Below are 228216 nucleotides of genomic sequence, written 5' to 3' on the forward strand. Positions count from 1 at the left end.
ACTTCTTATCTAGTTTTGAAGTTACTAAAAAAACTTCAAAAACATATGTCCAGTAGCAAGGGCGGAGAGGTCACACCTGTTCCCATTCCGAACACAGAAGTTAAGCTCTCCAGCGCCGATGGTAGTTGGGGTTTTTCCCCTGCGAGAGTAGGACGCTGCTGGGCTATAAATTTTATATCTATTGCATAAGCTACTATTAGCTTTTGTACTATCGCGGGGTGGAGCAGTCTGGTAGCTCGTCGGGCTCATAACCCGAAGGTCGCAAGTTCAAATCTTGCCCCCGCAACCAATGGTCCGGTAGTTCAGTTGGTTAGAATGCCTGCCTGTCACGCAGGAGGTCGCGGGTTCGAGTCCCGTCCGGACCGCCATTATAAATACATACAATGCTTACACAAACCTTAGGATTTTCCTAAGGTTTTTATAATTTACAAAGAAATACAATCTCTTATCAACTAATCTCCTTTACGTTTTAGTCCAGCTATATTTTTTGCTATGATTAGGATAAATTACCCTCTAAGGAGTTTACATTTATGGATGAATTTAAATTTATTGAATCCATTACCCCTAATTACTATAGACAGTCCTCCTTGATGAAAGGCATAGGCGATGATGCGGCGGTAGTACGTCCAGAAAGTGGTTTGGAAATCGTTACTGCCGTTGATACAATGGTAGAGGATGTTCATTTTAGTTTAAAAACGATGAAGCCCTATCATATTGGTTATCGTGTGTTAGGAGCTAATATAAGTGACTTAGCGGCTATGGGGAGTAATCCCGCCTATTATATGGTTTCAATCGTTATTCCCTCTCATTGGTCCGATAATCAACTAAAGGAAATTTATCGAGGAATGAGTGACCATGCTAAGAAATATAGAATGGATTTAATAGGTGGAGATACAGTATCAGGTAATCAATTAGTCGTTACGGTAACAGTGTTTGGGTTTGTGCCAAACGGACGGAGTAGACTCCGCAGTCATGCTCGTGAAGGAGATATTGTGTTTGTTACTGGCCACTTAGGTGACTCTGCATATGGTTTACATTTATTATTTGGGGAAAAGTACAGCTCAGACGGTGCGCAATATTTTACGAAACGACACCAACTGCCTGAACCTCGTGTTCATTTTGCTGAAAAACTGCAAATGTTAAACCGACTATGCTTAAATGATATCAGTGATGGCATTGCTAGTGAGGCAAATGAAGTTGCTGAAGCATCTAACGTGGAAATTCATCTCGACTATCATTTACTACCTATAAGAGACGAATTAAAAGAGTTTCCATTTGATCAGCAGAATGAATGGGTGCTTTCAGGTGGGGAAGACTTTGAATTAATTGGAACAGTGGCTGAAAAGGATTGGCCTGTTGTTCAAGATGCGGCCCATAGCACGAATACTAAGGTCACAAAAGTTGGTTATGTCAAAAAAGAGGGACAAAATAGTCAGGTTTATTTACATGCTCAACAAGAGAAACAAATCCTAAGGAAAACAGGCTATGTCCATAAGCAATAGAATAGGTGATATTATGAAGTCATTTAAGATATCTACTAGTAGTCCTGAAGAAACCATGAATTTTTCCGCCAATTTAGCGAATAAATTACAGCCAGGTGATGTGATTACGCTGGAGGGAGATTTAGGTGCTGGGAAAACAACATTTACCAAGGGACTAGCTAGAGGACTAAATATTAAAAGAACCGTTAATAGTCCGACCTTTACGATTGTAAAGGAATATGAAGGCGATTTACCTCTATATCATATTGATGCTTACCGATTGGAGCACAATGAAGAGGATTTAGGCTTTGATGAGTATTTTGAAGGTGATGGGATAGTAGTGGTAGAATGGGCAAAATTTATTGCAGACTACTTACCAGAGGAACGTCTAAATATAGAGATTACATATCAGGAGCAAGATGGAAGAATTATTGAATTACTTCCTCAGGGTCAAAGGTTCGAAAAAATGTGTAGGGAGTTAACGGAATGAAAGTGCTAGCAATCGATACATCCAATCAAGTTATGAGTGTGGCTGTTTTAAATCAACAGGAAGTCGTTGTTGATTACACCACAAATGTAAAGAAAAATCATTCTGTTCGTCTTATGCCAGCTATTCACACAGCCATGAAAGAAGCTGGTTTAACACCAAGTGATCTGGATTTGGTTGCAGTCGCTCAGGGACCAGGTTCCTTTACAGGGGTCAGAATCGGTGTAACGACTGCGAAGACCATGGCCTATAGTTTAAACATCCCCATTGTACCTGTTTCTAGCTTAAATATCGCAGCCTTTAACGGGTTGCCTTTTGAGGGAAAGATTTGTTCATTTTTTGATGCAAGAAGAGGTCGAGTGTACGCTGGTTTATATCAATCAAATGGTGAAGAGTTAGAAGAGGTATGGGATGAGGAAAATATTTTATTTACTGATTGGCTAGAAAGACTAAAAGAACTGAATGAAAAGGTTTTGTTTATTAGTAATGATGTATCTCTCCACAGGGAAACGATTGAAGAGGTACTAGGGGAACAAGCTTTATTTTCCCCGCCCTATCTGAATGTACCTAGAGCAGCTGCATTAGGCTATGTGGCCCAGAAAAAAAGAGCTGTTGATGCCCACCAAGTGGTTCCGAATTATTTACGTTTAGCTGAGGCCGAGGCGAAATGGTTAGAGAAAAATCAGGAGAAACAGAACCATGAATAATTTATTTATTCGACCAATGAGAGAGGCGGACCTTTCACAAGTGATGGAAATTGAAAGGGTTACCTTTACAACCCCATGGGATCTGGATGCCTTCGAGACGGAATTACATAAAAATGAATTCGCTCATTACTATATCATTGGTCAAGATGAAAGGATTTTTGGATATTGTGGATTATGGGTGGTCTATGAGGCCGCACAGATTACCAATATTGCGATTCTCCCAGAATATAGAGGGAACAATTATGGTGATAGGCTTTTTGCTCATGTAGTTAAAGAATCAACAGAATTAAATGCCAAGGAGCTATCGCTAGAGGTTCGTATTTCTAATATTGTGGCACAAAAGCTATATCGAAAATATGGGATGGTACCTGTTGGGGTTAGAAAAAACTATTATGTGGATAATCAAGAAGACGCAATTGTAATGTGGGTGAAATTATAATGGAAAAAGATCAATTTATATTGGCAATTGAGACAAGCTGTGATGAGACTGCTATGTCGATTATTAAAAATGGATGTGAAGTGGTTTCCAATGTAGTCGCATCACAAATAGACAGTCATAAACGTTTTGGTGGAGTCGTTCCAGAAATCGCTTCAAGGCACCATATTGAGCAAATCACAATCGTCCTAGAAGAAACGCTGCAAAAAGCGAACATGGATATGAACGCAATAGATGCAATAGCAGTAACAGAAGGCCCAGGCCTAGTTGGTGCATTACTAATTGGCGTAGCTGCGGCTAAATCCCTTGCCTTTGCCCATCAAAAGCCGTTGATTGGGGTCCATCACATAGCAGGCCATATTTACGCTAACCGACTTGTGGAAGAGTTTCAATTTCCACTCCTTTCTTTAGTTGTTTCAGGTGGACATACAGAGATAATCTTAATGAGGGACCATGGAGAATTTGAAGTGATTGGGGAAACACGGGATGATGCAGCAGGGGAAGCCTATGATAAAGTCGCTAAAACCCTTGGACTGCCTTATCCAGGAGGTCCGCATATCGACCGACTTGCTCAGGAAGGTGAAGACCAGTTTCAATTTACGAGAGCCTTACTTCATGAAGATTCATATGATTTCAGCTTCAGTGGTTTAAAAACAGCTGTGATGAATACTCTTCACAATGCCAAACAAAAAGGGCAGGAGCTCTCAGATGTAAACCTTGCTGCAAGCTTTCAGGCTAGTGTCATTGATGTTTTAGTTGAGAAAACGTATCGGGCTGCTAAGGAATATGGGGTCAAACAATTGATTGTCGCTGGTGGTGTAGCAGCCAACAAAGGCCTACGGAAGGCTTTAGAGGAAAAATTTTCAGCTGAGAAGGATTTGGAATTATTAATCCCTCCTTTTCACCTCTGTACCGATAACGCTGCTATGATCGGTGCCGCAGCAAGTATTGCTTATGAACAAGGACATCGGGCTAAATTAGATTTAAATGCTAATCCTTCATTAAGCTTAGAAAAATATGCAAAACGCTCTAAGAAAACTCCAGTTTGAGATGAACTGGGGTTTTTTTAATGGTTCTGCAGCTATACACAGCTCAAATATACATATGTGTACAAACGAACAAAAATCCTTCCATGCCAGCTTTCAGTATGTGAATAAAATATGTGGATAACATTGGATTTGTTTGTGGATAAAGTGGATAACTCCTGTGAATAGGATAACAACTATGTGTTTAATGTGTACAAGTCTGTGAATAACTGTGCATAACTAAAGAGAAAATGACAAAAACGGACGAAACCCTATATGCTTTGACAAAAGTCATGAAAAAAGATGTCCCCATCCTGTGGAGACATCCATTAATCCGTTGTTAATTCCTCTTGTAATTCGGTCCACTCCTCTAAAAACTCCTCAAGCTGACTCGATAGATGTTCATTTTCCTTTGTTAACTCCTGTAATTTCTCATGATCATTTAAGAATTCAGGCTTAATCATATCCTGTTCATTGGCTTCCATTTTCTCTTCTATCTCTTGAATTTGTTTTTCTAATTCATCTATTCGTCTTTGTATCTTTCGTAATTCGCGTTTCTGGGCCTTATCCTGGAAAAATTGGTGTTTATCCTCTTGAACTTCCTGAGGCTTATTCTCTAGAGCATTTAGCTCCTGTATTTCTTTTTCCTCTTGCTTCTTACTCAAATAGTAGTCGTAATCACCTAAATAAACCTGGGTGCCTGTTTTCGACATTTCAACAATGGTGGTGGCAATCCGATTAATAAAGTACCGGTCATGGGAGACGAAAAGGATTGTTCCAGGAAAATCTGCCAGGGCTGATTCTAATACCTCTTTACTATCCAAATCTAAATGGTTTGTCGGTTCGTCCATGATTAAAAAGTTGGCTTTTTGAAGCATGAGCTTGGCTAAAACTAACCTAGCCTTTTCGCCACCACTTAAGGATGGGACAGGCTTTAGCACATCATCGCCGGAAAATAAGAAATTCCCTAAAACGGTTCGAATTTCTTTTTCGGGCTTGGATGGATATTCATCCCATAATTCATGTAAAACCGTTTTATCATTGGAAAGGTTGGTCTGTTCTTGATCATAATAGCCGATTTGTACATTCGTTCCATGTTGGATACTGCCATGGCTAGGCTTAAGGGATCCTATTATTGTTTTTAGAAGAGTAGACTTTCCTATCCCATTTGGGCCGACAAGACCGATGCGATCACCGCGATGAATCATTAAATTTACATGTTGGAAAATGTCATCATCTGTTGATGGGTAGCGGAAGGATACATCATTGATTTTTAAAACATCATTTCCACTTTGTCGGTTAATGTCAAAGGAGAATTTAGCTGATTGGTTTTCAAGCATAGGCTTGTCCATAAGCTCCATTTTTTCGAGCTTTTTACGTCTACTTTGAGCTCGTTTCGTGGTGGAAGCTCGAACGATATTTTTTTGGATAAATTCCTCCAGCTTTTTGACTTCAGATTGCTGCTTTTCATATTGTTTTACATTTTGCTCGTAATCCTCTGCCTTTTGTACAAGATAATCACTGTAGTTCCCATTATATTTTTTTGATGTTTGAAAGGAGATTTCATACACAACGTTCACGGTTTTATCTAGGAAATAGCGATCGTGAGAAACAATGACGACCGCACCCTGATAGCCTTGAAGATACTGCTCCAACCAATCTAACGTACCTATATCTAAGTGGTTGGTTGGCTCGTCTAAAATGAGAATGTCAGGCTTTGACAATAGCAGTTTTCCAAGAGCAAGCCTCGTTTTTTGACCACCACTTAATGTATTTATCGGAGTATTAACGTTATGAAACTTAAGGCCAGTTAAAATACTTTTGATATCAGCCTCGTATTCAAACCCGCCCATCCGTTTAAATTCTTCTTGCTTTTGGTCATAATCAGCTAATAGCTGTTGATAGGCTGTTTCGTCTTGAATAAGGTCAGGGTCACCCATTTTTAATTCAATCTCACGAATCGTCTTTTCCATTTTTTTTAAATGACTAAAGACAGATTCCATCTCCTCCCAAATGGTTAAGGAGGATTCCAGTCCTGTATTTTGAGCCAAATAACCTAGGGTGGTATCCCTGGGTTGCAGGATTTCACCACCGTCATACGACATATCACCTGCCATGATTTTTAACAGTGTCGATTTTCCTGCGCCATTCCGACCAACAATGGCAATACGGTCTTGGCTATGTACTTCTAATTTAATATTCGATAAAATAAGGTCAGCACCAAAATATTTTTCTATATGATTTACTTGCATTAATATCATGAAATTATTCACCTCAACGTGATTAAGTGTATCTTAATTAGAAACTAGATAGCAAGATTAGAGATGTTACCATAGATAATTTTAGCACAACTAGGGGGATGACAATGTCCAATAACGGAAATCACAAGATACCACAGGCAACAGCGAAACGACTTCCTCTCTATTATCGTTTTATCAACAACTTATATAATCAGGGCAAGGCAAGAGTATCTTCAAAAGAGTTAAGTGAAGCGGTAAAAGTGGATTCAGCCACAATTCGGAGAGACTTCTCATATTTCGGAGCATTAGGTAAAAAAGGATACGGTTACAACGTCAATTATTTATTAACCTTTTTCCGCGAAGCATTAGAGCATGATGATACGACCAAGGTCGCCTTAATAGGTGTTGGGAATCTAGGTACTGCGTTTTTAAATTATAACTTTACGAAAAATAACAATACCAAAATGGAGATGGCCTTTGATACAAGTATGGAAAAAGTGGGGACTGAAATTGGTGGGGTACCCGTCTATCATATTGATGATATAGAGGACAAGATTGGAAAGGACATTCAGATTGCCATTTTAACAGTTCCGGCCCAAGCTGCACAGCCTATGGCAGAACGAGTTGTGAAGGCAGGCGTGGAAGGAATTTTAAACTTTACACCAGCCCGTATTACGGTTCCACCTCACATTCGCATTCACCATATTGATTTATCTGTTGAATTGCAATCATTAGCCTATTTTTTAAAACATTACCCCTTAGATGAGGAAGAACAAGTGGAGCAAGATCCAGAGAGTTGATCGCATCTAAAGCATAAAAAAGCTAACTCCTAAGAGCTAGCTTTTTATTTTTTATTATTTTTTGCATTTTTAATTCTATAATGAAGCTTAATTAAACGTATGGCGACAGCAAAATCAAAGGTAGCAACCACAACAAGTATGATGGTTGTAAAATTCCAGATTGTCTCTTCTACACTCTGAGTAGCAATGTAAGTAAATACAACCCCCATAAATAAGTATAAGGCTGACATAAATAAAGGTGATGCTCTCATAAAAGTTTTAGCCTCCGATTAAAATAGTTTGGAGCTGTTCAAGCTCCTCTCTCATTCTTTCTATATCCTCTTCTGTTACGTTATATTGTATCAAAAATACAAACGTATTAATGGAAACGTGGATTAGGATTGGAACTAGTATGGTTTTCGTTTTGACATAAACAAAGGCAAATACCATTCCAACAGATGTATAAATGAGTAGATGCTCTGGCTCTTGATGTAAGATACCGAAGATGATTGCCGAAATAATAGCAGCAATAAAAAAGTTATACTTTTTGTAGATGGATCCAAAAATGATTTTTCTAAAGACAACTTCCTCTAATAACGGTGCTAAAATAGCCGTAACGATTAAAAACAGTGGAAGGTCTCGTGCAATATTCATTAAATTAGCGGTATTATCTGATCCTGGTTCAATTCCTAGCGCTAATTCAATCATCGCAGCTGAATAATTAGCAGCTAAAACTAAGAAAAATCCACCAATCACCCACAGGATTTTATGCCCAGTACTAATGGAGCGCTGTTCACGGGCTTGTTTCATATCAGGACGTAATAGTTGAATAATCACAATAGCCATGATTGGAAACACAATAATCGACCAAACACCAGAAACCTGTTCCATAGGTACCCCTAGTGCCACAAGTAAAGGGCCACCAATGACCCCGGATAATAGTCCAATAACATAAGTTAAAATAACATACCAATATCTTCTCGGCAATTAAGACGACTCCTTTATACCAATATTTCAAATACAGAGTGCTATAAATAATAATATATTTTTCTTGTTTTAAACATATTACTTTATGGACAATATAGAGTTGGATTTCACTTTCTCATTATATAGGAAAAATAATGATTATAAAAATAAAGACTTATGAGAGTTAACCAAAAAAAATAATAAACAACACTTGCATTATGAAAAGAAATTCATTATTATAATAATTGAAATTAGCACTCACTTTAAATGAGTGCTAACAAAATAAAAGGAATGAATTTGAGGAGGGTTTCAATATGTTAAAGCCACTAGGTGATCGTGTTGTTATCGAAGTAGTAGAGCAAGAAGAAACAACAACAAGTGGGATTGTACTTCCTGATTCTGCAAAAGAAAAGCCGCAAGAAGGGAAAGTAGTTGCAGTAGGTTCAGGACGAGTAACTGACAATGGAGAACGTGTAGCACTAGAAGTTGCTGAAGGAAATGCTGTAATCTACTCAAAGTATGCTGGCACAGAAGTGAAATATGAAGGTAAAGAATACTTAATTCTTCGTGAGAGTGACATTTTAGCTGTTATTGGCTAATTTGGACGAGGAACATTTTTTCATATCATAATTTGTAAATTATAAGGAGGGCATATTCATGGCTAAAGAGTTAAAGTTTAGTGAAGACGCGCGTCGCGCAATGCTTCGTGGAGTTGATACATTAGCAAATGCTGTTAAAGTTACCCTTGGACCAAAAGGACGTAACGTGGTACTTGATAAAAAGTTTGGTTCTCCACTAATCACCAATGATGGTGTTACGATTGCAAAGGAAATCGAGCTTGAAGATAACTTTGAAAACATGGGTGCACAGCTTGTATCTGAAGTTGCATCGAAAACAAATGATGTAGCTGGTGATGGTACGACTACAGCTACTGTACTTGCTCAAGCAATGATTCAAGAGGGGCTTAAGAACGTTGCTTCAGGTGCAAACCCAGTTGGTGTACGCCGTGGTATTGAACAAGCGGTTGAGGTTGCAGTTAAAGAATTAAGAGGTATTTCTAACCCAATTGAAGGAAGAGAATCTATTTCTCAAGTAGCCTCTATTTCTTCTGGTGATGATAAGGTAGGTCAATTGATTGCTGAAGCAATGGAACGCGTTGGAAACGACGGTGTTATTACCATTGAAGAATCAAAAGGCTTTGACACAGAGCTAGAAGTAGTAGAAGGTATGCAATTTGATCGCGGTTATGCTTCTCCATACATGGTTACTGACCAAGATAAAATGGAAGCTGAACTTGAGGATCCATACATCTTAATCACAGATAAAAAGATTTCTAACATCCAAGAAGTTCTACCAGTACTAGAGCAAGTTGTTCAACAAAGCAAGCCAATCTTAATCATTGCTGAGGATGTAGAAGGTGAAGCACTTGCTACATTAGTAGTGAACAAACTACGTGGTACATTCAACGCAGTGGCTGTTAAGGCTCCTGGCTTTGGTGACCGTCGTAAAGCAATGCTAGAAGATATTGCAACTCTAACTGGTGGTCAAGTGATCACAGAAGATCTTGGTTTCGATCTAAAGAGTGCTTCCATTGAGCACCTAGGTCGTGCTTCTAAAATTGTTGTAACAAAAGAAAACACAACCATTGTTGAGGGTGCTGGTGAAGCAGATGCGATTTCTTCTCGTATTGGCCAAATCCGTGCTCAATTAGAAGAAACAACTTCTGAATTTGATAAAGAAAAACTACAAGAGCGTTTAGCTAAGCTAGGTGGCGGTGTAGCTGTAATCAAGGTTGGTGCTGCAACTGAAACAGAACTTAAAGAGCGTAAACTACGTATTGAAGATGCGCTTAACTCTACTCGTGCTGCAGTAGAAGAAGGTATTGTTTCTGGTGGTGGTACTGCACTTGTAAACATCTACAACAGCGTAGCTGGATTAGAACTTACAGGTGATGAAGCAACTGGTGCAAGCATTGTCCTACGTGCTCTTGAAGAGCCTGTACGTCAAATTGCTCACAACGCTGGTCTAGAAGGATCTGTTATTGTAGAGCGCTTGAAGGGTGAAGAAGTAGGTATTGGTTTCAATGCTGCTTCTGGCGAATGGGTAAACATGGTTGAAGCAGGTATTGTTGACCCAACTAAGGTTACTCGTTCTGCACTTCAAAACGCTGCATCTGTAGCTGCTATGTTCCTAACAACTGAAGCTGTTGTTGCTGACCTACCAGAAGAAGACAACGCTGGTGGCGGAATGCCTGACATGGGCGGCGGCATGGGCGGAATGGGCGGCATGATGTAATACCGCCCCCCTCAACCCTTGATATGAGTGGGTTTTATATAAGATGAAAGTGTGATGTTAACATTTTGTTAACATTGAGGATTTTAATTGAGGCTTCTCATGAGTTGAGCAAACTTTTGGGAAGCTTCTTTTTTCATTTCTTGTGTTAAACGGAAATAAACATCTTTTGTTATTTGATCATCTGAATGACCGAGTCTATCCATTATTTGCTCAAGAGCTACACCTGCCTCGGCTAAAAGAGATGTATGTGTTTGCCTTAATGAATGTGGTGTTAAATCCGGATTCAAACCAGAAATCTTTAACAGCCTTGTCATTCGATTTTGAATAGCCTTAACTACAATTGGAAAACCATGCTGTCGCTCCATTTTTGCAAAGATGAAGTCTTTATTATAATAATCATCCCCTATATCCTTGATGACTTGATCTTGAATTTCTTTATGTTTCTTCAAAATACTTATTACATCTTCATCCCAAACTATTTTTCGTCGTGTATTTGGGTTGTAATTAGTTTTAGTAATGTTAATCGTGTGGTTAATAAAATCTACATCTTTCCATTTGAGAGCAACCAATTCCCCAATCCGGATTCCTGTGTAGAAAAGGATAGAAACATCAAGTAGTCTAGCTCTAATCCTTGTTCTTTGGCAATTTTTAAAAACGAAGAAGGTTCTTCTTTCTCCAGATATTTTGGAACTTCTTCTTCCCCTAACTGCTCAATGGTTTTCTTAACTTTTCTAAAATAAGCAAATTCGGTTGGATTCTTCTTTATAATTTCCATTTCAGGCGCTTTTCGGAAAATCATTCTTGATGTTCGATTTATTGCTAAGGGAACAGAGACAACCTTATCATACCTACACCCTAAAAAATGAAGTAAATTATCCGATAAATAAAGAGTTACCATTGGGTAATTACTTTTTGTTTATGATCCCCTGAAGCAAGAGAACTGACTGACCCCACCACATATCACAAAGCTTTAACAAACAAGAAGATAATTGATATACAATTATTCATTCATGAAAAGTTCGCAATATGTTGCATAATTCAGGGAAATAATCAGGGATATTTTTCATCAAAGGAGAATGTACATGAAAAAATATGACATTAACATTGTAAATGACAAAAATACAATTGAAATGGCAGTACGTGGCAGTTTTAAAGAGGAAGACGTTCAAAATTTTGTACGGGATTATCAAAGCGCTGTATCCAGAGTAAATGTTGAAAACTTCACCTTAGAAGTTGATTGTACAAATATGGATATTTTACGACAGGAAATGATCCCGCAACTGGAAAACTCTTTTAAAATGTATAATGAGTCCGGCTTTAAAACCGTACAATTTAATACGAAATCCAATGCAATCTTAAAGTTACAACTCCACCGTCTTGCGCGAAATGTTGGAATGAAAAACGCGAAAATTGTTGAAGTTTAAACAAATGGGGCCAGTTGTGGAGAAAGCACTTTAGTTTGTTTTTTCCTTTTTATATGAGAATATATATATCAGTTATCGCTTATGTTTTTCTCTATAGTAATTAGATAAAGGGGAGACTCAACTAGAATGACCAGTATAAAAATTAAAGAAGTCGAAATCTATCATCCTGAAAAAGTAGTAAACAACGACTATTACATCCAACATTTTAAAGAGAAAAAAGATATTTCCCACTTCTTAGAGGTAATGGGCAGAGAAAATCGATATGTTATTGATAACGAAGAAGAAAACGGATTAACAATGGGGATTGATGCGAGTAAAAAGGTTCTTAAAAAAGCCAATCTAACCGGAGAAGATATCGACCTGATTGTATTTACAACTCAGGTACCGGAAACTACATTTCCTTCAAACGCGACGTATGTACATGATGCAATCGATGCCAAACATGATACCATTATCATGGATACAAATGCAAATTGCGCTGGTATGACAGTTGCCGTTGAACAGGCTTCCTACTACATGAAAGCGAACCCTTATGTAAGTAAGGCCTTAATAATAGGATCTGATTACAACACCCTCGTCAGTAACCCTGAAGAGGAAATTACTTATGCGTGTTACGGAGATGCTGCTGCAGCAGTTATCTTAGAAAAGACCGAGGAAGAAGATACTGGTTTCATCGATTCGATTTATTTCACCGATTCGATTAACCGTGATATGATCAGATTCCCTAAAGATGGTTTAACGAAAAGTATTTTAGAAAATAGAAGTGTTTCTTCTATTAGTTGGCTGCCATTCGATGGTGGCATTGCCTTACCACCGACCTATGAAATGTTTAACAAAATTTTAGAGCGTAATCATTTAACCACCAAGGATATCAAAGCTTATTGCTTATCTCAGTTTGCTTTAAGCAATATACTTAAGATCCAGGACCACTATACTCTTCAGGATGAACAGCTCATTTATGTTGGGGATCGTTTCGGTTACACCGGAACAAGCAGCCCTTTCATTGCTTTATATGAAGGGATCGAAACAGGGCGTATCCAGCGAGGGGATTACATTCTTTTTTGGACAATTGGGTCAGGTTATGAATTAGTTGCTACCTTATTTAAATATTAGGCCGTTTTCTAAAAAAGCCAAATGGTAAAAAGAGCAACCAATATAGTAAGTTGGGGGGAGGGAATAACCTCCTCTTTTCTATGCTCAAATAATAAAAAATAAGACAAAGGCGACGGTAATATAAATGTAGCGAAAACATTTGACCTGTATTCGCTACTAAAAAGGCTATTCTGTTTTTTTCCCTTATCCATCTTTTGATCAATACTACGCAGAGTTTCTTGCATCTTAAATAGAGTTGGAAGCTCCAGCTATAATTTAAATAAGACCCATAATGATAGAAAAGATAACACCTATCCAGAAGATTACTTGAATGATTGTGGTGATGGTGTGATCAGTTTATTAAAACTGGTTAGCTCCTCCAAGTTCATGTCTGCACCCTCATTTCTACAAAATAGAGTACCCAAAGAATACGCATAGCCTACCATGCTATCGTCTTTGGATACTTCCGTTTACTTTATACTAGCAAATTCGACATGTTTGCCAATTTAATATGTTAGTTACTTAAACACTTATTACAGTTTAAAACGACGTACTAGGCCGTTTAATTCTTCCGCAAGTCTGGATAACTGCTCAGAACTGGACGCAAATTCCTGCATGGTACTACTTGTTTGTTGTGATGCTGCGGCTGTTTCTTCAACACCTGCGGCAGCTTCTTCAGATACAGACGCAATTTCCTCAATAGATGAATTCATATTTTTGCTTGTTTGGGACATTTCAACCAGATTTTCCGTTATAAATCCAACACTTGAGGCCATTTCATCGATCGCTATACTGATTGTTTCAAACGTATATTCCGTAGATTGGATTTGGTTTGCACCTTTTTCTACCTCACTATACCCATCTTGCAGTGATTCGACCACGTTTGAGGATTCCGACTGAATACTGCCTACAATTCCTGTTATTTCGGTTACCGAATTAGAAACCTGCTCAGCCAATTTTCGAACTTCATCGGCTACTACAGCAAATCCTTCACCATGCTCTCCCGCTCTGGCCGCTTCAATGGCAGCATTTAAGGCTAACAGATTCGTCTGATCAGCTATATCCTTAATAACGATGACTAATTTTGAAATTTGATTCGATTGTTCGTCTAAGCCTTTTACTTTTTCTACTGCTTGTTCAACAAGCTTGTGAATAGATTGTATTTGATCGACTGACTTGTTCATCAGCTGTCTTCCATCGTTTGTCATTTGCAATACTTGTTTCGAGGCATCATAAATTAGTTCACCGTCTTCGTTTGCTTCTTCCACTTTAGTAGAGAAGTTAGTGGCATTGTTTGCTAACTCACTGGCATTGTTTGCTTGTGTTTCAGAGCCTGAAGCAATTTCTTCCATGGTCGAAGAAATTTTTTCTGTTCCACTCATGACTTCATTGGCTGATTGAGTCAGCTCTTCACTGTGGCTTGAAACAGTCTCTGATACCGAATTGATTTTACCTAGAAGCTCCCTCATATTATGATTCATATCATTTGTCACTAAGACAAGGTCGCCGATTTCATCTTTTGTTTTCGCTTCTAAGTCTTCACCGGTTAAATCTCCGTCCGCTATATCCCTCATGCGACCCATGACCGTTTTAATCTGTCTCATCATACTTTGAGAAAAGGTAATAGCAATTGCCACTCCTAAAATCACAGCTAAAATCGTGATGACTAAACTGATATTCATGTTCACACTGCTTGTATTGACAATTTCATCTCCAGCTTCATGGATAAATCCTTCCCGTTCACTTGCCAGTTCTTGAAAAGAGTTAATTAATTCGTCCGAAAGAGGCTGAACCTCTGTGCGCATGATTTGCATGGCTTTCTCTTTGTTGCCGTTATCATACGCCGCAAAAACCTGATCAGTTAGCTTTCCCCATTCAATTTTTTTGTCAATAAGCTTTTGTACTTTTTCAGAGTCACTAAGTTCGACTAATTCATTTTCCAATGCAATACTTTTTTCAATACCAGCTTCAAATCTGTCTCTTAATGCTTCATCGTCATATAGTAAAAATCCTCTTAAAAGGTTTGTTCTTTGGGACATATTCAAAGCTATTTGTTCATCCTTAATTAATAGATTTAATTGCATTTTGGTTAAATCTTCCATATCTTCCGTCGTATTCTTATTAAAACTAATGGTTGTGATTCCTAATACTAATACGAGTAAAATAATAGCTGCAAATGCTGTTATTATTTTTGTTCTAACGCTTTTAAAGTTTAAAATTCTCATTGATGCACCTCTCCAGTTTTCTTATTTCAAATAATTGTATGATTCGTACTTCTTATGGAGTTCAATTTTTTCAATCTAATACTGTGTATGTATGCCTATGTACTGTATAGATTCAGGTTCAAATACCACCTCACATTAAATTATAAACAAGCCTTATTAATCATTTAGACATGAATCGCCAACTTACTACAATATATTTATCGACTTGTATGACATAGATTTAATAATATATATCCAAAATTCACATTTAGACGTGCACATTTCCTTTTATTACAGAGACTGGGCTACTTGGAAAAATGGATTAAAACAGCCATGAGAAGAAGACATATCTTCCCATGGCTGTTAACCAGACCGGTAATTAACCCATTTCGGGTGTTCCACATTACTGTTGTGCATTCAATCATGAAAAAAGAGAGCATGAAAAAACACTCTCCTTAACTGTTCTTAAATTTATCAGGGTAAGAGATGTTTCTCACTGTTTTAATCTGCTATGGAGTTGTTAAAAAAGGACACACGTATCCCGTTAACAACTGCAACAGCTGTAAATCACCGTTAAAGATGTTACAGCCAACAATATCCAAAACGTTGATTTTCCATGCTTTTTGCACCTCACGTTAACGATATTACACACTCTCACCATAGGGGCGGCATGATGTAATAAGTGCCCCCATGGACCTTAATATGGAAAACACTATAGATCTAATGAGCCTCTCATAGTTTCATTGAACTATTGAGAGGCTTTTTCTTCATTGTTTTCATCCATTTTGTATTTTCAGAGGTCACAGCATTCTGCATTAGCGAACTAAAGGAAGGCGTAACACCAAGTTTTTAGCTTATGGTGTTACGCCTTTTTCCTCTAAGCGAAAATTGCTCCTATTTCATAATTGTGGATCCTCTCAATAGCTCCGGTTTAGCTCCTAGAACCAATAAAGATAGTTTAGCGTCTCCGATATCACGGTGTTGGTCTAAAACCGTTTTGACTACAGGAAAATCTCGGTGATTTTTTAGTTTGTCCACTTCCTTTTTATAAAGGGACAAAACTGAGCCTTTAACGAATTCCGGGTACGTAGTGTTCAAATCCTCATCCATAAGGAGGGCTCCCATATAGCCGTACTTGATTTGAAGTTGCCTAGTTAAGCTCACGACATGGGTTAATATATCATAGATTTCAGGGTTACAGTGACTGACTTCTTCCAAACCTTGTTTCGCTTCATATAACTCATCCAAGCTTGCTAATTTCAACATTTTTCTCTACTCCTTCTTCCCATGGTTTTTCAAGTTCGATAATATCTGTAAGCTGAGAACTCTGCTCCCGTCTGATTCTACGCGTTTTCGCACGTTCTTCTCCGGACTGATAGAGGAATTTCTGTTCATTGGTCTCTGGTATAACCGCCGGGACTTTAATGGCTTTTTTATTTTCATCAAGGGCCACGAACGTTAAGAAAGCTGTTGCGGCCATGCGGCGGTGACCAGTAATCATGTCTTCGGCTATCACTTTGCAGAAAATTTCCATTGATTTATTTCCTGTATAAGACACAAAGGACTCCACGCAGACCGAATCGGTTTGATGGATTGGGTGTAAGAAATCAATAGAGTCTGTCGAGGCAGTGACGCATTCTTTCACACGAGCATGTCGCCTTGCTGATATGGTCGCGTTGTTGTCTAGTTTCTTCATAAGGACTCCGCCAAACAAAGTATTGTAGTTATTTAAATCGTTGATCATCACTTGATCTGTATTGATCACTAAACTTTCTTTTGCGCGTTTTGCTTCCATGTGTTTCTCTCCCCTTTTATATGGAATGGTTTAGTGTTTGTAAGTATCTATCCATCACTTTTGGATAATTTCAGTGTACGTTCGATTTTTCTGTAAGTGAAATAGCAAATCATCATCGTTTGGATAGCCTTTGTCTATGTAAATGCTTTCAATCATTGATTTTTCGCATAAAAAAAGACCAGCTTTATTTAATTGGAAGCTGATCCGCTTTCTTCTGTACTTAAGCGATTTTGCGTATAAGCGAGCCATTCCTTAGTGGCATAAGAGATGTATTGATTTTTCGGCCATATAAGTGCAAGCTCCCAAGCAATGGAAGGTTTAATGACCTTGATTTTCTTCACTTTTTCCTTAAGCAAGCCGGCCACGCTTTTAGGGAGGATGGAAATACCGAGGTTAGAAGCGATCATCTTACCGATAAAGTCCCACTGGGAGCTTTCAGAGATGACTTTTGGAATGAAGCCGGCTTCTTTACAAGAGGATTTAATCCTGTCATTCAGAACGAAATCTTTATTGAATAGGATGAATGAATCGTTTTTCAGTTCTTCTAGTCGTATTTGCTTTCGCCCTGCTAACGGGTGGGCAGGGGGAAGGACGGCCACTAACTCTTCGCTTAAAAGAAAGAAGTGTTCGAATTGTTCCTCCTGAGTCGGTAAAACGGTAATCCCCACATCAAGTTCCTCTTGAATGATATTCTCTTCGATTCTTTTCGCCCCATCCTCGATGAGTTGAAAGGTAATGTGTGGGTACTTGGCATGAAAACCTCCTAAAATCTTAATAAATTGATCAGCATCCATAATCGGTGGGAGGCCGACTCGAATGTGTCCCTTTTTAAGTCCTAACAGATCATCAAGTTGGGTGTTGAGGTTTTCAAAGGCTTTATCAATGGTTTTAGCTTGCATTAGAATTAACCGTCCGGCATCGGTAAGGATAACCTTTTTTCTCGTTCGCTCAAACAATTCCACCCCAAGGTCTTCTTCCAGGTTTTTAATCATTTTGCTGATGGTCGGCTGTGCAATGTATAAGTGCTCTGCTGCTTTGGTGAAACTCTGGAAGCGGGCGACTTCGATGAAATATTGTAAATGGCGGATGTCCATGGTTTACATCTCCTTTAAATGAATAACTGATTACATTCAATCATAAAGAGAGGGGTGAACGATATCAATGGGGAAGGTAAAAAAATATACCCTCATAATGGTTGACAAGATTAGCATATTGTGATATTTGTTAGACACCTCAGATTTCCTCTCACTTACTTTTTTTATAATCACAAGATTAAAAGACCACTGCTTTTAGCTGAAGGTTAGTGAATGCAAGAACTCAAAAAGGTAAACGAGCGAAATAGCCCTGTATACTATGAATAATCTGGGCGATGATTATCATAGTATGGTTTATTACAAAGAGCCTCACACTTATAGGTTAGTAGAAATTTCAAGGTTATGGTAATTTTATTGACTCCTAATCAAATTTAGTTCATAATAATTTATTAATTATAGAAGAATTAACAAATAAATGTATAAATTTCAAAGTAATGATAGGGAACTATTAGATAGTCCTCAGGTGAAAGAGAGTAAAATTCATGGGCTGAAAGATTTTACAACCTGCAATGCTATTGAACCTATCCCTTGAACTGTTAGGCAATCACCTAACCGAAATTCCTGCGTTAAAGGATATTTAAAGTGGATATTAGGTGCATCTAATATCAATAAAGGTGGTACCGCGGAGAACAATGCTCTTCCGTCCTTGTATAAGGATGGAAGGGCATTTTTTAGTTATAAATTGGGGTGAATGTTAAATGAGTAAGAAAAGGATTGTTGTCAAAATAGGCAGTAGCTCCTTAACAAACAAAAGTGGTGGACTAAGTAGTGAAAAGCTGCGTAAATACGTAGATGCGCTTGCAAGCTTGAAACAACTTGGGCATGAAGTCATTTTGATTTCATCTGGGGCTGTTGCAGCTGGTTTTACAGACCTTGGTTATTCCTCCCGTCCTGTAACGATTGCTGGGAAACAAGCAGCTGCAGCGGTCGGGCAAGGGCAATTATTAAAAGGTTATACAGAAGAGTTTAAGAAACATGGTATTGTGGCAGCACAACTGCTGTTAACAAGACAAAACTTCTTGTACAAAGAACAATATCAAAATGCACATGCAACCTTATCTGAACTATTAAAGCGTCATGTCACACCTATTATTAATGAAAATGATTCAGTGTCAATTGAAGGATTAACCTTTGGTGATAATGACATGCTATCAGCGCTAGTTAGTGGTCTTGTGCATGCAGATTTTTTAATGATGCTAACAGATATCAATGGGATATATGATCGGAATCCACGAACACATCCAGATGCAAAAAAATATAACTTCCTTGATGAAATTGATGATCATTTAGTAATTAATGCTTCTGAAGCTGGTTCAAAGGTCGGTACAGGTGGAATGAAATCAAAAATAGAGGCAGCCCGTACAGCATTAGATTTAGGGGTAAAAGTATTTATTGGAACGGGCACGAGTGGGGAGGAACTTGTTGATATACTAGTCGGGAAAGGGGATGGAACCTATATCGGTAGGAGCTCCCAAGCTAGTATGAATAGTTCAAAGCAGTGGCTAGCACTCCATTCGATTCCTAGTGGGAAAATTGAAGTTGATCATGGTGCTGAAGATGCTATATTAAAACATGGAAAAAGTCTCTTGCCAGCTGGTGTAACAAATATTATTGGTGATTTTAGGGTCAATGATGTAGTTGAGGTAGTCAATGTAAAGGGGCGACTGATTGGAAAGGGTAGAGTGAATTTTTCTTCTAAACAATTATTAGACATTAAGGGGTTATCGAGTACTGATGCTATGGTAAAAGCCAATAGTGATCAAAAGGTTGTAATCCATAGGGACTATTGGGTAAGTCAAAATAAAAGGAGAATGAAGAATGGGTGAAATCTATCAAACTGACCAAAGTAGTGAGTTGATGCAAAAAGCTCAAATGGCCAAAAACGCAGCTTCATTATTAGCAAAAACGACAACGGAACAAAAAAATAAAGCACTCCAACTTATTTCAGAACAGATCATCAAAGAAAAGGAATTTATATTAAAGGAAAATAAGAAGGATTTAACAGTCGGAAAAGACAATGGAATAAGCGATTCTTTACTTGATCGCTTAATGCTAGATGTATCACGACTAAAAGATATGTCGGATGCTCTTATCGAGTTAACCGAATTGGAGGATCCAATTGGGGAATTGTTAGCAAAATGGGAACGTCCGAATGGTTTGACCATTTTACAAATACGAGTTCCGCTTGGTGTAATCGGAATGATTTATGAGGCTAGACCAAACGTAACTGTTGATGCCTCAAGTCTCTGTTTAAAAACAGGTAATGCCGTGTTGCTTCGCGGTAGTTCCACGGCTATCTATTCAAATAAAGCAATCGTAAAGGTTATCCATCATGCACTTGAAATGAGTGATTTACCTGTTGATTCGGTCCAACTACTAGAAGATACTAGTCGGGAAACGGCTTCAAAGATGTTCCAATTAAATCATTATCTCGACGTGTTAATCCCGCGTGGAAGTGCAAAGTTGATTCAAACGGTTATCCAAAATTCGACCGTCCCTGTGTTAGAAACCGGTGCAGGTAATTGTCATGTTTATATTGATGAAACAGCTGATCCAAGGATGGCCATTGACATTGCTATTAATGCCAAAACAGAGCGTCCTTCTGTATGTAATGCTTGTGAAACTATTCTTATACAAAGCGATTGGGGTTCCAAACATTTAAAAGGTTTAATTAACGCTTTACAAAAAGAGGAAGTCCGAATTCACGGAGATGAAACAATACAACAGCTGGGAATGAATATCATTCCTGCAAGTGAAGAAGACTGGGGTACTGAATATTTAGGGCTAGAAGTAGCACTAAAGGTTGTTGAAAACGTAGATGAAGCAATTGCACACATTAATCAATATGGAACAAAGCATTCCGAGGCTATTATCTCTTCAAAAAGTGAAAATGTAGAACAATTTTTCACTGAAATTGATGCAGCAGCCGTGTATCACAACGCCTCTACCCGATTCACAGATGGATTTGAATTTGGATTTGGTGCTGAGATTGGGATCAGTACACAAAAACTTCATGCTCGTGGACCAATGGGTTTATCCGCCTTAACCGCTACTAAATATATTATTAAGGGGGAAGGGCAAGTAAAGTAGTGTTTAAAATAAAATGCAAACCTTTTAAATAAAAGAGGCTATTCATTAGGTGTAAAAATCTATTGCAAAGCCTCTTTTTTCAATATTTCTATAGAGAAATAACGGTCTGAGCAAGTTAAAATATTTTATTCCAGACTAGGAAATATTAAGGGGTGTTGGGTGTTATATATTGTAATTTAATTTTTAAAATCCAATGCCTTTCCATTGACAATTAATACTATAGGGGGGTATAGTATAACTAGAAAATATAAGGAAGTGATGATAATGGATGAAGAAAAATTCTTACATGATCACCCAAGTACGCCTAGAACAAAGGATGAAATGGATAAAATCATTAACCGTTTAAAGCGGATAGAAGGTCAAGTTCGTGGGGTACAGAAAATGGTGGAAGATGATCGATATTGTATAGATATTTTAGTCCAAATCAGTGCCATACAATCTGCATTAAAGAATGTAGGCTTTTCTGTGACAGAACGACATATCAACCATTGTGTTAGTGATGCCATTATGAAAGGTGAAGGCAAAGAATCTATTGAAGAATTAATGAATGTCATGAAGCAATTTTCTAAGTAAGGGGGGAGCTATTATGGGAGAAACAAATCACTCCACACTTGGTGTAACAGGAATGACCTGTGCAGCTTGTTCGAATCGAATCGAGAAGGTTCTAAATAAAATGGATGGTGTAGAAGCCCAAGTTAATTTAACGACAAAAAAGGCGACGGTGGATTACGATCCAGAGAAGGCAAATATTGAAGACATTACGAAAAAAATTGAAAATATTGGCTATGGCGTTCGAACAGAAAAAGCTGAATTTGATGTCTTTGGGATGACCTGTGCAGCTTGTTCGAACCGAATCGAAAAGGTGTTAAATAAACAAGAAGGTGTCTCATTAGCTACTGTTAACTTAACAACGGAAAGTGCTTCCATTGAATATAACCCGGTATTAGTTGATCAAAACGCTCTCATCGAGAAAATACGTAAGATTGGATATGATGCGAAAACAAAGGCAAAGTCTGAAGAAAAGCAATCCTATAAAGAAAAGGAACTGCAACATAAAAAGGTGAAACTAATTATTTCTGCAGTCCTGTCTGCCCCTTTATTAGTCACAATGCTTGTTCATTTATTTAACATGAATGTTCCTGATATATTCATGAATCCATGGTTCCAATTTGCTTTAGCTACACCCGTTCAATTTATCATTGGATGGCAATTTTATGTTGGTGCCTATAAGAACCTGAAAAATGGTGGAGCTAACATGGATGTCTTAGTCGCACTAGGTACAAGTGCAGCTTACTTCTATAGTTTATACGAAGCAGTTAAGACAATAGGTAATCCAGGATATATGCCCCACCTCTATTTTGAAACGAGTGCTGTTTTAGTCACACTCATTTTATTTGGTAAGTATTTGGAAACGAGAGCCAAGAGTCAAACCACAAATGCCATATCTGAATTGCTGAATTTACAAGCAAAAGAAGCACGCGTGATTAGAGACGGCAAAGAACAGATGATTCCAGTTGAGCAGGTTATGGTAGGGGATCATTTAATCGTGAAACCAGGTGAAAAAATACCCGTGGATGGTACCGTTGTGAAAGGGAGAACATCTGTTGATGAATCTATGCTTACTGGTGAATCAATTCCAATTGAAAAAGATACCGGCGCAAAAGTAATAGGCTCTACCATCAATAAAAATGGCTCAATTGAAATGGAAGCCACAAAGGTTGGTAAGGATACGGCGCTTGCCTCCATTATTAAAGTAGTTGAAGAAGCACAGGGTTCAAAGGCACCCATTCAACGGCTAGCCGATGTTATTTCCGGTTATTTTGTGCCAATTGTAGTCGGTATTGCCATTGTAACGTTTGTGATCTGGATAGCTTTTGTTGATCCTGGTCAATTTGAATCCGCATTGGTTGCAGCAATAGCGGTACTTGTCATTGCTTGTCCATGTGCCTTAGGACTCGCCACTCCTACCTCCATTATGGTTGGTACAGGAAAAGCTGCAGAAAATGGAATTTTATTTAAAGGTGGAGAACACTTAGAAGGCACGCATCAATTACAAGCAATCGTACTTGATAAGACGGGAACCATCACAAAAGGAAAACCAGAAGTTACGGATTTTTCTGGTGATGAGGAAACATTACAATTATTGGCTAGTGCAGAAAAAGGATCAGAACACCCACTTGCAGAAGCGATTGTGACATATGCAACAGAAAATGAAATTGATTTTGTGGATGTGGATGATTTCTCTGCCATACCTGGTCATGGTATTGAAGCAACGATATCTGGAAAACACATTCTGGTTGGAAATCGAAAGTTGATGCAAAAACATCAAATTGTGTTAGAAGACTCTGAAGAAAAGTTAGTGGACTATGAAACCAATGGTAAAACAGCCATGTTAATCGCTATCGACGGGAAGCTTCGAGGCATCGTGGCAGTTGCAGACACCATTAAAGAAACTGCGCCTGAAGCGATTAAGCATTTAAAAGAATTGGGAATTGAAGTGATCATGTTAACTGGGGATAACGAAAGAACGGCGCAGGCTATTGCCAAACAAGTAGGAATCGATCAGGTAATTGCTCAGGTATTACCTGAAGAGAAATCAGATAAAGTAAAGGAAATTCAATCGCAAGGTAAAAAGGTAGCCATGGTTGGTGATGGTGTAAATGATGCACCTGCACTCGTTACTGCAGATATTGGAATTGCGATTGGAACTGGAACCGAAGTGGCAATCGAAGCTGCTGACATTACAATTCTTGGTGGCGAGCTGTTGCTCATACCGAAGGCCATTAAAATCAGTCATGCAACGATTCGAAATATCCGTCAAAACCTGTTCTGGGCATTCGGATACAATACAGCAGGAATACCAGTTGCAGCAGTCGGATTACTTGCACCATGGATTGCTGGTGCAGCGATGGCATTAAGTTCAGTTAGTGTGGTTTCAAACTCACTTCGCTTAAAACGAGCGAAAATATAAAATCAGAACATGTAAAGGAGGTGAATGAACATGGAAAAAACATTAAACGTTCAAGGCATGTCATGTGGTCATTGCAAAATGTCAGTGGAAGGTGCATTGAAAAATTTAGATGGAGTATCAGCAGCTGAAGTGAATTTGGATGCGGGTAATGTCGATGTTACTTATGATGATTCCAAAATTACTGTTGATGCTATGAAAGAAGCGATTGAAGATCAAGGCTATGATGTTGAGTGACGTAGATAAAAGTAAACTCTATAGATAAATATTACTTAGTGATGGGCTTCCCATAAGTTGACTTAACTTGTGGGAAGTTTTTTTATTTAAGCTGAAAGCGTTAACATTGTGAAATCATGTCAAAATCAGCCGAAAATTGCCGAAATTCTACGATATCCACTTTATAAACTTTATACAATAAAAATTGTATAGATTTTTAGTATTGTATAAAGTTATATGCATTTTTCCTCAATTAAACGATTCTCGTATACTTGTAAAGGTGATTCAGCGAGAAAGTACTACTTGGAGGTGTAGAGCATTGCTAGAGTTTAAAAACGTAAAAAAGCGATATGGTGGGGGAAAAACCGTTGTAAGTAATTTGAATTTAAAAATAGAGAAAGGTGAATTTGTCTGTTTTATTGGTCCTAGTGGCTGCGGGAAAACCACTACAATGAAGATGGTAAATCGTCTAATTCACATTTCGGAAGGATCAATTCTAGTTGATGGAAAAAACATCAAAGATCAGGATCCTGTGGAATTACGAAGATCCATTGGGTATGTCATTCAGCAAATTGGCCTGATGCCACATATGACAATTAAGGAGAACATTGTACTTGTTGGTACCTTATTAAAATGGTCAAAGGAAAAGAAAGATGCACGTGCTAAGGAACTGTTAAAGCTGGTAGGGTTGCCTGAAGAGTACTTAGATAAGTATCCACATGAATTAAGTGGAGGACAACAGCAGCGTATCGGTGTTTTACGAGCCCTGGCCGCAAATCCACCATTAATTTTAATGGACGAGCCATTCGGAGCTCTTGACCCTATTACAAGAGATTCCTTACAGGAGGAGTTTAAAAAGCTCCAAAAGGAATTAGATAAAACGATTGTGTTTGTTACACACGACATGGATGAAGCATTAAAGCTTGGAGACCGTATTGTCATTATGAAAGATGGAGAGGTTGTTCAGGCAGATACTCCAGATGAAATCCTCAGAAATCCAGCAAACGAATTTGTAGAGGAGTTCCTAGGCAAGGATCGCTTAATCCAAGGACGACCTGATGTCACGACAGTAGGGCAAATTATGGAGGGTTCTCCAGTCACCGTACAAACAGGGACAACATTAAAATCTGCAATTTCCACTATGCGGGATAAACATGTGGATTCCTTGCTTGTTGTTGATTCTAATCATGTATTAAAAGGATTTATTGATATTGAAGCTATTAATCTCAATTATAAAAAAGCCAATCAGGTAGATGACATTATGGAAACTGATTTTATTTCGGTTTCTCAAGATAGTTTACTAAGAGATACAGTTCATCGCATTCTTCGTCGTGGAGTTAAATATGTACCTGTAATTGACAATGACCAGAAGCTGACAGGGATTGTGACAAGGGCTACTCTTGCAAACCTTGTATATGACACAATCTGGGGCGATGGTATGGAATTGGCTGAAGCAGCGACGGCAACAGAGTAGGAGGTGCACAACTATGATGGAATTTTTTACAGAGCATGGTAATGATTTAATGATCAAAACATGGGAACATTTTTATATTTCGTTAGCAGCAATTCTTCTCGGCGTACTAGTGGCCGTACCTCTTGGCATTATGTTATCAAGGACGCCGAAGTTTGCTGATCGGTTTATTTCTTTTGTTGGGATTCTACAGACGATTCCAAGCTTAGCGATTCTTGCTTTTTTTATCCCGATTATGGGTGTTGGAAAACTTCCTGCTATTCTAGCTCTATTTTTCTATTCATTACTGCCAATATTACGGAACACTTATATTGGTGTACGTGACGTTGATAAGGGTGTAGTTGAGGCAGGAAAAGGTATGGGAATGAGTAATAGACAATCCATAGTAAAGATGGAGTTGCCATTAGCACTCCCTGTAATTATGGCAGGAGTTCGATTATCAACGGTTTATCTCATTGGCTGGGCTACACTGGCTGCATTTATTGGTGGTGGAGGTCTTGGTGACTTTATTTTTGATGGATTGAACCTCTATCAGCCAGCCTTAATTATTGCTGGTACAATCCCGGCAACGATTCTTGCTGTAATAGCTGACCGTTCACTGGCCTACTTAGAAAACCGTTTAACACCTGAAGGATTAAAAGATTCATATGAAGCGGCATAATGGTGGAGGTGACAACGATGAAGAGAAACATATATAAAGGATGTATTGTAGTAATGTTACTTGGGATGCTTGCGGGTTGTTCACTTCCTGGGCTCGCAAGTACATCAAAAGAAACGTTGAAAATAGGGGCACTTGGAACATCTGAATCCCAAATCCTAGCTGAAATGCTGTCAATTATGATTGAACGGGAAACAGATGCAGATACAGATTTGGTGACACACTTGGGCTCTTCTATTGTTCAGCACCAAGGGATGACTAGAGGAGATCTTGATATCACTAGTACCCGGTACACAGGAACAGATCTTTCCGGAGCTTTAGGGATGGAACCAATTACCAATCCAGAAAAAGCTTTAGGTATAGTCAAACGTGAATTTCAGGAGCGTTTTAATCAAACCTGGGCACCAACATATGGATTTGAAAATAGTTATTCAGTAGCTGTAACGAAGGAATTTGCCGAAAAGAACAACATTGAAACCGTTTCGGATTTAGAGCCATATGCTGGGGAGCTCCGATTTGGTGTTGATAATGCGTGGATTAACCGTAAAGGTGATGGATATGACGGATTTCAAGAAACCTATTTTTCATTCGGTGAAGTTTTTCCAATGAACGTGGGTCTTGTCTATCAAGCAGCAGCAAGTGGCAAAATGGATGTTGTGTTGGCCTATTCCTCTGATGGACGAATTAAAGAATTTGACTTAAAGGTGCTGGAGGATGATCGAAAATTCTTCCCGCCCTATGATGCTTCGCCAGTTATCGTAAATAAAGTTATAGAAAAATATCCAAAAATAAAGGAAATTACCGAACGACTTTCCGGACAAATATCTACCGAAACAATGCAGGAATTAAATTATAATGCGGATGTTAAATTGATGAACCCGCGTAAGGTTGCAGAACAATTCCTAGAAAAACACAACTATTTTGAGGATACAGCAAAGGAGGGACAATGAGATGGAAACTATGGAACAGTTTATTCATTACTTTAGTCAGAATAGCGACTATATCTGGACACAATTTTACCGACATTTTCTTATGGCAGCCTATGGAGTTTTATTAGCAGCTATAATCTCAATCCCTTTAGGTATTCTGATTGCTAAGTATGGGAAATTAAGCAGCTGGGTACTGGCATTTGGCAGTATCATTCAGACCATTCCTGCTTTAGGTGCAATGGCTGTTATTATGATTGTTTTAGGTCTTGGTACAAATACAGTCATTTTCACATTAATGCTTTATTCGATTTTACCTATTACACAAAACACATACGTTGGCATGAAAGATGTAGATCATACTGTGATTGAAGCAGGGTTTGCCTCCGGAATGACACGTTTTCAACTATTACGTATGGTCGAGCTTCCTCTTGCTGTTAGTGTCATTATGGCCGGCCTTAGAACAGCACTTGTTATCGGTATTGGAATTGGAGCAATTGGTGCATTTGTTGGAGCAGGTGGTCTAGGAGCCATTATTTTAACAGGAACGAATGCAACAGATGGAACCCCAATTATTCTGGCAGGTGCAATCCCAACGGCGCTAATGGCCATTATTGCAGACTTAGTTATGGGATGGATTGAACGGAAGCTTCAGCCCGTTAAAGAGTCGAAAACAACCGCCTAATCATTAAAACTTCACTTAATTGGAAGAGGTGACCGGTCATGGGCGAGAATCACATAAAAGTTGAGAAAAATATTCCTTGTCAACTGGAAGATGGGACTATCCTGCGTTCTGACGTATATCGCCCTAATGTTGAAAATGGAGTATATCCAGTTTTAATGCTAAGGCTTCCATATGATAAGGAAACTCCACGATATTATGATGAGTATTTAGATGTTCCCCGCATGGTTGATGCAGGCTATGCTGTGATTCTCCAGGACGTCCGAGGAAGGTTTGCATCAGATGGTGATTTTTATCCATTTATTCATGAAGGTAAAGATGGCTATGAAGCAGTTGAATGGGCTGCAAGACTTCCTTTTTCAAATGGTAAGGTTGGTTTGTTCGGCATGTCCTATCATGGGTATACACAGCTTGCGGCAGCAGTGGAACACCCTCCTTCACTAAAAGCCATTGCTCCTGTTATGACGATGGCGGAACCATGGGGAGATATTCTTGGCAATGAAGGAGATGCTCATGCTGTTGGTAAGTTTGAAACATGGGTATTAGGGTCTATCCTAGAGGATCAATTAAAAAGAGAAAACCGCTATGACTCTAAGAAGTTTAATCAGTATTACGAAAGCTTGGAAGAATGGCTATATGATGCACCGGCAGAAGAATGGACACCAATGAAAGACTTAAGTCCTGATTCATTCTTTTTTGATGTCATGCGGGGGAATTTGGCACCGGAATGGAAGGTAATGACCAATTTATCCGAAAGACTTTGGCAGCTTGAAATTCCTGCACTTTTTATGGGAGGCTGGTTTGATGCCTTATTAATGCCCACCTTGGCGGCATACAAGGCTTATGGTGGTCCGTGTATGCTCTGGATTGGACCTTGGACACACGAGGAAATGACCGGGCATGCGGGGGAACGTTTTTTTGAAAATGCCAAGAAAGATATCGGTTTTAATCAATTTTCCGATACAACCGAAATTCATATTAAATTTTTTGATCATTGGTTGAAGGGTAAACCTATGCCTATTCATAAGCCTGTCCAGCTATATTTAATGGGAGAAAATCGATGGGCGGCTTTTGATGAGTGGCCAATATCCGGGACAGTGAGGGAACTTTTTCTTGACGATGGAGGACGTAGAGGTAAGCTTACCCAAAAGCCAGATAGCGCTGGGAGCGAGAGTCAGCTAAAACTGGACCCCTCCAATCCGGTACCGGTACGAGGTGGAGGAACTTTAATTGCTGGACATCAATCAGGTATGTTTGATGTAAGTGATATACAGGAACGAGACGATGTACTTGTCTTTACTAGTGAGCCTCTTGAAGAAGATTACCAATTGCTTGGTTTGGTGAAGGGACATATTTGGTGTTCATCCCCAACTGCAATTTTTGACATTTCGCTCAGGATTTCGGATGTTGATCAATCAGGACGTGCTTATAATGTCATCGATACATTTCATCGGGAAAAACTGGGAAAGCTAAACGAGCCTTTCTGTCTGGACATAGAAATTGGCTCAACAGCTTATACGCTGAAAAAAGGGCATTGCTTACGTTTGGATATAGCAGCAAGTAAAGCACCTCTTTATGATGTAAACTTGAATAATGGAACAACAACTAAAACACATGTTAAGGGTGAAATTGGTTTTGAAACCATTTATCATGGTGGGGAAATGGATTCAAAAATTATTGTACAACTTGCTGCAGATAATGATGCATAGTTTAGTATCAGTTAGCTGGATGAAGTAAAGGAGATTATCGCGATGAATCATAAAGAGAAAATTGAAGACGTCAAAGCACAGTTTGTTGAAAAAATTACTGACAATATGAATGCATTTGGTGTTTCTACAAGTGTCGGCCGTGTTCTTGGGACCATCTATATGCAAAGGGAACCCATGACACTGGATGAATTATCCTCAGAAATTGGCATGAGTAAAACCCGGATGAGTCAGGTTGTCAGGGAAATGATTGATATGAATATTGCTGAGCGTGTATTTAAAAAAGGTGTGCGAAAAGATTTATTTCAGGTTGAAGAGGATTATTATGAAACCTTTATTTCTTTATTCACCTCTACATGGCAAAAGGCCGTCCACAGAAGCCGGAATTTTGAACAGCGATTGATGAAAAAGCTAGATGATTTACAGCAGGAATCAGATACAAGTGAAGAAGATGAGCAGGCTATTAATGAACTTTTAATTGAGGTCAAAAAATGGATGGACTACTACGACTGGATACGTAGAGTAACAGAGTTTTTCGAGAGCGGAGAAATATTTAAGCATGTACCGAAGAATCAAGGAGGCGAGTCAACATGAATAAAAAAGTAATTCTATCATGTGCGGTGACGGGTGCAGGTGATACTACAGCTAAGAGTCCACATGTACCAGTTACGCCAAAGGAGATTGCAGATTCAGCCATTAAAGCAGCAAAAGCAGGGGCAACTGTTGCACATATTCATGTTCGCGACCCCAAAACAGGCAAGCTAAGTCATGATGTAAATCTGTTTCAGGAAGTCGTTGAACGTATTCGAGAGTCGGAAACGGATGTCATTATTAATCTAACCTCTGGCGGTGGTGGCGACTGGGTACCAAATGAAAATGATCCGTCAACAGGCGGTGCGGGTACAGATATGCAAACACCAGAAGAACGCCATGAACCTATAGGAAAATTGCTTCCGGAAATGTGTACATTAGATTGTGGGAGCACTAATTTTGGCAATATGCTATATGTAAGCCCAACAGATTGGCTGCGGAAACAGGCCAGAATGGTACAGCAAAGTGGCGTTAAGCCTGAACTTGAATGCTTTGATACAGGCCATGTTCGCTTTGCTAATCAATTAGTTGAGGAAGGATTAATTGATGGGGATCCATTATTCCAGTTCTGCTTGGGTATTCCATGGGGTGCGGCAGCAGATGCAGAGACACTTTCGTATATGAAAAACCGTATACCGAAGAACGGGAGATGGGCAGCGTTTGGAATCGGTCGGATGCAAATGCCAATGGCTGCAGAATCCTTACTTCAGGGCGGAAATATCCGTGTTGGTTTGGAGGATAATCTTTACATGAAAAAGGGACAGCTGGCAACGAATGAACAATTAGTAGATAAAGCAGTGGGAATCGCGCATAGTCTCGGTTCAGATATTATGACACCAGCAGAAGCACGCCAAGAGTTGAATTTGCTCAACCCATATGGAAAGGAAGATTAACATGACATCAGGAGAATCTATCAGAAATATTACGGTTGTCGGGACCGGCGTAATCGGAAATGGTTGGATCACTAGGTTTTTAGCCAATGGGTATCAGGTAACTGCTTTTGATCCTGACCCGGAAGCAGAGAGCAAAACTCGTGAAGCTGTTGAACGAGCATGGCCTTATATGAAAAAAATGGGTTTAGCAGATGGGGCATCCAAGGACAAGCTATTTTTTGAGCAGGATATGCAGAAAAGTCTTAAGCATGCTGATTTTATTCAGGAAAATGTGCCAGAGCGAGAGGAATTAAAACGAAGTGTTATCGCAGATATCGATAAGTATGCACCAGCCAAAGCTGTTATTGCCTCTAGCACCTCTGGTATTTTACCAAGTGTTTTGCAGTCTGATTGCCAGAATCATCCTGAACGAGTGATTGTCGCTCATCCGTTCAATCCTGTCTACCTCATACCATTGGTTGAATTGGTTGGCGGGGAGAAAACAATGAAAGATAGCATTGAAAGGGCGCGCATTTTTTATGAGTCTATGAAAATGAAACCCCTTGTGGTTCGACAGGAAATTGAAGGACATATTGGGGATCGTTTAATGGAAGCCATTTGGCGTGAATCCTTACACATTGTAAATGACGGAGTGGCAACAACTGAAGAAGTAGATGCCTCCATTATTTATGGTCCTGGAATTCGTTGGGCATTAATGGGACCGTTTCTAACCTTGCACATGGGTGGGGGAAAGCAGGGGATGAAGCATCTATTGGAGCAATTTGGCCCTGCACTGAAGCTACCATGGACGAAACTGGAGGCTCCAGAACTTACTGATGAATTGACCGAGAAAGTTGTGAAGGGTACTGAGTCTCAAACCAATCAAGTAGACATGGAAGAGCTGGAAGAACGTCGAGATCAGTTTCTCATTGAAATACAGCAAGTTTTAGAGAAATATTGGCCTGGTGCGAACCTATCAGGTAGATTGTAATTTTACATGAAAAGGGGAATAGATGTGGGCGAGCCTAAAATGATCATTCAAAATAAAGTGCCAAAGGAATGGATTGATTATAACGGTCATATGAATGATGCTGAATATGTTCGTGCATTCAGCTGGGGTGTGGACCGTTTTATGAAATTAATTGGAATTTCTGATGAATTTCGTGAGCAGCAGAAGTATACCATCTATACGATGGAAACTCATGTCTGCTATTTAGACGAAATGAAACTGGGGGAGCCATTTGAAGTTTATATGCAATTGATCGATTATGACGCCAAGCGTGCCCATTTATTTTATGAGTTGTACGGTGAAAATGGAAAAAGGGCAGCAACCAGCGAACAAATGCTGATGGGTATTGATCAAACATCAGGAAAAGCTACCCCATTCCCTGATGAAATTTTCAAGCATGTAGAAGAGCTAGCCAAGCATCATACACCGTCTGAAAAACCAAAAGAAGCTGGTCGAATTATTGGGATTCGACGGAAAAAATAAGGATTGACAAAAGCGATGCCTGCAAAGCAGGCATCGCTTTTTGCCGAGTGAAGTCATATAGGCAATACTGTGTTTCTTAAACGAATCTACCTAATATACTAGCGGAATAGGAATGAGACTATTTTTGATAATCTCCGACAAGCATACAAGCGATAAGTGGCAAAGCTTAATATATTATGAGTAGCTAGAATGAAAGGAGGTAATTTGTTATGAGTAACAATGTTCAAGATGTTATTAAAAACTTGGATCCTGCAACACCTGTTGATGAGGTTATTGTTGATGGAGAGCCTGAAGGGGTAACACACTTCATTACTGTAAATGATGATGTAGCTTACTTCCGTAAAAACAATAACCAAATTGAACTATTCGAGCTTGACGAAATCAGTTCAATCACTATGCCAACCTAAAGTTGCATAGTATAGCCTTTTCATTCTAGGTTAAGCTTTACCACAGCCCATGGTGAAGATTCACTCCTGAATTTACTTGAGCGCTCTGTTTCTTAAAGAAATAGGGCGCTCTTTTTCATTGAACCCTTACATAAAAAATAACCTCTTATGGAAAGGTTCTCTTACAACATATGTAACACTGTCATTTATGGTTACATATGTTGATACTAAATAAAGAATATGGGGTAGAAGTTGAATGGTTTATTTTAATAATCGTGTAGAACCACAGTTGTATTCCAATCCAAGGCACCAAATAACCCAAAACCAAGGTTACTTTTATCATAATCGTTTGCTGTATTATATGGATAAACTTGAAAAAACAAGCAAGGAAGGTTTCAACCACATTGGCAAAAAAGTGGATGAAATTAACAGCAAACAAGATAAATTTCTATTTTCCTTATGGGAAATTAGAAAGATGCAAAGGGATTACGAAAACCGGAAAAGAATTGAGCTAGAAAATGTGACAGATGTGATCCAAAATATGGGGGAAAAACAAAGAAAAACAGGAGCTAACCAACTAGAGCATTTCATGACGAAGTTTGCTCAAGAGAATGAAAAACAAAGGAAGGATTTGGAGCAGAAATTAGAAGTGATAGATGCAAGACTCAGGGAAAAAGAAACCAACGAAGCAAAGGAAATAAATCATTTAGTTGAAAAACAAGAAGCTGCTGAACAGAATAGGCTAGAACATCAGGAGCAAATCAGCTCACAGCTTGAAGACTTAAAGAAAATACAAAATCAGTCGGTTAAGTCATCTCAAGCAATAGTGAAATTATTGAGGAGCTTATCAGTAGGTAAGCCAGTCGACTCCATAACCGTTAGAGGACATCAAATTCCATTAAAAAGGCTTATTAGCTATGAGCAGGAGACTGATTTAGCTACCTTTTTACAGGAAGACGGGAATATTGTTATTGCTGATGCTCACCAAATTGTAGCAATCACATTCCCAACGACCTAATGAGTATAATCAAATACCATTTCCTTATCAGCTAAGGTTTCCAAATGATTGGAAACCTTATTTTTACGTTTAAAAAGTCATGAACAAATAAAACTATTTCTAAATTGAGAGTTATTACCTAAATACCATTATTCGACACATTTTTCAATGTCTAATGTAAAGAAAATTGCGAGTAAACTCCTAAACTCTAAAACATAAAGTCTAAATCATGGGGTTCGTTTTTCCTACATAGTAATATTTTCTTATTAAGATAGGAATTTAGTAACGATTATAACGAAATTGACAGTTAGATTACTATGGTTATAAAATTCTTACATATTTATTACAAATAGAAGTAGTTAACACTGTCAGTTGGGTGGTTTATAAATGATTGAGTCAAAAAAACGAGCTCTAATTTTCTTGTTACTAGCTTTTATCTTGGCATCTATTGTTGGCTACCTCGTCTACGAGAAGGTGAAATCGCTAAACGCTGAGTTAGGTGGGATGACAGAGGTTTATATTGCGAACGATGATATTGCCGCCAGAACAGTTATTGATGATAGCCAAATTTCGGTAATGGAGATTCCCAATAAGTTTGTGACAGATTCCCATATAACAGATAAATCTACATTAAGAAATCGCGTTTCTGTTGTGCCTCTCGAGGGAGGGGACTTGATTACGAAGAATATGATTAAACCAGTCTCAAACTTAAGTGATAGTAATAACCGATTAGTTTCTGTTCCACGTACGGAAAGGGTAAGCTTTGATCAAACGCTCGTTGCTTTGGATCGTGTGGACATCATTGTTTCCAAAGAAAGGAACGGAGAAAAAATTACTGAAATTTTTATGAGAGATGTCCCGGTTGTTCATGCTCAAGGTTCTGGTGAGAATTTTGCAGGAATTGGAATCGAGCTGTCTGTTGAAAAAGCTAGAGAATTTATCCATGAACAGCATTATGCCGACCATATTCGTATTTTAAAGGCCAATGTAGGGAGAGAAGATGCGCCATCTCAGAACGCAGATGAGAACAGTAATGAGGAAGAATGATTTACAACTAACCTAAGAAAACAGTAAATCAAGGGGAATGTTCAAATGGAAAAAAGCCTCGATATATTACTAGTTAGTGAGGATGAATCAATTACCAATCAACTATTAAATTCCTTTGATCGCGATGAAAATAATATTACAGTCATTCGACCTGATGATGTATCGCGTGAAGTGAATAGACAAACAAGAGATATGGTCATATTCGTCCACACCAACAGTGACTATATAGTAGAACAAATTCAATACATAAAATCTATTAATCCACTAACTTATATTATCTTTTTAACCAATGACTCCGATATCAATACACTTCGTAATATCACAAGGGCAGGGGCAGAAGAATTTTTTGTCCTACCTGAAGAGCTATCTTTATTTATAAGCCGCTTTCCAACCATCCAAAAGAGCTATCAAATGAAACTACATTCAGAAAAAGAACAACCGATCATGTTTGGAAGAGGGAGAGGACAAATCTATTCCTTTTACAGTGGCAAGGGCGGAACAGGAAAATCATTAGTTTCATCAACATTTGCTCAAACCTTAAAATTAGAATCTGCGGCAGAAGTGATTTTGATTGATTTAAACATTCAATATGGTGGGGTTGAAACACTATTATCGATTGAAGCCAATCGGTCTATTGCAGATCTTAAACCCGTGATTCAGGAGTTAAATGAAAACCATATACGGAATGTTTCGCAGACAGAAGAGCATTCCTACTTAGAAATATTAATTAGTCCATGTGATACCGAAGTCGAAGAACAGTTAGATGAGGACTTTGTTAGTAAATTGCTTCGTACCTGTAGGAGGTCCTTTGACTATTGCATCATAGACCTACCATCCAATATGAGTGCACTAACAGCAACAGCCATAGAAGAATCCGATAAAGTTTACTATTTACTGCTTCCAGAGACATCCTCCTTAAGGGTGTTAAAGTACTTTGAACAGCTATGTGAACGTCTTGGAATTCACTTGCAATCAAGTCTGGAATTGGTCATGAACAAACTGTCTAAGGACAATGAATTAAAGCTCAAGGATATTAAAAACCTAGTACGTTTTCCCATTACTGCTACCATACGAAATGATTACAAGGGACTCCAAACATACATAAATAAGGGAGAACCGATTCGAAAAAAACAACGAGAAAAGCTCATACCCTTCGCCAAGGATATTAGACGATTTGCAAGATCAGTACTAAATCCGAAGACGGAGCAGGTTTAGTGTTGATAATTTTAAACAGGCACCTAGGCAAGAAGCTGGATTAAAGAGGGGGTCATAGTGTGCCATCATTATTTGATAAAAGGAAAGAAAATGTCACTCAAGGGAGAACAGCATCCCCGGAGCAAAATCATTTAATTGAGAATTTGGTTGAACATTATAAAGCAAGACTACTGCGGGATACCAACTTAGAAGCTTTAACGAGTCTCAGCCAGGGCGAAATGAGACTAAAAATCGAACAGTTAATTTCTCAATTTATGTCAGAGGAAAAAGTCATTATCCCAAGACAGGATAAGGAAGTATTAATAAATCGAATCCTAGATGAATCTGTTGGTTATGGGCCACTCGAGCCATTAATTCATGATGATTCCATTACAGAAATCCTGATTAACGGTCATGATGAAGTGTACATAGAACGATTTGGGAAATTGGAAAAGAGCCCAGTTAAATTCCGGGATGATGACCATATCCGTCATGTTGTAGACCGAATCGTAGCCCCAATAGGGAGAAGGATCGATGAAAGCTCGCCTATGGTTGATGCTAGATTACCAGATCGAAGTCGTGTAAATGCGGTTATTCCACCCGTGAGTCTGCAGGGTACACTCGTATCGATACGGAAATTTAGAAAAGAGCCGTTTAAAATGGAGGATTTACTTGGTTTTCAAACTCTTGATCCAAATATGGCTACATTTTTAGAGGCTGTTATTGGCTCTAAATTAAACACGTTGATTTCGGGTGGAACAGGCTCGGGTAAGACCACGCTGTTAAATGTATTAGCTGCTTGTATTTCCTATGATGAAAGAGTGATTACCATTGAGGATTCAGCAGAACTGCGCCTTGACCGCCCCAATGTAGTAGGGATGGAGTCCCGTTCGGCAAACGTCGAGGGGCGTGGTGAAATCACTATTCGCGAGCTTGTGAAGAATGCGCTAAGAATGCGCCCTGATCGAATTATTGTCGGGGAGGTTCGTGGTGGAGAGGCCTTTGATATGCTACAGGCTATGAACACCGGCCATGAGGGGTCCATAACCACTGTGCATGCGAACTCACCAAGTGATGCTCTTCGTCGTGTGGAAGCAATGGTGGTGATGGCTGGACTAGAGCTACCTTCAAGAATTATTCGTGAGTATATTATTGGTGCACTTGATATCATCGTTCAAGTCAATCGACACACAGACGGAACGAGAAAAATTGTTTCCATATCTGAGGTAAAAAAGTTTGAGGATGGCAGTCATGAAATTAGAGAAATTTTCACCTTTAAACGAACTGGAATGACAAAGGATGGAAAAATCAAGGGCTATTATACACCAACTGGATATGTTCCCCAATGCCTTGAGAGAATTAATACCTTTGGAAATCAAATTCCTGATTCCATCTTTCACTCCAGGAAGAAGGAGGTCGGGCTTTGAGTACAGCCCTAATCGCAACTTTATCAACATTAGCTTTTTTAATTGGCATCATCTTTTATTTAGACTACCGCAAAGAAAAAAGAGATTGGCGAAAAAGAGTAGAAGACTTTTATCAAACAGAAGGTAGCAGAAAGAGTTTTATTGTTTTGCTTGGAGATCGATATGATCAAACTGAAGCAGCGAAACCTATGTTTACCAAATTAAAGGCAGCCAATATTCCCTTAACCCCATCTGAGTTTATTGGAGCACAAATTGTAGCTTTTATGGGAGCTGTGATTGTATTAGGCAATATGTTTCATTTGGACTTTTTATTAAGCCTGTTGATTTCCTTTCTGGTTGTGGTAGGGGGAAAGAAACTATTATTCTTAGTCCGCAAAAATAAGATGAGGGAAAGATTAGCAGAACAGTTACCTGAAATCTGCCGGATGCTAGCGAATGCAACCCGTTCTGGGATGACCTTAAATCAAGGCATTCAGCTTGTTGCACAGGAAATTAGCGAGCCAGCCCGAAGTGAATTTAGACAATTGGCTCAGGAGCTTTCACTTGGAATTGAATTTAATACAGCCATTCAAGCAATGGAAAAACGAGTGAATAATCGAGAATTTAAGTTGTTTGTAGCTACTGTTCTTATTCAAAAGAAAGCTGGGGGTAATTTATCAGCGATTTTAGAAGAAATGAGCCAGACCTTAGATGACCGCAAAATATTGAAGCAAGAAATTAAAACGATGACAGCAGAGCAAAGGTATATTTCATACTTGGTTCCTGTAATTCCTGTTTTTCTAGTATTAATGATGAATAACATTATAGATGGATTTTTAGACCCATTGTTTTCAGGCATCGGAATTATTTTACTCTTTTTATTCTTAGGTGGAACCGTCGTTACCTTTTTGCTTGTACGTAAGGTCACGAACATTAGGATGTGAGAGCATGGATGGTTTGATTGTCATATTCATCATATTGAGTCTTTTGTTTTTAGGATTAAGCCTACGAAGTATCTATCAATATACCATATATAAGCAGGAGCTTAGGAAGGATTTAAAGAAACAAACGGAGATTTATAATCCCTTTGAGAAGAAGGTTTCACGAAAGGAACGCATTCTTACCAAGCTTTTTCAGTATGCCGATGATTTTTCTCATATTGGTCAAAGGATCAACTTCTCAAGTGAAGACCACGATGTTAAGAAGTGGCTTATGCATGCGGGGCATCCTTATAACCTAACTGTTGAACGATTTCAAGGGCTGAAAATCTTTTTAGCTATTATCGGTTTGATGATAGGTGGAATTGGTTTAATTATACAGCTGCCTTTTTCAGAAATAGCGGTGATTTTATATCCTGTTATTGGTTATGTAGGGAACATTTATTGGATTAAAAACAAAGCGAAAAAGAGACAGGAAGAGCTATCCTATCAGCTTCCTGACTTCTTAGACACAATGAGTGTTACCCTGCAGGCTGGGGTGGGGTTAGATCAAGCCTTACGAGATATCGTTCCCTTCTTCGATGATCCTGTCAAGGAAGAGTTTGGCCGCTTTCTACAAGAAATTAATGTAGGGCTACCTAGAAAAGAAGCCTATCAAACGTTACTCACGCGTAACGAAAGTAAAGAGTTTCAGCTGTTAATTAAGTCATTAATTCAGGGGGAGCGCTTAGGGATTCCAATCTCCAATACTTTTCAACAGCAAGCAGAGGAAATGCGAAAGCTTAAAAAGGAAATGGTGAAAGAGAAAGCGGCTAAAGCTTCCCCAAAGGTGACGTTAATTACGACTTTTATTGTATTACCATCATCACTCATTTTAATCGGTGGGTTGATGGTTATTAATATGTTCAGTCAGAATCAAAATATTTTTCAATTACTTAAATAAACATGGAAAGGGAGAGATCTAGAATGGAAAGATTGGTAAAGCTGTATGTAAAAATGACAACACCAGTAAGAAACGAAAGGGGTGCACAGTCATTAGAATGGCTAGGCATTGCCGCATTACTAATCCTTGTGCTTGGAATTGTCTCCTCAGCCGTTAGTGATAACGAAGGCGGCATCAAGAGCATTATAAGCAACATTATCCAAAAAATTTCCGATATGGTAGGTTAGAAGTTTAAAAGTAGAGGGAGTGTATCTGTTGTTTAAGATCAAAACCCTAATCGTATTTTTGGTTATGATCCTAGCAATTATAGGATGTACAAATGATGAGAAAGAAGAACCATTAGAACCAATTGCAAAAGAGGCAGAAGATCAAAATAATGATGAGAACCAGCCAGAAGAAAACAGTAAAGAAGAACAAAGTCCATCAGCAGCAGAGGAAGAACCAAACATAGAAGTGGACCCTCTTCCTACGACCTTTAAAGAACTAGAAAAATTAAAGGTAGGCGTAGATGCAGGCCCACTTTACGAATCAGGTAAAGATACTCAGGAGCAAAATAAGGAAATTGCAGAACATTTCAAAGACTTACCTCTACCTGAAGATAAGGCAAACCCGTCGGAACTAGAATTAGATTATTTGTTCCGAGAAATGTTAAAACGGGTTCAGCTCGATTTCCAAGGACCTGAGCAGATTATGAAAGAAATTAAGTTTCAATCCCTTGGGAACCCAGATATTGAGGACGCACGATATCAATTTAAAGAAAATTTGAATGTCGTGATTTTATTAGATGCATCAGGAAGTATGGCCCAAGTGATCGATGGCAAGACCAAAATGGCTGCCGCTAAGGACGCCATATCCAACTTCTTAGGAGAATTGCCAGAAGAAACCAATGTAGCTTTACGTGTTTACGGACATAAAGGTACAGGTTCAGATAGTGACAAGGAACTGTCCTGTAGTAGCTCTGAACTCGTGTATGGCTTTGATTCATATGAAAGCTCGTCCTTTGATCGAGCATTAAGCCAAGTGAAACCAGCAGGCTGGACTCCGACAGGCTTGGCATTAAGTGATGCACAAAAGGATCTATCCTCCTATGACGGTAAAAAGAACACCAATATTGTGTACTTAGTTAGTGATGGGATCGAAACCTGTGATACTAATCCGGTCGAATCGGCTAAGGAGCTTTATGATTCCGAAATTACCCCAATAATCAATGTGCTTGGCTTTGATGTTGATGGGGAGGGGCAAAATCATTTACAGGAGATTGCTGATTCTGTGGATGGAATTTATCAAACCGTTTCTGACGAAAATGAGTTAGCTAAAGAGTTAGATAAAGTCAATGACATCGCTCAGGCTTGGGAGGAATGGAAAGATAAAGGAATGGAATCACTAGATTACCAGAAGACAACCAATAGCCTAAAAATCTTTAGCTATGTCACGGATCAAAGTGTGAAAGAAACAGATGAACGTAATAGTATGAACTTTATTGTTCGAGCATTGGAGGAGCATGGTTATATCAGCAGTGAAGCAAAACGCTATTTATTAGAAAAAAACAAAGAATACCATGCTTGGATACAATCAGAAGTCAATCAGCTTGAGGAAGAACTTGATGCACTAAATGAATCAAGCTATAAAGAAGCGGTGAAGGCGTTAGAAGAAAAATATGAGTTAAATGTGGAATGATTGATGGAAAAGTGGTGATGATGTGAAAAGGTTTCGGTTAGGTAAGTTAGTGCCAATCACAATGATTGCGTTTCTATTATGCTGGACATCATTCCCTACCATTGCATTAGCTAGTTTCATAACTCCAGGAACGCCGATTACACCAGGAGATGCCATAACCCCAGGAGAACCTATTAATGGTGGCGAATTCATTGTACCAGGCGAAGTGTATGATCCAGGGGAAACGTATCAACCTGGTGATCAGATTGATTTAGGTGATACAGGGAGCTCAGGAACCCCTATTATAGAGAGCTCGCCTATGACACAGGGTATATTTATTATTCCAAATGCACCCATTTCACCGTCATATGTTGAATTTGCTAACCAATCCATAATGCCAGGCGATCCGATGAAATCAGGAGATTCGGTGCAAACTGGTGAAAACGTCACCGGCGGGAATGGGGTCCAAAGCGGTTCAGCGGTCAATGGTGGTGCAGCTAATGGTGACGGTAGCTCTATAAACGGTGGCAACTCAGTAGAGAACGGTGATGCTATCAATAGTGGGGACCAAGCATCAAATGGCGAAGCGGCTACAGGTGGAAATGCTATTGACGGCGGAAATGCCAATGGAAATGGTCAAGGTGGAACGAATGGCGATGCTGTAAATAGCCAGGGACCGATTCAAACCGGAGATGGTATGAATGGTGGAGATTCGACAACAGGCGGCAAAACTGATGGTTCTGGAAATGGTATTGAGGGGAGTGCGGGATCAGGAGGATCAGAAGGAAGTGAAGGGCAAGCGGGATCAGGGGAACCACCGTCACTTCTAAACTTAACCTTTAATACAACGAATGACGACCAAGGATTGTTTGGTCGTGTTACAGGTTTTTTAAAGGATACGAAGCGCTATGTTGTTAACTTTGCAGACGATGTAGCTCAAGGGGTAACATCCATTTATGCCGGTTTCCGTTTTAATGAGTTAGCGGATGGTAAATATTCTGTTTATGGAAAAAATCAATTAGGAAACAAAATATCTAACTGGTTTTATGATCGTTATCGACAATACTCTTATAATGGTGATAATGTTCATTTTGGTCCACATTCTAGAAGAATTGGGGAAGGCCGATATAATGCCTTCTTAAACAGTAAAGGCTTAGCTAGTAATGGTGGTTTACTTGGACATGTAGCTAGTTCAACGAAAAATGCTATCAACAATTCCTGGAACGTCTTTTCAAAAGGATTTTGGAAGCCGAGTAACTCATTAAAACTTGGTGGTCCGGCTGGTGTCATACTTAACTCAGCAGGGTCGATTTATAAGCATTCAGATGGTTTTTCAAATATGGGTGGTTTAGCATCGACGGATTTTGCTGCGTCCTTTACAACAGACGCAGCGGTTGGGATAGCCTCAACAGCCATTGGTAGTGCGGCTTCTAGTATGGCAACTGGTGCACTAGCAGGGTCAGTAGTGCCAGGAGTAGGGACAGTTGTAGGGGCCGTAGCTGGTCTAGGTGCTGGTTTATTAACAACTTACTTAGTCAATGGAACTGCAACTGGAAGAAGAATCAAAAAGGCAACAACAGAGTTTGTTAAAAAAGGCTACGATAAGGCTGTAGAGGGTGTGAAATGGGTAGGAGATAAAGTTTCCTCGGCATTTTCAAAGCTAGGTGGTTTGTTTAGCTAAACCAACTGTTGATGTGCCCTGTGCTTGTCATGGGGCACGACTAATTAATGGAGGTGAAAGAATTGAATAAGTACGTACCATTTAAGCAGAGTCGCATTATCCCGACATCTATTTTGCTATTTATGATGGGATTTCTCGTGAGTTTTTTACCTGAGGAAAATTGGACATTATTATGGTTTAATTTTCTTTTAGCCGCTCTTTGCTCTGTAATCTTTTTTATATTATGGCGACTACATCGAGGTCGTAGTAAGCGTTACTTTTCTCTTTTGTCCTATATTATGTTAAATGCTCTAACCGTGTATTTCTCCATTCCTATTTTTCGCTTAATATACGGAACCATTGCGTTTTGGGTATGTGTCGTTATTCTTGCAACGATGATATTTTTACCATATCTATATGCGGAGGAAATGGCTGTTGGAATCAATCAACCCCAAAAGTCTAAGCTTGGAAAGATTTATACCATTTTTGCCCCGTTATTAATCATCTTTGGGGGATTCATATACATGGGGTCACTTTCCACCTCTAACCCGGACGCCTTATTTATTGCTATTTTTCTCTTTTTAGGTGCCGTACTATTTCTATGTATATCGCCAGTATTATTGATTCAACCGCAACGAATGAAAGAATTAGAAAGGAAATAGGGGAGATTAGAAATGTTTCAACTTATGGGGTTCATACAGGCTATTGGTGTCTCAGTGTTGATAACCATTTGCTTTTCCTTTATGGTCGGTTTTTTAAGTTTAGCAAGTGTAGAGTGGAGTGTGCTGATTAGCTTTTTAGTCTCGTATATTAGCATTGGTATTTTTGCGCCTTTATGGAACCGGAAGACTCCTTATTTTGCTACCTTCTTAGGCAGTATAACCATCGTTGTTATAAATTTTATCTTTTCAACCATCATTTTACGCATCCCGGTATTAGTCGACCCACTTCAGGTGAATCAAAATTTAACGGCAAGTGTGGCAGTATCATTATCTACAGCATTGCTTGTTATTCCCATTTTAAAAAGAAATGAGCGTAACAGTTATGATTAGAGAAAGCTTAGAGTTATACAATCGTCATTTAATCAAAATATTACTGTTAAGTGTGTTGTTCGTTATCCCGTTAACACTTTTTTGTTACGTTGCCACCTATTATTTATTTGACCAGTTAACGAGTGAGCAGCACCCAAATTTATATGCTCTGTTTTTAATAGTCATTAATTTTGTACTGGTCATTCCATCATTTATGAAACTAGCGTTAACAGATATAGAAGATGATGAACTTCCTTCGGTGGGGCAGTTGATTTATGAAGGGCTCCGTTATTTTGGTTTGATTCTGTTTCTAACCATTCCATTCTATATTGTCGGTGTGTTAGGGAGTGCGTTCTTTTTTATACCAACCATCCTTTGCTTTGCGATCATTCTTTTAATTCCATTCTTTGTTAAACAAAAAACAGTAGGGGATGTATTTCGTCAGGTAGGTAAAACGTTAAGAAATGAAAACATCTTTCTTTTATTAGATCTACTCGTGATTGTAAGTGTTCAAATTCTAGTCTGGGGTCTTTTAATGATAATTTTTGCAAACTTTGAAAATAACTTTTATGTATATGGGTTAGCAAGGTCAATGATGAATTCTTTTATCTTCCCTTTGCTAGTTTTTTACTTCACGATTAAATATCGAAAATCGGAATTAAGCCTTTAGTGGAGGTTATCATGAGCCAAACGGAAACAGTGGAATTGAAAAAGAGTAATATCGTTTTAGTCGTCTTTTTAAGTCTGATTACATTAGGTATTTACATAGGTTATTGGTTTTTGAACCGGAAAGATAGTATCCAGACGTTGGAGTCGAAAAGGGGTGTTCCGTTTAAATGGTGGGTAGTGTTTACGATATATCTCGTAACCGCTTTTCTTCTATTCTTTACAGATGCAGTTTTCTTCACTCCTTATGGCATGCTGATTGTCGAATCGGTTAATACCATCATCGCCTATTATTTTTTAGGACTCCTCTATTATTCTGTTTTTCGCCTTAAGGAAGTATTAGAGAGCCATTATGAGGAGCTGCACTTACATAAGGTGTTGTTATTCTTTTTCCACATCTGGTACATACAATTCAAGCTTAACCAGCTTAAACAAAGTAGTTTGCCATTACAAGAATGAGGAGCGTTTGACATGAGGAAGCTTTGGGCTAAAATCCGAAAAGAAGATGGTGCAGTCAGTTTAGAATTCATAGGGATTATACCGTTTTTCTTTATGTTTTTCCTTATTTTATGGCAGGTGGTTGCATCTGGATATGCGGTTTATACGATGAAAACAGCTGCGAATGAGGGAGCGAAGACGTATTCAATTACCCAAAATATTAATAAAACGGAGGATACAGTTAAAGCTGCGATCAACTCGACTTCTGTTTTAAATTATGAGGATATGCGGGTGATTCCTTATGCCACTGGCGAGTTTGAATTAATTGTAGAGGTCAACCATCCTCTCGTTTTTGTTCCGGATGAATGGAAGCCTTCTACAGCGGTTGATTTAGAGGAAACAACGGTAAGTCAGGTGTTAGTGGAATGAAGACCTATGTAACAGATGAAAAAGGGAATGCCTCTCTCTATCTTCTTTGGTTACTCGGGATCGTAGCACTCCTTTTTATTATTGTATTAAATATGACGAAGGCTTTTCTAACGGGACATGAAGCTTCTTCTGTAGTTGAGCAGGCTGCCTTTTCCGGTACCTCCGTTTACATACGGGAGTCCAAACAGGCGATTGCCGATTTTGATGGCGACCCAGATTCTATTCTCACGCGGCCTCATCATGGTGGAAAAACAATTGGTGAACTGATAAGTGAAAAGCAAACAGAGCATGAAGGAAACGGCTATTCACCTGATCAAGCCTACATTAAGGCGCTGAATGATGTGCTGCCAGGTGAGATTGATGCACATTCTGAGTTAAAGGATGCATTTGTAGACCGATTTTCTAGTGTGTCGATTAATGACCAAGTGTTTGGAGCGGTTCAATCCATCATTCAGAATCATGCTGATGCCAACCCGTCCGACACCCGGGTCATACTATCAAACACAGATTGGCGGCTAGAGGTGGAATCGACGGTAACATTCAAGAGTATCTCAGATTCTAATTACATCCCTGTCTTTCAAGAGAAAATCTCATCAACAGGCTATGGCCCAAAGCTATTATATTTGGAAAATGTATATAACTAGTATTAAGATTAACCCTGAGTAAAGCGTAATGGACTACTTAGGGTTTTGTTGTTTTATGAAGCGTAAAAATTTCCACTAGATTATAAGATTTTCATTTTGTGTCTATACTTTGTATATAGTATAGTTATAGTATGTACGTGTTTCACAAAATTTCAGACTATTTATTGGGAGGAACGTGATTCAATGACCCAACAAACATTTATATACCACGAAAAAGCAGATCAACTTTTACGTAATATTCAAAAGGTTATTATCGGAAAAGAAGAAGTCACGAAGCTTAGTATTGTAGCACTACTTGCACAAGGACATGTATTACTAGAGGATGTACCAGGCGTTGGGAAAACCATGCTCGTTCGTGCACTCGCAAAATCATTAAATTGTGAGTTTAAAAGAATACAATTTACTCCAGATCTATTACCTTCAGACGTAACAGGCGTTTCCATTTATAATCCAAAAGAACTCCAGTTTGAATTCAGACCAGGACCTATTCTAGGAAATATTGTGTTGGCAGATGAAATTAATCGAACTTCTCCCAAAACACAATCCGCTCTTTTAGAGGGTATGGAAGAGAAAAACATAACCGTTGATGGGATGGCAGTACCACTTAAAAAGCCGTTTTTCGTTATGGCAACACAAAACCCAATCGAATATGAAGGTACCTATCCATTGCCAGAGGCTCAACTAGATCGTTTTCTACTAAAACTAAATATGGGCTACCCAACCTATCAAGAAGAAATTGAAATGCTTAACCGAACCTCCCATTCACACCCGATTGATTCCATTGAGCCTATTATGGATCAAGAGCAACTAGTCGGATTGCAGCAGGAAGTGGATCAGGTATTGGTAAACACTTCAATTCAACGTTATATTGTGGAGATTGTCAGTGGAACCCGTAACCATCCTCATGTTTACTTAGGGGCAAGCCCACGTGGGTCAATTGCACTTATGAAGGCCGCCAAAGCCTATGCTTTCCTTCATAATCGTGACTATGTGGTTCCGGATGATGTGAAATACTTGGCTCCCTTTGTTCTTTCCCACCGGATTATTACAACATCCGAAAGTAGGTTTGAAGATAAAGATGAGAAGGCTATTGTGGAGGAAGTGTTAGCTCAAACTAAAGTACCAATAGATAGGGGTTAAACATGAAAAAATTCATCCTAAACCTATTTAAAATTCTATTAATTTTAATTCCTCTAGGCGTGTTATACTCATATGCCATGTTTCAGGGTGGATTTGTGAGCTGGTTTTTATTTTTCGGATCCTTGCCCATCCTAATCTACATGGCATTACTACTAATCTATCCAATGTCTAGATTAAAGATAGAAAGAAGCATCCAGCCCGTGATAACAGAGGCGGGAAATTCGGTTACAGTTGAGATTAAGTTCAAGCGTGACCGATTTTTCCCTCTTTATTACTGCGTGATAGAGGATTTACTACCAGATACATTAGATTATCGGGATACAAAAAGAAAGAAGTTTAGTTTTTTATCCAACCCGGATGCGTTAAAACAAAAGCAACGTGTCAAAAAAGTCATTTTCCCTTGGTTTAAACAAACCTTTAGCTTTACGTACAAGATTAACGAGTTGCCAAGAGGTGAGCATGTCTTTCAACACATTCGTATAAGTACAGGGGATTTTATTGGAATCATTAAGAAGGAAGAGACTTATCCGGTTGAAACGAAGCTTTTAGTTTATCCTTCAGAAAGAAAGGTACTTCTTCATAAACAGGCGCAAAGCTTTGAAGAAGGAGCTTCAGCATCCTTCAATCGTACGGTGAAAAATACAATGGTCGTATCTGGTGTTCGCGAGTATATGCCAGGTGACCGTGTGTCCTGGATCGATTGGAAGGCAAGCGCGAAAAAGAACACGATGATGACCAAGGAATTTGACCAGGAAAAAAGTCAGGATATGTATTTGATGTTTGATGGAACAGCCCATGAGAACCTAAACTGGCTCGCCTTTGAAGGTGCTGTAGAAGTTGGGGTTTCGCTGATTGATGTGCTTAAAGAAGAATCTGCTAGATTAGTATTTTCTGTATTGGGCAGTGACCGGACAACGGTACCCATCAATAAAAATCAAATGAGTAAGGAACAAGTCAAACATCATATGACTACAATCCAACCGAAGCCTGCAATTCCATTTGGTCGATTAGTGAAACAAGAAACAGGTGTTTTGCCAAAGGGCTATTTAATGATGGTTATTACCACCCAGTTGAGCTTAGAGCTTTATGATACGTTACTACAGTTAAGACAAAAAAGTCCAAGAGTAGTCTTGTATTTGATCCAATCAGATCAAGCCTTAACCGAAGATGAAAAGAAGTGGCTAAAGTATTTACGCAGTAGTGATGTGGTGGTTAATCTTCTCTCTGAAGGTCAATTAATGAAGCTAACTATTGAGGTGAACGCATAATGCGTTTAAAACAAGAACAACAACCAAACCAAGTCTTTTTAAATGTCGTTTTGTATATTGGTAGTTTCCTCCTACTTTGGGAATGGCTAAGGCCTTTAGACCAAATTACCGATACAGGGAATGTACTCATTTTTATTCTTTACATGTCGTTTTGCTTTTTCCTTACCTATATGCAAATTCAATGGTGGATTACATTTCCGTTAAAACTTCTAGGGTTGCTATTCATCCTGGATGGTCTTTTCTTTCAAGAACAGTTTCTATCAGCCTCCTGGTTTCAGCATCTACTATTTGATATTCAATATAATTTTAGTGTGATGTCTGAACAGCAATGGTGGGAGATGACCGCACTCTTTCGTTCCATGCTCTTTTTAATTTTACTATGGTTGATGAGCTACCTTCTTTACTACTGGTTTGTGATTGCTAAACGTACTCTTTTCTTTGTATTATTAACGTTTATCTATTTGACCGTTGTGGATACATTCACGGTTTATGATGCCAAATATGCGATCATCCGTACTTTCCTTATTTCGATGATAATTTTAGGGTTAACGAATTTTCAACGAATTCTTATCAAAGAAAAAATATTCCGCATTCCTAAGGGGAATTACATTGCATGGGTGCTTCCCCTAATTGCAATTGTGTTATTTTCGAGCGTTGTAGGCTTTGCGGCACCAAAATATAGTCCTCAATGGCCTGACCCTGTACCATTCCTGAAAAGCACTGCTGAAAATGCAGGGGGAGGAAGTGGTACAGGTTCTGGGATTAAAAAGGTAGGCTATGGAGAAAATGATGAACGGTTAGGTGGAGCCTTTGTTCAAGATGAAACAGTAGTATTTCGAGCCCAAGTTGAGGATGCACAGTATTGGAAAATTGAAACGAAGGATGTGTATACCGGAAAAGGCTGGGTTCGTTCCGGTGAGCGGCCTTTTGCTGAGAGTGATGATGGAACAATAGAATTCAATGACATTGCTGATACCGTAGAGACCGAGCCACAACAGGCTACAATAAATTTTAACAACGAGGAACTACTACCAAAGTTGGTATATCCTTATGGTCTATCCCAGATTAATTTAAATGGAGAAAGTCCATATCAATATTCCTACAGCCAGGATACAGGTGAAATTTATCCGAAGTTAGGGAATGAACGGGTGCAAATGGGCTCCTATGAAGTAAGCTACGATCAGCCTGTATACTCCTTAAAGGTGTTAAGAGAAGGGAGTGTTGATGACCCTTCTGTTATTCAGGAAAGATATACACAACTGCCAGAAACTTTGCCACAGCGTGTGAAGGATTTAGCAGCGGAAATCACAGCTGATGAAAATAACCGCTATGATAAAACAAAGGCAGTAGAAGGCTTTTTTAAATCACCAGATTTTCAATATAGTACAACCGATGTTCCTGTACCGGATGATAACGAGGATTATGTCGATCAATTTCTCTTTGAATCTCATTTAGGGTATTGTGATAACTTTTCAACCTCGATGGTTGTTCTCCTACGTTCTGTGGATATCCCTGCAAGATGGGTGAAGGGCTTTGGAGCAGGAGAAATCGTAGAACGTAATCCGACAGAAGGGAACACTTATGAAATAACGAATTCAAATGCCCACTCCTGGGTAGAGGTTTATTTTCCAGATGCAGGCTGGGTTCCCTTTGAACCGACAAAGGGCTTCTATAACCCTGTGGATTTCACATCCGGACAAAGTCTAGAGGATTTGCTCAATAATCAGGAAGAAGAAGATATTCCAGTAAGTGAAATGGAAGAGGAGCCAAATGATCCGGCTGAGGAAGAAGAACAAGGAGGCTCAGCATCATTTACGATTCCTTGGGATGTGTTGCTTATCGTTGGTCTAGTATTGCTTGCGATCTCAGGGCTATTGTACTGGAAACGATTTACTTGGATGTATTGGTTAAAACGAAGACAATTTCACAAAAAAAATGATGTTGAAACGTACTTGAAATCCTATCAGTTCCTCCTATCCTTACTGAATAAAAAAGGGATTAAAAGAGAGGATGACCAAACGTTACGTGAATACGCTCGTACGGTTGACCGTAAATTGCAGTCCAGTGAAATGGGGCGCTTAACGTACTATTATGAACGAATTCTATATCGGGATGACACAGATACAAGCCAGTGGAACAAAATGAGGCAATTATGGGAAAATTTAATCAACAGGGTAAAGTATTGACCAGGTGACACGAGATTGATAGAATGATGAAAACTTAAACCGAATATTCCTTCATATATCCTCGAAAATACGGTTCGAGAGTCTCTACCGGGATACCTTAAATATCCTGACTATGAAGGCAGAGAATAGATATACGTATGGGATTTCTGCCTTCAGACTGGGCAGAAATCTTTTTTTATACTTTAAGAAAATATAAGATTAGTCGGATTAAAGTATAAGAAAAGACATCGAATTTCGCCATTTTTGGCGAAACTCGTGCTTTTCTAATATCACCACACCATAAGGGGGAAGATCAATGACGATTCAAAATCCAGAAATGATTTTAGTACTAGACTTTGGCAGTCAATATAATCAATTGATCACAAGACGTATAAGAGAAATGGGTGTTTACAGTGAGCTACACTCACATAAGCTGTCTGCTGCTGAGATTCGGGAAATGAACCCAAAAGGAATCATTTTATCGGGTGGACCAAACAGTGTTTATGCAGAAAATAGCTTTCGCTGTGACCCTGCCATTTTTGACTTAGGCATTCCGATTTTAGGTGTTTGCTATGGTATGCAGCTGATGGTTGATCATTTTGGTGGAAAAGTAGAGCGTGCCAAGGATCGTGAGTATGGAAAGGCACAAATTGAGGTTCAAAACACAAATGGTTTATTCCGCGAGTTACCTGAAGAGCAGGTGGTTTGGATGAGCCACAGTGATAAAGTAATCGAAACTCCTGATAACTTCACAGTAGATGCAGTTAGCCCTTCATGTCCAATTGCTGCGATTAGCTCTGTGGATCAAAACCTTTATGGTGTTCAATTCCATCCTGAAGTGAAGCATTCAGAGTATGGAAATGACGTCCTACGAAACTTTATTTTTTCCATTTGTAAGGCGGAATCAAACTGGACGATGGAAAACTTTGTAGAGCTTGAAATAGAAAAAATTCATAAAGCGGTAGGAGACAAAAAGGTGTTATGTGCCCTTAGTGGGGGCGTGGACTCCTCTGTTGTGGCTGCACTTATTCATAGAGCTATAGGTGATCAACTAACCTGTATTTTTGTCGATCATGGATTGCTTAGAAAAGACGAAGCAAAAACAGTCATGGAAACTTTCCGCGATGAATTTCATATGAACGTCATCAAAATAGATGCGAAGGACCGTTTCCTTGATAAGTTACAGGGTGTCTCAGATCCTGAACAAAAGCGTAAAATCATTGGGAATGAGTTTATCTACGTATTTGATGATGAAGCATCAAAATTAGAGGATGTAGACTATTTAGCACAAGGAACTTTATATACGGACATTATTGAAAGTGGTACCGACACGGCGCAAACGATTAAGTCTCACCACAATGTAGGTGGCCTGCCTGAGGATATGCAATTTGAATTAATTGAGCCTTTAAACACACTATTTAAAGATGAGGTTCGGGAGCTCGGGCTTGAACTTGGGCTACCAGAAGAAATTGTTTGGCGTCAGCCTTTCCCAGGTCCAGGTCTTGCTATTCGCATCCTTGGAGACGTAACCGAGGAAAAATTAGCAATTGTTCGCGAGTCTGATGCCATTTTACGTGATGAAATAGCTAAGGCAGGCTTAGATCGGGAAATCTGGCAGTACTTCACCGTTTTACCGAACATTCGTAGTGTAGGGGTTATGGGAGATAGCCGGACCTATGATCATACCATTGCCATTCGAGCTGTTACCTCTGTGGATGGAATGACTTCGGACTGGGCTCGTATTCCTTTAGATATTTTGGAAAAGATCTCAAATCGCATGGTCAACGAGGTGGAGCAAATTAATCGCGTTGTGTATGATGTGACGAGTAAGCCACCTTCTACCATTGAATGGGAATAAGCGAACATTATTCTTGGATTTTGTCAAAAATATTCGTTTATTTGTTGACAGACAGACAAAAACAGGTTACGATTTAAATGAATTAAATAAATAACTGAACACCGTCGTATAATTTTGGGAATCGGCCCATGAGTTTCTACCGGACCACCGTAAATGGTCTGACTACGAGGTGATTGCATAGGTTTATGGGGTTGTCCTGGGTGAAAAGGGCTAGTCCTTTTGCAATTTCCTTCCGTACGTAGACACTCTTGGTATAGATGCCAAGGGTGTTTTTGTTTTGATAGCTTCGGTGTTTCACATAAAAGGGGAGGAAATGGAGAATGAAAAAGTATTTTAACTTTGACCAGCTCGGAACGAATTATCGTACCGAAACCATGGCTGGGATTACAACGTTTTTATCTATGGCTTATATTTTATTTTTAAATCCGATCATATTAACCCTTGATGGTGTTGAGCTACCAGAGGGAATGACAAGAATGGATAGTGGTGCTGTCTTTACAGCAACCGCACTTGCTGCCGCTATTGGTACGTTAATCATGGGCTTGCTAGCTAAATATCCGATTGCACTTGCACCAGGAATGGGCTTAAATGCCTTCTTCGCTTACACAGTCGTTCTCACTTGGGGGATTCCTTGGCAAACAGCATTAGCAGGGGTACTCGCATCTGGACTTATATTTATTGTACTAACTGTATCTGGTTTACGAGAAAAAATCATTAACGCCATACCCGGTCAGTTAAAGCTTGCTGTCGGTGCTGGTATCGGTCTATTTATTGCTTTTATCGGTTTAATTAATTCAGGGATTGTTGTGGGTAACCCAGACACGTTGGTTGCGCTTGGCGACCTAACAACACCTACTACTCTATTAGCTATTTTTGGGATTGTTGTAACCGTAGCACTTATGGTAGTTGGAGTAAAAGGCGGTATTTTCTATGGCATGATCATTACTTCAATTGCAGGTATTGTTGTAGGACTTATCGACCCTCCTTCTCAAGTCGTAGGAAGTGTCCCAAGTCTTGCTCCAACCTTTGGTGAGGCGTTTGCGCACTTTGGTGATATTTTCACACTTGAAATGCTTGTCGTAATTTTAACGTTCTTATTTGTGGATTTCTTTGATACAGCGGGAACTTTAGTAGCCGTTGCCACTCAAGCAGGTTTCATGAAGGATAATAAGCTTCCTCGTGCGGGGCGTGCATTGTTCTCTGACTCAGCTGCAACTGTAGCGGGCTCTGTGCTTGGTACATCCACAACCACATCCTATATTGAATCAACTGCCGGGGTTGGAGTTGGCGGACGCACAGGCTTTGCATCCATAGTAACAGCAGCATTATTCGTGTTAGCTCTGTTCTTCTCACCATTATTAGGTGTCGTGACCTCGCAGGTGACAGCAGCAGCATTGATAATTGTCGGTGTATTAATGGCTTCTAACCTGAAAAATATTGAATGGGATAAATTTGAAATTGCGGTCCCAGCCTTTTTAACGGTCATTGCGATGCCGCTGACTTATAGTATCGCAACTGGAATCGCAATGGGCTTTATTTTCTACCCAATTACGATGCTATTAAAGGGTAAGGCAAAGGATATTCATCCGATTATGTATGGCTTGTTTGTAGTGTTTGTGTTGTATTTTGTGTTCTTGAGCTAGTTTTATAGTTTTATTGAATCCCAGTTTGGCGCCGTGGTGGTGCTGAGCTGGGATTTTTATTTTTTGCTGAAGTGTGCGGGGCGGTGGTGACCGGAATTGTTCCGATGTTGACGTGACGTGAATGTAGATTGTTTTGACTTGATTGTGATGCGGTTTGACGGTATTTTGGGCTGCTGACAGGAAAAGGAGGTGAAGTGACGGGATTACCGTTGGAGGGCGACGTGATTAACAGCTGTACTGGATCGGATTCTCTTGCGGCCTGACTTAATTAATAGGTAAATAGACTGAATCAAACTCGTAGCCATATGCGTGGACGTAATAGTTCACTAATATGACATGAATCTATTACATATTGACCGGATTATTAACTCTTTTGACTGAATTCCTGATGTGGGAGACTTGATTAATTAGCCCACTCTCTTACTTATAATTTTTTCATCAAAAAGAAGGGGATTTTCGATCAATAGCGAAACTATTAATCATGTCGAAAAACATAGAATTTTAACTGAGGAGTGATAATTTGCTAGTTTTAAATCATGCTGTTTCCATGCGAATAAAAAAATTGCAGGCTTTATTGCGACGTCTGCCTGATAATCATCCGAAGCGTCCGGCTATAGAAGAGGAACTTGGAAAATGTGTTGCTGGACAAAAAGGTGAAAAGTCATTGGACTATTATTTAAGCTTTCTCCCCGAAAAGGAATTCCTCATCCTTCATGGCCTCAGACTCCCCTATCAAAGTTTTTACTTCCAAATGGATACTATACTGCTCTCCAAATCCTTTATTCTCATTGTTGAAGCTAAAAATATTTCCGGACATCTACTATTTGATGATACGTTTAAACAGCTTATTCGCACTAAAGATGATGGAACGAGGGAGGTTTTTCCTGATCCCTTGCAACAGGTGAAACATCAGAAATTTCAGTTTCATAATTGGCTTAAGGAACACAAATTTCCCAACATTCCACTTGAACATTTGGTAGTGATGACTAACCCAAATTGTATTTTGAAAACCACCAATCCAGAGTCAGTATACGTAAAGAAGGTTCTCCACAGCACTTATTTATTAGAAAAAATTGAACAAATCCAACAGTCCTATATTAAGGAAGCAGCAACAAATAAACAAATTCATAATTTATCCAAACGACTTATGAAACGAAATGAACCAGAAGATCCAGATTTCTTTGACAAGTTTAATATGGTTAAATCTGAGTTAATCCCTGGGGTGCAGTGTCCAAGCTGTTCTACTTCGCCGATGTTTAGAAAAAACGGAAAATGGCAATGTCCTCAATGTCCTACGTCCTCTAGAGATGCTCACATGCAAGCTCTCATTGATTACTCTCTTCTTATTGATAACTCTTTAACAAACAGAGAAGCACGAAAATATTTACAAATAGAATCCCCGACAGTTAGTTATAAAATTTTACGATCGTTAAATACACAGTATCAAGGTTCAACCAAAAGTAGAGTTTATGATTTAAAATTTTAGTATAAGTTTTATATAAAATGTGGGACCTTTTAAAATCTTAGTCGTCTAAAAGGTAAGAGCAAGAGAAAGTTGGTGATTTGGCTTTGGAATCCTATGATACCGAAAATAATGATTTGGACATCGCCTTATGGCCAAGAGAAAGAGCTATAGAATATGTGATTGATAACTATGGAGAAACAGTTAAAAGAATAATATTTACGTATGTGAAAAATTACGTAGCTACAGACGACCTTTTTCAGGATTTTCTGATCACGGTTTATAGGCGGCTCGATTCTTTTCAGGGAGAATCTAAATTAAAAACATGGTTATGTCGAATTGCAATTAATAAATGTAAAGACCACTTAAAATCTCCTGTGAACCGGATTATTTACCTGCGAGAACATATTCATGACACGGGCCATAGCAAATCACCAGAGCAACTCTCCATTAAGGATGAAGAACGTCAGCAATTGATTAATGCGATATTTTCTTTGTCCATAAAATATCGTGAAGTCTTGGTGCTGCGTTATTATCAATCCCTTTCGATTAAAGAAATCAGTGAACTGCTGCATCTAAATGAGTCGACGGTAAAAACGAGAATAGCTCGCGGTAAAGGGAAACTGCGGTCTAAGCTAGGGGGTGTGCAGTTTGACGAAATCGAATCGTAATTATAAGGATGCTTTTGACGACTATATAGGTGAAGAGCCTTTGGTGAAAAAGGAAGATAAAGAACGATTTTATCGATGGCTCCACCAAAAAGAGAAAAAGAAATCAACCTCAGCACACTGGAGGCCGAAATTGGCAACTGCAACACTCTTTGTAGGTGCAATTGTGTTTAGCTTTATCTATTTACAAGATGCTTTTCCACAACCTGAAGAATCAGACCAACCTCCAGTAGTGGAAGAAGAGGAAACGATCCCTTTTGACCAAGTGCGGGAACAGCTAGAAACCATTATGTCAAAATATACAGTGGGAATGACTAAAGAAGAAGTTCAAGAAACGTTTGGGCAGGGCAAAGTTTATGAGGGGCAATCGGAGACGGATGGCTCCACTTATGAAGCGGTTGAGTATCAATTTATCAAAACTACAAACGAGAAAATCTCCCTGCATCCGTGGTCACCGGATCATGTTGAGTACTATATAAATGGTGACATCGGCTTGAGTTTCAACGTAGTGTGGGAGGAAAATGGTTCATCCTATGCGTTTGCTAGGTACTTAAATGAAAAGGGAAAACGAATTTCTACCGTGGATTTTAGTTCTGATGGCTCTATCTACAAGGATGGCAAATTTATCGAAAATGACCTCTATCAAATTGAGGCGTCAGGATTTTTCGTGGAAAATGTAGCTGCATCATTACAAAAGGCACCTGAGTATATATCAGAGGAAGATTTAAAAACACTCCAGAATTTAAACATAAAGCCGTTGAGTTCAACAGACCGTTTTCAAGAGCTTCTTCCGCATGATTATCAGTATATTAAACAAATGAAAAGCCTGGAAAGACTATATTTAAAAGGCTATACCCTACCAATGTCCGTACTGAAATCGCTAATAAATTTAGAAACGTTGATTATAGAGGACGTACAGAATCTAGGATTTTTAGAAGAATTAGCTCCATTAGAAAACCTGTCTTATTTAGATATACATCAAACAGAGATTACAACCGTGTCAGGATTGGTTGAACTGAAGAGTCTTAACCAGGTTGTTTTAAATAAAGGTAAAGTAACGGATTGGGAAGTTCTCGAGGAAAATGGGATTGAAGTAGTGGAATCACCATAATGAGATGAATCATTATGGTGATTCTTTTTATTTGTGGAAAGCGACGGGATTTTGCGAGTTGCGACTGGAATAATGGATAAGGTGGCGGGATTATTGCGCATGGACGGAATAATGGGGAAAATGACAGGATTATGATGAAGGCTGACTTGATTACTTCAGGTTAAGACGTGATAACTCAAGCTTCTAACAGGAATTACTAAAAAGCTGACTAGATGACAATTACGCCCATAACATCCAAACGGGAATAACTACAATTTTGACTTGATTCCCTTAAACATAAGACTGAATTCCCTACACCACCGACCGAATTCCCCGGAGAAACGACCTGATTAATCCGCTTCCGCCCTACCCAATCATCGTCATTAGTACAAATCCTCCCCCACAATCCCTACTCATCCATCACCCGTACCGAAACTCTATGCTTATTAGACTCCTTCGTTATCAATCTGTATAGCTGAATGGTAAGTAAGCCGTTTTGGTAAATGGCATCAATTTTGTCACTGCGGACGGGGAATGGAAGGTCGATTTTACGGTCAAAAGCCCCCTGTAAAATTTCCTCTTGCACTAAGTGCCCCTGTACAGGTAGACTAATGACACCTTGGATTTCTAAAGTGGCATAATCAACGAAAATATCGACACTTTTAACTTGCTTCATTCCGGGTACATTACATACAACGGTGATTTCGTTATCGGATTGGTACATATTAATTTGTGGAATGGGTGGCTTTAAAATACCTTCAAACTCACTCCAAAATTGTTCGCCGAAAAAGTGATCCATATTCTTTTTCCAATCCTGCATATTCTTAAATGGATCCATATTTTTCCCTCCAATAAGTAATTCCTAATTCACCAACATCAAAGCCAAATTTTTCTAAAATATTCTATGCGAAAATTGGGCAGTGGGTGATTATTACGGAGGGAGTTTTCAAATGATAAGGTAGAGGAGGAAAACAAATGTTAGAGAATGCACTAGTGATGGTTGCGATTATATTAATCATTAATATTGTTTACGTTTCCCTTTTTACAGTGCGTATGATGCTGACATTGAAGGGGCAGCGATATACAGCAGCCATGGTCAGTATGTTTGAAACGGTGGTTTATGTTGTTGGTTTAGGCTTAGTGCTAGATAATTTAAATGAAATTCAAAATTTAGTGGCCTATGCCATTGGTTATGGTATTGGTGTTCTAGTGGGTACACGAATTGAAGAAAAGCTAGCGCTTGGATATATTACGGTCAATGTAGTCTCCACTAACCCTGATATCGAATTTACAAGAAAGCTTCGTGATCGCGGATATGGGGTAACGAGCTGGTATGCACATGGAATGGATGGAGATCGTCTATCCATGCAAATTTTAACTCCGAGAAAATATGAGCTCAAGCTTTATGAGACCATTCATGAAATTGACCCAAAAGCGTTTATGATCGCCTATGAACCGAAGACAATTCATGGCGGGTTCTGGGTTAAACAAGTAAGAAGGTTACGACGTAAGAAAAATAAACCTGAATAGCAGCAAAGTTTGGTGGTGTAAGATATGACGAAAAAATCAAAAAAGAAGCGGTTTAAGGTTGAAAATGGGGAATCGATTTCTGATTGTTTAGATCGAATTGCACAGGAAGGCTATACACCAATAAAACGCTTTGAAAAGCCTATTTTTAAAGAAACGGACAAAGGTATGGAGCCTGTGGCAAGAGATATTATGTTTGAAGCAATTTTACAGGATGAGGTCTAGATTTTTTTCACAGATACGGTATCATTAGGGTAGTGTGATACATAGGGGGAATTCGACATGATTGAACGTTATACGCGTGAAGAAATGGGAGCAATTTGGGAAGAAAAAAATAAGCTGAATGCGTGGCTTGAAGTTGAAATTTTAGCGTGTGAAGCGTGGAGTGAACTCGGGATTATTCCAAAAGAGGATGTCCAAAAGTTGCGCGAACAAGCTTCATTCGACTTGAATCGAGTCAAGGAAATTGAACAGGAAACGAGACATGATGTGGTGGCGTTTACGCGTGCCGTGTCGGAAACCTTGGGAGAAGAGCGAAAATGGGTTCACTATGGCTTAACCTCAACGGATGTAGTGGATACAGCTCAGTCATACCTTCTAAGACAGGCGAATGAAATTATTGAAAAAGACCTTAATAATTTCGTCCAAATTCTGGCTAACAAAGCAAAAGAGCACAAGTATACCGTTATGATGGGGCGTACGCATGGGGTGCATGCTGAGCCGACAACTTTTGGGTTAAAGATGGCTCTTTGGTATGAAGAAATGAAGCGAAACCTCGAGCGTTTTCAGGCAGCTAGACAAAGCATTGAGGTCGGAAAAATTTCTGGTGCAGTGGGTACATATGCCAATATTGACCCATTTGTTGAACAGTATGTTTGTGAAAAGCTAGGACTTGGAGCAGCTCCAGTATCAACCCAGACCCTACAAAGGGATCGACACGCTCATTATTTGTCTGTACTGTCCTTAATTGCAACATCAATTGAGAAGTTTGCGGTTGAAGTTAGGGGATTGCAAAAGACGGAAACGAGAGAGGTTGAGGAATTTTTTGCGAAGGGGCAAAAAGGCTCATCCGCAATGCCGCATAAGCGTAATCCGATTGGGTCTGAAAACATGACAGGCTTATCTCGTGTGATTCGTGGACATATGCTCACCGCCTATGAAAATGTGCCATTGTGGCATGAGCGTGACATTTCTCATTCCTCAGCTGAGCGTATTATTTTGCCTGATAGTACAATTGCACTCAATTACATGCTGAATCGTTTCGGCAAAATTGTTGAAAATTTAACCGTGTTTCCTAATAACATGCGTGCAAATATGGAGAAAACCTATGGCCTTATTTTTTCTCAGCGCGTTCTACTTGCTCTAATTGATCAAGGTATGGTACGTGAGAAGGCCTATGACCTGGTTCAACCAAAGGCAATGGAGGCCTGGGAAAAGGGGGTTCCGTTTAAGTCATTGGTTGAAAATGAAACAAAAATCACTAACGTTTTATCTAAGGAAGAATTGGACAAGTGTTTCGACTATGAATATCACTTAAAGAGTGTCGATGCTATTTTTGAAAAAATCGGACTAAACTAAAGAAGATAGGAGCTTAAGTGGCTCCTATCTTTCTTTATATTTCGTATTGATCGGCACTTTGCTTTCCTTGCGTGAGATTTTGTTTCACATTTTCAAACATATCGGTGTTATCAATCATATCTGTAACGGGACAGTACCTTACAATCCCTTCAGCAACCTTCATGGCACCTAAAACAATTAACAAGGAATTCATTTCACGATGGGGTTTTTTCACTAAACAAGCTGTTCCGTAGCTTACAGCCGTGAGCCCTGCCGTAATTCGTATTAATGCATTTATTGTACCCACATTTTTTTGTACCAAATTTATCTCTTCCCTTCACAGCGTTAATGTATTAAAATTTTACATAACCAAAGCTTTTTAGGCTACAAGGGGGAGGAACATATATGAGTTTTAATAGTCGCTGGAGGAATCGACAGCTACGCGAGCATGTTGCTGTCATTGATGATAAATTAATTCCAACGCTAGTATTGAAAAACGCAACCTATTTAAATGTTTATATAAAAAAATGGATGCAGGCAAACATCTGGATTTATGAAGATCGTATTGTTTACGTTGGTGATCGTCTGCCTGAGCATACGAATATACAAATGATTGACTGTCAGGGTCAATATTTAGTACCAGGATATATAGAGCCACACGTGCATCCATTTCAGTTATATAATCCCCATACATTGTCTCAATATGCATCTCAAACGGGTACGGCAGTATTTATCAATGATAATCTTACGTACCTTTATTTATTGGATAACAAGAAAGCGTTTTCTGTAATTGAGGAATTGGACGATTTGCCTACATCCTTATATTGGTGGGCCCGTTTTGATTCCCAATCAACCTTACAGGATGAGGAAAAATTTATACGAAAAGCCAATGTACTCTCATGGCTCAAGCATGATGCCGTTATTCAAGGTGGGGAGCTGACTTCCTGGACGAGTGTGTTAAAGGATGACGACCGGATGCTACACTGGATGCAGGAAGCCAAAAGACTTAGGAAGCCAGTTGAAGGACATTTCCCTGGTGCATCACTTGAAACGTTAACGAGAATGAAGCTGCTAGGAGCGGATAGTGACCACGAAGCGATTTCTGGTGAAGAAGCATATAAGCGTCTTATTTTAGGATATCGAATTGCTTTACGTCATTCGTCGATTCGTCCTGATTTACGGAAAATCCTACGGGAATTAAAGGATTATGATGTACATTCTTATGATAATGTGATGATGACAACAGATGGTTCTCCTCCATCGTTTTATGAAAGCGGAATTATGAACAAGTGTATTGAAATTGCGATTGAAGAAGGTGTACCTTTAGAGGAGGCCTATTTGATGGCTTCATATAATGCAGCGAAACACTTTGGGATTGACCACTTAGTAGGAAGTATTGGTCCTGGTCGAATCGCGCATATCAATTTTTTAAAGGAAAAAAATAATCCGACACCAGTTTCGGTTTTAGCAAAGGGCAAATGGATAAAATATGAAGAGAATATTCAATATGAGCAGCCTTCATTTGATTGGAAAAAGTATGGAATTAAGTCCCTATCCTTAGACTGGGAGCTACGTGATAGTGATTTTCGTTTCTTCGTTCCCATCGGTTTAGAAATGGCCAATGATGTCATTATGAAGCCGTTTACGATAACGAATGGCTTACAAACAGACGAAATTAGTGAAGATAATCATGAAGCTTTTCTTACCTTAATGGACCAGCATGGGGAATGGAGAATTGCTACTCTACTTAGAGGATTTACTAAAACCTTAGGGGGACTTGTGAGCTCTTACTCCAGTACAGGGGATATTACGTTAATTGGAAAAAGAAAATCGGATATTCGCATTGCCTTTGATCGGATGAAAGAAATCGGTGGAGGCATCGTGCTGGCTGATAATGGTAAAGTAATTTGTGAGCTACCGTTAAAATTAGCAGGAAAGCTTTCAGATGAACCGATGGAGGAATTAATTAAAAAAGAGAAGGAGCTTTCCAATAAGTTAAAGGAACATGGATATCAATTTACCGATCCAATCTACACATTATTGTTCTTATCAGCCTCCCATTTACCATATTTACGCATCACACCTAAAGGAATTATCGATGTAAAAAAGAAAGAGGTACTCTTTCCTACGATAATGCGTTAAAATATAAAAGGGGTAAAGGACAAAGACTTTAAAAAGGTGGGATACATTGACTAGAAATAGAGCAATTTTAATGATACTACTTTCGATGATGATTTTACTCGTTGCTTGTAAGGACGAGGAGGCATCCAATCAAAAAGATACTGAACAAGACGAACCAGCTATGAATCTCGATCAGGAACCTGCCGCTGAATCTGAGGAGCCTGAAGACGAATTGATTCATACGTATCCACTTACGGGCATTAAAACCGATGAAGAGATTAATAACCGTATTGTTGGAGTTATGGTAAATAACCATAATAAAGCACGTCCGCAAACAGGGTTATCACAGGCGGATATTGTATATGAACTACTTGCAGAGGGCCCAATTACGAGGTTTATTGCTTTCTTTCATAGTGAAACCCCAGAAATGGTGGGACCAGTAAGAAGTGCGCGTGAATATTATGCAGATTTAGCTTTAGGAATGGATTCGATATACGTTTATCATGGAGCTGCACAACATATTGAAGACATCATTTTGAATAAAGGTGCAGAAGTATTAAGAGGAATGGTTCATGATAATGATGGATTTTTATTTAAACGGGAAAGCTTCCGTCAAGCACCACATAATTCATACCTGCTTTATCCAAATGTATATGAAGCGGCTGAAAACAAAGGCATTTCTACTGAAAAAGAGTACGAACCATATCCTTTCTTATCAGAAAATGAAGTGGAAGAGTTAAGTGGTGATGAGGCAAGTAAAGTTCATATCGTCTATGATGATGTATATGAAAAAGTCACATATGAGTATGATGAGGCCAATGAAAAGTACATTCGTTATAGTGATGGAGAGAAATCTGTTGAATTAGAAACGGATGAGCCAATCATGCTAGACAATATTTTTATCGTTGAAACCGGACATCAGGTCATTGATTCGGCCAACCGTAGGGCTATAGATTTAGAGTCAGGTGGAAAAGGTTACTTAATTCAAAAGGGAATCGTAAAAGAGGTAAACTGGAAAAACGTTGATGGACGTATTTTGCCGTTTAATGGGGAAGAGCCTGTTGAATTTGTACCGGGTAAAACATGGGTGAATGTGGTACCCGAGTCACCTGGCATGGACCAATCTGTTCAGTTTAACTAAGGACCGGAGGAGGTAGAACGATGCAAATTGACAAGCTACGTGGGAAAGAATTAGATCAATTATTTCAAGCTATTTTAGCGTTGGAAGATGTCGAAGAGTGCTATAAATTTTTTGATGACTTAGCTACGATGAATGAGGTTCAATCTCTAGCACAGCGTCTGCAGGTTGCACGCATGCTAAGAGAAGGGGATACGTATCATGTTATTGAAAAAGAAACAGGCGCATCAACAGCTACAATTTCACGCGTCAAAAGGTGCTTGAATTATGGAAACGAAGCTTATGATCTTGTGTTAGATCGTATTTATCAAAAGGAAGAGGAATAAACAATAAGCGCATGGAAATTTATCCATGCGCTTTTTTATATTTAATATGAGATTTTTTCACTTAAGAACTGTTTTAATTCTGAAATTGGCATTCTAGTTTGCTCCATCGTGTCACGATCACGAACTGTTACTTGTTTGTCTTCAACAGAATCGAAGTCAAAAGTAATACAGAATGGTGTTCCAATTTCATCATGACGACGGTAGCGTTTCCCGATAGAACCTGATTCATCGTAGTCAATCATAAAATCACTAGCAAGCTCACTGTAAACCTCCTGAGCTTCCTTGGACAGCTTTTTCGAAAGTGGGAAGACAGCTGCTTTATACGGAGCAACTGCTGGATGGAAGTGCATAACAGCACGAGTAGAACCATCTTCTAATTCCTCCTCTTCAAAAGCATCAGCAAGGAACGACAATACGAGACGATCCAGTCCAAGCGCTGGTTCGATGACGTAAGGAATATAACGTTCATTGTTATTTTCTTGATCGATATATTGAAAATCTTCACCTGAATGCTCAGCATGTTGGGTCAAGTCGTAATCAGTACGAGAAGCAACGCCCCAAAGCTCTCCCCAGCCGAATGGGAATTTGTACTCCAAATCAGTTGTCGCATTACTGTAGTGAGACAATTCATCTTCCTCGTGATCGCGACGGCGAACATTTTTTTCATTTAGTCCGAGTGATAATAACCAGTTATGACAGAAGTCTAACCAATATTGATGCCATTCTTTTTCTGTTCCTGGTTTACAGAAGAATTCCATTTCCATTTGTTCAAATTCACGAGTTCTGAAAATGAAGTTCCCAGGAGTAATTTCGTTACGGAAGCTTTTCCCGATTTGAGCAATACCAAATGGTAGCTTTTTACGCATAGAGCGCTGAACATTTTTAAAGTTTACAAAGATTCCTTGCGCTGTTTCAGGGCGTAAAAAGATTTCATCACTAGAATCCTCTGTAACTCCCTGGAAGGTTTTGAACATAAGATTAAACTGACGAATTTCCGTAAAGTTTTTGGCGCCACATTCCGTACAAACAATATCGTTATCCTCAATCATCTTTTCCATTTCTTCAAAAGGAAGGCCATCAACGACGACTTCTTCCCCCTTTTCACCGAAATAGTTTTCAATTAACTTATCAGCACGGTGACGCGCCTTGCATTCTTTACAGTCCATCATCGGGTCATTGAAGTTCCCTAAGTGACCAGATGCTTCCCATGTTTTGGGATTCATTAAAATAGATGCATCTAAGCCAACATTATAAGGGGATTGCTGTACGAATTTTTTCCACCAAGCATCCTTTAAATTTTTCTTTAATTCCACACCCAATGGTCCATAATCCCAAGTGTTTGCGAGACCGCCGTAGATTTCAGAGCCTTGGAATACAAATCCTCTATGTTTGACGTGATTGACTAATTCATCCATGCTTTTTCCCATTCTACTTTTCCTCCTAAGCCTTATAATTTTTGTTGCTTCACCAGAACAAATGTTCTATAATGGTGATAATCATATAAAAAAACTCCCGTCTCTGGGCTTGTGCCCAGGGACGAGAGTTATCTCCCGCGGTTCCACCCTGATTGATGTAGTCAATCTACATCCTCTTTTAGTAAAATGTACTCAGAATTGCCTTTTCTCTAAATCATTCTCTAGGCTCACACCATCCCTAGATCGCTTCTTGAAGAGGATTTAGATACTATTCATTCCTCATTGTACTATTCAATTTCAGCCAACAAAGACGTCATTTATTTTTCTAATCTTAGCATATCCTTTCTGTTGTCACAAGTTACCTGCAATTTTTACTTATTTACGTGCGAATGTCGTTTCTAATTCGAGGTGGTTTTTTGCTATAATAAAGGGTATGTAATTTAAAGATAGAGGACGGTAATCTATGTACGATATAAATAAGTGGAGACATATGTTTAAATTAGATCCTAACAAAGAAATTTCAGATGAGAATTTAGAAAGGATCTGTGAGTCAGGGACAGATGCAATCATTGTTGGAGGAACGGATGATGTTACGCTTGATGATGTATTACATCTACTAGCTAGAATTCGTCGTTACACAGTGCCTTGTGTACTCGAAATTTCTAATGTGGAGTCAGTGACACCTGGCTTTGACTATTACTTTATTCCATCTGTTTTAAATAGTGAAAATAAAAAATGGTTTATGGATTTGCACCATCAAGCAGTGAAGGACTTTGGGGATATTATGAACTGGGACGAGATTATGATGGAAGCGTATTGTATGTTAAATCCGGATTCCAAGGCCTTTCAATATACGAATTCCAAAGTCGTTGAGGACAAAGATGTACTAGCCTATGCTCAAATGGCTGAAAAGATGTTTCGTTTTCCGATTTTTTATCTCGAATATAGTGGAACATATGGGAACCCTGAGTTGGTCAAGCGTGTACAGGGGAAATTAGAAGAAACTCTACTCATCTATGGTGGTGGGATTCAGAGCCCTGAACAAGCCAAGGAAATGGCCCAATTTGCTGACATTGTAGTAGTTGGCAATTCTATATATGATCGTTTCAAAGAGTCATTAAAAACCGTAAAAGCAGTAAAGAATATGAAAAACTAGTTAGGTGGGGTTATTGTGAGTTTTACCGTTGACGACATTGTAAAAGGAATGAACGAACCACAGGCGCAAGCTGTAAAACATACAGAAGGACCGCTTTTAATTATGGCAGGAGCGGGAAGTGGGAAGACGAGGGTATTAACTCATCGTATTGCATATCTTCTCCATGAAAAGGGTGTGGCACCATACAACATTATTGCCATTACCTTTACGAATAAAGCGGCACGCGAAATGAAGGAACGGGTACATAACCTGGTTGGAGCAGGAGCTGAGGAAATTTGGTTATCCACCTTTCACTCCTTATGTGTCCGCATTTTACGTCGAGATATTGATCGGATTGGTATGAATCGTAACTTTTCTATCCTAGATTCTGGTGATCAATTATCAGTTATTAAACAAATTTTAAAGGATCTAAATTTGGACCCTAAAAAGTGGGATCCCCGTGCTATGCTTAATGCTATTAGCTCAGCCAAGAATCAGCTGGTGACACCTGAGGAGTTTAGTAAAGAAGCCAATAATATATATGAAGATAAAACAGCGGAAGTCTTTAAAATGTATCAAAAAACATTAACAAAGAATGATGCATTAGATTTCGATGATTTGATTATGAAAACAATTCAGCTGTTTGAACGGGTTCCAGAGACATTACAATATTATCAAAGACGTTTTCAATATATTCATGTTGATGAGTATCAGGATACGAACCATGCTCAATATCAGCTTGTTAAAATGCTGGCTGAAAGGCATCAAAACCTTTGCGTGGTTGGGGATTCGGATCAGTCTATTTATCGCTGGCGTGGAGCAGATATTGCCAATATTTTATCCTTTGAAAAGGATTATCCATCTGCACGTGTCATTTTGCTAGAGCAAAACTATCGTTCAACCAAAACAATCTTAAAAGCAGCCAACCATGTGATCCAAAACAACACCTCTCGTAAACCAAAGGAGCTTTGGACCGATAACACAGATGGAGAAACGATTACCTTTTATCAGGCAGCAAGTGAACGAGATGAGGCCATTTATGTTGTGGACCAATTAGAAACCTTAGTTCAAGAGGAAAATCTCCAGTATCGAGATATAGCCGTTTTGTATCGGACAAATGCTCAGTCTCGTGCGATGGAGGACGCTTTGGTGAAATCCAATATTCCGTACCAAATTGTGGGCGGAACTAAGTTCTATGATCGTAAGGAAATTAAAGATTTATTAGCCTATTTACGCCTGATTTCCAATCCGAACGATGACATCAGTTTCCAACGAGTGGTCAATGAACCGAAACGTGGAATTGGGAAAACATCGATGGATAAGTTAATCGCCTATGCTCAATATCATGATATTTCCCTTTATGAAGCAGCATCAGATGCTGTAATGACCGGGATGAGTAAAAAAGCCGCAAATGGCGTTTCCTCCTTCCATCAAATGATTAAAAATTGGACTCAAATGCAGGAGTTTCTATCTGTAACAGAAATTGTGGAGGAAGTTCTAGAAAAAACAGGCTATGAGGAAATGCTAAAAAACGAAAAGACCTTAGAAGCCCAAAGCCGGCTAGAAAACATTAACGAATTTAAAACTGTTACAAACCAATTTGAATCTAGCAATGATGATAAAAGCTTGATTGCCTTCTTAACGGATTTAGCTTTAATTGCGGACATTGATAAAGTTGATGAAGAAGATGATGATAATAAAGTCGTTCTCATGACCCTTCACTCAGCGAAAGGCTTGGAATTTCCAGTGGTCTTTTTAATTGGAATGGAGGAGAGTGTTTTTCCGCATAGTCGTTCCTTAATGGATGAAGAGGAAATGGAAGAAGAGCGTCGACTAGCCTATGTAGGGATTACCCGGGCTGAACAAAAGCTTTATATGACGCATGCCAAAATGCGTACATTATATGGCCGAACCAATATGAATCCAGTTAGTCGCTTTATCCATGAAATTCCAGATGAGTTTATAGAGAAAAATATCGATTCACCGATGGGTTCATCATCTGGGTTTACTGCATCTTCTCTTTCACAAGAGCGTCCATCAAAACCAGTTAAGCGTAAGGCGCAGCAGATGAAACGAGGCTCAACCGGTGGAGAAAGCGTTGATTGGAGTGCTGGTGACAAAGTACAGCATAAGAAATGGGGCGAAGGAACGGTTGTCAAGGTTCAAGGTAGTGGTGATGAAATGGAGCTAGATATCGCCTTTCCAGCACCAGTAGGAATAAAACGGTTGCTAGCAAGGTTTGCTCCAATCTCGAAAGGATAAGTGAGGTGCATCTGAATGGATAAGCAAGAGGCAATAGCAAAGTTGGAGACTTTGCGTGAACAATTAAATCAGTTTAATTATGAATACCATGTGCTGGACAAGCCGTCTGTCTCAGATCAAGAGTATGACATGAAAATGCGTGAGTTAAAGGATATTGAGGAACAATATCCTGAACTCATAACTCCAGACTCCCCAAGTCAACGTGTTGGTGGAGAGCCAATTGATGCCTTTCAAAAGGTTCAGCACAATATACCGATGTTGAGCCTAGGTAATGCCTTTAACGAAGAGGAGCTCCGTGATTTTGACCGCCGTGTACGTGAAGGGACAGATGCAACCAATATCTCGTATGTTTGTGAGTTAAAAATTGACGGGTTAGCCATATCTTTAAGGTATGTTGAGGGATTATTAGAAAGAGGAGCGACTCGTGGAGACGGGAAAACAGGTGAGGATATTACAACAAACCTGAAAACAATTCGTAGCATCCCGTTAAAAATCAAAGAAACCCAGCCAATTGAGGTCCGTGGCGAGGCGTTTATGCCAACCAAGTCCTTTCAAGCTTTAAATGAAAAAAGAGAGCAAAACGGAGAGGACCTATTCGCAAACCCTCGAAATGCAGCAGCAGGCTCCTTAAGGCAATTAGATCCGAAAATTGCCGCCTCACGAAACCTTGATATTTTTATTTATAGTGTAGGAGAATGGGAGGCAGGTGAGTTAGCCTCACATAGTGAGCGGTTAGCCTATTTAAAGGAGTTAGGGTTTAAAATTAATCCGGAAACAAAAACCTGCAAAAGTATCGATGAAGTCATTGAGTATGTGCAATATTGGACAGAGCATCGTCCAGACTTAAGCTATGAAATCGATGGAATTGTGATTAAGGTTGACCAAATAGATATACAGGATGAGCTTGGCTTCACAGCCAAAAGTCCACGCTGGGCGATAGCCTACAAGTTTCCAGCAGAAGAAGCAGTGACCAAACTAACGGATATTGAACTCAGTGTAGGAAGAACTGGTGTCGTAACGCCTACTGCACTTTTAGAGCCGGTAAAGGTAGCAGGAACGACAGTAAAGCGTGCCTCCCTGCATAATGAGGACTTAATCCGTGAAAAGGATATCCGGATTGGCGATACAGTGGTCATTAAAAAAGCAGGAGATATCATCCCAGAGGTGGTACGTGTTGTGGTGGATGAACGAAAAGGTGATGAGGAACCGTTTGAGATGCCAACTCACTGCCCGGAATGTGAAAGTGAGCTTGTACGTTTAGAGGAAGAGGTTGCCCTACGCTGTATTAATCCAAATTGTTCGGCTCATTTAAGGGAAGGTCTCATTCATTTTGTGTCTAGAAATGCGATGAACATTGATGGGTTAGGTGAAAAGGTCATTAAGCAATTATTTGACGAAGAGCTCGTACATACCATTGCTGACCTCTATCGATTAGATAAGGAAGATCTGCTAAAACTAGATAGAATGGGTGAAAAGTCTGTTCAAAATCTGTTAGAGGCTATTGCACACTCCAAAGAAAATTCATTAGAGCGTTTATTGTTTGGTCTAGGTATTCGTTATGTAGGAAGTAAGGCATCACAGACCTTAGCGGAGAATTTCCATCATATCAATGGATTAATGAAGGCAGAAATAGAGGAATTAATCGCCATACAAGACATCGGGGAAAAAGTGGCGGATTCCATTGTACGCTATTTTGAAAAGCCTCAGGTTCAATCCCTAATACAGGAATTAAAGGAACTTGGCTTGAATATGGAGTACAAAGGTATAACTTCTGAGGATATTGCAGAAGACTCTCCTTTCTCTGGCAAAACAGTTGTTCTAACAGGAAAACTTGAAGAGCTTTCACGATCTGAAGCAAAAAAACAAATTGAAGCATTAGGTGGTAAAGTCACTGGTAGTGTGAGCAAAAATACTGATATACTTGTTGCAGGGGCAGACGCAGGCTCAAAATATGATAAAGCACAGAAACTGGGAGTTACGATTTGGGACGAACAGCAATTACAGGATGCCTTAAGTTAGAACGGGGTGAATATGATGAAAAAAGCATTCCTACTCTTCATCTCCATCATGTTCGTTTTCGTAGGATGCACACCTTCCTACGAAAACGATGAAGAAATAATCCAAGATACAGATGAGGAGGAAACAGAAACAGCGATTATCCCAAACTATAATATATCGGATGAAGAGTACAAAGTGATTCTACCTTACAAACCTGGAAAGGCACGTGGGGTAATTGTAAACCAGGTATTTAATCGTTACGATATCGATGAAATGGAAGAAGGATTACGAAGGCACTCTAAATCTGTTTTTGATCCGGAGAACTATTATTTTCGAGAAGGTCAATACCTAAGTGAAGATGTAGTTTATCGTTGGTTGGGAAGACAAAAAACGGACCAGGAATGGGAAGATTATGTGAAAAGCCATGAAGACAGAGGGGCAAGAGTACCATTAACAAAGGAACAATATCAAAGTGGATTAAATCCAACTCTTGAAGGCGATGAAAGTAAAGCAGAATCCTATCGCGATAACCCTAGATATATATCCCATATTTTAGAGCAAAATTACTTACAGAAGACAAGCGAAAATAAAGTGGATTTAAAAGGAATTTCAATAGGACTCGCTTTAAAGTCAGTCTATCAATTTGAAACACAAATAGATGGAAAGCCTGGACCAACTTATTATGAAGATATTAGTGAAGAAAAGATGCTAGCTAAGGGAAAAGAATATGCCCAAATTATCTTAGAGCGAATCAGGGAAATAGAAGAAGCGAAAAATGTCCCTATCGTGATTGCTTTATTTAGAGAAGAAGAGCAATCATCACTTGTACCTGGTAATTATGTCACCAAGACAGTAGTTGAAGCGGACAGTACCTCAATTGGTGAATGGGAACCTATTAACGAGGACTATATGCTCTTCCCATCAGATGAAGCGGAAGAGAAATATCCAAACGATGCCACAATGATGAATGATTTTACAAGTGAAGTAAGAGACTTCTTCCCAAATTTTGTTGGGGTCATTGGTAAGGGATTCTATACAAATAATGAATTACAGGAGCTTAAAATTGAGGTGCCTATTGAGTTTCATGGCAAAACAGAGATTGTTGGGTTTAGTCAATTTGCATATGGCTTAATGATGGAAACCTTCACGAACCAGTATGATGTTGAAATCAACGTTCAATCTCCGGAAAAGCAAGAAGCACTTTTAGAAAGAGAAGTTGGAGAAGAAGAACCTAATGTGTATATTTATCAATAGACACATATACACTAGTTTAAACTCAGGTAATGACCACTTATCTTTGGTGGCCATTACCTTTTTTAAAAATTAAGGGTCGAAACTACTCTGAAAATGTTGAAAACGTAGCCCTTTTTTCGTAACTAGAGTTGCCTTATCTTGTGAATATCGCAGTATATCAGTGCAATTGGTCGAATGTCATAGGATATTCGGCATACCTTGTCTAATAGTGACGAAAATGTGATATAGGGCCTGTATATCTTTTTTGAAATATTTATACAATTCACTTAATATATATATGATGTAACCAAAAAGGGGGGATAAAAGTGGAGGACTTTGCCATATCAGGCGCAACATGGTTTTGGTTCTTTGTTCCAATGCCAGTATTAATTATTCTATCAGCTATATCATTATTTAGAAGAGGTGAACGCAACTAATGACAACATTAATCACATTTATAGTTTATTTAGCTGGAATGCTAGCCATTGGTATTATTGGATACCGTTTAACTAGTAATCTATCAGACTATTTCTTAGGTGGTAGACGTCTAGGACCAGGGGTGGCAGCTTTAAGTGCTGGTGCATCTGATATGAGTGGCTGGCTATTATTAGGTTTACCAGGTGCTATTTACGCATCAGGTTTAGTTGGAGCTTGGATTGCAGTTGGGTTAGCGATTGGTGCTTATCTAAACTGGCAGTTTGTTGCGAGACGTTTACGGACTTATACTGAAGTATCAAATGATTCTATTACTATTCCGGACTTTTTTGAAAATCGTTTTAAGGATAATTCCCATATCCTCCGTCTAGTATCTGCTATTGTTATATTATTCTTCTTTACGATCTACACAGCATCAGGAATGACTGCAGGTGCAAAATTATTCAGTTCTTCATTTGATTTATCTTATACACAAGGTCTTTGGATTGGTGCAATCGTTATCATTGCATATACGTTCCTTGGTGGGTTTATTGCAGTAAGTTGGACTGACTTTATCCAAGGTATTCTTATGTTTTTCGCTCTTATTATTCTACCAATTGTAGCCATTAGTGAACTTGGTGGTTGGCAAGAAACATTGAATGTTATTGGTCAAGCAAGTGATGGTGTTCATTTAGAAATGTTAGCTGGTGTAGGGGCTATAGCTGTTATTTCTAACCTTGCATGGGGCCTTGGTTATTTTGGGCAACCACATATCTTGGTTCGTTTTATGGGTCTAAAATCACACAAGGATGTACCAAAGGCTCGTTTTATCGGTACTACTTGGATGGTTGTAGGTTTATATGGAGCTATATTTGCTGGTTTAGCTGGATATGCATTGAGTCAAGAAGGGATGTTAACACTTGGAGATGGAGAAGAAGTATTTATTTTAATGTCTCAGGTTCTTACACATCCACTTGTGGCAGGTGTGTTGCTTGCAGCAATCCTATCTGCAATTATGAGTACAATTGACTCTCAGCTTCTTGTATCCTCATCAGCACTTGCTGAGGATTTCTATAAAGGAATTTTCCGTAAGAATGCTTCTGATAAAGAGCTAGTTACTGTAGGTCGGCTCTCGATTGCGATTATCGCCATTATTGCGATTTTAATTGCAAGTAACCCAGATAATTCAGTTCTTGGACTTGTAAGTTATGCTTGGGCTGGTTTTGGTGCAGCATTTGGTCCAATTGTACTTCTATCCCTATTTTGGAAACGTGTAACTGCTGTTGGTGCAATTGTTGGTATGATTGCCGGTGCAGTTACAGTAGTTGTTTGGGCTAATATTAAAGGCGGGATTTTTGAACTATATGAAATCGTTCCAGGTTTCCTATTGAATTTAGTTCTTGCTGTTGTACTAAGCTTAGCGACTAGTCCTAAGCCAGAAATGGAAGAGGAATTTGAAAAGGCGCGTCAAATGGCGCAAGAATAATATAGTATTGAAGAAGGGATGCCTGATGAGGGCATCCTTTTTTTGTGCTTTATAATGGTGCGCGGGCACGGATGTGCTGCTCCCGCTGTGACTTTAGTATATTCAGGTCAAACTTCAGTTAACTCTATGTGTATTTTAGCTTTTGTATGTCGATTTCAGCAACTCCAATCCCAACTTTAGCTTATTCCCGAATCTTTAGTTTTTACATAAGGAAATTCAGCAAATCCTGTTTCCGTGTTCAGCATCCTTATCACCAACTTCAGCATGCCTCTTCAAGCCACATCTCTCCTACATCGATCCCACCCATTGTCGAATTTTGTTGCTAACTTTTTCCTGAAAAGGGGTTACAAAATCAAATTTACTGTTATATAATACAAATCAAATAAATGATTCTGTATTATAACAAACAAGGGGTGATGAAACAGTGGCAACCAAAATTGCAGGGATAACAAAGGAAACAGAGAGGAGGCGGGAGGATACAGAGATCTTAACTGCAGGAGCTTTAGTCTTTTTACAGCAGCTTGAAAGAAAGTTTGGCGAACGAAGAAATGAACTGTTACAGGACAGACAAGAACGACAGAAGAGATTTGATTCAGGGGAGCTGCCTGATTTTCTTCCTGAGACGAAGCACATTCGAGAAGGTGACTGGACGATAGCTCCAATTCCCGATGAAATTAAAGATAGAAGAGTGGAGATTACGGGTCCAGTGGATCGAAAAATGGTGATCAATGCTCTTAACTCAGGAGCTAAGGTTTTTATGGCTTGCTTTGAAGATGCTACTTCACCAACATGGGATAACCTCATACATGGCCAGATTAACCTCAAAGATGTAGCGCGACGCTCCATTGAGTTTACAAATGATAGGGGGAAAAAATATGAATTAAATGAGAATCCAGCAGTATTATTTGTCCGACCAAGAGGCTGGCATTTAGACGAAAAGCATTTGGTAGTAGATGGAAAGCCTATGAGTGCTAGTTTATTTGATTTTGGTTTATACTTTTATCATAATGCTGAAAAACTGATCGAGTCAGGAACAAGGCCATACTTTTACCTTCCTAAACTCGAAAGTCATTTAGAGGCTAGATTGTGGAATGATGTGTTTATATTTGCCCAGAAGTACTTCGGAATACCAAAAGGAACAATCAAGGCTACTGTATTAATTGAGACAATTACAGCTGCCTTTGAGATGGATGAAATTTTACATGAGCTTAGAGATCATTCAGCGGGACTAAATTGTGGACGTTGGGACTATATTTTTAGTTACTTAAAAAAGCGACAATCGCATGCCGACGTCGTTTTGCCTAATCGCTCCATCGTTACGATGACAGTTCCATTTATGAGGGCTTATTCATTATTGACTATTCAAACCTGCCATAAGCGAAATGCACAGGCTATAGGTGGGATGGCAGCACAAATTCCAGTGAAGGGGGATGATGAAGCAAACCGTGATGCCTTTAATAAAGTGAAAAACGATAAAGAGCGGGAAGCAAAGGATGGCCATGATGGAACATGGGTTGCACATCCTGGTCTAGTTCCAGTAGCCATGGAAGTATTTAATCAGGAAATGCCAACAGCTAATCAGATTCACTTGCAAAAACTAAAGGATATAGAAGTTTCAGCAGAAGAGCTGTTAGAGGTTCCTGAGGGTAATATTACCGAAGTGGGTTTACGACAGAATATTCGCGTGGGGATTTTATACATTGCTAACTGGCTACAAGGCAGAGGTGCTGTTCCAATCAACAATTTGATGGAGGATGCGGCAACTGCAGAAATCTCAAGGGCCCAAATTTGGCAGTGGATTCGCCATCCACAAGGACAATTGGAGGATGGAAGGGACATTACCATCTCGCTATATGAACAATTCAAGAAGGAGGAATTGGATAACCTGATTTCAGAAATTGGAGAAGAGGTATTAGAACAGGGTAGATACTATGAAGCTGTTGAGCTTTTTGACGAATTGATTTTACAGGATGAATTTATAGACTTTTTAACTTTACCTGGTTATGAAATTTTATAAGGGAGGAATTGTCGATGGAAAACAAAAGAGTAAAACAGTTGGAGGAAAGCTGGGAATTGGATAGTCGTTGGAAAGGGATCGAGCGCTCGTATACAGCAGAAGAAGTAATTGGTCTTCGCGGTTCCATTGATATCGAGTACACACTGGCGAAAAAAGGTGCGGAGAAATTATGGAACTATTTAAACACCGAGGACTATATTAACGCACTTGGAGCATTAACTGGAAATCAAGCTGTTCAACAGGTAAAGGCAGGATTAAAGGCCATTTATTTGAGTGGCTGGCAAGTGGCTGCAGATGCGAATTTATCAGGGCAGATGTATCCTGACCAAAGCTTATATCCAGCCAATAGTGTTCCAAATGTGGTTAAACGAATTAATCAAGCATTACAAAGAGCTGATCAAATTCACTTCTTAGAAAATGATCAAACGTTTGATTGGTTTCAACCCATTGTTGCCGATGCTGAGGCCGGGTTTGGCGGACAGTTAAATGTGTTTGAGCTTATGAAGCAAATGATTGAAGCGGGGGCATCAGGTGTTCATTTTGAGGATCAGCTATCTTCAGAGAAAAAATGTGGTCATTTAGGCGGAAAAGTATTACTGCCAACACAAACAGCTGTGCGAAATTTAATCTCTGCTCGACTTGCAGCAGATGTAATGGGCACACCGACCATCCTTGTTGCTCGAACTGATGCCAATGCAGCTGATATGGTGACGAGTGATGTAGATCCTTATGACCATCAGTTTATTACAGGTGAACGAACAAGTGAAGGGTTTTTCCGTACAAAGGCTGGGATAGAGCAAGCTATTAGTAGAGGTTTAGCGTATGCACCATATGCCGATTTAATTTGGTGTGAAACATCGGAGCCTAACTTAGAGGAAGCGAAACGCTTTGCTGATGCTATTCATGAAAAGTTTCCAAATAAACTACTAGCCTATAACTGCTCTCCATCCTTCAATTGGGAGAAAAAGCTTGATGAAAAGACCATTGCAAACTTCCAGCAGGAGCTAAGTAAAATGGGGTATAAATTCCAGTTCGTTACACTAGCAGGCTTCCACGCTTTAAACCATAGCATGTTTGAGCTAGCTAGAGGGTATAAGGAACGAGGAATGGCTGCATACTCTGAATTACAACAAGCAGAATTTGCTAGTGAGGTGTATGGCTATTCAGCTACAAGGCACCAGAGGGAAGTTGGAACTGGTTACTTTGATCAAGTATCAACGATTGTATCCGGTGGTAGTTCATCCACAACCGCACTAAAAGGATCAACCGAAGAAGAACAATTTACCGTAAAATCGTAAAAATTCATATTGCCGTATGAAATTCTAGGTCTACTCTGTTGCCGCAGAGTAGACCTTCTTTTTTCCCTCTGGCTTAAAATAAACATAGCAACTGTTAGGGATTAGTGCAATGCTTTTATATTATGAAAATAGTTAAACAAACGTTTGTTTGAACGGTTATATACTGCTTTTTATATAGGTTTGAACTATATTGAACAAACGTTTGTTTAATTTATTTGGGGGAGAATAAGAGAAAAGCGATGTGATTTAAACAAACGTTTGATTAAATGGCCGTATCCCTCTTCCCATATATCTTTACCCCTTATTAAACAAACGATTGTTTAGTTTTGAGGGAAGGAATGACGTTGAGCGGGGATATTCAAACAAACGTTTGATTGAATTTGAGGGTATGAGGATGAAATAGAGGATAAAATAGAGGATATATAGATAAACAAACGTTTGATTGATTAAAAGGGAAATCTTGTTATACATAGGATTAGATAGTTTAAACAAACGTTTGTTTAAACCCAATTATCATCGTCATACATCAGGCGACCTCCCCTATTAAGTATGTTAAAATGAAATAGGTGTAAGTTGCTATCAAATAGGAAAATTTGCTATTATAAATAATTATTGTGAGTGTTCGAACATAATGGAGGTGTAACAGAATGGCAGAGATATCTAAGGATCAGGTGAAGCATGTGGCAAACCTTGCTCGTCTTGCTGTAACAGAAGAGGAAGCGGAGAAATTAACCGAAGAATTAGGCTCTATTATTAAATTTGCTGAGCAACTAAATGAATTGGATACGGAAAACGTAAAACCAACAACACACGTTCTAGATTTGAAAAATGTTCTACGTAAAGATGAGCCAAAAGAGTGGTTAACACAAGAAGAAGCATTAAAGAATGCACCGGACAAAAAAGATGGACAATTCCGTGTTCCATCTATTTTAGAGTAAGGAGGTAGAATAGATGTCATTATTTGATTATTCCATCAAGGAGTTACAAGAGAAGATACATAATAAAGAGATTAAGGTTCAAGAGCTTGTAGATGCCTCTTACCAAAGAATTAAAGAGGTAGATGGACAAGTGAAAGCCTTTCTTACATTGAATGAAGAGGAAGCACGTCAGCAAGCTGCTAAATTAGATGAAAGAGAAGCTACAGCTGATGAGGTTCTCTTTGGCCTACCAGCAGGAATTAAGGACAACATAGTCACGAATGGTCTACGTACGACTTGTGCTAGTCAATTCCTAGATAATTTTACAGACCCGTTGTATGACGCGACTGTGATGAAAAAATTAGATGATGCAAAGTCCATAACGATTGGAAAATTAAATATGGATGAGTTTGCAATGGGTTCCTCCAATGAAAACTCTAGCTATGAGGCTACACGCAACCCGTGGAACACGGATCATGTTCCTGGTGGTTCTAGCGGTGGTTCAGCAGCAGCTGTTGCATCTGGACAAGTTTTATATGCACTTGGTTCTGATACAGGTGGCTCCATTCGTCAGCCAGCTGCATTCTGTGGTGTTGTTGGGTTAAAGCCTACCTATGGACGTGTATCACGTTTTGGGCTTGTTGCCTTTGCATCCTCTCTAGATCAAATTGGGCCATTAACTCGAACAGTTGAAGATAATGCAAGAGTACTAGAGGTAATCTCTGGACACGACCCAATGGATTCTACAAGTGCGAATGTAGATGTTCCGAAATACACTGATGCTTTAACAGGTGATGTAAAAGGTCTTAAAATAGCTGTACCTAAGGAATACTTAGGTGAAGGGGTAACAGAAGAGGTTCGCGACTCTATACTACAGGCACTAAAGAAATATGAGGAATTAGGTGCAGAGTGGGAAGAGGTTTCGTTACCACACTCTAAGTATGCTGTTGCTACCTATTATCTATTAGCATCCTCTGAAGCTTCAGCAAACCTAGCAAGATTTGACGGAGTTCGCTATGGTGTTCGAGCTGAAGAAGCAGAGTCCATGATGGATATGTTTAAGCTGTCGCGTAGTCAAGGATTTGGTGAAGAAGTAAAACGACGCATTATGCTTGGTACCTTTGCTTTAAGCTCAGGCTACTATGATGCTTACTATAAGAAGGCACAAAAAGTACGTACTTTAATTAAACAAGACTTTGATCAAGTACTTGAGAAGTATGACGTCATTATGGGGCCAACTACTCCTACACCAGCCTTTAAAGTAGGGGAAAAAATTGCTGATCCATTAACAATGTATGCGAATGATATTTTAACCATTCCAGTTAACCTAGCAGGCGTACCAGGAATCTCCATCCCATGTGGATTCTCAACAGAAGGGTTGCCAATTGGCTTACAAATTATCGGTAAGCACTTTGATGAGGGAATGGTTTATCGTGCCGCACATGCTTTTGAACAAGCGACCGATTACCATAAAGAGAAGCCAGCGCTTGGAGGTGTACAAGCATGAATTTTGAAACCATAATCGGATTAGAAGTTCACGTCGAATTAAAAACAGCGTCAAAAATCTTTAGTCCAAGTCCAAATGCTTTTGGAGCTGATACGAATACAAATGTTAACCCGATTGATCTTGGTTACCCGGGTGTCTTACCTGTATTAAATGAAGAGGCTGTTAACTTTGCTATGCGAGCTGCAATGGCATTGAACTGTGAGGTTGCAACAGATACAAAATTTGATCGTAAAAATTATTTTTATCCAGATAATCCAAAGGCTTATCAGATTTCTCAATTTGACAAACCAATTGGTGAACATGGATACATTGAAATTGAAGTTGATGGCCAGAAGAAAAAGATTGGCATTACCCGTCTACATTTAGAAGAGGATGCCGGAAAATTAACTCATAGTGATGATGGTTACTCCCTAGTAGACTTCAACCGCCAAGGGACACCTTTGATTGAAATTGTATCGGAGCCTGACATTCGCTCTCCGAAAGAAGCGTATGCCTACTTAGAAAAATTAAAATCCATTATTCAATATACAGGTGTTTCCGATTGTAAGATGGAGGAGGGGTCTCTTCGTTGTGATGCGAACATTTCCCTTCGTCCAATCGGTCAAGAAGAGTTTGGGGTAAAGACGGAATTGAAAAACTTGAACTCCTTTAACTATGTCCAAAAAGGCTTAGAGTTTGAGGAAAAACGTCAGGAAAAAGTATTACTTTCCGGTGGTGAAATCCTACAGGAAACGCGTCGCTATGATGAGCAAACAAAGGAAACAATTCTAATGCGTGTTAAGGAAGGCTCTGATGATTATCGTTACTTCCCTGAGCCAGACCTAGTTCCTTTATATATTGATGAGGACTGGAAGGAAAGAGTTCGAGCAGAAATTCCGGAATTGCCTGATGCACGTAAAGAACGTTACATCAATGACCTAGAATTGCCTGCTTATGATGCAATGGTATTAACGCTTACTAAAGAAATGTCTGATTTCTTCGAGGAAACAATTGCAGCAGGGGCTGATGCTAAATTAGCCTCAAACTGGTTAATGGGTGAGGTTTCAGGTTACCTAAACAAGCATTATAAAGAGCTGCATGAAATTGAATTAACACCAGAATCACTAGCTAAAATGATTCAATTGATTGAAGATGGAACCATCTCTTCTAAAATTGCTAAAAAGGTCTTTAGTGAGCTAGTTGAAAAGGGTGGAGACCCAGAGAAAATCGTTAAAGAAAAAGGTCTCGTTCAAATTTCAGATGAAGGCCAGCTAACTGAAATCATTACTGGCATCCTTGATCAAAACCAACAATCCATTGAGGACTATAAAAATGGTAAAGATCGTGCACTAGGATTCTTAGTCGGACAAGTGATGAAGGCGACAAAAGGTCAGGCTAACCCTAAAATGGTTAATAAAATTTTAATTGCTGAAATGGATAAACGATAAAGAACAGGAAGAGATTAGTACTTGTCTAGTGCTAATCTCTTATTTTTATCGATAAGTTTTAAGTACACACGATTAGCATATAATTTAAAAAGGGTTTGTAACTATTTCCTTTTCATTTGGTTAAAAAAGAGATATGATGAGAATTGGTATGAATTACCGATTATGTGTAGAAGGTGAAGGATATGAAACGTGCCAGAATTATTTATAACCCAACATCAGGACGGGAAGCCTTTCAAAAGGAACTACCTGAAGTATTGAAAAAACTTGAACAAGCAGGCTATGAAACATCTACCCATGCAACAACTGGTGAAGGTGATGCGACCGAAGCAGCAAGAACGGCTGTCGAACGTCGTTATGATATTGTGATTGCAGCTGGTGGAGATGGAACGATTAATGAAGTCGTCAATGGTTTAGCCGAGCAGGAGTTTAGGCCGAAGTTGGGGATTATACCAGTTGGAACGACAAATGATTTTGCTCGTGCCATTCGTGTGTCGAGAAACATACAGAAGGCTGTTGATATTATTGTAGAAGGACATACAAGACGTTTAGATATTGGACGAGTGAATGAGGACCAATATTTTATAAATATTGCTGGTGGAGGAAAAATCACAGAATTAACCTATGAAGTTCCAAGTAAGTTAAAAACCATGCTCGGTCAATTAGCCTATTATATTAAAGGGATTGAAATGCTACCTTTCTTCAGGCCGACAAGAGTAAAAATTCAATATAATGATGAAGTGATAGATGATGAGATTATGATGTTTTTACTTAGCAATTCGAATTCTGTTGGCGGGTTTGAAAAGCTGGCTCCAGATGCAAAACTTGATGACGGATATTTTGACCTGTTAATCTTAAAAAAGACAAATATTGCTGATTTTGTCTTAATTGCATCGATGGCCCTTAGAGGAAATCATATAAACAGTGACAAAATCATATACGCTAAGACAAATTCTGTTACGATAGAGACAGAAGATAAAATGCAATTAAATATTGACGGGGAATATGGCGGATTATTACCTGGGAAATTTGTCAACTTGTATCAACATATAGAATTTTTCGTACCTGAGAATTTTCAATAAAGGCAGCTGTGGCTGTCTTTTCTACTTTAGGGACATAAATTTGTCGGATTGAAGGATAAACAAGACTCGACATTGTACTAAGGTATTAAGGATGCAAAAAAGCAAAAACTAATAACGAATCAAACTTTAAAGGAAGATTAAACATGGCTAAAATCAAACCACCTGTGAATAAAAATGAAACGCTAGAACTGGAATTTGTCGATTTAACACATGAAGGTTCAGCGGTAGGCAAGGTCAATGGCTACCCTTTATTTGTCCCATATGGCCTGCCAGGAGAACGTGCGGAAGTTAAAGTAGTAAAGGTAAAGAAAAATTTTGGCTTTGGGAAGTTATTAAAAGTGTTAGATCAAAGTCCAGAGCGTATTGAACCACCCTGTGATGTATTTTATCAGTGTGGGGGGTGTCAGCTGCAGCACATGAGCTACGAGATGCAGCTGGAGATGAAACAAAAGCAAGTTCAAGATGCCTTGAGAAAAATTGGACATCTAGAGGATGTACCTGTTCACCCTGTAATCGGTATGGAAGACCCTTGGCGATACCGCAATAAGGTACAAATACCAGTAAGAGGTGTCGAAGGTAGATTAGAAACAGGTTTTTATAAAAAACGCAGTCATGACATTATTGATATGGATACTTGCCCGATCACGGATGAGCAAAATGATCGTATGGTCGAGGCAGTGCGGAGAATCGCTGAAGATGCGGGTATTACTCCTTATGATGAGGATAATCATAAGGGAACCCTTCGACATATTATGGTCCGAAATGGGAAGGAAACCAATGAAATTATGGTTGTGCTTGTGACACGTACAGACAAGCTTGCCTTTAAGGACAAGCTTGTCGAAGAGATTCATAAGGCCTATCCCAACGTGAAATCCATTATTCAAAATGTAAATTCTGAACGTACAAATGTGATTTTAGGGAAAAAAACGAAGGTGTTATGGGGAGAAGAGTACATCCATGATTCGATTGGAGACATCAAGTTTAAGATTTCTGCCAAGTCCTTTTATCAAGTAAATCCAGTCCAAACCAAAAAGCTATATGATCAAGCACTAGACTATGCCAACCTTAGTGGAAATGAAACCGTCATTGATTCTTATTGTGGAATAGGGACAATATCACTATTTCTCGCCCAACAGGCCAAAAAGGTGTATGGTGTCGAAATTGTACCAGAAGCCATTGAAGATGCGAAGGAAAATGCGAAGCTAAATGGTATTAAAAATGCGGAGTTTTTTGTTGGAGCTGCAGAGAAAGTGATGGACTGGTGGAAGGCACAAGGGTTACGTCCTAATGTAATTGTGGTCGATCCGCCAAGAAAGGGCTGCGATGAACAGTTGCTAAAAGCCATGCTAGCTATGAAACCAGATAGGATTGTCTATGTATCGTGCAATCCGTCTACGCTGGCAAGAGATTTAAATATTCTGGGTGAAGGTGGATATGTTACTAAAGAAGTACAACCCGTAGATATGTTCCCACAAACTAGTCACGTTGAGTGCGTAGCCCAAATAGAGTTAAAATGATATCTGCGTCCAGCATTCAAAGCACATTGAAAGCGTACCAGAACCAGTTGTGGATGAAGTGGAGAATGCGAAACATGTTAACGAAAGGTTTGCTGTTGTTGGTGAAAAATGAATCGTAAATCCAATTGGCTGATTAGGGAAGAAGATAATAATAAGATTTGTTAATGAAAAGTAATTCTTACCCTGATAAAATTTCAATGCCTATCCAATAATCTCCCGGGTTTTTTAATAGAAACCCGGGACTTTTTATGTCTAACCATCTTTTCTTACAATTCATTAGTTAAGTAAAAGGCTATTTTAACCGAGACAATGGAATGCGGAGTTAGGACATGTGAAATGGGAAGAGTCTATGTTAATTTTTCACCTTAAACCTTTAGGTTAAATTTACATTGCGTTAATTTTATTATGGAACTTATCTGTTATAATCTGCACCTAAGGGATAATATTGTTAGTTGAACTGAACTCTAAATAGAGTTACCGAGTTTAGTGATACATAGGGGATTACTACAGAAAGTTCCACTAAATTTCATGGGGGTGTCAATATGGACCCATCCTTTTTCACGTTTATTAAAAACTTTAATTTCCTGATGTTTCTACTATTTACATTGATGTACTCGTATCGGTTTGTATACATGCTCATTGCTTTTAAGATGAAAAAGAGCAAAAAAATAAATGAGGATGATGTTCAACTGAATAAATATGCTGTCATTATAGCAGCGAGGAATGAAGAAGTTGTTATCGGTGAACTAATTAAAAGTATAAAGAAACAAAATTATCCCAGACAATACGTTGATATTTTCGTTGTAGCCGATAACTGTACCGATAAAACCTCCCAAGTTGCGAGAGAAGCAGGAGCGATTGTTAGAGAGCGTTTTAACAAAACATTTATTGGGAAAGGATACGCACTCGACTTTATGTTTAACATCATTGAAGAAGAGTATAAATTTAAAGACTATGATGGATATTTTGTGTTTGATGCTGACAATGTGCTAGAAGAAAATTATATTGCTGAAATGAATAAAACCTTAAATCAAGGATACCGAGTGATCACAAGTTACAGAAATTCAAAGAACTTTGGTCATAATTGGATTTCTGCAGGTTATTCTCTTTGGTTTATGCACGAAGCCGAATATCTAAACCATCCTAGAATGATTCTTAACTCTAGTTGTGCAATTTCTGGTACAGGATTTCTTGTACAGGCCGATTTAATTAGAGACAATGGAGGATGGATCCACCATCTCTTAACGGAAGATATTGAGTTTTCAATACATCACATTATTAAGGGTGAAAAAATTGGTTACTGTAAAAAGGCTATCTTTTATGACGAGCAACCCGTCACCTTTAAGCAATCGTGGAACCAACGTTTACGATGGGCCAAAGGTTTTTATCAAGTATTTCTGAAATACGGTAAAAATCTAGTAGGACAAATGTTTCTAGGGAAATGCAATAAATTTTCATGTTACGATATGACTATGACAATAATGCCGGCATTGCTCATATCATGTTTGAGTATGTTGATCAATGTATCATTTTATTTAACAGGGTTAATTTTAGAACAAAAAGAGATTGTTGATTTAACAAATCAAGCAATCTTGGAGTCTATTGGAAGCTATTATGGCCTCCTTTATCTTGTTGGTTTCATCACAACGTTAACAGAGTGGAAGACCATTTACTGTTCTAGTTGGAAAAAAATCGGTTATACATTTACTTTTCCTATTTTTATGTTTACTTATATACCAATTTCAATTGTGGCACTATTTAAAAATGTTGAGTGGAAACCAATTGCTCATACTGAAGTAAAAACACTTGATGATATACGGTGATGCAGAATAATAATGGAACAACATGTACTGAGAGTTTGAAAATTATGTACCCCTCATTAAGATCCGGTTATCGTGAAAGAACCTTTCCCGATATTTGGGTCTTTTTTTGCTATTCAGAGTTAGTAAGTTTAGACAGATGGTTGTATAAGTAATATTATTTTACATCCATGTGTATGATTAGGGGAAAAATACAAGTAAATCATTTTACGTTGAGGAGTGAAACACTTTTGAAAAACAATGGAATAAACCAATCATACATAAACGTAGCAAATATCAACTTATACTGTGAGTATTTATTGAATGATAACCCACCCATTTTTCTTATTCACGGTTTTGCATCTTCAACTTATACCTTCCGTCGGCTTATTCCATTATTAAAAAAGAATTTTTCCATAGTTGCTGTGGACCTACCCGGTTTTGGTAAAAGTGAAAAATCAACTTCATTTACATATAGTTTCCAAAATTATGCTAGGTTAATGATTGCCTGCATCGACAAATTTGCTATTTCTAATCCTTTTATTGTGGGCCATTCAATGGGGGGGCAGATTGCGTTATACATGGCTGCAATTGCTCCTGAAAAAATAAAAAAACTTATTTTGCTATGTAGTTCGGGATATTTAAGGCGTTCAAGTAGGCTTCTAATTTATAGCTCTTATTTACCCTTATTCGAAAGTGTTATCACTAACTATATTCGAAGAAAAAATGTCAAAGACTACTTGCGTAATGTTTTATATAATGAGGCATTGATTAATGATGAATTAATTTATGAATATGGTAAACCATTGGCTGAGAAAGGTTTTTATCAAGCACTAATTCGACTTCTACGACATCGTGAAGGAGATTTATTATCTGAAGACCTGAAAAAAATCAATACTCCAACATTACTAATTTGGGGAAAAGAAGATCGTGTAGTTCCTTTACAAATTGGAAAGCGCTTAGCAAAAGACTTGCCTAATGCACAATTAATTACGTATGAGAAAACAGGACATCTAATTACTGTGGAAAAGCCTGAACATGTTTTTAAACATATCTTGTTTTATACCAGTGGAAAGAATAACGCTATGACTTAATTTTTAGAAACATAACACTCCCTCAATATTAACTCAACATTTATTTGTTACATTGAAGTTAGTCGTAAATAATATTTCCAAGGTTAAAGGAGTGTTTGGATGCGAATTGCTATTTTCTCAGATACTTATGCACCGGAGATTAATGGAGTTGCTCGAACGTTACGGCATTATACGACTTATCTTGAAAAACAGGGAATTGAATATCGATTGTTTGTCCCCAATGCGAGTACACCAGTACCAAGTATTCCCCAAGTCCAAAGGTTTACTAGTATACCATTCTTATTGTATCAAGAATGTCGGCTGGCCATTCCAAACCCCATTAAAATTAAACAGTCATTAGATGAATTCAAACCTACCTTAATCCACATAGCAACACCGTTTAATCTCGGTTTATATGGACTTCATTACGGAAAAAAACAAGGAATCCCAATGGTTGCTTCCTATCACACTCATTTTGATGTTTATCTCGAATATTATCATTTAACTTTTCTTCAAAATTGGATATGGAAGTATATGAAATGGTTTCATCATTCGTTTGAGAAAGTTTATGTACCTTCACAAAGCACAAAAGAGAAACTTTTATCGAAAAACATTCATCAGAACATAGAACTATGGGGGCGAGGTGTAAATCATTCTTACTACTCACCTACAAAAAAATCGAATACGTTGTTCAAAGAGCGGTATCATATCCATGATGATAAAAAAATCTTACTTTACGTTGGGCGAATTGCTCCAGAAAAAGATATTCATATTGTGTTAGAAACATATAATGATTTACCCGAGCATTTGAAGCAGGAAACGCACTTGGTCATTGTTGGAGATGGCCCATTGTTTCGAGAACTTTCGGAGAAAACAGGCCCTAATATTACTTGGACAGGATTTATGGAGCCTGATCAATTATCGCAACTATATGCATCTAGTGATTTATTTTTATTTCCATCTTCATCAGAAACGTTTGGTAATGTTGTTTTAGAAGCACTTTCATCTGGGTTACCAGTTATTGGGGCCAATGCAGGTGGAGTACAACATTTGGTTGATCATGAAGTAACTGGTTTTCTATGCGAACCAAGGGATATTAAGGATTTTGTCCGTTATACGTCTAAATTGCTAGATGATAGTACTTTACGTTTAACTTATTCAAAGGCAGCGAGAGAGATTGCTAGAGAATGGTCATGGGATGCAATCTTTAAAGAGTTGTTAGCAAGCTTTAGTAAAATAGCGGAAAGAAAGAACCAAATTTCTGCATAAACCTAATACAAGAAGGAGAATAATTTTGAAAATAAAGGAATTCAGTTATCGACCATTGTTTATGAAAATGTGGGAGGACTATCCCAAACTATGGAAACTATTAATTGATATGGGAACCTTTATGAAATATAAAACACTTAATGTTGATAAACTACCTGAGAAAGTGACCTTCCCATCTTCTACAATGATTTATATAAATTCAAATGAAAACAGAGGAAGGGCATTATTGGTTAAAGAAGGAATTACTCAAAAAAGACTGTACCATTTTTGGAATAAATTAGTGAAGGAATATTCTCCAGATTTAATCATCGATGTAGGTGTCAATTATGGTGAATGTATTTTTTCTACAGTTTATCCCATTCATTCAGAAATTTATGGAATTGAGGCAAATCACTCTTTGCTAAAATACATCTCTAAGTCGAAAGAGGTTCATCCTAATCAGTCGCAGATTTCCATTATTCACGCTTTGGCGTCAGATCAAAATGCTGTTGAAAAGGATTTTTATATTGATCAAAACTGGTCAGGTACTTCGTCAGCCTCTTATGTTCCTTCTCATAATATGGTTGAAAGAGTACCTGTTCAGACAGTGACCATAGATGCTCTCATTAAAGAAAAAGCCTCCTACAATACCTTTTTATTTAAGGTGGACGTAGAGGGCTATGAGGCATTTGTTTTAAAAGGAATGGAAGATTTATTAGCAAACTGTGAATCGGCAATTGGTTTTTTGGAATTTAATAGTGATTATATTGATAAATCAGGTATAAGTTCCGATCAATTTTTTAACTATTTACAAAGGCATTTTTCGATTTATATGTATCGAGAGGATGATACTTTAACATGTGCGGATCATTTAAAGCTTTCTCATCTTCAAGAATTGTTTAGGAGTACATATATTCATACAGATTTTGTACTAGTAGGCGGAAATATGCCATTAAATGTAGAAGAACTCTTTGCACCATAATTGTTCATCGTTAACAAAGAGTAAGTTGCTTGGGAACCTGAGGAAGTCATGATGTGTCTTTGTAGTAATAAAAAGAAAGCCAAAGTTGTTAGGAGCCTTATGCTACAACTTTGGCTTTTGTCTACCCAAATATTGGGATGTAGTAGACCATGATGGAACTAATGGTACCAAGTATTGCCCCAATAATACAATCAGTCGGATAATGTAACCCCAGATACATCCGTGAAAATCCTACTAGAAATGCAACTGGTAAGAGAATAATAGATAAAGGCGAGGAGTATAAATTAAATACAATGGCAATTGAAAAAACAGCTGTTGTATGGCCGGAAGGAAAGGAATAATCTTTAAGTGGATGAGTGCCTAATTGTATATCGGGTAGTTTTACATAGGGACGCTCACGGCAATAAATTTTTTTAATGATATGAACAATAAGGTGACTTAAGGCTAGAGATAGAAGGGATTTAATTGCTATTAATCGCAGCATTGATTGAGATAACATAATGATAAATAGCAAAAACGAAATTGTACATGTTGCTCCACCTAAATGTGTTATTCTTGGCAAGATTAAATCAAATAATTTACATTTTAGTTTTTGATTAATTAATTGAAAAGCATACTGATCACTTGTTGTAATCCACGTGACAATACGATTCAATAGAAGTCCCTCCATATTCTTTATAACTGCTTCGGACAAATCAAGTAGGTATTTAAGTTTATTTTAATATGCAAATGTTAAGTTGATTTAAAGGTAATGTTGAGTTTTCTAATAGATTTAAGGTTATATCCTCACAAAATTCATCTTTCAAACGATTATTGTAAGTAGAACAATTATAAAACATTGAAGCAAAATCGATAGATTTTTTTATTTCTGGCACATGTTGTGCTTACTGCGGGGGATGAAGATGACAATAGAAAGTCAACTAATTAATAAAACCTATTATGAAACCTTTACGGATGGGGTTCAAAACGTACATCCAATCAGGGTATTAGGTGGTTTGCATTTTGATGAGCAGCAGCAAGAAATTCCTGACTTGTCCTATATTCGCTTTGCTCAAGGGGAAATTTACTATTTACACAAGGATTATGAATCAGCCATTTTTAAGTGGGAAAATGTGGCCAATGAATTGGAGCCTTGGGCACAGAAAAACTTAGGGGATGCTCATTATTGCCTTGGTTTATTTGCTATTGCCGAGGACTATTATAAAACAATAGAAACGAATTCAGATGTATTAAAAATAGAAGTACTATTACAACTCTTTTCCATATACATAGAGCTTGAGAAGACTGATTTGGCTATGGAGTCAATAAAAAAAGCAGTTGATCTTAATCCTGATTATCCTGATGTTACCGATATAGCCCGCGCTTTCTTTGAGGACCATCACAAATGGGGAGATGCTGTAGAACTTGCCCTTCATGAAGCAATCAGAACCGAATCCATATCCTGGTTTGAAATATTAGAAACATATGTCGAACAAGGTCATACGAAAACGATGGACCCGAAATACTTTAATCAAACCTTAATCGCCTTATATCGAAACAATATTGCGCAATTTGAAAGTCTTACGGCAGCTCTTTGGAGAAGTTATAAACATACGGATATATATTTTTCATGGCTTAAGGAAATCAATCAAATCCTCATAAATACAGAACAGAGTCATTCTCACATGTGGAAACATCTTTCCATCCTATATAAAGAAACGTATTTTGAGCTTATTGACGGCTCGCAATTAATTAAAGATTTGACGTCACTATTAACAGAGCATCTATCTAACTGGGCAAAAATTAGCACGCCATCAAATCAACTCATGGCTTCAGCAGCTATACTTGCCTGGAGTGATCTTTTTCCAACCACCCTTGAAGATCCAGTAGTAGTTCGTAAAGCGGAAGGTGTAATCAGGGATTCAGCGCGTAATAAGGTTAGTTTGGAAAAAGTCTTTCAACTGTTTAATTCTATTATATATTGGGCTAAGGAGAGAGGTGTGTCCTTAGATGCTAGGTGTGAATCGTTAGTAGAGGAGCTAAAAGATGTAAATCAATTTAATCTAATCATTAGGGGTTCCACGTTGAGTAGTCAAAAGAGGGTTGTAAATAAACTGCTTAATCAGAATATATTAGAGGAATCGACAGTGGCTTCGATATTCGTGAAGGATGCAGACGAAACAGAGGTTCAAGCTGTTACAGATGATGGGGTGAAAACTTTAACAACGGTCGAAGAATATAAAGAGAGTTCCAAAGATAAAGAGACTTTTATCCGTTATCACTTACCTAACACCCTTTTACAACAAAATAAACTAGCGATTTACTCTCCAGGCTTTGTAGACTTTACGAACAGTCAAAAAAATGAATTTCCACATATACAGTTTGCAGACAGTATGTTATTTGTTTTAAACGTGGATTCACCACTGACACCTAAGGAGCTAGATATGGCCGTTAGAATGAAAGAGGAAGCCCCAGAGCTTGCCATACATTTTCTTCTTATCAGTGAAAACGACCAATTTGTAAATAAGGATTTAATGGAGAAAACAAAATCAAGAATTCTTACTTATTTTCCGAAAGCTAACATCTATCATGATACCCTAAATCATGATAGAAGGGCAGAGGAATTATCCTCGTTTATACGATCTATAACAGACACATATTATTTGAGAGAGGAACGAACTCAGACGCTTTTATCCATTATTAAGCAGACCGTTACACTATTGCTAGAAAAACGGATTGAAATGGAAAGTTCCTTAATAGAGGAAATGGAGTGGAACAAAGAAATTGGGGCAAAGCTTAACGATACAATCAAACAATTGAATGATGGAAAAGAGAAAATGATACAGGACATGATTCAGTCCTATGTAAGCCTCAAAACGGATATAAGAAAGAAAATGATGCAAAACATTCCCGAGCAGCTAAAAAGTTGTGCGGAAATCATAAACGAAGATTGTGATTTTGAAAGACTGCCTCATGATCTTAACCAAGAGATGAGTAAGCGAATTACTGCCTTTTTAAAAGAGGAAATCCTACCAGGTTTTCAGGAGGAGGTTCAAGAATGGATTAAATATAATGAACAAGAGTTTAAGGATATTCAAGTCTATTTAGATGAAATGAGTGAAGAAATCAATCGCCAATATGGAGAACAAAAGATTAATTTGGCTGGTGATTTTAAGATATTGGATGATTGGAAACGTGATAGCTATAGAATGACAAGAGGTAGTACACAGCTTGAAATGACGAATATCTTAAAACTCTCTGCGCCATCACAGCTATTTTTGAAGAGTGCTGGAAAGCTGTTTGATACCTTTAGACAGACGAAAGAGAGGGTGCACTATAAATACAAACGGTTTATCGAAAATAAGGACTATAGTGAAACGGCGGAGTTATTAACAGGTCAGTTCATTCAGCAATTTGAACTGTTTGAGAATTCCCTGGAGTGGGATATTAACTTGTTTTATGAAAAGCCACTGGAAATATTAAATCAAGTATTAACGGAAACAGAGGCTAAGATTGCAAAAAGACAAGAGGAGCTCAGTCAAATGCGTAAAAACCCAGAGATTTATCGAGATCCACTTACTCTTTTTGAGCTACAGCTTCGCCAATATGAATGGATGATAGCAGCAGGAAAGCAACATTTTGAGTTTCATAAACAATATTGAATATGAAAGTAGCTAAAGGCATTTTTTCTAAAAAAGGCTATCGATGGCCTCCATGACTGAAATAGCAAAATCAGCTCAAGTTGGTACTGGAACCATCTGAACCGATTACATCTGAGCTACAGGCGATTTACAAAGCCGACTATCTAATGAAAGGCTAGTGAGTAGTGTTCGTCTAAATGGAGTGACGGAGATGAACGGGTAGTCCATTTCGTTTAACATTTGCTGAAAACCCTTATTCCGCCCAAACGATGGACTTCATTAGAAGGAATGATTGAAAGGAAAATGATATTTTATCTAACAGTAATTTCGATGGAAAGCTGTTTTTTGCAGGAGAGAACGCCACGAAGGTGGATGACCGTGCTGCCAATAATCGTGACGTGATTGTCATTGTGCTCTTAAAGACTTTTGGTTTTATTGTAATCACTTAATGAAATTCGCAAAATAAACACCAATTGCATAATAAAAGAAAATTCCACATTAGCAGCCAAACCTACTACCGCCCAAGCATAGGGGTGTTTTTACCGATTTTACGCTATGGGAAGATTACGGTATAATGAGATGCGGCTTGAATATATTACACTATAAACAATTGAGAGAAATAAATAAAAAAGAAACCGCTCTCAAAATAACTCGAGGGGAGGAAACTTCATGAAACTAACGACTAAGATTTTGATAGGCTTGGCTCTTGGTGCTTTTATCGGTTTAGGTTTGCACTTTTTTGCACCAGACCTATTTAATACATTGGATGCCTACTTTTTCAGTCCACTCGGAACAATCTTTCTGAATTTGATTAAAATGCTCGTTGTGCCTATCGTGTTTTTCTCAATCACATTAGGGGTTGCTTCTTTAGGTGATCCAAAGAAACTGGGGCGCATCGGCGGCAAAACGATTTTATTCTTCTTAGCCACCACTACTATCGCTATTACGATTGCTATTGGTTTGGCTTATATTATCCAACCAGGAAATACGGGAATTGACCCAAGCGGGGCAGAGTATGAAAGTCAAGAAGCTCCTACCGTAGTAGAAACTTTTACAAGTATCATTCCAACCAATCCAATTCAAGCCATGACGGAAGGAAATATGCTTCAAATTATCGCATTTGCTATTTTTATCGGATATGCCCTTGCGATTCTCGGTAAAAAGACAGAAGGTGTTATGAAATTTATTGAACAAGGAAATGACATTATGATGTTCCTTGTAAACTTGATTATGCGATTAGCTCCATATGGGGCATTTGGCTTGTTAGCGTCAGCCATCGGAAGAATGGGACTTGAGGGTGCTCAAGCGATGGCAGCTTATATGTTAGTCGTCTTATTCGCATTGTTCATCCACCTATTTGTCGTGTATGGATCAGCCGTTTCTTTACTTGGTAAAATGAATCCGGTTCAATTTTTTAAAGGCTTCTTTCCAGCATTTACGGTCGGATTCAGTACTTCAAGTAGTAGTTCAACGCTCCCGGTATCCATGAAAACCGCCCAAGAAAACTTGAACGTACCAAAACCAATCAGTAGTTTTGTTCAACCGCTCGGTGCAACAATTAATATGGATGGGACAGCTATCATGCAAGGGGTAGCAACGATCTTCATTGCACAAGTGTATGGCAGTGAATTAGCTTTCAGTCAACTTGTGATGGTTGTTGTCATTGCCGTGTTAGCAAGTATTGGTACTGCTGGGGTTCCAGGTGTTGGGTTGATCATGCTTGCCATGGTACTCAACCAAGTCGACCTTCCAGTAGAAGGAATTGCACTCATTATCGGTATCGACCGTTTGCTCGACATGACGCGCACAGCCGTCAACATTACAGGCGACGCTGCATGTGCTGTCGTTATAACAGAATCCGAAAAGAAACACGGCCTACCAGAAGAAAAAACAGCAGAATAAAAACATAATGGTGCCAGGCACTCCCAATTCCGGAGTACCAGGCACTTTTAGCTTTATTTTGCGCTGTCATCTTCATTTTTTAAGGTATGATATTGTTTTAATAAAAAATATCCAGCAACCAATCCAAAGGCACTTAGGATACTTAGAAGGGTATCCAGAGCATTTTGGTGATGGAATAGCTGGATAATGCCTTCAGCTCCTATTAAAACAAATGCTATTCCTGAACAAACTAGAGCTCTTCGATTATGTCGAAGCTTCATCCTCTCACCTCTGATCCAATGCTAAAAATAAGAACATGGTAATAATAGCATTTTTTTACAAAAGTAAAAAGGGTTCCACATTTGTTGAAATTGATGCAGAACAGGTGCCCCAAGAAAACTTGGTAAAATCTATATGAAGTATGCTCGCTGCCTAGAAAAACAGGACGAAACAAAGCAAGTAGCGATTTACTTTGAAAGGGAAATTGAGCTTTTAGAAGAAGTCGGCGATCGTGAATTACTAGAAAGCGCATTAGGTGATGTCATTGAATTTTTCCGTAACAGCAAGAACGAAAAGAAAAAACGTAAATACGAAAATAAAGTCGTTCAGTTAGTAAATCAATAACGATTCCATAAAAAAAATCTCGTTTAAATGGAGTGTGTATTCTCCATTAAACGAGATTTCGTAGTTTTGCATAAAAATGTTGATGTTTCTTGGCTGAGCGTGAGTTAACTTTTTTAAATCCTGTTTCATACTTAGCTGGAGGAACTTTTTTATCTGTTGAGAATGTTAGAACAGATACATTAGTATTCTTTTGGTTGAGTAACTTTTCTTTTACTTTCACCATTTATACCACCTTCTCTAGTATATATTTTATCATTTTTTTGGTCAGATTGTCGATTTTTCCGAGTAGCATTAAATATGAGGAAGCGGCTTGGAATTGTTCAAGCCTTTCTTGTGTTATGATATGTTGCTGCTTAAATAATAGTGCATACCCTAAGCGAAACTCACCATAATTGCGCACGAAGACGAATTCCCGGTTTTCCCCATTAAAATTATGCTTAATTCGATCATCCCAAAATTGTGGGTTCGGCTGCTCGAGTGCCCACCTTATAATACGTTTGTCTTCCTCTGTAGGTTTCAAATGCTCATTTAAGTTTACAATCATTAAGTAGCTTTTATGATTACTTTGATAAATCTCATCATTTTCCTTCTTAATTGAGCTTATATATTCATCTTGGTCCATTTGGAGCACCCATAAACTCTTTAAATCACTTTTATCCACTTGAAAAATATTTGCAACACTCTCATCAAATTGGTTCATAAACGCGAGCATTTTTTCGTTAATATGTACATCGTCATCGGAATCAACCGCATCTAACATGACAGCGATTTCCTCTTGGCAAATCATTTCAGGGTAAGTTGACACCTTCTTTGTTTGAAAAAGCGCAATGATCCCTTTAATTAACAGAATATATAGTATTAAGGCACAAGTAATGGCGAACCAGTGCGAAAATCTTGAACTGATTAGTCCTGGCTGCAGACGTTCAGAAAAGGGAAATAAAACGATGCTAGTAACTTGATTCAGATGTTCTTTCGATAACGTGATTGCTAGAATGACAAAGCTAACGATTCCCAATACGCTCGAGATGTATGTTACATTCAAGTATTTTCGAAGCTCCATTCCATCACCACACCTTGTCTTAGTTTACAAATGATTGTAACAAAGTGTATCAAAAAAGCCTATAAGGAATGGAAAAAAAGGGAAAAATTACCCCCCTTTACGTATGTTTTTTCTAGGAGGATGGATATACGGGATGTCCTGATTCACCTCCAGTATAGTAAGAAAAACCGATTGCTCACCAATTTGAATTGTTTCCTCTTTATGTGTGATGGGAGGCCTGCTTTCATTTCTTGCAGCCTTGATCTTTAAAAACCTTCCAATGATGTGAAAGCACCTCCTTGGTCAAAATACACCTAGTAAAAATTATATGAAGGTTTCCAAATCATATCCTGATTTTTTTAGGATTTTGGAAATTTTTTGGAACAGCTTTTCCAAGTCTATATTGATCGCATAAATAGGTTGGTTGTTCCTATATCATATGGGATAATTTGAATGAGGTGTTTCTTTTTGAGAAAAATAACAAGGATTTTGCTCATTTTGTATACGAGCCTATTAATTTACTGGATGCTGTTTGGCTTTTCCCGTTTTCCTAGTGATGAGTATCGCTATAACCTTGTCCCATTTTTAACGATTAAACAGTATGTGGACAATTTTGATCATTTTCCGTTTTGGACGTGGCTTATCAATATCGTAGGTAATATAGGTGTGTTTATTCCATTTGGGATTTTGATGCCACTAGCTTTTCAGCGTTTGCGTAAGATCGCGAGCTTTTTAGCTACTTTTGTGATTGGAATTGCTGTATTAGAAACCAGTCAGCTATTACTTAGAGTAGGCAGCTTCGATGTAGATGACATCATCTTAAACTCGATTGGTGCATTGATGGGTTATGTTATGGTCTGGATAATAATTAAATGAAAGCTAATCCATTGATAGAAAAAGGAGTGGGGGCGCACTCCTTTTTCTATTCCAAAACTCGATTATTGTCATCAACAGAAAAGGGTGCGCTTGGCTCTGGTTTATCACCAGGCATAAAGACCCCATCACCACCACATACCGTGCACGTGTACTGCCATTCTTCATCATCGGCGAGTAAACCGTTGCCATCGCAGGCTTTGCACACATGATTACGATTAACCATTTCATCATCTCCTTGCATGATTAGTTTGCGGTTAGTTTTTACATCTGAAAATAAATCATGCAGTTTAAGCTATGCTTTGGTATTTTGGCGCTCCTTTACCCAATTTATTAGTCCGCCCTTAAGCATAATATCTACCTGTCTCGGCGAAAGGGCATGGGTTACTTCGATTTCCGCATTTTTATCCTTAAGGGTTGCTGTTAGATCATGACCCTGCTTAATTTTGTCTCGTAAATCATGAAATTGAATCACATCGCCTTGAGAGAGCTTGTCAAAATCCTCCTCGTGCCTAAACGTTAGAGGCAATACACCGAAGTTAACAAGGTTTTGCCAGTGAATACGGGCAAAATCTTTAACAATCGCTACACGTAGTCCTAAATAGCGTGGAGCTAAGGCAGCGTGTTCACGACTAGAACCTTGCCCATAGTTATAGCCACCAACAATGGCGTGTCCTGTTTGTTTCCGACTTTCCATAGCACGGTCATAATAGGTTTCATCAACAATTTCAAATGTAAACTTACTGATTTCTGGTAGGTTGCTTCGGTAAGGGAGAACCCTGGCACCACCTGCTAAAATTTCATCAGTTGAAATGTTGTCATTCATTTTAAGTAATATCGGAACTTCCATTTCATTTGGTAGTTCATCCATCTCAGGTATGGATGCAATATTTGGCCCCTTTGTAAGTTCCACCTTTTTAGCATCCTCTGGGGAAAGAGGCTGGTCTAATAGCTGATCATCGACGGTTGGATTTTTAGGTCCTTTTATTTTCGGATATTTCATATCAAGTTTACGAGGATCAGTTATTTCGCCTTTTAAAGCTGAGGCAGCAGCCGTTTCAGAGCTACATAAAAAGACACTATCCTCTTTTGTACCTGAGCGTCCAGGGAAGTTACGTGGAGTAGTCCTTAGACTATTTCTCCCTGTTGCAGGCGCTTGACCCATTCCAATACAACCATTACAGCCTGCCTGATGTAAACGTGCTCCAGCCTGCAAAAGACTTGCGATATGACCTTCCTGAACTAAATCAGTAAGCATTTGCCTTGATGTTGGATTGATATCTAATGAAACACCATCGGCAATTCGTTTATCCTTTACGATTTCTGCTGCAATCGCAAAATCATCAAAGCCTGGTTGAGCAGAGGAGCCGATATAAGATTGATAAATCGGTTCACCAGCTACTTCCTTAACAGGTACCACGTTGCCTGGGCTTGATGGTTTGGCTACAAGTGGCTCAACCTCTGAAAGGTTAATCTCTTCCTCCAGGTCATAGGTTGCCCCTTTATCGGCAACAAGCTCAATCCAATCCTCTTCACGATCTTGTTCCTTTAAGAATCGTTTAATTTCATTGTCTGACGGAAAGACGGTTCCTGTTGCCCCTAATTCAGCTCCCATATTAGCAATTACGTGACGGTCCATGGCATCTAAGTTTTTCAATCCTGGGCCGTAGTATTCAATGACTTTCCCGACACCGCCTTTTACATCATAGCGTCGTAATAGCTCTAAAATGACATCCTTTGCACTTACCCAGTCTGGAAGTTCTCCTGTGAGCTTAACTCCCCAGACTTGTGGCATTTTTACGTAAAAGGGTTCACCTGCAATGGCCATAGCCACGTCAATTCCGCCTGCACCCATGGCTAGCATTCCCATACAGCCGTTTGCACACGTATGGGAATCAGATCCGAGAAGGGTTTTTCCTGGCTTAGCTAATCGTTGCATATGAACAGGGTGACTGACACCATTACCAGGGCGGCTATAATGTAAACCGAACCTTCTAGTTGCACTCTGTAAAAAGAGGTGGTCATCAGGGTTTTTACTATCTACTTGGATTAGGTTGTGATCAACATACTGACATGAAGCTTCTGTTTTAGCGTAATCTAATCCCATGGCTTCTAGCTCTAGCATCACCATGGTTCCAGTTGCATCCTGTGTTAAGGTTTGATCAATCTTTAACCCAATTTCCTCACCAGGATTCATCTCGCCTGATACAAGATGATCTTTAATCAGCTTTTGGGTCACATTGAGTTTCAATGACATACCTCCTTATACTTATTCCTATAACCACCTTGAAGGATCATAAAACATAGCTAGCTCTAATAGAATCATTCCTTTATAAATTAACTAATTATTTACAATTTATACTTCTTGTTTGTGAACAAATAATAGGGAGCATTTTCTGTCGGCTAGAAAATGCTCCCTGGTTAGTTAGTTTTATGAATCATTTTGGTTATTTATTTTCCATTTATTGTACTCTAAAAAGTTTTTGAATTCATCCTTCGAAACACCGGAATTCATGGCTTCTTGTACGAGATTAATCCATTCATTGTCCAAATGCTCTCTTGTGGTTTGCTTTGCCTCATCATGTAAAAATGTATTAACGGACACACCTAAAACAGATGATATTTTTTCTAGGAATTGAATGGAAGGATTTGATTGAAGATTTCGTTCTATGGAACTTAAATACGATTTTGCCACGCCCGCTTGTTCAGCTAATTCGGATAAAGACATTTTCTTTTGTAATCGATGTTTTTTAATTCGTTCTCCGATCATTTTTTTCACCTTCCTTATTATACTTTAGTATAACACATTTTAGGTGAGGTGTTTGGTATGGAGAACGCATTTTTTGAAAATTTAAGCCTTTAAGCCTAGAGCTATATATTATTGACGGCGTGCTCCAATAAGAAATCCTTTATCTCCTCCTTGCTAATTCCCATTTCCAATGCCTCTACAATTAGTGATACCCATTCCTGATCCAAGGTCTCAATCCCTTTTTGATCCACTGTATTCCCCTCCTAAATACAATCATGTATTAGGCAGTCCAGCCATCTTAGTTGTTTAAACCGTAGACCTGTGACTTTGCGTCCCCATTTTTCAATAGGTTTGCCTTTTACTGTCAAATGGTAAAAAACGAGTAAGACATTCTCTCTATCTATGTATATCTTCATGTAGTATATAAGACTTAGGGTATAGAACATGTAAAAGGCTGTCGATTGCAGTTATCCAAAATATAACAAAAAGTGCGTTGATTTCGCATTAATTGCTCAAAAATTCAGAAAATAATAACATTTGTGTTTTAAAAGAGGGGGAGAGGATATGTTAGGGGCCATTTTTTATAAAATATGGAAAGAAATAGGTAAATGATTGTCGAGAAGTTTTTTGGAAAAAACCCTCACAAAATAAAATGAGACGAGGAATAAAGGAAAATAAAGAACGACTCTTTTACAGAAAAAGAGTCGTTCGTAGTATTCTTTATTTCGTTGCTTTTTGCAATTTATTAATCATTTTTAATGACTTTCCTGTACCAATCGCAACACATTCAAGTGCTTCCGGTGCGATATGAACGGGTACGTCAATTTCATTAGCTAACCATTCTTGCATTCCTTTAAGGAGTGCACCACCACCAGTGAGGGTAATCCCTTGGTCTACGATATCTCCACTAAGTTCAGGAGGACAGCTTTCAAGTGTTACTTGAATGGCTTCTAAAATTTGCTCTAATGATTCCTTAAGAGCGTGTTGAATTTCAGTGGAGGTTAGGGTAATGGTTTTAGGGAGACCTGTTACCATATCACGTCCACGAACTTCCATTGTTTCTTCAACATGATCAACTAGGGCATGGCCAATATCAATTTTGACATTCTCAGCTGTGCGCTCACCAATTAATACATTGTACTTCTTGCGTACATGTTGGATAATGGCTTGATCCATTTTGTCACCACCGACGCGAGCAGATCTCGCGGAAACGATACCTCCAAAAGAGATGATCGCAACTTCACTTGTTCCACCACCAATATCCACCACCATATTAGAGATAGGCTCGTCCACTGGAAGACCAGCTCCAATTGCAGCAGCTATTGGCTCTTCGATTAGATGAACATATTTTGCTCCATACTCCTTAATAGCGTTATGAATTGCGCGGCGTTCCACAGAGGTAGCTCCCGTAGGAACACAGACAACAACGGAAGGTTTTCTTAAAGAGTGGCCTAATTTTTTGCTTACTTTTTTAAGCATTGCTTTAAGCATTTGGGAGGTCACATCATAATCCGCAATAACCCCATCCTTTAAAGGTCGTACGGGTACAATATTTTGTGGAGTTTTCCCAATCATTTGCTTGGCTTCTTCTCCCACGGCTAGTACATTTTTTGAAACTGTATCAATTGCAACTACGGCTGGCTCATTATATACGATTCCTTTATTTTTTGTATAAATAAGTAAATTAGCTGTACCTAAATCAATGCCAAGTTCTGCTGATGAAAACATATCATTTCCTCCATTAAACTGATTTTCCATGTATACTTAGTTAGTGTACCACTTTTTCATCATATATAAAATTAAATAAAAATAACAAAAAAATAACAGGGAGAGCTCTCCCTGTAATATTACTGGTTAATTTTTCTGAGATTCTAATAAGTTGGCTAAAACGTGCTTTTTGTAGCTTTCAATTTTACGTTCCTCAAAGCGACGAACTCCAACTTTTTTAAGTTCGTTTACGTACCAACCTTTACTTCCGATATGCATGCGACTCATCCTTTCAAGCTAAAAAATATCTGAATATCATCAGAGTCGTGGCCATTGTAACATCTATCTAGGAATCTACGAAAGAGAAACAAACCAAAAAATACCCGTATGATTTGAAGCTATTATCGTCTATAATTTCTAGTAATAGCATGTTAGTTTTAAAGGAGTAATGATCAATGGAAAAATTTCTTTCGTTTGAAGAAATTCAACATAAATGTGAGCAATTAAATGAAGTTTATCAAATAGATGGAGAAAAATTTTATCAGGTTGTGGAAAACTGGGCTGAACGCAACACTTCAACAGAAGAAAAAATGGTAAACAGCTTCAAGGAACTTTTACAAGTTGTATCCGATGAAATTGGCCGCATGGAAGAAAAGGTTGAAATGAAGCCAACCTGCCAAATGGGCTGTGCCTTCTGCTGTTACTTTCCAATCATCGTTAATGGAATGGAAGCAAAATTAATGAAGAAGGCAATCGAGGATTTTCCTGAGGAGAGAAGAAAAGGTATTCAATCTCATTTAAAGCAATACTTTGAGCGATATGGCGAGCAACTTAACGAAATCACTGCATATGATTTTGAAGAGGATCCCGACTTTAAGAAAAAATATATTTTAAATCAGGTCCCGTGCCCAATGTTAAATACAGAAACCAATCAGTGCATGGCCTATGAAATTCGCCCTATTCCGTGTCGGACCTATGTGAATTATACGGATCCGAAAGTTTGTGAGACGAATGTCATGCCAGAAGAAACCATTAGTTTTGAGTTTTTGTATAGTGAATATATGGGGGCCTTAAATGAATTCGTACAATATTTGTATGAAGAAGGCGATACTGCTTTTGTGGAATATCCAGATGATGTGTTTGCCTATGATTATCTTCCAAACTGGTTGAAGTCATGGGTGGATCAAAAGCCTGCACAACTGAAATAGTTAGGGGGGTGTAAGGATGGATTTAGGCTATATCTTAGCAGAAGAGCGAATAAAAGAGGCGATTAATAAAGGTGATATGGAGAACTTACCTGGTAAAGGAAAACCACTCGAATTAGAGGACTTGTCTATGATTCCAGAGGATTTACGCTCAGGCTATATCATGATGAAAAATGCCGGTATGCTCCCGGAAGAAATGCAGCTAAAAAAGGAAATGGTAACCTTAGAGGATTTAATTCGAAGCTGTGAAGATGAGGCCACAAAACGGGATTATAAACAAAAGCTATCTCAGAAAAAGATTCGGTTTCACTCACTAATGGAGAAAAGGCGGATGTCTTCTTCGGGTGCGTTTGGGAGATATGGTGGGAAGATTAATAGAAGATTGGGTTTATAACTAGGGAGATTTTGAGTGCCCTAGTTTTTTATTGGTTAGAGCAATAACCGCCCGGGGTAGGTGTTCATTGCGGGCGAAATAGCTGTCTGGATCGGGAATCGTTATCATGGTGGATTCATGATGCCCAGAAAATCGGTAAGGAGTCAAGAACGGTCGTCATGAGGTGTTCATAACGAGCAGAAAGGCTACTCGGGGTAGAAATCGCGTGTCATGATGGGGTCATGACGAGCGAAAAAGCTGTTCGAATCAGAAATCGCCTGTCATAAGTGCACATGACGAGCAAACAAGCCGTTTGGAGCGAAAACCACACGTCATGGTAAGCCTTTAAAAGGGGATTACGTCATTGATAGGTATACTGAACCTCCTAATAATGCTTGAGCAGAAAGAAAAACCTAAAATTGAGTGATTACTCACTTCACATACACTCATTACCATGCTATTATGTATGTGAGTAATCACTCACTCATAATGCGAAGGGGGAATTCACATGTCCTCAATGGTAAAAGTAAATGGTTTAGCCCATTCGTTTGGGAGGGAGGATGTCCTAAAAGAGATTGATCTTACTGTTAGCCGTGGTGAGATTTTTGGCTTACTCGGACCATCGGGCGCAGGGAAAACCACGCTAGTGAAGATGATTGTTGGCATTCTAGAACCAGATGAAGGTGGAATTTTTATTGGTGACGAGAAGGTGCCTTCATTAGATTTAATGAGATCCATTGGCTATATGGCCCAATCTGATGCTCTTTATCAAGAGCTGTCTGCAAAGGAAAACTTAGATTTCTTAGCTAGTATTTACGGGTTAAACAAGCAAGAACGTAAAGAAGCGATTCATGATGTTTTGCAGATTGTGAATTTACAAGATCACAAAAATAAAATTGTAAATCAGTTTTCAGGAGGTATGAAAAGAAGGCTATCTTTAGCAGCTTCTCTCATGCACAAACCGAATCTATTAATCTTAGACGAACCAACCGTGGGCATTGACCCTGTTTTGCGTCAATCAATATGGGAAGAGCTGACAAAATTAAAGGAAAATGGCATGACGATTCTTGTTACGACACATGTCATGGATGAAGCGGAAAAATGTGATCGTTTGGCAATGCTTCGGGATGGTTATGTAATCGCCTGTGATACTCCAGAAAAATTAAAGGAAAACAAGCAGGTGGAATCTCTCGAAGGTGCATTTTTAGCTTATGGGGGGCGAAATCTATGAATACAGTTGCTGTGATGAAACGAATCATTCAACAATTTTTACGTGATAAACGCTCAATCGCATTGCTAGTTATTGCCCCTATGCTCGTCCTTACCCTGATATGGCTCGTGCTTGACGGGGATAGCTACCATCCTAAAATTGGAGTAGCTGATATCCCAGAACCAATCCAACAGCAGCTGCAGAAAGAATTAGAAAAGGACATTGTTGAAATTACGGAGGGTGAAGCGAAAGAAGCCTTTGAAGATGGGGAACTAGATGCGTTTATAACATTTCAAAACTTAGAGCCGTCCATTTTAATTGAAGGGAGCGACCATACGGCAAATCGAGAAGTGGTCAAACATGTTCAAGCTGCATTGCAGTCAGTTCAAGGGAATTCCAATAAGGTAGAACCAAATATAGAATTTTATTATGGGTCAGAGAACTTAAATGTGTTTGATCAAGTCGGAGCAGTATTAATCGGTTTCTTCGTTTTCTTTTTTGTATTTATTATCGGTGGGATTTCTTTCTTAAGAGAGCGAACCCAAGGTACTTTGGAAAAACTATTATCAACGCCAATAAAAAGATGGGAAATCGTCACAGGTTATTTACTCGGATTTGGCTTATTCACCATCATTCAAGCTTTAATAATTGTGAGCTTCGCAATCTATGTATTAGACATTTGGATGGCGGGAGAGTTTTGGCAATTACTAATCGTGACGTTTCTTTTAGCTATAACAGCCTTAACTCTTGCTACTTTGTTATCTGCATTTGCCAATAATGAGTTTCAAATTATGCAATTTATCCCGATTGTCATTATTCCTCAGGTCTTTTTCTCGGGAATCTTTAATTTGGAAACATTAGCTGAGTGGATTCAAATCCTAAGTAAATTTATGCCTTTAACCTACGGAGCCAATGCTATGCAGGAAATAATGATTAAAGGAAAAGGGATTGGAGATGTTTGGCTTGATCTCCTCGTGTTATTCGGTTTTGCTGTGGTATTCTATATATTAAATATCATTGCGTTAAAGAAACATCGTCGGCTCTAAGGTGAGGAGGATGTGAAGTGGAGCAACAGAATTTTATTCATGAATTAATGGATGCAACAGATCAGAAATTAACACCAAAGCAGGCCCAAATCATTCAAGCGGCTATTGAAATCTTTGCAGAAAAAGGGTATGCAGCTACATCTACTAGTGAAATAGCTAAACGTGCAGGTGTGGCTGAGGGAACCATTTTCCGTCATTATAAAACGAAAAAGGATTTGCTCATTTCGATTGTGAGCCCCGCCATTACGAGATTTGTTGTTCCATTTTTTGCGGAAAAGTTTGTTCAGGATGTATTTGATCAAGACGAGATTGAAGAAATTGAACCGTTATTAAAAAATCTCATATCCAATCGCTATCAGTTTGTTAAAAATAACGTTCCATTACTTAGAATCATGTTACAGGAAATGGCTTTCCATCCTGAGCTACAGGAACAATATAAACGTGTATTTGTGAGCAAGGTTTTACCGCGGTTTAAACAGGTGGTTGACCAACTTAGGGGAGCACGTCAAATAGGGGATATACCAACAGAAACGGTTTTACGGTTAACGATGACAACCATTATAGGCTTTTTAATCACGCGTTTTATTGTCATGCCAGATTATCCATGGGATGATGAGACAGAAATTGAATATACGATACAATTTATCCGGAATGGATTAAAAGGTATATAGAAAAGGCCCCCAAAGTGGAGGCCTTTTTCGTACTATCAGAATTTGTTGTTCAATCGGTAGATAGTATAGTGCAACTAGGCAATCGCCGGCGCCTTACGGCTTGGCGATAGCCAAGTTTTCTTTATTAGTTTTGAGCTAAGGTTCGAATCTTAGCGAATTTCTTGTCCTCTACAGGTACATCCTCTGACGTGGTTAACCACACAGAATACATACCCAACTGTAATGCTGGTGCAACCTCATTCATAAAGTTGTCCCCAATAGATAGTACTTGTTCTGGCTTGACATCGTAACGGGTCAAAACCTCTTCAAAGTGCTTGTTCGTATTCTTTGGTTTCAAAGCACTAGGTACAATATCAGAAAAGATATGATCTAAACCTAAAAACTTCAGTAGACGATGAACATCATTAATCTCACTATTTGTGATCAAAACAAGTTTTTTCGTCTTAGCTAACTCTTCTAAGTATCCTCTCAAGCCAGGGGTAGGCTCTAAAAAGCCATCTAAGTTTGCCATCTGTTCCTTCGTGCGGTGATAGGCCCATTCGGTATCATCATTTTTTAATCCAAAATGACGAGCGATGGAATAAGGTGGCCACCAGCCATCACCAATTGGAACAAATCGCTTATAGTCAAATTCAGATACAGACAATTTTTTTGGTGCATCCTCTATTTCTACAACTTCATTATCCCAATTATGAGCAACGGTAAGCTCTGTTGTAAATGGATTCCACGTCCAAATGACATCCTCTTGTATGTCGTAAACCTTCCCGATGGTTAGGGAGTGCTCGCCAGCAAGGGATTGTTTATACAGCTGATCAAAGTCTTGATGGTGTTCCTCGGGCAGGCGCTTTTTCAAGTTCTCAACCATGAGGGAAAAATGTCCGTCCCCTTCGTATAGCGTTCCGTCTAAATCAAAAATAATCACGTCAGTTTTTTCAATAAAAGAATTCAGCATCGACCAATTTCCTTTCCTTCTTTTCTCATAACCATGTAGAATATAGAATAACAGAATAATCATATTTTAACATAGGGAGATAGAAAGAAACATCGGGAGGAGAATAGGATGAGGACGATATGGACATATTTGAATGCAGTTATCTTTGTCTTGCTATGTGTGTTCCCTTTACAAAAGGTGAAAAAGATAAATCGTCAATCGTTAACACCAGAACAATTGGATGAAATTATTTTTAAGGTTCCAAGAAAATTTGGACAAAAAACCCTTTGGTATACTGGTTCAAAAGTAGATGTTGTAGGCAATCAGAATTTTCCTCAAGGGCCAGTCCTAATTGTCGCGAATCATCAAGGGAATGTAGATATTCCACTTTTATTAGGTGTTTTGGATAAACCGTTTGGATTTATCTCTAAAATAGAAGTAAAGAAAATTCCTATCGTTCGAACGTGGATGAAGCAGATGCATTGTGTGTTTTTGGATCGAAACGATAAGCGACAATCTGTAAAAGCATTTCGACAGGGGATAGATGTTTTAAAATCAGGTCATTCGCTCACGATTTTTCCCGAGGGGACGAGAAGTCAGCAGGATGTACCGAATACCTTTAAAGCGGGGAGCTTTCGCTTAGCTAAAAAAGCTGGTGTACCCGTTGTCCCTGTTGCCATTCACGGAACCTATAAGGTAATGGAAGCCAACCGAGGATTTATTAAACCTTCCCATATTAAGCTCACCATTTGCGAACCTATTTCAGCTAAGGAGGTAGAGGAGCTTAGTTTAGATGAACTTGCCAAACGGAGTGAAGGTCAAATTGTTGAGGCGATTCAACAATCAAAACAAAGTGAGGAGTGATGGAAATGTGTGGTCGTTTTACTTTGCTAGCTGAAGAGTTAGAAATTTTGGAGGCTTTTGGTCTTGGCCATAAAATAGAAGACTATCAACCACGATATAACATCGCACCAGGTCAATCTGTTCTTGCTATTGTTCATGATGGGGAAGAGAATCGTGCAGGCTACCTTAAGTGGGGACTCGTTCCATCCTGGGCAAAGGATCCCTCTATAGGCTATAAAATGATAAACGCACGAACGGAAACGGCTGCGGAAAAGCCCAGCTTCAAACGGTTAATGGAACGAAGGAGATGTTTAATTGTAGCTGATAGCTTTTACGAATGGAAAAAGGTCGGCAAAGAAAAACAACCGCTTCGGATTTCATTACAGGACCGCAAGCTTTTTGCATTTGCTGGTCTATGGGACCGCTGGCAAAAGGATGAAGAGGAAATGGTGACTTGTACGGTTTTAACAAAACAACCGAATGAATTCATGGCGGAAATTCACAACCGAATGCCAGTCATTTTGCCAAAGGAACAGGAGCTAGAATGGATTCAAAATGGACCCAAACAACCTGAGGAAATGAAAGAGTTCTTACTTCAGTTACCAAATGAAGAGCTTACAGCCTACGAGGTAAGTACATACGTGAACAATGCCAGAAATGAAGGAGAAACATGTATTGCACCATTGGCAGATTAACAGGATAATACAGATAATGAGTGCTGACTAAGGAGATCTTAGTCAGTTTATTTTTTATACTATCAGAATTTATATGTTAATTAGGTAGATAGTATAAGTGCAACTAGGCAATCGCCGGCGCCTTCGGCTTGGCACTAGCCAAGTTTTCTTTAAGATAAATTTTTTCAAATGTGTAGGGTTTTCTTGCGAAGAAGACGTCTATTATTGTGGAAAGCGTAAGAAGGGAGGGGGAGCATCATACAAGACGAACCATTAATCCAAAAAGTGAAGGAAGGTAACCAGCAAGCTTTACGGATGTTGATTGAGAAATACAAACATCATATTTTCAAAGTTACCTTCAGTGTAGCCAAAGACGTGCAAGAGGCTGAAGACTTGACCCAAGAAACCTTCTTAAAAATTATTGATGCTCTCCCCTCGTATCAATCACAAGGTTTTAAAACGTGGATAAGTCGGATTGCCCACAACACAGCCATTGATTCCTTTAGGAAGAAAAAACGAAGGCAGGAGGACTTAACCTCTTTTGATGAACCCATCTTGCACATTCAACAAGAGCAGAGTGCCGAGAATGAAATGCTTTCAAGGAATCAAAAGATAAGAGTTCAGGATGCTATTCACTCTATGCCAGCGAATTACCGCGATGTTGTATATGACTACTATATACGGGAAAAATCGTATGCCGAAATTGCAAAGAAATTAGATATGGCAGAGAAAACAGTCGAAATGAGACTTTATCGAGCTAGAAAGTGGATGAAACAATATTGGAAGGAGGATGATTTTTCATGACGGAGCATATAGATCGTGAGCTGTTGCAAAAGTACGTCGAGACCCGGGTTGACGAACAGGAGCAACTGAAGATTGACGAACACCTTAGCGAATGTGAATCGTGCTTTGAATCGTATTTGAATATCATTGACGATTGGACGATTGACTTTTCTGTTTCCGATTCATTTACCGACGAGACGATGGAATTACTTCAAAAGGTGCAACCATCAGTATCCGAAAAAAATCAATTCTCAACTTCCAAAGACCATCGCAATAAAACGCTTAGAAACTATTTTCTAGCAGCTGGCTTAACGATTATTTTAATGTTTACAGGAGTGTTTCAAATGATATTTAACCTTAGTGATCAAATAGATAAGGAAAGCAAGCCATTTTCAGAACAATTAATGGAAATAGATTTATTTGCACAATTCGACCAAAGAGAGGGGGAACAAGAGAATGAATAAATCACGTTTATTTGCCTTTTTGCTGGCGTTTATTCCGGGGTTTGGACATATTTATTTGCAGCGTAGAGTACGAGGGGTTCTGTATGCGCTAGGATTTGGCGGTGCGGCCGGGCTTGCCTTTATTATGTTAGTTATGGCTCCTTATGAAGGCCAAATTATAGCATTACTTTTAGCTGGCATGCTGTTCATTTGGATTATCAATATGATTGATATGGTTATGACGTTATTAATAGGATCAGGTATAGCGAATAAAACAAATCATACCGCCATGCCTGACCAGAACGTGGATGACCAAGAAAATCAACCAATAAATACAGATTCTCAAGAGCGTTTCTTAACGATTGTACTATCCTTTATCCCAGGTGTAGGACATTTTCATTTAGGATTAAACTACCGAGGGTTAACTTTTTTAGCAGGTTTCTTCGGTTTAGGTACGATGATTTTATTTGTCACCATCTTAACCCATCAGGAAGGATTTTTGATTTTTGTCCTCGCCTTACCCATTATCTGGATCTATAGCTTGTTCGATACAATTCAGTTATTAAATAAAAAGCAAAAAGGTGAAGCGCTAGAAGACCGTTCCATTATGGAGGATTTAGAACGACATCGTGAAAGTGGCCGAAAAAGCAAGGCGATTACCACCGTATTATCGATTTTCCCTGGTGCGGGCCACATGTATTTAGGACTACAGCAAAGAGGATTACAGCTAATGATTGGATTCGTTCTATCCATTTACGTATTAGATATTTTACGTATGTCTCTCTTTCTCTTTTTGATACCTGTAATCTGGTTCTTTAGCTTTTTCGATGCACTACAACAGCAGTCGCGTCATGAAGTAGGCGAAGCAAAAGATGTTCCTGTCATTAAATATTTTGTAAACCATCGTCGCTGGCTAGGAATCGGGTTGATTGTACTAGGAGTCTTCTTTATTTTCGATTCCATTTTAGTTCCAGCATTAGGGGAATATTTCTATCAACATTTTGCCTTTGATATCCGCTATTACTATTATCGATATCTGCAAATTGGTGTTGTATGTTTATTACTTATCGGGGGCGGAATTAAGCTACTCATGGGATCAAAAGTGAAAGGAGGAGAGCAGCAATGAGGGAATGGCGTATTGGAACATTTTCGATGGGGATTCTTCTACTTGTATTAGGAATCACGCTACTACTATCAAATTTTGCAGGCAATATTGATTTAGTCCAGGTTGCGCTGACCTGGTGGCCTGTGGTTCTGATTACAGTAGGCCTTGAGATATTGCTTTATCTCTTTATTTCCAAAGAAAAGCTACCATTTTTAAAATTTGATTTTCTCTCTATTATATTTGTTACTGTCATTGGATTTATTGGCATTGGATTCTATCTTTTGAGTTCATTTGGCATTGTTGATCAGGTTAAAGCATCAATTTCCGAGGAGGTTCAGACTGGGGCTTTGCCTCAGATTGAATATGACCTTTCTGATGATATTGAAAAAGTTGTACTGATAACAGATTATGATCAACCAGAAGTGCTCGAAAGTGATAAAGGAGACCTAGTGATTTTCGGAAGCTATGAAACTTCAATGGAAAATGCCGATAACATAGCAGAAGAGGACATAGCCCAAATGGTAAAGACGGGTAACACTTTATACGTCCAGTTACTTCGTGGAGACTATCAATCCGGCATGTTCTACAAGCAAACAAACTTCCGACCAAAAGTATCTATTCCAGCATCCGTCGAGGTCGAAGTGACCAATGACTATGAGAGAACAGCATCTGTATATGAAGAAAAAGCAGTTCACTAATGCTTGCTGCTAAGGGGGCTATTCCAGAGTGGGATAGCTCTTTTTTAGTGAGGAGAGTTTAGCATTTAGGTGGGTGCCTGGACTTTTGTGAGTGCGGCACAAGATGAGAGTGTCCGGACTTTAGCAAAAGCGTCTCCGACTATAGCATCTTTACCGTAAACATTAGCAAAAGGGGAACGATCTTTAGCTGGAACCGGTGCAACTACAGCAAACAGAGCTGACTTCAGCATATCGACCTGGATGTTCATCAAAACGATGCTCATCTTCAGCATTCCAGCTAGCGCCCCCGGACTTTAGCAAAAGCGTCTCCGACTATAGCATCTTTACCGTAAACATTAGCAAAAGGGGAACGACCTTTAGCTGAAACCGGTGCAACTACAGCAAACAGAGCTGACTTCAGCATATCGACCTGGATGTTCATCAAAACGATGCTCATCTTCAGCATTCCAGCTAGCGCCCCCGGACTTTAGCAAAAGCGTCTCCGACTATAGCATCTTTACCGTAAACATTAGCAAAAGGGGAACGATCTTTAGCTGGAACCGGTGCAACTACAGCAAACAGAGCTGACTTCAGCATATCGACCTGGATGTTCATCAAAACGATGCTCATCTTCAGCATTCCAGCTAGCGCCCCCGGACTTTAGCAAAGGCGTTGCCAACTATAGCATCTTCACCGTAACATCATCAAAAGCCGAGGAATCTTTAGCCGAAGCTAGTGAAACTTCAGCAAAAAGAACCACCTTCAGCATAACAATATGGATGTTCATCAAAACATGTTAATCTTCAGCATCCCGGCCCCGATCCATCCCAAACTTATCCCGGCGAGCAAGCCCCACCCCCGTTCCCACACAAAAAAAGAGCCGCCTCACCTGAGACAGCCCCTCAAACTAAAAACTCTTATGCATCTGTAGAAACATTACCCGATTTCTGCTGTTCCTTCTCTTTCTTAGCAATCTTCATAAAGTGGTTCGTCTCAGCTACAACAACACCAGATAGAGCTAAGAGTCCCACTAAGTTTGGAAAGGCCATTAAGCCGTTCATCACATCGGAGAAGGTGAACACAACATCCACAGTAACTACTGCACCGATGAAGATAAATAGAACGAAAACATAACGATAAACTTGAACACCTTTATCTCCTACTAAGTATCCAAATGCTCTTTCCCCATAATATGACCAACCAAGAATAGTTGAGAAGGTAAAGAATAGAACACCTAAGGTTACGATATAGGTTCCGGCTTCACCTAGGAATTGAGCGAAGGATGCACTTGTTAATACGGAGCTATCCATGCCGCCTCCATATTGGCCAGCCATAACGATGGTAAGACCTGTGATGGTACAAACCACAATTGTATCAATAAATACCTGTGTCATGGATACCAATGCTTGACGTGCAGGGTAGTCCGTTTTAGCGGCAGCCGCGGCAATTGGTGCAGAACCGAGACCTGCTTCGTTAGAGAATAGACCACGAGCAACACCGAAACGGATTGCAGCCCCTAGTAGACCACCAAAACCTGCTTCAAGGCTAAATGCTTCCGAGAAAATAACAGAGAAAGCATTACCCACTAAGTCAAAGTTCATAACAATTAAAATAAGACCACCAGCTATATAAAATGCCGCCATAATTGGCACGAAGAAAGCTGTTACTTTCCCGATTGCTTTAATTCCCCCAACTATAACAAGTCCAGCTAAAATGGTAAATGCGATACCTGTTACGAAAGGAGGAATATTAAATGTGTCTTCAAGGGATAAAGCAGCTGTGTTCGACTGGGTCATATTTCCAATCCCAAATGCAGCTAGTGATGCGAAAATCGCAAATGCGATACCAAGACCTCGTCCGACTTTTTTGTTCTTTAGACCATTTTCTAAGTAATACATCGGTCCGCCGGCCATTTCACCTTTAGAGTTCTTAGTCCGATATTTTACGGCCAAGAGCGCCTCTGCATATTTCGTTGCCATCCCTACAAGCGCGGTGATCCACATCCAAAATACGGCACCAGGTCCACCTGCAACTACCGCGGTAGCAACCCCGGCAATGTTACCTGTACCAATGGTTGCCGCTAGCGCTGTAGTTAACGCTTGATAATGGGTGATATCCCCTTCTTGCTTACTGTCCTCTTTGCGGAAGACTAATTTTAGTGCGTAGGGCAAGGTTCGGAATTGTAAAAATAACAAGCGAAAAGTTAAAAATAGTCCAGTACCAACCAGTAGAATCAATAATGGTGGACCCCAAATCACACTACTAATTTCACCTAAAAATGCTGCACCTTTTTCATTGAATGTTTGTAAAGCTTCTAACAATGGATTCCCCCCTCAAATAAAATTATAATTGCCTTATATAAAATATTCTAAAAATTCGGTTAAAATGTCAAGTGTAATTACAAAAAAATACAAATATTTTTCGGTTTTTCGCTATTATTTGATATATTTAAGGAAAATAGAATGTTAACAGTAGGTGATAAGAGTGAAAATTAATGTATTGTTTGTTTGCTTAGGGAATATTTGTAGGTCTCCAATGGCGGAAGCAATCTTTCGGCATTTGGTTGAAAAGGAAGGATTATCTGAAAAAATCACTGTAGACTCAGCGGGGATTGGTCATTGGCATGTGGGGAATCCTCCGCATGAGGGGACACAGGAAATTCTTACACGAAACTCCATCGACTTCAAGGGAATAAAGGCTCGACAAGTTGAAAAGTCTGATTGGGACGAGTTTGCATATATTATAGCAATGGATGCACAAAATATAAAAGATTTACAAGCACTTCAACCCAGCGAAAATGCTGAGGTCAAACGGTTGATGGATTATGTACCAAATGCCAAGGAAGAAAATGTACCAGATCCTTATTTCACTGGCAACTTTGATTATGTTTACGAGCTAGTGAGGGAAGGCTGTGAGCATTTGTTACAAGAAATTAAAACGAAATGGGAGGAACGATTGTGAGTAAATATCATTGGAAACGTAGAGTTTTAATGGGGGCTGCAATTGGCGCTGCATGTTCACTTTTTCACCGTGAAACAAGAGAAGGGGTTAAGGAATATGGTCGCGAGCTGCTTGGAAAAGCGAAGGAATATCGTCAGCAGCCTTCAAAAGCTTTTGAAGATTTACGATCTACAATTGAAGGAATTGATTATTATGCAGATGCCATTATTAAACAATTAAACGAGGCGGACTCTGTTATTGAAAAAAAGCCAACTCATCATAACGAAACACAACTTCTAAATTAATCATAGGTGTAAACCATGCTACGAAAATTCAAACTTTTTTTCAAAAGGATGTTTAAACGGTATTTTGATGATGACGTTGGAGGGAGAGCTGCTCAGCTTTCCTATTTCTTTCTGTTATCTCTGTTTCCTTTCATTATTTTTTTGCTTACGCTGGTAGGTTATATTCCCATTACAGTCGAAAACATCCTATCTCTAGTGGAACAATTTGCACCAGGGGACACGATGGTCTTAATTGAGGAAAATGTAGACAATTTAATGAAGGAAAGAAATGGGCAATTGTTATCTATCGGGTTAATTACTACTCTTTTTATTGCTTCAAATGGGGTCAATGCTTTAGTAAGGGTAATAAATTTAACCTATGAGGTTGAGGAAACAAGGTCATTTATCGTAGCCAGATTGATTTCTATCGTGTTAACAGTGGCGATGTTTTTCGTCATAATAATAGCGTTATTACTGCCTGTGTTTGGGAAACTGATTGGGACATACATTTTTTCTTTTTTTGGAGCAAATGATGAGTTTTTGCAGGTGTGGGGAATGTTGCGTTGGGTGATTTCCATTGTCGTAATGGGGGTTATTTTTACGTTTCTTTATAAATTGGCGCCTGAAAAACGTGTAACGATTACGGAAGCCCTACCAGGAGCGATTTTTGCTACACTTGGTTGGCAAACGGTTTCCTTAATCTTTGCATTTTATGTTGAAAACTTTGGTCATTACAGCAACACCTATGGCAGCTTGGGAGTTGTGATTGTTCTTATGATTTGGTTATATTTATCAGCACTAATTATCATCTTAGGCGGAGAGATGAATGCAACACTATATAAAATGAAGAGAAAAGGATTGTTGTAAAAAGAGGCCTTCCAAGTGGAACGCCTCTTTTTAACTTATTGCCCCTTTAATAGTCGTACCCCATTTAAGATAACCAATATTGTACTTCCTTCATGTCCAATTACTCCTAAGGGTAAATTCAATGCTTGTAGAAAATTGGATAGGAGTAATAGGGCAATCACGGATATGGAAAAGACGATATTTTGCTTAATGATACGATTCATTTTTTTAGACAAGGAGATGGCATATGCAATTTTAGATAAGTCGTTTTTCATGAGAACTACATCTGCTGTTTCAAGCGCAACATCGGTACCTTCACCCATCGCAATACCTAAATTAGCAGTTGCTAGAGCAGGTGCATCATTAATTCCGTCGCCAGTCATTGCAACAGATTCATATTTCTGTTGAAGCGTTTTTAATCGATCGACTTTTTCTTCTGGTAAGCAATTGGCATAGTACTCATCAATATCACATTCCTCTGCAATGGCTTTTGCTGTTGTTTCATTGTCACCCGTGATCATGACTGTTTTAATACCTTCTCGTTGTAAAATTGTGATGGCTTTTTTTGCAATATCACGAACCGTATCCTTTAAGGCAAAAAGAGCAACAACCTTATCATTTTTGGAAACAAAGACAATGGTTTTTCCCTCTTGAGCCAGTTTATGAGAAATCCCGTTCTGAAATTTGTTAGTCTCGTTTATACCAATAAATTCAGGTTTCCCGATTTTCCATCTGTCCTCTCCGACTGTTGCGTGCACACCATTTCCGCTCACATTGGTCATATTTTTTACCTCAGCATCAATTAGAATATCTTCACCACAAACATACCTTACCACTGCCTCTGCTAAGGGGTGAGTGGACTCTCTTTCGATGGAACCAATCACATTTAGAATTTCTTTTTCGCTTACGTCTGTATCAAGATAAAGGTCTGTTACTTGAGGTTTTCCGTTTGTTAAGGTTCCAGTTTTATCAAGGGCTATTGCTTTAATATTGGAGAGATTCTCTAGGTGTACGCCACCTTTAAATAAAATTCCCTTCCTCGCCCCGTTGGAGATAGCTGAAAGTGTTACCGGCATAATGGATGCAACAAGGGCACAAGGAGATGCCACAACGAGAAAAATCATCGCCCGATAAAATGTATCCTGCCAGCTCCAGCCTAATAAATAATGTGGGAGTACCATCATTAAAGTGGCACTGGCTAAAACAATTTTTACATATGCTCCTTCAAAACGTTCGATAAATAACTGAGAAGGGGAGCGCTCGCTTTTTGCGGATTGTACTAAATGAATTATTTTTTGGAATAGGCTCTCGCTCGGTGATTTGGTTAGCTCGACGACAAGTGTGCCGCTTAAATTAACAGTACCGGCAAAAACCTGGTCTCCAAGTTCTTTATCAACAGGCATGGATTCTCCTGTAATGGTAGCTTCATCTATAGCTGTTTGCCCCTTTATGATTTTTCCATCAGCAGGAACGCGTTCCCCAGCTTTCACGAGGATTTCATCTCCAAGTTCAAGGGAAGAAACAGCGACTACTTCTTCTTTATTACCGGTAATACGTAAGGCCTCTTCTGGCTGCAGGTCCATTAAGGCAGAAATCTCTTTTTTGCTTTTGTTCATCGTATATGTTTCTAAAGCACCGCTTAGTGCGAAGATAAAAATCAGGATGGCTCCTTCCATCCAGTAACCGATTATGGCTGATCCGATCGCAGCGATAATCATGAGGAGTTCTACGTTTAAATCCTTGTTCTCAATTGTTTCCTCAATACCCTCTTTGGCTTTAGCAAATCCACCTATAATAAAAGCTGATATATAAAGAGGAATGGTAATACTGTCAGCAACAAACGATTCTGATATCCAGGCAATTAAAATAAGTACACCGCTAAAGATTGCAGCAGCTAATTCTATATGCTTGTAAATACTCAACATCCATTTTGGTGTAATCGAATGCTTAGAGTCCTGTTTTTCATTAGCTGGATAGGATAATTCTATCCCCATTATTCTCAACTCCTTTATATAACTGATAATAATTATCGTTACTGAAAACCAGGGATGAACAAGCAGTTTGGCTATTGATAATAATTATCATTACTATTAATTTATAACTATTATAATCTAATCACTATTATAATAACACATATTCTAAAGGAGTCAATTCAAAAGTATAGAGGAGTTGTTAAGGTTTCGTGTAGTATTTGTGAACAACAAAAACCCCGTGGATCTGATGTATCCATGGGGTTTGATATGCAACTTATGAGTTTTCTGTAGCAAGTTGAGTTGGTGTTTCGCGCTTAAACAAAATGGCTATAAAAATAAGGATAAGAGCAGTAGTAATAATATGAAAAAAGGATAGATTAGGGAAATGGTCGATAAATATACCGCCAATGGATGGCCCGATAATACTTCCTGTGCTAAAGGCAATGCCACAAAAAATATTTCCAGCCGGTAATAACTTTTTGGGTAGTAAATCTGTCATGTATGAAATACCAAGTGAAAATAATGAACCAACAAACATTCCGGCAACGGTGAACGTGATAAACAACCATACCACGGAGTTTTCAAAAATAGATGCTACGAAAAAGGTAACAATCCCGCCGCTGATGACGTATAAAAGGACCTTTTTTCTGCCAATCTTATCACTGAGGGCTCCTAAAGGAAGCTGAGAGATAATACTTCCTAATGCAAAACATGGAATAATAATGGAAAGAATATTTACATCATGGCCGATACGCAGACCATAGACGGGAAAATTTCCATGTAGAGATGCCTCTAGAAACCCATAGCCAAATGGGGGTAAAAAAGCAACCCAGGCAATTTTAGCAGCTTGTATAAAACGTCCTATTGAGCTGCTACTAGTACTTGTATCTACCTCATCTTCCTCAGTTTCAGGAATTTCATTACGAACGAGAAACATTAACGACCATACAATTAAGCTTAACAATGCACTAATTAGAAATGGTAACGACACATGGATATCAATTAAAGTCGTCATTAGTGGTCCAAGTGTAAATCCAACACCAAATGAAAGACCGTACAGCGCGATATCCCTTCCACGCCGGTCTGATTGAGCTGTGGATGTAATCCAGGTTTGCGTGCCGAAGTGAAGGATGTGATCCCCAATGCCTATCATTAATCGAAGAACAAACCAAAACCATAATGCCTCCCAAAGGGTGAACAAGAACAGTGATGTAAATACTAAAGCGCCCCCAATCAGAATCATAGGCTTGTAACCAATTTTCTGTAGCGGTTTTTCCATAAAGGGAGCAGCAATTAATACCCCTATGTATAATCCTGTTGCATGCATGCCGTTGATAGAGGAGGAAATTCCGCTTTGCTCCAGAATTACGGCGATGAGTGGTAGTAGCATCCCTTGTGAAAATCCTGATATGGCGACCAGCGAGACTAGTATGTAAAAGCGTGCTCGTGTTGAAACCATAAGATCCTCCTTTGTCTCGTTTTTTGTACAAACTGCTTCCATTGTATCCTATTTTCATGTTAATCGGTATTAAATTGATGTACTAGTAAGGAAATTCTGCCTGGGACGCATTTCTATGCATAGATTTATTTTCGATGACAAAAATAAGAAAAAATAAAAGGAAAGGTTGTGATGGAACCTATGAAAAAGTATATTTTTGCTGTGATTTCTACCGTCCTCATTGCAGCAATGGTTTTTCCTAGTGCACTTTTAGCTAAGGAAGTAAAAAATGAAGAAGAATCCCCAAACAAGATTCCTAGCCATGTTTTAAATATATCGAAAGAAAATACTTATCCAAACTCCAAAAAGGACCAGACCCATTTGGAGCCCAATGAACTAGCGAAGGAATTGATTGATAGTGCAAAAGTGAAAATAGAGAATCCCGAATTTATAAAAATGCTGAATGAATCAACCCTTAAGCCGTCCAAAATCGCATTTGGCTATCGTGGTGAAATTTACTTAGGACACTGGCCGCTTCAGTATAAATCTGATGAATCTAGTGTGAATTGGGAGTATCAGGAAATTAATACGAACGTTTTAAATAATTTAGGTGGCAAGGAGAAAAAGACCCTAAATTATGTACAGGAGAAAGAGAAGCGGGTGAAAGGAGGACTGACCTCCAAAACGAATCGGGCTGAGGATGTAAAGAAGATGATTCTTCTGAAGGCACAGAGTGATTCCGATTTACCACTCTCCTTTGAAACCGTAATCGGAACAGGCACGAAAAAGGACCAAACCTATGGTGTTCCATCAAAAAACGTTGGTTATCTTCATGCGTATGCTCCCGCTTTAAATGAAAAGGGTGTTGTAACATATGGGGAAGTATACTTGGTATTGAAGGGTTCTAAGAAAAAATTAGAGGTTCGAAATGTCACCAAACAAGGCATTGGTGCATGGCTTCCTGTTCAAGATCATATATCTTTTTCATTTCAGTTGAAATCGAATTAATTTAGGAAAAAGTCCGCACCCGTTATTCACTGGGAGCGGACTTTATATCAACATGTTGCATAGCCATTTGAATGTTGTTCTGATAAAGGGCTTCTGCAATAATCATACGAGCTTCCTTTGCGGCTGAGAAGAACACTTCATCATTTGTTAACCCAATGATGGTAAATTTATATCCTCGGAAGCCGTCGTTTAATGATGACATTCCATATACCTGAAACTGTTCGAATGGCTCACCATTGACGTCTTTTTTAAGATAATGGTCAAGCTCTTCATTTAGGCGTACACACACATCTACCAATACTTGATACACTCGAGTGGGGTCCTCATGGTAACTGGTTGTAATATCTTCAATTATTCTCATCTGGTCAATATTGTAATTTTCAATGGAATTGACCCGACCATTACTAATGGTTATGAGTTTTCCGCTCCATTCACGTATTTTTAAAAAGCGTAAACCAATATCTTCAACTGTCCCTGTAAAGGTGTTATTAACTGTGATAAAATCGCCTTTGTGCAATTGTTTTTCATATAATAGGAAAACGCCAGATAAAAAATCACTAATGACACTTTGTGCACCTAAACCAATGACAATACCTGCAACACCTGCTCCTGCTAATAGGTTGGTAACGGGAACGTCAAATACGGTAAGTGCAAAGATGATATAGCCGAATGTTGCGGTATATCGGACAATAGATTTGATCATCGCCTCTAGGGTTTTCTCTTCACGTTCTTCAATAAAGTTCGTGCGTTTAAAGAAGGTATTCACCACACGGCGAATGAATTTAACAATGATAATCGTAACTATAGCACCAATAATCAGCTTAGTAATTTTTAAATCAGCGAATGAATTCCAGTATTCTTGAATTAGATTCCAAAAATCTTGCAGGGAATTCACGGCTATTTCTCCTCCTTAGCGTTTAGATGATTAACCATTATATTGAAAAAAGTAGCATAGTAGCTAATGAAATTACATGATGAAGGGTGAAAGAATATGAATGAACAACAGGATAAAATTTTAGAATTAAGACAGAGACTTGAGGACGTAATGCAACGAATTGAAGGAGTCTCACCAGATCAGATGACAGTAGACGACATAGATCATTTTATTAACCTGCTTGACCAACTTGAAGAGAAGTGTAGATAAGTGCTATCTATTATTGTATAAAATTGCCTCATTATTTTTTTAATAAATGAGGTTGATTTTTTTATTTTAATGCTTTATCATATTAAAGTGTTAACACATTAGAGAACTAGAGAACTACGAAGCGAAAAGATATATATTTTGAAAAGGGAGATTTTTTTATGGCAGCAGCAGTAATTGTTTCAGTACTTGCTATGGTTATTTTAAGTTTATTACGCGTCAATGTCATGGTATCTATCATTATATCAGCATTGATTGCTGGTTTGATATCAGGGGAAAGCTTAATTCATACGGTTGAATTACTAGTCGAAGGAATGTCGGGCGGTGCAAATACAGCCTTGAGCTATGTTCTTCTCGGTGCATTTGCAGCAGCTATTAGCTATACAGGAATTACAACGATTTTAGTGAAATCATTAATTAATGTTATTAAAGGAAAAAGAGGGATAATGCTCCTTACGATTGCCGGAGTTGCTTCGTTATCCCAAAACCTAGTTCCTGTACACATCGCATTTATTCCGATATTAATTCCACCATTACTAACATTATTTGACAAAATGAAGGTAGACAGACGTGGAGTGGCCGCCGCTTTAACATTTGGTTTGAAGGCACCTTATGTAATGATTCCAGTTGGATTTGGATTGATCTTCCACGAAATTATTAGAGATAGCATGGTGGAAAATGGCATAGAGATAGGGATGAACGAGGTCTTTAAGTCCATGCTGATTCCAGGATCAGGAATGATTGTTGGTTTATTGATTGCTATCTTTATTAGTTATCGTGGAAATCGTACCTATCAAACTAGCAACGATGTGGAGGAAGACTTCGAGGGCCAAGACGTAACTTTTCAGTTAAAGCATGCTTTAACGATTGTGGCAATTTTAGCGGCAGTTGTCGTACAAATACGGACTGGGGACTTAATCCTAGGTGCCCTAACTGGTTTAATTGCTATGTTCATATTGCTCGTCGTTCCGTTTAAAGAGGGCGAGGGCGTCATGACTGAAGGAATTAAGATGATGGGCATGATTGCTTTCATTATGCTTGTTGCATCAGGATTTTCAAATGTCTTAAAAGAAACAGGATCTGTCACAAATCTTGTAGAAGTGACTTCAGGTATGCTTGGTGACAGTAAATTATTTATTGCTATTATCTTATTATTAGTTGGGCTTGTCGTTACGATTGGAATTGGAACATCATTTGGAACCATCCCAATCTTGGCTGCGTTGTATGTACCAATCGCAACAGCAGCAGGGTTTTCGCCGATGGCTATTGCAGCATTAATCGGAACAGCAGGTGCACTTGGTGACGCAGGTTCACCAGCATCTGATAGTACACTTGGACCAACATCAGGTCTAAATGCAGATGGAAAGCATAACCACATTTGGGATACATGTGTACCAACATTCTTACACTACAACATTCCATTAGTTATTTTCGGCATTATCGCAGCTCTAGTCTTATAAATATTTTAGTACTTTAAAGCATGTGGGGACAGTCCCCACATGCTTTAAAGGGATAAAGGGGGATGAAGGAAGTATGCTAAAGGTTGTTAAGGATCAGGTGAGGATTACAAGGACGATTTTAGATGACAATGATGACCAGTATGAAGCGGTGAAAACGATTCTGAAGGATGTGAAGGAGAACAAGGATGAGGCCTTGTTTCGCTATACCGAAAAGTTTGACCAGGTTCAGCTTGAGCAATTAAGGGTAGCGAAGTCAGAAATCATTGAGGCTTACGGGCAAGCAGAGACAAGCTTTGTAGGGGCGATCAAAACAGCAATTGAGAATATACGAGATTTTCATGAAAAACAAAAGAGACAAAGCTGGATGGATACTAAACCTTCAGGAACCATTCTAGGACAGCTGATTCGTCCTTTATCCATGGTTGGGATTTATGTACCTGGTGGAAGTGCAGCCTATCCATCCTCTGTATTAATGAACGCCATTCCAGCTCAAGTGGCTGGGGTAGAAGAGATTGTAATGGTGACACCACCAAATGCTGAGGGAAAAGTGAATCCAGGAGTTTTAATTGCAGCGAACGAGCTCGGGCTAAAACAAATTTATAAAATTGGTGGCGCACAAGCGATTGGAGCGCTAGCTTATGGAACTGAATCTATCCCTAAAGTCGATAAAATCACAGGACCAGGTAATATCTTCGTAGCACTTGCGAAAAAAGAGGTCTTTGGATTAGTGGATATCGATATGGTAGCGGGTCCTAGCGAAATTCTCGTTCTTGCTGATGAATCCGCACAGCCTCATCTAGTTGCAGCGGACCTACTATCACAGGCTGAACATGACCCGATGTCCTCTGCCATTTTAGTTACAACATCAAACGAAATTGCTATGCAGGTGAAATCAGAAATTGCCAAACAGCTTCAAAATTTGCCGCGCAAGGAAATTGCGGAGCAGTCCATACGAAATCAAGGGACAGCATATATTGTTCCAGATGTAGATACGGGGATTCAGATGGTGAATGATTTTGCGCCAGAGCATTTAGAGGTCATTGTTGAAGACCCTTTTTCACATGTTGGCAAAATCAAAAATGCCGGAGCTATCTTTTTAGGTGAAAATAGTACGGAAGCCATTGGTGATTACTTCGCAGGTCCCAATCATGTACTCCCAACAGGAGGCACAGCTAAATTTTCTTCACCTTTAAATGTAGATGATTTTATGAAAAAATCGAGCTTAATTTCATATAGTCAAACAGATTTACAAAACAATGCAGATGCCATAACTACACTTGCTCAATTTGAACAGCTGCAAGGTCATGCCAATGCGATTATTTTTCGTAAACAGAATGAATCGTGAATGTAATTAGATATGCCTGCAAAACCTAAGCCTATGAATAAAGGGAAAAGTAGGTGAGTGGCATGTCTAAAAGGAAACTCGTTTTGCTTTGGCTAATTGTTATTTTTCTTATCGCGAGCCCTGTTTCCAATGTATATGGCTATGATCAAACCACTTTTGGCTGGGGATATAAGAAAAATACCGAGCATAATCCGCCTGATGCAGGGAAATATGGCAAAATGTTGGATCAATACAATAGCTTTTACGTAGATAAATCAGGAGAAAAAGTCGTTTATTTTACGTTTGATCTTGGCTATGAAGCGGGACACACAGACGAAATTCTAGATATTTTAAAAGACAAGAACGTTCCAGCGGCTTTTTTCTTGGCTGGCCACTACATTAAAAGTGCTACTGATTTAGTGAAAAGAATGAGGGATGAAGGACATATTATTGGAAATCATTCCTATAATCATCACGAATTCACTACGATCTCAGATGAAAAAATCAAAGAGGAATTAGATAAAATTAACGAAGAACTGGAAAAGCATGTCGGGATAAAATCCACTCAGTTTGTAAGACCACCAAGAGGGGATTTCAGTGAACGGACACTTGCAGTTACCGAGAAGCTTGGTTATACAAGTGTATTCTGGTCAACTGCATTTGTGGACTGGGGCGAGCAAAAGGGCTGGCAGTCAGCCTATAAAAACATCATAGACCACATTCATCCTGGTGCTATAATTCTTCTTCATGCGACATCAAAGGATAATGCGCTAGCACTTGAGCATTTGATTGATGAGCTGCGAAAGCGGGGCTATAAGTTTAAAAGCTTAGAATACTTACTGTGGAAGGAGACGCTTCCTTTTCATTTTTGATTAAATTAAAGGGCGGTAGCTAGCCGCCCTTTAAAGCCATCGAATTTATCTAATAAGATGTTATTGAACTAGTGGGAAACCAAACCCAGATGCAATATCATCGCCTACACCAGCACTCGATCCAAGAGTAATATCATTTTCCTTTGCATTTGACTGTAAATTTGCTCTTAATTGAGTGTTAGAAAGACTAGGGTTTGTTGCCCACATTTTAGCAGCTAGCCCTGAAATATGAGGGGTAGCCATAGATGTTCCACTGATTGTGTTATAACCCCCATTATTCCAAGTAGATTCAATAGCTGTACCAGGAGCAGAAACCTCTACATCTCCTTCCTCAATTGAAAAATCACCTGCACCCCCATATAAACCTCTTGAAGAATAAGAATCTACCCCATACTCTCCGTTATTTCGTGAGTTTTCAAGAGCAGCAACAGCAATTGCGTTTGGAGTAGCCCCTGGATATCCAATTGTTCCCGCGTCAGGTCCGCTATTACCTGCTGCAGCAACTACAAGTGCACCCTGGTTGACTGCATAGTTAACAGCATCGGTGATCAACGGACTTTCAGAGCTAGAGCCTAGTGACATTGAAATTACGACATTTTCATTTAGTTGATTACCTTGGTCAGCTGCGTGTTCAATGGCATAGGCAATATCATCTGCATAACCAGAGCCACTATTCCCCAGCACCTTATAAGCCCAAAGGTCCGCATTAGGAGCAACTCCATATACACCAAGTCCATCAGTACCGCCATTCCCTAATACAGTACCTGCAACATGAGTACCATGGCCATTTCGGTCATCACATGAACCAACCGTTAATGCGGAGGATCTTTTGGTGAAATCCTTACATTGTTCAACATTATTGACTAAGTCTGGGTGACTCGTATAGGTGCCTGTATCTAGGACAGCTACGTTGACACCTTCACCGCCAGTGGTTACTGAAATGGATTCATCATTATAAATGGCTTCAATTCCCCAAGGAGTTTGGTCAGAAGGAGTGGATTTGCGATTACCATTTTTCGGTGATGCCTTTCCGTTATCTGGGTTATGGATAGAAATTGTCTTAACTTTTGAAACCTCGACATGGTCTAGTCGTTCTAATGTCGTTAGTTGTTGAGGAGTAACCGAAGTGGTAAATCCTTTAGTGCCAAATTGATGTCGGACCCCGTGTTTGGCTTTAAGTTCCTTTTCTTTGTTTGGATTTTCAGATTTAATCAAAACTCGAATTTTTTCTGTCTTTTCACTTGCTTGGATAGAATCAAATTGAGCCATAGCTAGTAATAATGCCAAGCAAGATAATCCAATGTAAAAGCTGAGTCGAAATTTCTTCATAAGTATTTTCCTCCCTTTTTTTAGAATACAAACCATTTCTATGTGCCACGGTTAGGAATCATAACATTCTGGTTAAAATGGGGAGGAAAATGAAGCATGCGAATTAGATGATGAAAAATAGTATGGTAAGATATTCATATATTTCTTAACTAGAAGGGAGAGGTGTGATGATGTGGACGGAAACAATCAGGGCAATTGGACCTTTTGATTTCGACTATGCCTTATTTCGATTAAGTTTTGACCCACTTATGGACTTGGATCGTGATGGTCGATGGGTACGTGTTCCTTTCAAAATAGGGGATGACAAGCATATTGTAAAAGTTAAAGCGACAGGGTCAACAGAGCAGCCTGAATTTCAAATTAGTGGAGATTCAGATCAAGATAAAAGTCAACTAATTCGTGAGGTTGAGGAAGTCTTCCAATTGCATTTAGATCTCAAACAAATACATAATCATTTTTCCGATACAAAGTTAGCGCCACTGTTTGCGAAATATCCTGGAACACCGGTAGTGAAGGAATTTAATCGCTTTGATGCCCTAATGAAGACTATTGTTCATCAACAGCTTAATATGAAATTTGCTTATACTTTATCAATGCGGTATGTTCAAAACTTTGGAGAGGAGGTCGAAGGTGTATGGTTTCAGCCTACACCAGAAAAAGTAGCAAGCTTAAATTATGAGGAATTACGGAAGCTGCAGTTCAGTCAGAGAAAAGCAGAATATGTAATTGATACATCACGAATGATTGTGGACGGGAAGTTGAATCTAGATGAGCTAGCTGAAAAGCCGAATGAAGAAGTGATAGAGACCTTAACAAAGGTTCGCGGTATTGGCTTTTGGACTGCTGAAAACTGGCTACTATCTGGATTAGGAAGAGATAACCTGCTTCCTGCTGCGGATATTGGGATACAAAACGCTTTGAAAAAATTCCTTAATCTCGATTCGAAGCCCAAAAAAGACGATATTTACACAATGGGGGAGGAATGGAGTCCATACCGGAGCTATGCAGCCATTACCCTTTGGAGAAGTATTGAATAAAACCTCATCAAGTCCTAAGCCTTGTCTTTACGTACACTTCCCTTATAAGACCTGACTTAGGATTTTGAGGCTTAGTCATTTAACATACATGATGTTTGTCCCAAAAAAGTATATTTTACAATAACCTTAACGACGTTTTTTGCTGAATTCCTTCAAAAGTTTCCGCCCTTCTGTGGTTATATAGGCATTTTTATTGTTTAACAACTGCTTGGCGAGATTGGAATTCATCTCATAGGACTTAGACATGGTGTTCCTCCTTTCCTATACATTACTAATGTATTCAGAAGGAGGGGGACTGAAAAGACAAGTGTACCAATACATACGTGGATTTTTAGGTCTTCCATTCTATAAGAGCGTTTTCCAGAGAATTTTCACCCAAGCTATTTTCAGAAAAAATAAAGGTCCAAGGCATACTTGTGAACGGTTCGAGTGTGAATGGGATTGTAAAAGTATGCTCAGCAATAACCTTTTGATGATCAACTAGACGTAGCTCGATCTCATCAGTAGGAAAAGACTGATTACCTCGATTATGAATAAGTGTAGTGACCAAACATTCCCCTTTATGGTTCATAGCTAGCCAAAGAATGATGATTTCTAAGTCCTGATGGCGATTCTTCGTTTTCTCAAATTCCTTCTCAATCCGTTTACGATCCTTTGATGATAAGGTTTTATCCCAAGCATTATGAAAAACAAGCTTTTGCATATACAACCCTCCTGTAATTAGTTATATCATATTTGTTAACCATTTCGAAAATTGATGATTTTCATCTTACTGTTTAGAATATTATGATAAAATTTACATTAGTAAAATAGAAATAATAAGAGCAGAGGAGAAGGGGTTAGACAAAATGGATAAGTTAACATTTGAGCATATTCAAACGATTGGAAATGTAGTAAACGAAAATGAATTATACAAGCACTATCACTACCCAGAAATGCTTATTAGGTACGATAGCAATTTCATTGAATTTAAACGTATGCCTACAATTAGTGAATTGCTGGCGACTGAAGATTTTCTAATCAAGTACCATAAACAATACAATCAACACCATGTGAAGTTTGTGTTTCCTGATAATCAAAAGCCAGATCCTGAAATTATGCAATATTTTGCCGCAAATAAATATGATGTAGGCTTTCTCGAGTTATATGCCATTCAACCGAAATCCTTTCCTCAAATCTCGCATCGTTTAGATATTGAAGTGTCAGAGGTAACGGATGCAAACTTATCGGAGTTTCTAAAATTACAGTATGAACTCGATTCTGAACATGGGGAAAAGTTTGCCAAAGAAAAGGTGAAATTAAACAAACAACAGTTTGAAGATGAGAGCGTTATGCAAGTATTGGCCTATTATAAAGGGGCGCCAGCAGGTACGATGAATGTCATTGTGTCGGAGGATTTTGTTGAGATTGATAACTTATCCGTGGTGGACTCTCTTCAACGCAAAGGCATTGGAAGCAGATTACAACGATTTGTCATGGACCAATTTCCGAATGAAACTATCATTCTAGTAGCAGAAGGTGATGATACACCACGAGAAATGTATCAAAAACAAAATTATCAATACAGCGGCTTTCAATATGAGGCAATTAAAATAGAAAAGTAGGAAAACGACCGGCGTAATGTCGGTCGTTTTATTTTGAGCTGATAATTCGGGTGTAATGAACCCCGCATGATGACCGTTTTTGGCTCCTTGGTGATTTTTCGGGTGTAATGAACCCCGCATGACGCCCGTTTTAGGCTCTTTGCAGATTTTTTGGTCGTCATGACCTCTCATGACGACCTTTTTTGTCCTCTTGCAGATTTTTCGGTCATCAAGAACCCCTCATGACAAGCGAAACATTAGCGGAACCAGAAAAACGCACGTCATGAAACCCTCATGACAAGCAAAATATTAGCAAAATCAGCAATACATCCATCATGCCCCTCTCGCAGTTTTAATTCAAAAACAACTTAATCTTCTTAAGCCCATTTTTCACATTCGGATAACGAAATGGGATATCAAAAAGCGTCGTTTGCTTTAGCACACTTTTTTGATGGGAAAAGGTGTCAAAGCTCCCTTTGCCGTGATAAGCCCCAAATCCACTGTTGCCCACACCGCCAAAGGGGAGGTGGGGGCTTGCAAAATGATATACTGTATCATTAATACACCCGCCACCAAACGAAACACTGTCAATTACTTCTTTTTGCACCTCATCACTATCTGAGAATAAATAGAGTGCTAGCGGATTCGGATGCTTCTGGATACCAGCTATGACATCTGGTATATGATTGTACTCTAGTACAGGAAGAATTGGTCCAAAAATTTCATCCTTCATAACAGAATCGTCCAATTCACATTTGTTAGCACTGTTGGCCCAATGACGAATCCATCTTCTTTTGTCTTTCCACCAATGGTAGCCTCACCATCATCGAGAAAGGCTTTAAGGCGATTAAAATGCTTTTCACTCACAATATGGGTAAACTCCCCGTTTTCAAGCGGATTTTCCCCATATAAATCCTTGATAGCATTCTGTAGATGCCCGAGAAATTCTTCTTTTACCGATTGATGTACGTATAAATAATCCGGTGCAATACAGGTCTGGCCTGCATTCAAATATTTTCCCCATGCAATGCGCTTGGCAGCGAGTTTCAGATTGGCATCCTTATGGACGATTGCGGGACTTTTGCCTCCTAACTCTAGGGTCACAGGGGTTAAGTTCTTTGAGGCTGCCTCCATCACGATTCTGCCAACAGGTACACTTCCGGTAAAAAAGATGTAATCTACATTCTCCTTGAGTAAGGCTTGACTCGTTTCCACACCACCTTGGATAACGGCGATTTGTTCTTCTGGGAATAAGTCTGCGATCATCTTTGCAATTAGTTCAGATGTTTTCGGTGTATATTCTGATGGTTTTAGTATCGTGCAATTGCCTGCTGCAATGGATCCGATCAATGGAGCGATTGCTAGTTGAAATGGATAGTTCCATGGAGAAATAATGAGTGATACGCCATAGGGTTGGGAATGAATGTAGCTTTTAGAGCCAAGATGGGTGATTGGTGTTTTCGCTTTTTTAGGCTTGATCCATGAGCGTAAATGCTTTAACGTGAATTTGATTTCTTCAAGTACAAAGCCGATTTCTGAGGTGTAGGAGTCGAACTCAGATTTGTTTAAATCAGCTTTTAGTGCGGCCATAATGTCTTGTTCTTTTTCTTTAATCGCCGACCGCAATCGCTGTAAAGCATCCGTACGGAAAGACAGCTCCTTCGTTTTTCCACTGGAGAAAAATAAATTTTGCCGTTCAATAAGTGGACGATAATTTTCCATCATAAGGACCTCCAAAACAGAGATTAATATTATTATATTTTGAAAAATACCAAAAAGTCTAACGAGGAGATTATTATCGTAAAAAAATGGACAATTTGACTATAAATTGTCCATGGATAGTATGTTTGGCTTATAAATGATATTTTTTCAGTCGGTATTGTAAGCTTTGTCTGCTAATGCCAAGAATTTTTGCGGTTTGAGAAATGTTATGATCATTCGCCTCTAATGTTTGCTGTATATACATTCTTTCAACCTCAGTCATTTTATCTCTAAGCGGTTTTATCTCTTCGTCCTGACTAAGAGAAGGATAATCGATTTCAGGAATACTAGATTGCGAATTTTGATATCTTCTCCTAAATTTAGTAGGGAGAGATTGGGCAGTGATGAGTTCTTCTTCTATTAAAAGGTTCATCGTACCTTCAATAGTATGCTCCAACTCTCTCACGTTTCCAGGCCAATCATGCTGATACAGCATTTGCATGGCGTCTTCACTAAGCCCTTTTACATTCATTTGAAACATAGCATTATATTTATCGATAAAGCTGTTTGCGAGTAAGGACAAGTCCTCTTTACGATCACGCAATGGTGGGATGAGTAAGGACACAACACTTAAACGGTAGTACAAGTCCTTACGTAATCGATTCGCTGCAATGGCATCGAGAGGGTCTTCGTTAATAGTAGCAATAATGCGTACGTCTACTTGTTTATCCTTCGTGTCGCCTACCCGGCGAATCGACTTTTCCTGTATAACTCGTAATAGCTTAGTTTGAAGAGCAGGGTCTAGGGAATTAATCTCATCTAACAGAAGTGTCCCGCCATCTGCTTGCTCAAATAGACCGGGACGATCGACAGCACCTGTAAAAGCACCTTTTTTCGTTCCAAATAATAATCCTTCCATAAGGCTGTCCGGAATAGCTGCACAGTTTTGAGTAAGAAAGGGTTTGGTAGACCGACTACTACCATTATGAATACTTTGAGCAAACAACTCTTTTCCTGTACCGGTTTCTCCAATAATCATGACGGAGGAGGAGGTTCGGGTGGCTCTTTTTGCCTCTTCAATCACACTTTTAAACATTTCACTCTGACCGATTATACGATTAAAAGTAAATTTGGTGTTTTGTTTTCGGAGTACATTTTCTTTAATGACCTTTTCCAATTGAGTGACGTCCTTGGCAATTTCGACAGCCCCAACAATTCGATCGCCCTGCAAGAGAGGGAAGGTGTCATTAACCGTTGTAATTTCTTGTCCTTTATTGTTGAAATAGGTTTGTTTCTTCGACTTTGTCGTCTTACCGGTTTGTAACGATTGGACAAGTGTACTGTGCTGGTTATTATGAAATTTAAACACCTCTAGTAAATCTTTATCGAGTACATCATCACTTTCCATCGACTCGATTTCCATCATTTTTTGATTATATAAAATGGTCTTCCCGTGTTCATCAATGACATGAATTCCCACGTCTACCTTGTCGAGAAGCTGATTGTATAGTTCAGTCCATTCAATTTTGGATGGAGTGTCTACTTTGTGATTTGTCATGGAGTCCCCCTCCTTTAATATCTAATCTTAGTTTAATAGATTATGTCGAAGAGTGCAAAATAAATTGGCGCAAAATTTTTATTATTGGCCCAAAAATGAAAAATGATTTTGCGCTATTTTCTGATTTTTGGGTAAAAAAGACCATGAATATAGGATTTTAAATTTTGGCACGATTTTTGCATATATAGTTAGGTGAACAAAAATTTGGAGGGATTCTAATGTTAAAACCGTATACACACGAACCATTTACAGATTTTACAGTAGAAGAAAACCGTAAAGCGATTGAAGATGCGATCCAGAAGGTAGAGAATGAGCTTGGTCAAAACCATGACCTTCTAGTAGGTGGGGAGCGTATTTCAACAGACGATAAAATTGTTTCGGTAAATCCATCCAATAAAGAAGAGGTTATTGGAACCGTATCAAAGGCGAATAAAGAAATTGCTGAAAAAGCAATTGAAACAGCTGATAAGGCTTTTCAAACTTGGAAATATACAAAAGCTCAAGATCGCGCAAATATCCTAATGCGTGCAGCAAACATTGTACGTCGTAGAAAGCATGAGTTTTCTGCATACCTTATTAAAGAAGCAGGTAAACCATGGAAGGAAGCAGATGCTGATACAGCAGAAGCTATTGACTTCATGGAGTATTATGCTCGTCAAATGATCGAACTAGATAAAGGTAAGCCAGTAAACAGCCGTCAAGGTGAATTAAACCGTTATATGTATGTCCCAACAGGTGTTACGGTAACCATTTCTCCTTGGAACTTTGCTTTCGCTATTATGGCAGGTACAACTGTAGCTCCGCTTGTTACAGGTAACACGGTTCTATTAAAGCCAGCAAGTACTACTCCTGTAGTGGCCGCGAAATTTGTAGAAGTATTGGAAGAAGCAGGTGTACCAGCAGGTGTGATTAACTTCGTGCCAGGTAGCGGTAAAGAGGTTGGGGATGTTCTAGTTGACCATCCAAAAACTTCTCTTATTACATTCACAGGCTCTCGTGATGTAGGGACTCGTCTATGGGAGCGTGCGGCAAAAGTACAAGAGGGTCAAACTCACCTAAAACGTGTAATTGTTGAAATGGGTGGTAAGGACACAGTGGTTGTAGATAAAGAGGCAGATCTTGATTTAGCTGCTGAATCTATCGTGGTTTCTGCGTTCGGTTTCTCTGGACAGAAATGCTCTGCAGGTTCTCGTGCAGTTGTACATGAGGATGTGTATGATGAAGTTCTTGAAAGGGTTGTAAAATTAACGAACGAACTTACAGTAGGTGATCCAGTAGATAACAAATACATGGGTCCTGTAATTGATCAAGCTGCCTATGACAAGATTATGAGCTACATTGAAATTGGAAAAGAAGAAGGCCGTCTTGCAGCAGGTGGAGAAGGAGATGACTCAAAAGGATTCTTCATCAAACCAACTGTATTTGCTGACGTTGATATCAACTCACGCTTACAGCAAGAGGAAATCTTTGGTCCTGTCGTAGGGTTCACTAAAGCCAAAGACTTCGATCATGCATTAGAATTAGCCAATAACTCTGAGTACGGTTTAACTGGTGCGGTTATTTCTAAGAATCGTGCGAACCTTGACAAAGCAACTCTAGGATTCCATGTTGGTAACCTATACTTCAACCGTAACTGTACAGGTGCAATTGTTGGATACCAGCCGTTTGGTGGATTCAACATGTCAGGAACAGACTCTAAAGCAGGTGGACCTGATTATCTAGCACTTCATATGCAAGCTAAAACAGTATCTGAAATGTACTAAAATATAAAGATAGGTCTAATGGAAAAGGGGAAGAAGTCAGTGGTAATGCTGACTTCTTCCTAATTATTTTGTGAGGAGGATTCATATGACAACGAAGTCAAAAACGAATGAAATTATCGATCAAACTTCTAAATATGGAGCTAATAACTATCACCCACTTCCAGTAGTCATTGCAGAAGCAGAAGGAGCATGGGTGAAGGACCCTGAAGGCAATGAGTATATGGATATGTTAAGTGCCTATTCCGCTGTCAACCAAGGTCATCGACATCCGAAAATTATTGAGGCCTTAAAGAATCAAGCTGACCGAGTCACCTTAACCTCTCGTGCATTTCATAACGATCAGCTTGGCCCATTTTATGAAAAGGTATCAAAACTAACTGGAAAAGATATGGTTTTACCGATGAATACAGGCGCAGAAGCGGTAGAAACAGCCATTAAAGCAGCTAGACGCTGGGCATATGATCAAAAGGGCGTACAAGAAAACCAAGCTGAGATAATCGCTTGTGAAGGAAATTTTCATGGAAGAACAATGACAGCAGTTTCGCTTTCATCTGACCCTGATAATAAGCAGGGTTTTGGCCCGATGTTACCTGGCATTAAGGTTTTTCCTTATGGAGACGTTAAGGCGTTAAAGGAGGCAATCACACCAAACACAGCAGCCTTTTTACTAGAACCAATCCAGGGAGAGGCTGGTATTGTGTTGCCACCAGAGGGCTTTTTAAAAGAGGCTTATGAAGTTTGTAAGGACGAAAACGTTCTTTTTATTGCTGATGAAATTCAGTCTGGTCTTGCTCGTACAGGAAAAATGTTTGCTTGTGATTGGGAGGAAGTCACACCTGATATGTACATTCTCGGAAAGGCACTTGGAGGTGGTGTCATGCCAATCTCCTGTGTAGTTGCGAATGAGGATGTTCTTGGTGTCTTTAATCCTGGCTCTCACGGCTCTACTTTTGGTGGAAATCCACTTGCTAGTGCGGTTTCAGTGGCGGCATTACAAGTGATTGAGGACGAAAAGCTTGTTGAGCGTTCTCTTGAGCTTGGGGAGTACTTCCAGGCAAAGCTCAAGAAAATCGATAATCCAGTGATCAAAGAGGTTCGAGGCAAAGGACTGTTTGTAGGTGTGGAGCTGCATGAGCCTGCACGCTCCTATTGTGAGGCCCTTAAACAAGAAGGTCTACTTTGTAAGGAAACCCATGAAAATGTGATTCGATTTGCTCCACCACTTGTCATTAAGCAAGAGGATCTTGATTGGGCTATTGAAAAAATTTATCAGGTTTTTGCTAAATAGGATAGCCCGGAGAGAGGATTTTTCGATGCCTCTCTCTATTTTAGTTAATGGCAAGGAATCTTTGGGGATTTAAGCGAATACCTTGAAAGAGAAATAAGACGAATCAATAGAAAGGAGGAGAGACTTCATGAGTTCATCAACTGGAAAGTACATCGAGATTGACCCTGGTGTCGAGATATTTGTCTAGGATGTTGGAAGTGGGGACCCTATTGTGTTCATCCCTGGTTTTACCTTCACCACAGAAGTTTTTTCCAAGCAAGTAGAGTATTTTTCTAAAACGAATCGAGTAATTGTAATTGATCCACGAAGTCATGGACGATCTTCTTTATCTCTGCATGGAAATGATTATGTTACGCATGGTTCGGATTTGAATAAAGTACTCCAGGAGTTGGAGGTGAGGGAAGCTATCGTAGTAGGGTGGTCCTTTGGTTGCTTTACTGCTTGGGAGTATTTTAAACAATGTGGGAATGATCAGGTGAAGGCGATGGTTTTAGTTGATATGCCGCCTAAGTCATTATCTGTAAGTGAAGGGGATTGGGTGGAAGGTTCACTTGATGACATTAGTGCGATTTACACATCCTCGCTACGAAATCCACAGGGCCAAAGAACTTTTATTACAGACTATATTACTCAAGTGACGGTGCAGAGAGAGCTTGAGGATGAGGAATTAAATTGGTTAGTGGAGCAATCACTCAAAACACCTTACTATGTAGCTGCGAATCTGTTTGCTTCTGGGATGTTCGCTGATTATCGCGAAGAGGCAAAATTAGCCAGTCAATCCATCCCTACTCTGACTGTTGTAGCGGAACACTGGGCTGATACAGCAACTGCATACACAAAAAATTTGACTCCTGAATCACAGGTAGAAGTGTTAGGTGGACATATGATGTTTTGGGAGCATGGTGAACGATTTAATCAAATGGTTGAAAAGTTTATTCGGAAAACTAGGTAATGGAGCAAGGCGTGGATGCCTTGCTCTTTTGTTTTATTACGCGTTGGACCAAGCTAAATAAAAAGCACACCTTTGTGAACGAAATGACAAAGATTAGAAACCGTATAAATTCCTTGATATAATGAATTAGGTATTAGATTTTGAAGGTTTCTGGTGCAAGGTAGATTCACCTAACCAGAAATAAGGGAATGAACACAATATGACAAAAATAGAGCCTTCTTCTACATCCAATAACGGGCAGTCCATAGCTATAAAGTCCAGTCTTTTTGCGGATTTAAGAGAACTGTTTAAAGCAGGAGTTTTAATAGCCAATGTTCTACCTGTTTTCACAGGCTTTTGTTTGGCACTATATTTTACAAATCAATCTTTTGAGGACTTTTGGCAGTTATTTGTCTTAACGACGGTTAGTAGTACGTTTATTATGGCTGGTGCTTTAATTATAAATAATTGGTATGACGTTGATATTGATACCATCATGAAACGAACACAAAAGCGTCCTACCGTTACAGGGCGGATGTCTCTTCAGACGGTTTTGTGGATGGGGATTGCCTTTAGTATTATCGGTCTTGTCCTCTTATGTTTTACTACCTTAGAGGCAGCTATTTGGGCCTTCATCGGCTGGTTTACGTATGTGATTCCGTATACAATGTGGTCGAAGCGTCGATATACGATGAATACGTTAATCGGTAGTGTTTCTGGAGCTGTTACGCCTATGATCGGGTGGGCAGTAATTGACTCCACCTACCATATTGTACCGATTATATTATTTCTTCTTATGTTTATTTGGCAGGTTCCTCATACATTTGCCATTGCAATCAGGAAATATGAGGAGTATAAAGCGGCTGGTGTGGCGATGCTCCCAGTGGTCCATGGCTATGCAATTACGATTCGTCAAACCGTGATATACATTGCTTGTTTGTTACCACTGCCATTTTTATTAGCTGACCTTGGATTGGTGTTTGTGTCCATAGCGACTTTATTGAATGTAGTTTGGTTAATCATTGGTATCCGGGGTTTTACTATGAAGAATACTGAAAAATGGGCTCGGATGATTTTTCTATATTCGTTAAATTACTTGGTCATTCTTTTATTTTTAATGGTGATTGTCACAATCGTTTAAGTAATTTACACTTTTTTCCTTCATTTTCTCATGATAAATAACGAACGCTAGGGATGTAAGGTGATGCCTTACAAACTTTCCTAAAGGAGAAGGTCAATGCGGAAAAAAGATACGCGTAAAACTGAGGTTCAGCAGAAGCCTGTTAAAGAGATTGAACACCAAACTGATCATCCAGTGGAGAGTGAAGTGAGCCTTCAACAGGCACAATTTGCCCCAGGAGAAAACACCTATTTAACGGGTGGTGGTGAGCAAGATGAGTAAAAAAGAGAACGCGAAGGACAAGCGGGTAAATCAACAGAAACGTGACCATGAATTTTCTGAGGAACTATCAGACGGTGGCATTCGCAACCAAGTAATCAAAAAACAGTCAACGAAAAGCTGCGGAGGATTGTAAAACGTGGAGGAGATTGAATGTAATGTTCAATCTCCTCTTCTTTAGCATGTTGGAATTATTTTGGAAATTTCGCATTTAAAATAATTAATAATACAAGCATGACAATATCAAGGCGTGCTTCAAAGGCAAATACGAGAAATCCAGTGTGTAGGATTGGCACTTTGGTAAGTAAAATGGCAACAACCATAATGACAATAAGGGGTATTGTCGCGTACTTTACCCACTTTTGTGCAAGAATTAGGACTCCTCCCACGACTTCACAGAAGGCAACTAGATTTAATAATAAAATTGGATAAGGCAGACCAAGGCTCATAAAATAATTGGCTAGCTCTTCATTAACGAGTTTCATGACCCCAGATGTAATAAACACGTATGCCACGATGTACCGAATAAGTTTCATCGCTGGAACTGATGTGTACAAGGTATCCCCTCCCTTATGGACAATATATATGCAAGGGAATGGACAAACTTGTCACCATCACACATTTAGATTTGAGTTTGTTTCCTTTATACTAAAATTAGATTTTAAAGAGAAAAGGTGTTACATATGCAAAAATATATTGTTGTAGGAGCAGGAATTCTTGGCGCATCCGCTGCCTATCATTTAGCAAAAGCGGGTGAAGATGTGACCATTATAGATCGCTTTGATCAAGGACAAGCGACAGATGCAGGAGCAGGGATTGTCTGTCCTTGGTTATCCCAGCGGCGAAATAAAGCCTGGTATCAGCTGGTTAAAGGTGGTGCCCGCTATTATCCAGAACTCGTTGAGCAGCTTGAGGCTGATGGGGAAACGGAAACCGGCTACAAAAAGGTAGGGGCGATGTCCTTAAATACCGATCAAGAAAAACTCAAAAAAATGGCTGAGCGGGCGCGGAAAAAGCGAGAGGATGCTCCTGAAATTGGGGAAATCAAAATCCTAAGCGCAGAGGAAACGAAGAAACTTTTTCCATTGCTGTCTGATGAATATGGATCGGTTTTTGTCAGTGGTGGAGCTCGAGTTAACGGACGCGAGATGCGCAATGCCCTTATCCGTGGGGCCGAAAAGCATGGAGCGAAGTTTGTAAAAGGGAATGCCGAGCTGGTTGTAGAGGATAACACAGTTGTAAGTGGCGTAAAAGTAGACAGTGACGTCATCTCCGGGGATCAAGTACTCGCAACTGGTGGTGCTTGGGCAGATGAACTGTTAAAGCCCTTGGGAATTACTTATCATGTCACATTTCAAAAAGGACAAATTGTTCATTTGGAAGTATCCGACCACACAACCAGTGATTGGCCTGTGGTAATGCCTCCGAATGATCAATATATTTTGTCATTTGATCATGGCAGAGTAGTAGCTGGGGGAACTCACGAAAACGATGTTGGATTTGATCACCGTGTGACGGCTGGTGGAGTGCATGAAGTGTTAGATAAAGCTATTCAAGTCGCTCCAGGCTTACAAGACAGTCAGTTGCTGGAAACTCGAGTAGGCTTTCGTCCATTTACACCTGGTTTTCTGCCGATAATTGGAAAGGTTCCTAACATGGAAGGTGTGCTTTTGGCGAACGGGCTTGGTTCTTCTGGCCTTACGAGTGGGCCTTATTTAGGGGCAGAGCTTGCAAAATTGGCTCGAGGTGTAGAGATGGAAATTGATGTTCGTCTTTATGACGTTGCAGGTGCTTTGGAACAGTAGGAACAATAATAGCAGTAAATGGTATATAATGGAGATAAGAAGAGAGAAAGAGGAGAAACATGATGCAGCGCGTAATGAAAACCATTTATGAAGGTACCATGATCCTGCTTGTCATGATGACAATCATTACACTTTGGACAGAGGACACATATAACTCCACAATTAACTGGATTGTATGGGCTGTGTTCTTTGCAGATTTCGTTATTCGTTTGTTTTTGAATAAAGACAGGTGGGGATTTATCAAACAAAATCCTTTTTTACTTATTGCTGTGATTCCGTTTGATCAGTTTTTTCAGATTGCGCGTATTGTTCGGGTTATATATTTGTTTCGAATTAAGACGATTACCAAGTATTATATTACGCCCTATGCTGAAAAGCTAACCTATAAATCGAGGACCATTATCGTATTTATATTATCAGCTTTACTACTGATTGAGGCTATTATTCTTTGGACTACAGAAAGCACGGTGACAAATTTTTTTGATGGACTGTACGTGGTGTTCGGATACTTGATGTTTTTCGGTCATCGCATTTTTGAAATCGAGAACCTTTATTCCATTTGGGCTTTGACCGCTACATCTGTTGTCGGGATTGTCATACAAGGTTTAGCTCTACAATGGGTATTTACCAAGATAGAGGGTTATTATAGAAGTATAAAAGATGCAAAGTAAGCCTAAATCCTACCAAAACTAGGATTTAGGCTTTTTATATAAAGAATGGGGCTTGGAACTAAAGTAAACTTTCATCAAATTTTCACATTGGTTGTATAGAATGAGAGTAGAGGTTTTGTACTATTGTGGGAGGAAGATATATGGTTTCAGCTACTGTTATGACTAAAATAGCAATATTAGTAATCAGCTTTTTTATAGGGTTTGGCTTTTATTTTGTCGTGACTACCGATGATAAAGCTAGTAAAAAGAAATATTTGGACGACATTAGTTCGATGATTATTAATTTTGTTCTTTACATTTGGGTTGGCAAAATCATTTTAAATATACCTATTCTTATCAAAGATCCAATGGCCGTGCTGGCTTTTCCTAGTAATTCCCATTCATTTTATTTAGCAACTTTGCTTTGGGGCTTGCATATAGGTTATAAGGTCAAACGAAACAAGCTAAAGTTCAACCCGTTTCTGTTTCGGTTTATGGCCATCTTTCTTTATTCTTCCTTTGTGTATGAATTTATACAAATTGTGTGGAATAACGAGGAACAGACTTGGCCTTATTTAACCCTACTCGTCATTTTAGTAAGTGGTTTGTTAATGATGGAGGGAAAGGTATCCCATAGAATCCTCACATTTTTACTCGTTTTAGGGTGGAGTGCAGGGCAGTGGGGGCTTGAACTTGTTTTCGCCAATACAACCGTATTCGGTTACCATCTAATACATTGGTATTACTTGTCGGTCGTCATAGTAGTTGTGTTGGTAAATATGTTGAGCAAAAGAAAGAAGGTGTTTTAATTGGGCGGTGCTACAGATTTAACGATGTGGTTGGCGTTAGGAGCTGGTATTTTATCCTTTCTCTCCCCATGTACTTTGCCAATTTTTCCGGTCTATTTATCGTATATTACTGGAATGAGTGTTAAGGAATTAGAGGGACAAAAAACAGCAAAGATTCGAAGTAAATTATTGCTGCATTCCATCTTCTTTCTAATCGGGATCTCACTCGTATTTATCGGATTAGGTGTTGGGGTCTCGTTTATTGGAAACTGGATTCAAGGTCTTATGGCAGGTGAAACTGGACTTTTCATTCAGCGCTTAGCAGGAATATTTATATTAGTTATGGGTTTATTTGTTGGCGGATGGCTTAATATCACAACTCTAATGAAAGAAAAACGATTTCAGTTTACCAAAAAACCGGTGGGATATCTCGGTACTATTTTTGTGGGGATTGGCTTTGCGGCTGGATGGACTCCCTGTATAGGACCAATCTTTGCATCCATCTTAGTAGTGGCAGCAAGCAATCCTACTCAAGGTGCCTTCTATACGATTTTATATGTTATCGGCTTTGCTCTTCCATTTTTAGTGTTGACCTTCTTTATCGGCTCAACAAGATGGATTGTGAGATATAGTGAAAAGATTATGAAGGCTGGAGGAGCCATTATGATTTTAATGGGTGTCCTTCTTTTTACTGGACAGATGTCCCGCATTTCCAATTTTCTGCTGAGAATGGTTCAGGATACTTGGTTTTCGAATTTAGGTTAAGTGTTGGGAGGATTTATAAATGAAAAAAGCGGCGATTTTAATTGTAATTACTGGAATGTTTATATGGGCAGTTTATGACCTTGTATTTTCTGACAAACCAGCTGAAGAGGAACAGGCTGATGTAGAAGTTGGTCTTGAGGTTGGAAAACAAGCTCCCGATTTTGAGCTGAAGACCTTAGAAGGGGGGAAGACAACCCGATTATCCGACTATCGTGGGGAACGTGTGATGCTGAACTTTTGGGCAACATGGTGTCCTCCTTGTCGTGCTGAAATGCCTGATATGCAAAAATTTTATGAAGAAAAGGACGTCAACATATTGGCTGTTAACTTAACCTCGACAGAAAGTAGTGCGCAGGATGTCCCTGAATTTGTAGATGATTTTGGGTTAACCTTTCCTGTTTTGCTTGATGAAGATAATGAAGTAGCGACTCAATATCAGCTCCAGCCGATCCCAACATCGTTTATGATTGACTCTAATGGGATTATCCAATATGTAGCATACGGAGCAATGAATTATGAAATGATGGTGCAAGAGTTTGAAAAAATGGAATAGCTTACCCTTATGAAGTACAATATTGGGGGGAGGTGTTTCCATTTAGACAGACTGTTTTAGTTGTTGACGATGACCAAGCTATCCGTAACCTAGTATGTATTTACTTAGAAAAGGAAGGTTATGAGGTTGTTGAGGCAAGCAATGGTGAAGCTGCTAAGCAGGTTTACCTACACCATCATCCGTGTTTAATTATACTAGACTTACAGCTCCCAAAGGTGAGTGGAGAGACGTTTTGTCAATGGTTGCGCCAGGATGAAAAGAGTGAAGTTGCCATTATTATCATATCGAATCGAACATCAGTTGAGGATAAAATTACGGCTCTAAGAATGGGAGCAGATGATTATGTGACCAAGCCGTTTGAACCGTTGGAATTAATGGCTCATGTAGATGCTGTGCTAAGAAGAACGGGTCAGTTTTGCCAGAAGATTGCCCATGAAGGACTATGTATTATGCCACGTAAAGGCGAAGTCCAGCTTTATAATCGACAGCTTCATTTAACCAACTATGAATTTAATCTTTTATATTACTTTATGCAGAATCCTGATATTGTACTCTCCCGGGAACAGCTGGTTATGCAAATTCATCCAAATACTGAGCACACCGTAATGGATCGAACGATTGATGCCCATATAAAAAAACTACGAGAAAAAATTGAAGATGAGTTAGGAAACCCGAAGCGCATAAAAACCGTGCGAGGGATTGGCTATAAATTTGTGAAACCTGTTCGGTAAATGAGCAGGTTTTTTGGTGATTAAATTATTCGAATCTTCTCTTAAAATATAGGAATATAGTGATACAATATAAAATATAAGAATTGGAGCAGGGACAAGGGACCTGTCCCTATGTCCCATGTAGGAGGGTTAGGTTTTGAATGAACAATTTCGAAAGCCAAAAGGATTCGGTGAAATACTGGATCATACTTTTCGGTTAAGTAAACAGCACTTTTCTAAGTTATTTTTAATTTTACTGGTCATGGTCGGGCCTGTTTTCCTGCTTGAAGCCCTAATTAGGCTGTCATCAGGGGTGAATCTTTTTCGACAAACTGGGAGTGGCGAAGCGTGGTATGATCAAATCCTTTCGTCTTTTGAGCAAACCACTGCACCTGGTTCCGTCAACCTAGGCGCGGATGTTGGAATTGTATTGATTGGACTTATTGCTACGGTCTTTTTATATCCGGTGGCAGAGGGGGCTATTTTGTATGCAATTCAGCATATACGTAAAGATGAAGCGTATACGGTAGGTTCCGTTTTGAAACAAGCCTTTTCACGTTTTTGGCCAATTGTTGGTAGTAGACTTTTATTTATGTTAATCGTGTTTGGTTTTATCCTAGGACCTTCCATTTTTATTGGTTTATTTGGAGTACTCGGGTCGGTTGCCAATCCCGTCTTTGGGATTGTTTTTTCTATTATTCTCGTATTAGCCTGTGCCGTTGTATTAGGTTATTTACTGACCCGCTGGAGCTTTTATTTTGCCTTAACAGTACTAGAGCATAATGGACCGGGAATTTCAAGAAGCTGGGGATTAACCTCAAAGCGCTCTTGGATGCTAATGGGCTTTTATGTGGTATTGTATTTAATCACGACCCTCATCAGTTTAGCTGTTGAGCTATCATTCGGGTTGTTTTTAGGAAATAGTGTTCTATTAATGATGATCATTAATCTCGTTACTCTAGTCACCACAATGATTTTCTTTGTTGGCTATGCGGTCGTATATTTTGATTTTAAGGTTAGACGTGAGGGGGATGACCTTAAAGAAATGATAGATGAATATGAAGGCAATGAATTTGAGTAAGTGATAGGAATGAAGATACATGCTAAATGAGAAGCAAGTGAGAGATGAGCTTGAACAAATTTTAAGTGAAAATGAATACCGGGTTTACTATGACGAATCGCAAAATATTGTCCAGTTGATTTTGAATAAGATTGGGGAATGGTTATCTGAGTTATTTTCGAATCTTTTAAGTGCGATGAATCCTACTGGAGGGTTGGCAAATTTCGTTTTATTTCTTATGGGACTAGGTGTTGTTGGGCTCATCCTATTTGCTCTCTTTCTTTGGGGGAGAAATGCTAAGGTAAGACGGGCGCTTCAAACACATCAGCCTTTACAGAAGAGTGAAATGGACTGGTCCTATCATCGTCATTTAAACGAGGCACAGCAATTGGAAGACAGTCAAGAATTTCAACTAGCAACAAGACATTTATTCTTAGCGCTACTGCTTTATTTACATGACCTTGAAAGGCTAGAGGCTAGACTATGGAAAACCAATATAGATTACTATGAAGAATTGCAGAAGAGTAATCAGTATGAGGCGGAACAGTTTTACCGCTTAGCCTTGCGATTTGACGAGGCAACCTATGGAGAGAAGGCTGTCCGTCGTCAGGATTATTTAACCTACAAAGAACAAGCAATGGACTTACTAGCGAGAGGGGAGTGAGGGGAAGTCTTGCAAACATCAAAATCAAAGCGCTCATCATGGATATGGATTCTCGTAATCTCCCTTCTATTATTTATACTTGTTAGCTTGTATATTCTGTCTGCGAAGCCTAAGGATTATCCTGATTTTGTAACGGAATCTCCTTCCCCTACTGGTGTGAAAGCACTATATACATATTTAGCAGGTGAGTTTGAGGATGTGAGCAGCTGGGATCATGAACCGGGTTTACTCCCTAAAGATGATAAGCAGCTACTCATCATGGTAGAACCGTTTTTAGTATTAGAGTCACATGAACAAAATGCCTATCAATCCTTTATGGAATCAGGAAATACGATTTTACTATTTAAACAAAATCCTGACGACATGTTTCAGTTGAAAACCGAGCAAATATTTCTGCCCCCAACGAATGAGACAGAGGGGACTGTTGTTATGCAGGAGGGCTCTGAGTATGATGCAGATATCCAATCTCCGTTTCGTCTTGTAACGGGGGAGGGCGATGAAACCTTACTAGAGGATGAGCAGGGAACAATTGCTATGAAGCGTTCAGTTGGAGAGGGTCAGCTGATTGTAGTAACAGAGCCTATGTTGATGATGAATGATGCTCTCTTAAACGCTGATCATCTACAGCTGGTTTTATCACTTCTTAATGAATCAGAATATGAAGAAATCGTATTTGATGAATATATTCATAAGAATCCAAATGTATTTACTCTCTGGACTGTATTTCCGCAATGGTTTTATGTCCTTCTGATACAGGGCGCGCTGTTGGCCCTCCTGTGGCTTTGGGCCCGAGGAAAGCGGTTTGGCCCTATAAAGGCACCTCCAAGAGAGGATACAGTTCGCTTCAGTGATGAACGAATTGTTGCGCTTGCCTCTTGGTATCAAAGAAGAAAAAGATATCAAGAATCGCTACTACTTCAGGCCGATTATATAAAACTATTGATGCAGGAGCGATGGGGAATTCCTTATCGTAAAGAATGGAACGAGATTGGTGAACGGCTTGATCGAAAATGGCAGAGTCTCACGTCAGAGGAAGTTCAAATCTTTGTGAGAGAGCTTGTACAGGTTTTACAAAAAGATAAAGTCAAAAAGGCAGAATTTCTTGTATGGACGAAAAAATTAGATCGATTGCGAGAAGAGGTGGAAAACCGATGAGAAAAGAGCTACAAGCATTAATGGAACAATATGACAAGCAGGTATTGGGACAACAAAGAAACCTCAAGCTATTAACTGCAGCCATTCTGTCAGGTGGGCATGTTTTACTGGAGGGGGTTCCAGGGACAGGGAAGACCCAAATGGTTCGTACATTGGCGCAGCTACTAGGTGGAAGCTTTAATCGGATACAGTTTACACCTGATTTACTTCCAAGTGACATTACAGGCAGTATGATTTACAACATGAAGGAAAGTAGCTTTCAAACGCTAAAAGGACCTATTTTTACAAATCTACTGTTAGCTGATGAGGTTAATCGTACCCCTGCCAAAACGCAGGCAGCCCTTTTAGAGGCTATGGAGGAAAAGCAGGTAACGATACAAGGGGAGACTTACCCTCTGCCAGACATTTTCTTTGTAGTGGCCACACAAAACCCAATTGAGTATGAAGGGACGTATCCACTTCCAGAGGCGCAACAGGACCGTTTCTTATTTAAGCTTCAAATTGATTTTCCGGATTTTGATGAGGAAAAGCAGGTTGTGCAACAGGTTATCAATCAAACGTTTGTTCAACAAGAAATTCATGCCTTATTAGACATTGAAACATTTGCCGAGATCCGCAGTGAAATCCAACAGGTGACCATTAGTGATGATATTTACAATTATCTAATGAAAATGGTGAGACAAACAAGAGACTCAGAAAGTATTCGTTATGGCGCGAGTACGAGAGCTGGAATATCGATCGCAAAAGCATCACAAGCCTGGGCTTACCTTTCAGGGCGAGATTATGTGACGCCAGATGATGTGAAAATAGTCGTAAAACCAGCCTTAAGACATCGCATTCAACTATCTCCACATGTAGAATTGGAGGGAGCAACTGTTGACCAAATCATTGAAGAGCTGGTGGGAGCGATTCCTGTTCCTAGATAGAGGAATATTACCGACCAATCGTTTATTACTCATCCTGGGTGTCATTTCGTTGGGATTCATGGTGGCAGCGATTTTGGGAGTTTCATGGTTGGTAATCATTGCTTTTAATCTACTTGTGATCTTTGGTAGCTTCGTAGACTTTATTTTTTTACCAAAGCGAGACCAACTGTATGTGAAACGGTCGATTCCGAATGAAATGGAACGAGGACTATCGTATAACGTACAAGTAGAATTGGGGAATGCTTCAGCCCATGGGCTAAGAGCAAGGATTATTGATGGCCTTCCACAGTCCTTTGAGCAAAGCTTTCCTCTGAACGTCACAATCCCATATGGCGAAAAAATGACTTTAACTTATGAAACGAAGGCCTTATTTAGAGGGGATTACAATGTTTCAAAGATATATGTACGAGTGAGAAGCGCGATTGGGTTGTGGGAAAAACAATTGACATTTGAACGGGAGGAATCGATTCAGGTTATTCCCGATTTAACTGAAGCCAAACTGTATCTAGAAAGTGCCCAAGCCTTTTTATTATATGAGGGAGAGAAAATTCGTAAGCAACGAAGTGGGGTAGGAGAGTTTGCCAAAATCCGCAATTATGTTGTAGGAGATGACCCTAGGAAGATTAATTGGCGTCAGACGGCAAAGCTACAAGAGGTGATGACCAATGAATACGAACCTGAACACGGTAAGTATATTACGCTTCTGATTGATTGTGGCCGCTTAATGGGAGCAGAACTATTGACGGGGAACCGATTAGAAAAGGCATTAGAGGCCTCGCTAACAGTTGCGGCTTCGGCATTACAAAAAGGGGATTACGTGGCGGTTCTGGCTTTCTCCAAGGATGTGAAGGTCTATGTTCCACCAGCTAAAGGAATGAGTCATCTTCAAACGATTATTCGGTCTCTTTATGGGATAAAGGTAGATGAAGCAGAGTCCAATTATGCAGCGGTGTTTCAGTATGTTCAGACCATGCAAAAGAAGCGAAGTCTGTTGTTTTTATTCAGTGATGTGCAAACCTTTCTATATGAAGAAAGTGCCCTTGCTCATTTGAATCGTTTAAGCAAAAGGCACTTGTTTCTTATGATTGGGATTGAGGATGAGACTATCATCAAACGGAAAAATGAAGAACCGAGTCATGTGAAATCGGCTATGATTAAAAGTATGGCATACCAGCACCTTGCGAAAAAGACACGTAAACAGCTTAAATGGCAAAGTCAGGGTCTTCATATCGTGGAAGCTAAGGAAGAAAACTTGGCAACAGCAGCTGTTTCCCAATATATTGACATTATGAATCGTAATCTACTGTAAAGACTGTCTCCTTAGCAATAGTTTGCCAGTAAAGACGTAAACGACTAAAGCCAGAACAGTGATTATAGCAAATAAATATTTAAACTCTAATGATAGGTTAGCAGGTGTGATAAAGCCTTCAATAATGCCTGCAATCACAAATAACGGAATGGTGCCGAGTAAAAGCTGGACGGAGCGTTTGGCCTGTTTCTTTAACTGATAGCCTCTGGTGAATGGCCCAGGAATAAACAGCTTATAGCCCATCAGAAGTCCAGCGCCACCGGCAATAAAAATGGCCGTTAGTTCGATCATGCCATGCGGAACAATAAACGCCCAAAATTCATAGGATTTGCCATAGTGCCAGAACAATCCGGCAAGAGCGCCGACAATCATACCGTTATAAATTAATAGGTAGACCGTCAAAAGTCCAAAGGTGATACCACCAGCAAAAGCAAGAATCGCTACCTGTATGTTATTCGTCATGATACTTGCGGACATCATAGGCGAATCGATTGGCCCTTCACCAGCTCCAATCTGTTCAGGATCAACTCCTTGAGTCATTTCGGATGGAAGCATGGCATACATGTGAAGGGGGTCATTCATAACGGAAATAAAACTCCCTATTAATCCAATGACAAACAAACACATAGCAACGATAATTGCTTTCCATTGACCTGAGAGAAGCTCGACAAAGGTCTGGCTAAAGAAGTGACGGATTTGTTTTCCGCTGGAGGTTTGATCCTTATAAATTAGATTGTGAGATTTCGAAACTAATTCTGTTAAGTACTGTGTGACCTCTTCCTGAGGAAAATAGGTCTGGCAATAGGAAAGATGCCGAACAGATTTTTGATAGAGCTGATGAAATTCATCGATGTCTGTACCTGTGATGCTCCACTTTTGCTTTTGCATCCGGCTCACTATTTGTTCAAGCTCTTTCCAATCCCTACGATAGGACTTAATAAATTGTTTGACGTTCATGTAGACACCTTCCCCGAGTAAATCATCATTACTTCTATTATAGTAAGTTTACTGAAAAATAGAAATAGCTTTTCATAAGTTGAGGAAATGAGGCATCGTTTATGGATCAAGAACATGTGAATGTAAAAACACCCGAATATGTATCACTACAATTTAAACTTGCTGGGCTAGGGAGTCGAACCGCTGCCTTTCTTATTGATCAGCTTATTTTAATGGTCATCAATATCGCCATTATTCTTATTCTCATTTTTGGTATGGGCAATGGAGGTTCCGCCACATCCTTTTTAGCTAATATGTCTTCCATGCCTGTTGCTATCGCGATTATTCTGGTTTTTCTATTAAACTGGGGATATTTCTTTGCCTTTGAATATTTCTCTGGAGGACGGACGGTTGGGAAAAAGCTGATGGGCATTCGTGTCATACAGGATAATGGTCACAGCTTAACTCTTTTATCCAGCTTTATCCGTAATCTACTTCGAATCATTGACTCCCTGCCAGCCAACTATTTACTGGGGATTATCATGATTTTTTTCCACTCAAAACATAAAAGACTTGGAGATCTCGTCGGAGGAACCATTGTCGTGCATGAACGTGGGAAACGGAAGGCTCGTGGTGTGGAGAAAATTATTCAAAGTCGTGGATTATCTGAAACAAACCTACACATAGAAGAGTGGATGCTACGCAAGCTAAACACGAAGGATTGGAAACTACTCAAAACCTATGCTGAGCGTTTCCCTGAAATGCCTTTTGCTTCGCGTAGAGATATGACGAGACAGTTAGCTGAAATTCTATTGCCGAAAGTGGGTCTTGAGGTGCCACAATCGGTAGATGCTATGGAGAATAAGCTGTTGGTGTTATATGCAATTATGCGTGATGAGTGGGAATTTGAATTGTAAATTTAGACATGAGGTGAAGACCGTGGTGAATTGGAATGAAGAGGTTTTAGCTAGAAGAAATCAGCTCGTTGAAGATTTATTTGGGTTATTAAGGATTGAAAGTGTAAAGGATTTAAGTACGAGCACAAAGGAACAGCCAATGGGGGAGAAGGTTGGTGAGGCGCTTGATTATGTCTTGCGTCTTTCCGAGGAATTGGGCTTGGATACAAAGAATGTGGATGGATATGCAGGTCATGGCCAGCTAGGACAAAATGAAGACGCAGAGACGATTGGTATCCTTTGTCATGTGGATGTTGTACCTGCATCTGGAGAGTGGACAAGCCCACCATTTTAGCCCGAAATTCGGGATGGGAAAATTTTTGCGAGAGGTGCTATTGACGATAAAGGGCCTACAATGGCTGCTTTTTACGGATTGAAAATTGTAAAGGAGCTTGGGCTGCCTTTACAGAAAAATGTTCGAATCATATTTGGTACCGATGAGGAAAGCGGCATGAGCTGTATGCGTCATTATAAAGAAGTGGGAGAGATGCCTAAAGTAGGATTTGCTCCTGATGCAGATTTTCCTATTATTCATGCAGAAAAGGGTCAAATAAATACGAAGATTGGGCTTCCTACAAGTGATACTCAGCACGAAGAATCCGATCTAGAACTGGTGTCCATTGTTTCAGGAGATCGCATCAATATGGTTCCGGAACAAGCGACCGCTGTTGTAAGAGGAAATCTTGGTCGTATCCAGGATGAGTTTGTGGCTTTTTGTCAGGAACAGGGAGTGCAGCAATCGTCAAATCAAAAAGGCGATGAAATGGAGCTCATTATACTTGGCAAGGCAGCACATGGAATGGAGCCACAGATTGGGGTAAATGCAGGAACAACACTAGCCACCTTTTTGAAGACATATAAGTTTGAACCAAACACAAAACGGTTTATTGAGTTTTTATCTGACTTACATAAGGATTTTGAAGGAAAAGATCTTGGCATTGCCTATCAGGATGAGATTACAGGTCCTCTTACAGTTAACCCAGGTGTGATTCATGTTGATAGTGAGGACAGCTATGTGCGGTTAAATATTCGCTGTCCGGTCACGACTGATTATGACGAGATAATAGGTAAACTCAAGAAGTCTATTGATGATAAGGAACTTATGATTGAGGAACTACGTCAATCCCGACCACATCATGTAGATGGGGATGATTCTTTTATTCAAGCATTACAAAAGGCTTACAAGGATGAAACTGGTATGGAGCCCACGCTTCTGTCAACGGGTGGAGGTACCTATGCCCGTTTTATGGAGAAGGGGGTTGCGTACGGAGCATCCTTCCCAGGCAAAGAGATGACAGCCCACCAAAAGGATGAATATATCGAAGTGGAAGATTTATTAAAAGCGACAGCTATTTATGCCCGGGCTATTTACGAGATGGCGAGATAGGGCTAAAAAATCAAAGACCTGATTCGACTCTACTACCTAAGAGCTCTAGTCAGGTCTTTGTCTATTACCACAACATATGAAAAGCACGTTCATCAAGTAAATTTGTATCAATCGGGCAGGTTTCAGCATCTCGACCATATTGCCAGCCCCACACATTCGCATCGCACGGAGGCTTAGCAGGATTAAAAGCTGGAGCATCACTTCGTCTTGTAGCTCCTGGCTCAGGTTTGGCACTCCAGAGAATGGATTGGTTGGCCACCTGCGCATTATTGCTTAAAGCGGTACAATAGGCATAGCTGAAGTTCCCTGTTTCTGGGTCATGATAAAATCCAGGCCGATATCCAGTTGGACGCATGGCATCTACATAACCACTAATCCAGGCATCGTCCACTTCAAAAAAAAGTTCCACATTGGCAAATAAAACAGTCCCCTTAGGAACACCTAATCTTCTCGCATGAAACGCTGCATTTTGTGCAATTACTCGACCTTGCCGATTGCCGCGAGCCTCTCGAAATTTATTATAGATGGGCATAACCTTTGTGCCACTATTGTGGAGAAGTTCAATTTCCTCCTGTGTTAATCCCTCTGATGCGTTTGGGACAGTAGTCAGGTATCTTCCCCAGTACTCGGGCTTTCCATAGTTTTGTAAAACACAGTCATATAACTCTTTTGTCACATTAGTAGATGAATCTACACCCCAAATATAGCTCATTTCATAGCTCCTTTCCCTAAAAATTCCTCCAATAGCCTCACTAGTATGTATATGGCAATTACCTAACTATGGAAACTCAATGAATAGCCCATTATGTTTAATAAGGCTAGTAAAGTGCTATGCCATAATGATTGAAAGCTGATACATAGGAGGATTAAAGTATGAAAAGTGCAAGTCCATATATTTTTACGGAAAACTGTAAAGAGGTTATGGAGTATTATCAGCACCTATTGGGCGGTGAGGTTAAGAATATCCAAATGTCTGATGGGATTGAGGGCTTTGAAGGTCAGGAAGGCAAAGTACTCCATGCAGAGCTTCATCTAGGTGAAAGTGTGGATCCATCTCTCTGATGTTTTCGGTGAGGTTAACCATGGGGATAACGTGAGAATTTCTTTGGAATTTGAAAGTGAAGCAGAGATTCGAAAGATCTATGATGCATTGGCAGCTGAAGGACAAAAAATTTCCCTTGAATTACAGGAAAGCTTTTGGGGTGCGATTCATGCCAATCTTACTGATAAATATGGCTTTGGCTTGCTGCTTAACTTTGAAAAGTAAAAAACGGCTTGGGTTTTTCGTAACCCAAACCGTTGTTCTTTATAAAGTAGGACTTTCATGATTTTTTATTTGTACATTCTTAAATTGAAAGGTCGCCTGTTGTTTACGATTGGTTAGAACCATTACATCGATTTCAGCCGTTTCAGGAGACAGCATTAAATTGTGCTGTACATTTTGCCATTCGTCCGTTAATTTAATGGGCTCCCCTATGGATTCCTTGATAAATTTGCCTTTTGCATTTGTTTCCGATACGCGGATAATCACTTCACCTTTACCCTTTAATTCCAGCTGAGTTGTGATTTGGCTCCCAGGTTTAATGTTTTTAGGTGTAAACACAAACCCTTCATCCTGCTTTTTTCCTTTTGTACTAACCTTGTACGTTTGTCCCTCAACTTTACTCACTTGGGTATCGCCTACACCGAAATATTTGGTCTGCTCCTCAGCTGAAATACCTGTAAAACTTGAGAGAATCAGCCCAAATATTAGACTACAAACAATGAAAAACGTTTTCTTCAACATCGTGCCTCCTATTTTTTAATAACTGAGTTCAACTTGGCGTGTGTTTTTGTACCGACAATGCCGTCTGGAGTTAATTTATATTTCTTTTGAAAATTAATCACGGCCCGTTTCGTTGTCATATCAAATTTGCTGGTTGGTTTGACCTTATAAAAGCCGGCCTTTTTTAGTTTATTTTGTAGATCGGTAACCTTGCTGCCTTTTGCGCCGTATTTTAATGTTGTGTAGGTAAGAGCTTTCACCTTTGTGACATCATCTAATTTGCTATGGGTTTTCACACCGACTACACCATCTGCTGTTAGTTTGTACTTTTTTTGGAATTTTATCACGGCCTGTTTTGTAGCTGCATCAAATTTCCCATTAACCTTTGCTTTATAAAAGCCAGCCTTTTTCAATTTGCTTTGGACATCTGTAACAGCCGAACCCTTTGCTCCATATTTTAGGGTTGGTTTTTTCACGGTTTTGGTTGCTTTTACAGTGGTTGCCGGGGTCGTTTGTTTCGTTGCAGGTTTAGGAGTTGTAACCTGCTTAGCAGGCGCGCTTGGTGCAACAGGAACAGGGACAACCTTGGTTTTATTGACCTTTGTCGGTGTTGTTGGAGCGGTTTGTGTAGGGGGAGGCACAATGTAAAGGACTTGCCCTACTTGAATCGTATCGCTCGTCAAATAGTTGAATTCCTTTAATTGATTCACGGTCAAGCCAAACTGGGTTGCAATTTTCCATAGTGAGTCCCCAGATTGAACGGTGTAGCTGGGATAGGGATTTGTTGTGTTTTTTTGCTCTTCTGTGACCATGTTATTCGTAGGAATCCCGTCGTGAGTCGTCATCCATGTTTTGTAATCATTCCAAATCACAGGATTCTCTTGACCCAAGCTCCAGCTACCCGTTCCTTTGATGTTGTATTTATGAACCAAATCAATTTTTGCTTTAATCGATTCACTATTTTCATACCAAATATGATAGGTGCCAGGTCCTAAAGTTTTTCCGGCAATCGTTGTCGTTGGGTCTCCTTGCTTGATGACAATAGTAGCCTTAGGGGACTTTCCTTTTTCATCATAGGTAACCGTTCCACCGTATCTAGCCAAGAGTTCATCCACTCGTTTATTCGAAATCCCATCACCACCAGTGGCAGCTCCTTCCTTCCAATAACGCCCATAGAATGGAATCCCAAGTACAATTTTGCCCTCTGGAACTCCCTGATTAAGAGCATATTGAATTGAACGTTCCACCCATGGATAGCTTGCAACCGGCCCCTCAGGCCCACCTGTATAGCTTTCATCATAAGCCATTATCATTAAATAACTCGCATATTTCGCTAGTTCTTTGTAATCGTATGAGCCGTGCCAGCCCTTGGTCCATCCATTTGGGTTAGCAGCAACCGCCACAGAAACTTCTCTATCTTTTGGAATTTTTTCATGCAATAAACGGACTAAATCGGTGTAGTTTTCTCGATCAATGTCAGATACATTTTCGATATCTACCTGAACACCATCTAAGTTATTATTTATGATAAAATCGGCAATTTGCTGAGATAGTCTTTCCCGATTTTGAAGCGCAGCCCTTCCTAAGTTGCGGTCCCAATGATTACTTAAAAAAGGCACTACTTTAATGCCGCGATTGTGCATTTCACGGATAAATGTAGGGTCAAATTGCTGCGTGATTTTTAAGGAACCATCTGTATTTAAATCGAAATAGCTTGGTGAAACAAGGTTTAAATTGTTTTGTGTGCGGTCGATTTGTGTGATATAGGATTGGGTATTCCCGAAATATAAATAGGTCATATTAAAATCGGCTACATGCGCCTCAGCCTTATTTAATGGAAACGTGCTAAGCATAATAGCCCCCGCCATAATGGCAACAGTCGCCATCTTAAGCTTAGGAAATCGCTTTTTAATGTACTTTTTTGCTTCTTTTTGTATGTTTACATCTTGATTGTTTGGCTTCGTTCCAAGCTCAGTTGCAAACTCTTCTAATTGAGTATCTAATTCGAGGATAATTACCAATTCCCCGTCCTTTTCTTTTATTTCATAGCTTTGAAATAAATCATCAGCCATACAACGCATCCCTCCTAGATGTAGTATGTATCTTTTGAAAGCCTTAGATGTGTCGATTAAAAAATGCCATAAAGTTCCTACTATCTTTTTGGATAAAAATCGATTATATTTATCTAGCTGAGATAAAAAACAATTAAACCCCGTCATGAAGGGCTTTTAAGTAAAAATAATATGTGGAGGTATGAATTTTATGAAAAAGGTATTATCTTTCTTATTAGTTATAACTATTGTGTTTATCACTTTAACTCCTCCAGTTTTTGCGGACCAAGAAATCCCGACAGAACGCGTGATAATTGTATTTAAGGACGAAGTAGATGAAAAGATCGTCAACCGATACAATGGGGATATCCAGGATGAGTTTGAACATATTCCAGTAGTGGCTGCAGAAGTTCCAGCTTCTATGGTAGACAATCTCGAAAACAATCGTGATGTGGTAGCAGTTGAATCCGATCACCTTGTTCAAGTAAGTGGACAGATTCAGGAGTGGGGGATTGATACAGTAAAAGCCCCATTATTTTGGAATCAAAGTTTTTCAGGTAAAGGGATCAAAATTGCAATTATAGATACAGGTATTGCTTTACATGAAGATTTAAATATTGCTGGTGGTGTTTCGTTTACATCCTATTCAAAAACATTCCAAGATGATAATGGTCATGGTACACATGTTGCCGGTATCATTGGGGCGAAAAACAACGGAATTGGTACGATTGGCGTTGCTCCAGATGCTAATCTATATTCAGTAAAGGTTTTAGATCATAATGGACAAGGCTATTTATCAGATATTATAGCCGGAATTGATTGGGCCGTTTCCAATCAAATGGATATTATTAATTTAAGCTTAGGTACACCTTATGACTCCATTTCTTTAAAGAAAGCTGTTGATGAAGCATATGCAAATGGTGTACTAGTTGTAGCTGCTGGCGGAAATAATGGCAACGTTGATGGGTTAGGTAATACAGTGGAGTTTCCTGCTAAATATGATTCTGCTATTTCAGTTGGAGCTATTGATGGTATGAATGCTAGAGCTAGTTTTTCTGCTACCGGTAGTGAACTAGAAGTTGTTGCTCCTGGTGTAGGCATTGTCAGTTCATATTTAAATAATCGATACGTTAAAATGAATGGGACATCAATGGCAGCTCCTTATGTTTCGGGACTTCTAGCTTTATTAAAGGAAGCAAACCCAACGTTAAATGCTGTTCAATTGAGGAATAAGTTACACCATTCAGTAATGGATTTAGGTGTTGCAGGTCGTGATAATTTATTCGGCTTTGGACTCGTTCAAGCAAAAGTTGATGAATTGAAAAAGGACGAGACGGTAGGTTCTGTCCAGGAAGCGATTGTAGTACCTACCATTACCAAGCCTTCTCCTGCTAAAAAGGTAGAGCCTAAACCAGTTATTCAAAAACCGAAAAAGATCGTTAAAAAAGATTTGAAAGCAACAATTTCAACAGCGAAATTGACATATAAACGTGGCCAGACTGTTTGGGTTACGACGAAGGTTGTAGACAGCAAAACGAAAAAACCGTTAAAAGGTGCTTTAGTGAAACTTACTGTTAAACCCTCAAAAGGAAAAACTAAATTCATTCAAGTTAAGACAAACGGAAAAGGCGTGGCTTCTTTTAAATATGTCACAAATAAAAAGTCAGCAAAAGGGAAGTACAGGTTTACTGCACTCTCTAGTTTATCTAAGTATAATACACGTACTATAAGTAAAATGATTGTGGTGAAATAATCAAGACCAGCTTAGCCTGAAGAGGTGAGCTGGTCTTTTTTTGTTAGTGTTGTTTTTGGTATAGCTGTTCTGTGAGAGTGACGGGATTCTGATGTTTGTTGACGTGATTATGGGTGTAACAGACTGATATATTTAATTTGACTTGAATCTTCTCCGTTGACTGAAATAGTTATGATTAGACTTGAATACGTGTTTATTTGACATGAACTTCCCAAAAGAGAGACGTTATAATCCCCTCAATCGACGTATTTATCATAGAACTAAACCGAATCATGAAATCAGGTAAATTGGCAGACTTGATTAAACTCCTTGTTGGCGCGATTATGGATTCACGTCAAGCATTAATGCAAAACTTAAGGCTTCAGCACCACCTTAATGCAATCATCATCCCGATTATTAAAAATCTTGTACCCATGCGCGGCTTCAGCTAATGGGAGGGAGTGGGTAATGATGTCAGTAGGATTGATTTTCTCCTCAACAATCTGTTTGTACAGCTCATCCATATAGGTGCGCGCGTGGGCCTGTCCCATTTTTAACGAAACGTTGCGTGAGAAAAACGGACCTAATGGGAACATGTTGTATAGTCCTCCATAAACACCTGTTAGTTGAACCGTTCCAGCTTTTTTCACAGCTTTAGTGGCAATTTGAATCGGTCCAAGGGTTCCACCTTGAAGCTTTAATTTTTGCTCAATAAACTCTAATGGCGACTTTTTCCCATCCATTCCAACACAATCGATGACCACATCTGCCCCACCTTTAGTCATCTCCTTTAATGTTTCGCCTGTATCCTTGTCCTCCGCAAAATTAAATACTTCTACATTATTCGTTTTACGAGCATGCTCTAGACGGTAGGGGAGGTAGTCGACCGCAATCACGCGCTCTGCACCCTTTTGCCAGGCGAACTTCTGAGTCATTAAACCAATAGGACCACACCCTAGAACAATGACAGTGTCCCCGGGCTTCATTCCGGAGTTTTCCACGCTCCAATATGCAGTGGGCATCACATCGGATAAAAAGAGTAATGATTCATCATCCATTTCATTATCCTTGGGTACAACAAAAGGGGTAAAATTACCGAATGGAACCCGCATGTATTCAGCCTGTCCGCCGGGATAGTTACCGAATTTCTCGGAATAGCCAAAGTATCCACCGCTGTCATAATGAGGGTTGGCGTTGTCACACTGGCTCACGAGCCCATCATGACAATAGGGACAATGACCACAAGCGACTGTAAATGGAATCACAACTCGGTCACCTTTACTCACGTTTGTTACATTAGGTCCAATTTCTTCTACAATTCCCATTGGTTCATGACCGATAATATATCCTTCAGGCATCGGCATGTTTTCCTGATATAAGTGTAAATCCGAACCACAAATCGCGGTGGATGTGATACGGACGATTATGTCATCACTCTTCTCAATTTTAGGATCATCTTCTTCGGTTATACCGACTTTGTATCTTCCTTGATAGGTTACGGCTTTCATGAGTGGTACCTCCATTTTTTAAGGTTAGTATTTGTGGTTATAGAGAGGGTATACAAAAAAGGTCTAAGCCTTAGTGGGCTTAGACCTTTTTTAATATTCAACGTTAACAATAGTAATATTTATTTCCTTTGTTTCAGTGGCAGGACCTTCATGATAAATGACATCACAATAGGAAGTAACATCAAAGTCGGAGCTACCAAAGTCATCATATTGAAAATCAGCTATATCCAAATTAAAAGCAGATAAATTTTGTTCCGTAGGTGTATCCTGATTTTTTAACTGAATTTTCACATCGCCCCCAACGTTGATCTTGCCATCAATAAGGTCAGAGAGGTCTTCGTTGGGTTCTACGTTTTTAATAATTAAATCACCCTGGACATCAGCTTCTTTGGAAAATGAATATTTACGGTTATTTCCTGCATGTATGATCAAATCTTGTCCAACTGTAAAAGACATATTTCCAATATCCGCTCCATTTTGAAGTTCGGTTGTCCCTCCTGAGATAAAATCTCTGCCTCCACCACCTTGATGCATATACAACTTGTCTTGAAAAAGAGCGTGATTTCCCACAACAACTTTGCCTTTGAAACCGTTAGATCCACTTTCATCACCGCTAATTCCTTCTACAAACTTTGCATTGCCACAAATAGTAATACCGGAATTAGAGCCAGATCCATTGCTGCTGTATATTTCTTTATTTGCAACGCAATGACCGTTAACCGTTATTTTTTCATTTTTAATTGTGGTTTCTTGACTCACCCACAGATGGGAATTATATTCTTTATTTTTATCTAATTCATTTACTTCTTCCCAGTCAAAATCGCCGAGATCAGGAAACAATCCTTCTAATCCATCAGATGAATCATCTGGTATTAATCCTCTAATTTCCATGGTAGTCGTCAAGGTCTTTGTATTTCTGTGATCGCCATCCTGACCAATAATATCAAATTGAACTTTCATGGTATTATCATCAGTAGTTACGTTATCTGTCTTGGGTTTAATAAGGAATTTTCTGTTTGGATGTTCAGGGTCTACTTGAACTTCATCAGGAATCGAGTCAAATATTAAATTTGTATATTCTTCTAAGGTAAGGTCTCCTATTTCATGTTCTTTTGTATAATCTTGAATACTATGTTTAGCGTAGGTCGCACCCATTTCCGCGATGTGAGTAGCCCGGTAAATAGTGTCAGCCTTCTCCGTTTGCTTAGCTGTAGAAAGTGTACTCCCCATTAACCCCATTCCTAGTACCGAAATAAGAACAATCGCGAATAGTACGAGGACGAGTGCATAGCCTTGGTTATTTTTCAAATACTTCATTTATTCACTCTCCCCTACAGAAAACGTGGTCATCCTCGCAAGTGTTGATTCAACTGTAATCTCATCATTTCGGCCATCACCTGACGCGGTAAGTTCCAGACGTATATCGATTTGTGTGTGTTCTTCTTGAGTTAGATCTACAGTTACTTTACCGGCAGCGTTGGGATCGATATTAGGTTCTAGAACTGTAATCGTGTATTGATAATTTGGCATTTCAATAGTTGATTGATTGCCTTCATGATCTGTAATGGTAAATGAATCCTGTCCAGTTTGATGAAAGGTATAGGTCTTACTTGTTTGATGAAAATTAGTAAGTTCAAGCATGATCATATTTGCTTTATTTTTCATATCATTACTCGTTTTAATGGAATTGGTGTTGTTCATACTTGAGATGATGATACTCATAATAATGCCACTGACAATAGAGAGAATAGCAATGGTCGCAAGCAATTCAACAAGGGTTAGGCCCTTCTCGTTTTTGAACGTTTTCAACTACTCTTCCCCCTCCAAGTAACCATAGGTGTCTGTTAACACTTGACCGTTTTGATTTAAAATTTCAACCTTTACGATATATAAATTCGTAGTATCAATTGTATTGTCCTTGGTTAGCTCTAATCTCAATGTTAATTCTGGTTCATCAAGAAAATGGCCATCCTCATCTACAATTTCATTAAGAATACTTCCGGGTTCTGTCTCATTACTGAAAGATGATATTGCTCCACTACTTAAAAAGGAAGGGTTCTCGTATTGACGAAGCTCCTCGAGTACCTGTCGAGCCAATTGAGTTGCTTGAACCTCATCCTCATTTTTCTCAGAAAAAAGGGCACCTTGAGAAAAGAAGGAAAAGAACCCTGTTAAAAGGATAGCGATGATTACAGTGGCGGCTAAAAGTTCAATAAGTGTAAGCCCTGACTCTGATTTGAATATTTTCTTCATGAGGAACCCTCTCTTAATCTCAAATTTCTATAGCTTTATTCTACCAGTTTTCCGGATAATAGACAGAAAAAACAGCACTTAATTAGGAAAAAAGGCATAATTAAAAACTAATCATTTTGCACTTATGTAAGAAATAGTAAATAATTGTCGATTGATTGCTTTAACGGCATTATTGTAGTAGTATATGATTGAAAATGTAGAATGAAAATGTCATTCATGTGAGTCGAAAGAACCATTCAAAATCCTTTTCTTAGAATCCTCAGGCTACATACAAACATTCAACTCCGTATTGTGACAATCGAGATCTTACCAAATTAAATTCTATTAATCTTCGCCCCTTTGGAGGTGTTTTCATGCCAATTAAGAAAAATATGCGGTTAGGGGACCTCTTGGTTGAAAGTAGTATTCTTACCCAAGAGCAATTAGATGAGGCACTACAAGATAAAAGCACCGACCAAAAGCTTGGAGATATTTTAGTCCAAAAGGGATTTGTAACAGAATTACAATTAATCGAAGTGTTGGAATTTCAATTAGGAATCCCGCGTGTTACTTTATATAATTATCCAATTGATACGTCCTTATTGAAAATGGTGCCTAAAGAATTTGCGAGGCGTAATCTCGTGATTCCAATCAAAAAGGAAGAAAACAAATTGTTTGTGGCCATGGCCGATCCCATGGATTATTTTGTAATCAACGATTTGCGCTTGTCGACTGGTTTTACTATTGAGCCCTTCATTGCAACAAAGGATGACATCATACGTAGTGTGAGTAAGTTTTACGATGTTGATGACTTTGCAAAAGATATCGTTTCAACTGAGCAAGATGACCAAGGTTTTGACACGACAGATGTTGAGGATGAAGATTCTCCTGTTGTAAAGCTAGTCAATCAATTGCTTCAGCAAGCCGTGGTACAACAGGCAAGTGATATTCATATTGATTGTCAGGAAACGAAAGTACATATCCGATTTCGGGTGGACGGGAAATTAAGATCAGAGCGAAGTCTTCCGAAGCATGTTCAGGGCTCGTTAATCACACGTATTAAAATAATGGCAAATTTAGATATTACTGAGCAGCGTGTTCCACAGGATGGTCGTATAAAACTGAGTCTTGAGCATCGTCAAATTGACTTGCGGATTAGCACATTGCCTACCATTTACGGCGAAAAGATTGTCATTCGTTTACTAGATTTAAGCATGGCTCAAAATGATATTGATCATATAGGTTTTGAACAGGATAATCTGGAAAAGTTTAAAAAGATGATTCATCAGCCCCACGGTATCGTGCTGTTAACGGGACCTACAGGGTCAGGGAAATCCTCCACGATGTATTCCGCACTCACCCATTTAAACGAAGAGAGCGACAATATTATTACGGTTGAAGATCCGGTCGAATATCAGGTGGAGGGGATTAACCAAATACAGGTGAACCCCAATGTCGGACTTACTTTTGCTGCGGGCTTGAGGGCAATTTTACGTCAGGACCCGGATATTATCATGATCGGAGAAATTCGGGACAAGGAAACCGCGGATATGGCGGTTAGAGCATCCATTACGGGGCACCTCGTTTTTAGTACTTTGCATACGAACAATTCCCTGGGTACGATTAACCGATTGAAGGATATGGGTGTAGAACTCTTTTTAATTGCTTCATCCTTAAATGGAGTTGTCTCACAGCGTCTTGTTCGGAAAATTTGCCGTGATTGTAAGCAGGAGAAAGAACCTACAGAGCGTGAAAAAGAAATATTTGCGAAATACGGTGTCTCTGTTGAGAAAGTATACCAAGGTGAGGGCTGCCCAACCTGTAACATGACAGGCTACCGTGGAAGAACCGCAATTCATGAGGTGCTCGTCATAGATGATCACATTAGACAAGCTTTATTAAATAATGAATCGACCATCGCAATTCGAGATATTGCGGTTGAAAATGGTTTGAAGTTTTTAATTAAAGACGGCATTGAAAAGGTGAAAAAAGGCACCACAACAACGGAAGAAATTCTCCGGGTTGCATTGGACTAAGTGGGCGTTAAGGGAGGCCAATCATGAAAGAAAAACTAGATGATTTATTATACGCAGCATACAAGGAAGAGGCTTCTGATGTGCACTTAACTGTGGGATTACCACCGATATTTCGTGTGCATGGCCAATTAAAACGCCTGGATAAAATTCCATATTCCCAGGATGAAATGCTAGATATGGCGTTTGCTGTAATGTCTGAAAGTTTAAAGAGTGACTTTGAACAAAACGGCGAGGTTGACTTTTCCTATGAACTGATTGATATATCAAGGTTTCGAATTAATGTGTACAAGCAGCGGAATGGTGTATCCATCGCTATTCGGTTAGTCCCAAGCAAGGTGCCGACCATTAAAGACTTGATGCTACCAGATGTGCTTACAAAAATTGCAAAAAAGCCTCAAGGACTGGTTTTGGTGACAGGCCCAACAGGAAGCGGGAAATCTACTACGTTAGCAGCTATGATAGATTTTATTAATGAGCATCAACAAAAACATATCATTACCCTTGAGGATCCGATAGAGTATATCCATCAGCATAAACAGTCTGTGATTGAACAGCGAGAAGTGGGGAGAGATACGCAAAAATTTTCCTCTGGTTTAAGGGCATCGCTAAGACAGGATCCTGATGTCATATTAGTGGGGGAAATGCGAGATTTAGAGACTATCTCCACAGCTGTTACGGCGGCTGAAACAGGCCATTTAGTGTTTGGAACCCTTCACACCATTAGTGCTCCTGCAACAATTGAAAGAATTGTGGATGTGTTTCCAGCCGAGCAACAAGCGCAGATCCGCTACCAGTTAGCTTCTGTGTTAGTCGGAGTGATTTCCCAACGTTTGTTTCCATTAAATACTGGGAATGGCCGTATTGCAGCGACGGAGATTTTAGTACAAAATAATGCAGTTAGTAGTTTAATTCGAAATCATAAAATTCATCAGTTACCTAACTTAATGCAGACGTCTAGAGATCTAGGAATGCACACCTTAGAAATGAATATCAAGTCGCTCTTGCAAAGGCAGCTCGTATCTCGAGAATCGGTACAAGGTTATTTAGGAGAGCACTCCTATGGCTCAATTTAAGTATGTGGCCCGGGATCGAACGGGAAAGAAAAAATCGGGTGTAATCCAGGCTGATACAAAACAAGCTGTGCGAATCCAGCTAAGAGAAAGAGGCTTACGAGCACTGGATGTTGAGCAAAAAAAAGAGACAATCTGGAATACCGATATTTACATTGGAACTCCTGTTAAATTAGATGATTTTGTGATTTATTTACGGCAATTTTCCACACTGATTAAGGCAGGGGTCACGATTGTCGACTCAACGAAAATCCTAGTTGACCAGACCGAGAGTAAAGCTTTAAAAAAGGCCTTGAATCGCGTGGAATTGGATTTGCGAGAGGGGAACTCGTTGTCCAGTGCTTACGCAAACCATCCGAAAATTTTTTCGCAATTATTTATTAATATGGTACATGCAGGAGAGGTTAGTGGCTCCTTGGAAGAAACGCTTGAGGAGATGGCGGATTACTTTGAAAAGCAGCAAAAAACGAGACAAAAAGTAAAATCCGCGCTGACCTATCCAGTTGTTATTGGTGTGCTAGCGCTGGGAGTAACGGCCTTCCTGCTGTTATCGATTGTTCCAACATTTGTAGGGATGTTTGATCAGTTTGGTGGAGAATTACCTGCTGTAACAAAGGCTGTAATGGCTGCGAGTGAATGGATGATCAGTTATTGGTGGTTTGTTGTTCTCTTAATTATCACCATGACTGTGACATTATATTTGATGCGCCAAAAGCCAAGCACCAAGTTCTACCTGGACTATGCTTTATTAAAGCTGCCTATCTTTGGTCAATTAATTCGAAAATCCCTATTAGCAAGGCTGACGAGGACACTAAGCTCTTTGCTGAATAATTCGGTTTCCATTCTCCAGGCGATTGTCTTGACAGAAAAGGTAGCAGGGAATGAGGTGATGACCAGAGTTTTAAGGGAATCAAGGACTACCTTGGAGCAAGGAAGGTCCATGTCAGAGCCAATGAGAATGCACTGGGCGTTTCCACCACTGGTCACACAAATGATTGCCGTGGGAGAACAAACCGGTTCATTGGATGAGATGTTAGGGAAGATTGCCGACTTTTATGAATCAGAAGTGGATACGGCAACCGACCAGCTGAAATCATTAATTGAACCATTGTTGATTGTGTTTTTGGCCTTCATTGTCGGCGTCATCGTTTTATCCATAATGGTGCCGATGTTTGAAATCTTTAATAATGTTAACTAACAAAGTTGACTTATAAATCTATAAATCTATTAAGGGGGAAAACAAATGCAAAGAATTAGGAAGGCTTTGAGAAATGAGAAAGGTTTAACGCTTGTTGAATTGTTAGCTGTTATTGTTATTTTAGGGATCATTGCAGCGATTGCGATTCCGGCAGTTGGGGGGATTATTCAAAATTCGAAGGAAGATGCTGTGAAGGCTGAGGCTATTGCTATTTTAGAAGCTGCTAAAATGTATAAGATAAACACTAATGAGCCTGAAGGAGATGAGGATTGGACCATAGATGTTTCTGTATTAGAAACTGAAAATTATATCGAGTCTGTTGATTTTCCAGAAAACGCAAAAGTTAATCTGGAAAATGATCCTTTAACTCTTAGTGCAACTGATGTAAAGGCGGGAGATGAAACGATAGATTTTTATAATGCAAATATTGAGATGATTAATGAAGATGATGACCTTACTATAGGAACTGCTCCAGACACTAATTAATTTATTTTCTTTATAATGTATAAAAAGCGTGGCTACCCGCCACGCTTTTTCAAAAAATAACACAGGGGACTGAAATAAAACGTGTGGTTTATAATCATTTACATATTCATTCTAGGCCTCACTTTAGGCTCCTTCTACAATGTAGTTGGCCTAAGAGTACCAGAGGGCCAATCGATTGTCTCGCCACGATCATCATGTCCTAACTGTCAACGTGAACTCACATGGCGAGAATTAATCCCAGTTTTTTCGTATGTTTTTCAAAAGGGAAAGTGCTCAAATTGTAAGGCAACCATTTCACCCAAATATCCAATTTTTGAACTCATAACAGGACTTTTATTCGTCTTATCTTTTTACTTAATTGGTTTTGACCTTGAACTTATTGCTGCCCTATCACTTGTATCACTACTCGTAATCATCACCGTCAGTGACCTTGCATACATGATTATCCCTAATAAGGTACTGGCCTTCTTTATCGTTTTATTTATATTAGAACGTATTTTTGTCCCATTAGATCCGTGGTACGACCCAGCACTTGCTTTTATCGTAGCCTTAGTGCTGCTACTCCTTGTAGGTATTGTGAGTAAAGGCGGAATGGGGGGCGGCGATATCAAGCTGTTTGCGGTCCTTGGAGTTGTTTTGGGACTAGAGAAAATCCTGCTCACTTTCTTTTTATCTGCACTGATTGGTGCTGTTTTTGGTGGAATCGGGTTGATTATAGGGAAATCTAAACGAGGAAATCCAATACCTTTTGGACCTTATATAGCCGTTGGTGCTTTACTTTCATATTTTTTTGGAACGGAAATTATCCATTGGTACTTCTCAACTTTTCTTTAATTTTGACTGGAATTAGGTGAAATCATGGCCTTTATAGGAAATAAAAAAATCGCTAATCTAGAAATTCAGGATTATGTTATTCGATATGCGGAAGTAAAAAGTAAAAAGAATCCTGTTGTCACTCACATTGATGAGCATTATCTGCCGAGGGATATCATCTCTAATGGCAAGGTGAAGGATCCCGAGGGATTTTTACAGCAATTAAAAACCTGTTTTCGCAAATGGAAACTAAGAGGGAAATCGATTCGGTTTATCGTTCCAGATTCCTCTGTCATTATTCGAACGGTGGATGTCCCATCAGATATTAGTGATGAAGAACTGAATGGACATATTTATTTTGAGTTGGGTGAGAGTATTCACCTGCCGTTTGAAAACCCCGTGGTTGATGCGGTTAATCTAGGTGTAGAAGGAAATCAAAAAAAGGTGTTAGTCGTTGCCTCATCTGAGGAAACGGTCGATACATATTATGACTATTTCAAGGATGAACGAGGGAACCCTGAGGTCGCTGATATTTCGCCTTTATGTCAGTATCGTCTCTATCACCATTATGGCAAGACGAATGATCGTGATATTTATTTATTGGTTCAGTATAACGTCAAGTATGTGATGGTAAGTATTTTTGATCATCACAAGCCTGTATTTGTGCAGAATGTTGAAATTCCGTATCCCGAGAATACTTGGAAGGCCGTTCCCATTCAAGAGGAAAATTCGTTAACAAGAGAGCATTTGGACCGTGGCCATGTTTACACAGCGTTTGATGAAATTTATATCGAGATTGAACGGATTTTAAGGTTCTTTCAATTTACTCTACATGGCGGTGATAAGCAGATAACTAACATGTTAGTAACAGGCGACCATCCCTATTTAGCTGATTTGATGGAACAAACGAGAGAGCGGATTAACTTACCGGCTCAACTACTAGCACCAGATCAATTGAAGACCATACAGGAAATAGACATCACCCCTAAATTTTATAATGTCATTGGTTTGGCCATGAAAGAGGGAGATTAATGTTAGTCGACATTAACTTATTAGAAAGACATGAACGAAAAAACAATCTGTTCTATATTTTGTTGAGCATCATCGTGGTGTTGATGCTCCTTCTAGCTGGTGCAATCTACTTTTTCACAACTGTGTTAAATAATGAAATTGAGAATACGGAAAGTCAAATTCAACAGCTAAAAGAGCAGAGTGCGGAACTGCAAGGGGAAATGAGCGGTTCAAAGGTAGCCGAGTTAGAAGACCTTTTATCAACAGTTACCTTTTTAAGAACGTATCCTTTAGATAGTACTGCTTTTATCACCTCTACTACTGAACTTTTGCCTGAGGAGGGCTATGTGGAGTCCTATCAGTACAATGGAGAATCGGTATCCCTATCTGTGTTGCTTGAAGATGATTTGGAGGCAGCCTACTATTTACACCATTTAGAAAATGAAGCATGGGCTCGTTCCGTTCGTTTAACTGGAGTAAACGAAAACGATGAAAAATCCGTCCAGCCTTACACAGCTCAATATGAAATTCGTATTGATCAAAAAGCATTAAAGGGTGATGAGGCAGGTGACACCGAATGAACAAAATTCAAAAAGTCATTTTAAGCGTAAGTACGCTTGTCTTCGTGCTCGGTGTAGTATTTGCCTATTTTATAATGGTTCGACCGTTGCAGCAGGAATTAGAACGTGTGGAAGGCTCACTTTCGACTGAGAAGCTCGTGTTGAAAAAATTGCAGGAGCGAATCAATGAAAATGAGGATATGGATATTACGGCAGAGTCCATTGCTTTACAAAGGCAATTGCCATTGATTCCTAATCATGAGCAGATATTTGTTGAACTGAATGAAGCGGAGGACATATCGGATAGTGTGATTACCAATTATACGATTTCAGATCCTATTGCGGCTGCATTTCCAGACCAAGAAGAAGATGTGGAAGGTCTTCAAAGTTTTACCTATGATATTAGTGTGGAGGCCCAGACTTATGAGGATATGCTGACCTTCATCGAGTATTTGGAAGGGAATGAACGAATCCTATCGATTGATTTTGTATCCTTTTCTGAACCAGATGAAGAAAATATCCTTACCTATGAAATGACACTCACTGCCTTTTATACAGAAAACTTTGATGGTCTGAGAGATATTCAACCATCCATTGACATTCCAAAACCAGCAAACAAAACGAACCCATTACCATAGATTTTGCCCGATTTGCTAGCTGAATCGGGTATTTTTTTATCTTCTAAAACTGGATAAGTATGGTAAAATGAATCCAAATGACAGCTATCGGTTCAGAGGAAGAAGGGGTGCGAGATGCGTCGGTTTTGGCTATCAAGTTTGCCGATGATTGGGTTGAGCGCATTGGCCATTTATGAGGAATATCGTCAGGTTGGTGTGTCAGCCTATATTTTCATGGCTTTTTGTTTACTGTTTACTATTTATTTTTCCATTCCGTTGTTGAAACGACCTTTATACGGATATTTACTTCTTGCCATTACGGCTGTTGGAATCGACTTATACCACTCGGAATTTTCAAATGGGTTTGTACTGCTTCTATGTTTCTATTTTGTGGTCGATAGTATTCAGCGTTTAGAGGGTTTGGAATATCGGGTCTTTTTGCTTGTGCAACTTTTGGGTGCTGTGGGACTACTGTCCGCTCAAGGGAAAATGTCGGTAGAGTGGGGCATATTGCTTTTACTCGTTGGATATCCCTTGATCAAACTACAAGATTTGGTGGAGGCATACAAGCAGAAAGAGGATACATATGAAAGGGTATTAAATGAATATCGTACGTTAAAGAGACAAGCTCATGAGTCAGAGCGTGCGGCGCGATTAGAGGAGCGGACCAAAATTGCTCGTGACATCCACGACTCTGTTGGACATAAATTAACCGCATTATTGATGAAGTTGCAAATGCTCACGATGAAGAATGAGAAGGAAGAATACAAGGATTTGAAAGCGTTGGCCTCTGATAGTTTAGAGGAGACTCGTCATGCAGTGAAAGCCTTGCAGACGGAGGAAAATGAGGGGATTTCTTCTGTCCTGCAGCTCATTCGGAAGCTAGAGTCTGAGAGTCATATCTTTTTAGATTTCACCTTGAAAAAAGGGGTGTTGTCGGCTCACTTATCAAACCAGCAAAATGTGGCGTTATACCGTGTCTTGCAGGAATCATTAACAAATGCGATGAAGCATGCTCACTCACAGGAGGTCAAAGTGGTTTTGGCCTTGAACGCGATTGGTGGCTTAACGTTTAAGGTGACTAACAAACTACACTCAAGTGAGAAATGGCAATGGGGGTTCGGGCTCACCAATATGAAGAAGAGGGTTGAGGAGCTAGGTGGAAAATTGAACGTTTATCAACGTGAGGATGAATTTGTCGTTGATGGCTACTTGCCTGTAGAGGGGGAAGAAGATGAGTTACAAAATCTTACTCGTTGAGGATCAGAGTATGGTGCGAAATGGCTTGAAAATGATGATAGAGCAGGATGTACAGTTTGAAGTGGTAGCAGAGGCGGAAAATGGGGAAGAGGCGCTCCGTCAAATGGAAATACACCTGATTGATGTGGTCATCATGGATATTCGCATGCCTGTCATGAATGGTATTGTAGCGACACGACATATTAAAAAAGGCTGGCCACATGTATATGTGCTCATGCTGACAACCTTTAATGATGAGGAATATGCGGTCCAGTCTCTACGTGAAGGGGCGGATGGATTTTTGCTGAAAACAGCGGAGCCTGAAAAGTTAATTCAAGCGATTCATAGCTGCTTGAATGGGGGAATGACGATTCATGATGAGGTAGCCAAAAAGGTGATGCCTCGGTTATTAAAGACTTCTGGGGTTGAACATAAGGAATTGCCGTTATCGGAGCGGGAAATAGTGATTACCCGGTTAATTGGAGAAGGAAAAACGAATAAGGAAATTGCCGAGGAGCTTTACCTTTCAGTTGGTACCGTTAAAAATCATATCACACAAACCTTGCATAAGCTGGAGCTTCGGGACAGAACGCAGCTGGCTATTTTTGCTGTGAAAAATGATTTGGCTTAATTGTTAAAAAGCTGTAACATAATGGAGAAGGATAAGCTTATGAAGACGCTCAAATTCCTTTATACTAGAAGTGATAACTAAAATGTAGGTGAGGGCAATGCAAGGTCTTCTAAGAATTTTTTTAATTGGTAGTGGGACCATTTCTCTTTCGCTAGGGGTGGTCGGGATTGTGTTACCATTAATACCAACAACCCCTCTGCTCTTATTGTCAGCTGCGTGTTTTGTACGTAGCTCGGATCGATTGTATCAATGGTTAATTCATAATAAATGGTTTGGTCGTTATATTCAGGATTATCGGGATGGCAAAGGAATCCCCTTAAAAGCAAAGGTGATGGGCGTCTCAGTGTTGTGGTTGTCTATTGGATACACGACGCTGTTTGTCGTTCCTTTGGTTCTGGTTAAGGTGTTGCTTGTGTTGATTGCCAGCTATTTTACTTGGTTTATTCTGCACATTAAAACGCGAGTTAAGAGTTAAGGTTAGGTAGGTGGAAGAATGACGTTAGATAAATACACAAAAGTGGGGAAAATTTTGTTTTGGATTGGACTAGCCATCTTCGTCGTTGGCCTGGGGTTTAATGAAAATCTAACAGATGCCCCTGAGCAGCTAGCGGGCATTTCGCGGCCAATTATGATTACAGGCATTGTTGTCGTTTTCCTTACTAATTTTTTTCGGAAAAAGAAGACAGATCGTAAATGAATGAAATGGAGAGCACACGGAATTGATCCGTGTGCTTTTTTGTATGTGTGCGTTAGGCGGTGTTGTGGATGGGGGTGGTGCGTGTTTAGCATTTGGCAGTACATCTCTAGCATCTTGTTATCAAACTCCAGCATTTGTGACCTCTTCTTTAGTTAAAACCTACTCAGCTTTAGCAAATACAACGATGTTCAGCAAAAACATGATATTTTTTAGCAAAACTAGCAAAAACTTTAGCACCGCCCGCCCCGCCCCGCCGCCGAGCCCCCCATCCTTTAACGCTTTACCACACCGAGGGTCAGTCCCCACACGCTTTAAAGTGAAAGTGACGCTGGTCATGGGTGGTGGGGTGTTTTCGTGACTGGAGGGTGATGTAGAGTTAGGGATTATTGTTTATGATAGGAGTATGAAAGGGAGGCGGTTAGGTGTTAGAGGTTATGGATCTGAAGAAGAAGTTTAAACAAACGTTAGCTGTGGATGGGGTGAATCTCTATTTGGAGCAGGGGGAGATTGTTGGTTTACTAGGTCCGAATGGTGCTGGGAAGTCGACCACTATTTCAATGATTTCCTCACTTATTGCCCCGACGAGCGGTGATGTGCGTTATTTTAATGAAAGTATTGTGAAGAAACCTCAAAAATTGAGGGAGCATTTAGGCGTGGTGCCACAGGAAATTGCTCTCTATGAAAATTTAACTGGTAGAGAGAATCTACAATTTTTCGGGAAAATTTATAAGATTGATAAGAATCAACTTGCCCAAAAAATTGAAGAGGTCTTAGACATCATTGGATTAAAAGAAAAGCAAAACGCATTGGTTAAAACCTTTTCAGGTGGGATGAAGCGACGACTAAATATAGGCGTCGCGCTCCTGCACGAACCCACTCTCATTTTTATGGATGAACCTACAGTCGGCATTGATCCCCAGTCCAGAAACTATATTTTAGAGACGGTGAAACGACTGAACAAGGAGAAGAACATTACCATTCTATACACAAGCCACTACATGGAAGAGGTGGAGTACCTTTGCGACAGGATTTACATTATGGATCAAGGTCATATCATTGCTGCAGGATCGAAGGATGAAATTAAGCATATTCTTTCCGCAGAGCAAACGATCCTAATCGAAGCCGAGGATATCAAGCGGGATTGGATTAAGCTCCTAGAAAACCACCCTTCAGTTAATAAACTTACTGCACAAGATAAACGTTTAACCCTACTTGTGCCAAAAGAAATGGACTTTTTCCAAACTGTCATTGAAACGGCTAATGAGACAAATACAGTTTTGAAATCTGTGCAAATACAAACTCCTACCCTTGAAGATGTCTTTCTTCATTTAACGGGTCGAGCACTACGGGATTAAGGAGGGGTGAACATGATTTGGCCAATTATCAAAAAGCAGTTCCGTCTCATGGTTCGAGACCGTACCAACTTCACCCTGCTGCTCGTCATGCCACTTGTGCTCGTTTTTATTATCAAATTTTCCATTGGCGATTTGATGACACAGGGAATACCTGAAATAGACGCCACGATTGCCATAGCGGAGCATACAGAGGAGGAGGCTGATTTAACTCAATTAGCTAATGAATGGGAGGAGCAGCCCCTTCCAGAAGAAGCAAAAACGCAGCTAGTTCAGGGTTTAAATCAGTTTCAACCGATTCGAATTTTAAAGGAGGAGATATTAGGTAGTGAGGAGCTTCAGGATGTGTTTGCGGTGGTTGATATTGCCCCTGAAGAAGTAGAGGCTGCGAAAAAAGAGGAGAAGTATACGGCAATCATCGAAGTTCCAGAACAATTTAGCTATCAGTTAGCCAAATCCTCTTTTTTAAATGAAGGTGACACACCTCAGCTCACCCTGTTTGTGAACAAAAGTGAGGACCTGGTGACAGAAATGCTACAAGATATTTTACTCGTGTATGAAGAGGAAATGCGAACGACTACCGTACTCGAGCGAAATGGCGTAGGGGATTTAAAACCATCGTTAGAAGAAATTCGAGGTGACATCGTTTCTGTATCGATGGTCGAACCGATTACCTCCACCTCCTATTATGTGGTGGGAATGAGTGTCATGTTTGTGCTTTATATCGCCTCTACAATGGGATCGTACGCATATTTGGAGAAAAGGGATCATGTTTTTGAACGCATCCTGTTAGCGAATGTTTCGAAGTGGAGGTATTTTGTGGGAATGGTACTAGCAAGCTCACTCCTAGCTTTTACTCAGTTGATGATTCTATTTGGTTTTTCGGTAGTAGTTTTTGGTGTAACCTGGCCAAACATTTGGCAATTCCTATTGATTGCAGCTTTATTGAGCATAACGGTTGGGGCAATCGCCTCACTGGTTGTGTCGCTAAATTATCGTTTTCAATCTGAAAAATCTTCTACGGTCTTTGGGAATGCAATAGTCACCGTCTTTGCCTTTTTAGGCGGAAGCTTTTATCCAATTAAATCAGATATTATTAATTTAATTGGTAATTTCACGCCAAATGGAGCTGGGATGACAGCCTTTTTTGCTACCTTACAAGGATATGGAATGAATGAAATTGTCGATGAATTAATGGTGCTAGGAGCCTTGACCTTCGTTGTAATCATAGCCGCAGTCTTGGTCTTTCCGAAAAGGGGGGAGCAATCATGAGGGGAATTTTATATGCTCAACTCAAATTACTCGTACGGAACCCAGCCACTTTTCTATTAATGACAGGTATTTGTATCTTATTTGCGATTTTTCTAGGGAATACAGGCTCTAATACTGGATATGTTCCGGTTTATAGTGAAATGGGTGAGGAAAAAACAGAGCAGGTTATTGAATATTTACAAGAAACGGATACCCAAAGCTTTGAACAAAATGAAAAAGCAGAGGTAGTACGTGCGGTTCGAGAAGGGGATGCGATAGCGGGTTTATATTTATACGATGATCATTATGAACTGTTAGTGGCAACCAAAGCCCCAACCTTTCCAATACTAGAGCAAAATGTACAAAAAGCCTTTGGGCGTTATTTGCAAGAGGAACGACTGCTAGAATCAGATAAAATAAATGCGCATGAAGTGATCAATCAACTAGAAGAGCCGATGTTTATTGTTGAAACGAAAACCTTTTTTGGGGAGGATTCTTTTGTCTATGATCCTCAGCTCCAAGTCATCTTCGGGTTTGCCGTCTTTTTTGTTATCTATACGATTGCCTTTAATGTCCTCCAAATAACGGTAGCAAGGGAGCAAGGTATATGGGATCGGTTTATCCTGTCGCCAGTGAAAAAGTGGGAAATGTACCTGGGCATTCTAAGTTACGCCTTTGTATTAGGGTATATTCAGGTTGTAATTGTATTCTCTGTGTTTAAGTATGGATTTGGAGTTGACTTTCACGGGGGATTTGGAGAGGCGTTGGTGGTGCTTATTCCATACGTGTTGTCGATTGTTTCACTGTCAGTATTTATTGTCGGGGTGTCTAAAAACATTCAAACCTTCCAAGGCTTGATTTCATTACTCGCCGTCAGTTTGGCGATGATAGGTGGGTCATACTGGCCAATTGAAATTGTGAGTAATAAAATCTTACTCGCTCTTTCTAAAATCGACCCGATCACATACATTATGGAAGGACTTAAGAGTGTAACGGTATACGGGCAATCACTCACAGAAGTCATGTATCCCGTCAGCATTCTCCTGTTAATGAGCGTCATTATGATTGGATTAGGTATTAATATTATGGAACGAAGAGAATAAAAAGGACATGGCCCCGCCACATCCTTTACCACTCTAAAGCAGTGAGGGTCTGTCCCCCATTGCTTTAGAGCATTAAAGTCAGAACTGAAATTCCATTTGAAATTTTCAGACGGTTTTTGATAGAATGAAGATGTGAGTTTAGTTGAAAAAGGGGATGAGGAATGTAATGAATCAAGATCATTTAATCGCGCCAGAAAAGTATAACATTGTATCTGAGTTTGAACGATTTGCAGACGACCCCAAACGTGTTGCGGTAAAATGGCGGGACGACGAAGGGCACACAGATGAGATTACATATGTTGATTTAGTGAAAAGTGCCAACAAAATTGGAAACGCTTTCGTCCGTCTTGGCTTACAAAAAGGTGATAAAGTCCTCGTCATGATTCCTCGGCGAATTGAAGCCTATCAAATTTATGTTGCAGCTTTAAAGCTTGGTATTGTAGTGATTCCAAGTTCGGAAATGCTGCGTGCAAAGGATATTGAGTATCGTATTAATCACGGTGAAGCAAAAGCCGTGATCAGTTATTTTCCTTTTACAGATGAATTTGACAAGGTATCCAACATAGATCAAGTGACTAAACTTGTTGTCGGTCAAGAAAAAGAAGGTTGGGTACTATTGGATAGTTTAAGTGATGCAGAGGAAGACAAGCTAGAGATTGCGGATACTACACGTGATGATATGTCTTTCCTTTCATACACTTCCGGAACAACTGGGAACCCAAAAGGGGTTGTTCATACCCACGGATGGGGATTTGCCCATTTAAGAACTGCTGCCAACAACTGGCTCTGCATTAATGAAGGGGATACCGTATGGGCCACTGCTGGACCTGGCTGGGCAAAATGGCTCTGGAGTCCATTTCTATCAGTGTTAGGATCAGGGGCAACAGGCTTTGTTTATGCAGGCAAATTTGACCCAAATAAATACCTAACCCTACTCGATGAATATGATGTGAATGTGTTGTGCTGTACGCCAACCGAATATCGAATTATGGCAAAGGTTGATAATCTATCAGACTATAACCTTACAAATCTTCATAGTGCCGTATCTGCTGGAGAACCTTTGAACGTGGAAGTTATTGATACATTCCGTAAGCACTTTAATATAACTGTTCGAGACGGCTATGGACAAACAGAAAACACACTTCTTGTCGGTGTCATGAAAGACATGGAGGTAAAACCAGGCTCCATGGGTAAACCAACACCAGGTAATCTTGTGGAGATTGTCGATGAAGATGGCAATCCGGTCAAGCAGGGGGAAACGGGTGACATTGCCGTTCACTTAGATACCCCAGCCTTGTTTAAGCACTACTACAAGGAACCAGAAAAAACCAAAATGTCCCGTCGTGGCGATTATTATCTCACTGGGGACCAAGCATCTAAAGACGAGGATGGCTACTTCTGGTTTGAAGGACGCAGTGATGATATCATCATTAGCTCTGGCTATACGATTGGGCCATTTGAAGTGGAAGATGCATTAGTCAAGCATTCCTCTGTCCAAGAGTGTGCAGTCGTTGCCAGCCCGGATGAAGTTCGCGGTGCTGTCGTCAAGGCTTTTGTGGTATTAAAGGATAGCGTCAAAGAAGAGGAGTCCTTAATCAAGGAGCTTCAAGATCACGTAAAAAAATTAACTGCGCCATACAAATATCCACGTAAAATTGAATTTATTAAGGAACTACCAAAAACGACTTCCGGAAAAATTCGTCGTATTGAGCTTCGGAAACAGGAGCAAAAGGCTTAATTATGAATATATAAAAAATGCCTTCAGGGGATTTATTCTTCTGGGGGCATTTTATATTTGGACCAATCAAGATTACGTAAAGCCTCTACGTTGCTAACATTCAAGTCATAACCCACATGCGTATTATTCGGATTCATTGCTAACCCTGACTCCTCTGATAGCCACATCCATAACGTTTTTTCTTGATGATCATCAAAGTAAAATACTACATCATAATCTTGTTTTCGAATATCTAATACCCCATCAACCTTCCTGACATCTCTAAAGGTATCCTCAAATAGCTGGATATTTTCTTTGTTGGTGAACTGATACTTTGTGTTATCACTGGTTTTGGTAACAACAATTTTGTTAATTTTTTCATCTGGTACGAGGTTTGTATTAGTGCAGGCCGAAAGAATAGCTAAAATAATGATAAGACCTATTGTTCCTTTCTTCATCCAAACTCCCTCCTGTTATATAAGACGTTGAATATAGGTGAAATGTTTCGAGAATAAGGAATGATAAATTAAATTTATTGAATCTACTGTCTATGCTAAAATAGCCCTGTAAACAGTAAGCGATTCCAACAATGCCAACTGGAGATGATGACATGTATAAAGAGGTAGAGGAAGTTCAAAACCAATGGAAACTAATTAAGTTAAGAAATGACTATGGAATGGAAGTGCATGTGTTAAATTACGGCGGTATTATTACAAGAATATATGTGCCTGATCGAGAAGGGAAATTAGAAAATATAGTGTTAGGCTATGAAAATATTGAGGATTATGAAACTGATCCTAACTTTTTTGGAGCGTTAATTGGACGGGTGGCAGGAAGAATTCATAATGCGACTTTTCAACTATATGGAGAAGATTTTGAATTAGAAAAAAATGATGGTCCTAACAACTTACATAGTGGTTTAAAGGGGTTTCATCGCCAGGTATGGAATCATGAGACGTTTCAAACCGAAGAAGAAGTAGGGGTTAAGCTCTCTTATCTCAGTAAGGATGGGGAGGGGGGATTCCCGGGCAACGTCAACACTGAAGTCATTTATACCTTAAATCAACATAATCAATTAACTTTAGATTATAGTGCGACAACTGACAAAGAAACCCCACTAACTATGACAAATCATACCTATTTTAATTTATCTGGAAAGGTAAATCATGCCATTCACAACTATCAAGTGTCCCTCGATAGCCGTCAATTTGTCGAGCTTAATGAGGAGCTTATTCCAACTGGGCAAATCATCGATGTAGAAAGTGATCCCTTATTTGATTTTCGAAATGAGCGCATGTTAAAAGAGGGGATTCAAAATGGGGGAGACCAAAATAGAATAGCAGGTGAAGGCTATGATCATTATTTTCTATTTGATCATAAGAGGCAAGTTTCAGCTGAGGTTAAAGATATAGAGAGTGGTAGAATATTATCTGTGGAGACGAATCAACCAGGTGTGGTTTTATACACATCAAATAATTTAAAATCAGGTCATAAGCTTACAGGTGGAGATTCTCAAAAGTACTTAGGCCTATGCTTAGAAACACAGGGAACCCCCGCGTCCTTACATCACAAACACTTGCCATCTATAATAGTAAACCCAGACGAAGTATATAAAAAGCAGACTATCTTTACCTTTGGCATCACAAAAGAATAACTAAAAAAACCCATTGTCACACACAGGAGACAATGGGTTTATCACTATTCAATCATTTGCAGTTCTCTATTTAAAAATTTTTCAATAGCAAATGTAGATACCCCTAATGATGCTGAATAAACTGATAGCTGTGAAAAGTCTATTTGCAAGGGCTTTAAATGAAAACGAAGAGCATGAGCGTGAATCATCTCTGTCATTGGCTTTTCAATCCATTTTCTAGCCACAGCAAGACGATTACCAATAATGATTTGTTCTGGATTAAAACTATTAATTAGATTGCTTATGCCATAACCTAAGTACTTAGCGATATGCTCAAATAAATCCTGAGCAGTTGTGTCTCCTTTGTCTGCTTGTTCAACCAAATACTCCAGGCTCAATTCTTCATTTACATATCTGTCATGACTCTTGGCTAATTCTAGTAAAGTATGCTCTGAAGCGTACATTTCCCAGCAACCATGACTTCCGCATCGACACTTTGTACCATTAAGTTCCACTTTCATATGGCCAAACTCACCAGCAAACCCATTTAACCCCCGATAAAGTTCATTCTTTAAAATTAAACCAACACCAATTCCAATTCCGGCACTTACATATACAACGTTCTGATGGTTTTGTCCAGCCCCTAGATGCTTTTCCCCATAAGCACCAGCATTAGCTTCGTTATCAATGAGTACAGGAACATGAAATTCATTTTCTACGATTTCCTTTAATGGAATATCATCCCATTCTAAATTAGGTGCAAGGAGAACATGTCCTTCCTTACTCACGATACCAGGAACACCAATTCCAATCCCTACAATTCCATATGGACTATCTGGAGCGGTATTAATTAAATATTCAATTACTTCGAATAGATATTTCATAATCAGTTTATATTTTGCCCCTTCAAAATACTTAACCTCTTTTTTCTCAACAATAGTTCCTTGAAGATCTGTTAATATACCTAAGATATAATTTACTCCTAAATCAATTCCAATTGTAAATCCTGCTTGTTCATTAAATAGGAGCATCACAGGCCGTCTGCCACCTTTTGATTCTCCAATCCCTGATTCATATGTTAAGTGCTCTTCCATTAATTCAGACACCAATGAAGAAACAGTCCCTTTGTTTAACCGGGATTGCTGGGAAATGTCTGCACGAGAAATAGGTCCGTGATCTTTAATGGTTTGTAGTACAATCTTTTTATTAATTTGTTTGACTAGTTTTTGGTTCCCTGTGGTTGTTTGCATTCATCTACACCCCGTTTCATGCTATGGGCTTTACAATTAAGTAAGCATTTACTTAAATATAGCAAAAATAAGTTTATCTGAGTTGAAACAGTCGTAATTCCTATTATTAATCTATCACAAAAACTTTGTTTATGTAATAGACAAACTAAGTTTTTATTGCTATAATTCCTTTTGAAAGCACTTACAAAACATATTGAGGGGGAGAAAAAATGAAACGTTTGTTAACTCTAGTGTTTGTATTATTGATAGCGTTTGCATTAGTCGCTTGTGGGCAAGATGCTGCTAACAATAACTCTAGTGAAGAAGGTAATAACGAGGGTGGGGAAAGCGATGATAAACTTACTATCGGTCTTTCTGTGTCCGACTTACAGCTAGAAAGATGGCAGCATGATCGTGATATTTTCACAGAAAAAGCAGAAGAACTTGGCGCTGAAGTATTAGTACAATCAGCAAATGGTGACAGTGCAAAACAATTGTCTCAAATTGAAAACATGCTGTCCCAAGGAATTGACGCACTGGCTATTATTGCGGTGAACTCTGATGCTCTATCATCTGTAGTAGATAAAGCTCAAGAACAAGGAATTCCAGTTTTAGCTTATGACCGTCTAATTAACAACACAACAATTGATGCTTACGTTTCTTTTGATAACGTACGTGTTGGGGAAATGCAAGCCGAGTACCTAACAGAGCAGGTTCCATCTGGTAAGTACTTCTTAATGGGTGGGGATCCTAAGGATAATAACGCTCATATGTTTAGAGAAGGTCAAATGAATGTTCTTCAACCATTGATTGACAGCGGAGACATTGAAGTTGTTGGTGACCAGTGGGCTGATGGTTGGCAAGCATCCGAAGCGCTTAATATTATGGAAAATGCTTTAACAGCTAATGACAATGATATCGATGTAGTAGTAGCAACAAACGATAGTACTGCTGGTGGTGCGATTCAGGCACTTGATGCACAAGGGTTGGCAGGTGAGGTTGAAATTTCTGGCCAAGATGCTGACTTAGCTGGAGTACAACGAATTGTAGAAGGTACACAATCAATGACAGTATATAAGCCTATTAAAAGTATCGCTACAAAATCAGCTGAAGTAGCAGTACAACTTGCAAAAGGTGAAGAAGTAGAAGCGGATGGCTCAGTTGACAACGGTTCTATGGAAGTTCCTTTTATTAAGCTTGATCCTATTATGGTTAATAAGGATAATGTTGTGGATACTGTAGTTGCAGATGGTTTCCACTCCTTTGATGACGTTTATGAAAACGTTCCAGAAGAAGAGCGTCCTGAACGTCCTTAATAATAAAAATGAAAGGGGATTCATTTCCCCTTTCCATATCCTACAAGATGTTTAGTTTAAGGGGGGTAAAAAATGGGAGATTATGCTCTTCAGATGAAAGGAATCACGAAGGAGTTTCCAGGGGTTCGTGCCTTAGATAACGTGACATTCTCTGTGCACAAAGGTGAAATTCATGCGTTGTGCGGAGAAAATGGTGCCGGAAAGTCAACTTTGATGAAGGTTTTAAGTGGGGTTCATCCCTATGGTTCCTATACTGGGGATATTTACGTTGATGGTAAAAAAGTAGAATTTCGTACAATTAAAGAGTCTCAAAAAGTTGGAATATCGATTATATACCAGGAACTTGCACTGATAGAAGAAATGTCAGTGGCCGAAAACTTATTTTTAAGTCATGACTTAATGAAACGAAAAGTAATAGATTACAATCAGCTTTATGCTGAATCAAAAAAGTGGTTGAACTATATTGGGTTGGATATTGACCCAAGAACTAAAGTTGGAAAACTATCTGTTGGAAAACAACAGTTAATTGAGATAGCAAAATCGTTAACCAAGAAAACGGATATTTTGATTTTAGATGAGCCCACAGCAGCCCTTACAGAATCTGATGTGGAAGTGCTCATGGATATTTTAAAAGATTTAAAATCTAAAGGAGTTACTTGTATCTATATTTCTCATAAACTTGGTGAGGTTATGGAGTTAGCTGATCACGTTACGGTGTTACGAGATGGTCAAACCATTAGTACGGACCCAATTGGAGAGCTCTCTGAGGAAAAAATTGTGACCAAAATGGTTGGTCGTGAGCTGACCGAGCTTTTCCCATATGAGCCTCGTCAAATAGGCGATAATATTTTGGAAGTGAAAAACTATTCGGTAATAGACTCTCAAACTGGAAAGAAAGTCATTGATAATGCAGCATTTAACCTCAGAAAAGGTGAAATTCTAGGTATCTCAGGATTAATGGGGGCCGGAAGAACGGAGCTATTTACAAGTATCTTTGGCGGCTACGAGGGTAAGAAGGAAGGAACAGTGTTACTAGAAGGAAAAGAATTAAAAGTAAAAAAACCGAGTGATGCAATTAATGCAGGAATAGCGTATGTTTCGGAGGATAGAAAACGTTTCGGTTTAGTGTTGGGCATGGATATTAAGCAAAATACAACCATGGCCGCCTTAAACAAAGTGATGAAATTTAAGTTGATTGATCACAACTTAGAGTTACAAAAATCAGAAGAAATCACGAAAAAAATGAAACTGAAAGCACCAAATTTAGAAACAGCAGTTAGACAGTTAAGTGGGGGTAACCAGCAAAAGGTTGTCTTAAGCAAATGGATTTTAAACAATCCTAAAGTGTTAATTCTGGATGAACCAACACGTGGTATTGATGTCGGAGCCAAATATGAGATATATAAAATCATTAATGAATTAGCTGAAGAGGGAGTAGGAATTGTAATAATCTCCTCTGAACTTCCTGAAGTACTTGGGATGTCGGACCGTGTAGTGGTCATGTCTGAAGGTACTGTAGCAGGACAGTTTGATCGAAAAAAGGCTACGCAAGAAAAGATTATGGCGCTTGCAACAGGAGGGAAAAAAGATGCAAAGTCAACAGTCCACTAGTTTAAATGAAAATGTGCAGGAAAAAAAGCTTAGTTTTAAGTTTGATATGCAGGCATATACACTAGCCATTGCGCTTGTGTTAATTGCTATTATCTTTAGTATTTTTACAGACGGTGAATTCCTATCATCTCGAAACCTTTCAAACTTATTCAACCAAATGTCTGTTATTGCGGTATTGGCTATTGGAATGACATTAATCATTGTTGCAGGCCATATTGATTTATCCGTAGGTTCTTTAGTTGGGTTAACAGGAGGTATTGCAGCCATTTTACAGGTCTGGTATGGATGGGACACTTTATCAGTATTCCTTGTCACCATAATTGTTGGTGCCCTACTTGGTTTGTGGCAGGGTTGGTGGGTAGCTTACCGTGGCGTTCCTGCCTTTATTGTAACACTTGGCGGAATGTTAATTTTCCGCGGTATCTTAGTCGGAATTAGCCAAGGTCAAACAGTTGCACCTCTAGAGGGTGGATTTAAACAGTTAGGAAACAGCTATCTACCATATTCAATTGGTTACATTCTGGCGATAATAGGGATCGTTTTATTGATTTTCTTCACAATTAAGAACCGCTCAAAACGAGCAAATCTCGGTTTAGCCTTAACACCAGGATTTATTGATTACGGAAAAATAGCAGTGTACTCCATCTTTACAATGGGAATTGTGTACATGCTAAACCGTTACCTTGGAATTCCAACTCCAATGCTAATCGTTGTTGGACTAGCTGCTTTATTTATCTTTATTTCCTCAAAAACAGCCTTTGGGCGTTCAGTCTATGCGATTGGTGGTAATGAAGAGGCTGCAGCACTCTCTGGTATCAATATTAAGCGTAACGTGCTATGGGTATTTATCTTGATGGGTGCCTTAGCAGCAGTAGCTAGTTTAATCTTAACCAGCCGTTTAAATGCGGCAACAGTTGGTGCTGGTGAAATGTATGAGCTTGATGCTATTGCTGCCTGTGTTATCGGTGGTACAAGTCTTATGGGTGGTAAAGGTAAAATTGTTGGTGCTCTTATTGGTGCCCTCATTATGGCAAGTATCGATAACGGCATGAGCATGATGAACATTGAGACATTCTGGCAATTTATTGTTAAAGGTTTAATTTTAATTTTAGCTGTATGGCTAGACATCTCTAGTAAAAAGCGTGCAGCATAAACACTTGATAAACACAACAATCTAGGAGGAAATAAACTATGGCATACTTTGAAAATATTAAACCAGTAAAATTTGAAGGCGCAAACTCTAGTAATCCATTTTCATTTAAATTCTATAATCCAGAAGAAAAAGTCGGAAACAAAACAATGGAAGAACATCTTCGTTTCGCAGTTTCTTACTGGCATACATTTACATTTGATGGTTCAGATCCATTTGGTTCAGGCAACATGAAACGTCCATGGGATTACCTAAAAGGAATGGATTTAGCAAAGGCGCGTGTGGAAGCAGCATTTGAATTCTTCGAAAAAATGAATGTTCCATACTTCTGTTTCCATGATATTGACATTGCTCCAGAGGGTGATAACTTAAAGGGAACCCTAGAAAACTTAGATACAGTTGTAGACATGATTGAAGAATATATGAAAACTAGTAAGACTAAGTTACTTTGGAACACAGCGAACATGTTCACACATCCTCGATTCGTACACGGAGCAGCAACGTCAAATAATGCGGATGTGTACGCTCATGCTGCGGCGAAAGTGAAGAAGGGCTTAGAAATTGGTAAGCGCCTTGGTGGAGAGAATTATGTATTCTGGGGTGGTCGTGAAGGGTATGAAACCCTACTAAATACTGACATGAAGTTAGAGCTTGATAACCTAGGTCGTTTCTTCCATATGGCTGTGGACTATGCGAAAGAAATTGGCTTTGATGCACAATTCTTAATTGAACCAAAGCCTCAAGAGCCTACGAAGCACCAATATGATTTTGATGTGGCAACAGGTCTAAGCTTCTTACAAAAATATGATTTACAAGATCACTTTAAATTTAACATTGAAGCTAACCATGCTACACTAGCAGGTCATACGTTTGAGCATGAGCTAAGAACAGCTCGAATTAATGGTATGTTAGGTTCTGTGGATGCAAACCAAGGAGACACTTTACTTGGTTGGGATACAGATGAATTCCCAACAGACCTATATTCAACAACACTAGCTATGTATGAAATCTTGAAGAATGATGGATTAGGTCGAGGAGGATTAAACTTTGACGCAAAAGTGAGAAGAGGCTCCTTTGAGGCAGATGATCTTTTCCATGCACACATTGCAGGAATGGATAGCTTTGCTGTAGGACTACGTGTTGCTCATCGTTTAATTGAGGACAAAGTGTTAGATAATTTTGTAGCTGATCGTTATGCAAGCTTTTCAGAGGGAATTGGCAAGGATATTGTTGAAGGAAAAGCTGACTTCCACTCACTTGAAAAATATGCGCTTGAATTAGGCGATATCCAACACAAGTCTGGTCGACAAGAGTTCTTAAAGGCAACCATTAATCAACATTTATTACAAGAGTTTGCAAAATAATCATCGAGTGAATGACTATGCTTGAGGCTAAGGGAGACCTGCCCTTGCATAGTCATATCCATTTTAAGACTAAATAAATTCCACATAAAGGATGGTTCTAGCATGAAATATGTAATCGGTGTTGACTTAGGAACAAGTGCAGTAAAAGTTATACTTATGAATCAACAGGGTGAAGTCTGCAAAGAAATATCAAAGTCTTACCCACTGATTCAAGAAAAATCAGGGTACAGTGAACAAGATCCTGAACATTGGGTAGAAAAAACCACAGAAGCACTAGCGGAGCTCGTCCAAAACTTCGATGGTGATGTCAAACAAATTGAGGGAATCAGCTATTCAGGACAGATGCACGGACTAGTTTTACTAGATAAAGAAAACGAAGTCCTTCGTCAGGCCATTCTGTGGAATGATACTCGTACCACAAGACAATGTGAAGAAATTTACGAAAGAGTAGGCAGTGAAAGACTTCTGGAGATTACCAAAAACCCCGCGCTTGAAGGATTTACTTTACCAAAGATATTATGGGTTAAAGAGAATGAACCAGATCTGTTTGAAAAGGCAAGTGTGTTTGTTTTGCCTAAGGATTATTTGCGTTATTGTATGACGAATCAAATTCATATGGATTATTCGGATGCGGCTGGAACTCTTCTCTTAAATGTTGGTGAAAAGGCTTGGAGCTCGGAAATGTGCGAGTTGACTGGTGTTTCTGAGGATATTTGTCCACCTTTAGTAGCTTCTCATGAATGTGTGGGAACCATTACTGAGTCGTTTGCGGAAAAAACAGGTTTGTCTAAGGCTACGAAAGTATTTGCTGGTGGAGCTGATAATGCTTGTGGAGCGATTGGTTCCGGTATTACTTCAAATGGAAAAACGATGTGTAGCATTGGGACTTCAGGTGTTGTTCTTTCCTATGAAGAAAAGAACAATCTTGACTTTGGTGGTAAGGTGCATTATTTTAACCACGGAAAAGCAGATGCCTTTTATACCATGGGGGTTACATTAGCAGCAGGCTATAGCTTAACCTGGTTTAAGGACACCTTTGCTCCAAATGAAGATTTCGAAACGTTATTAGAGGATGTAAAGCATGTTCCAATTGGTGCAAATGGGTTGTTGTTTACACCTTACCTTGTAGGGGAAAGGACCCCGCACGCTGATGCGAATATTCGTGGAAGCTTTGTCGGTGTGTCAAGTAACCATGAACGTAAGGATTTTACCCGTTCTGTGTTAGAAGGCATTACCTTCTCACTTGCTGAGTCCATTGAAATCTTCCGTAACAATGGAAAAACTATAGATACCATAGTTTCTATTGGTGGCGGAGCAAAAAATGAAACATGGCTGCAAATGCAGGCTGATATTTTTGATGCTAAAATTGTAAAGCTATCCAGTGAACAAGGACCAGGCATGGGCGCAGCGATGCTTGCGGCATATGGTGCCGGTTGGTTTAACTCCTTAGAAGAATGTGCAGATGTATTTCTTGATTCGGTGAATACCTATGAGCCAATTCGAGAAAATGTAGAAAAATACAAGTATCTATTCAAAATATATAAACAGGTTTATTCTCAAACAAAGGAGCTAAACGAAGGGCTAAAAGCCTTTCGTGTGTAATAAATTAAGGAGGAACTCAAGATGCCAAAAATTCGCTTTGGAATACTAAGTACAGCAGGAATCGCCCAAAGTGCTTTAATACCCGCCACTGAGCGCGCGGAAAATGCTGAAACGGTTGCGATTGCAAGCAGTAGTGGTAGAGCGGGGGAGGTTGCTGCCAAGTTTGATATTCCTAAGGTGTATGAAAGCTACGAAGCATTATTAGATGACCCTGAGATTGATGCTGTATATATTCCGTTACCTAACCATCTACATATGGAATGGGTGAAAAAAGCAGCTGAGAAAGGGAAGCATGTCCTATCTGAAAAACCGGCTGCATTAAATGTAGCGGAAACGAAGGAATTGGTAAATGCTTGTAAGACCAATAAGGTTAAATATATGGAAGCTTTTATGTATCAGTTTCACTCTCAGCACGACCGTGTTAAAGAAATTATTGCATCAGGTGAAATCGGTGAGGTTCAGCTAATGCGCGCAAGCTTCTCCTTTTATATGGATTACCCAGAGGAAAACATTCGAATGAATCCACTAATGGGGGGCGGCTGTCTTTATGATATTGGCAGCTATTGCATTCACTCTATTCGCAACATTCTTGAAGATGAACCAGAAAATATATTTGTCAAATCAGAAATTGATCCTAATTTTGGTGTAGATACGACTACACTTGGTATGTTGGAAATGAAAAAGGGCGTCAAAGCTATGTTTGACTGTAGCTTTAACATGCCATTTCGTCCTCAGTATGAGGTGGTAGGAACGAAGGGCGTTATATCTGTGCCACGCGCTTATCGACCTGATAAGCATGACCATGAAGGTTTGGTTATCGTGGACAAAGAGGGGGACGTTCGCGAAGAAAGAATCGTAAAGGATCAGTATAAGGAAGAGGTTGAACATTTCGCATACGCTATATTAAATGACACCGAGCCTAGATATACAGGAGAAGATACCATTAAGAATATGCAGGTGATTGATTGGTGCTACGATTTAATTAAAATGAATGCTTAGCCATTTTAAGATGACTGTCAACAGTTGGGTGGTTGACAGTCATCTGCTAATTTTCTCACCTTACTCAGACCCATCATCTCCCTTGTTCTTATCAGTTTGCCACGTTTGTTTATCATCTGATTCAATTATGCCTAACACAACATCATCAATATCAGGCAGCCCTAATACTTTATCACGAACACGGAATTTAATATCATCAGCCTCAGCTAGGGAGAGCCCCTTTTTTAGTTCAATATATGCCTCCACATGGTATTGGCGTCCTTCCTGAACAACTCTCATTTTGCTAATATCTACAACTGCCTTGTCGTTGAAAATGGTTTCGACTACCTTTTCTTCTACCCTTGCTGGCGCTGCAACACCAATGAGTCCAATGGTGTTGTCGTAACCAATTTTTAATGCAATGCCAATCAGTAGGACTCCGATTAACATTGTACCGATTCCGTCCCAAAAATATTGTCCTGTTACGTGTGATACCAACACAAATATGAGAGCTATTAAAGAGCCGAATGTAGCTACAAGATCCTCATAAAATACAAGTCGTGTAGGTGGGGCGGCGTAGCCAATATTTTTAAATGATTCAGGGATAATTTGCATACCTGTAGCAGAGGAGCGGGACTCATGGGCAATTTCTTTCATCGTTTTGATGAGTATATAACCATCAACGATAATGGATACGATTAATACACCTACGTTTAACCACAGGTTTGTGGATGCTTCAGGATGTTGAATGACTTCCCATCCTTTATGAATCGTTTCATAAGCCATGATAGATATTACAATTACGGCAACTAAAACGAAAAGGTTCACAACACGCCCGAACCCAGTTGGAAAACGTTTGGTAGGTTCTTTCTCGGCCAGTGCACTCCCGAAATAAACGAATCCTTGGTTTACCGCATCAGCAATGGAATGTATGGTGGTAGCAAACATGGCACCACTTCCACTGATGGCTGCAGCTATCCCTTTGATTATAGCTAACAATGTATTTCCTAAGGCAGCGATACCAGATGATTTATTACCCTTTTTTAAAAGTTGAATAAAGCCCATTGAACTGCCACCTTTCCAGTTTGATATCTCTACGTATTATGGACTAAAATCGCTTAAAAAATGTAAGGTAGTCTTAAGGGTTTAAAATCTGAAAATTAGAATAAGTATAGAAGATATGTTAAAATATACCTAAAGGGGTGATGAGGTGCTCTGGTTATACATTCTAATTCCGCTTACTGTTGTATTTGTTGTAGCGATGATTTTTGATCGTAAGCATAAGGTGAAAGATCCTGGGAAATTAAAGAAGCAAAATAATCATAGTCGTAATCGTGCTATAAGTGATACAGAATCGTACATTCGAAGTAACCATTTCGGCGGTGGTGGCAATCAATAAAAAGTGGCATGCGTTTTTACTTTCAGAAAACAAATGCCTCTCTTTTGTTTTTAGGTCCTTTTTTTATTAGAAAGATAAGCTAATAAAGTATGTAAAACAAATCCAACTCCTAAACCAATAAAAAGGCCTGCAGCCGTATTGCCAAATGCAAAACCTACCCCTATTCCAAGAAACATACATCCTGGAATGACCATGTTGTTCTTCATGTCCACCAATTTCATTCCCCCTTGAGTGATCTATTTAATTATATTCAAAAAAACAAGTCCAGATACACAAAAGGCGCACGATGCGCCTTTTTACATTTCCTTATTCTTTAAAACGGTAACAGCTGAAAACAGAAGAATGACGATTAAAAACAACGTTGTCGCAAGCGTTCCCCATAAATCTCCTGTGACATTTCCAGTATGGATATACCCATTCAAATAAGAGGATAAATGCCCTGGGCTCCAAGTTAGGTAGTGGCCAAATATACTGGTGATGATGTTTACTAAAATAATGAATAAAAGGGAGACAAACAGTACCATTCCTGGTCGTTTAAACCATGTATTTACAAAAACACTGATAGTGATAAAGAACAATATATAAATGCTATAGATAAGAAAGGTTCCTATGAATGTGCCGAATGAAACGTCTCCATAAAGAATATTGGCATAATACCAGCCTGCTAATAATCCGATAAATAAAGAGGTTAGGATTAATGTGGATAATGCTGCCCACTTTGCAGTGACATAATTTGAGTATTTCACTGGCTTAGATAGAACGAGTTCGTATACGCCACTTTTTAGTTCGCCAGCTATTAACCCCATAGACACAAGGGCGATGATGAGAATTCCCATGGTTCCATATTCACCTATACTCATAAAAAAGGCTTGTTCAGGTGCAGGAGTAGGGATGTTGACCTGGGCTCCTTCTGGCATTCCTCCGACTGATTCAATGATTTTGGGTAAATAATAGGTAGTAATTAAATCCATAATTCCAAAGATGAGGAAGACAATCGGTACCCAAATCCATTTGACATTACGGACGTATTCCACCATCTCTTTTTTGAAAATCACACTCCACTGCATTATTTACTCACCACCTTCATAAATAAATCCTCTAATGTCGTTTTGGCTACCTCGTATTTAGTCAGTGGTAAATCTTTGGCTGTGACATATTGTAAAAGTTCTTTTCTGGTAGCATCTTCATCTGACGTGATAATATTGACTGAACGGTTGTGGACGTCCACATGTTCAACTGTTGAAAGCTTTTCTAAATCTTCCTTAAGAGAATCAGGATTATCGGAAAAGGTTAGCTCAATTTTACCTGTTTGGTGGAGGTTGTTCAGTTGATCTAATGAACCTTGTTCTACTAGTTCCCCACGGTGAAGTAACAAAAGCTCATCACTAACTTCTTCAGCATCATTTAGGATATGGGTAGAAAACAGGATTGTCGCGTCCTTCTTGAGTTCGTTCATTAGGTTTAAAACCTCACGACGACCAATCGGGTCAAGCGCTGACACTGGTTCATCAAGCATGATAAGCTTGGGCTTATTCATCAAAGCTTGGGCGATTCCTAATCGTTGCCGCATTCCTCCTGAGTATTTTCCAATTCGTTGTTTCTTGGCATCCCCAATGCCAACGCGGTCCATGAGCTGGGAGGCTCGTTCAGTCGCTTCTGACTTCGATAAATACGATAATTGCCCAACATAAATTAAAAATTCCATGCCAGTCATCCAATTATGGAATACGGGAAACTGAGGTAAATACCCAACATAATTTCGTATATCTGTGGAGAGGGATTGTTCATCAAACGTAATATTACCTTCCGTTGGCCGAGTAAAACCAGCAAGGAGACGAAGGGTAGTTGTTTTTCCTGCTCCATTGGGGCCGAGTAGGGCCACACATTTACCAGGCTCTAATTGAAACGTTAAATCCTTCACGACTTGTTTTCCATCAAAGGCTTTGGAAAGTCCGTTAACTGCGATTAAGGACATTTTACTGCCTCCTTCCAAAAATAAAATAGAGTACAGGGCCAATTAAGCTAATAAAAATACAAATCACAGCCCAAACCCATTTGGGGCCATTGGTTTCTTCTATACGAATTAAATCTATAAGTGCAACGGCTAATAGGATCATTTCCACAATGATAAGCGGGGCAATAAGCGCCCAATTAATATCTTCAAGTCCCATGTCTTCATCTCCTTTCTAAAGGTTATACGAGTCAATTCACCTATAGGTTTCATTTTCAAAAACGGAAATACGACTCCATGTTATATGAAGTCGTATCCACTTTTATGGCTGAGTAATACCAGCTGCAATTTGGACTTGTTGTTGGTGTCGAGCATTGATTTGTCCATCCTTATGTCGAGTGCTATTTTTAAAATGAATGTCTGTGTGACCGTTAAAGTTGTTGTCCTTAATATACTGAACATCATGAGGCATAGAGGTCATGGAGCCGGCAATTTTTCTTCCGTCTACTTCAACAATAACAGCTCGTTCTACCCAACTAAAGCTGCCACCCCAAACCTCCTTCATGATAGAGGTATCTTTTGCTGAGACTGGCTCAACATCCGCGTGATTGGCTCCAATCGTCCTTTTGACATAAAAGGACTTTCCGGTCTGAAAATCAGTCACTTTAGCTGTCGAATTTATCGGGAAAACGTATTGGGCCTCTGTCCACCAGTCTAGAAATTCCCCATGTTTTTCACTAACAGTAGGTTGAACAGCAATTTCGTGAACAGGAACCTGCAGCTTTTGTCCGATTGATAAAGGAGAGCTTGTCGTTAAATGATTTGCCTTTAACAGCTCTGCCTGTGGAATGCCATATTTCACACTGAGTGCCCATATCGTATCACCCGACTCTACAGTATGGGTTTTATAGGAGATTTGGTTCTGTGCCGTTGAGGTTTGGGAGGCTCCGTCCAACCTCAAGCTTTGTCCAACATAAATCGTATCTCCTGATAGTCCATTGATTGCTTTTATATCATCTATTGGCATACTGTATTTATTAGAAATCGATGATAAGGATTCCCCTGTTTGAACAACATGGATGGTTGGCTTTTTCACAGCCTCCTGTGCTGGTGCATCATTTGGAATGGATAAAATTTGACCCACTTGAATTAAATCTGTGCTTAGACTATTGGCTTTTTTTAGTGCATCGACTGATATATTGTGTAGGGTGGCAATACCAATTAAAGTGTCCCCACTCTTAACTGTGTAGGTGTCATCCTCCACTTGCGTAATTTGAGTAGTAGTCTGCTGAACAGGTGCGGGTGCAGTTGTTGTTTCGTTTGCTTTTGGAATGGCTAGTGCTTGCCCGACTTGGATGGTGTTGCCTGTTAGCCCATTAGCGTGCTTTAGCTGATCCACCGACACTCCATACTGATTAGCTATTCCATACAAGGTGTCTCCGGCCTTTACAGTATGAGAGGTCTCCACTAATACGGGCTTGGATGGAGCGGGCATGCTGGCTAATTCATTTGATGGAATGGTAAGTGTTTGTCCTATTTTGATTGTTGTGCTCTCGAGCTTATTAATTTCCATTATTGTATCAACGGAGAGGTTATATTTTGTTGCAATGCTATACAAGGTATCCCCGGCTTTTACAGAATAGCTTGTACTAGGAATGATTAAGCCCTCTCCTACCTTAATGGTGTTACCAGGAAGGTTGTTAAGGGATTTAATAAGATCAATCTTCACATTAAATTTTTGGGCTATGGAATATAACGTATCACCACTGGATACGGTGTAAGTAATCTGGTTATTTTCAACCTGTGTAACTTGACTAGCCTCCACAGGATTTGCAAAAGCGCTTTGAGTAAGAGGAATGGATGCAATCATGATGGAACCCATCACAACTTTTATGGCGTTTATTTTTAAATTAGGGACTCTTTTACGGAGATAATCCATAGCCCCTTTTTGAAGTTCAGTTTCTTTCTCTTCGGTTTGCTTTGTACCTAATTCAGTTGCAAACTCTGACATATTCTGATCTAAATATAAAATGACATTAAAGCCATTTTCTGTTTGTTCTAGTCGATGGGATTGAAACATGATCATTTCCCCTTTATGCTAAGTTTTCACTTGGTTATATTGTTTCCTAGTTTTGTGTTGAGTAAGGGGATAAATTATTGGAAAAAAATTAGTGAAAGTTGGAAAGGGAAATACTTGTGTTGAGACATATGCAGAGCAGGGGAGGTAGTTGTTAATACTTTTCAGAAAAATTTCAAGGAAAATAAAAAGGTCAAAGCTTAATTAGCTTTGACCTAAGCCGAATATTAAGAATGGAGCATAACGGGCTCGAACCGTTGACCTCTTCGCTGCCAGCGAAGCGCTCTCCCAACTGAGCTAATGCCCCGTGTGCTGCATTCATTATTTTATACCTAAAAAGGACTTTTTGTAAAGGAGGAATTTTGGACAAGTTCTTTTGTACTACTATCAGAATTTATAAGTTAAATCGGTAGATAGTATAAGTGCAACTAGGCAATCACCGGCGCCTTACGGCTTGGCGCTAGCCAAGTTTTCTTTACAAAAAAAATGCGGCTGAAAAAACAGCCGCGTATCGAATCAATGATTGTCAATGGGGACTATATGGTTAAAGGGGAGGAATCTTACCGAGAAATTTCGGTAAATTACTAACATTGACAATCACTTATTAACAATGTTGTCCACATTTTTAAAGCTTTATACATTGAGGTAGCAAAGTTTATTCACATAATCCACAAAAATGGACGAACTTATACACAATTACTTGTTCACAAATGAAATGGTTGGTGTATAAGTTTTTAGATAGGTTATACACATTGTGCACAACTTTGTGGATAAAACTTATACACAAAGTCCTAGTTCGAAGGGTTTATCTATTTCTGTTTTGGTTATATGCCTTATCGGCACGCTTAAACTCCTGTTGATACAATACCTGCTGGGTTTTGGATAGGTTAAAGCGTTTTTCATCATGAGATCTTCTTGGTTCCTTGCCCACTTAAAATCACCCTTTTCGACAAAGTTTTCTTCTTTTATTAGTTTAACCACAACTTGGAAAAAGTATGTTTCTAACAGAAAAAGGAAGCGGAATGGAGAGGATACATTACGCTTCCTTTTCTGTCAGTTGGTCTTTTTGATAGGAGTAGAATAGGAATTGATCTTTTTGAATGACGTATAAGTCGTATAAATCTTCAAGTTCATTAAGTTTTGTGTATACATCGGGGTATAATTGATTGGCCTGACTTACATAGCTTAATTTTTGTGCGGCCTTCTTTGAACGGTGGTTGCTTTTCCTAATTTTCATGAATACAGCTTCTATACCATGCTCGAAAAAGATCTCGGTTAAAAATGCTTCCTTGGCTCGATAGTTATAACCCTTGCCAAAAAATGGACGACCTAACCAGGTGGCTAGAAATCCAGTACTGTTCTGAATGTCACAAAGATTAATGGTTCCAATAGGTTGCTGCCATTCATCTAAGATGGTTCGGGTAATAAGGGTACCCTGCTCTTCTAATGCGATGAGCTGCTTGGTAAGAAAGTAGTATTCATCGCTTGTTTCGGCTTTGTGCCTTACATAAGGATATACCTCTGGATGGATAAGCAAGTCAAATAATTGCCCTGCCTCGTGAAGCTCGCGTTTTTTTAGCATAAAAAAAACCCCCTAGCTAGGGTGGTTTGCGTCTATGCTTAGGCCATGGCTTATATGCTCGACCAGAACCACCCTCGAATTTTTATCAATAGCTCACAAAAATTCGGGGTGGGAATCGAACCCACTAGAACCAACGTCGTTGGTGGCGCACCATTTGCCTTCCCATAGAAATACCATTCAATTGGTGATTTAATCATAATCGATTTTCATCCAAAAGGGAATACCCATTTTCAAAAAGGACAAACCCTTTAACACTTTAAAGCAGCGGGGGACAGTCCCCACATTCGCTAAAGGGGTAAAGCGTGTTATAATTTGGGGGAGAGGGGGCAATTTGGTTGGCGAAAATAACGAGGATTACGACACAAAAGAGAAAGAAGAGTCGTTATAATATTTTTATTGAGAAGGGCTCTAAGGATGAGTATGCTTTTAGTGTGGATGAGGATGTGTTAATTAAGCACATGTTAAGAAAGGGCATGGACTTAGATGAGGCCACCATGAGAATGCTTAAGGCCCAGGATGAGGTTCATAAATTTTATGCTATGGCGATTAACCTGCTTAGCTATCGGATTCGCTCAAAAAAGGAAATCACTGATTACTTAAAGAAAAAAGAAGCAGAAATGGAGCAAATTGAACAAGTCCTAACCAAGCTAGAGCAGGAAGGGTATATCAATGACCGGGAATTTGCGAACACGTTTGTCCGTTCGCGTATCAATACTTCCAGTAAAGGACCGATGTTTCTTAAAAAAGAGCTGATGGAAAAGGGCGTGGCCAAATCCATCATAGATGAAGCCGTGCAGGTTTACACTCCAGAAAAGCAAAGGGAAAAGGTACATAAACTGGTAGCGAAAAAACTACAATCCAGCAGTAAAAAATCCTTTCAACAGCAACTACAAGCCATTCAAGGCACTTTAATCCAAAAGGGTTTTTCCGGTGAAGTTATCCAGGAAGTATTGCAGGATGCCAAGGAAGAGTATCAGAATCAGGACGAAGAAAAGGAAGCTGTTGTTCATCAAGGGCTAAAACTTGTAGCTAAATATGAACGGAAGGCAGAAGGGTTTGAACTTAAGCAAAAAGTTAAGGCCGCTCTTTACCGCAAGGGGTTTAGTTTTGACTATATCGAGGCTTTTATTGAGGAACACATGGATTAACTATCCCTTTCGTTTAATCGTGATTTCATTTCGTCCGTCATCCATTCTGTAAATCTGGTCTGCTACCTATTCAGGGTTCATGAGACGAGACGGGTCATCAATGTGAGTGTGTACATCCCAAAATGGGGTCTGCATACCTCCCATATACACCGCGGTAAAGGAAATGTCTTCGTTGGCAAATTCCTTTTGGAAGGCTTTCTGTAAAGCCTCGTTGCGCAAATTTGCAAGCAGAATATAAGGATTCATGAACCTTTCCGCGTAGACCAGCAGTGGAGACGATATTTAATACCCTACCCTTTACTGTCTGGATCATTGGAAGGAGGGCTTGTGTCAACAAAATGGTTCCTTTTATGTTGGTGTTGAGCACGGTATCGATTTGTTTTTCGTCATAGGACTCCACAGCCCCAAAATATCCTACCCCTGCATTATTAATCAACACATCAACTGCTCTAGCTGGCTTACAGCTTCACGAATAGATGCAGGCTCCGTTACATCACAAATGAGCTGAAACGGAAGTCCTGCTAATTCTTCAATTTCTTTTCTCACCATCATCAACTTTTCCTCATGTCGTCCTAAATATAAATCTTATGACCTTCTGCTGCGTATCTTTTGGCCAATGCCTGACCTAAGCCACTTCCTGCTCCTGTAATTACAACGTGTTCCATTGTTTTCCTCCTAACAATCGACAAATACTTACACCTTCTTTCTTTATAATCTCTAATTTGATTGGTAAAATGTAAAGGGATGATGGAAGGGAGATATTAATAATGGAAACAAGATATAGTGATTATACAATAGAGCAGCTGCGAGAAGAGGTTGCAGAGCTTACTGAAAAAGCACGTAAAGCTGAACAGATGGGTATGGTCAATGAGTATGCTGTCTACGAGCGTAAAATTGTGATGGCAAAGGCCTACATGATGGACCCGAAAGACTTTGAACCTAATGAAATATATGAAATTCTTGGTGCGCCGGGATCATATTTTAAAATCGATTACATGAATGGTGTGTTTGCTTGGGGCATACGGTCAAATAAACGAGGAGAAAAGGCTACGGTTGAGGGGGAGCAAGAGGCGCTTCCAATCTCCATGCTAGGGGATTATATTACGGAGGTTTAAACGCCTAAAAAACTGGCACCCACTAGGTGCCAGTAAAAAGCTTAAGCTCTTTTATTCATCTGTACTTCAGTAATAATTTCATTCTGAGTCTGTCTCGTTTCACCATTTACCTGGTTACTAGCATGCTTTGGATTCGCACGTGGTGATTGAAAGGGCGTATTGCGTAAATGTTTAAGCGATTTGTAACCCATGCTTACTCCACCTCATTTTCATTTTGTTGAGATGATTTCGCCATTCTCTCCTGGGGATGGGTATTAATCGTCCCATCTGCCCGTTTTGATGAGAACTTTGCTTTTGCATGCGGTTTTTCTTCGTAACGTTGCTCTGGGAAATCTTTTGCCTTGTTACGAACCATTCGGAATACCCCTTTTCTTTGCATTGCACGTTTGGCACGTGCTTTTATATCTTTTGTAAACAGAGCAATTGTATGTACCTAGAGGTTAAGTAAAATATAGAAAGTGAGGTGTCAGAATGGAAGAGATATTTCAACGCTTATCGAGAGAACTACGAAGCGTCAATGACACGCTAACGGAAGAACAGGCCAGAACATGGGTGGAAATGCTATGGGAGGACTTCGAAACAACCCGAGCAAAAGCAGGACGAAAATATAAAGGGCAGGAAGTAACAGAATCGATTGTGAAAAAGTGGATTCAAAATTATGGACCTAGGTTACATGAGGTGAACCTGGACACAAAAAAATGGCAGGATAAAATGAATCGTGGGCCACTCCATTGAAAAAGAGGCTGTGAATGTCAGGCAGCCTCTTAAATCTTGACAGTGTTATTGGGGGAGCGGATCTAATTTCTTCTGTAATTTATCCTCAGAATAAATCCAACCAGTATAGGAATTTCGTATATGATAGTCTGAATCAAGTTTTACTACTGCTACAAAGGGATAATGCCCTTTAGAACGGTACCGTAAATCAATAAAACGAACCTCGGTATAATTATCTGATTCTTCAATTTCCCAACGGTAAACAGGGGAGAAGAAGATAAAGGCTTGCACATTGTCATCCTGTAATGCTTTGTGCATTGCAGGATGATCTGGTAATTTTTTTCGTTTAAACTGATCCAGGATTTTGATTTTGCCACCTTCAGCGCGAGCAACATAAAAGTTCTCAGTGGTGGTGATGGCAATCCGCCAAACATTATGCTTAATGGTTGGGGACGTTACGATACTTTCAACATCGTCAAAGTGTTGCTCAATTTTTGAAACAATTTCTTTTTTATCGAAATACCGCTTTACATAGTAAAGGGCTATGATGAAGTAGAGCAGCAGAAAGGTTATACCAGGATCAGCCCCGAACAGCAACCAAGCCACTATTCCGACTGCATGTAAGCCAAAGATATAAGGATCGAACGTATTGATGAACCCAAGTGCAATCCAATTACGATTGATGGGACGAGCTGCCTGTGTTCCGTAAGCATTAAATATATCTACGAAGACATGTAAAATAACAGCCAAAAAGGTCCAGAAGTACAAATGGACGAAATTGACTTGAGGAACAAAGGTATGAATAACCGTTGCAATGGTGACTCCCCATACAATCACAGCAGGTATCGAATGAGTAATTCCCCGGTGATTACGAATATAGACGGCATTATTTTTGAGTTTGAGCAAAGTATCAAAGTCAGGTGCATTAGATCCGACAATCGTGCCTACCATGACACATGTGAAAAGAGTAGAATCTTGTTGTACAACTGGGTCGAGGGTTGCGAGACCTCCAAGTGCAACTCCCATGCTTATATGGGTAGCTGTGTCCATAACGTAATGCCTCCTTTTTAGGATGTCACGAGATGAAGTTTTGTTTATACTAAGCAATCGCCAGCGCCTGTCGGCTTGGCATTAGCCAATTTTATTTAATTAAATAGCTACTTTGGAAGGTGAACCATATGTACCAAACATCTATAGATGATTTCCTGGAAATTGAAGAATTTCAGCAGGACTTAATTTCATGGTTTCTGCGTGTACAGCGCGAGCTCCCTTGGCGACAAAATCCCACCCCATATCAAGTGTGGGTTTCGGAAATCATGCTTCAACAAACTAGGGTGGACACAGTAATCCCGTATTATGACCGTTTTATGCAAAAATACCCTAATCCTGAAGCCTTGGCCGCAGCAGAGGAAGAAGACGTGCTGAAAACGTGGGAGGGTCTAGGTTATTATTCCCGAGCACGAAATCTTCAAACAGCCGTTAGAGAAGTTGTTTCAGAATACAATGGAAAAGTACCAGACAACGCGAAAGAACTTGGTCAATTAAAAGGTGTTGGCCCTTATACGAAAGGGGCAATTTTAAGTATCGCTTACCAGCAGCCTGAACCTGCAGTAGATGGAAACGTAATGCGTGTGATCTCTCGTATTCGTAAGGTAGAGGAGGATATCGCTAAGCCGAAAGCGAGAAAAATCATTGAAGGGATTGTATCTGACATGATTTCGGCTGAGGATCCTTCCTCGTTTAATCAAGGGTTAATGGAGTTAGGGGCTCTAATCTGTAAGCCCAAAAATCCACTATGTGATGAATGCCCGGTTCAAGCCCATTGCCGAGCTTATAAGGAAGACTTACAAGAGATGCTTCCTATAAAGAGTCGCAAAAAATCACAACGAACAGAAAAATATGTGGCCCTACTAATTAGGGATGAAAATCATCGGATTCTCGTGCAAAAAAGACCGGAAAAAGGGCTTTTAGCTAACTTATGGCAGTTTCCCATGATTCCAATGGATAAAGCGAATACTACGGATGAATTGGTACAATGGTTTGGTGATCAATATGGTATTACCATTGATGTTCATAAACATTTAACCGATATTAAACATGTCTTTTCCCATATCATATGGAACTTAGACGTATATTCTGCAACCTCGACAGGTGGTTGTTTACAGGAAGGGAAGGGAGAATTCCTCTCTGCCGAAGAACTGCAGCAGTTGCCATTCCCTGTTTCTCATCAAAAAATAGCTCGACTCATATAATTGCAAAAACTCCCTCTTCTTTATCGTAAGGGGGAGTTTTTCATATCTGCAAGTATTTTACTTATTATCCCTTTAAGTAGGGGTTCTATTCAACCGTGGTATAAATTGGTAAATATCGAAAAGGATAATGAAAAAATTAATGGTTACATTAACAAATGCGGAGGTGATATGAGATGGCTAAGAAGAAGACTCAATCTGGCACAAACGTTCAACACGTTAAGCAACAAAACCAACAAGCAGCTCAAGGCCAACAACAAGGCCAAGGACAGTTTGGTGCTGAATTCGCTTCTGAAACAGACGCTCAAGAAGTAAGAAAACAAAATCAAAAATCTCAACAAAACAAAAAGTAAGTAACACCCCCTTAATCAAACATTAAGTATCATAGAAAGGGCACTCCGCATGTTAGGAGTGCCCTTTCTTTAACGCTTTAAAGGATGTGGGGACAGTCCCCACATCCTTTAAAGCGTTAAAGTGTGGTTGTTTACATTTCCATTTATGGTGATAAATCGGTATAATGGATAGAAGAAAAGTTATAGGCGTTAGATAGAAAGGGAGATCTTATGATAATTCCCGAGCCCGGTGAAAAAATAGAAATACAAAGCTATAAGCATAATGGACAACTTCATCGCGTATGGGATAAGACAACTGTCCTCAAAGCAAACCGCAATGTGCTCTTCGGCGGCAACGACAGGGCGTTGGTGACCGAAAGTGATGGCAGGACGTGGATTACCCGTGAACCAGCGATTTGTTACTTTCACGCCAAGTACTGGTTCAATGTAATCGGAATGATTCGTACAGGTGGCGTTTATTATTACTGTAATCTTGGCTCGCCATTTGTGTTTGATCAAGAAGCACTAAAATATATTGATTATGATTTGGATATTAAAGTGTTTCCCGATATGACCTTTACGTTATTAGATGAAGACGAATATGAGCAGCATAAAAAGGAAATGAACTATCCAGCTGTTATTGATTCGATTTTAAAAAATCAGGTGGAAATTTTACAGCGTTGGATTAGACAGCGGAAGGGACCATTTGCGCCCGAATTTATTGATCAATGGTACGAGCGCTACTTAACATATTTAACGTAAGCATTTTAATATATTAGTGATATAGAAGGTGCCTGTTGAATCAACAACAGGCTCTCTGCTTTTTAGCATCCTTATGAGTTACACACCGGGAGTGAAGTGATTTGGGAATCATCAGGCGTTATTTACAATTTGTAAAACCTTATAAATGGAAATTACTTTTAACCATCGGAATTGGGATTATTAAATTCGGTATCCCTCTTTTAATGCCATTAATTATTAAATACGTCATCGACGATATCATTGGAGCCGAGGCACTGACCCAAGGGGAAAAAATGAATCAGTTGCTTATCATTATGGGTATTGCTTTGTTTGTGTTCTTAGTTTTACGTCCACCGATTGAATATTTCAGGCAATATTTAGCCCAGTGGATAGGGAGTAAAATTTTATATGACATTCGTGACCGGCTATTTGATCATATTCAAAAGCTGAGTCTTCGGTTTTACTCACAAACCAAAACAGGTGAAGTTATTTCACGTGTCATTCATGATGTGGAGCAGACGAAACAGTTTGTCATCACCGGATTAATGAACATATGGCTTGATATGCTCACCATCGTCATTGCGGTATCCATAATGCTAACAATGGATGTCTGGCTCACGATTGTGTCCGTGGCACTGTTCCCGATTTTCGGATTTTCGGTTAAATACTTTTACTCAAGACTTAGAAGATTAACCCGTGAAAAATCACAGGCACTTGCCGAGGTGCAGGGGCATCTGCACGAGCGAGTGCAGGGAATGCCAGTTATTCGTAGCTTTGCTTTAGAGGATTATGAGCAAAACCAATTTGATGCCCAAAACCATAAGCATTTGACTAAATCGCTTGAACACACATCTTGGAATGCGAAAGCCTACACGGTGACACATACGATTACCGATTTAGCCCCACTATTTGTGGTCGGCTTAGGTGGTTATTTTGTCATTATGCAAGGCTTATCAATCGGGACAATGGTGGCGTTTGTAGGTTATATGGACCGGGTATACAATCCGCTCCGTCGACTTGTGAACTCTGCTACTGTTCTTACACAAGCACTTGCATCTATGGACCGTGTTTTTGAATTTTTGGATGAAAAATATGATATTCAAGACACCAAAAATGCGAAAAGGTTAGAGAAGGCTGATGGAGATATTCAATTAGACCATATTTCCTTCCGCTATGAAGAAGAAGAGGCGGATGTGTTGAAGGATGTTTCTCTTGATGTGAAGCAAGGAGAAACAATTGCCTTTGTCGGCATGAGTGGGGGAGGAAAATCCACGCTTGTCAGCTTGATTCCTCGCTTCTATGACGTTACGGGGGGCAGAATCCTGCTAGATGGCCATGATATTCGGGATTATGAGGTTCGTTCTGTACGGGATAATATTGGTATGGTGCTTCAGGACAATATATTATTTAGTGATTCGGTAGCAAAAAATATCCGGATGGGAAACCCTGATGCGACCGATGAAGAGGTAGTAGCAGCGGCCAAAGCTGCCAACGCTCATGAATTTATCACAAATTTATCCAATGGCTATGACACACTAGTTGGCGAACGAGGCGTAAAACTATCTGGTGGTCAAAAACAGCGGGTTGCGATTGCCCGAGTCTTTTTAAAGAATCCACCGATTTTAATTTTTGATGAAGCGACGTCCGCCCTAGACTTAGAAAGTGAGCACTTGATTCAAGAAGCATTAGAAAAGTTAGCTCATGACAGAACCACATTCATCGTCGCCCATCGTCTTGCTACCATTACTCATGCTGACCGTATTGTGTTAATTGAGGATGGGGAGATTAAGGAAATGGGTACCCATGATGAATTGATGAGACGACGTGGACATTATTATGATTTGTTCCAGGTGCAGAATTTGGATCAGGAGGAAGCGCACGTGTATTAAAAGGAAGAACCATGTTGCCTATTGATGGGCAGCATGGTTCTTTTTAGGTTTTGTGGCGAAAAACTATTGCATTTATAAATCCCGAAGCTCTGTGTTAATCTGTTCCTTTTTGTGATATTGCTGATAGCTGTCGATGAGCTTTTTCAAATGCTCGAGCTGGTGATCATAGTCCATTAACTTAGCTGCTAAAGGTAAAAACTGCAATTGCTTGGACCGATCCTTCAATTGTGAGGTGTGATCAATTAACTCCTCAATCAGATTGGTCATATTCGATTCAAATGGCTGATGAACCTTTTCCTCGTGTTCCCGAATTTTCCCCATACACTTCATGATTAATTTTTCATGAGTATGCATCAAATAATCAATTTCCTGTACAAAACGATTCTTCATTTCTTTGGATAAATGCTCTAGCTCCTGATCGTAACGATGAAGTGTACGTAATACCTCTAATGATTTCTTCGCGCTATGAATCAGCTGACGAAATAACACAAGCTTTCGCGCGCGGCTGTAACGACTCCTTTTGGAATAAATTCGTTCCTCGGAATACAACAAATACGTATGATCAAGCTTCGTAATATCTTCTATCAGTTTTTTGATTTCATCCTTTAAGGCAGGCTGGTCCGATAGATTTCTTGATGTAATTCGAATCCATTGTAAAATTTCATTGGATGTATGTTCGATTTGTTTAAACAATTTAGTCTCATATTTCGGTGGCAAGAAGATTAGATTCACTAAGAAGGCAGCAATAATGCCAATGAATACGGATGAAAAACGGGTAAATGCAAATTCTACAAATGGCATATCCGTTGATTCCATTATGGCAATTACGGAAACAACAGCCAGCATGATAATTTCCTGTTTCATGCCAAACCCAATACAAATGGTGATGACGAGAATGATGGTAAACCCAATGATAAAAGGGTCATTCCCAAGTAAATAAACCATCAAAATAGCTGTAATAGCCCCTAATAGGTTAGCTTCCACCTGCTCAATAATGGTTTGAAACGAGCGATAAATAGAAGGCTGTATGGAAAAAACAGCTGCAATTCCTGCAAAAACAGCTGACGTGAAATCAAAAATAAGGGCAGTGTACATGGCGACAGCAACCGCTAATCCAGTTTTTAGGACTCTGGCACCTAATTTCATGAGTGAATCCTTCTTTCGTATAGATGTTATCAAGGATGTATTATAACTTATTTTTCAGGAAAAAGATTGTCTTTTCTTGCTATCTTAACGAAACTTAAACGAACTAGCAAAATTCGTGTTAAAAGTGAATGATGCGACCTATTAATAGTAAAATAGTTCGATATTTGTCGGTAAAAAACGAACTTTACATAATTTTAACTAAAACTTTACACCTATTTCACGAACAAATCATTGACCTCCCTTGTCCGGTTATCTACTATTAAAGTGAACCATTATTATTAGTCAAATAGGAGGGGAATCATGGGAGGAAGAATGTCGAAAAAGCTTTTTAGTATGCTGCTTATTTTTACGTTAGTTTTTGCGAATTTCTCGAATTTATGGGTGAGTTCGGTTCAGGCAGAAAGTGACGTAGCAGCGGAAGGTTTGTTTATTTCGGAATATATTGAGGGTTCGTCCTACAATAAGGCCATTGAGATCTTTAATGGCACAGGCCAAGCGGTAGATTTATCAGATTATAGTCTGGAGCTTTATAGTAATGGGGCTACAGAACCAAGTCAAACGTTAGCGTTGTCAGGTAGTGTTGCCCATGGCGATGTATTTGTGGCAGCACACACTAGTGCATCATCTGAGATTTTGAATGAAGCTGATGAGACCAATGGAGCGATTATTAACTTTAATGGTGATGATGCGTTTGTACTTAAAAAAGGTGGCATTGTACTAGATGTTATCGGCACTATTGGAGTAGATAGTGATTTTGCTAAGGATGTCACGATTGTTCGTAATTCTTCAGTAACAACTGGTACCGATTCTTATTCAGAATTGGAGTGGGATACTCATCCTAAGGACACTTTTGACAATTTAGGCAGTCATTCCATGGATGGCGTTACCAAACCAGATGACCCAGAAGACCCAACTGATCCTTCAGGGCCTGTGAGTATTGAAGATGCTAGACAGCAATCTTTAGGCTCAACAGTCACGGTTGAAGGAGTCGTTACAGCAGATAATGCAGCTATTGGGGGAGGAAGACTCTCAACTTACATACAAGATGATACAGCTGGAATTAATCTTTTTCATTTTGATTTAACAGGTTTCCCTGACCTACAAAAGGGTGATCAAGTAAAAGTAACAGGTACACTTGAAGAATATAACGGTTTATTAGAGGTTGTGCCTGCAAATGCGGAAAATGTGGAAGTGTTAAGTCAGGGTAACGAAATTCCACAGCCACAGGTAATTTCATTGGCTGACCTGCAGGATGAATCCGTTGCAGAACCATTAGAGGGTTCCATTGTAAAAGTAAACGGATATATTTCATCAATTCCATCTAGTCCTGCTGGTGGAGGATATAATATTTCCCTGATTGATAGCGATTTTAACGGCACAACACTTCGAGTGATGGAAGGTTCTTTAGATGTATCTGAGCTTGAGGAAGGGAAATGGTATGACATTACGGCGATTTTAAGTCAATACAATTCCTATCAAGTGATTCCGACTGAGGCAAGTGATATTACGTTGGCTGATGAACAGCCTGAGCCACCATCAGCAGTTGGTGAGTATACATCAACTGTTCGTTATGTGACAGATGGGGACACAATTCGCTTGGAAGAACCCGTTTTAGGCTCTGATCGTGTTCGTTTTGTCAATATTGATACGCCTGAGACGGATATGGGTTCAGCAAATGGGGCTCATGGAGAGAATCAGGATGAACATGGCGAAGCGGCTAAAACTCATTTGCAAACTCTATTGCAGCCAGGCGATGAAGTTACACTTAAAATTGGTGATGAACCAACAGATGATTACGGACGCTTGTTAGCACAGGTCATTAACAAAGATGGCGTCAATACCAACCTTGAGATGGTCAAACAAGGCTATGCTGTGACGTATTTTATTTGGCCATTTGGAGATGAAGCTGTTTATGACACTTATCAAGCGGCAGTAAAGGAAGCTAAGGATCAGGAAAGAGGTATTTGGAATCCGGATAATCCTTTATTGGAGCTACCTTTCGAATACCGGGCAATTTTAGAAGGTGGAGATTTTGATAAGTATGTTGGTAACTCTGAAACCAAGCAGTACGTTACTCCTGAGAAGTGGGAAGAGGTTCCGGTTGAGAAAAGGGTCTTTTTCTGGAATGAAAATGATGCGATTGAAGCTGGTTATACTGCAGTAGATGGTGGCGAACCAGGAGATCCTGGCGAGCCGGGTGAAGATCTTCTTTCTGTTCAATTGCTTAGCTTGAATGATTTGCACGGAAAAATTGATCAGGAATATGAGCTTGACCTTGATGGAGATGAGACGGTTGATGGGACATTTGGTCGTATGGACTATGTGTCTACGTACTTAAAGAACCGTGAACAAGAAAATCCGAACACATTAATGGTTCATGCAGGCGATATGATTGGTGGAAGTTCACCTGTATCAGCCTTATACCAGGATGAGCCAACTGTTGAAATCATGGAGGAAATCGGCTTTGATGTTGGAACTGTTGGAAACCATGAATTCGATGAAGGTACAGATGAGTTATTGCGCATGGTTGAGGGTGGAGAGCATCCTGAAGGCATAGGTACGGATGGCTATGATGGTATGAATTTTGACGTCCTTTGTGCGAACTGTGTGTATGAGGATAGTGGAGAGACGATTTTACCACCTTATGTGGTACAAGAGGTTGATGGAGAAAAAATCGGGTTTATTGGCGTGAACACCCAAGCATCTGCGGGTATGGTAATGCCAGAGGGAATTCAGGATATTAAATTTACAGATGAAGCTCAAGCAGTAAATGATGCAGCTAGTGAATTAAAATCACAGGGCATTGAATCCATTGTGGTATTAGCGCATATTCCGGCTACCCAGTCGGGATATACCTCTGCAACAGGTGAGGCTGCTGATTTGGCAAGAGCTGTGGACGATGAAGTTGATGTAATTTTTGCTGCTCATAATCACAAAGTCGTTGATGGGGTAGTAGATGATAAATTGATTGTGCAGGCCTCTGAATATGGAAAGGCCTTTGCTGATGTCGATGTTGAGATTGACCGTGCAACAGGGGATATTGTCAGCAAAGAGGCTGAAATTGTTTATGTTGATCAAAGTCAGGTGGAGCCGGATGCGGAAGTGACGGCAATTTTGGATAAGTATTCCTCTTTAATTGAGGATAAGATGAATGAAGTTCTCGGGTACAATGCAACCGATTTAACAGGTGACTATTCCAATGATGGTGACCATGGACTTGGGAATTTGATTGCAGATGGCATGAAATGGTCTATGGATAGTGACTTTGCCATGATGAATGGCGGGGGAATTCGTGATGATTTAGCCGCTGGCGAAGTTACGTGGGGTGACCTTTTCAATATTCAGCCATTCGGAAATGTGTTGATGACATTTGAGATTAAGGGTGCGGATTTATATCCAATCTTGAATGCACAGCTATCCCCTTTTTATGGACCGGATTATAGTATAAGTGGTTTTCACTATACGTGGAATCCAACTACGTCTGAGGTTGTGGATATAACGTTGCCAGATGGTACACCGATTGATGAGGATAAAACCTATACGTTAACCGTAAATAACTATATGGGCACGTCAGAAGGCAGTAAGTATAAGCCGATTGGTGAGCTAGGTCAAAACCCTGTCATGGGGCCGGTCGATGTTGATGCTTCTGTAGAGTTTGTGAAGAGCTTAAATAGTACAGAGTCTGATCCGTTTGAATATGGGCCTGAGGGAAGAATTACTGTCGCTGGTGAAGAAGAGGAGCCGGTTGAAGAAGTGACCATTTCTGAGGCGCGTGGGGCTGAGCTTGGTAGTGAAGTTCGCGTTGAAGGTGTTGTTACGTACGTGGATGGGGCAAACTACTACATTCAGGATGAAACAGCTGGTATTGTTGTTCGTTCCTTTAACTTAGAGGCTGAGATTGGTGACAAAATTCAAGCAACAGGTGCAACGAGTGAATACTATGAGCTTCTACAAATCGTGACAGAGGATGTAGAGGTTGTGGAGTCAGGTGTTGGAGAGTCTGAACCAGCTGTTATTGAATCCTCGGGAGTTAACGAAGATGTTGAAGGACAATTAGTGGAGCTTGAGGATGTAACGGTTCATTCTGTGAATGACTTTAACGAGTTTACAGCTGAGGATTTAGCAGGAGAATTTGTGATTGATTCGGATGATCATTTCGTAGATGCGGGTCAATTATATGAATCTGTTGTTGGTGTGGTCACCTACAGTTTTGGTGAGTACAAAGTGATTCCGCGCTCTGCTGAGGATGTGGTTGGATTAGCCTTTGTGAATAGCGAAGTGGGTGAAGAAGATTTAGCTGAAGTAACTAGTAAACTAGTAGAAAAAGCTGATGTGTTCGGTATTGACGCGGTAAAAGAAGTTTTACATGCTGACTTGTCTGAGGTTGTTGAAACGAAAGGAAACACCAAGCAACACGTAAAATCTGCCGTTAAACATATCACCAAATCACTAAATAAAATCCAAAAAGGCATAGGCAATACGAAAGTAGAAGAAAAGAAAATCAAGCATGAACTAAACAAAGTACTTTAACGCTTTAAAGGATATAGGGACAGACCCTCAGTCTTGTACAGCGTTAAAGGGGTGAAGAGTGCTGCCCGTGGGGTGGCGCTCTTTTTTTGGGTGGTAGAAGAGAGGGGTACTGTGTTTGTGGGGGGCGGGAATATACGATGTGGTGACTTGATTATGTGGGGTCTAGACTTGAATAATGGGTGTAGACCGAATTAAGGGTTAATGCGGCATAATTCTGATGATGTTTGACGTGAATACGAGCTCCTGTGGTTGGATTCTTTTATTAACTGACGGAAATCATCCATATGTTGACGTGATGCTATTTCTGCTTAAATAAGGTGACGGAAATCTATCATATGTTGACGTGATTCTGTATAGATCTTACTGAAATACCAGAAAAATAGACGGGATTGTAGCCGTAAATGACGTGAACCCTTATGCTGCCCCTTTATCGATGGAGGGTTTAAAAAGGAAGGCTAGAAAACAACCAATGTTTTCTAGCTTTCTCTTTAAAGTCGGTATATTATTTTTCGTATGGCGAGTGCTACTAACAAAAAAAGGGCTTTTGCAGTAAGATCTGCAAAAGCCAAAGAATGAAAACTAAAAAAGGAAGAAAGTTTGAGCTTGCTGTGAATGCCCAAACAAAAGGGTAAGAAAAGAACGAAAGATAAATCAATACAATTTTTCTGAATTGTAAGTACATTTTAGCATAGTTTACAGATCCAATCAATAAATATTCACAAAAATGTATAATTACTTTCGGAAATATTGCTATTGAATAGTTTCAACCCTTAATGCTATTCAATTTCAAAAAATCCCCTTCCATAACAGAGGAAAGGGAATGAATGAAAATTGTATATTACTTATTTTTACTCATTTCTTCAAATGCGTGATCAACTGCTTTCAACGTTTTATCAATGTCATCTTCTGTGTGTGCAATTGTTAAGAACCAAGCTTCATATTTAGAAGGAGCTAGGTTGATGCCTTGGTTTAGCATGAGTTTAAAGAAGGTACCAAACTGTTCTTGGTCTGTTGCTTCGGCTTGCTCGTAATTTTCCACTTTTTTGTTCGTGAAATAAAGGGTCAGCGCTCCTTTTAGACGATTAATAGAGATTTCAATTTGATGCTTTTCTGCATACTCTAACATGCCTTTTTCTAATTTGGCACCGAGCTGGTCAAGTTTGTCGTAAACTCCATCCTCTTGAAGAACCTCGAGACAAGCAATTCCGGCTGCCATGGATGCGGGATTTCCGGCCATGGTTCCTGCTTGATAGGCAGGGCCGAGCGGGGCAACTTGTTCCATAATATCAACACGTCCGCCGTACGCACCAATTGGAAGTCCACCACCGATGATTTTTCCAAGAGCCGTCATATCAGGTTCGATGTTTAACAGCTGCTGGGCACTTCCATAGGTGAAACGGAATCCAGTGATGACTTCATCGAAAATGAGTAGGGAGCCAGCATCATGGGTAAGCTTTTTCACTTCCTCTAAAAAGCCAGGTTTTGGTTCAACGATACCGAAGTTTCCTACAATAGGTTCAACGAGTACAGCTGCTACTTCATCGCCCCATTTTTCTAGAGCTTCTTTAAAGGGTTCAATTTCGTTGAATGGTACTGTGATAACTTCCTGTGCAATGGATGCTGGAACACCGGCAGAATCTGGTGTACCCAAAGTGGACGGACCAGAGCCAGCAGCAACAAGAACGAGATCAGAATGTCCGTGATAGCAGCCCGCAAACTTGATAATTTTCGTTTTGTTGGTGTAGGCGCGGGCCACGCGGATGGTGGTCATAACCGCTTCTGTACCAGAATTGACAAAACGGACTTTGTCCATGGATGGAATCGCATCCTTTAACATTTTAGCGAATTTATTTTCAAGCTTTGTTGGTGTGCCATATAAGGTTCCGTTATGAGCGGCTTGGGTAATCGCCTCTGCAATATGGGGGTGCCCATGTCCTGTAATAATTGGGCCGTATGCTCCTAAGTAGTCAATGTACTTATTCCCATCGACATCCCAAAAATAAGCCCCTTTTGCTTGCTCCATAAAAACGGGAGTGCCGCCACCAACTCCTTTATAGGCACGAGAAGGTGAGTTCACCCCGCCAACAATATGATCCTGTGCTTCTTTAAAAAGCACTTCTGAGTTTGTAAAATCCATATGTAAAACCTCCAATATATAATCCTTCATTATTGTAGCATAAATCCCCGCTTTAACGCTTTAACGGAGTTGGGGACAGACCCTCGTTGCTTTAACGCTTTAAAGAGCTGAGGGTCTGTCCCTCGTTGCTTTAAAGCATTAAAGGATAGGTTTACAGTTGTACTGGGGTGGATTACCATGGTTTTATAAATTTTGCACTTTTTGAAGTGGAATGGAACCTTTTTGATAGATGTGAAGTCTTAAGGATAGAAGGAGGGTGGACCGTGGAGGAGCGAGATGTTTGGTTAGCGCAAAAGGGAGATAAGGAAGCATTTACTCGCCTGATTACAGAGTGCCAGGATTCCTTGTATCGTGTGGCTAAAGGGATTTTAAGAGATGATGCAGATTGTGGGGATGCTATTCAAGAGGCGATTATGAAAAGCTATTATTCTATTCATACTTTAAAAGACCTGGGTGCCTTTAAAGCATGGATAACGAGGATTCTGATTCATAAATGCTATGACCTGTTGAAAAAACAAAAGCGTGTGGTACCCATGGAGTCGGTGGAGCTTTTGGCTGAAAATCGTGCGGAGCTGAAGCAGCATTATGAACTATTTGATGAGATTGCTAAGTTAAAAGAGAAACATCGAACAATCCTCATTCTTTTCTACTATGAGCAGTATTCGATTAAGGAAATTGCGGACATTTTGAAATTGCGTGAAGGAACAGTAAAGTCGAGGTTGAATCGGGCGCGTGCTAGTTTGGCAGATTTACTGAAGTTAGATGGGATAGAAAGGAGGAGGAAAGAAAGTGGATCACAAGAGAATTGATGAGGAATTGAGGCAGAGGGCTGAAAAAGAAGATATAAAAGTACCGTTTCATGTTGAGGAAAAAATCAAACAAACGTTTGTTCAATTGTCTGAAAGTCCTAGTAGAAAAGGTAATCACCGATTTTTCCCAGGAGCAAAATATTGGTTATGTGGAGTGGCTAGTGTCTTGTTTGCTGTGATTTTATTATCCTACTTTCAGGGGCAGAGTCCTTTTACAGATACCCCGTCTCAGCAACCTGGTGGAGAGGAAGTTAGTGCGGTATTTTCGGATGAAGATGATTTGCCTGTTGAGCTTGAGGATGCGGTGCAGTCTATGGTCAGGACACATATTTTGAGTAATACTCAGCTGTCCATTAATAAAGAAGATATTGAAATCATCACTTCTATAAAACAAGATGGCCGTTGGTATGTGATGAGTAAATATTACAATCAGGAGCAATTTATGGTCCCCTATATCCCTCTAATTGAAGTTAAATTTAGAGAAGATGGAAGTGTTGAGGGGAGAACACTTTCAATAAATCATACCATTCGAACGATAAATGATTATGATCATAAGTATATTGAAAATGAGGGTATTGGTTTTGGCACAGTCGCTGGACGTGATCTTGAATACATTGAAAAAGTACGTATTAAAACAGAAGATGAGACCTTTATTAGTCATCCTCATAATGGTGGGTTTATTTATAAAAGCAATACCGAACCAGAAAAAATTGAATTTATCGCAGACACAGGCAAGGTTATGAGAACGATGGAAACCTTTAATTTTGATGAACAGTATCCGTTAATATCGAAAGATGAAGGAAGCTTATCATTGCTCATTGTAGATGAGAATAAACAACAATTTGATTGGAAAGAATTCAATCAGAAGGTATTTGTAGAAAATGGCATTCGTCAAAATGTGAGTACTTCAAAAAGTGTAGATTCACTAGAATCAATCAATGAAAAATACAAGTTCCTAAACCTAGAAAAATCCCCAGCCTACGTCGTCTTTGATCACAAAGAAATGATCTACAAAACCTATAACCTAGAAGACCTCATCGAATTTCTAAAACAGCGTGAAGAAAAATAGCTTTACCACTTTAAAGCAACGGGGGACAGTCCCCAGCTGCGTTAAAGCATTAAAGTGATAAAATTTGTTCTTGACTTTTTGAGTTTTGGGTACTATCATAATAATCAAATAATTTTTCGTGACATGAAAATATTGGGTGTTGAAGAAGAAGAGTAGCTTTTGTTGATGCTGCAGAGAGCTGGTGGTCGCTGTGAACCAGTGCAAAAATAAAAGTGAATGGCCTTCTGAGCCTCCAAACCGAACTCCAGCTGGAAAGTAGGCTTTGGCGAAGATCTCATCGTTACAAGAGATAGGTATTGAAGCATTTTGGCGTAGATACCGAAAAGTGAATTGCATTTTGGCAATTAATAAAGGTGGTACCACGGGTTCCTCGTCCTTTGGATGAGGGGCCCTTTTTGTATATTTAGAGGGGCCGGCGACCAAAACAAAATCATGTAAAATGAACCAAATAATAAACAAAAAACCAACCCACAAAAACTAAATAACCGAAAATCAACGAGTAAGAGGAGTACGTGAATCTGAAATCATTACAGAGAGCTAGGGCATGGTGAGAGCCTAGTGTGATTGGATTTACCGAATGGACTTACGAGAGTTTTCCTGAACGAAAAGTAGTAGGGAAAAACGGTCTCCCCCGTTACAGGGATAGGGTATCAAAAGCGTACCTGAACTAAGAGGGATTCTACTGGCTATGTTTAAGCAAAAGCCTACGAATCCAATGCGAGGTGGCACCGCGGTTAACCGTCCTCCAATTGCACATATCAACTATGTGTGATTGGGGGATTTTTATTTTTAGCTAAAAAGGAGGTAACAAAGCTTGGACGTTCAAACGCAAACCAAATGTAAAGTCAAAGAAATGAAGGGCGACACCTTAACCCCGATATCAATTTTTCATCGATTAAAGGGTAGGAAGAAATTTTTACTAGAAAGCTCGCTCAAACACGAAAAGTCAGGCCGTTACTCATTTATAGGCAGTGACCCCTATTTAGAAATTAAGGGCACGGGACAGCATACCGAGTTAAACCAAACAAATGGCGAAACCGAGATTATCCAAGAAAACGTCATCGATACGATCCAAAAGCAAATCCAAACCAACACAAACCAGCTCCCCTTTCCTTTTTACGGCGGAGGAGTTGGCTATATCGGCTATGATGTCATTCGTCAATATGAACAAATTGGGATTACACCACCTGACGACTTACAAATGCCTGATGCCCATTTTCATTTTTACGAAAAGGTCGTGGTGATGGATCATCAGCTGCAACAAATTTATCTTGTAGTGATGAACCTCTCCAATACACTTACGGAAGACCAAATGGAAAACCAACTTGAGCAAATGGAAGTGCAATTAAAAACTCCATCACAACAGGAATTTAACTTAGAGCCTGTAAAAACAGGAACCTTCACCTCAAACCAAACAAAGCAAGCGTACGAGGAAAAGGTCAAAAAAATCAAGGGCCATATCAAACAGGGAGATGCCTTCCAGGTCGTTTTATCCCAACGACTTCAGGCTGAGTTTCGTGGGGACGCCTTTTCCTTCTACAGGAGTTTACGAACGTCCAACCCGTCTCCATATATGTTTTATCTCGATTTTGAAGATTATTTGATTTTAGGGGCATCACCAGAAAGCTTGATACAGGTACAAGGTAGCGAAATTCTAACAAATCCAATAGCGGGAACGAGAAAGCGCGGGGCAACTGAGCAAGAGGATAAGGAGCTTGAGGAGGAATTGCTGTCAGATGAAAAAGAACTAGCCGAACATCGAATGCTAGTGGACCTTGGACGAAACGATGTCGGAAAGGTTTCTGAAATTGGCAGTGTAGAAGTGACCAAATACATGACGATTGAGCGCTACAAACATGTGATGCACATCGTATCTGAGGTGAAAGGAACACTCCAACAAAACATCAGCAGTTTGGATGCGTTAGTTTCCTGCTTACCCGCTGGAACGGTTTCGGGGGCACCGAAAATTCGCGCCATGGAAATCCTCAATGACCTTGAGCCGTCAAAACGGGGAGCTTATTCAGGAGCAGTTGGATACATCAACGTCAATGGCGACCTCGATTTTGCACTCGCCATCCGCACAATGGTGATTAAAAATCATACCGCATATGTGCAAGCAGGTGCGGGAGTCGTGCTTGATTCGGTCCCTGAAAAGGAATATGAGGAGACCCTTCACAAAGCAAGGGCCTTACTGGAGGTGGAAGGATGATTTTGCTCATCGATAACTATGATTCTTTTACGTATAACCTATATCAATATCTTGGCGAATTAGGGAAAGAGGTTGAGGTCGTCCGGAATGACAAAATCAACGTGGACCAGATTCAACAACTTCAGCCAGAGGCGATTGTTTTATCACCAGGGCCAGGCTACCCACAGGATGCGGGGGCATGCATCGAGATCATCCAAACCTTTTACAAATCGATTCCCATCTTAGGGATTTGTCTTGGACACCAGGCGATTGGGGCAGCATTTGGCGCCACCATTACCCAGGCTAAACAAATGAAGCATGGGAAAACGTCTAAAATCAAGCACAACGGAGAAGAGCTGTTTCAATACTTTTCTGTTCCATTAGAGACCATGAGATATCACTCATTGGTAATTGACAGAAATACTCTCCCTGAGTCGTTCGACGTGCTGGCAACGGCACTGGATGATGGGGAGTTAATGGCCATCAGGCACAGGTCATATCCACTATTTGGCCTCCAATTTCATCCGGAATCAATTGGGACGGCAGCGGGAAAAAGCATCCTAAAAAATTACTTTGAACTTATTCGAAAGGAGCATGAACAAAATGAAAGCGTATCTTGAATCTTTATCAGCGGGTGACAATTTGACGATTACGGAAATGACTGAAGCAGCGGAGCATTTATTTGCCGACTCGGTTTCAGATAGTGAAATTGCGGCATTTTTAATGGGGTTAAAATTAAAAGGCGAAACACCTGAAGAGGTAGCAGGATTGGTTGAGGTGCTTAGACGTCACGCTCTTCCATTTTCCAAAGCCTACTCCGGTATTATCGATAACTGCGGTACAGGTGGGGACGGATCGCAAAGCTTTAACATTAGTACGACAACAGCGTTTGTTGTAGCTGGTGCAGGTGTGAAGGTGGCGAAACACGGCAACCGCAGTGTATCGAGTAAAACCGGTAGCGCGGATGTTCTAGAGTCCCTTGGAGTTTCGCTCGACTTTTCCCCAGAAGAGGTAGAGGACTTACTTGAGCATACGGGTATCGCCTTTTTATTTGCCCCACACGTTCATCCAAAGCTCAAGCAAATCATGAAGGTTCGAAAAGAATTGAAGGTGCCAACTGTTTTTAATTTAATTGGACCTTTGACCAATCCAGTTGAGCTAGAAACCCAGCTTTTAGGCATTAACCAACGGGACCGACTAGAGATGGTGGCAACTGCCTTGCATCAGCTAGGACGGAAACGGGCGATTGTTCTGAATGGGGCAGGGTATATGGATGAAGCTTCATTAGCTGGTGAAAATCATCTTGTGTTACTGGATGAGGGCGAAATCATTCCATTTACCCTTGAACCAGAGGAGCTTGGGCTTAATCGTTATCCACTAGAGGCGATTAAAGGGGGAAATGCTGATGAAAATGCCGGTATTTTATTACAAGTTTTAAAAGGGGAAGAAGGCGCTCCATATGAAACAGTTCTTCTAAATGCTGCGCTAACCTTGTTTGCCCATGGTAGTGTCGGAACCATTCGAGAAGGCGTTGAGGTAGCGAGGGAAAGCATCCAATCGGGAGCAGCTCTTGCCAAGTTAAATAAATTGATTGAAGTGAGCCAAAATCGTACGCGTGGAGTGAAGCAGGCATGACGACTATTTTAGACCGAATTTTAAAGGAAAAAGAAAAAGAGGTTGCACGACTGAAAAAGGAATACGTGGATACAGATCGGGGATTGGATGATCAGCACAGGTCATTGTATAACGCTTTTATGAATAGCAATCATTTAAATGTGATTTCGGAAATTAAAAGAGCATCCCCATCGAAAGGCGATATTGATGTGGGAGTCAATCCGGTTGAGCAGGCGAAGCAATATGTTGAGGCTGGTGCTGGCGCCATCTCGGTATTAACAGACACGCCATTTTTTAAAGGTACAATGGATGATTTACGTAAGGTGCGGGAAGTCGTGGATGTGCCAATTTTATGTAAGGATTTTATTATTGATACGATTCAGATTGATCGGGCTAAAGCTAGTGGAGCGGATGTGATTTTGCTTATTGCCAGTGCCCTTTCCCAAGCGGAATTGGATCAATTGTATCAATACGCCAAATCCAAACAGCTTGAGGTTCTATTTGAGGTTCATAATGAAGAAGAATTAGCGGTTGCGAAGGAGATAGGAGCGAATATCATTGGCATCAACAACCGTGATTTAAAGACCTTTGACGTACGTCTTGATGTAACCGAACAGCTGGCGGGCAGCATTACTTCACCAGATACATTAATCATTAGTGAAAGTGGATTTCGAACAGCGGACGATGCAGAGCGGATTGTCCAGACGGGGGCAAGAGGGATTTTAGTTGGAGAAACCTTAATGCGCTCAGACAACTTAGCCGAAGCATTGGCGAATTTTAAGGTTTCCTTAGTAGGTGAGCGGGCTTGAAGGTGAAAATTTGTGGAATACAAAATACGGAATCACTGCAGGCGGCTGTTGAGGCCGGCGCCGATTTTATCGGATTTATGTTTGCGGATAGTAAGCGGAGGATCTCAACTGAAAAAGCAAAGTTGCTAGCTGCATATGTCCCAACACAGGTGCAGAAGGTTGGGGTGTTTGTGAATCCGACGTTAAAAGAAGTTCTAGATGGCATTCAGCAGGTAGGCTTAAATTTTGTTCAGCTACATGGGGAGGAGTCGCCCGATTTTTGTCGGGAGATTCCAGTCCCTGTGATTAAAGCTTTTTCAATTAAAAATAGCGGTGACATTCAAAAAGCAAGCCAATATGATGTCGCCTATTACCTCTTTGACAGCCCAGGCGGAAAGTATCGGGGTGGAAGTGGGATGACGTTTGATTGGAGCTTACTGAAAGACGTCAATATCCCGCGTGAACAAGTGATTTTAGCAGGAGGGTTAAAGCCTGATAATATTCAGGCGGCCATTAGCGAGGTGAATCCTGCTATGGTGGATGTATCTAGTGGCGTGGAAATAGACGGTATGAAGGACCTAGAAAAAATCCAAATCTTTATTCAGCGAGCAAAAAAGGAGCGATGAACGATGACAATATATCAACAACCCGATGAGATGGGGCAATTTGGTTCATTTGGCGGACGTTATGTGCCAGAAACCTTAATGCAGGCTGTGATTGAGCTGGAAGAGGCTTATGAACAGGCGTTAAAGGATGAGGAGTTTCATAAACAATTAAACTACTATTTGAAGCAATACATTGGTCGGGAGAATCCTTTGTATTTTGCAGAAAATCTAACTCGAAAGCTACGTGGCCCGAAGATTTATTTGAAGCGGGAGGATTTGAACCATACAGGTGCCCATAAAATTAATAACACGATTGGGCAGGCGTTATTAGCAGTTCGTATGGGGAAACAAAAAATTGTGGCCGAGACTGGGGCTGGTCAGCATGGTGTAGCAACCGCAACAGTTTGTGCTCTCTTAAATTTAGACTGCGTCATTTTTATGGGCGAAGAGGATATTAGGCGTCAGAAACTGAACGTATTCCGAATGGAGCTGCTTGGTGCTAAGGTTGTCGGTGTTAATCAAGGAAGCGCTACGTTAAAGGATGCAGTCAATGAGGCGCTTAGGTATTGGGTCACCAATGTGGAGGATACCCATTATATTATCGGTTCTGTTTTAGGGCCTCATCCGTTTCCAAAAATGGTGCGCGACTTTCAAAGTGTGATAGGGAAGGAAACGAAGGAGCAATTTTTTGAAGCTGAACAACGACTTCCTGATGCGGTTGTGGCTTGTATTGGTGGCGGCAGTAACGCAATGGGGATGTTTTATCCATTTGTGCAGGATGAGGATGTGTCGTTATATGGAGTTGAAGCAGCTGGTGATGGTTTGGAAACTGATAAACACGCGGCCTCGTTAACGAAAGGGTCTGTGGGTTCTCTACATGGAGCGATGATGTATTTGCTACAGGATGATAATGGCCAAATTCAGGAGGCGCACTCCATTTCAGCAGGACTTGATTATCCTGGTGTTGGACCAGAGCATAGCTATTTGAAGGATATTGGCCGGGTTGAGTATACCTCGGTTACGGACGATGAGGCTATAGAGGGCTTTCAGCTTTTATGTAAAACAGAAGGGATCATTCCGGCGTTGGAAAGCTCTCATGCCGTGGCCTATGCGGTGGAACTGGCGAAGCAGATGTCACCTGAAGAGTCGATTGTCATTTGTTTATCAGGGCGTGGCGATAAAGACGTTGAAACGATTAAGGCAGCATTAGGAGGTGGAGAGCATGAGTAAACAGCGCTTAGAGCACGCATTTCAGCAGGTTGAGAAGTCAGGTGGTAAGGCTTTTGTTCCTTATATCATGGCTGGAGATGGAGGGCTTGAATCCTTGGAGGAAAAGATTCTCTTTTTAGCCGAATCAGGAGTTACCGCCATTGAGCTTGGGATTCCGTTTTCTGATCCTGTTGCAGATGGGCCAACGATTCAAGCAGCAGGGCAGCGGGCACTCGCGGAGGGAACTACGTTACGTAAGGTATTGGCATATTTGGAAGGAATCAAAGAAAAGGTTGATGTTCCTTTAATTCTCATGACGTATTTTAATCCAGTCTATCAATACGGTGTGGAAGCATTTAGCAAGGATGCGGGAGCTGCAGGTGTGAGCGGATTGATTATTCCAGATTTACCGGTAGAGCAGTCAGACATTGTCACACCGTTTTTGCGGCAGGAGGAGTTAGCGCTCATTCAGTTGGTGACGTTAATGAGCCCAGAGGAAAGAATCCGTAAAATAGCGGAGGCCTCAGAGGGATTTGTTTATGCAGTGACGGTGAATGGTATTACAGGAGCTCGTTCAGGTGTTAGTGAGCATTTAGGGAGCTACTTAAAACGGATTAAACAATATAGCCATGTACCTGTGCTCGCTGGCTTTGGGATCTCGAGTCCTGAGCATGTGCAGGATATTGGCTCTAAATGTGACGGCGTCATTGTCGGAAGTAAGATCATCTCCCTATGGGAAGAAGGCAAACAAGACGAAATCCATAACCTCATCAAAGCTAGCAACCCTTTAATACTTTAAAGCACCGGGGGACAGTCCCTTGATGTGGTAACGCGTTAATGCGGTGCATGAAAAAAAGCAAGTGGGCTTAGGCCCACTTGCTTTATCTTTTCATGGTTTCGCGTAATTCTTCTATGCTTTCTTCACTGCCTGTGACGATAAGTTGGTCACCGAGCTTGATTTCGGTATCCCCGTGTGGAATGAGAGACTCATTGCTTCGGAATATCCGAACAATGATGGCATCGCCAAGGAACGGAAATCTGCGTAATTCTACACCATCAAAGGCACTGTTTTCCATTTCAATCTCAACCAATCCTTCCTCTCTCGTTGTAAAGATATCTGCAACGTGAGGAGATTGAACCATAGCTTTCATCATTGCCTTAGTTGAGAAGAAGGAAGAGAACACATTGACATCGTATTCTTTTAACTCCTTACTTTTATCAGGAGATTCAATCCGGGTCACAATGTTTTCAATGCCCTGGTCATGAGCGTATTTCGAAATTTCAAAGTTACGTTCATCATTGTTCGTTGAAACAACTAAAATATCCGTTTCAAAGATGTTGTTTTTCTCCATTTCCTCAATTGAAAAGTCAGAAATTCCAATAACCCTAAATTTCGAGCGATCAACTTCCGTATTTAAGGTCTCGCTCTTTTTCGTATGGTAAAGACAAACGTCAAATTCCTGCTTATCAAGTTCATTTGATAATGGCAAGGTCAGCTGGTTTGCCCCCACAATTTTGACCATTTTCTTCTTGCTTGACACCTCTTGAAGTGGAAAGACCTTTTTAAATAGAATTGGTGTAATGATACATGCGACCACGGCTAATAAGATTAACGCTGAGGACATAACTGTATCAATAACGCCAATTCTTTCCCCAAGCTTAGCTGCTGCAACAACTAAAGAGAGTGTTGAAGTAAGCAAGAACCCTGATCCTAAAACCGTACGCCAGTCATACCAGCGCTTGAGGATTAAAATAGGGATGAGTTTCGATAAGAGTAAACCTACTAGTAGCAATGGGATTAAGATAAATACACTTGAATATTGAAAGAGCTCCCAAAGATCTAAATCGACCCCAACCATCACAAAGAAGATAGGAATAAGGAATCCGTATCCAAATGAGTCTAGCTGATGGATAATTTCCTTTTTGGGTGATAGCAAAGAAACAAGTACCCCAGCTAAAAATGCACCTAATATATTTTCTGCACCAAGCGATTCTGATAATCCGACTAAAACCATTAAAAGAGCAAAAATCGCTCTCGTTTCTATTTGGACTGTTCCTGTTGATAGAGAGGCGAAAAACGTATTATTTCTAAAGAATTTACCCCCGAAGTACAGGAGAACCCCCGCCACGAATAATAAGAGAAGTAGCCAGGTGTTTCCGCCTTCCTCGTGAAAGGACACGAAAACGGCTAACAAAATCATGGTGACCAAATCAGCTAAGACAGCTATGATCAATATGATTTGACCAATACCTGATTTCATAATTTCCGCTTCTTTTAAGGTCGGGACAACCACCCCTAGAGAAATCGTGGAAATGACAAGCGTCATAAAGAAGGTGTTCTCCACAAGACCCACGGCTTGTAATCCAAATGAAATTAAATAAGAAACAATTAGAATGAAAATAAAAATAACGGATGAAACCGCAAACCCATTTGGTTCGGTTTTTCCAGTAGATGTTTTCTTTCTATTTTTACCTTTATCGTTTTTGAAAACGGAAAAATCTATTTCAACCCCACTCAAAAACATCAGGAAGATAAAGCCTAATGTAGACAAAATGGTGATCCAGGGATCTGGTTCCACAAGGTCTAACCCACTTTTACCGATAATCAATCCAACGATGATTTCGGCCACGACAACAGGAATGATGTTAAGCTTGAACTTTTTCAAGATGATAGGTGTGATGAATGCGGCTAATAGTACAATAATTAACGATGTTACAGATGTGTGTTCCTCCATACGACCTTCCTTTCTATCTTAAAATACATGGGGCAATTACCCTTATAAAATTACGCTTAATCAGGAACTAAATATACAATAAATTTTTCTAAAAATAAAGCAATAAAAATCGCTTTACCACTTTAAAGCGGTGGGGGACAGTCCCCAGCTGCTTTAAAGTGGTAAAGTATCCTCGTATTTAATAGTATATTACCTCTTCATAATTTCCCCTAGTTAGGTGAATATATGCTTTATATTGCGCTCTGATTACTTCTATAGCGAGCTCGCATTGTTTGCATGTTTGCCCTTAGATTAGCATAAATTCAAATAGGTGATGCGAATGGTGATTTGGATTTCTGCGGCGTTGATTTTATACATTATGGCATCAAGCCTTTACACATACTTTAAGCGGAAGGAACAGATTCGAGGGAGGTTTTCCTTTGATCAGTTTTATATATTGGTCATTATCTACTTAACAGTGATGATTGGCTTTGGCCTTTTTTATTTTCTCCTCTCTCAAAAAGGGATTCCGCTATTAAATGAAGGCTATTTACAAGGTACTTCACAGCTCGATCGCTTAGGACATGCTATCTATTTTAGTGGCGTGACGTTGATGACGATTGGTTATGGGGACATTACCCCGATTGGAATTGGTAAATTTATTGCGCTATTGGAGGCCATGCTAGGGTATGTTTTGCCAGCTGCTTTTTTTGTACGTGTTCTACGCGATTCCCAATATGAAGAAAACAACATCAAACATTTGAATAATTTGCCAAACTCCGATACGCTAAAGGAAAAGAAGAGATGGAGGGATGGCATTGACAATTGAAATAGGCAAGCAAGCACCAGATTTTGAATTACCAGCAAGCAATGGTGAACAAGTTAAACTATCTGATTTCCGTGGAAAAAACGTGGTCGTCTATTTCTATCCGAAAGATATGACCCCAGGCTGTACGACTGAGGCTTGTGATTTCCGTGACCATCACGAGAGCTTTGCAGAGCTTGATGCGGTCATTCTTGGGATAAGCCCTGATCCAATCGATCGTCATGAAAAGTTTATTGAAAAGCATGATTTGCCATTTTTGCTATTGGCAGATGAGGATCACAAAGTAGCTGAGCAATTTGATGCCTGGAAGCTGAAGAAAAACTTCGGAAAAGAATACATGGGCATTGAGCGTTCGACCTTTGTCATTGATAAGGAAGGAAAAATCGCGAAAGAGTGGCGAAAGGTGAAGGTGAAAGGGCACGTGGAAGAGGCGTTGCAGTTTATTAAGGAAGAGCTTTAAGTAATGAGGCTTCTGGATGGGATTTCATCTAGGAGCTTTTTTTATGGAGGTGCGGTTGTGGCGCTGTTGGTATTATCGTTTGTGATTCGCGCCCACCGGTGTTATTTAGCAAATCAAGCCCTTTATTAAGCAAAAGTTGTTTATACTTTAGCATGTAAATCTGCAACTTTAGCAAAGTGAAATGAAACTTCAGCAAATGCTCTCATCTTCAGCAAAATCAACACATACTATAGCATTTACCCCTTAATCTTTAGCACTCGACCTCCAGCACCCCGAAGCCTCTAAAATAAAGCTAACCATTTTTCCGATTCTGCACCTCAATACGAACAACCAAATAAACCACACCCAGAAAGCCAATTCCGCCAAAAATTATGGCTACAATCCCTTTAGTTGATGGGTCGAAATTCACTAAACTCAAAATAAAACTAATACTGACCACTATTAAAAATAACCAATGATAATGTTTATTCAAGAAAGCCTTCACAACGGTCCCCTCCATAAAATTCTCTAATTCTTATCCTATTAAAATAAGCAAAACGGACAAGGTAAAAATAGATAGCACCGTTGAAAGCAAAATCATTTTAGGTGCTCGGTCGACCATAACTCCATATTTCTCCGCAAAGACATTCACGAGAGCTCCAATTGGTAATGCAGATAGGATGAGTGCGACGGTTGCCCAAAGCTCATCAAGGGAAAATACATATAAAATGAGCAATCCCATGACAACTGGCATCAAAATCAATTTCAATCCAATGATTACGCCTATCTCCCCACTTGAAATAAAACCATTCGATGTTCCTGCATTTCGACTTAACAATCCCAAGCCTAATGCAAATAAAGCCGTCGGTCCAGCAGCAGAACCTAATATATCAGCAAAAACCTGTATTGGATTGGGAACCGTGATTTGTAATGACGAAATGACCACACCGAGTATAAGGGATAGGTTAATTGGATTTAGAAAAATACCCTTACCGATTTGAGTCATTAACGGAACTAACTTTTTCGTGTCACCTTTTGCATTTGACAGTTCAAAAATTAAAATAACCAACGTAATGATGACAATATCATATGTAAAGGTGGCGATGGCCGCGGGCACAGCTGCTTCCTGTCCAAACGCCGCAACGACAAAAGGGATGCCTAAAAAACCAGTATTGCCGTAAGAGGCTGCCATACCATGAAGTGCTATATTAGGGGATTTTTTCTTAAAGACTTTGCGTACCACTATCATAGCACCAAAAAAACAAATCAAGGTCACGACAAAATTTAACCGTATAAAGGTCCAGTTTGTTATTTGCTCAATTGGGGTCGTGGATAGGGAGAAAAATAATAAGGCTGGTAACGCAAAATAATAGACAAAGTGATTTAAGGATTGAGCTCCTGAGACCGAAACTAATTGAAAGCGTCCTGCTAAATAACCACATAGGATGATTGCGAAGATGGGGATGACGGCATTAATGATGATTTGCACTGTAAAACCTCGCTTTCTTGCACCGAAAAGATAAGCTAGTAAATATAAATAGTTTACTAGAAATAGTATGACATCACCATTATATAGTAGAAACACAGCCTTAATGAAATTATAAAGATAAGAAAAATTTGATAATAATTTTACAGATACAAATTTATATATATATTAAGGAATGCAATGGCAGCTAAAATTAGGTATGCTTGTAATAAAGAATTTGGTTTGTTCTGGAGGTCAGAAAATGAACATTCTAACCACATGTAAAGTGAAATCACGCATACAAGAAAAGCTACTACAATCTTTTCCCGATGTTACCTTTCAGTTTTGTACTGATATAGAAACAGCGGAAGCCTATTTAGGAAATGCGGACATTCTTATTACATATGGAGGAGATTTATTAGAGGAGCATATTCAAAAAGCTTCAAACTTGAAATGGATCATGGTTTTATCTGCAGGTGTGGATCAATTGCCGTTTCAAGCGATAAAGGAACGCTCCATTATCGTTACGAACGCTAGGGGAATTCATGGAGTCCCAATGTCGGAGTATGCGATATCGATGGTGTTACAGGTGTCAAGGAACTCCAAAACACTATGGGAAAATGAACGGAATCATACATGGGATCAAAAGGTAAAGATGAATGAAATCAATGGTAAAACTTTGCTAATCGTTGGGGCAGGAGCCATTGGTGAAGAGGTGGCACGGTTGGCCAAAGCGTTCCGGATGAGAACGATTGGAGTATCGAGAAGCGGCAGACCTATTGATTATTTTGATGAATGTATAAAAGTCGATGCGTTAACCGCAAAGCTACCCGATGCCGATGTTGTCATTTCTATTTTGCCTAGTACACCAGAGACGAAAAATTTATTTCGAAAAGAGCAGTTTGATGCCATGAAGGATGATGGGGTCTTTCTAAATATGGGAAGAGGGGATGTGGTGAATGAGTCGGACCTAACGGAGGCGTTGCAAAAGCGCAGCATTGCACACGCTGTGTTGGATGTATTTCAAGAGGAACCGTTGCCAGACAAACATCCATTTTGGGATATGGAGAGTGTAACCATAACGCCGCACATATCCGGCGTATCTCAGCCTTATCAGCATCGAGCCATGGAAATATTTGAACAGAATCTAAAGAAATACTTACATAATGAAAAAAATCTTATCAATGTCATTGATCCAAACAGGGGGTATTAAGAATGAGAATATACACTAGATCTGGAGACAAAGGAACAACTTCACTCATTTATGGACAGCGGGTTCCGAAAAATGATGCTCGTGTGGAGGCGTATGGAACATGTGATGAAGCCAATTCCAATATCGGCCTTGCTTTGAGCTATTTAGAGGGGGAAAGCTTTGAAGGTAAGGATGATTTCCTAGCCTTTATGCACCGCGTTCAAACGATTCTTTTTCACGTTGGGGCAGAGCTGGCTACACCCGAAGGCAAGGAGGTTATGTGGAAGCTGAAAAAAGAACACATTCAGGAATTAGAGGAGCGTATTGATGAGTGGGATCAGCATCTAACGCCTTTAAAAAACTTCATATTGCCATCTGGTCACAAGGCTTCTGCGGCCTTACATCTAGCTAGAACCGTGACCCGACGTGCGGAACGGGTTGCAACAGCTATTGACGATCAATCTGAGGGTGAAAATTTGGTGAATGCCTATCTCAATCGACTTTCCGATTTGTTATTTGTGGCGGCCAGATACGTAAATGAAAAATGCGGTGGGACTGAAACACCTTTAAAAACGGATGTCTAAGGGGCGGTAAAATGTTCATTTATTGACAAAGGAGATTTGAAGGCGGTAAACTATTTATAAAGATTATAATGTAATAATCATTCATCTCTTTGTTAAGATTTGATAAAAAGTACGTGTATGAACAAATACTAAGATTGAAAGAGAGGTGCATGACGGTGTCAGATCAACTCCACGAGGCACTGGAAATGTTAAGAGAGTCTGGCGTTCGTATAACACCACAGCGTCATGCAGTGTTGGAATTCTTAATTCAATCAGAGAAACATCCGACTGCTGATGACATTTATAAAGCGCTTGAGGGGAAATTTCCGAACATGAGTGTCGCCACTGTTTACAATAATTTGCGCGTATTTCGTGAAATTGGCTTAGTACGTGAATTAACCTATGGGGATTCTTCAAGTCGATTTGATTGTAATACGTCAGATCACTATCATGTTATCTGTGATAAGTGCGGCAAAATTGTGGATTTTCATTACCCAAGCTTAGAAGAGGTTGAATCCATAGCAGAACAGATTACAGGTTTTGATGTTAGTCATCATCGGATGGAAGTGTACGGTACATGTGATAGCTGTAAACCAGTAACTAGCCACTAAAGATTAAAGCTAGGCTCTAAAATGGGTCTAGCTTTTGTTGTAGTTGGAACAATCGTCAAAAAATCCCCCTGTCCATGTTTTGACAGGGGGATTTTCTATTGCTCCAATTCTTTTTGATGCTTTTTAGAATTATATCGTTCATCAAACTCTTTACCTTCTAAAGAACGGTCCATTGTTAAAGGCTGGCGGCAGTGCATACAAGCATCAACTCGTCCAAGCATTTTGGTTTGTTTTTCACAGGATGGACAGGTGACAACAACTGCCTTGGTCGATAGCATTCCGATCCAAAAGTAAACGACTGTACTAAAAATAATAGCAATGACCCCAAGCATCATGAGTGTCACCATAGCCCATTCGGTTCCCTTAAAGAAGAGCCCTAAGTACATTAAAATCATGCCAGCAAAAATTAAACCAAGTGCAAAACCGCGTATTTTATTAATTTTATTTTTATATTGAAGTGCCATTATAGTCCTCCTTTTCCTATTGAAGTATAGCATAATTATACGTGAAGTTATTCATATGAAAAAAGGATTTTATATTTTCGTGTAGAATTCTTTTTAGTACATTAGTTTTGTGGAGGCGTATGATTATGGAAGACTTATTAAGACCTATTTACCAAGAAAGAGCAAGCCATTCAAATACATTAGGCATTTTAGTCGTGGAAAAAGAAAAGCCGGTTAGTCCGATTACCGATAATTTTGATGTGATTCTATTTATTGTCGTTCGTGATGCAGATGATCCTTGGTTCATTAAGCATTATGAATTTGAAGATAAACGTGCGGCCATGCACATAGTAGATGAAAAACAGTTACGTCATTGGATTGATACGAGCGGGTACAGAAGAGTAATGGAATGGTTGTTAATTGGAAAGGTTATATTTGATCGTAATGAGTATATGGAAAATCTCAAGGAAGAACTCCGTGAATTTCCAGAAGATAAAAGAGGACTAAGAAAAGTTATTGAGTTTGCAAAATTAGTTCGTTCTTATAAAGAGTGCCGTTCTTTATATGATGCACAGCACTATTTAGACTCATTCAGTCAAATGGTGCGGTCACTTCATTATCTAGCGAGATTAGCTGTTATTGAAAAAGGACTACATCCTGAAGTCACGGTTTGGAAGCAAGTAAAACAAATTGAGCCTGAAATCTATAAATTATATGAAGAATTAACCCAAAGTAATGAAGTAACGGAAAAGCGAGTGGAGTTAATGTTACTGGCTAGTGAATTTATGATTAATTCGAGAGCTAAGAAATGCTCCCATTATTTATTAGATGTAATGATTAAAAAAGAAAGCTGGTCAATTGGAGAATTAAAGAACCACCCAGATGTACAGCCCTATGCTTTGGATTTAAGTGCACTATTAGAGTATTTGGTGGAACGGGATATTGTTGAGGTTGTAAAAGAAGAAACAAAAGGGAAAAATATATATCATCGAAAATATCGAGTATAGGAAGTAAAGAGTATTTTTTGGAACGTTTATTAGGCTAGGTGCATAGTTATATTAGCGTGAGTTAATCATAGGCTATGCTGAGATATGAATAGGTGGAACATAGTAAAAGGGTTTCCTTAGGGATTCATTGTTCATATATAATGAAGAGGAATCCCTCTTGTTTTGGTTAATTAGGGAGAGACGATACAAAATATGAATGTAGGATGCTTGATAAAAGGGAAGATCTTTTTTATTGTTAGACCTATTAAAGTTTTTTCTAAAAAAGTATTGACCAAACTTAAATGTCCGTGGTATATTATTACCTGTCGCTCAAGAGCGGTGTTAACAAATCCAACACCAAAAAATGGTGCTTGAAATGATGTAAAGATTCATGTTACATTAATATTCGTTGTGAGAAACGCAGCTAAAGAGATTTTAAAAAAGTGTTGACGTTAAGTTGACGGCATGATATGATAATTAAGTCGCTATTTTGAAAGGCGGCAACATTCGAACCTTGAAAACTGAACAAACCAACCAGTACGTCAATTCGCTATTTTAATAGCAATTTGATTTAATTATGAGCTTTTTGGATTTTAAACATCCAATACTATTTTGGAGAGTTTGATCTTGGCTCAGGACGAACGCTGGCGGCGTGCCTAATACATGCAAGTCGAGCGCGGGAAGCTAACTGAACCCTTCGGGGTGACGTTAGTGGAACGAGCGGCGGACGGGTGAGTAACACGTGGGCAACCTGCCTGTAAGACTGGGATAACTCCGGGAAACCGGGGCTAATACCGGATAACACTTTGAACTGCATGGTTCGAAGATGAAAGGCGGC

228 protein-coding genes, 3 tRNA genes, 2 rRNA genes, 2 pseudogenes, 3 riboswitches and 3 other annotated features are annotated in these 228216 nt (G+C 39.5%); of the genes and pseudogenes, 169 read left to right on the forward strand and 66 right to left on the reverse strand.

What is annotated here, in order from left to right; all coding sequences use genetic code 11:
* The first annotated feature begins 48 nt into the window (after nt 1-48).
* From rrf to tsaD, 8 genes are all read left to right on the forward strand, one after another.
* Nucleotides 49-164 (forward strand): 5S ribosomal RNA (gene rrf, locus GH754_RS13560).
* A 48-nt stretch (nt 165-212) separates the two neighbouring features.
* Nucleotides 213-289: transfer RNA gene (locus GH754_RS13565), tRNA-Met, on the forward strand.
* A gap of 2 nt (nt 290-291) precedes the next feature.
* Nucleotides 292-368: transfer RNA gene (locus tag GH754_RS13570), tRNA-Asp, on the forward strand.
* Nucleotides 369-530: 162 nt separating this feature from the next.
* Nucleotides 531-1502 carry a thiamine-phosphate kinase gene (thiL, locus tag GH754_RS13575; protein ID WP_153729236.1) on the forward strand — a complete coding sequence of 324 codons (972 nt, stop codon included), beginning with the start codon at nt 531-533 and terminating at the stop codon, nt 1500-1502.
* Between the two features lie 13 nt (nt 1503-1515).
* Nucleotides 1516-1971, forward strand: coding sequence for a tRNA (adenosine(37)-N6)-threonylcarbamoyltransferase complex ATPase subunit type 1 TsaE (tsaE, locus tag GH754_RS13580; RefSeq protein ID WP_153729434.1), 456 nt, complete (start codon nt 1516-1518; stop codon nt 1969-1971).
* Nucleotides 1968-2675 carry a tRNA (adenosine(37)-N6)-threonylcarbamoyltransferase complex dimerization subunit type 1 TsaB gene (gene tsaB / locus GH754_RS13585; RefSeq protein ID WP_153729237.1) on the forward strand — a complete coding sequence of 236 codons (708 nt, stop codon included), beginning with the start codon at nt 1968-1970 and terminating at the stop codon, nt 2673-2675. The genes tsaE and tsaB overlap by 4 nt, the downstream gene beginning before the upstream one ends.
* Complete coding sequence (rimI, locus tag GH754_RS13590; protein ID WP_153729238.1) at nt 2668-3114, forward strand: ribosomal protein S18-alanine N-acetyltransferase; 447 nt, start codon at nt 2668-2670, stop codon at nt 3112-3114. The genes tsaB and rimI overlap by 8 nt, the downstream gene beginning before the upstream one ends.
* Entirely contained in the window at nt 3114-4160 is a 1047-nt protein-coding gene (tsaD, locus tag GH754_RS13595) for a tRNA (adenosine(37)-N6)-threonylcarbamoyltransferase complex transferase subunit TsaD (protein ID WP_153729239.1), read from the forward strand. The genes rimI and tsaD overlap by 1 nt, the downstream gene beginning before the upstream one ends.
* A gap of 305 nt (nt 4161-4465) precedes the next feature.
* Here tsaD and GH754_RS13600 read toward each other — a convergent pair whose 3' ends face one another.
* On the reverse strand, nt 4466-6397 hold the full coding sequence (locus GH754_RS13600) for an ABC-F family ATP-binding cassette domain-containing protein (protein ID WP_153729240.1): 1932 nt from the start codon (nt 6395-6397) through the stop codon (nt 4466-4468).
* A gap of 104 nt (nt 6398-6501) precedes the next feature.
* On the opposite strand from GH754_RS13600, the gene GH754_RS13605 reads away from it, so the two are divergent.
* A complete protein-coding gene (locus GH754_RS13605) occupies nt 6502-7176 on the forward strand; it encodes a redox-sensing transcriptional repressor Rex (protein WP_153729241.1) in 675 nt (224 codons plus the stop codon).
* Nucleotides 7177-7220: 44 nt separating this feature from the next.
* Here GH754_RS13605 and GH754_RS13610 read toward each other — a convergent pair whose 3' ends face one another.
* Both GH754_RS13610 and GH754_RS13615 read right to left on the reverse strand, forming a co-directional pair.
* The gene (locus tag GH754_RS13610) at nt 7221-7427 is read right to left on the reverse strand and encodes a YdiK family protein (protein WP_153729242.1); all 207 of its coding nucleotides are present in this window, start codon (nt 7425-7427) and stop codon (nt 7221-7223) included.
* A 7-nt stretch (nt 7428-7434) separates the two neighbouring features.
* The gene (locus tag GH754_RS13615; RefSeq protein WP_153729243.1) at nt 7435-8142 is read right to left on the reverse strand and encodes a CPBP family intramembrane glutamic endopeptidase; all 708 of its coding nucleotides are present in this window, start codon (nt 8140-8142) and stop codon (nt 7435-7437) included.
* Between the two features lie 293 nt (nt 8143-8435).
* Between GH754_RS13615 and groES the strand changes: the two genes are divergently transcribed.
* Nucleotides 8436-8720, forward strand: coding sequence for a co-chaperone GroES (gene groES / locus GH754_RS13620; RefSeq protein WP_153729244.1), 285 nt, complete (start codon nt 8436-8438; stop codon nt 8718-8720).
* 58 nt (nt 8721-8778) lie between these two features.
* Nucleotides 8779-10416, forward strand: coding sequence for a chaperonin GroEL (gene groL, locus GH754_RS13625; protein WP_153729245.1), 1638 nt, complete (start codon nt 8779-8781; stop codon nt 10414-10416).
* 83 nt (nt 10417-10499) lie between these two features.
* Here the strand turns inward: groL and GH754_RS19475 are convergent, their stop codons facing one another.
* Together GH754_RS19475 and GH754_RS13635 are read right to left on the reverse strand one after the other, a co-directional pair.
* The gene (locus GH754_RS19475; protein ID WP_323742041.1) at nt 10500-11045 is read right to left on the reverse strand and encodes a tyrosine-type recombinase/integrase; all 546 of its coding nucleotides are present in this window, start codon (nt 11043-11045) and stop codon (nt 10500-10502) included.
* Nucleotides 10958-11191: a hypothetical protein gene (locus GH754_RS13635; protein WP_153729247.1), complete on the reverse strand. Its 234-nt coding sequence runs from the start codon at nt 11189-11191 to the stop codon at nt 10958-10960. Before GH754_RS13635 ends, GH754_RS19475 begins: the two co-directional genes overlap by 88 nt.
* Before the next feature lie 307 nt (nt 11192-11498).
* Here GH754_RS13635 and GH754_RS13640 point away from each other — a divergent pair, with 307 nt between their 5' ends.
* A complete protein-coding gene (locus GH754_RS13640; protein ID WP_153729248.1) occupies nt 11499-11840 on the forward strand; it encodes a hypothetical protein in 342 nt (113 codons plus the stop codon).
* Between the two features lie 126 nt (nt 11841-11966).
* On the forward strand, nt 11967-12953 hold the full coding sequence (locus tag GH754_RS13645) for a 3-oxoacyl-[acyl-carrier-protein] synthase III C-terminal domain-containing protein (RefSeq protein WP_153729249.1): 987 nt from the start codon (nt 11967-11969) through the stop codon (nt 12951-12953).
* Between the two features lie 512 nt (nt 12954-13465).
* Here the strand turns inward: GH754_RS13645 and GH754_RS13650 are convergent.
* The 5 genes and pseudogenes from GH754_RS13650 to cidR form a co-directional block, all read right to left on the reverse strand.
* A complete protein-coding gene (locus tag GH754_RS13650) occupies nt 13466-15157 on the reverse strand; it encodes a methyl-accepting chemotaxis protein (RefSeq protein WP_153729250.1) in 1692 nt (563 codons plus the stop codon).
* Nucleotides 15158-15637: 480 nt separating this feature from the next.
* Nucleotides 15638-15697: pseudogene (locus GH754_RS20115) on the reverse strand (RAxF-45 family protein); the annotation flags it as partial.
* Between the two features lie 333 nt (nt 15698-16030).
* Nucleotides 16031-16402, reverse strand: a complete 372-nt coding sequence (locus tag GH754_RS13655) for a hypothetical protein (protein WP_153729251.1) — start codon at nt 16400-16402, stop codon at nt 16031-16033.
* Complete coding sequence (locus GH754_RS13660) at nt 16377-16931, reverse strand: acyl-CoA thioesterase (protein WP_153729252.1); 555 nt, start codon at nt 16929-16931, stop codon at nt 16377-16379. The genes GH754_RS13655 and GH754_RS13660 overlap by 26 nt, the downstream gene beginning before the upstream one ends.
* Before the next feature lie 188 nt (nt 16932-17119).
* Nucleotides 17120-18025, reverse strand: coding sequence for a cidABC operon transcriptional activator CidR (gene cidR, locus GH754_RS13665; RefSeq protein WP_153729253.1), 906 nt, complete (start codon nt 18023-18025; stop codon nt 17120-17122).
* 425 nt (nt 18026-18450) lie between these two features.
* Nucleotides 18451-18676: a binding site (T-box leader), on the forward strand.
* A gap of 47 nt (nt 18677-18723) precedes the next feature.
* Here cidR and proB point away from each other — a divergent pair.
* The 38 genes from proB to GH754_RS13855 all read left to right on the forward strand — a co-directional run bounded on the left by proB (nt 18724) and on the right by GH754_RS13855 (nt 57447).
* A complete protein-coding gene (gene proB / locus GH754_RS13670; protein ID WP_153729254.1) occupies nt 18724-19851 on the forward strand; it encodes a glutamate 5-kinase in 1128 nt (375 codons plus the stop codon).
* Nucleotides 19844-21115, forward strand: a complete 1272-nt coding sequence (locus GH754_RS13675) for a glutamate-5-semialdehyde dehydrogenase (RefSeq protein ID WP_153729255.1) — start codon at nt 19844-19846, stop codon at nt 21113-21115. The genes proB and GH754_RS13675 overlap by 8 nt, the downstream gene beginning before the upstream one ends.
* Nucleotides 21116-21379: 264 nt before the next feature.
* The gene (locus tag GH754_RS13680; protein ID WP_153729256.1) at nt 21380-21688 is read left to right on the forward strand and encodes a metal-sensing transcriptional repressor; all 309 of its coding nucleotides are present in this window, start codon (nt 21380-21382) and stop codon (nt 21686-21688) included.
* A gap of 13 nt (nt 21689-21701) precedes the next feature.
* Nucleotides 21702-24086 (forward strand): heavy metal translocating P-type ATPase, encoded by a 2385-nt coding sequence (locus GH754_RS13685; protein ID WP_153729257.1) that lies wholly within the window; start codon nt 21702-21704, stop codon nt 24084-24086.
* Nucleotides 24087-24116: 30 nt separating this feature from the next.
* A complete protein-coding gene (gene copZ / locus GH754_RS13690) occupies nt 24117-24320 on the forward strand; it encodes a copper chaperone CopZ (RefSeq protein WP_153729258.1) in 204 nt (67 codons plus the stop codon).
* Nucleotides 24321-24618: 298 nt separating this feature from the next.
* Nucleotides 24619-25773 carry a betaine/proline/choline family ABC transporter ATP-binding protein gene (locus GH754_RS13695; RefSeq protein ID WP_153729259.1) on the forward strand — a complete coding sequence of 385 codons (1155 nt, stop codon included), beginning with the start codon at nt 24619-24621 and terminating at the stop codon, nt 25771-25773.
* 13 nt (nt 25774-25786) lie between these two features.
* Nucleotides 25787-26431, forward strand: a complete 645-nt coding sequence (locus tag GH754_RS13700; RefSeq protein WP_153729260.1) for an ABC transporter permease — start codon at nt 25787-25789, stop codon at nt 26429-26431.
* 17 nt (nt 26432-26448) lie between these two features.
* On the forward strand, nt 26449-27378 hold the full coding sequence (locus GH754_RS13705) for an osmoprotectant ABC transporter substrate-binding protein (protein ID WP_153729261.1): 930 nt from the start codon (nt 26449-26451) through the stop codon (nt 27376-27378).
* A gap of 1 nt (nt 27379) precedes the next feature.
* On the forward strand, nt 27380-28039 hold the full coding sequence (locus tag GH754_RS13710) for an ABC transporter permease (RefSeq protein ID WP_153729262.1): 660 nt from the start codon (nt 27380-27382) through the stop codon (nt 28037-28039).
* A gap of 38 nt (nt 28040-28077) precedes the next feature.
* Nucleotides 28078-29745: a CocE/NonD family hydrolase gene (locus GH754_RS13715; RefSeq protein WP_153729263.1), complete on the forward strand. Its 1668-nt coding sequence runs from the start codon at nt 28078-28080 to the stop codon at nt 29743-29745.
* A 42-nt stretch (nt 29746-29787) separates the two neighbouring features.
* Nucleotides 29788-30336, forward strand: a complete 549-nt coding sequence (locus tag GH754_RS13720) for a GbsR/MarR family transcriptional regulator (protein ID WP_153729264.1) — start codon at nt 29788-29790, stop codon at nt 30334-30336.
* Nucleotides 30333-31226 (forward strand): BKACE family enzyme, encoded by an 894-nt coding sequence (locus tag GH754_RS13725; protein WP_153729265.1) that lies wholly within the window; start codon nt 30333-30335, stop codon nt 31224-31226. Before GH754_RS13720 ends, GH754_RS13725 begins: the two co-directional genes overlap by 4 nt.
* A gap of 1 nt (nt 31227) precedes the next feature.
* Nucleotides 31228-32196 (forward strand): 3-hydroxyacyl-CoA dehydrogenase NAD-binding domain-containing protein, encoded by a 969-nt coding sequence (locus tag GH754_RS13730; protein WP_153729266.1) that lies wholly within the window; start codon nt 31228-31230, stop codon nt 32194-32196.
* Nucleotides 32197-32220: 24 nt separating this feature from the next.
* The gene (locus tag GH754_RS13735) at nt 32221-32697 is read left to right on the forward strand and encodes a thioesterase family protein (RefSeq protein WP_323742023.1); all 477 of its coding nucleotides are present in this window, start codon (nt 32221-32223) and stop codon (nt 32695-32697) included.
* Between the two features lie 209 nt (nt 32698-32906).
* A complete protein-coding gene (locus GH754_RS13740; protein WP_153729268.1) occupies nt 32907-33104 on the forward strand; it encodes a hypothetical protein in 198 nt (65 codons plus the stop codon).
* 235 nt (nt 33105-33339) lie between these two features.
* Nucleotides 33340-34101, forward strand: coding sequence for a hypothetical protein (locus GH754_RS13745; protein ID WP_153729269.1), 762 nt, complete (start codon nt 33340-33342; stop codon nt 34099-34101).
* A 366-nt stretch (nt 34102-34467) separates the two neighbouring features.
* A complete protein-coding gene (locus GH754_RS13750; RefSeq protein WP_153729270.1) occupies nt 34468-35127 on the forward strand; it encodes an SAF domain-containing protein in 660 nt (219 codons plus the stop codon).
* 45 nt (nt 35128-35172) lie between these two features.
* Entirely contained in the window at nt 35173-36342 is a 1170-nt protein-coding gene (locus tag GH754_RS13755; protein ID WP_153729271.1) for an AAA family ATPase, read from the forward strand.
* A gap of 59 nt (nt 36343-36401) precedes the next feature.
* Nucleotides 36402-37748: a CpaF family protein gene (locus tag GH754_RS13760; RefSeq protein WP_323742024.1), complete on the forward strand. Its 1347-nt coding sequence runs from the start codon at nt 36402-36404 to the stop codon at nt 37746-37748.
* Nucleotides 37745-38671: a type II secretion system F family protein gene (locus GH754_RS13765; protein ID WP_153729272.1), complete on the forward strand. Its 927-nt coding sequence runs from the start codon at nt 37745-37747 to the stop codon at nt 38669-38671. Before GH754_RS13760 ends, GH754_RS13765 begins: the two co-directional genes overlap by 4 nt.
* A gap of 4 nt (nt 38672-38675) precedes the next feature.
* Complete coding sequence (locus GH754_RS13770; RefSeq protein ID WP_153729273.1) at nt 38676-39608, forward strand: type II secretion system F family protein; 933 nt, start codon at nt 38676-38678, stop codon at nt 39606-39608.
* Nucleotides 39609-39631: 23 nt separating this feature from the next.
* The gene (locus GH754_RS13775; RefSeq protein ID WP_153729274.1) at nt 39632-39835 is read left to right on the forward strand and encodes a hypothetical protein; all 204 of its coding nucleotides are present in this window, start codon (nt 39632-39634) and stop codon (nt 39833-39835) included.
* A gap of 28 nt (nt 39836-39863) precedes the next feature.
* Nucleotides 39864-41285, forward strand: coding sequence for a VWA domain-containing protein (locus GH754_RS13780; protein ID WP_228550268.1), 1422 nt, complete (start codon nt 39864-39866; stop codon nt 41283-41285).
* Between the two features lie 22 nt (nt 41286-41307).
* Nucleotides 41308-42945: a hypothetical protein gene (locus GH754_RS13785; RefSeq protein WP_153729275.1), complete on the forward strand. Its 1638-nt coding sequence runs from the start codon at nt 41308-41310 to the stop codon at nt 42943-42945.
* 62 nt (nt 42946-43007) lie between these two features.
* Nucleotides 43008-43586, forward strand: a complete 579-nt coding sequence (locus GH754_RS13790; protein ID WP_153729276.1) for a hypothetical protein — start codon at nt 43008-43010, stop codon at nt 43584-43586.
* Between the two features lie 12 nt (nt 43587-43598).
* Nucleotides 43599-43976 (forward strand): hypothetical protein, encoded by a 378-nt coding sequence (locus GH754_RS13795; RefSeq protein WP_153729277.1) that lies wholly within the window; start codon nt 43599-43601, stop codon nt 43974-43976.
* A complete protein-coding gene (locus GH754_RS13800; RefSeq protein ID WP_153729278.1) occupies nt 43969-44625 on the forward strand; it encodes a hypothetical protein in 657 nt (218 codons plus the stop codon). The genes GH754_RS13795 and GH754_RS13800 overlap by 8 nt, the downstream gene beginning before the upstream one ends.
* 11 nt (nt 44626-44636) lie before the next feature.
* The gene (locus tag GH754_RS13805) at nt 44637-45080 is read left to right on the forward strand and encodes a DUF4234 domain-containing protein (protein WP_153729279.1); all 444 of its coding nucleotides are present in this window, start codon (nt 44637-44639) and stop codon (nt 45078-45080) included.
* 12 nt (nt 45081-45092) lie between these two features.
* Nucleotides 45093-45488, forward strand: coding sequence for a TadE family protein (locus GH754_RS13810; RefSeq protein ID WP_153729280.1), 396 nt, complete (start codon nt 45093-45095; stop codon nt 45486-45488).
* Nucleotides 45485-46132, forward strand: coding sequence for a hypothetical protein (locus GH754_RS13815; RefSeq protein ID WP_153729281.1), 648 nt, complete (start codon nt 45485-45487; stop codon nt 46130-46132). Before GH754_RS13810 ends, GH754_RS13815 begins: the two co-directional genes overlap by 4 nt.
* 183 nt (nt 46133-46315) lie before the next feature.
* A complete protein-coding gene (locus tag GH754_RS13820) occupies nt 46316-47272 on the forward strand; it encodes an AAA family ATPase (RefSeq protein WP_153729282.1) in 957 nt (318 codons plus the stop codon).
* A 2-nt stretch (nt 47273-47274) separates the two neighbouring features.
* Nucleotides 47275-48540: a DUF58 domain-containing protein gene (locus tag GH754_RS13825; protein ID WP_153729283.1), complete on the forward strand. Its 1266-nt coding sequence runs from the start codon at nt 47275-47277 to the stop codon at nt 48538-48540.
* Nucleotides 48540-50726: a DUF4129 domain-containing transglutaminase family protein gene (locus tag GH754_RS13830; RefSeq protein WP_153729284.1), complete on the forward strand. Its 2187-nt coding sequence runs from the start codon at nt 48540-48542 to the stop codon at nt 50724-50726. The genes GH754_RS13825 and GH754_RS13830 overlap by 1 nt, the downstream gene beginning before the upstream one ends.
* Before the next feature lie 31 nt (nt 50727-50757).
* Nucleotides 50758-50859: riboswitch (purine riboswitch) on the forward strand.
* A 162-nt stretch (nt 50860-51021) separates the two neighbouring features.
* The gene (guaA, locus tag GH754_RS13835; RefSeq protein WP_153729285.1) at nt 51022-52563 is read left to right on the forward strand and encodes a glutamine-hydrolyzing GMP synthase; all 1542 of its coding nucleotides are present in this window, start codon (nt 51022-51024) and stop codon (nt 52561-52563) included.
* 84 nt (nt 52564-52647) lie between these two features.
* Nucleotides 52648-52748: riboswitch (purine riboswitch) on the forward strand.
* 135 nt (nt 52749-52883) lie between these two features.
* Complete coding sequence (locus GH754_RS13840; protein ID WP_153729286.1) at nt 52884-54206, forward strand: NCS2 family permease; 1323 nt, start codon at nt 52884-52886, stop codon at nt 54204-54206.
* Nucleotides 54207-54726: 520 nt separating this feature from the next.
* A complete protein-coding gene (locus GH754_RS13845; protein WP_153729287.1) occupies nt 54727-55692 on the forward strand; it encodes a nuclease-related domain-containing protein in 966 nt (321 codons plus the stop codon).
* 83 nt (nt 55693-55775) lie between these two features.
* Nucleotides 55776-56339, forward strand: a complete 564-nt coding sequence (locus GH754_RS13850; RefSeq protein WP_153729288.1) for a sigma-70 family RNA polymerase sigma factor — start codon at nt 55776-55778, stop codon at nt 56337-56339.
* A complete protein-coding gene (locus tag GH754_RS13855) occupies nt 56320-57447 on the forward strand; it encodes a leucine-rich repeat domain-containing protein (RefSeq protein WP_153729289.1) in 1128 nt (375 codons plus the stop codon). Before GH754_RS13850 ends, GH754_RS13855 begins: the two co-directional genes overlap by 20 nt.
* 388 nt (nt 57448-57835) lie before the next feature.
* On the opposite strand, the gene GH754_RS13860 is transcribed toward GH754_RS13855, so the two are convergent.
* Nucleotides 57836-58264: an Hsp20/alpha crystallin family protein gene (locus GH754_RS13860; protein WP_153729290.1), complete on the reverse strand. Its 429-nt coding sequence runs from the start codon at nt 58262-58264 to the stop codon at nt 57836-57838.
* Nucleotides 58265-58401: 137 nt separating this feature from the next.
* Between GH754_RS13860 and GH754_RS13865 the strand changes: the two genes are divergently transcribed.
* From GH754_RS13865 to purB, 3 genes are read left to right on the forward strand one after another with little or no spacing between them, the layout of a single operon-like run.
* Nucleotides 58402-58956, forward strand: coding sequence for a DUF2179 domain-containing protein (locus tag GH754_RS13865; protein ID WP_153729291.1), 555 nt, complete (start codon nt 58402-58404; stop codon nt 58954-58956).
* Nucleotides 58957-58980: 24 nt separating this feature from the next.
* A complete protein-coding gene (locus GH754_RS13870) occupies nt 58981-59178 on the forward strand; it encodes an NETI motif-containing protein (protein WP_153729292.1) in 198 nt (65 codons plus the stop codon).
* 57 nt (nt 59179-59235) lie between these two features.
* Nucleotides 59236-60531: an adenylosuccinate lyase gene (gene purB / locus GH754_RS13875; protein ID WP_153729293.1), complete on the forward strand. Its 1296-nt coding sequence runs from the start codon at nt 59236-59238 to the stop codon at nt 60529-60531.
* Nucleotides 60532-60565: 34 nt separating this feature from the next.
* Here purB and GH754_RS13880 read toward each other — a convergent pair whose 3' ends face one another.
* Nucleotides 60566-60832, reverse strand: a complete 267-nt coding sequence (locus GH754_RS13880) for a YgaP family membrane protein (RefSeq protein ID WP_153729294.1) — start codon at nt 60830-60832, stop codon at nt 60566-60568.
* A gap of 83 nt (nt 60833-60915) precedes the next feature.
* Here GH754_RS13880 and GH754_RS13885 point away from each other — a divergent pair, with 83 nt between their 5' ends.
* The 3 genes from GH754_RS13885 to GH754_RS13895 are packed head-to-tail and all read left to right on the forward strand — an operon-like array spanning nt 60916 to nt 64095.
* Nucleotides 60916-62652 carry an adenine deaminase C-terminal domain-containing protein gene (locus GH754_RS13885; RefSeq protein WP_153729295.1) on the forward strand — a complete coding sequence of 579 codons (1737 nt, stop codon included), beginning with the start codon at nt 60916-60918 and terminating at the stop codon, nt 62650-62652.
* 46 nt (nt 62653-62698) lie between these two features.
* Nucleotides 62699-63772 (forward strand): DUF3048 domain-containing protein, encoded by a 1074-nt coding sequence (locus GH754_RS13890; RefSeq protein ID WP_228550269.1) that lies wholly within the window; start codon nt 62699-62701, stop codon nt 63770-63772.
* Nucleotides 63773-63792: 20 nt separating this feature from the next.
* On the forward strand, nt 63793-64095 hold the full coding sequence (locus GH754_RS13895) for a YerC/YecD family TrpR-related protein (RefSeq protein ID WP_153729296.1): 303 nt from the start codon (nt 63793-63795) through the stop codon (nt 64093-64095).
* A gap of 41 nt (nt 64096-64136) precedes the next feature.
* Here the strand turns inward: GH754_RS13895 and GH754_RS13900 are convergent, their stop codons facing one another.
* On the reverse strand, nt 64137-65522 hold the full coding sequence (locus GH754_RS13900; protein ID WP_153729297.1) for a glycine--tRNA ligase: 1386 nt from the start codon (nt 65520-65522) through the stop codon (nt 64137-64139).
* A 451-nt stretch (nt 65523-65973) separates the two neighbouring features.
* Here GH754_RS13900 and pcrB point away from each other — a divergent pair, with 451 nt between their 5' ends.
* From pcrB to GH754_RS13980, 16 genes are all read left to right on the forward strand, one after another.
* Complete coding sequence (gene pcrB, locus GH754_RS13905; RefSeq protein WP_153729298.1) at nt 65974-66666, forward strand: heptaprenylglyceryl phosphate synthase; 693 nt, start codon at nt 65974-65976, stop codon at nt 66664-66666.
* A gap of 15 nt (nt 66667-66681) precedes the next feature.
* Entirely contained in the window at nt 66682-68907 is a 2226-nt protein-coding gene (gene pcrA, locus GH754_RS13910; protein WP_323742026.1) for a DNA helicase PcrA, read from the forward strand.
* A gap of 15 nt (nt 68908-68922) precedes the next feature.
* Complete coding sequence (gene ligA, locus GH754_RS13915; RefSeq protein ID WP_153729299.1) at nt 68923-70926, forward strand: NAD-dependent DNA ligase LigA; 2004 nt, start codon at nt 68923-68925, stop codon at nt 70924-70926.
* A gap of 15 nt (nt 70927-70941) precedes the next feature.
* A complete protein-coding gene (locus GH754_RS13920; RefSeq protein WP_153729300.1) occupies nt 70942-72159 on the forward strand; it encodes a CamS family sex pheromone protein in 1218 nt (405 codons plus the stop codon).
* Nucleotides 72160-72574: 415 nt separating this feature from the next.
* Complete coding sequence (gene putP, locus GH754_RS13925; RefSeq protein ID WP_153729301.1) at nt 72575-74038, forward strand: sodium/proline symporter PutP; 1464 nt, start codon at nt 72575-72577, stop codon at nt 74036-74038.
* A gap of 424 nt (nt 74039-74462) precedes the next feature.
* Nucleotides 74463-76055 (forward strand): malate synthase A, encoded by a 1593-nt coding sequence (gene aceB / locus GH754_RS13930; RefSeq protein ID WP_323742027.1) that lies wholly within the window; start codon nt 74463-74465, stop codon nt 76053-76055.
* Nucleotides 76056-76069: 14 nt separating this feature from the next.
* A complete protein-coding gene (aceA, locus tag GH754_RS13935) occupies nt 76070-77353 on the forward strand; it encodes an isocitrate lyase (RefSeq protein WP_153729302.1) in 1284 nt (427 codons plus the stop codon).
* A gap of 647 nt (nt 77354-78000) precedes the next feature.
* Complete coding sequence (gene gatC, locus GH754_RS13940) at nt 78001-78291, forward strand: Asp-tRNA(Asn)/Glu-tRNA(Gln) amidotransferase subunit GatC (RefSeq protein WP_153729303.1); 291 nt, start codon at nt 78001-78003, stop codon at nt 78289-78291.
* A gap of 13 nt (nt 78292-78304) precedes the next feature.
* Nucleotides 78305-79777 carry an Asp-tRNA(Asn)/Glu-tRNA(Gln) amidotransferase subunit GatA gene (gatA, locus tag GH754_RS13945; RefSeq protein WP_153729304.1) on the forward strand — a complete coding sequence of 491 codons (1473 nt, stop codon included), beginning with the start codon at nt 78305-78307 and terminating at the stop codon, nt 79775-79777.
* Complete coding sequence (gene gatB / locus GH754_RS13950; protein WP_153729305.1) at nt 79774-81204, forward strand: Asp-tRNA(Asn)/Glu-tRNA(Gln) amidotransferase subunit GatB; 1431 nt, start codon at nt 79774-79776, stop codon at nt 81202-81204. The genes gatA and gatB overlap by 4 nt, the downstream gene beginning before the upstream one ends.
* A 182-nt stretch (nt 81205-81386) precedes the next feature.
* Entirely contained in the window at nt 81387-82283 is an 897-nt protein-coding gene (locus GH754_RS13955; RefSeq protein WP_153729306.1) for a diacylglycerol kinase, read from the forward strand.
* A 143-nt stretch (nt 82284-82426) separates the two neighbouring features.
* Nucleotides 82427-83800, forward strand: a complete 1374-nt coding sequence (rlmD, locus tag GH754_RS13960) for a 23S rRNA (uracil(1939)-C(5))-methyltransferase RlmD (RefSeq protein WP_153729307.1) — start codon at nt 82427-82429, stop codon at nt 83798-83800.
* Nucleotides 83801-84342: 542 nt separating this feature from the next.
* Complete coding sequence (locus GH754_RS13965; protein ID WP_153729308.1) at nt 84343-85623, forward strand: glycosyltransferase family 2 protein; 1281 nt, start codon at nt 84343-84345, stop codon at nt 85621-85623.
* A gap of 227 nt (nt 85624-85850) precedes the next feature.
* Nucleotides 85851-86693, forward strand: coding sequence for an alpha/beta fold hydrolase (locus GH754_RS13970; RefSeq protein ID WP_228550270.1), 843 nt, complete (start codon nt 85851-85853; stop codon nt 86691-86693).
* A 99-nt stretch (nt 86694-86792) separates the two neighbouring features.
* On the forward strand, nt 86793-87941 hold the full coding sequence (locus GH754_RS13975) for a glycosyltransferase family 4 protein (protein WP_153729310.1): 1149 nt from the start codon (nt 86793-86795) through the stop codon (nt 87939-87941).
* Nucleotides 87942-87966: 25 nt separating this feature from the next.
* Nucleotides 87967-88902 carry an FkbM family methyltransferase gene (locus GH754_RS13980; RefSeq protein ID WP_153729311.1) on the forward strand — a complete coding sequence of 312 codons (936 nt, stop codon included), beginning with the start codon at nt 87967-87969 and terminating at the stop codon, nt 88900-88902.
* Between the two features lie 121 nt (nt 88903-89023).
* On the opposite strand, the gene GH754_RS13985 is transcribed toward GH754_RS13980, so the two are convergent.
* The gene (locus tag GH754_RS13985) at nt 89024-89557 is read right to left on the reverse strand and encodes a phosphatase PAP2 family protein (protein ID WP_153729312.1); all 534 of its coding nucleotides are present in this window, start codon (nt 89555-89557) and stop codon (nt 89024-89026) included.
* Nucleotides 89558-89804: 247 nt separating this feature from the next.
* Between GH754_RS13985 and GH754_RS13990 the strand changes: the two genes are divergently transcribed.
* Both GH754_RS13990 and GH754_RS13995 read left to right on the forward strand, forming a co-directional pair.
* Complete coding sequence (locus GH754_RS13990) at nt 89805-92543, forward strand: tetratricopeptide repeat protein (RefSeq protein ID WP_153729313.1); 2739 nt, start codon at nt 89805-89807, stop codon at nt 92541-92543.
* 648 nt (nt 92544-93191) lie between these two features.
* Nucleotides 93192-94424 (forward strand): dicarboxylate/amino acid:cation symporter, encoded by a 1233-nt coding sequence (locus GH754_RS13995; RefSeq protein WP_153729314.1) that lies wholly within the window; start codon nt 93192-93194, stop codon nt 94422-94424.
* Between the two features lie 53 nt (nt 94425-94477).
* Here GH754_RS13995 and GH754_RS14000 read toward each other — a convergent pair whose 3' ends face one another.
* Nucleotides 94478-94684 (reverse strand): hypothetical protein, encoded by a 207-nt coding sequence (locus tag GH754_RS14000; protein ID WP_153729315.1) that lies wholly within the window; start codon nt 94682-94684, stop codon nt 94478-94480.
* Between the two features lie 133 nt (nt 94685-94817).
* Between GH754_RS14000 and GH754_RS14005 the strand changes: the two genes are divergently transcribed.
* On the forward strand, nt 94818-95027 hold the full coding sequence (locus tag GH754_RS14005) for a hypothetical protein (protein ID WP_153729316.1): 210 nt from the start codon (nt 94818-94820) through the stop codon (nt 95025-95027).
* Nucleotides 95028-95073: 46 nt separating this feature from the next.
* Here the strand turns inward: GH754_RS14005 and GH754_RS14010 are convergent, their stop codons facing one another.
* Both GH754_RS14010 and GH754_RS14015 read right to left on the reverse strand, forming a co-directional pair.
* Nucleotides 95074-95247, reverse strand: a complete 174-nt coding sequence (locus GH754_RS14010) for a hypothetical protein (protein ID WP_153729317.1) — start codon at nt 95245-95247, stop codon at nt 95074-95076.
* 3 nt (nt 95248-95250) lie between these two features.
* Nucleotides 95251-96087, reverse strand: a complete 837-nt coding sequence (locus tag GH754_RS14015) for a hypothetical protein (protein WP_153729318.1) — start codon at nt 96085-96087, stop codon at nt 95251-95253.
* Between the two features lie 447 nt (nt 96088-96534).
* Here GH754_RS14015 and GH754_RS14020 point away from each other — a divergent pair, with 447 nt between their 5' ends.
* Entirely contained in the window at nt 96535-96942 is a 408-nt protein-coding gene (locus tag GH754_RS14020) for a VanZ family protein (RefSeq protein ID WP_228550271.1), read from the forward strand.
* A gap of 46 nt (nt 96943-96988) precedes the next feature.
* On the opposite strand, the gene GH754_RS19480 is transcribed toward GH754_RS14020, so the two are convergent.
* The 6 genes from GH754_RS19480 to GH754_RS14045 all read right to left on the reverse strand — a co-directional run bounded on the left by GH754_RS19480 (nt 96989) and on the right by GH754_RS14045 (nt 101674).
* A complete protein-coding gene (locus GH754_RS19480) occupies nt 96989-97165 on the reverse strand; it encodes a hypothetical protein (RefSeq protein ID WP_194841363.1) in 177 nt (58 codons plus the stop codon).
* Between the two features lie 69 nt (nt 97166-97234).
* A complete protein-coding gene (locus GH754_RS14025) occupies nt 97235-99190 on the reverse strand; it encodes an aconitate hydratase (protein ID WP_153729320.1) in 1956 nt (651 codons plus the stop codon).
* Nucleotides 99191-99370: 180 nt separating this feature from the next.
* A complete protein-coding gene (locus GH754_RS14030) occupies nt 99371-99709 on the reverse strand; it encodes a helix-turn-helix domain-containing protein (protein WP_153729439.1) in 339 nt (112 codons plus the stop codon).
* A 101-nt stretch (nt 99710-99810) separates the two neighbouring features.
* A complete protein-coding gene (locus GH754_RS14035; RefSeq protein WP_323742028.1) occupies nt 99811-99939 on the reverse strand; it encodes an anti-repressor SinI family protein in 129 nt (42 codons plus the stop codon).
* 29 nt (nt 99940-99968) lie between these two features.
* Nucleotides 99969-100054: riboswitch (cyclic di-GMP riboswitch) on the reverse strand.
* 354 nt (nt 100055-100408) lie between these two features.
* On the reverse strand, nt 100409-101416 hold the full coding sequence (gene mreBH / locus GH754_RS14040; RefSeq protein ID WP_153729321.1) for a rod-share determining protein MreBH: 1008 nt from the start codon (nt 101414-101416) through the stop codon (nt 100409-100411).
* 126 nt (nt 101417-101542) lie between these two features.
* Entirely contained in the window at nt 101543-101674 is a 132-nt protein-coding gene (locus GH754_RS14045) for a YflJ family protein (protein WP_153729322.1), read from the reverse strand.
* Nucleotides 101675-101850: 176 nt separating this feature from the next.
* Here GH754_RS14045 and GH754_RS14050 point away from each other — a divergent pair, with 176 nt between their 5' ends.
* The 5 genes from GH754_RS14050 to GH754_RS14070 all read left to right on the forward strand — a co-directional run bounded on the left by GH754_RS14050 (nt 101851) and on the right by GH754_RS14070 (nt 105900).
* The gene (locus GH754_RS14050; protein WP_153729323.1) at nt 101851-102603 is read left to right on the forward strand and encodes a YkgJ family cysteine cluster protein; all 753 of its coding nucleotides are present in this window, start codon (nt 101851-101853) and stop codon (nt 102601-102603) included.
* A 16-nt stretch (nt 102604-102619) separates the two neighbouring features.
* Complete coding sequence (locus tag GH754_RS14055; RefSeq protein WP_153729324.1) at nt 102620-102994, forward strand: DnaJ family domain-containing protein; 375 nt, start codon at nt 102620-102622, stop codon at nt 102992-102994.
* A 487-nt stretch (nt 102995-103481) separates the two neighbouring features.
* Nucleotides 103482-104204, forward strand: coding sequence for an ABC transporter ATP-binding protein (locus GH754_RS14060; RefSeq protein ID WP_153729325.1), 723 nt, complete (start codon nt 103482-103484; stop codon nt 104202-104204).
* The gene (locus GH754_RS14065; protein ID WP_153729326.1) at nt 104201-105229 is read left to right on the forward strand and encodes an ABC transporter permease; all 1029 of its coding nucleotides are present in this window, start codon (nt 104201-104203) and stop codon (nt 105227-105229) included. The genes GH754_RS14060 and GH754_RS14065 overlap by 4 nt, the downstream gene beginning before the upstream one ends.
* Nucleotides 105230-105246: 17 nt before the next feature.
* Nucleotides 105247-105900, forward strand: a complete 654-nt coding sequence (locus GH754_RS14070) for a TetR/AcrR family transcriptional regulator (RefSeq protein ID WP_323742029.1) — start codon at nt 105247-105249, stop codon at nt 105898-105900.
* A 124-nt stretch (nt 105901-106024) separates the two neighbouring features.
* Here the strand turns inward: GH754_RS14070 and GH754_RS14075 are convergent, their stop codons facing one another.
* Nucleotides 106025-106852: an HAD family hydrolase gene (locus GH754_RS14075; protein ID WP_194841365.1), complete on the reverse strand. Its 828-nt coding sequence runs from the start codon at nt 106850-106852 to the stop codon at nt 106025-106027.
* Between the two features lie 108 nt (nt 106853-106960).
* Here GH754_RS14075 and GH754_RS14080 point away from each other — a divergent pair, with 108 nt between their 5' ends.
* The 6 genes from GH754_RS14080 (at nt 106961) to GH754_RS14105 (ending at nt 111377) form a co-directional block, all read left to right on the forward strand.
* Complete coding sequence (locus GH754_RS14080) at nt 106961-107695, forward strand: lysophospholipid acyltransferase family protein (protein WP_153729328.1); 735 nt, start codon at nt 106961-106963, stop codon at nt 107693-107695.
* Nucleotides 107696-107700: 5 nt separating this feature from the next.
* Nucleotides 107701-108369: an SOS response-associated peptidase gene (locus tag GH754_RS14085; RefSeq protein ID WP_153729329.1), complete on the forward strand. Its 669-nt coding sequence runs from the start codon at nt 107701-107703 to the stop codon at nt 108367-108369.
* A gap of 264 nt (nt 108370-108633) precedes the next feature.
* The gene (locus GH754_RS14090) at nt 108634-109152 is read left to right on the forward strand and encodes an RNA polymerase sigma factor (RefSeq protein ID WP_323742030.1); all 519 of its coding nucleotides are present in this window, start codon (nt 108634-108636) and stop codon (nt 109150-109152) included.
* Complete coding sequence (locus GH754_RS14095) at nt 109149-109595, forward strand: anti-sigma factor family protein (protein WP_153729331.1); 447 nt, start codon at nt 109149-109151, stop codon at nt 109593-109595. Before GH754_RS14090 ends, GH754_RS14095 begins: the two co-directional genes overlap by 4 nt.
* The gene (locus GH754_RS14100) at nt 109588-110700 is read left to right on the forward strand and encodes a hypothetical protein (protein ID WP_153729332.1); all 1113 of its coding nucleotides are present in this window, start codon (nt 109588-109590) and stop codon (nt 110698-110700) included. The genes GH754_RS14095 and GH754_RS14100 overlap by 8 nt, the downstream gene beginning before the upstream one ends.
* On the forward strand, nt 110697-111377 hold the full coding sequence (locus GH754_RS14105) for a hypothetical protein (protein WP_153729333.1): 681 nt from the start codon (nt 110697-110699) through the stop codon (nt 111375-111377). The genes GH754_RS14100 and GH754_RS14105 overlap by 4 nt, the downstream gene beginning before the upstream one ends.
* Before the next feature lie 65 nt (nt 111378-111442).
* On the opposite strand, the gene GH754_RS14110 is transcribed toward GH754_RS14105, so the two are convergent.
* The 4 genes from GH754_RS14110 to GH754_RS14125 all read right to left on the reverse strand — a co-directional run bounded on the left by GH754_RS14110 (nt 111443) and on the right by GH754_RS14125 (nt 113677).
* Nucleotides 111443-111649, reverse strand: coding sequence for a hypothetical protein (locus GH754_RS14110; protein ID WP_153729334.1), 207 nt, complete (start codon nt 111647-111649; stop codon nt 111443-111445).
* Nucleotides 111650-111654: 5 nt separating this feature from the next.
* Complete coding sequence (locus GH754_RS14115) at nt 111655-111822, reverse strand: hypothetical protein (protein ID WP_153729335.1); 168 nt, start codon at nt 111820-111822, stop codon at nt 111655-111657.
* A 5-nt stretch (nt 111823-111827) separates the two neighbouring features.
* The gene (locus GH754_RS14120) at nt 111828-111995 is read right to left on the reverse strand and encodes a hypothetical protein (protein ID WP_153729336.1); all 168 of its coding nucleotides are present in this window, start codon (nt 111993-111995) and stop codon (nt 111828-111830) included.
* Nucleotides 111996-112273: 278 nt separating this feature from the next.
* Nucleotides 112274-113677, reverse strand: a complete 1404-nt coding sequence (locus GH754_RS14125; protein ID WP_153729337.1) for an alanine/glycine:cation symporter family protein — start codon at nt 113675-113677, stop codon at nt 112274-112276.
* Between the two features lie 169 nt (nt 113678-113846).
* Here GH754_RS14125 and GH754_RS14130 point away from each other — a divergent pair, with 169 nt between their 5' ends.
* From GH754_RS14130 to GH754_RS14140, 3 genes are read left to right on the forward strand one after another with little or no spacing between them, the layout of a single operon-like run.
* A complete protein-coding gene (locus GH754_RS14130; protein ID WP_323742042.1) occupies nt 113847-114317 on the forward strand; it encodes a low molecular weight protein-tyrosine-phosphatase in 471 nt (156 codons plus the stop codon).
* Nucleotides 114314-114601: a YtxH domain-containing protein gene (locus GH754_RS14135; RefSeq protein WP_153729339.1), complete on the forward strand. Its 288-nt coding sequence runs from the start codon at nt 114314-114316 to the stop codon at nt 114599-114601. Before GH754_RS14130 ends, GH754_RS14135 begins: the two co-directional genes overlap by 4 nt.
* A gap of 15 nt (nt 114602-114616) precedes the next feature.
* Complete coding sequence (locus GH754_RS14140; protein ID WP_153729340.1) at nt 114617-115447, forward strand: YihY/virulence factor BrkB family protein; 831 nt, start codon at nt 114617-114619, stop codon at nt 115445-115447.
* A gap of 35 nt (nt 115448-115482) precedes the next feature.
* Here the strand turns inward: GH754_RS14140 and GH754_RS14145 are convergent, their stop codons facing one another.
* Together GH754_RS14145 and GH754_RS14150 are read right to left on the reverse strand one after the other, a co-directional pair.
* The gene (locus tag GH754_RS14145) at nt 115483-117420 is read right to left on the reverse strand and encodes a heavy metal translocating P-type ATPase (RefSeq protein ID WP_407690673.1); all 1938 of its coding nucleotides are present in this window, start codon (nt 117418-117420) and stop codon (nt 115483-115485) included.
* A gap of 253 nt (nt 117421-117673) precedes the next feature.
* A complete protein-coding gene (locus GH754_RS14150) occupies nt 117674-118858 on the reverse strand; it encodes an MFS transporter (protein ID WP_153729341.1) in 1185 nt (394 codons plus the stop codon).
* A 180-nt stretch (nt 118859-119038) separates the two neighbouring features.
* Here GH754_RS14150 and GH754_RS14155 point away from each other — a divergent pair, with 180 nt between their 5' ends.
* Nucleotides 119039-119845: a YfkD famly protein gene (locus GH754_RS14155; RefSeq protein WP_153729443.1), complete on the forward strand. Its 807-nt coding sequence runs from the start codon at nt 119039-119041 to the stop codon at nt 119843-119845.
* Nucleotides 119846-119867: 22 nt separating this feature from the next.
* On the opposite strand, the gene GH754_RS14160 is transcribed toward GH754_RS14155, so the two are convergent.
* Nucleotides 119868-120710: a mechanosensitive ion channel family protein gene (locus GH754_RS14160; protein WP_407690674.1), complete on the reverse strand. Its 843-nt coding sequence runs from the start codon at nt 120708-120710 to the stop codon at nt 119868-119870.
* A gap of 126 nt (nt 120711-120836) precedes the next feature.
* Between GH754_RS14160 and GH754_RS19485 the strand changes: the two genes are divergently transcribed.
* From GH754_RS19485 to pdaA, 4 genes are all read left to right on the forward strand, one after another.
* Nucleotides 120837-120989 (forward strand): SE1561 family protein, encoded by a 153-nt coding sequence (locus GH754_RS19485; protein ID WP_194841366.1) that lies wholly within the window; start codon nt 120837-120839, stop codon nt 120987-120989.
* A 158-nt stretch (nt 120990-121147) separates the two neighbouring features.
* Complete coding sequence (locus GH754_RS14165; protein ID WP_153729342.1) at nt 121148-122446, forward strand: Na+/H+ antiporter family protein; 1299 nt, start codon at nt 121148-121150, stop codon at nt 122444-122446.
* Between the two features lie 73 nt (nt 122447-122519).
* Nucleotides 122520-123791 carry a histidinol dehydrogenase gene (gene hisD, locus GH754_RS14170; RefSeq protein WP_153729343.1) on the forward strand — a complete coding sequence of 424 codons (1272 nt, stop codon included), beginning with the start codon at nt 122520-122522 and terminating at the stop codon, nt 123789-123791.
* A 62-nt stretch (nt 123792-123853) separates the two neighbouring features.
* The gene (gene pdaA, locus GH754_RS14175; RefSeq protein WP_153729344.1) at nt 123854-124642 is read left to right on the forward strand and encodes a delta-lactam-biosynthetic de-N-acetylase; all 789 of its coding nucleotides are present in this window, start codon (nt 123854-123856) and stop codon (nt 124640-124642) included.
* Between the two features lie 60 nt (nt 124643-124702).
* Here pdaA and GH754_RS14180 read toward each other — a convergent pair whose 3' ends face one another.
* Nucleotides 124703-125971: a S8 family peptidase gene (locus GH754_RS14180; RefSeq protein WP_153729345.1), complete on the reverse strand. Its 1269-nt coding sequence runs from the start codon at nt 125969-125971 to the stop codon at nt 124703-124705.
* 167 nt (nt 125972-126138) lie between these two features.
* Between GH754_RS14180 and GH754_RS14185 the strand changes: the two genes are divergently transcribed.
* Nucleotides 126139-127008 carry a DNA-3-methyladenine glycosylase family protein gene (locus tag GH754_RS14185; RefSeq protein WP_323742031.1) on the forward strand — a complete coding sequence of 290 codons (870 nt, stop codon included), beginning with the start codon at nt 126139-126141 and terminating at the stop codon, nt 127006-127008.
* Between the two features lie 331 nt (nt 127009-127339).
* On the opposite strand, the gene GH754_RS14190 is transcribed toward GH754_RS14185, so the two are convergent.
* A complete protein-coding gene (locus GH754_RS14190; protein WP_153729346.1) occupies nt 127340-127711 on the reverse strand; it encodes an SLAP domain-containing protein in 372 nt (123 codons plus the stop codon).
* Between the two features lie 145 nt (nt 127712-127856).
* Between GH754_RS14190 and GH754_RS14195 the strand changes: the two genes are divergently transcribed.
* Nucleotides 127857-128612 carry a GNAT family N-acetyltransferase gene (locus GH754_RS14195; protein ID WP_153729347.1) on the forward strand — a complete coding sequence of 252 codons (756 nt, stop codon included), beginning with the start codon at nt 127857-127859 and terminating at the stop codon, nt 128610-128612.
* A 331-nt stretch (nt 128613-128943) separates the two neighbouring features.
* Here the strand turns inward: GH754_RS14195 and GH754_RS14200 are convergent.
* Nucleotides 128944-130313: pseudogene (locus tag GH754_RS14200) on the reverse strand (aldehyde dehydrogenase).
* Between the two features lie 130 nt (nt 130314-130443).
* Entirely contained in the window at nt 130444-131850 is a 1407-nt protein-coding gene (locus GH754_RS14205; protein ID WP_153729348.1) for a sigma-54 interaction domain-containing protein, read from the reverse strand.
* A gap of 218 nt (nt 131851-132068) precedes the next feature.
* On the opposite strand from GH754_RS14205, the gene pruA reads away from it, so the two are divergent.
* From pruA to GH754_RS14235, 6 genes are all read left to right on the forward strand, one after another.
* Nucleotides 132069-133613, forward strand: coding sequence for an L-glutamate gamma-semialdehyde dehydrogenase (pruA, locus tag GH754_RS14210; RefSeq protein ID WP_153729349.1), 1545 nt, complete (start codon nt 132069-132071; stop codon nt 133611-133613).
* 85 nt (nt 133614-133698) lie between these two features.
* Nucleotides 133699-134901, forward strand: a complete 1203-nt coding sequence (locus GH754_RS14215) for an ornithine--oxo-acid transaminase (RefSeq protein ID WP_153729350.1) — start codon at nt 133699-133701, stop codon at nt 134899-134901.
* 211 nt (nt 134902-135112) lie between these two features.
* A complete protein-coding gene (locus tag GH754_RS14220; protein WP_323742032.1) occupies nt 135113-135853 on the forward strand; it encodes an alpha/beta fold hydrolase in 741 nt (246 codons plus the stop codon).
* Between the two features lie 199 nt (nt 135854-136052).
* Nucleotides 136053-136973 (forward strand): heme o synthase, encoded by a 921-nt coding sequence (gene cyoE / locus GH754_RS14225; RefSeq protein WP_153729351.1) that lies wholly within the window; start codon nt 136053-136055, stop codon nt 136971-136973.
* 96 nt (nt 136974-137069) lie between these two features.
* Entirely contained in the window at nt 137070-137234 is a 165-nt protein-coding gene (locus GH754_RS14230) for a hypothetical protein (RefSeq protein WP_153729352.1), read from the forward strand.
* Nucleotides 137227-137367 carry a hypothetical protein gene (locus GH754_RS14235; RefSeq protein WP_153729353.1) on the forward strand — a complete coding sequence of 47 codons (141 nt, stop codon included), beginning with the start codon at nt 137227-137229 and terminating at the stop codon, nt 137365-137367. The genes GH754_RS14230 and GH754_RS14235 overlap by 8 nt, the downstream gene beginning before the upstream one ends.
* Before the next feature lie 55 nt (nt 137368-137422).
* Here the strand turns inward: GH754_RS14235 and GH754_RS14240 are convergent, their stop codons facing one another.
* Nucleotides 137423-137788 carry a DoxX family protein gene (locus GH754_RS14240; RefSeq protein ID WP_153729354.1) on the reverse strand — a complete coding sequence of 122 codons (366 nt, stop codon included), beginning with the start codon at nt 137786-137788 and terminating at the stop codon, nt 137423-137425.
* 126 nt (nt 137789-137914) lie between these two features.
* Between GH754_RS14240 and GH754_RS14245 the strand changes: the two genes are divergently transcribed.
* The 11 genes from GH754_RS14245 (at nt 137915) to GH754_RS14295 (ending at nt 147616) form a co-directional block, all read left to right on the forward strand.
* Nucleotides 137915-139036 carry an NAD(P)/FAD-dependent oxidoreductase gene (locus GH754_RS14245; RefSeq protein WP_153729355.1) on the forward strand — a complete coding sequence of 374 codons (1122 nt, stop codon included), beginning with the start codon at nt 137915-137917 and terminating at the stop codon, nt 139034-139036.
* A 62-nt stretch (nt 139037-139098) separates the two neighbouring features.
* A complete protein-coding gene (locus tag GH754_RS14250) occupies nt 139099-139707 on the forward strand; it encodes a transporter (RefSeq protein WP_153729356.1) in 609 nt (202 codons plus the stop codon).
* A gap of 140 nt (nt 139708-139847) precedes the next feature.
* Nucleotides 139848-140495: a hypothetical protein gene (locus GH754_RS14255; protein ID WP_153729357.1), complete on the forward strand. Its 648-nt coding sequence runs from the start codon at nt 139848-139850 to the stop codon at nt 140493-140495.
* A gap of 24 nt (nt 140496-140519) precedes the next feature.
* Complete coding sequence (locus GH754_RS14260) at nt 140520-141239, forward strand: cytochrome c biogenesis CcdA family protein (protein WP_153729446.1); 720 nt, start codon at nt 140520-140522, stop codon at nt 141237-141239.
* A gap of 19 nt (nt 141240-141258) precedes the next feature.
* Nucleotides 141259-141792 carry a redoxin domain-containing protein gene (locus GH754_RS14265; RefSeq protein WP_153729358.1) on the forward strand — a complete coding sequence of 178 codons (534 nt, stop codon included), beginning with the start codon at nt 141259-141261 and terminating at the stop codon, nt 141790-141792.
* Nucleotides 141793-141824: 32 nt separating this feature from the next.
* Nucleotides 141825-142523, forward strand: coding sequence for a response regulator transcription factor (locus tag GH754_RS14270; RefSeq protein WP_323742033.1), 699 nt, complete (start codon nt 141825-141827; stop codon nt 142521-142523).
* Between the two features lie 136 nt (nt 142524-142659).
* On the forward strand, nt 142660-143583 hold the full coding sequence (locus GH754_RS14275) for a hypothetical protein (RefSeq protein ID WP_153729359.1): 924 nt from the start codon (nt 142660-142662) through the stop codon (nt 143581-143583).
* A 19-nt stretch (nt 143584-143602) separates the two neighbouring features.
* Nucleotides 143603-144226, forward strand: a complete 624-nt coding sequence (locus tag GH754_RS14280; RefSeq protein WP_153729360.1) for a DUF4129 domain-containing protein — start codon at nt 143603-143605, stop codon at nt 144224-144226.
* 9 nt (nt 144227-144235) lie between these two features.
* Complete coding sequence (locus GH754_RS14285) at nt 144236-145381, forward strand: DUF4350 domain-containing protein (protein ID WP_153729361.1); 1146 nt, start codon at nt 144236-144238, stop codon at nt 145379-145381.
* Complete coding sequence (locus tag GH754_RS14290) at nt 145378-146307, forward strand: AAA family ATPase (RefSeq protein ID WP_153729362.1); 930 nt, start codon at nt 145378-145380, stop codon at nt 146305-146307. The genes GH754_RS14285 and GH754_RS14290 overlap by 4 nt, the downstream gene beginning before the upstream one ends.
* Nucleotides 146258-147616, forward strand: a complete 1359-nt coding sequence (locus GH754_RS14295) for a DUF58 domain-containing protein (protein ID WP_228550272.1) — start codon at nt 146258-146260, stop codon at nt 147614-147616. The genes GH754_RS14290 and GH754_RS14295 overlap by 50 nt, the downstream gene beginning before the upstream one ends.
* Here the strand turns inward: GH754_RS14295 and GH754_RS14300 are convergent.
* Entirely contained in the window at nt 147608-148573 is a 966-nt protein-coding gene (locus tag GH754_RS14300; protein ID WP_153729363.1) for a stage II sporulation protein M, read from the reverse strand. The two genes, GH754_RS14295 and GH754_RS14300, sit on opposite strands and share 9 nt — an antisense overlap.
* Nucleotides 148574-148674: 101 nt before the next feature.
* Here GH754_RS14300 and GH754_RS14305 point away from each other — a divergent pair, with 101 nt between their 5' ends.
* From GH754_RS14305 to pepV, 3 genes are read left to right on the forward strand one after another with little or no spacing between them, the layout of a single operon-like run.
* Nucleotides 148675-149469, forward strand: coding sequence for an RDD family protein (locus tag GH754_RS14305; RefSeq protein WP_153729364.1), 795 nt, complete (start codon nt 148675-148677; stop codon nt 149467-149469).
* Nucleotides 149470-149491: 22 nt separating this feature from the next.
* A complete protein-coding gene (locus tag GH754_RS19975; protein WP_323742034.1) occupies nt 149492-149803 on the forward strand; it encodes a zinc-binding metallopeptidase family protein in 312 nt (103 codons plus the stop codon).
* Nucleotides 149804-149809: 6 nt separating this feature from the next.
* Nucleotides 149810-150895: a dipeptidase PepV gene (pepV, locus tag GH754_RS14310; RefSeq protein WP_323742043.1), complete on the forward strand. Its 1086-nt coding sequence runs from the start codon at nt 149810-149812 to the stop codon at nt 150893-150895.
* Between the two features lie 64 nt (nt 150896-150959).
* On the opposite strand, the gene GH754_RS14315 is transcribed toward pepV, so the two are convergent.
* A complete protein-coding gene (locus tag GH754_RS14315; RefSeq protein ID WP_153729365.1) occupies nt 150960-151607 on the reverse strand; it encodes a glycoside hydrolase domain-containing protein in 648 nt (215 codons plus the stop codon).
* 161 nt (nt 151608-151768) lie between these two features.
* Here GH754_RS14315 and GH754_RS19710 point away from each other — a divergent pair, with 161 nt between their 5' ends.
* A complete protein-coding gene (locus GH754_RS19710; RefSeq protein WP_228550273.1) occupies nt 151769-151957 on the forward strand; it encodes a VOC family protein in 189 nt (62 codons plus the stop codon).
* Nucleotides 151958-151988: 31 nt separating this feature from the next.
* Entirely contained in the window at nt 151989-152162 is a 174-nt protein-coding gene (locus GH754_RS19715; RefSeq protein WP_228550274.1) for a VOC family protein, read from the forward strand.
* 39 nt (nt 152163-152201) lie between these two features.
* On the opposite strand, the gene GH754_RS14325 is transcribed toward GH754_RS19715, so the two are convergent.
* Both GH754_RS14325 and GH754_RS14330 read right to left on the reverse strand, forming a co-directional pair.
* On the reverse strand, nt 152202-152678 hold the full coding sequence (locus tag GH754_RS14325; protein ID WP_153729366.1) for a hypothetical protein: 477 nt from the start codon (nt 152676-152678) through the stop codon (nt 152202-152204).
* Nucleotides 152679-152689: 11 nt separating this feature from the next.
* Complete coding sequence (locus tag GH754_RS14330) at nt 152690-154732, reverse strand: glycosyl hydrolase family 18 protein (protein WP_153729367.1); 2043 nt, start codon at nt 154730-154732, stop codon at nt 152690-152692.
* A 190-nt stretch (nt 154733-154922) separates the two neighbouring features.
* On the opposite strand from GH754_RS14330, the gene GH754_RS14335 reads away from it, so the two are divergent.
* Nucleotides 154923-156464, forward strand: a complete 1542-nt coding sequence (locus GH754_RS14335) for a S8 family serine peptidase (protein WP_153729368.1) — start codon at nt 154923-154925, stop codon at nt 156462-156464.
* A gap of 353 nt (nt 156465-156817) precedes the next feature.
* Here GH754_RS14335 and GH754_RS14340 read toward each other — a convergent pair whose 3' ends face one another.
* The 4 genes from GH754_RS14340 to GH754_RS14355 all read right to left on the reverse strand — a co-directional run bounded on the left by GH754_RS14340 (nt 156818) and on the right by GH754_RS14355 (nt 160204).
* Nucleotides 156818-157951, reverse strand: a complete 1134-nt coding sequence (locus GH754_RS14340; protein ID WP_153729369.1) for a zinc-dependent alcohol dehydrogenase — start codon at nt 157949-157951, stop codon at nt 156818-156820.
* Nucleotides 157952-158041: 90 nt separating this feature from the next.
* Nucleotides 158042-159268: a hypothetical protein gene (locus tag GH754_RS14345; RefSeq protein ID WP_153729370.1), complete on the reverse strand. Its 1227-nt coding sequence runs from the start codon at nt 159266-159268 to the stop codon at nt 158042-158044.
* A complete protein-coding gene (locus GH754_RS14350) occupies nt 159269-159760 on the reverse strand; it encodes a prepilin-type N-terminal cleavage/methylation domain-containing protein (protein ID WP_153729371.1) in 492 nt (163 codons plus the stop codon).
* The gene (locus GH754_RS14355; RefSeq protein ID WP_153729372.1) at nt 159761-160204 is read right to left on the reverse strand and encodes a type IV pilus modification PilV family protein; all 444 of its coding nucleotides are present in this window, start codon (nt 160202-160204) and stop codon (nt 159761-159763) included.
* Between the two features lie 353 nt (nt 160205-160557).
* Between GH754_RS14355 and GH754_RS14360 the strand changes: the two genes are divergently transcribed.
* The 16 genes from GH754_RS14360 to mbcS all read left to right on the forward strand — a co-directional run bounded on the left by GH754_RS14360 (nt 160558) and on the right by mbcS (nt 175985).
* Nucleotides 160558-162219 carry a GspE/PulE family protein gene (locus GH754_RS14360; RefSeq protein WP_153729373.1) on the forward strand — a complete coding sequence of 554 codons (1662 nt, stop codon included), beginning with the start codon at nt 160558-160560 and terminating at the stop codon, nt 162217-162219.
* A gap of 23 nt (nt 162220-162242) precedes the next feature.
* A complete protein-coding gene (locus tag GH754_RS14365) occupies nt 162243-163292 on the forward strand; it encodes a type IV pilus twitching motility protein PilT (RefSeq protein ID WP_153729374.1) in 1050 nt (349 codons plus the stop codon).
* On the forward strand, nt 163279-164487 hold the full coding sequence (locus tag GH754_RS14370) for a type II secretion system F family protein (protein WP_153729375.1): 1209 nt from the start codon (nt 163279-163281) through the stop codon (nt 164485-164487). Before GH754_RS14365 ends, GH754_RS14370 begins: the two co-directional genes overlap by 14 nt.
* A gap of 45 nt (nt 164488-164532) precedes the next feature.
* Nucleotides 164533-164973 carry a prepilin-type N-terminal cleavage/methylation domain-containing protein gene (locus GH754_RS14375; RefSeq protein WP_153729376.1) on the forward strand — a complete coding sequence of 147 codons (441 nt, stop codon included), beginning with the start codon at nt 164533-164535 and terminating at the stop codon, nt 164971-164973.
* 81 nt (nt 164974-165054) lie between these two features.
* Nucleotides 165055-165807: a prepilin peptidase gene (locus tag GH754_RS14380; protein WP_323742035.1), complete on the forward strand. Its 753-nt coding sequence runs from the start codon at nt 165055-165057 to the stop codon at nt 165805-165807.
* A 24-nt stretch (nt 165808-165831) separates the two neighbouring features.
* Entirely contained in the window at nt 165832-166818 is a 987-nt protein-coding gene (pilM, locus tag GH754_RS14385; protein ID WP_153729377.1) for a type IV pilus biogenesis protein PilM, read from the forward strand.
* Nucleotides 166818-167378, forward strand: a complete 561-nt coding sequence (locus GH754_RS14390; protein WP_153729378.1) for a PilN domain-containing protein — start codon at nt 166818-166820, stop codon at nt 167376-167378. The genes pilM and GH754_RS14390 overlap by 1 nt, the downstream gene beginning before the upstream one ends.
* Entirely contained in the window at nt 167375-167995 is a 621-nt protein-coding gene (locus tag GH754_RS14395) for a hypothetical protein (RefSeq protein WP_153729379.1), read from the forward strand. The genes GH754_RS14390 and GH754_RS14395 overlap by 4 nt, the downstream gene beginning before the upstream one ends.
* 114 nt (nt 167996-168109) lie before the next feature.
* Nucleotides 168110-169234: a sensor histidine kinase gene (locus GH754_RS14400; protein ID WP_153729380.1), complete on the forward strand. Its 1125-nt coding sequence runs from the start codon at nt 168110-168112 to the stop codon at nt 169232-169234.
* Nucleotides 169209-169844: a response regulator transcription factor gene (locus GH754_RS14405; protein ID WP_153729381.1), complete on the forward strand. Its 636-nt coding sequence runs from the start codon at nt 169209-169211 to the stop codon at nt 169842-169844. Before GH754_RS14400 ends, GH754_RS14405 begins: the two co-directional genes overlap by 26 nt.
* Nucleotides 169845-169941: 97 nt before the next feature.
* On the forward strand, nt 169942-170319 hold the full coding sequence (locus tag GH754_RS14410) for a YbaN family protein (protein ID WP_153729382.1): 378 nt from the start codon (nt 169942-169944) through the stop codon (nt 170317-170319).
* A gap of 18 nt (nt 170320-170337) precedes the next feature.
* On the forward strand, nt 170338-170541 hold the full coding sequence (locus GH754_RS14415; RefSeq protein WP_153729383.1) for a hypothetical protein: 204 nt from the start codon (nt 170338-170340) through the stop codon (nt 170539-170541).
* A gap of 422 nt (nt 170542-170963) precedes the next feature.
* On the forward strand, nt 170964-171896 hold the full coding sequence (locus tag GH754_RS14420; RefSeq protein ID WP_323742036.1) for an ABC transporter ATP-binding protein: 933 nt from the start codon (nt 170964-170966) through the stop codon (nt 171894-171896).
* Between the two features lie 12 nt (nt 171897-171908).
* A complete protein-coding gene (locus GH754_RS14425) occupies nt 171909-173165 on the forward strand; it encodes an ABC transporter permease (RefSeq protein ID WP_153729384.1) in 1257 nt (418 codons plus the stop codon).
* Nucleotides 173162-174247 (forward strand): ABC transporter permease, encoded by a 1086-nt coding sequence (locus GH754_RS14430; RefSeq protein WP_153729385.1) that lies wholly within the window; start codon nt 173162-173164, stop codon nt 174245-174247. The genes GH754_RS14425 and GH754_RS14430 overlap by 4 nt, the downstream gene beginning before the upstream one ends.
* 166 nt (nt 174248-174413) lie before the next feature.
* Entirely contained in the window at nt 174414-175985 is a 1572-nt protein-coding gene (gene mbcS / locus GH754_RS14435) for an acyl-CoA synthetase MbcS (RefSeq protein WP_153729386.1), read from the forward strand.
* A 32-nt stretch (nt 175986-176017) separates the two neighbouring features.
* Here mbcS and GH754_RS14440 read toward each other — a convergent pair whose 3' ends face one another.
* Nucleotides 176018-176422 (reverse strand): hypothetical protein, encoded by a 405-nt coding sequence (locus GH754_RS14440; protein ID WP_153729387.1) that lies wholly within the window; start codon nt 176420-176422, stop codon nt 176018-176020.
* A 152-nt stretch (nt 176423-176574) separates the two neighbouring features.
* Between GH754_RS14440 and GH754_RS14445 the strand changes: the two genes are divergently transcribed.
* Entirely contained in the window at nt 176575-177618 is a 1044-nt protein-coding gene (locus GH754_RS14445) for an aldose epimerase family protein (RefSeq protein ID WP_153729388.1), read from the forward strand.
* A 44-nt stretch (nt 177619-177662) separates the two neighbouring features.
* Here the strand turns inward: GH754_RS14445 and GH754_RS14450 are convergent, their stop codons facing one another.
* Nucleotides 177663-178847 carry an ROK family protein gene (locus GH754_RS14450; RefSeq protein WP_153729389.1) on the reverse strand — a complete coding sequence of 395 codons (1185 nt, stop codon included), beginning with the start codon at nt 178845-178847 and terminating at the stop codon, nt 177663-177665.
* A 209-nt stretch (nt 178848-179056) separates the two neighbouring features.
* Here GH754_RS14450 and xylF point away from each other — a divergent pair, with 209 nt between their 5' ends.
* The 6 genes from xylF to GH754_RS14480 all read left to right on the forward strand — a co-directional run bounded on the left by xylF (nt 179057) and on the right by GH754_RS14480 (nt 186868).
* Nucleotides 179057-180142, forward strand: a complete 1086-nt coding sequence (gene xylF, locus GH754_RS14455) for a D-xylose ABC transporter substrate-binding protein (protein WP_153729390.1) — start codon at nt 179057-179059, stop codon at nt 180140-180142.
* Between the two features lie 72 nt (nt 180143-180214).
* The gene (locus GH754_RS14460) at nt 180215-181753 is read left to right on the forward strand and encodes a xylose ABC transporter ATP-binding protein (protein ID WP_153729391.1); all 1539 of its coding nucleotides are present in this window, start codon (nt 180215-180217) and stop codon (nt 181751-181753) included.
* A complete protein-coding gene (locus GH754_RS14465) occupies nt 181731-182906 on the forward strand; it encodes a sugar ABC transporter permease (RefSeq protein WP_153729392.1) in 1176 nt (391 codons plus the stop codon). The genes GH754_RS14460 and GH754_RS14465 overlap by 23 nt, the downstream gene beginning before the upstream one ends.
* Nucleotides 182907-182944: 38 nt before the next feature.
* Entirely contained in the window at nt 182945-184267 is a 1323-nt protein-coding gene (gene xylA, locus GH754_RS14470) for a xylose isomerase (RefSeq protein WP_153729393.1), read from the forward strand.
* Nucleotides 184268-184369: 102 nt separating this feature from the next.
* Nucleotides 184370-185869 (forward strand): xylulokinase, encoded by a 1500-nt coding sequence (gene xylB, locus GH754_RS14475; protein ID WP_153729394.1) that lies wholly within the window; start codon nt 184370-184372, stop codon nt 185867-185869.
* A 21-nt stretch (nt 185870-185890) separates the two neighbouring features.
* On the forward strand, nt 185891-186868 hold the full coding sequence (locus GH754_RS14480; protein WP_153729395.1) for a Gfo/Idh/MocA family protein: 978 nt from the start codon (nt 185891-185893) through the stop codon (nt 186866-186868).
* A gap of 60 nt (nt 186869-186928) precedes the next feature.
* On the opposite strand, the gene GH754_RS14485 is transcribed toward GH754_RS14480, so the two are convergent.
* Complete coding sequence (locus GH754_RS14485; protein WP_153729396.1) at nt 186929-187912, reverse strand: cation diffusion facilitator family transporter; 984 nt, start codon at nt 187910-187912, stop codon at nt 186929-186931.
* 145 nt (nt 187913-188057) lie between these two features.
* On the opposite strand from GH754_RS14485, the gene GH754_RS14490 reads away from it, so the two are divergent.
* Nucleotides 188058-188246: a hypothetical protein gene (locus GH754_RS14490; protein WP_153729397.1), complete on the forward strand. Its 189-nt coding sequence runs from the start codon at nt 188058-188060 to the stop codon at nt 188244-188246.
* A gap of 50 nt (nt 188247-188296) precedes the next feature.
* On the opposite strand, the gene GH754_RS14495 is transcribed toward GH754_RS14490, so the two are convergent.
* The 8 genes from GH754_RS14495 to GH754_RS14530 all read right to left on the reverse strand — a co-directional run bounded on the left by GH754_RS14495 (nt 188297) and on the right by GH754_RS14530 (nt 193856).
* A complete protein-coding gene (locus tag GH754_RS14495) occupies nt 188297-188461 on the reverse strand; it encodes a hypothetical protein (protein ID WP_153729398.1) in 165 nt (54 codons plus the stop codon).
* Nucleotides 188462-188542: 81 nt separating this feature from the next.
* Nucleotides 188543-189313: an ABC transporter permease gene (locus GH754_RS14500; protein ID WP_153729399.1), complete on the reverse strand. Its 771-nt coding sequence runs from the start codon at nt 189311-189313 to the stop codon at nt 188543-188545.
* Nucleotides 189313-190221 (reverse strand): ABC transporter ATP-binding protein, encoded by a 909-nt coding sequence (locus tag GH754_RS14505; RefSeq protein ID WP_153729400.1) that lies wholly within the window; start codon nt 190219-190221, stop codon nt 189313-189315. Before GH754_RS14505 ends, GH754_RS14500 begins: the two co-directional genes overlap by 1 nt.
* Before the next feature lies 1 nt (nt 190222).
* Nucleotides 190223-190417 (reverse strand): PLD nuclease N-terminal domain-containing protein, encoded by a 195-nt coding sequence (locus GH754_RS14510; RefSeq protein WP_153729401.1) that lies wholly within the window; start codon nt 190415-190417, stop codon nt 190223-190225.
* Nucleotides 190418-190519: 102 nt separating this feature from the next.
* Entirely contained in the window at nt 190520-192277 is a 1758-nt protein-coding gene (locus GH754_RS14515) for a LysM peptidoglycan-binding domain-containing protein (protein ID WP_194841367.1), read from the reverse strand.
* 231 nt (nt 192278-192508) lie between these two features.
* Nucleotides 192509-192581 (reverse strand) — tRNA-Ala (locus GH754_RS14520).
* A gap of 498 nt (nt 192582-193079) precedes the next feature.
* Nucleotides 193080-193205, reverse strand: a complete 126-nt coding sequence (locus tag GH754_RS14525) for a YfhE family protein (protein ID WP_323742037.1) — start codon at nt 193203-193205, stop codon at nt 193080-193082.
* Nucleotides 193206-193310: 105 nt separating this feature from the next.
* Nucleotides 193311-193856: a GNAT family N-acetyltransferase gene (locus GH754_RS14530; RefSeq protein ID WP_153729403.1), complete on the reverse strand. Its 546-nt coding sequence runs from the start codon at nt 193854-193856 to the stop codon at nt 193311-193313.
* 335 nt (nt 193857-194191) lie between these two features.
* Here GH754_RS14530 and recX point away from each other — a divergent pair, with 335 nt between their 5' ends.
* Nucleotides 194192-195004, forward strand: a complete 813-nt coding sequence (gene recX / locus GH754_RS14535) for a recombination regulator RecX (protein WP_153729404.1) — start codon at nt 194192-194194, stop codon at nt 195002-195004.
* Between the two features lie 97 nt (nt 195005-195101).
* Here recX and GH754_RS19980 read toward each other — a convergent pair whose 3' ends face one another.
* Both GH754_RS19980 and GH754_RS19985 read right to left on the reverse strand, forming a co-directional pair.
* Entirely contained in the window at nt 195102-195443 is a 342-nt protein-coding gene (locus GH754_RS19980; RefSeq protein ID WP_323742038.1) for an SDR family oxidoreductase, read from the reverse strand.
* A gap of 133 nt (nt 195444-195576) precedes the next feature.
* A complete protein-coding gene (locus GH754_RS19985) occupies nt 195577-195669 on the reverse strand; it encodes an SDR family NAD(P)-dependent oxidoreductase (protein WP_323742039.1) in 93 nt (30 codons plus the stop codon).
* Between the two features lie 102 nt (nt 195670-195771).
* Here GH754_RS19985 and GH754_RS14545 point away from each other — a divergent pair, with 102 nt between their 5' ends.
* Entirely contained in the window at nt 195772-196119 is a 348-nt protein-coding gene (locus tag GH754_RS14545; protein ID WP_153729405.1) for a YfhH family protein, read from the forward strand.
* A 41-nt stretch (nt 196120-196160) separates the two neighbouring features.
* Here GH754_RS14545 and GH754_RS14550 read toward each other — a convergent pair whose 3' ends face one another.
* Both GH754_RS14550 and GH754_RS14555 read right to left on the reverse strand, forming a co-directional pair.
* On the reverse strand, nt 196161-196310 hold the full coding sequence (locus GH754_RS14550) for a YpzG family protein (RefSeq protein ID WP_153729406.1): 150 nt from the start codon (nt 196308-196310) through the stop codon (nt 196161-196163).
* 2 nt (nt 196311-196312) lie between these two features.
* Complete coding sequence (locus GH754_RS14555; RefSeq protein ID WP_153729407.1) at nt 196313-196474, reverse strand: small, acid-soluble spore protein K; 162 nt, start codon at nt 196472-196474, stop codon at nt 196313-196315.
* 116 nt (nt 196475-196590) lie between these two features.
* Here GH754_RS14555 and GH754_RS14560 point away from each other — a divergent pair, with 116 nt between their 5' ends.
* Complete coding sequence (locus tag GH754_RS14560; RefSeq protein WP_153729408.1) at nt 196591-196854, forward strand: YfhJ family protein; 264 nt, start codon at nt 196591-196593, stop codon at nt 196852-196854.
* Between the two features lie 45 nt (nt 196855-196899).
* Here GH754_RS14560 and GH754_RS14565 read toward each other — a convergent pair whose 3' ends face one another.
* Nucleotides 196900-197883, reverse strand: a complete 984-nt coding sequence (locus tag GH754_RS14565) for a metal-dependent hydrolase (RefSeq protein WP_153729409.1) — start codon at nt 197881-197883, stop codon at nt 196900-196902.
* 128 nt (nt 197884-198011) lie between these two features.
* Here GH754_RS14565 and mutY point away from each other — a divergent pair, with 128 nt between their 5' ends.
* The 4 genes from mutY to GH754_RS14585 all read left to right on the forward strand — a co-directional run bounded on the left by mutY (nt 198012) and on the right by GH754_RS14585 (nt 202044).
* Nucleotides 198012-199085, forward strand: a complete 1074-nt coding sequence (gene mutY, locus GH754_RS14570; protein WP_153729410.1) for an A/G-specific adenine glycosylase — start codon at nt 198012-198014, stop codon at nt 199083-199085.
* A gap of 173 nt (nt 199086-199258) precedes the next feature.
* Nucleotides 199259-199435, forward strand: a complete 177-nt coding sequence (locus tag GH754_RS14575) for a gamma-type small acid-soluble spore protein (protein WP_153729411.1) — start codon at nt 199259-199261, stop codon at nt 199433-199435.
* A 210-nt stretch (nt 199436-199645) separates the two neighbouring features.
* Nucleotides 199646-200176 carry a nucleoside tri-diphosphate phosphatase gene (gene ntdP / locus GH754_RS14580; RefSeq protein WP_153729412.1) on the forward strand — a complete coding sequence of 177 codons (531 nt, stop codon included), beginning with the start codon at nt 199646-199648 and terminating at the stop codon, nt 200174-200176.
* A gap of 101 nt (nt 200177-200277) precedes the next feature.
* Nucleotides 200278-202044 (forward strand): ABC transporter ATP-binding protein, encoded by a 1767-nt coding sequence (locus GH754_RS14585; RefSeq protein WP_153729413.1) that lies wholly within the window; start codon nt 200278-200280, stop codon nt 202042-202044.
* Nucleotides 202045-202116: 72 nt separating this feature from the next.
* Here GH754_RS14585 and GH754_RS14590 read toward each other — a convergent pair whose 3' ends face one another.
* The gene (locus GH754_RS14590; protein ID WP_153729414.1) at nt 202117-203190 is read right to left on the reverse strand and encodes an FUSC family protein; all 1074 of its coding nucleotides are present in this window, start codon (nt 203188-203190) and stop codon (nt 202117-202119) included.
* A 300-nt stretch (nt 203191-203490) separates the two neighbouring features.
* Between GH754_RS14590 and GH754_RS14595 the strand changes: the two genes are divergently transcribed.
* Nucleotides 203491-207720, forward strand: a complete 4230-nt coding sequence (locus GH754_RS14595) for a 5'-nucleotidase C-terminal domain-containing protein (protein ID WP_228550275.1) — start codon at nt 203491-203493, stop codon at nt 207718-207720.
* 838 nt (nt 207721-208558) lie between these two features.
* Here the strand turns inward: GH754_RS14595 and GH754_RS14600 are convergent.
* The gene (locus GH754_RS14600; RefSeq protein ID WP_153729415.1) at nt 208559-209857 is read right to left on the reverse strand and encodes a glutamate-1-semialdehyde 2,1-aminomutase; all 1299 of its coding nucleotides are present in this window, start codon (nt 209855-209857) and stop codon (nt 208559-208561) included.
* A gap of 263 nt (nt 209858-210120) precedes the next feature.
* Here GH754_RS14600 and GH754_RS14605 point away from each other — a divergent pair, with 263 nt between their 5' ends.
* From GH754_RS14605 to trpA, 9 genes are all read left to right on the forward strand, one after another.
* A complete protein-coding gene (locus tag GH754_RS14605; RefSeq protein WP_153729416.1) occupies nt 210121-210666 on the forward strand; it encodes a sigma-70 family RNA polymerase sigma factor in 546 nt (181 codons plus the stop codon).
* A complete protein-coding gene (locus GH754_RS14610) occupies nt 210647-211735 on the forward strand; it encodes a hypothetical protein (protein WP_153729417.1) in 1089 nt (362 codons plus the stop codon). Before GH754_RS14605 ends, GH754_RS14610 begins: the two co-directional genes overlap by 20 nt.
* A gap of 130 nt (nt 211736-211865) precedes the next feature.
* Nucleotides 211866-212116: a binding site (T-box leader), on the forward strand.
* Nucleotides 212117-212221: 105 nt separating this feature from the next.
* Nucleotides 212222-212484 (forward strand) — a binding site (T-box leader).
* 104 nt (nt 212485-212588) lie between these two features.
* Nucleotides 212589-213944, forward strand: a complete 1356-nt coding sequence (gene trpE / locus GH754_RS14615; RefSeq protein WP_153729450.1) for an anthranilate synthase component I — start codon at nt 212589-212591, stop codon at nt 213942-213944.
* A complete protein-coding gene (locus GH754_RS14620) occupies nt 213941-214543 on the forward strand; it encodes an anthranilate synthase component II (protein ID WP_153729418.1) in 603 nt (200 codons plus the stop codon). The genes trpE and GH754_RS14620 overlap by 4 nt, the downstream gene beginning before the upstream one ends.
* Nucleotides 214527-215558: an anthranilate phosphoribosyltransferase gene (gene trpD / locus GH754_RS14625; RefSeq protein ID WP_153729419.1), complete on the forward strand. Its 1032-nt coding sequence runs from the start codon at nt 214527-214529 to the stop codon at nt 215556-215558. Before GH754_RS14620 ends, trpD begins: the two co-directional genes overlap by 17 nt.
* Nucleotides 215555-216346 (forward strand): indole-3-glycerol phosphate synthase TrpC, encoded by a 792-nt coding sequence (gene trpC / locus GH754_RS14630; RefSeq protein WP_153729420.1) that lies wholly within the window; start codon nt 215555-215557, stop codon nt 216344-216346. The genes trpD and trpC overlap by 4 nt, the downstream gene beginning before the upstream one ends.
* A gap of 2 nt (nt 216347-216348) precedes the next feature.
* Complete coding sequence (locus tag GH754_RS14635) at nt 216349-216951, forward strand: phosphoribosylanthranilate isomerase (RefSeq protein WP_323742044.1); 603 nt, start codon at nt 216349-216351, stop codon at nt 216949-216951.
* Nucleotides 216952-216954: 3 nt separating this feature from the next.
* Entirely contained in the window at nt 216955-218160 is a 1206-nt protein-coding gene (trpB, locus tag GH754_RS14640) for a tryptophan synthase subunit beta (protein ID WP_153729422.1), read from the forward strand.
* Nucleotides 218153-218938: a tryptophan synthase subunit alpha gene (gene trpA, locus GH754_RS14645; protein WP_153729423.1), complete on the forward strand. Its 786-nt coding sequence runs from the start codon at nt 218153-218155 to the stop codon at nt 218936-218938. Before trpB ends, trpA begins: the two co-directional genes overlap by 8 nt.
* Before the next feature lie 82 nt (nt 218939-219020).
* Here trpA and GH754_RS14650 read toward each other — a convergent pair whose 3' ends face one another.
* Nucleotides 219021-220874, reverse strand: a complete 1854-nt coding sequence (locus GH754_RS14650) for a monovalent cation:proton antiporter family protein (RefSeq protein WP_153729424.1) — start codon at nt 220872-220874, stop codon at nt 219021-219023.
* 319 nt (nt 220875-221193) lie between these two features.
* On the opposite strand from GH754_RS14650, the gene GH754_RS14655 reads away from it, so the two are divergent.
* Nucleotides 221194-221682 carry a potassium channel family protein gene (locus GH754_RS14655; protein ID WP_153729425.1) on the forward strand — a complete coding sequence of 163 codons (489 nt, stop codon included), beginning with the start codon at nt 221194-221196 and terminating at the stop codon, nt 221680-221682.
* On the forward strand, nt 221672-222139 hold the full coding sequence (gene bcp / locus GH754_RS14660) for a thioredoxin-dependent thiol peroxidase (RefSeq protein WP_153729426.1): 468 nt from the start codon (nt 221672-221674) through the stop codon (nt 222137-222139). The genes GH754_RS14655 and bcp overlap by 11 nt, the downstream gene beginning before the upstream one ends.
* A 292-nt stretch (nt 222140-222431) precedes the next feature.
* On the opposite strand, the gene GH754_RS14665 is transcribed toward bcp, so the two are convergent.
* Together GH754_RS14665 and GH754_RS19990 are read right to left on the reverse strand one after the other, a co-directional pair.
* Nucleotides 222432-222623, reverse strand: a complete 192-nt coding sequence (locus GH754_RS14665) for a hypothetical protein (RefSeq protein WP_153729427.1) — start codon at nt 222621-222623, stop codon at nt 222432-222434.
* Between the two features lie 30 nt (nt 222624-222653).
* Nucleotides 222654-223607: an AEC family transporter gene (locus tag GH754_RS19990; protein WP_153729428.1), complete on the reverse strand. Its 954-nt coding sequence runs from the start codon at nt 223605-223607 to the stop codon at nt 222654-222656.
* Between the two features lie 238 nt (nt 223608-223845).
* Here GH754_RS19990 and GH754_RS14675 point away from each other — a divergent pair, with 238 nt between their 5' ends.
* The 3 genes from GH754_RS14675 to perR all read left to right on the forward strand — a co-directional run bounded on the left by GH754_RS14675 (nt 223846) and on the right by perR (nt 225949).
* Entirely contained in the window at nt 223846-224796 is a 951-nt protein-coding gene (locus GH754_RS14675; RefSeq protein ID WP_153729429.1) for a D-2-hydroxyacid dehydrogenase, read from the forward strand.
* 2 nt (nt 224797-224798) lie between these two features.
* Nucleotides 224799-225359, forward strand: coding sequence for a cob(I)yrinic acid a,c-diamide adenosyltransferase (locus GH754_RS14680; RefSeq protein ID WP_153729430.1), 561 nt, complete (start codon nt 224799-224801; stop codon nt 225357-225359).
* 149 nt (nt 225360-225508) lie between these two features.
* The gene (gene perR / locus GH754_RS14685; RefSeq protein ID WP_153729431.1) at nt 225509-225949 is read left to right on the forward strand and encodes a peroxide-responsive transcriptional repressor PerR; all 441 of its coding nucleotides are present in this window, start codon (nt 225509-225511) and stop codon (nt 225947-225949) included.
* Nucleotides 225950-226044: 95 nt separating this feature from the next.
* On the opposite strand, the gene GH754_RS14690 is transcribed toward perR, so the two are convergent.
* Nucleotides 226045-226413, reverse strand: a complete 369-nt coding sequence (locus GH754_RS14690) for a YgzB family protein (protein ID WP_153729432.1) — start codon at nt 226411-226413, stop codon at nt 226045-226047.
* A 125-nt stretch (nt 226414-226538) separates the two neighbouring features.
* Between GH754_RS14690 and GH754_RS14695 the strand changes: the two genes are divergently transcribed.
* A complete protein-coding gene (locus tag GH754_RS14695) occupies nt 226539-227399 on the forward strand; it encodes a nucleotidyltransferase-like protein (protein WP_153729433.1) in 861 nt (286 codons plus the stop codon).
* A 588-nt stretch (nt 227400-227987) separates the two neighbouring features.
* A 16S ribosomal RNA gene (locus GH754_RS14700) occupies nt 227988-228216 on the forward strand; the annotation flags it as partial.

The organism is Salinibacillus xinjiangensis (genome assembly GCF_009649735.1).
Taxonomy (GTDB): Bacteria; Bacillota; Bacilli; order Bacillales; family Alkalibacillaceae; genus Salinibacillus; species Salinibacillus xinjiangensis.

Excerpts from the sequence above, each read along its gene's own strand:
- GH754_RS14190 (WP_153729346.1), bottom strand. The coding sequence starts at position 127,711 with ATGCAAAAGCTTGTTTTTCATAATGCTTGGGATAAAACCTTATCATCA.
- GH754_RS13795 (WP_153729277.1), top strand. The coding sequence starts at position 43,599 with ATGTTTCAACTTATGGGGTTCATACAGGCTATTGGTGTCTCAGTGTTG.
- GH754_RS14695 (WP_153729433.1), top strand. The coding sequence starts at position 226,539 with ATGGAAGACTTATTAAGACCTATTTACCAAGAAAGAGCAAGCCATTCA.
- GH754_RS13965 (WP_153729308.1), top strand. The coding sequence starts at position 84,343 with ATGGACCCATCCTTTTTCACGTTTATTAAAAACTTTAATTTCCTGATG.
- GH754_RS14450 (WP_153729389.1), bottom strand. The coding sequence starts at position 178,847 with ATGCAAACAACCACAGGGAACCAAAAACTAGTCAAACAAATTAATAAA.
- GH754_RS19485 (WP_194841366.1), top strand. The coding sequence starts at position 120,837 with ATGAATGAACAACAGGATAAAATTTTAGAATTAAGACAGAGACTTGAG.
- mutY (WP_153729410.1), top strand. The coding sequence starts at position 198,012 with ATGTACCAAACATCTATAGATGATTTCCTGGAAATTGAAGAATTTCAG.
- GH754_RS13895 (WP_153729296.1), top strand. The coding sequence starts at position 63,793 with ATGCAAATTGACAAGCTACGTGGGAAAGAATTAGATCAATTATTTCAA.
- trpE (WP_153729450.1), top strand. The coding sequence starts at position 212,589 with ATGAAGGGCGACACCTTAACCCCGATATCAATTTTTCATCGATTAAAG.
- GH754_RS14260 (WP_153729446.1), top strand. The coding sequence starts at position 140,520 with ATGTGGTTGGCGTTAGGAGCTGGTATTTTATCCTTTCTCTCCCCATGT.
- GH754_RS13685 (WP_153729257.1), top strand. The coding sequence starts at position 21,702 with ATGGGAGAAACAAATCACTCCACACTTGGTGTAACAGGAATGACCTGT.
- GH754_RS13610 (WP_153729242.1), bottom strand. The coding sequence starts at position 7,427 with ATGAGAGCATCACCTTTATTTATGTCAGCCTTATACTTATTTATGGGG.
- GH754_RS14530 (WP_153729403.1), bottom strand. The coding sequence starts at position 193,856 with ATGCTAAAAAAACGCGAGCTTCACGAGGCAGGGCAATTATTTGACTTG.
- purB (WP_153729293.1), top strand. The coding sequence starts at position 59,236 with ATGATTGAACGTTATACGCGTGAAGAAATGGGAGCAATTTGGGAAGAA.
- GH754_RS14000 (WP_153729315.1), bottom strand. The coding sequence starts at position 94,684 with ATGAAGCTTCGACATAATCGAAGAGCTCTAGTTTGTTCAGGAATAGCA.
- GH754_RS14565 (WP_153729409.1), bottom strand. The coding sequence starts at position 197,883 with ATGGACACAGCTACCCATATAAGCATGGGAGTTGCACTTGGAGGTCTC.
- GH754_RS13770 (WP_153729273.1), top strand. The coding sequence starts at position 38,676 with ATGGATGGTTTGATTGTCATATTCATCATATTGAGTCTTTTGTTTTTA.
- GH754_RS14095 (WP_153729331.1), top strand. The coding sequence starts at position 109,149 with ATGACGGAGCATATAGATCGTGAGCTGTTGCAAAAGTACGTCGAGACC.
- GH754_RS14690 (WP_153729432.1), bottom strand. The coding sequence starts at position 226,413 with ATGGCACTTCAATATAAAAATAAAATTAATAAAATACGCGGTTTTGCA.
- GH754_RS14230 (WP_153729352.1), top strand. The coding sequence starts at position 137,070 with ATGCGGAAAAAAGATACGCGTAAAACTGAGGTTCAGCAGAAGCCTGTT.
- tsaD (WP_153729239.1), top strand. The coding sequence starts at position 3,114 with ATGGAAAAAGATCAATTTATATTGGCAATTGAGACAAGCTGTGATGAG.
- GH754_RS19480 (WP_194841363.1), bottom strand. The coding sequence starts at position 97,165 with ATGGTTAATCGTAATCATGTGTGCAAAGCCTGCGATGGCAACGGTTTA.
- GH754_RS13740 (WP_153729268.1), top strand. The coding sequence starts at position 32,907 with ATGAGTAACAATGTTCAAGATGTTATTAAAAACTTGGATCCTGCAACA.
- thiL (WP_153729236.1), top strand. The coding sequence starts at position 531 with ATGGATGAATTTAAATTTATTGAATCCATTACCCCTAATTACTATAGA.
- GH754_RS14390 (WP_153729378.1), top strand. The coding sequence starts at position 166,818 with ATGTTAGTCGACATTAACTTATTAGAAAGACATGAACGAAAAAACAAT.
- GH754_RS14500 (WP_153729399.1), bottom strand. The coding sequence starts at position 189,313 with ATGCAGTGGAGTGTGATTTTCAAAAAAGAGATGGTGGAATACGTCCGT.
- GH754_RS14590 (WP_153729414.1), bottom strand. The coding sequence starts at position 203,190 with ATGAAATTAGGTGCCAGAGTCCTAAAAACTGGATTAGCGGTTGCTGTC.
- GH754_RS14100 (WP_153729332.1), top strand. The coding sequence starts at position 109,588 with ATGAATAAATCACGTTTATTTGCCTTTTTGCTGGCGTTTATTCCGGGG.
- tsaE (WP_153729434.1), top strand. The coding sequence starts at position 1,516 with ATGAAGTCATTTAAGATATCTACTAGTAGTCCTGAAGAAACCATGAAT.
- GH754_RS14440 (WP_153729387.1), bottom strand. The coding sequence starts at position 176,422 with ATGAAGAAAGGAACAATAGGTCTTATCATTATTTTAGCTATTCTTTCG.
- GH754_RS14065 (WP_153729326.1), top strand. The coding sequence starts at position 104,201 with ATGAATACAGTTGCTGTGATGAAACGAATCATTCAACAATTTTTACGT.
- GH754_RS13730 (WP_153729266.1), top strand. The coding sequence starts at position 31,228 with ATGACATCAGGAGAATCTATCAGAAATATTACGGTTGTCGGGACCGGC.
- GH754_RS13815 (WP_153729281.1), top strand. The coding sequence starts at position 45,485 with ATGAAGACCTATGTAACAGATGAAAAAGGGAATGCCTCTCTCTATCTT.
- GH754_RS13605 (WP_153729241.1), top strand. The coding sequence starts at position 6,502 with ATGTCCAATAACGGAAATCACAAGATACCACAGGCAACAGCGAAACGA.
- GH754_RS14255 (WP_153729357.1), top strand. The coding sequence starts at position 139,848 with ATGGTTTCAGCTACTGTTATGACTAAAATAGCAATATTAGTAATCAGC.
- GH754_RS13600 (WP_153729240.1), bottom strand. The coding sequence starts at position 6,397 with ATGATATTAATGCAAGTAAATCATATAGAAAAATATTTTGGTGCTGAC.
- putP (WP_153729301.1), top strand. The coding sequence starts at position 72,575 with ATGACAACATTAATCACATTTATAGTTTATTTAGCTGGAATGCTAGCC.
- GH754_RS13640 (WP_153729248.1), top strand. The coding sequence starts at position 11,499 with ATGAAAAAATATGACATTAACATTGTAAATGACAAAAATACAATTGAA.
- aceA (WP_153729302.1), top strand. The coding sequence starts at position 76,070 with ATGGAAAACAAAAGAGTAAAACAGTTGGAGGAAAGCTGGGAATTGGAT.
- GH754_RS14165 (WP_153729342.1), top strand. The coding sequence starts at position 121,148 with ATGGCAGCAGCAGTAATTGTTTCAGTACTTGCTATGGTTATTTTAAGT.
- trpD (WP_153729419.1), top strand. The coding sequence starts at position 214,527 with ATGAAAGCGTATCTTGAATCTTTATCAGCGGGTGACAATTTGACGATT.
- GH754_RS14250 (WP_153729356.1), top strand. The coding sequence starts at position 139,099 with ATGCAGCGCGTAATGAAAACCATTTATGAAGGTACCATGATCCTGCTT.
- GH754_RS13955 (WP_153729306.1), top strand. The coding sequence starts at position 81,387 with ATGAAACGTGCCAGAATTATTTATAACCCAACATCAGGACGGGAAGCC.
- GH754_RS14395 (WP_153729379.1), top strand. The coding sequence starts at position 167,375 with ATGAACAAAATTCAAAAAGTCATTTTAAGCGTAAGTACGCTTGTCTTC.
- GH754_RS14465 (WP_153729392.1), top strand. The coding sequence starts at position 181,731 with ATGCAAAGTCAACAGTCCACTAGTTTAAATGAAAATGTGCAGGAAAAA.
- GH754_RS14405 (WP_153729381.1), top strand. The coding sequence starts at position 169,209 with ATGAGTTACAAAATCTTACTCGTTGAGGATCAGAGTATGGTGCGAAAT.
- GH754_RS14305 (WP_153729364.1), top strand. The coding sequence starts at position 148,675 with ATGGATCAAGAACATGTGAATGTAAAAACACCCGAATATGTATCACTA.
- GH754_RS14335 (WP_153729368.1), top strand. The coding sequence starts at position 154,923 with ATGAAAAAGGTATTATCTTTCTTATTAGTTATAACTATTGTGTTTATC.
- GH754_RS13660 (WP_153729252.1), bottom strand. The coding sequence starts at position 16,931 with ATGGAAGCAAAACGCGCAAAAGAAAGTTTAGTGATCAATACAGATCAA.
- trpB (WP_153729422.1), top strand. The coding sequence starts at position 216,955 with ATGACAATATATCAACAACCCGATGAGATGGGGCAATTTGGTTCATTT.
- GH754_RS14480 (WP_153729395.1), top strand. The coding sequence starts at position 185,891 with ATGCCAAAAATTCGCTTTGGAATACTAAGTACAGCAGGAATCGCCCAA.
- GH754_RS14290 (WP_153729362.1), top strand. The coding sequence starts at position 145,378 with ATGAGAAAAGAGCTACAAGCATTAATGGAACAATATGACAAGCAGGTA.
- GH754_RS14145 (WP_407690673.1), bottom strand. The coding sequence starts at position 117,420 with ATGGGGATAGAATTATCCTATCCAGCTAATGAAAAACAGGACTCTAAG.
- GH754_RS14545 (WP_153729405.1), top strand. The coding sequence starts at position 195,772 with ATGGAAACAAGATATAGTGATTATACAATAGAGCAGCTGCGAGAAGAG.
- trpC (WP_153729420.1), top strand. The coding sequence starts at position 215,555 with ATGACGACTATTTTAGACCGAATTTTAAAGGAAAAAGAAAAAGAGGTT.
- GH754_RS13635 (WP_153729247.1), bottom strand. The coding sequence starts at position 11,191 with ATGGAAATTATAAAGAAGAATCCAACCGAATTTGCTTATTTTAGAAAA.
- xylB (WP_153729394.1), top strand. The coding sequence starts at position 184,370 with ATGAAATATGTAATCGGTGTTGACTTAGGAACAAGTGCAGTAAAAGTT.
- GH754_RS14575 (WP_153729411.1), top strand. The coding sequence starts at position 199,259 with ATGGCTAAGAAGAAGACTCAATCTGGCACAAACGTTCAACACGTTAAG.
- mreBH (WP_153729321.1), bottom strand. The coding sequence starts at position 101,416 with ATGTTTTCATCAGCAGAACTTGGCATTGATTTAGGTACAGCTAATTTA.
- pdaA (WP_153729344.1), top strand. The coding sequence starts at position 123,854 with ATGTCTAAAAGGAAACTCGTTTTGCTTTGGCTAATTGTTATTTTTCTT.
- GH754_RS13990 (WP_153729313.1), top strand. The coding sequence starts at position 89,805 with ATGACAATAGAAAGTCAACTAATTAATAAAACCTATTATGAAACCTTT.
- GH754_RS14110 (WP_153729334.1), bottom strand. The coding sequence starts at position 111,649 with ATGCTGAAGATGAGCATCGTTTTGATGAACATCCAGGTCGATATGCTG.
- GH754_RS14505 (WP_153729400.1), bottom strand. The coding sequence starts at position 190,221 with ATGTCCTTAATCGCAGTTAACGGACTTTCCAAAGCCTTTGATGGAAAA.
- GH754_RS13840 (WP_153729286.1), top strand. The coding sequence starts at position 52,884 with ATGAAAAAGTATTTTAACTTTGACCAGCTCGGAACGAATTATCGTACC.
- copZ (WP_153729258.1), top strand. The coding sequence starts at position 24,117 with ATGGAAAAAACATTAAACGTTCAAGGCATGTCATGTGGTCATTGCAAA.
- ligA (WP_153729299.1), top strand. The coding sequence starts at position 68,923 with ATGGATAAGCAAGAGGCAATAGCAAAGTTGGAGACTTTGCGTGAACAA.
- GH754_RS13800 (WP_153729278.1), top strand. The coding sequence starts at position 43,969 with ATGATTAGAGAAAGCTTAGAGTTATACAATCGTCATTTAATCAAAATA.
- GH754_RS14280 (WP_153729360.1), top strand. The coding sequence starts at position 143,603 with ATGCTAAATGAGAAGCAAGTGAGAGATGAGCTTGAACAAATTTTAAGT.
- GH754_RS14195 (WP_153729347.1), top strand. The coding sequence starts at position 127,857 with ATGGATAAGTTAACATTTGAGCATATTCAAACGATTGGAAATGTAGTA.
- gatB (WP_153729305.1), top strand. The coding sequence starts at position 79,774 with ATGAATTTTGAAACCATAATCGGATTAGAAGTTCACGTCGAATTAAAA.
- GH754_RS14400 (WP_153729380.1), top strand. The coding sequence starts at position 168,110 with ATGCGTCGGTTTTGGCTATCAAGTTTGCCGATGATTGGGTTGAGCGCA.
- GH754_RS14485 (WP_153729396.1), bottom strand. The coding sequence starts at position 187,912 with ATGGGCTTTATTCAACTTTTAAAAAAGGGTAATAAATCATCTGGTATC.
- GH754_RS19985 (WP_323742039.1), bottom strand. The coding sequence starts at position 195,669 with ATGGAACACGTTGTAATTACAGGAGCAGGAAGTGGCTTAGGTCAGGCA.
- rlmD (WP_153729307.1), top strand. The coding sequence starts at position 82,427 with ATGGCTAAAATCAAACCACCTGTGAATAAAAATGAAACGCTAGAACTG.
- GH754_RS13715 (WP_153729263.1), top strand. The coding sequence starts at position 28,078 with ATGGGCGAGAATCACATAAAAGTTGAGAAAAATATTCCTTGTCAACTG.
- GH754_RS13825 (WP_153729283.1), top strand. The coding sequence starts at position 47,275 with ATGAAAAAATTCATCCTAAACCTATTTAAAATTCTATTAATTTTAATT.
- gatC (WP_153729303.1), top strand. The coding sequence starts at position 78,001 with ATGGCAGAGATATCTAAGGATCAGGTGAAGCATGTGGCAAACCTTGCT.
- GH754_RS14265 (WP_153729358.1), top strand. The coding sequence starts at position 141,259 with ATGAAAAAAGCGGCGATTTTAATTGTAATTACTGGAATGTTTATATGG.
- GH754_RS14050 (WP_153729323.1), top strand. The coding sequence starts at position 101,851 with ATGGAAAAATTTCTTTCGTTTGAAGAAATTCAACATAAATGTGAGCAA.
- GH754_RS14085 (WP_153729329.1), top strand. The coding sequence starts at position 107,701 with ATGTGTGGTCGTTTTACTTTGCTAGCTGAAGAGTTAGAAATTTTGGAG.
- trpA (WP_153729423.1), top strand. The coding sequence starts at position 218,153 with ATGAGTAAACAGCGCTTAGAGCACGCATTTCAGCAGGTTGAGAAGTCA.
- GH754_RS14345 (WP_153729370.1), bottom strand. The coding sequence starts at position 159,268 with ATGAAGTATTTGAAAAATAACCAAGGCTATGCACTCGTCCTCGTACTA.
- hisD (WP_153729343.1), top strand. The coding sequence starts at position 122,520 with ATGCTAAAGGTTGTTAAGGATCAGGTGAGGATTACAAGGACGATTTTA.
- GH754_RS14620 (WP_153729418.1), top strand. The coding sequence starts at position 213,941 with ATGATTTTGCTCATCGATAACTATGATTCTTTTACGTATAACCTATAT.
- tsaB (WP_153729237.1), top strand. The coding sequence starts at position 1,968 with ATGAAAGTGCTAGCAATCGATACATCCAATCAAGTTATGAGTGTGGCT.
- GH754_RS13995 (WP_153729314.1), top strand. The coding sequence starts at position 93,192 with ATGAAACTAACGACTAAGATTTTGATAGGCTTGGCTCTTGGTGCTTTT.
- GH754_RS14245 (WP_153729355.1), top strand. The coding sequence starts at position 137,915 with ATGCAAAAATATATTGTTGTAGGAGCAGGAATTCTTGGCGCATCCGCT.
- GH754_RS13705 (WP_153729261.1), top strand. The coding sequence starts at position 26,449 with ATGAAGAGAAACATATATAAAGGATGTATTGTAGTAATGTTACTTGGG.
- GH754_RS14155 (WP_153729443.1), top strand. The coding sequence starts at position 119,039 with ATGAAAAAGTATATTTTTGCTGTGATTTCTACCGTCCTCATTGCAGCA.
- pruA (WP_153729349.1), top strand. The coding sequence starts at position 132,069 with ATGTTAAAACCGTATACACACGAACCATTTACAGATTTTACAGTAGAA.
- GH754_RS13710 (WP_153729262.1), top strand. The coding sequence starts at position 27,380 with ATGGAAACTATGGAACAGTTTATTCATTACTTTAGTCAGAATAGCGAC.
- GH754_RS13645 (WP_153729249.1), top strand. The coding sequence starts at position 11,967 with ATGACCAGTATAAAAATTAAAGAAGTCGAAATCTATCATCCTGAAAAA.
- GH754_RS14215 (WP_153729350.1), top strand. The coding sequence starts at position 133,699 with ATGACAACGAAGTCAAAAACGAATGAAATTATCGATCAAACTTCTAAA.
- GH754_RS14140 (WP_153729340.1), top strand. The coding sequence starts at position 114,617 with ATGCTACGAAAATTCAAACTTTTTTTCAAAAGGATGTTTAAACGGTAT.
- GH754_RS14315 (WP_153729365.1), bottom strand. The coding sequence starts at position 151,607 with ATGAGCTATATTTGGGGTGTAGATTCATCTACTAATGTGACAAAAGAG.
- GH754_RS14430 (WP_153729385.1), top strand. The coding sequence starts at position 173,162 with ATGAGGGGAATTTTATATGCTCAACTCAAATTACTCGTACGGAACCCA.
- GH754_RS14185 (WP_323742031.1), top strand. The coding sequence starts at position 126,139 with ATGATGTGGACGGAAACAATCAGGGCAATTGGACCTTTTGATTTCGAC.
- GH754_RS14425 (WP_153729384.1), top strand. The coding sequence starts at position 171,909 with ATGATTTGGCCAATTATCAAAAAGCAGTTCCGTCTCATGGTTCGAGAC.
- GH754_RS14015 (WP_153729318.1), bottom strand. The coding sequence starts at position 96,087 with ATGGAGCTTCGAAAATACTTGAATGTAACATACATCTCGAGCGTATTG.
- GH754_RS14205 (WP_153729348.1), bottom strand. The coding sequence starts at position 131,850 with ATGACAAATCACAAAGTAGACACTCCATCCAAAATTGAATGGACTGAA.
- GH754_RS13775 (WP_153729274.1), top strand. The coding sequence starts at position 39,632 with ATGGAAAGATTGGTAAAGCTGTATGTAAAAATGACAACACCAGTAAGA.
- perR (WP_153729431.1), top strand. The coding sequence starts at position 225,509 with ATGACGGTGTCAGATCAACTCCACGAGGCACTGGAAATGTTAAGAGAG.
- GH754_RS14650 (WP_153729424.1), bottom strand. The coding sequence starts at position 220,874 with ATGGAGGAACACACATCTGTAACATCGTTAATTATTGTACTATTAGCC.
- GH754_RS13745 (WP_153729269.1), top strand. The coding sequence starts at position 33,340 with ATGGTTTATTTTAATAATCGTGTAGAACCACAGTTGTATTCCAATCCA.
- GH754_RS13865 (WP_153729291.1), top strand. The coding sequence starts at position 58,402 with ATGTTAGAGAATGCACTAGTGATGGTTGCGATTATATTAATCATTAAT.
- cidR (WP_153729253.1), bottom strand. The coding sequence starts at position 18,025 with ATGGACATCCGCCATTTACAATATTTCATCGAAGTCGCCCGCTTCCAG.
- GH754_RS13750 (WP_153729270.1), top strand. The coding sequence starts at position 34,468 with ATGATTGAGTCAAAAAAACGAGCTCTAATTTTCTTGTTACTAGCTTTT.
- GH754_RS14045 (WP_153729322.1), bottom strand. The coding sequence starts at position 101,674 with ATGCATATCGGAAGTAAAGGTTGGTACGTAAACGAACTTAAAAAAGTT.
- GH754_RS14055 (WP_153729324.1), top strand. The coding sequence starts at position 102,620 with ATGGATTTAGGCTATATCTTAGCAGAAGAGCGAATAAAAGAGGCGATT.
- GH754_RS14075 (WP_194841365.1), bottom strand. The coding sequence starts at position 106,852 with ATGCTGAATTCTTTTATTGAAAAAACTGACGTGATTATTTTTGATTTA.
- GH754_RS14515 (WP_194841367.1), bottom strand. The coding sequence starts at position 192,277 with ATGTTTCAATCCCATCGACTAGAACAAACAGAAAATGGCTTTAATGTC.
- xylA (WP_153729393.1), top strand. The coding sequence starts at position 182,945 with ATGGCATACTTTGAAAATATTAAACCAGTAAAATTTGAAGGCGCAAAC.
- GH754_RS13720 (WP_153729264.1), top strand. The coding sequence starts at position 29,788 with ATGAATCATAAAGAGAAAATTGAAGACGTCAAAGCACAGTTTGTTGAA.
- GH754_RS14005 (WP_153729316.1), top strand. The coding sequence starts at position 94,818 with ATGAAGTATGCTCGCTGCCTAGAAAAACAGGACGAAACAAAGCAAGTA.
- GH754_RS14120 (WP_153729336.1), bottom strand. The coding sequence starts at position 111,995 with ATGCTGAAGATGAGCATCGTTTTGATGAACATCCAGGTCGATATGCTG.
- GH754_RS14415 (WP_153729383.1), top strand. The coding sequence starts at position 170,338 with ATGACGTTAGATAAATACACAAAAGTGGGGAAAATTTTGTTTTGGATT.
- GH754_RS13655 (WP_153729251.1), bottom strand. The coding sequence starts at position 16,402 with ATGTTGAAATTAGCAAGCTTGGATGAGTTATATGAAGCGAAACAAGGT.
- mbcS (WP_153729386.1), top strand. The coding sequence starts at position 174,414 with ATGAATCAAGATCATTTAATCGCGCCAGAAAAGTATAACATTGTATCT.
- GH754_RS14675 (WP_153729429.1), top strand. The coding sequence starts at position 223,846 with ATGAACATTCTAACCACATGTAAAGTGAAATCACGCATACAAGAAAAG.
- GH754_RS13810 (WP_153729280.1), top strand. The coding sequence starts at position 45,093 with ATGAGGAAGCTTTGGGCTAAAATCCGAAAAGAAGATGGTGCAGTCAGT.
- xylF (WP_153729390.1), top strand. The coding sequence starts at position 179,057 with ATGAAACGTTTGTTAACTCTAGTGTTTGTATTATTGATAGCGTTTGCA.
- GH754_RS13860 (WP_153729290.1), bottom strand. The coding sequence starts at position 58,264 with ATGGATCCATTTAAGAATATGCAGGATTGGAAAAAGAATATGGATCAC.
- GH754_RS13700 (WP_153729260.1), top strand. The coding sequence starts at position 25,787 with ATGATGGAATTTTTTACAGAGCATGGTAATGATTTAATGATCAAAACA.
- rimI (WP_153729238.1), top strand. The coding sequence starts at position 2,668 with ATGAATAATTTATTTATTCGACCAATGAGAGAGGCGGACCTTTCACAA.
- GH754_RS14600 (WP_153729415.1), bottom strand. The coding sequence starts at position 209,857 with ATGGATTTTACAAACTCAGAAGTGCTTTTTAAAGAAGCACAGGATCAT.
- gatA (WP_153729304.1), top strand. The coding sequence starts at position 78,305 with ATGTCATTATTTGATTATTCCATCAAGGAGTTACAAGAGAAGATACAT.
- GH754_RS13805 (WP_153729279.1), top strand. The coding sequence starts at position 44,637 with ATGAGCCAAACGGAAACAGTGGAATTGAAAAAGAGTAATATCGTTTTA.
- pcrB (WP_153729298.1), top strand. The coding sequence starts at position 65,974 with ATGTACGATATAAATAAGTGGAGACATATGTTTAAATTAGATCCTAAC.
- guaA (WP_153729285.1), top strand. The coding sequence starts at position 51,022 with ATGACGATTCAAAATCCAGAAATGATTTTAGTACTAGACTTTGGCAGT.
- proB (WP_153729254.1), top strand. The coding sequence starts at position 18,724 with ATGAGTAAGAAAAGGATTGTTGTCAAAATAGGCAGTAGCTCCTTAACA.
- GH754_RS14550 (WP_153729406.1), bottom strand. The coding sequence starts at position 196,310 with ATGGGTTACAAATCGCTTAAACATTTACGCAATACGCCCTTTCAATCA.
- cyoE (WP_153729351.1), top strand. The coding sequence starts at position 136,053 with ATGACAAAAATAGAGCCTTCTTCTACATCCAATAACGGGCAGTCCATA.
- GH754_RS13820 (WP_153729282.1), top strand. The coding sequence starts at position 46,316 with ATGACCCAACAAACATTTATATACCACGAAAAAGCAGATCAACTTTTA.
- GH754_RS13900 (WP_153729297.1), bottom strand. The coding sequence starts at position 65,522 with ATGGGAAAAAGCATGGATGAATTAGTCAATCACGTCAAACATAGAGGA.
- GH754_RS14375 (WP_153729376.1), top strand. The coding sequence starts at position 164,533 with ATGCAAAGAATTAGGAAGGCTTTGAGAAATGAGAAAGGTTTAACGCTT.
- GH754_RS13830 (WP_153729284.1), top strand. The coding sequence starts at position 48,540 with ATGCGTTTAAAACAAGAACAACAACCAAACCAAGTCTTTTTAAATGTC.
- GH754_RS14180 (WP_153729345.1), bottom strand. The coding sequence starts at position 125,971 with ATGAAGAAATTTCGACTCAGCTTTTACATTGGATTATCTTGCTTGGCA.
- GH754_RS14460 (WP_153729391.1), top strand. The coding sequence starts at position 180,215 with ATGGGAGATTATGCTCTTCAGATGAAAGGAATCACGAAGGAGTTTCCA.
- GH754_RS14445 (WP_153729388.1), top strand. The coding sequence starts at position 176,575 with ATGTATAAAGAGGTAGAGGAAGTTCAAAACCAATGGAAACTAATTAAG.
- GH754_RS13885 (WP_153729295.1), top strand. The coding sequence starts at position 60,916 with ATGAGTTTTAATAGTCGCTGGAGGAATCGACAGCTACGCGAGCATGTT.
- groES (WP_153729244.1), top strand. The coding sequence starts at position 8,436 with ATGTTAAAGCCACTAGGTGATCGTGTTGTTATCGAAGTAGTAGAGCAA.
- GH754_RS19710 (WP_228550273.1), top strand. The coding sequence starts at position 151,769 with ATGAAAAGTGCAAGTCCATATATTTTTACGGAAAACTGTAAAGAGGTT.
- GH754_RS14555 (WP_153729407.1), bottom strand. The coding sequence starts at position 196,474 with ATGGTTCGTAACAAGGCAAAAGATTTCCCAGAGCAACGTTACGAAGAA.
- GH754_RS14340 (WP_153729369.1), bottom strand. The coding sequence starts at position 157,951 with ATGAAAGCCGTAACCTATCAAGGAAGATACAAAGTCGGTATAACCGAA.
- GH754_RS14030 (WP_153729439.1), bottom strand. The coding sequence starts at position 99,709 with ATGATCGGAGAACGAATTAAAAAACATCGATTACAAAAGAAAATGTCT.
- GH754_RS14560 (WP_153729408.1), top strand. The coding sequence starts at position 196,591 with ATGGAAGAGATATTTCAACGCTTATCGAGAGAACTACGAAGCGTCAAT.
- GH754_RS14370 (WP_153729375.1), top strand. The coding sequence starts at position 163,279 with ATGGCTCAATTTAAGTATGTGGCCCGGGATCGAACGGGAAAGAAAAAA.
- pilM (WP_153729377.1), top strand. The coding sequence starts at position 165,832 with ATGGCCTTTATAGGAAATAAAAAAATCGCTAATCTAGAAATTCAGGAT.
- GH754_RS13755 (WP_153729271.1), top strand. The coding sequence starts at position 35,173 with ATGGAAAAAAGCCTCGATATATTACTAGTTAGTGAGGATGAATCAATT.
- GH754_RS14115 (WP_153729335.1), bottom strand. The coding sequence starts at position 111,822 with ATGCTGAAGATGAGCATCGTTTTGATGAACATCCAGGTCGATATGCTG.
- GH754_RS14060 (WP_153729325.1), top strand. The coding sequence starts at position 103,482 with ATGTCCTCAATGGTAAAAGTAAATGGTTTAGCCCATTCGTTTGGGAGG.
- GH754_RS13870 (WP_153729292.1), top strand. The coding sequence starts at position 58,981 with ATGACGAAAAAATCAAAAAAGAAGCGGTTTAAGGTTGAAAATGGGGAA.
- GH754_RS14105 (WP_153729333.1), top strand. The coding sequence starts at position 110,697 with ATGAGGGAATGGCGTATTGGAACATTTTCGATGGGGATTCTTCTACTT.
- groL (WP_153729245.1), top strand. The coding sequence starts at position 8,779 with ATGGCTAAAGAGTTAAAGTTTAGTGAAGACGCGCGTCGCGCAATGCTT.
- GH754_RS14680 (WP_153729430.1), top strand. The coding sequence starts at position 224,799 with ATGAGAATATACACTAGATCTGGAGACAAAGGAACAACTTCACTCATT.
- GH754_RS14150 (WP_153729341.1), bottom strand. The coding sequence starts at position 118,858 with ATGGTTTCAACACGAGCACGCTTTTACATACTAGTCTCGCTGGTCGCC.
- GH754_RS13650 (WP_153729250.1), bottom strand. The coding sequence starts at position 15,157 with ATGAGAATTTTAAACTTTAAAAGCGTTAGAACAAAAATAATAACAGCA.
- GH754_RS14330 (WP_153729367.1), bottom strand. The coding sequence starts at position 154,732 with ATGGCTGATGATTTATTTCAAAGCTATGAAATAAAAGAAAAGGACGGG.
- GH754_RS14510 (WP_153729401.1), bottom strand. The coding sequence starts at position 190,417 with ATGGGACTTGAAGATATTAATTGGGCGCTTATTGCCCCGCTTATCATT.
- GH754_RS14080 (WP_153729328.1), top strand. The coding sequence starts at position 106,961 with ATGAGGACGATATGGACATATTTGAATGCAGTTATCTTTGTCTTGCTA.
- GH754_RS14365 (WP_153729374.1), top strand. The coding sequence starts at position 162,243 with ATGAAAGAAAAACTAGATGATTTATTATACGCAGCATACAAGGAAGAG.
- GH754_RS13725 (WP_153729265.1), top strand. The coding sequence starts at position 30,333 with ATGAATAAAAAAGTAATTCTATCATGTGCGGTGACGGGTGCAGGTGAT.
- ntdP (WP_153729412.1), top strand. The coding sequence starts at position 199,646 with ATGATAATTCCCGAGCCCGGTGAAAAAATAGAAATACAAAGCTATAAG.
- GH754_RS14360 (WP_153729373.1), top strand. The coding sequence starts at position 160,558 with ATGCCAATTAAGAAAAATATGCGGTTAGGGGACCTCTTGGTTGAAAGT.
- GH754_RS14410 (WP_153729382.1), top strand. The coding sequence starts at position 169,942 with ATGCAAGGTCTTCTAAGAATTTTTTTAATTGGTAGTGGGACCATTTCT.
- GH754_RS14595 (WP_228550275.1), top strand. The coding sequence starts at position 203,491 with ATGGGAGGAAGAATGTCGAAAAAGCTTTTTAGTATGCTGCTTATTTTT.
- GH754_RS14300 (WP_153729363.1), bottom strand. The coding sequence starts at position 148,573 with ATGAACGTCAAACAATTTATTAAGTCCTATCGTAGGGATTGGAAAGAG.
- GH754_RS14355 (WP_153729372.1), bottom strand. The coding sequence starts at position 160,204 with ATGAAGAAAATATTCAAATCAGAGTCAGGGCTTACACTTATTGAACTT.
- GH754_RS13675 (WP_153729255.1), top strand. The coding sequence starts at position 19,844 with ATGGGTGAAATCTATCAAACTGACCAAAGTAGTGAGTTGATGCAAAAA.
- GH754_RS13975 (WP_153729310.1), top strand. The coding sequence starts at position 86,793 with ATGCGAATTGCTATTTTCTCAGATACTTATGCACCGGAGATTAATGGA.
- GH754_RS13920 (WP_153729300.1), top strand. The coding sequence starts at position 70,942 with ATGAAAAAAGCATTCCTACTCTTCATCTCCATCATGTTCGTTTTCGTA.
- GH754_RS14655 (WP_153729425.1), top strand. The coding sequence starts at position 221,194 with ATGGTGATTTGGATTTCTGCGGCGTTGATTTTATACATTATGGCATCA.
- GH754_RS14235 (WP_153729353.1), top strand. The coding sequence starts at position 137,227 with ATGAGTAAAAAAGAGAACGCGAAGGACAAGCGGGTAAATCAACAGAAA.
- GH754_RS13680 (WP_153729256.1), top strand. The coding sequence starts at position 21,380 with ATGGATGAAGAAAAATTCTTACATGATCACCCAAGTACGCCTAGAACA.